This window comes from Xylophilus rhododendri (genome assembly GCF_009906855.1).
GTDB classification, from domain to species: domain Bacteria; phylum Pseudomonadota; class Gammaproteobacteria; order Burkholderiales; family Burkholderiaceae_C; genus Xylophilus; species Xylophilus rhododendri.
Window position 1 is genome coordinate 4943947 of sequence record NZ_CP047650.1, and the last position, 223210, is coordinate 5167156.

A 223210-nucleotide genomic window follows, 5' to 3' on the forward strand; every position below is an offset into this window, starting at 1 on the left:
CCGCTGCTGGGCGTGGTGGAGAACATGGCGGTGCATGTGTGCAGCCAGTGCGGCCATGCCGAACACATCTTCGGCGAGGGCGGCGGCCAGCGCATCGCCGCCGACTACGGCATGCCTTATCTCGGCGCGCTGCCGCTGGCGCTGGCCATCCGCCAGCAGGCCGACGGCGGCACGCCCACCGTGGCGGCCGAGCCGGACGGCGCCCATGCGGCGCTCTACAAGGACATCGCACGCAAGGTGGCGGTGGGCATCGCCGGCAAGGGCAAGGATTACTCGGCACGTTTCCCGAGCATCACCGTCAGCCAGAACACCTGAGGCCACGCGCCGGGCGGGGTTCGGCAAACAGGGCAGGGCTGCGCCAGCGGCATGGACGGCGGCCGCAGCGGGCCGGGAGACTCGCGGGTTCGTCCCACCTGTTTCCGACCGGAAGGCCCCGCCATGGACTTCTATCCACCATCCCTCGTCCGCCTCCCCGACGACTTTTTCTGGCCCGCCAAGCTGTCGATCGAGGAGACGCATCAGTTCTCCCCGCCTCATGCGCCCAAGGCCGGTGTGCCGCAATCGCATCCCCTGGCGCATGCGCTGGGCGACATCGTCTGCACCCCGGACCATGGCTTCGCGCCGCCCGTGCCGCTGCATGTCTTCGCAGACCTGCTCGAAGACATCGCCTGGGCGCCGCGCGAGGACTTCCCCCGCATCGCGCGGCTGCTGGCCCGCGCCCTGGGCCTGGTGCTGCCGCCGCCCAAGGCCTTGCGCGGATCGGGCTTCGGCCGGCGCCTGCGGGCGCAGCCGCCGCAGGCCTGCGGCCTGAGCGAGCTGCTGACGGCGCTCGGTGCCAGCAGCCGCTCGCGCCGGCCCGACCGGCCCGAGGACCGCAGGCGCTGGTCGCTGGCCTTCGAGCGCGCGCTGGCCGAAGGCCACGATGACGATGCCGCGCAGCGCAGGGCCGATCTGCTTGCCTGTGTGCTGCTGCTGCGCTACGCCTTCGGCGGGCCGGCCTGCGAACTCTCGCCCCGTTATGACTGGCTGCGCCACCAGATGTGCACGCCGGTGCAGGACCCCGCGGCGGTGGAGGACCTGATCCACGACGCGATGTTCCGCAACCTCTACACCCGCATGGCGGCCCTGTCGATGCCGGTCGCGCCACGCCGCGCCGCGCTGCAGGGGATGCGCGAGAAACGGGACGCCGGCCTGTGGGACGCCGAGCAGTACCGTGGCGGCATGCTGCATGCCTTCGACACGATGGCCGGCGCGATCCGATGGGCCGCCGGCATGCCGCCAGAGGACACCGAAGCCGTGGCGCCGGTGGCGGCTTCGGATCCGGTTCCGGCATGGCCTTGCGCGGGCCCGCCGCTGTTCCATGACAACACCGCGTTCGAGAAGCTGGGCATCGCCCAGGAACTGCACGGCCATGCCGCCGCGCTGCGCCAGGCCTGGTGCAGCGAGCTGCTGGCCAGCAAGGGCCAGCGCGACTGGCAGGAGGAGTCGAAGCAGGGCATCGAGGCGCTCTGGCCCGATGCCCTGCCCATCATGCTGGTGGAAACCGCGGCGCGCGCAACGCCGATGCAGCGCCTGCATCGCATGCAGACGCTGGGGCGGCAGCTGCTGGTGTTCTTCGAACTCTGTGCCGTCGCCTGCGGCACCGCGGCGGCCGATACGCAGCGCCTGCTTGCCTGGATGCGGGTCCGAATCGACGAGGCGGTGGCGCATTTCGACTGGGCGATCGGCCAGGTGCAGACCGTCTCGCCGCTTCGGGAGACCGGCCAGGCCTGCGGCGAGCCGGCGGGTGTGGCGCCTGCCGGCCTGTGAAGCTCGCGCCTTCTTTTTTTCCGTCGAGGAAAGCCGCGCCATGGACCTGCCCCCTCTCTCCTCTCGTCCCGTCACTCCGCCCGTGACCGACCCGTCCGCTGCCCAGGCGGCACAGCCCGGGCAGGAGCCGCAGCCGGATGCACAGGCGCAGTCCTGGCCCTTGGCGGATGCGCTGGCCCGTGGCGACGCCTGCTGGACCGCATCTGCGGACCTCGACGCCGAGGCCAGGGCGCTGCTGGTGCAATCGGTGCGGGAGCAGTTGCGGCTGCTGCGTTTCGCCTTCGGCGGCCGGGTGGGCGACCCCACACAGGACGATCTGCGCCGGCGCGAGGCCCTGTATCCGGTCGTGCGCAACGTGCAGACGGACCAGGAGGTGATCCACGACGGCCTCATCGCCCTGTTGTTCGCCGATATGGAGAAGCTCGCGATCGACGTGCGCGAGTTGCGGGCGAGGGCGCAGGAGGCACGCCAGGACCGGCTCTCCGGCCGCCTGGGCATGCTGCACTACCGCGGTTTGATGGAATTCCTCTTCCACGAGCTGGACCGCTGGCTGCAGCCTTCGGAGGCCGCCCGGGGGCCCTTCGACTATTACCGTGAACTGGGCCTGCCGCGCTACCTTCACACCCACGCCGCCGCACTGGAGGCCGACTGGTGCCGGGAGCTGGACGATATGCGGACAGACCCGCCGCGCTGGCATGAGCGTGCCTCGACCCGTGCCAATGTGTTCTGGTCCACCGCGCTGCTGCGCATGCACCTGGAGCGGTCGTCGCGCAACCATCCCGCCGGCATGGTGTTCACCATCAGCGTGCTGCGCGAGCAGTTGCGCAGGCTGTTCGAGCATGGCCTGGACAGCTGCGGCATCGCGGCAGCCGACCGGCCGGCGCTGCGCGATCTGGCCATGCGCCAGGTCGCGTCGGTGGCTCGGCAAATGTTCATCACCCTGGGGCCGGGCACCGGCTCGCAGGCCAGCGTGGAAGTCGCGGCGCCGACCGGCAATCCCCGCGCCGGCTCGACGCCGCGGCGGCACGAGCCGTCCTGAGGACAGGCATGCCGGCCGGGCGCGGGCGGTTTCGGGTCGGCCCGGGAGCACTGCGCATCGACGCGGCCGCTGCCCGGAGCGCTCGGGGAAGCTCCTGCTCCCGCCACTTCCTTTGAAGAAAGCCCCGCCATGGCCTTGCCTCCGCTGCTGCGCGCCGACAGGCGTCATTCGCTGTTCATCGACGAGACGCCGGACACCGGTCGGCCACCTTCGCCCCCGGAGCCCCGGCCCGATGCCGCGCCGGCCTCGCCGCTGGCGAGCGAGCTGCAGGACATCGTCTGCACGACCGGCCATGGCTTCGAGCCGGCGCTGTCGGTCGTCGATTTCGAAAGCCTCGTCGGCTGCATGCCCTATGTGCCTGCGCGCAGCCTCGAAGAGCTGGCGCGGCTGCTGGGCCGGGCGCTGGGCATCGTGATCCCGGTGCTGGGCGATGCCCGGCGCAAGGAAATCGGCTGCCGGCTGCGGGCCTGGCCGCTCGCGCGCCCCTGCATTGCGGAACTGCTGGCGCTGCTGCTGCCAGAGAGCGAGGGGCAGGAAGCGGCCTCGCTGCCGAATCGAAGGGCCTGGCAGGCCGCGTTCCGCCGGGCCCTGGTGCGCGGGGACGGGGCCTTGCCCGCTCCACTGAGTCTGCGCGAACGCCTGAAGCTGTGGGCCGATCTGCGCGAGCAGATCATGTTGATGCGTTATGCCTTCGGCGGCAGCGTCTGCCGGCTCACGCCCTTTTATCTGCAGTTCTGCGAGGAAATGCGCTCGTCGCGCATGACGGCGGCGCAGAGCGTGGAACTGGCCAACGACTGTCTGATCGCGCTGCTGTTCCAGCGCATGGCTTCTCTGTCCATCGACTGCGCGAACCTCCAGATGTTTGCCCTGCAGCTGCGCGCGCAACATTTCGCGGGGACCATGAGCACCGAGCACTACCGGGCGCGCATGGCGGTGCTTTTCGGGGCGATGGCCGAGGTGGTCGCTCCCGGAACCTCGGGGAAATCCGAAGGCGCAGGCGCCGCCACCGGGCCGGCAGACGGCGATGCACCTTCGGCTTCAGCGCAGGTAGGCCCCGCCGTTGACATCCAGGGTGGTGCCGGTCACGAAGGAAGACAGCTCTGAGGCCAGGAACAGGCAGGCCCCGGCCACCTCCGATGGATGGCCCGCCCGCCGCAGCGGCCAGGCCTGCGCCTTCTCGTGCTTGCTCTCGTCGGTCGAGCCGCTGCGCGAGAAGTCGGTGAGGATCAGCCCCGGGCATACCGCGTTGGCGCGGATGTTGTCCGGCCCCAGCTCCAGCGCCATGGAGCGGGTGAGCCCCAGCACCCCGGCCTTGGCGGCGCAGTAGTGGGCGCCGCCGAACACACCGCCGCCCTGCTGCGCCGACATCGAGGACACATTGACGATGGAGCCGGCGCGCGCCGCCCGCATCGCCGGCAGCACTGCCTGCGACATCTGCAGCGTGCCGCGCAGGATCACGTCGGTGATGCGTTGGTAGTCGGCCGTGTCGATCTCGCAGAAGGCGCGTTTCTGTGTCACGCCGGCGTTGTTGATCAATACGTCGATCCTGCCGCCGCCCCAGGCCAGGGCCTGGGCGGCGGCGGCCTGGCAGTCCTCGGCGCGGGTCACGTCGCAGCGCAGGCCGATCGCCTGGGGCCGAGGGACTCGGCGGCCAGGCGGACTTCCTCGCCGTCCATGTCCAGCATCGCCACCCGCGCGCCGTGGGCGATGCAGAGTTCGGCCGTCGCCTTGCCGATGCCGCGTGCGCGGCCCGCGCCGGTGATCATCACCAGCTTGCCTTCGAGCAATGTCATCGCGGGGCTTTCAGTCGGCGGTGATGTTGGCTTCGGCGGCGATCTTCTTCCACATGGGGATGTCGCGTGCGTTCTCTTCGGCCTGTGCCTTTCCGTCGAGGAAGTCCACCGTGATGCCCAGGGCGAGCAGCTTGGAGACCACGTCGGGCTCGGCCAGCGCTTCCTTGAGCGCGCCGGCCACCTTGTCCACCATGGGGGCGGGCACGCCGGCCGGCATGTACATCACCCAGCTCAGCAGCTGGTCGAAATCGATGCCCTGTTCCTTGTAGCTGGCCACCTGCGGCAGGCTGGGCGAGCGCTGGGTGCAGACCGCCAGGGGCTTGAGCTTGCCTTCCTTCACGAAGGGCGTGCCGGTGGCCATGTCGACGAAACCGACGGTGATGTGGCCGCCCAGCATGTCCGTCATGATCTGGCTGGCGCCTTTGTAGGGCACATGCACCAGCTTCACGCCGGCCTTCTGCGCCAGCACCTCGGCGCAGAAATGGCCGGTGGAGCCCAGGCCCCAGGTGGCGTATTGCACCGTGCCGGGCCTGGCCTTGGCCAGCGCCAGGAACTCCTTGAGGTTGTTGGCCGGATAGTCGTTGGTGGCCACCATCAGGATGGAGGAGGTGCCGATGCGGCCCACGGTGGTGAAGCTCTTGAGCGGGTCGTAGGGCAGCTTGGGATAGATGGCCGGCGCCAGCAGGTGGGTGGACATGCCGCCGATCGAGAGGTTGTAGCCGTCCGCCGGCGCCATCGCGGCGGTGTGCGCGCCCAGCGTGCCGGCCGCGCCGGGCTTGTTCTCGACGATCACCGCCTGGTTGAGGATCTTGCCCATGCGCTCGGCCAGCAGCCGGCCCAGCACATCGCCGCCGCCGCCGGCCGCGAAGGGCAGCAGCATGCGGATGGGTTTGTTGGGGTAGTCGCCGGTCTGCGCGGATGCCAGGCATGCGGCGGCCGCCAGCGCGGCGGCCAGCAGGAATTTCTTCATCGTGTGTCTCCTTGGTTTTTGGAAAAGCCTCAGGGCCGGGCGGTCATGGCCTGGTGGCGGCCTTCTTCGCCTTTTTGGTCTCGGCCGGCGCTGGCGCGGCCGTCGTGTCCGCCGCGTGCGAACGCGCCAGCGGTGCGCAGGATTCGCGCAGCACCAGCTGGGTGGTGATGACGATGCGCTCGGGTTCCGGGGCCACCTGCGGGTTCAGGCGTTTGAGCAGCAGCTCCGCCGCGGCGGAGCCCACCGCGTCGAAATCCCAGGTCAGCGAGGTGATGGCAGGCGTCACCAGCTGCGAGATGTCGGTGTCGCCCACGCTGATCACGCTGATGTCCTGCGCCGCCGACATGCCCGAATGCCGCATGCCCTGCAGCACGCCCGACAGGATGCGGGTGCCCAGGCAGACGAAGGCGGTCGGCGCCTCCCTGGAGGAGAGCAGGGCCAGCGACTCGCTGAAGGCGAACTCCATGGCCGAGGGCTCGCAGCGGATCAGCCGCTCCACCGGCTGCAGGCCGCGTTCGGCGAAGGCATCGCGAAAGCCCGCGATGCGTTCGCGGCCCGGGCGCAGCAGCTGTCCCGGCGTGAGCAGGGCGATGCGGCGGTGGCCCAGGTCCAGCAGGTAGCGGGTGGCCTGCAGCGCGCCGTGGAAATGGTCCACATGCACGCCGCTGCCGTGCTCGCCGAAATCGCGGTCCAGGGCCACCACCGGCAGGCCCTGCTCGCGCAGTTCGTCGAGCAGCTCGGGCCGCTCCATCTCGCAGGCGCCCAGGATCAGCCCGTCGACCCGGCGGCGGCGGAAGAAATCGATCATGGCCTTCTCGCGCTGGCCCTCGTTGTTGGTGTTGGCCAGCAGCAGGGCGCAGCCGTCGCGCTGCAGCCGCGCCTCGATCGCCTTGATGATGCGGGCGTAGAGCGGGTTGGAGAAGTCCGACACCAGCAGCCCGATCACGCCGGTGGACTGGGTGCGCATGCTCTGGGCGATGGCGTCCGGCGTGTAGCCCAGGCGCCGCGCGGCCTCCTGCACCGCGGCGATCGCCTGCTCGCTCACCCGGCCGGCCCGGTTGAAAGCGCGCGAGGCGGTGCCCACCGAGACCCCGGCGGCGGCGGCGACATCGCGGATCGTGGCGCGGCCCTTGCGTTCTGGCTTCATCTGCTGTCCTGATAGAAACGTTTCTACGGTGAATCGAATGGTGTCGCAATCGTAGCGCTACATCATGGTGATAAACCCTGAGTGGCCTCCAAAGACCGTTCCAGCAAAATGAGCGAGAACGTTTCTACAAAGAGGTATCGCATGAGTCGTTTTCTGGGTGGCGCGCGGCAGGTGGGTTTCGTGGTCCACGACATCGAGGCGGCCATGGCCCACTGGCACCGGGTGCTGGGCGTGGGGCCCTGGTTCTACAAGGAGGACGTGGGCACGACCGAGTTCAGCTACTACGGCAAGCTTTCGGCGATACCGCGGCTGTCGATCGCCCTGGCCAACTCCGGCGACCTGCAGATCGAGCTGATCCAGCAGCGCAACGATGCGCCCTCGCTCTACCTCGACAGCCTGCGCCGCTCGGGGGAGGGCGCCCAGCACATCGCCTGGTGGACCGAGGATCGTTTCGACATCCTGGCCCGCCAGCTGCTGGACGCCGGCTATGTGGAAGGCCACGCCGGCCGCATGGGCCAGCGCGGTCGCTTCGCCTACTACCTGCATCCGGACCTGCCCAGCGGCATGGTCGAGCTGTCGGAGACCTCGGGCGGCAAGGGCGAGTATTTCCAGAAGATCGCGGCCGCTTCGCGCGATTGGGATGGCCGCGAGCCGGTGCGGGTGATGTCCGCTGCCCCGGCAGCTGGCGCGTCCTAGAGGCTCGACCCGCCGTCCACCACCAGCTGGATGCCGGTGATGTAGGCCGCGTCGTCCGAGGCCAGGAAGAGGGCGGCCTTGGCGATGTCCCAGGGGCTGCCTTGGCGGCCCATGGGGCAGCGGGTGTCGCGGAAACGGTGGCCTGCTTCGGCGGCTTCGGCGCTGTCGTAGAGGGCGTCCGCATGGGGTGTCCGGATCATGCCGGGCACGATGCAGTTGCAGCGCACCTGCTGCGCGGCGTACTGGCGGGCGATGACCCGGGTCATGTGGTTGAGCCCGGCCTTGGAGGTGCTGTAGGACAGGAATTGCATCGGGCTCCACTTCAGGCTGGCGGTGGAGGACAGGTTGATGATGGCCCCGGAGCCCTGCGCCAGCATGGTCGGCATGACGGCCCGCGCCGCTGCCATCGCGCCGCGCAGGTTGATCGCCATCACCCGGTCCCAGCCGGCGTCGTCCACCTCCAGCAGATCGCCCTGGATCTCGATGCCCACGTTGTTGTGCAGCACATCGATGCGGCCGTGCGCGGCGGCGACGCGCGCCACCACCGCGTCGACCTCGGCCGAATCGCTCACGTCCATCTGCAGGGCCACGGCCTGGTGGCCTTCCGCGCGGATGAGTTCCGCGGCCTCCTGCGCCGCGGCCAGCGACCGGTCGGTGCAGACCACCAGCGCGCCTTCGCGGGCGAAGGTGATGGCGCAGGCCGTGCCGTTGCCGATCTGGTCGGCGCCGCTGAACTGCTTCTTGAGGGTGCCGGCGCCGGTGACCAGGGCGACTCTGTCTTTTAGCTTCATGGGGAGGATGTCTGGCGATGGAGAAACGTTTCTACATCCTAGTCCGCCACCGCCGTCCACAGGCATCAGGGCTTGCCCCAGTGTCCGCAGAAGGCCTGCCCGGCAAAATGGCGTAAACGTTTCCGCAACCCACGAAGCCCTCCGACATGAACCAAGCGCTCACCCAGGCCCGCCTGAAAACCGTCCGCGACCACATGGCACTCGAATGCGTGCAGGACTGGGATGCCGTCATCGCCACCTTCGAGCATCCGCGCTACGAGATGCTGGGCAACGGCCAGGTCTATGACGGCGAGGCCGAGGTGCGCGCCTATTTCGACGCCTCGCGCAAGGCCTTTCCCGACCAGGTCAACGAAATCATCGCGCTGGCCGCGGACGACGGCACGAACACGGTGCTGGTCGAGTTCTTCCTGATCGGCACCCACCTGGGCGACTTCACCGTGCGCGGCAAGGTCTACCCGGCCACCGGCAAGGGCTTCAAGGTGCGCATGGCCGCCACCTTCGAATTCGCGCCCGGCTCGGACAAGGTGATCTGCGAGCGACCCTACACCTCGCCGGACCTGAAGCTGCAGCAGCTCGGCCTGCTGTGATCCCACGGCCCTCTTTCCAGGAGACCACGATGAACCTCCCGAATACGCTTCCCACCTCGCTCACCCACCAGGACAGCCTGCTGACGGTGAACATCCACGACCTGACCTATGTGCCGGGTGCCGCGCCGGGCTCGGAGATCGTGCCGCTGTTCCTGGACCGCGAGAACGGCATCTGGGTGCTGTACGGGCGCTTCCAGCCGGGTACCCGGCTGCCCAAGCATTTCCATACCGGCACGGTGCATTTCTTCACCACCAAGGGCGAGTGGAACTACCTGGAGTACCCGCAGAACCCGCAGACCGAAGGCAGCTACCTCTACGAGCCGGCCGGTTCCATTCACAGCTTCGCGGTGCCGGACGATGCCGCGGGGCCGGCCGAAGGCTTCATGGTGGTGTATGGCGCCAACATCAATTTCGACGGCGAGCAGTTCCAGAACATCCGCGATGCCGGCGCGATCGAGGACGGCATCCTGGCCTGGTTCCGCGAGCGCGGTCTGCCGGTGCCGCCCTATATCTCGCCGAAGTCGGCGGACCACAAGAACCGCGGCTGAAGGCGGCGCGGTTTTCAATGACCTCCACCCGATAGGTGATAGCCGGACTCAATTTGACACAGATTGCACCAAAAACGACACTCCGGGCCCGCTAGCAGAGCGGCTCGCACACCGCGAGCACTCACGCACATCCCCTGGAGAGACGACACATGCCCGGATTCCTGGACAAGGAACGCACCATCGCCGGCCCCGGCTTCAACCGCTGGCTGGTGCCGCCAGCAGCCCTCGCCATCCACCTCTGCATCGGCATGGCCTATGGCTTCGCGGTGTTCTGGCTGCCGCTGTCGAAGGCCCTGGCCACGGCCGGCACCGGCGCGGTGACCTGCGGGCCGGAGGTGAGTTTCCTCGCCGAGCTGTTCGCCACCGATTGCGACTGGCGTGTGGCCACCCTGGGCTGGATGTACACCCTGTTCTTCGTCTTCCTCGGCTGCTCGGCGGCCCTGTGGGGCGGCTGGCTGGAACGGGCCGGTCCGCGCAAGGCCGGCGTGGTGGCGGCGGTCTGCTGGTGCGGCGGCATGCTGCTGTCGGCGCTGGGCATCCACCTGCACCAGTTCTGGCTGATGATCCTGGGCTCCGGGGTGATAGGCGGCATCGGGCTGGGCCTGGGCTATATCTCGCCGGTGTCCACGCTGATCAAGTGGTTCCCCGACCGGCGCGGCATGGCCACCGGCATGGCCATCATGGGCTTCGGCGGCGGCGCGATGATCGGCTCGCCGCTGGCGGTCGACCTGATGAAGAACTTCTCCACGGCCACCGATGTGGGGGTGATGCAGACCTTCGTGGTCATGGCCATCGTCTACTTCGTCTTCATGATGGCCGGCGCGCTCGGCTACCGCGTGCCGCCCAGCGGCTGGAAGCCGGCCGGCTGGACGGCACCGGCCGCGCAGGCGTCCAACACCATGATCACCCAGCGCCATGTGCATGTGAAGAAGGTCTGGGGCATCCCCCAGTTCTGGCTGGTGTGGGTGGTGCTGTGCATGAACGTGAGCGCGGGCATCGGCGTGATCGGCATGTCTTCGCCGATGCTGCAGGAAGTCTTCGGCGGCAGCCTGATCGGCGTGGCCAAGAAGTTCGGCGAACTCGACAAGAGCGAGCTGGCGGCGATCGCCGTGGTGGCGGGCGGTTTCACCGCGCTGCTGTCGCTGTTCAACATCGGCGGGCGCTTCTTCTGGGCCACCATCTCCGACAAGCTCGGCCGACGGCTCACCTACGTGACCTTCTTCGTGCTGGGCGGCCTGCTCTACGCCAGCATTCCGGGCTCGGCATCGGCCGGCAACAAGCTGCTGTTCGTCGGTGCCTTCTGCATCATCCTGTCGATGTACGGCGGCGGTTTCGCCACGGTGCCGGCCTACCTGGCCGACCTGTTCGGCACCCAGTTCGTGGGCGCCATCCACGGCCGGCTGCTCACCGCCTGGGCGACCGCCGGCATCCTGGGCCCGGTGGTGGTGAACTACATGCGGCAGTACCAGCTGGGCCTGGGCATTCCGCGCGAACAGGTCTACAACCAGACCATGTACATCCTGGTGGGCATGCTCGGCGTCGGCCTGGTCGCCAACCTGCTGGTGCGCCCGGTGGCCGACAAATACTTCATGAGCGAGGCCGAACTGGCCGTCGAGAAGCAGTTGGCCCACGAGAAGGCCGCCGCCGCCGAGGTCGGCGCGGGCAGCGGCGCTGGCGGCCCGACCAGCCCGGCCCTGGTGGGATTCGCCTGGCTGGCGGTGGGGATACCGCTGGCCTGGGGCGTCTGGCGCACACTGCAGAGCGCTGCCAAGTTCTTCAACTGAATTTCCCATGGACGAACAGAAGATCGAGTTCTACAAGGGCCCCGCCGGTGGCTGGGGCGCCCTGAAGTCGGTCGGCCGTGCGCTGCAGCGGCAGGACATCGCGATCAAGGGCGCCAAGACCCTGCTGTCGGCCAACCAGCCCGACGGCTTCGACTGCCCCGGCTGTGCCTGGCCCGACCGCAACCACGCCTCCACCTTCGAGTTCTGCGAGAACGGCGCCAAGGCCGTGGCCGCCGAGGCCACCGCGCGCCGCGCCGGGCCGGAGCTGTTCGCCCGGTACAGCGTGGCCGAACTCGCCGAGCAGAGCGATTTCTGGCTGGAAGACCAGGGGCGGCTGACGCATCCCATGGTGTACGACGCGGCCACCGACCATTACCTGCCCATCGAGTGGGATGCCGCCTTCGCCCTGATCGCGCGCCATCTCAACGCGCTGCCCGATCCCAACCAGGCGGTCTTCTACACCTCGGGCCGGGCCAGCAACGAGGCAGCCTTCCTCTACCAGCTGTTCGTGCGCGAATACGGCACCAACAACTTCCCCGACTGCTCCAACATGTGCCACGAGCCCAGCGGCAGCGGCATGCGGCCGCAGATCGGCGTGGGCAAGGGCACGGTGTCGCTGGAGGATTTCGAGCACGCCGACGCCATCTTCATCTTCGGCCAGAACCCCGGCACCAACCATCCGCGCATGCTCGGCGAGCTGCGCGAGGCGCACAAGCGCGGCGCGAAGATCGTCAGCTTCAACCCCTTGCGCGAACGCGGCCTGGAGCGCTTCCAGGATCCGCAGAGCAAGATGGAGATGGCCACGATGGGCTCCACGCCCATCAGCACGCACTACTTCCAGCTGCAGGTGGGCGGCGACTTCGCGGCCCTCAAGGGGATGATGAAACACCTGGTCGAGCGCGAGGACGCGGGCGAGCAGGTGCTCGACCATGCCTTCATCGCCGAGCACACCAGCGGCATCGAGGCCCTGCTGGCCGACCTGCGCGCCGAGAGCTGGGAGGCCCTGGTGGCCGAGTCCGGCCTGAGCGAGCAGCAGATCCGCCAGGCCGCCGAGGTCTACCGCCAGGCCGAACGCGCCATTGTCTGCTGGGGCATGGGCATCACCCAGCACCAGCATTCGGTGGCGACCATCCAGCTGATCGTCGACCTGCTGCTGCTGCGCGGCAATATCGGCCGCCCGGGCGCCGGGCCTTGCCCGGTGCGCGGCCACAGCAATGTGCAGGGCGACCGCACCATGGGCATCTGGGAGAAGCCGCCGGCCGCGCTGCTCGACCAGCTGGAGAAGATCTTCGGCTTCAAGCCGCCGCGCGAGCACGGCTGGGACGTGGTGCAGACCATCGCCGCCATGCGTGACGGCAAGGGCAAGGTCTTCTTCGCGCTGGGCGGCAATTTCGCCTCGGCCACGCCGGACACCTTCGAGACCTGGAAGGCGCTGCGCAGGTGCGAGCTGACAGTGCATGTCACCACCAAACTCAACCGCAGCCATTTGATCCACGGCCGCGAGGCGCTGATCCTGCCCTGCCTGGGCCGCACCGAGATCGACATGCAGGCCGAGGGCCCGCAGGGCGTGACGGTGGAGGACTCCATGGGCATGGTGCACATCTCCAAGGGCATCAACCCGCCGGCATCGGAGCACCTGCTGTCCGAGCCCGCCATCGTCGCCCGCCTGGCCCATGCCACGCTGGGCGTGCGCAGCCGCATCGACTGGCTGGGGGCGATCGAGAACTACGACCGGGTGCGCGAGCTGATCGAGAAGGTCTTCGTCGACTTCCACGATTTCAACCGCCGCGTGGCGGTGCCCGGCGGCTTTCGCCTGCGCAACACGGCCAGCGAACGCGTCTGGACCACCGACACCGGCCGCGCCAACTTCTACGCTCACCGGCTGCCCACCGACACGCCGGTGCACCGGGCGCGCGCCAAGGGCCTGGACACCATCGTGTTCAAGCTCGGCACCACCCGTTCGCACGACCAGTACAACACCACCATCTACGGCATGGACGACCGCTACCGCGGCGTGTTCGGCCAGCGCCGGGTGGTCTTCATCCACCCCGATGACATCCGTTCGCTGGGCATGCGGGACGGCGACTGGGTGGACCTTCAGACCGTCTGGGACGACGGCCAGGAGCGCCGCGCCGAGCGCTTCAAGCTGGTGCCCTACGACATCCCGCGCGGCTGCCTGGCGGCCTATTACCCGGAGACCAATCCGCTGGTGCCGCTGGAGGCTGTGGCGCTGACGGCGGGCACGCCGACCTCCAAGTCGATCCCCGTGATCCTGGTGCCGCATCTGGCGGCGGCGCCCGCGCCGTCCATGCCCTTGTTCGAAGGCGCCACCGCTTGAGCCGGCCCGCGCCGGCCTTCGGCACGCTGGCGGCGGCGCTGCTGATCACGCTGGCGCAAGAGGGCGCGGACGCCGGGCGGCCGGTCTCGCTGCCGCGCCTGGTCAAACGGCTGGAGCAGGGCGCCAGCGTGCTGCTGCGCGAGCTGGCGCTGATGGGCAGTGCCCGCATCGGCGCAGTGGCCGGCCCGGGCTGGGTGCAGGTCGAGCAGGACGGCGAGCGCTGGCGGGTACGGCTGACCGCCGAGGGCGCGGCAGCCGCCTCGCGCATCGAGTGGCCGGCGGACGACATCCGCTCCTGACGCTGGCGCCATCCACAGACGATAGGGCCGTGCCCCCTGGGCGTTCGGTTGCGGGCGTTCGGCTTCGTCATGTTTTCCTTCGGTGATGCCGAACTCTCCAAAACTGTGCCGCAAGTCTTGGATTCAGCCCCACACAAGGAAACCACATGGACCCGATCCGCCCCCTGCCCCTGCCTCCCCTGGCCGCCGTCGACGATGAGGAAGACGCGCTGGACTGGTTGCTCGACGAGGAAGAGGAAGAGGAGGCCGGAGGGGACACCGACGCCGATGCGGACGAACTGCTGGCCGGCGAACTCGGCAGCTTCCTGCGCGACCACGGCTGCGGCGGCGCGGCCCTGGGCGAGGACTGAAGCCCGGGCTTTTGTCGCACGCGGCGCCCCGGGGCGCGGGAGAATCGGGCCATGCCTTCCGATATGAACCCGCCCGCCATCGCCGACGACACCCCGAGCCTTTCCTCGCTGCTGCAGGTGCCGGTATGGCGCGAGAGCCGCACGGCCGAGGCGCGTGAAGACCGCGACTGGCTGGCCGCCGAGGTGCCTGTCGCGCTGGTCTTCAACGGCATCTCGCACGCGGTGATGATGGCCACGCCGCAGGACCTGGAAGACTTCGCCCTGGGTTTCTCGCTCAGCGAGGGCATCCTCGATGCGCCCGCGGACTGCCGGGGCATCGAGATGCGCCAGGTGGCCTTGCCCGCGGGCTCGGCGGACGATCCCGAAGCCCCGGCCATCGAGCTGCATCTGGACATCGCCAACCGCGCCTTCATGCGACTGAAGGAGCGCCGCCGCTCGCTCACCGGCCGCACCGGCTGCGGCGTCTGCGGCATCGACAGCCTGGGCGCGCTCGACCTGCTGCCGGCGCCGTCATCCACGGCCTTGCCCGCGGGCATCGATGTGAAGACCGTGCTGGCGGCTTTCGACGGGCTGAACGCCCTGCAGCAGCTCAACGCCCTGGCAGGCTCCCTGCATGCGGCCGGCTGGGCGCGGCCGGATGGCAGCCTGGCCGAGGTGCTGGAAGACGTGGGCCGGCACAACGCACTCGACAAGTTGCTGGGCCGGCTGGCGCGCACCGGGCGGCTGGCGGAGCCCGGCTTCGTCGTCATGTCCAGCCGCGGCAGCTACGAGCTGGTGCGCAAATGCACCCGCCTGGGGGTGCCGGCCCTGGCCACCATCTCGGCGCCGACCACGCTGGCGGTGCGCATCGCACGCGAGGGCGGGCTGGCGCTGTGGGGACTTTGCCGGCGGGACAAGGCCGTGCGTTACGCCTGAACCGCCTGTCCCTCAGCGGCCCTGGAGCGCCGGGGAACGCGAGAAAACCTCTGCCGCCCAGTCCACGAAGGCCCGCACCTTGGCACTCAGATGCCGGTTCGGCGGATACACCACATGGAAAGGGAAGGGCGCCGTGGTCCAGTCCGGCAGCACCTGCACCAGGTCGCCGCAGGCCAGGTGCGGCGCCGCCGCGAAGGTCGCCATCTGCGACATGCCCAGGCCCGCCAGCACGGCCGACTCGTGCGCATTGGCCTCGTTCACGGCCAGCTGGTAGCGCATGGTCAGCTCCACACGCTCGTCGCCATTGACGAAGTCCATGGGGAAGGGCCGGCCGGTGCGGTTCATCAGGTAGTGGATCACCCGGTGCTGCTCGCCTTCCAGCTCGCTCGGATGCTGCGGCACGCCGTGGCGGCGCAGGTAATCCGGCGAGGCCACGTTGATGAAGCTGATGCTGCCGATGCGCCGCGCCACCAGGAACTGCTCGGTGAGTTCGCCGCCGCGGATCACGCAGTCGACGTTCTCGCCGATCAGGTCGACCGCGCGGTCGCCCACGCCGAGGTCGAGCTGGATGTCGGGATAGCGGTCCTGGAACTCGCGCAGCGCCGGGATGATGATCAGCCGCGCCACCGAGGAGCCGATGTCCACCCGCAGCCGGCCGCGCGGCGTGGCCTGGGCGTTGGTCATGCTGGCCTCGATGTCGTCGAGGTCGCTGAGCAGCCGGCTGGCGCGTTCGTAGTAGGCCGCGCCGTCGGCGGTGACGGTCACCCGGCGGGTGGTGCGGTTGAGCAGGCGCACCTGCAGGCGCGACTCCAGGGCCTGGACCTGCTTGGTGATCGAAGCCTTGGGCAGCGACAGCGAATCGGCGGCCTTGGTGAAGTTGCCGGTCTCCACCACCCGGGTAAAGGCGCGCATCGCCTGGATCTGGTCCATGGTTCCCCTCTGACGCTGTATAGCTCGAATGCTTGGTATGGTCCCGCTGTGCGGCCTCGCCTTCGGCGAGACCCCGGCGGGTAGGAGAATTCTCACACCCGCGAGGCCGTCCATTGTTGGTGTGCGGGAAACAGAGCATCGTCGCCGTGCCGGTTTATCGCACACCGCCAAGTCTTTACAGTTCACTTCACCTTGCGCTCCAGCGCTTTCAGGAAAGCCCCATGTCCTCCATCCCTTCCACCGCCAAGACAGACGCCGCCGAATGCGTGGGTGGCGGCCTGGACGACACCCTGGCACTGCCCGGCCGCGATCCGGTCGGCGTGCGCTGGTACGGCAAGGGCCAGCGCCAGGCCGGCGGCGGCACGCCGCTGGTGCTGCATTTCCACGGCGGCGCCTTCGTGTCCGGCGGCCTGGAGAACGGCAGCATCGTGGCCCGCATCCTGGCCGATGCCGGCGCGGTGGTCTGCTCGCTGGAGTATCCGCTGGCGCCCAGCCATCCTTTCCCGGCCGGCATCGAGACCGGTTATGCGGCGCTGGACTGGCTGCACCGCCACCGCGTGAAGCTGGCAGGCCGCGGCGCCCGCATGTTCCTGGCGGGCGAGGAGGCCGGCGGCAATATCGCCGCGGCCGTCGCCGCCATGGCGCGCGACCGGGCCCATCCGTCGCTGGCCGGCCAGATCCTGCTGTCGCCCATGCTCGACCCCTGCACCGGCACCGCCTCGCTGCGCGACGCCACCTGCGTGAAGACGGGGGCCTGCAAATGGTCCGAAGGCTGGCTGGCCTATCTGCGCGGCCCGCGCGATGCCGAACACCCTTATGCGGTGCCCAGCGCCTCCTGCCGCATGGCCGGCATCGCGCCGACGCTGGTGATGGCCGGCGTGAACGACCCGATGCACGACGAGGCCCAGGTCTACGCCGAGAAGCTGCGCGGCGCCGGTGTGCCGGTGACCTGGCAGCCCATCGCCCAGGCCGAGGGCTGGCCCGATGCGCTGGCCCTGGAGGGTGTGGACCGATGTCCCTGTGCCGGCACGGTGCGTGACCATGCCGCCGCCTTCTTCGCCGCGACCGCCAAGGCGCCCGAACCCCCGCACTAGTCCCGCCCCGGACCGCGGCTTGAGCCCCGCGATCCCCCACCACCGCTGAACCCGTTCTTCCGGCATTCGCCCTGCCGGCCGGACGGCTGCTGCCCCGGGAAGGGCAGCCCTCTTTTGTGTTTTTCGCTTTCGACCGCGTTGCGGCCGCCGCTCGCGCTCGCGCTTTTTTTACCTCTTTCTTTTTTCGAGGGACCCGCCATGACCGACGCATCCAACAAGAACTTCTCCACGCAACGCCGCCGCTACGGCGTTGCCCTGTCCGTGGCCACGGTGGCGGTGGCCGCCGGCGCCGCCGCCTTGATCGGGCTGCCGGGCTCGGCTTCCAGCGCCGATGCCGGCTCGGCCGCGCCGCCGCCGGCACCGCCGGTCTCGGTGTCCACCGTGGCCGAGCGCCAGATCAACGCCTGGGACGAATACTCCGGCCGGCTCGAAGCCGTGCAACGGGTGGATGTGCGCTCGCGGGTGGCCGGCGCGGTGCAATCGGTGCATTTCCGCGAAGGCGCACTGGTCAAGGCCGGCGACCTGCTGGTCACCATCGACCCGGCGCCCTATGCCGCCGAGGTGGACCGCGCCGCTGCCGAAGTCGCCGCCGCCAAGGCCCGCCTGGATTTCAGCCGCAGCGAGCAGGCCCGCGCCCAGCGCCTGTGGGACGACAAGGCCATCGCCGAGCGTGAGCTCGACGAGCGCCGCAATGCCGGCGCCGAAGCCGATGCCCGCCTGCGCGGCGCCCAGGCCGCGCTGCAATCCGCCCGCCTGAACCTGGGCTACACCCAGGTGCGCGCCCCGGTCGCCGGCCGCATCGGCCGCATCGAGGTGACGGTGGGCAACCTGGTGGCCGCCGGCCCCAGCGCGCCGGTGCTGACCACGCTGGTGTCGGTGAGCCCCATCTACGCCAGCTTCGACGCCGACGAACAGGCACTCGGCCGCACCGGCGCCCGCGCCGCATCGGGCAGCATCCCCGTGCGCATGGGCACCGCCGGCCAGGAAGACATGCCCTACACCGGCCGCCTGCAGCTGATCGACAACCAGGTCGATGCCCGCAGCGGCACGGTGCGCGTGCGCGCCGTCTTCGACAACGCCGACGGCAGCCTCACGCCCGGCCAGTTCGCCCGCATCCAGATGGGCCATGCGCGCAGCAGCCAGGCCATCCTGGTGAGCGAACGCGCGGTCGGCACCGACCAGAGCCGCCGCTACGTGATGGTGGTGGGCGCCGACAACAAGGCCGAGTACCGCGAGATCAAGCTCGGCGCGCCGGTCGACGGCCTGCGCGTCGTCACCTCGGGCCTGAAGTCCGGCGAACGCATCGTCGTCAACGGCCTGCAGCGGGTGCGCCCCGGCGCCACCGTGGCGCCGCAGGAAGTGCCGATGCAGCAGGCCCGCACCGAGCAGGCCGCGCGCCCGTCCTGAGACGGCGCTGAAGGAACCCAGCCATGAACATCTCCAAATTCTTCATCGACAGGCCGATCTTCGCCGGCGTGCTGTCGCTCCTGATCTTCCTCGGCGGCCTGATCGCCGTGCGCGGTCTGCCGATCTCCGAGTACCCGGACGTGATCCCGCCCTCGGTGGTGATCCGCGCCAACTATCCCGGCGCCAACCCCAAGGTGATCGCCGAGACGGTGGCCACGCCGCTGGAGGAGGCCATCAACGGCGTCGAGAACATGCTCTACATGAGCAGCCAGGCGACCACCGACGGCCTGATGACGCTGACCGTGACCTTCCGCCTGGGCACCGACCCGGACAAGGCGCAGCAGCTGGTGCAGAACCGCGTCTCGCGTGCCGAGCCGCGCCTGCCGGAGGAAGTCCGGCGGCTCGGCATCACCACGATCAAGAGTTCGCCCGACCTGACCCTGGTGGTGCACCTGTCCTCGCCGACCGGCCGCTACGACATGACCTATCTGCGCAACTACGCGGTGCTCAACGTCAAGGACCGGCTGGCGCGGGTCGATGGCGTGGGCGACGTGCAGCTCTTCGGCTCGGGCGACTACTCGATGCGGGTCTGGCTCGATCCGCAGAAGGTGGCGCAGCGCGGCCTGTCGGCCGGTGAGGTGGTGACCGCGATCCGCGGCCAGAACGTGCAGGCCGCGGCCGGCGTGGTGGGCGCATCGCCCGGCGTGACCGGCATCGACGTGCAACTGCCCGTCAATGCGCAAGGCCGCCTGCAGAACGAGGAATCCTTCGGCGACATCATCGTCAAGACCGGCTCGGACGGCGCCGTGACCCGCCTGCGCGACATCTCGCGCATCGAGCTGGGCGCTTCCGACTACGCCCTGCGTTCGCTGCTGGACAACAAGGATGCGGTGGCGATCCCCGTCTCCGCCGCCCCGGGCTCCAACGCCATCGCCATCAGCGACGGCGTGCGCGCCACCATGGCCGACATCAAGAAGAACATGCCCGAGGGCGTGGACTACGAGATCGTCTACGACACCACGCAGTTCGTGCGTGCCTCCATCGAATCGGTGGTGCACACCCTGCTCGAAGCCATCGCCCTGGTGGTGCTGGTGGTGATCGTGTTCCTGCAGACCTGGCGCGCTTCCATCATCCCGCTGCTGGCCGTGCCGGTGTCGGTGATCGGCACCTTCGCGGTGATGCGCATCTCGGGCTTCTCGATCAACGCGCTGAGCCTGTTCGGCCTGGTGCTGGCGATCGGCATCGTGGTGGACGACGCCATCGTGGTGGTGGAGAACGTGGAGCGCAACATCGAGGCCGGCCTGGCCCCGCGCGAGGCGGCCTACCGCGCGATGCGGGAAGTCTCCGGCCCCATCATCGCCATCGCCCTGGTGCTGGTGGCGGTGTTCGTGCCGCTGGCCTTCATCAGCGGCCTGACCGGGCAGTTCTACCGCCAGTTCGCGCTGACCATCGCCATGTCGACGGTGATCTCGGCGATCAACTCGCTGACCCTGTCGCCGGCGCTTGCCGCGCTGCTGCTGCGCCCGCACGACGCACCCAAGGACGCGCTGACCCGCGGCATGGACAAGGTGCTGGGCGGCTTCTTCCGCGGCTTCAACCGCCTGTTCCAGCGCAGCTCCGAGGCCTATGGTGGCGGCGTCAAGCGTGCCATCGGCCGCAAGACGCTGATGATGGCGGTGTACCTGGTGATCGCGGTGAGCACCATCTTCGTGTTCCGCGCGGTGCCCGGCGGCTTCGTGCCGGCGCAGGACAAGCAGTACCTGATCGGCTTCGCCCAGCTGCCCGACGGCGCCACGCTGGACCGCACCGAGGCGGTGATCCGCCGCATGGGCGAGATCACGGCCAAGCAGCCCGGCGTGCTGCATGCGATCCAGTTCCCCGGCCTGTCGATCAACGGTTTCACCAACAGCTCCAACTCGGGCATCGTGTTCGTGTCGCTGGACGACTTCGACAAACGCAAGGGCAAGGGCATGAGCGCGGGCGAGATCGCCGGCCAACTCAACGCGCAGTTCTCGCAGATCCAGGACGCCTTCATCCTGATGTTCCCGCCCCCGCCGGTGCAGGGCCTGGGCACGACCGGCGGCTTCAAGCTGATGCTGGAAGACCGCGGCTCGGTGGGTTACGAAGGCATGGATGCGGCGCTCAAGGCCTTCATGGCCAAGGCATCGCAGGCGCCCGAACTGACGGGTCTGTTCTCCAGCTTCCAGGTAAACGTGCCGCAGCTCTTCGCCGACATCGACCGCACCAAGGCGCGGCAGCTCGGCGTGCCGCTGACCGAGGTCTTCGAGACCATGCAGATCTACCTGGGCAGCCTGTATGCCAACGACTTCAACCGCTTCGGCCGGACCTATTCGGTGCGGGTGCAGGCAGACGCGCCCTACCGCGCCCGGGCCGAGGACATCGGCCTGCTGAAGGTCAAGTCCAACACCGGCGAGATGGTGCCGCTGGCCGCGCTGATGAACGTGGCGCCGGCCTTCGGACCGGAACGCGCCATGCGCTACAACGGCTTCCTGGCGGCCGACGTCAACGGCGGCGCGGCCCCGGGCTACTCCACCGGCCAGGCGCAGGACGCGGTCAAGCGCATCGCCGCCGAGACCCTGCCGCCCGGCGTGGACTACGAATGGACCGACCTGACCTACCAGGAGATCCTGGCGGGCAACTCCGGCGTGCTGGTGTTCCCCATCGCCATCCTGCTGGTGTTCCTGGTGCTGGCCGCCCAGTACGAGAGCCTGACGCTGCCGCTGGCCATCATCCTGATCGTGCCCATGGGCCTGTTCGCCGCGATGACCGGGGTGTGGCTGAACAACGGCGACAACAACGTGTTCACCCAGATCGGCCTGATCGTGCTGGTGGGGCTGAGTGCGAAGAACGCCATCCTGATCGTGGAATTCGCCCGTGAGCTGGAGTTCGCCGGACGCAGTCCGCTGCAGGCGGCGATCGAGGCGGCCCAGCTGCGCCTGCGCCCCATCCTGATGACCTCGCTGGCCTTCGTGATGGGTGTGCTGCCCCTGGTGCTGGCGACAGGCGCCGGCGCCGAGATGCGCCGCGCCATGGGCGTGGCGGTGTTCTCGGGAATGATCGGCGTGACGGCCTTCGGCCTGTTCCTCACGCCCGTTTTCTACGTGATGCTGAGAAAGCTCACCGGCAACCGCGCGCTGCGCCAGCACGGCGAGCACGAGTCGCCCCTGCCGGTCGATCCCACGCATGGCCACGGCCATGGCGGCGGCGGCGACGCACGCCTGCTGCCGGCCGCGCCGCGCGGCACGCACGAATGAGACCTGACGGAGTTTTGCCATGACGAACAAGAAGCACCCGCTCTCCCTGCAGTTCCTGCTGCCGCTGGTCGCGGCCCTGGTGCTGGCCGGCTGCGCCAGCCCGCCGCCGGTGGACACCCAGGCCCTGGCCGACGCACCGGCCGCTTTCAAGGAAGCCGCCACCCCGGCCGGCTGGACCCGCGCCGCGCCGGCCGAAGCCCAGCCCCGCGGCCAGTGGTGGCTGGCCTTCAACGACCCGGCGATGAACGCGCTGGTCGAACGTGCCGGCGACCGCAACACCACCATCCAGGAAGCCGCCGCCCGGCTGGCCCAGGCCCGTGCGCTGCTGCGCGGCGCCCAGGCCGACCGGCTGCCGCAGGTGGGGCTGAACGGCGGCGCCCAGCGCCAGGCCGGCGCCAACACCATCAACGGGATGAACCCCGCCACCATCGTCACCGCCGGTGTCGGCGCCTCCTGGGAGGTTGACCTGTCCGGCCGCCTGGCCAAGGCGCGCGACGCCGCGTCGCTGGACGCCGATGCCCGCGAGGCCCTGCTGCAGAGCACCCGCCTGGCGGTGCAGGCCGACACGGCGCAGACCTATCTCTCGCTGCGTTCGCTCGACGCCGAACGCGCCCTGGTGCGCGAGACGGTCGAGGCCTACCGCGGCACGCTGGACCTGACCCAGCGCCGTTACCGCAACGGCGATGTGGCCGAGCTGGACGTGGTGCGCATCCGCACCGAGATGGCCGCCACCACCTCCGATGCGCTGGCCCTGGACCGCCGCCGCGCCGAGCTGGAACACGCGCTGGCCGTGCTGGTCGGCGATGCCGCGGCCGACTTCACCCTGCCCACCGGCGCCTGGGACACCGCCCTGCCCACGGTGCCGGCCGGTGTCCCGTCCACCGTGCTGGCCCGCCGGCCGGACGTGGCGGCCGCCCAGGCCTCGTTGCTGGCTGCGCAGGCGCGCATCGGCGCCGCGCAGGCGGCCTGGTTCCCCAACCTGTCGCTGACCGGCTCGGCCGGCTACGCCTCGCCGGAACTGGGTGACCTGCTGCAGTGGTCGGCCCGTGCCTGGAGCGTGGGCGCGCTGCTGTCGCTGCCGCTGTTCGACGGCGGCCGGCGCGATGCCGGCATCGCCCAGGCGCGTGCGCAGTTCGATGCCGCCACCGCCGGCTACCGCGGCCAGGTGCTGGGCGCCTTCCGCGAGGTGGAAGACCAGCTCTCCGGCCTGCGCCTGCTGGCCGAGCAGTCCGAGGTGCAGGACGACGCGGTGGTCTCGGCCACCCGCGCCACCAGCCTGTCGGACACCCGCTGGCGCAACGGCCTGGTCAGCCAGCTGGACCTGCTGGATGCCCGCCGCGTGGAACTGCGCAACCGTCGCCTGGCGCTGCAGCTGCGCGCGGCGCGCTACCAGGCGACGGTCGGGCTGATCCGGGCGCTGGGCGGCAGCTGGACGGCCTAGCGCGGTTCGGCCGGGGCAGCGGGCGTGCGTGGCATCGAGCCGGTGGCGCCCGGCTTTCCCGGCACCCCGTACAGCGGCAGGCGCCGCACCTTGCCCGGCAGCGCCAGCGCCACGCGCAGCGGCCCGCGCCCATAGAAGATGTAGCCCATCTCGGCCAGCCGATGGCACAGCCGGGGCTGCAGGTCGTAGCGGCACAGCACCACGCCCGCGCCGTAGAAGAGCAGCCGCACCATGCCGCGTGGCGCGCGGCCCGGCCGGCGGGGCAGGCCGGCGCCCAGGACGAGGACGACGGCGGCCGTCATGTCGGCCCAGCCGAGCCAGTGTGCGAGGATGTCCAGGTGATCCATGGAAGTGCTTTCGTCGATGGGAACCCGCGGGCGCCTGCGGCAGGTTTGAACGGCAAATTCTGTGGATCGGTCAACACCGCTGGTCGGCTTTCCGACGGAACCCGTAAAACATCCGATGAACTCCATGAATTCCGGTGCGAACCGTCATCCCCAGCCCTTCTGGCGGCTTGGCTGGCGGGCCTTGCTGCGCGACCTGCGCGGCGGTGACCTGCGCCTGCTGGTGCTGGCCGTGACGCTGGCGGTGGCGGCGCTGACTTCGGTCGGCTTCTTCTCCGACCGGCTGCAGGCCGGGCTGGCGCGCGATGCCGGCCAGCTGCTCGGCGGCGACGTGGTGATCGCCAGCGACCAGCCCGCGCCCGCGGCCTATGCCGAGCAGGCGCGCGAACAGGGCCTGCGCAGCAGCACCTCTGTGACATTCCCCACCATGGCGCGCGCCGGCGACGCGCAGGGCGGCGCCAGCAAGCTGGTGGCGCTGAAGGCGGTCGATGCCGGCTATCCCCTGCGCGGCAAGCTGCTGATCGCCCAGGCGCCGGGCGGCGCGGAGAGCGCCGCGCAGGCCATTCCCGGGCGCGGCGAGGCCTGGGTCGATCCGGCCCTGCCCGAGGCGCTGGGCCTGCGCATGGGCGACCAGTTGCTGCTGGGCGAACAGTCCTTCCGCATCACCCGGGTGATCGCCATCGAGCCCGACCGGGGTACGGGTTTTCTCAGCTTCTCGCCGCGCGTCATGCTCAACAGGGCCGACCTGGAGGCGACCAGGCTGGTGCAGCCGGCCAGCCGCCTGAACTGGCGTTTTGCCGTCGCCGGTGCCGATGCGCCGGTCAAGCGCTACGCGGCCTGGGCGACCGAGGCGGCGGCCCGGCCGGGGGTGCACGGCCTGCGGGTCGAGTCCCTGGAAACCGGCCGCCCCGAGATGCGCCAGACCCTGGACCGCGCCGGCAAGTTCCTCAACCTGGTCTCGCTGCTGGCGGCGCTGCTGTCGGCGGTGGCGGTGGCCCTGGCCGCACGCGGCTTCGCGGCGCGCCACCTGGACGACTGCGCGCTGCTGCGGGTGCTGGGCCTGAGCCAGGGCACCATCGCGCGCAGTTACACCTTCGAATTCGCGCTCGCGGGCCTGGCCGCCAGCGTGGCGGGCGTGGTGATCGGCTTCGCGGTGCACTACGTGTTCGTCGCCTTCCTGGCCGGTTTGGTGGAGAGCAGCCTGCCGCCGCCCGGCGCCTGGCCGGCGGTGCTCGGCATGGGCATGGGCATGACCCTGCTGCTGGCCTTCGGCCTGCCGCCGGTGCTGCAGCTGGCGCAGGTGCCGGCGCTGCGGGTGATCCGGCGCGACGTGGGCGGCCTCAAGCCTGCTTCGGCCGGCGTGCTGGCGCTGGGGGTGGCGGGTTTCGCGGGGCTGCTGGTGGTGGCCAGCCGCGATCTCACGCTGGGCCTGATCGCGGTGGGCGGTTTCGCGGGCGCGGTGCTGCTCTTCGCCGGCCTGGCCTGGCTGGCGGTGAAGCTGCTGCGGCGCAGCGTCAACGAAAGCACCGCGCCGCGCTGGCTGGTGCTGGCCACGCGGCAGATCTCGGCGCGGCCGGTGTATGCCGTGGTGCAGATCAGCTCGCTCTCGGTCGGCCTGCTGGCCCTGGTGCTGCTGGTGCTGCTGCGCACCGACCTGATCTCCAGCTGGCGCGCGGCCACGCCGCCGGATGCCCCCAACCGCTTCGTCATCAACGTGCTGCCCGACCAGGCCGAGGCCTTCCAGGAAGCGCTGCGCCACGCCGGTGTGCAGCAATACGACTGGTACCCGATGGTGCGCGGCCGGCTGGTAGCGGTGAACGGCAAGCCGGTGGGCTCGGCCGACTACAGCGAAGACCGGGCCAAACGCCTGGTGGACCGCGAATTCAACCTCTCCTACGCGGTCGACGAGCCGCCGCACAACCAGACCGTGGCCGGCCAGTGGACACCCGACGAAGCCGATGCGATCAGCGTGGAGGACGGCCTGGCCAAGACCCTGGGCCTGAAGCTGGGCGACCGCCTGCGTTTCGATGTGGGCGGTGCGCAGAACGAGGCACGCATCACCTCGCTGCGCAAGGTGGAGTGGGGCTCGATGCGGGCCAACTTCTTCGCGATGTACCCGGTGGGCAAGCTGCCCGAAGACATCGCCGTGACCTACCTCGCCGCCTACCGCGCGCCCACGCTGGCGGGTTTCGACAACCAGCTGGTGCGCCAGTTTCCCAACATCACCAGCGTGGACCTGGGCCAGACCCTGGCGCAGATCCAGCGTGTGCTCGACCAGGTGATCCGGGCAGTGGAATTCCTGTTCGGCTTCACCCTGGCGGCCGGCGTGATCGTCCTCTTCGCCGCGGTGACCGCCACCCGCGACGAGCGCGCCAAGGAGTTCGCGGTGATGCGTGCCCTGGGCGCCAGCGCCTCGCTGCTGCGCCAGGTGCAGCGCGCCGAACTGGCCGGCGTCGGCCTGCTGGCCGGCTTCCTGGCCAGCGCCGCGGCGGTGGCGGTGGGCTGGGCGCTGGCGCGTTATGCCTTCGACTTCAGCTGGACTGCCTCCATCTGGGTGCCGCTGCAGGGCGCGGTCGCCGGTGCCCTGCTGGCGCTGGCCGCCGGCTGGTGGGGCCTGCGCGATGTGCTGCGGCGGCCGGTGGTGGAAACGCTGCGCAGGGCGGCGGAGTAGGCTGGCTTTTGGTGGACGAAAATGTCCATTTCGGCAAAAGTGAACGTTTTGTGGAAAATGGCTGTTTTGGAGGGCAGCTCATGCAAGTCGTCACGGCTACCGAAGTGAAGAGCCAGTTGGGAGACCTGTTCGACGCGGTCGAGCGCAACGAGGGAGCCAGTGTGCTCATCGAGCGGAACAGGCGCCCCGCCGCCATGCTGCTCAACGCCCAGGTGGCCGAAAAAGCCATCCTGGGCGCCTATGCGCATGGCGTGCTGACGCGCGCCGTGGCGATGCAGCAGCTGGGGCTGGACTGGTATGGCGAACTGCTGGACCGCCTGAATGCACACGGCATCGAGACTTCGCCAGTCGCGGCCGCCGATGCCCGCGTCATGCGGGAAGCCGCCGACCACGCGCTGGCTTCGGTGCGGATCGACCAGGAGCCGCGCTGATGGCGGAAAAAGTCAGGATCGTGCTTCCCGACACCGGCCCGCTGATCACGCTGGCGCATGCCGATGCCCTGGATGTCCTGCTGGCATTCGATCCGCAGCAGGTTCAACTGGTCATCACGGACATGGTGGAGTTCGAGGCCACGCGCCAGCGCGATGCCCGAGAGGATGCGCAGCGCATCGCCAGCTTCATCGCCAGGCATGCCGGCAGGATCCTCATTGAGACGACCTCCTTCGGACGCATGGCCATTTCCGCCGCCCGGACCTACGAGCGTTATGCGCAAAGCCAGCAGGTGCGGGATTTCTACGCGGCCAGCGACATGCCCCCGCCCGCGCCCTTGGCCCGCAACAGCGGCGAGCTTTCGATCAACAGCTATGTCAGCGAGCTGATCGGACAAGCGCCCGGGCCGCCCTGCCTGGTCATCGCCGAAGACGATTTCTTCCTGCGCTCGACGCCCGGCGCCATGCCCGGCAATGCGCACATCATTTCCACGGGGGCGCTGCTGGCGAAGATCGAGGCCTTGAACCCGCGGATCAGCGCCCGGGGCATCCTGGACGCTGCCAAGCGCTACAAAGGGCGCGATCCCAAGCGGGACCTGGTCGATTCGCCCGCGGCGAAGGTCAAGGCGGGCAGCAGCTGGGCCGAGGTGCTCGACGATGCGTCTGTGGCATCGCTGTCGCCCGGCAAACCCGGCCTCAGGAAGAGGCAGCCCAAAGACCTGCCGGCGCGCTGAGGGCGACGCCTAAAAAGAAACGGGGCCGCGCGGGCCCCTTCCTGTTGCAAGCGGACGCTCAGGCGGCCTGGCCGGCCAGCACCTTCTGCAGTTCGCCCGACTGGTACATCTCCATCATGATGTCCGAGCCGCCGATGAACTCGCCGCGCACATAGAGCTGCGGGATGGTGGGCCACTGGCTGAAGGTCTTGATGCCGTCGCGGATCTCGCCGTCTTCCAGCACGTTGACAGTCTTCAGGGCCCGGGTGTCCACGCCGCAGGCCTTGAGCACCTGGATGGCCCGGCCGGAGAAGCCGCACTGCGGAAAGCTCGCGTTGCCCTTCATGAAGAGCACCACTTCGTTGGTCTGGACGAGATCGGCAATGCGTTGTTGGGCGTCGCTCATGGGAGGCTCCTTGGGGACTGGGATGTGGGGGGTGGACGAAGAATGGCGGAATTATCCGCGCTGCGGAAGGCGGCCGCCCGAGCAGCGCTGGTTTCCGCCGAGATCGGTACGGCTTTGGACTTCTTCAAGCCCTGCCTGCGAAAGAAGCGTGCGCACGGCGTCGGCCTGGTCCCAGCCGTGTTCCAGCAGCAGCCAGCCGCCGGGCAGCAGGCGCGCGGGCGCGGCCGGGACGATGCGGCGCAGGTCGTCCAGGCCGTCGGCGCCGGAGGCAAGGGCCCGCAGCGGCTCGTGGCGCAGGGCGGGCAGGTGCTCGTCGCCCCGGGCGATGTAGGGCGGGTTGGACAGGACCAGGTCGTAGGCGGCGCGCGGCGCGCCGCCGAACCAGTCGCCGGCGTGGAAGGCCACCGGCAGCGACAGGCGCTGCGCGTTGGCGCGTGCCACGGCGAGCGCATCCTCGCTGGCATCCACCGCGTCCACCACGGCCATGGGGCGGCTGTGCTGGACCGCCAGGGCGATCGCGCCGCTGCCGGTGCCCAGGTCGAGCACGCTGGCTTCGCGGCCGTCCGGCAGCAGCTCCAGCGCCCAATTCACCAGGGTTTCGGTATCGGGCCGGGGCACCAGCACCCGGGCATCGACCTGCAGCGGCAGGCCGAAGAACTCCTTCTCGCCGATCAGGTAGGCCACGGGCTCACCCGCGGCGCGCCGCTGCAGCAGGGCCTGGCAGTCGGCCCATGCGGCATCGCCCAGCGGATCGTGGTCGTGGGCCAGCAGCCAGGCACGGTCCGAAGGGTCGCGGCCCAGGCAGCGCAGCAGCAGCATTTGCGCATCGAGCCGGTCCACGCCGAGCACGGCGGCGCCGCGCAGGGCTTCGGCCAGGGTGGGCATCAGGCGTTCGCTCCCACTTCCAGCTCGGCCAGCTGCTCGGCCTCGCGGGCATGCTGCAGGGCGTCGAGCACCTCGCCGAGGTCGCCTTCCATGATCAGGCCCAGCTTGTAGAGCGTGAGGTTGATGCGGTGGTCGGTGAGCCGGCCCTGCGGGAAGTTGTAGGTGCGGATGCGGTCGCTGCGGTCGCCGCTGCCGATCAGGCCCTTGCGCATGGCCGCGTCCTTGGCGGCGCGTTCGCTGCGGTCCTTCTCCTGGATGCGGGCCGACAGCACCTGCAGGGCCTTGGCCTTGTTGCGGTGCTGGCTGCGGTCGTCCTGGCATTCGGCGACGATGCCGGTGGGGATGTGCGTGATGCGCACGGCGGAGTCGGTCTTGTTGATGTGCTGGCCGCCGGCGCCGGAAGCCCGGTAGGTGTCGATGCGCAGGTCGGCCGGGTTGATCTGCACCGCCACCGTCTCGTCCGGCTCGGCCAGCACGGCGACGGTGCAGGCGCTGGTGTGGATGCGGCCCTGGGTCTCGGTGGCGGGCACCCGCTGCACCCGGTGGCCGCCGGATTCGAAGCGCAGCCGGCCGAAGGCGTTGTCGCCTTCGATGCGGAAGACGATTTCCTTGTAGCCGCCGATCTCGCTGTCGCTCACGCTCACCACCTCGCAGCGCCAGCCGGTGCGCTCGAAATAGCGGGTGTACATGCGGGCCAGGTCGCCGGCGAACAGGGCGGATTCGTCGCCGCCGGTGCCGGCGCGGATTTCCAGGAAGGCGTTGCGGCGGTCGTCCGGGTCCTTGGGCAGCAGGAGGCGCTGGAGCTCGGCTTCGAGCTGCTCCATCTCCGCCTGGGCGCCGGCGATTTCCTCGGCGGCCATCTCGGTCATGTCGGGGTCGGACAGCATCTCGCGGCCGGCTTCCAGGTCGCTGGCGCGCTGCCGGTGGCGGGCGTAGCGGCCGGCGATCTGGGTGACCTCGGCATGCTCGCGCGAGAGCAGGCGGTACTGGGCCATGTCGCCCATGATGTCTTCGCGCGAGAGCAGGAAGTCGAGCTCCTGCAGGCGCACGGCATAACGGTCGAGCTGGCGGCGGAGGAAGTCTTTCACGGGCTTGATTTTCGGCCGGCGTGTACGCCGGCAAGGAGGAAGAGGGGAGGGCCGGACGGGCGGCCAGGAGGCGGCGGGCGCATGCGGCCCGCGGCGGCGGCGAGCGCCGCTAGAGCTTGTCGCGCGAGGCGGCTTCGCTGCGCAGGAAGATGCGCGAGACGGTGTCGGCCGTGGCTTCGCGCTGCTGCGCATCGCCCTTGTTCAGTTCGGCCATGGCGCCGTGCAGCATCTTTTGCGTGAGGCCGCGGCTCAGCGCCTCCAACACGGCTTCCACGTCGTCGCCGCGCGCCAGCAGCTTGCGGGCGCGGGCGATCTCGGCCGCGCGCCAGGTGTCGGCCTGGGCGTTGAGCTGGCGGATCAGCGGCACGGTGCCGCGCACCGGGTCGCGCTGGTCCATCCAGTGCAGGAAGTTCTGCACGCCGGTGTCGACGATGGATTCGGCCTGGGCCACGGCGGCCTGGCGATGGGCCTGGGCGGTCTGCACCACGGTGGCCAGGTCGTCGACGGTGTACAGGTACACGTCGTCGAGCGCCTTGACCTCGGGTTCGATGTCGCGCGGCACGGCCAGGTCGACCATGAACATTGGGCGGTGCTTGCGTTTCTTCAGCGCCCGCTCCACCGCGCCCAGGCCGATGATGGGCAGGGAGCTGGCGGTGCAGCTGATGACGGCGTCGAATTCGTGCAGGCGCTCGGGCAGGTCGGCCAGGCGCATCACCTCGCCCTGGAAACGCGAGGCCAGGCGTTCGCCGCGTTCCAGCGTGCGGTTGGCGATGGAGATGGATTTCGGGTTGCGCGCCGCGAAATGGGTGGCGGCCAGCTCGATCATCTCGCCGGCGCCCACGAACAGGATGCGGATCTTGCCCAGGTCCTCGAAGAGTTGGCCGGCCAGGCGCACCGCGGCGGCGGCCATGCTGATGGAATGCGCACCGATCTCGGTCGAGCTGCGCACCTCCTTGGCCACCGCGAAGGAGCGCTGGAACAGCTGGTTGAGCGTGGTGCCCAGGGCTCCGGCGTCTTCGGCGGCGCGCACCGCGTCCTTCATCTGGCCGAGGATCTGCGGCTCGCCCAGCACCATGGAGTCCAGCCCCGAGGCCACGCGGAAGGCATGGCGCGCGGCCGGGCCGTCCTGCAGCGAATAGGCATGCGAGCGCAGCAGGGCGGGCGTGACGCCGCCGGTGTGGGCCAGCCAGTCGAGTGTGTGTTCCAGGGCCGGGCTTTCACCCGCGCAATAGATCTCGGTGCGGTTGCAGGTGGAGAGGATGGCGGCTTCGATCTGCGGATGGCGGGTGGTCACCAGCGCCTGGCGCAAACCTTGCAAGGTGGGTGCGATCTGATCGAGGGCGAACGCGAAACGGCCCCGCAAATCGAGCGGTGCCGTGTTGTGATTGAGGCCGAGGGCCCAGACTGCCATCCCGGGATTATAAAATTTGTCGCAAATTGTCGAAGCCTTCCGGTGTAAGACCGAGGCTATTGCTGCGATAAGCCTTATTTCCTGCCCTCATGGATTTCCTCACCCTGCTCGGGCACATCACCAATTTCTGCCTGCCCGCCGCCTGGATCGCGGCGGCTGCCGTCCTCTGCGGCGGCCTGGTCGTGCCCGCCCGCGGCGCCAGCTGGCCGGTGCGGCTGGGCTGCGATTTCGCGGTCGGGCTGGGGGTCTTGCTGGCCGGCCTGCTGTTGTCCGGCAGCGACGGCCGCATGCTGACCTGGGCGGCCCTGCTGGCCGCCGTGGCTTTTTGCGAATGCTGGCTGCGCGCCGGCTGGCGGCGCTGAAACCTGGCTACTGCGCCAGGAACTGCCAGCCCTTCAATTGGGCGAACCAGGCTTCGTAGCCAGCCTGGTTGAGGTGCAGGCCGTCCACGGTGAAGCCGGGCAGCAGCTGGCCGGTGGGGGCCAGGATGGCGTTCATGTCCACGAAGGTGCAGCGGCGTGTCTGCTCGCAGAGCTGGCGCAACTGGGTGTTGAGGCGCTGGACCTTCTCGTTGACCGCCACCGGCGTGGGCGCGGTCACGTAGAGCGTGGATTCGACGTAGATCTTGCGTTCCGGCGCGTACAGCTCGGCCAGGATCTGTTTGTAGGTGCCGAACACATCGTCGGCCGCGCGCCCGCGCAGCAGGTCGTTGATGCCGGCCATCACGAAGACCTTGGGCGGCTTGGCCGCCAGCAGCGGGCCCAGGCGGTTGAGCATGCCCTGGGTGGTGTCGCCGCCTATGCCCAGGTTGAGCACCCGCTGGCTGGGGAAGTAGTTGGCCCAGAGGCCGCCTTCGGTGATGCTGTCGCCCAGCAGGGCCACGGTGGGATTGGTGACCGGGGCCGCGGGCGCCTGCTGCGCCTGGGCGCCGTGCAGGGCGGCGAACATCAGTCCACCGAGGACGCAGGCGAGGAGGAGGGGCTTTTTCATGCGTGTCGGGCAGCGGGTGCGAACAGCTCAATGCGGTCCGTGATGATGCCATCGACGCCAAAACCCATCAGGCGCTGGGCGTCTTCCCGCTCGTTGACGGTGTAGGTGAGCGCTTTCAGACCGGCGGACCGCGTCTGCGCCACGGCCTCGGCCGTCCAGGCGGTATGGCGGTTCACCACGGCCACGCATTCCAGCGCCCGTGCCTGGTCCAGCCAACCTTCGTTCAATGCTTCCAGCAACAGGCCGCGCGGCAGCTGCGGCGCGGCGGCGCGTGCGCCTTCCAGCGAATCGGGCTTGAAGGAGGTCAGCAGCGGCGCGACTGGTGCCTCGGACCACAAACGGGCGGCCAGCTCAGCCACGGCCTCGCCGGTGGCGCGCTCCAGGCCGGGCGTGGGTTTGATCTCGATATTGAGCAGGTAGCCGTTGCGCAGGCAGTAGCGCGCCAGGTTCTCCAGCGTGGCCAGCGGTTCGCCGGCATAGGCACGCGAATGCCAGCTGCCGGCATCGAGCTGCGAAAGCGCCGACCACGGCCGTTCGCCCGCCGTGCCCTGGCCGTCGGTGGTGCGCTCCAGCGTGCTGTCGTGCAGCAGGAAGACCACGCCGTCCGCGCTCAGCTTGGCATCGCATTCGAACATGCGCCAGCCGTGGGCGGCGCCCAGTCGGAAGGCGGCCAGGGTGTTCTCGGGCGCCAGCTTGCCGGCGCCGCGATGGGCCACCCAGAAGGGATAGGGCCAGCCGCCGGAATGCAGGCCGGGGTCGGTCATGGTGCCGCTTCCAGGCGCTTGCCGGTGGCGGCGTCGAAGGCATGCAGCCGATCGGCGCGCGGCAGCACGGCGCAGGCCTCGCCGATGGCCGGCACGGGCGCGTTCTCCTCGATGCGCACGATCACCGCGTCCTCGCCCACATGGCCGTAGACCAGCCGTTCGGCGCCCAGCAGCTCGACCGTGTCGACCGTCATCGTCCAGGCGCCGGGCGTGCCATTGGCCACCCGGTCCAGGTGCTCGGGCCGGATGCCGGTGATCCGGCCCGCGGGCGCACCGGGCGCGGCCTTCAGCAGGTTCATCGGCGGCGAGCCGATGAAGCTCGCCACGAAGGTGGAGGCCGGCCGGTGGTAGACCTCCTCGGGCGTGCCGAACTGCTCGGCGCGGCCGGCGTTCATCACCAGCATGCGCTGGGCGAGTGTCATCGCCTCGACCTGGTCGTGGGTGACGAAAAGCGAGGTGATGCCCAGCTCGCGGTGCAGCTTCTGGATCTCGATGCGGGTCTGGGCGCGCAGCTTGGCATCGAGGTTGGACAGCGGCTCGTCGAACAGGAAGACCTGCGGCTGGCGCACGATGGCCCGGCCCATGGCCACACGCTGGCGCTGGCCGCCGGAGAGTTCGCGCGGCCGGCGCTCCAGCAGATGGCCCAGCTCCAGGATCTTGGCGGCCCGGTCCACCCTTTGTCTGATCTCTTCCTTGGGCTGGCCGGCGATCTTCAGCCCGTAGGCCATGTTCTCGAACACGCTCATGTGCGGATAGAGCGCGTAGTTCTGGAACACCATGGCGATGTCGCGCTGGGCCGGCTCCAGCTGGTTGACCACCCGCGCCCCGATGGCGATCTCGCCGTCGGAAATCTCCTCCAGCCCCGCGACCATGCGCAGCAGCGTGGACTTGCCGCAGCCCGAGGGCCCGACGATGACGATGAATTCGCCATCGGCCACCTCGGCGTCTATGCCGTGGATGACCTGCAGCGCCTTCGGGCCACGGCCATAGCGCTTGATGACATTGCGAAAGGAAAGTGATGCCATGGCTCGTTTATTTTTCGGTATCGACCAGTCCGCGCACGAACCACTTCTGCATGGAGATGACCACGATCGCAGGCGGCAGCATGGCCAGCAGGGCGGTGGCCATGACCACGTTCCATTCGTTCTGCGAGTCGCCGCCGGCGATCATGCGTTTGATGCCGATGACGACGGTGTACATGTCCTCGTTGGTGGTCGCCAGCAGCGGCCACAGGTACTGGTTCCAGCCGTAGATGAACTGGATCACGAAGAGCGCGGCCATGGCGGTGCGCGACAGCGGCAGCAGCACGTCGAAGAAGAAACGCATCGGCCCGGCGCCGTCCATGCGGGCGGCCTCCACCAGCTCGTCGGGCACCGTCATGAAGAACTGGCGGAACAGGAAGGTGGCGGTGGCCGAGGCGATCAGCGGCACGCTCAGGCCGGCGTAGCTGTTGAGCATGTTCAGGTCCGACAGCACCTGGTAGGTCGGCAGGATGCGCACCTCCACCGGCAGCATCAGGGTGATGAAGATCATCCAGAACACCAGCTTCTTGAAGGGAAAGCGGAAGTAGACGATGGCGAAGGCCGAGAGCAGCGAGATCGCGATCTTGCCCAGCGAGATGATCAGCGCCGAGACCAGGCTGATCCACATCATGCGTAGCACCGGCGCATGCGAGCCGGCGCCGGTGGCGTTGCCGAAGAGCGCGGCATGCCAGGTCTGCCAGAAGTAGTTGCCCGGAGTCAGCGGCATGGGCAGCTGCACGATCTCCTCCGGCCTGTGGGTGGAGGCGATGAAGGCCAGGTAGAGCGGGAAGGCCACGATGATGACCCCGAGGATCATCACCAGGTGCGACAGCAGCGTGAGGGCAGGGCGGCGGTCAAGCATTTAGTAGTTCACCTTTTTCTCGACATAGCGGAACTGCACCACGGTCAGCACGATGACGATCAGCATCAGCACCGCCGACTGCGCGGCCGAGCCGCCCAGGTCCATGGCCTTGAAGCCGTCGTAATACACCCGGTAGACCAGGATGGAGGTGTCCTTGCCCGGCCCGCCGTTGGTGGCCGCATCGACGATGCCGAAGGTCTCGAAGAAGGCATAGACCACGTTCATCACCAGCAGGAAGAAGGTGGTGGGCGAGATCAGCGGCAGCTGGATGCCCCAGAAGCGCCGCCAGGGCCCGGCGCCGTCGATGGCCGCGGCCTCGATCAGCGACTTCGGAATCGATTGCAGCGCGGCCACGAAGAAAAGGAAGTTGTAGGAGATCTGCTTCCACACCGCCGCCAGCACGATCAGCGCCATGGCCTGGCCGCCGTTGAGCAGATGGTTCCAGTCATAGCCGAACTTGCCGAGCGCATAGGCGACCACGCCCAGCGCCGGCGAGAACATGAAGACCCACAGCACACCCGCCACCGCCGGCGCCACCGCGTAGGGCAGGATCAGCAGGGTGCGGTAGAAGGTCACGCCGCGCACCACCCGGTCGGCGAAAACCGCGAGCAGCAGCGACAGCACGATGCCCAGGCCCGCCACCAGCACCGAGAACAGCGCGGTGGTCTTGAAGGACTCGAGATAGGTGGCGTCGGAGAACAGCCGCTGGAAATTGTCCAGCCCCACCCACTCGGTGGAGGAGCCGAAGGCATCCTGCTCCTGCAGCGACTGCAGGATGGCCTGCGCCGCCGGCCAGAAGAAGAAGACGCAGATCACCGCCATCTGCGGTGCGATCAGCACCCATGGCAGCCAGGAGGAGCGGAACTGGACGCGTTTTTCCATCGGATGCCGGACTTCAGCCCTTGTTGGCCTTCTGGAAACGTTCCAGCTGCTCGTTGCCGCGCTTGACGATGCTGTCCAGCGCTTCCTTGGGCGTCTTTTTGCCGCCCCAGACCTGTTCCAGTTCCTCGTCCTCGATGGTGCGGATCTGCACGTAGTTGCCCAGGCGGATGCCGCGGCTCTTGTCGGTGACCTTGCGGATCATCTGCGTCACGGCCACGTCGGTGCCCGGGTTCTTGGCGTAGAAGCCCGAATCCTCGGTCAGCTTGTAGGCGGCCATGGTGACCGGCAGGTAGCCGGTGCGCTGGTGGCTGGCGGCCTGCACTTCGGGCTTGGAGATGAAGTCGAAGAAGGAGGCGATGCCCTTGTACTGCTCGGGCTTCTTGCCCGACATCACCCACAGGCTGGCGCCGCCGATCACGGTGTTCTGCGGCGCGCCCTGCACGTCCGGGTAGTAGGGCAGGGGAGCCAGGCCATAGGCGAACTTGGCGTTCTTGGCCACGTTGCCGTAGAAGCCGGAAGAGGTGTTGATCATGGCGCACTCGCCGGAGACGAAGCTGGCCTCGGGCACGTTGCCGCGGCCCTTGTAGACGAACAGGCCCTGCTTGGCCATGTTGGCCAGGTTCTCGATGTGGCGCAGGTGCAGGGGCGAATCCACCTTCAGGCGCGCATCCATGCCCTGCAGGCCGTTGCCGCGGGTGGCGAACTCCACGTTGTGCCAGGAGGAGAAGCTCTCCAGCTGGGTCCAGCCCTGCCAGGCGGTGGTGAAGGGGCACTTGTGGCCGCTGGCCTTGAGTTTGGCGGCGGCCGCCACGACTTCGGGCCAGGTGGAAGGCGCCTTGTCCGTCGGCAGGCCGGCGGCCTTGAAGGCGTCCTTGTTGAAATAGAAGATGGTCGTCGAGCTGTTGAAGGGAAAGCTCAGCATCTCGCCGCTGGGCGCCGTGTAGTAGCCGGCCACGGCCGAGATATAGGCCTTGCTGTCGAACTTGTAGCCGGCATCGGTCATGACCTTGCTGACGGGAACGACGGCCTTCTTGCTGGCCATCATGGTGGCCGTGCCCACTTCGAAGACCTGCAGGATGTCGGGTGCGTTGCCGGCGCGGAAGGCGGCGACGGCGGCGGTCATGGACTCGTCGTAGCTGCCCTTGAAGGTCGGGACGATCTTGTAGCTCTTCTGGCTCTCGTTGAACTGCTTCGCGAGGTCGTTGACCCATTCGCCGTTGACGGCGGTCATCGAATGCCACCACTGGATTTCGGTCTGCGCCTGCGCGTTGGCGGCCAGGAGGACGCCGGCCGCGGCGGCCAGGGCGAGGGTCTTGAACTTCATGAGGTCTCCAGCAGAAGGATGGACAAACCGGGCATCGTGGCTTTGCCGCGTGACGGTTGCGTGTCTTTTTCGTGACCGTCATTTTGCCTGCTTGCCAGAGCCGTTCCGAAGCGGGGAAACCCGTCGCGACAAGACCCTGCCGGCCCCGTTGACGGCCCGGGCGCGCGGGCTTTGCTGCAGGGCAGCATGCTAGGATTTCTGCCCTCTTTCGCGCTCGCTCGCACACATCCCCGGGACACCATGACGACGAAGACATCGCTGGACAAGGCCAAGATCAAGATCCTCCTGCTGGAGGGCGTCCACCCCTCCGCCATCGAGATGCTCAAGAGCTCCGGCTACACGCAGATCGAGACGGCGCCCAAGGCCCTGCAGGGCGAGGAACTCAAGGCCCGCCTGGCCGATGTGCACTTCCTGGGCATCCGCTCGCAATCGCAGCTGACGGCCGACGTGCTGGCCCATGCGCCCAAGCTGGTGGCCGTGGGCTGCTTCTGCATCGGCACCAACCAGGTCGACCTGCAGGCGGCGCGCGAGCGCGGCATTGTGGTCTTCAACGCGCCGTACTCCAACACCCGCTCGGTGGCCGAGCTGGTGCTGGCCGAAGCCATCCTGCTGCTGCGCGGCGTGCCCGAGAAGAACGCGCTGTCGCACCGCGGCGGCTGGCTGAAGTCGGCCACCAACTCCTACGAGATCCGCGGCAAGACCCTGGGCATCGTCGGCTACGGCTCCATCGGCACCCAGCTGTCGGTGCTGGCCGAGGGCCTGGGCATGCACGTGGCCTTCTACGACGTGGTGAGCAAGCTGCCGCTGGGCAATGCACGCCAGGTGCCCACGCTGCGCGAGCTGCTGGCGCAGAGCGACATCCTGACCCTGCACGTGCCCGAGACACCGGCCACGCAGTGGATGATCGGCGAGGCCGAGATCGCGGCCATGAAGCACCACGCGATCCTGATCAATGCCTCGCGCGGCACGGTGGTGGATATCGACGCCCTGGCCCAGGCCATCCGCGACAAGAAGCTGCTGGGCGCCGCGCTCGACGTGTTCCCCAAGGAGCCGGGCAGCAACAACGAGTCCTTCGAGTCGCCGCTGCGTGGCCTCGACAACGTCATCCTCACGCCCCACATCGGCGGCTCCACCATGGAGGCGCAGGCCAATATCGGCGTGGAAGTGGCAGAGAAGCTGGTGCGCTACAGCGATACCGGCACGACGACGTCCTCGGTCAACTTCCCCGCCGTGGCGCTGCCGGCGCACCCGGGCAAACACCGGCTGCTGCACATCCACGAAAACAAGCCGGGCGTGCTGTCGGAGATCAACCGCATCCTCTCGGACAACCAGATCAACATCGCCGCGCAGTTCCTGCAGACCGACGAGAAGATCGGCTACGTGGTGATCGACATGGATGCCGCCTCCTCCGAAGTCGCCCAGCAGAAGCTGGCGGCGGTGCCGGGAACCATCCGCAGCCGCGTGCTGTTCTGAGACTTCAAAAAAAGCCGACGAACGGCGTCCAGATGAGAATCTTTATCATCTAAGATAACGCCCCTCAGCCAGCCAACTGCAGTGCCGGACCCCGCTCGGGGCCGGCCCGTCGAGATGCCAGCGAACGTCTTTTTCGCAGGATCCCGACCATGTCAGTTTCTCCCGCAGGCCCCGGCGCAGCGCGCCGCAGGCTGTCCCGCAACGCCGTCTGCATCGCCGCGCAACTGTGCCTGGCCGGCACGGCCCTCCCGGCCTTCGCGCAGACCGCCGCCACCACCAACACCACGGCAGACAACGACGGCCACCTCGCGCCGCTGACCGTGCAGGCGCACCGCGAGCCGGCCGCCGGCAGCACCACCGTCATCGGCACCGAGGAGCTGGAGCGCAACGGCACCATCGACATGGGCGGCGTGGTGCGCAACCAGCCCCTGGTCAGCGCGCCGGGCGCCACCAGCGGCGGCGGCAATGTCTGGGACGGCGCCGGCACCACCGGCTACAACGTGCGCGGCGTGGAGGGCAACCGGGTCAGCCTGGACGTGGATGGCATCCAGCTGCCGCCGGCCGCGCCCCGGCCGGACGGCAACGCGGCCAACTCCTTCGGCGTGGGCCGTGACTACATCGACCCCGAGATGTTCCGCGAGGTGCGCATCGATTCCGGCACCACGCCCGCCGCGCGCTCCGGCGCCCAGGGCCTGGGCGGCGGAGTAGGGTTCATCACCAAGTCGCCGGTGGACTACCTGCAGGGCGACGTCACCCGCTACGGCGCCTACAAGCTCGGCTATTCGTCGGCCAGCCGCACCCTGTCCAACGCGGTGACCGCGGCGGCGCGGCTCGACAAGGTGCAGGTGCTAGGCATCTATTCGCGCCGCGACGGCCATGAGGCGAAGAACAACAGCGCCGTCGCCCCCAATCCGGACGACTGGCATTCCGATGCCCTGCTCACCAAGTTCCGCTGGGCCGACGACCCGGTGCACCAGTTCGGCCTGACGCTGGACCTGTTCCGCCGCCACAACGACCGCGTCTACGACAACAAGACCTCCACCACCTATCCCAACGGCGCCACCCAGCAGGCCGTGGCCCAGCGCGCGCGCATCAGCCTGGACCACGACTATTCGCCCGGCATCGGCACCCATGCCCTGTTCGACACCCTCAAGACCCGGCTCTACCTGCAGACCGCCAGCGAGGACGACGACACCCAGGCGCCCTACGTCACCGGCGGCCAGACCTACCAGCGTTTCCTCTCCACCAGCTACGACAACGACAACCTCGGCGCCACCGTCGATGCCCGCAAGCTGCTGGGCACGCACCTGCTGAGCTACGGCGCCGGCCTGGACCAGGGCAATTCCAAGCGCCCGTGGTCGGAGCTGCGCACCAACGCGGCCGGCGCCGTGGTCAGCACCAGCACCGGCAGCAAGAACCGCATGGCCGATACCGACACCACCCGCCTGTCGGCCTATATGCGCGACGAATACAGCTTCGAGGCCATCGGCCGCCGCGCCACCCTCACCCCCGGCCTGCGCGCCGAGTACTGGCGCATGAAACCCGACGCCAGCGGCTACGCCACGGCGGTGACGGGCGCCGCCAGTCAGTTGAAGACCGACAGCGACACCAACCTCCTGCCCGGCCTGAGCCTGGCCCTGGAGATGCAGCCCGGCCTGGACGCCTACGCCCAGTACCAGCGCGGCGTGCGTATCCCCACCGCGGCCGAGAAGACCGGCACCTACGACTCCTTCAGCTACACCGGCGGCAGCTCCGGCTACGCGGTGCTGGGCAATCCCGACCTGAAGCAGGAAACCAGCGATGCCTTCGAGCTGGGCATCAAGGGCGCGGCCGCACCGGGCGTCACCGTGCGCGCCGCCGCCTTCTACACCCGCTACCACGACTTCATCGAATACGCCGCCCAGGCGGCCGACCCGGTCAACCTGCCCACCGTCACCTTCGGCCTGTACCGGCCCGAGAACATCGGCCGCGCCAACATCTGGGGCGGCGAGTTCTCCACCCGGCTCGAAGGCGCCGCCTGGTCCGGTGGCCTGCGCGGCTACAGCCTGGAGCTGGCCGGCGGCGTGACGCAGAGCAACGCCACCAACACCAGCACCGGCGCCAAGGGCCGGCTGGCTTCGGTGGCGCCGGCCAAGGTGGTCGCCACGCTGGGCTACACCGATCCGGGCAAACGCTTCGGCGTGTTCGGCACCGTCACCGGGGTGAAGGCGCGGCAGGCGCAGGGCGATGTCATCGCCAGCTCCACCACCAGCACCTTCGCGGTGCCGGGCTTCGGAGTGCTGGACTTCAGCGCCTTCTGGAACCTCAGTCCGAAGGTGCGGCTGAACGCCGGCCTCTACAACCTCACCGACAAGAAGTACTGGAACTACGCCACCGTGCGGGCCTTGCCCAACGGCACCGCCGCCCAGCGCACCGAGATCGACCGGGTTTCCATGCCCGGACGCAACCTCGGCGTCAGCCTCAACGTGATCTTCTGAGAAGGACTCTCGCCATGCCAACCACCACCACCCGCAGAAACTTCCAGCGCCTGGCCCTCGGCGGCGCCGCATCCCTGGGCCTCTTGGGCACTGCCGTCCGCGCGGCCGAGCCCTCCCTGTCTGAACGCTGGGACCAGCTGCGTGCTTCGCAGCCCCGCCTGCCGGCGCGCGATGCGGCCCGGCAGCTCGGCGTGTCCGAAGCCGAGTTGCTCAACACCCGGGCCGGCGGCACCGTCACCCGCCTGCGCGACGGCAGCGACACGGCCCGTGAAGCCATGCGCCGCGTGCTGGGCCTGGGCGAGATCATGGCCCTGACCCGTAACGAGAACGCCGTGATCGAGACCACCGGCGTGCCCCGGCCCTTGCCGGAGCGGCTGACCCGTCCGGCCGCCGATCCCGCGGCCGAGGCCCAACGCCAGCGCCAGCTGCAGAGCGTCGTCGGCTACCTCGGCGGGCCGATCGACCTGCGCACCGATTTTTCGGTCTGGCACTTCGCCTTCGCCGTGGTGCAGCCCGGCGCGCAGGGCAAGACCAGCCGCAGCCTGCAGTTCTTCGATGCGCAGGGGCAGGCTGTGCACAAGGTCTATCTGACCGAGGCGTCGGACGTGGCGGCCTACGAGCGGCTGGTGGCCGAGTTCTCCGCCCAGGCTTCGAGCGGGCCTCTTTCGGTGGCGCCTGTCTTGGCGCGGCCTGCCGATCGGCCGGATGCCTCCGTGGATCAGCCCGGCCTGCAGCAGGCCTGGGGCGAGATCACCGATGTGCACCAGTTCTCCCGCCTGCTGTCGCGCTTCGGCGTGGAGCGGCAGCAGGCCTTCCGCCTGGCGCCCGCCGGCAAGGCCGTCGCTTTGCAGGCCCGGGCCGTGCGGCCCCTGCTGCAGGAGGCGGCGGCACGAAAGGTGGCGCTCATGGCCTTCGTCGGCAATGCCGGCGTCACCGAGATCTACAGCGGCAACATCGACAAGGTCCAGGAGGTCGGCGGCTACTTCAATGTGCTGGACCCGAAGTTCAACCTGCACCTGCGCGACAGCGCCTTCCGTTCGGCCTGGCTGCTGGAGCGGGGCAGCATCCATTCCGTCGAGTTCTTCGACGACCAGGGGCAGCTGGCCGTGAGTTTCTTCGGTGTGCATGGCCGGGGCGAGCCGCAGCCGGCCGCCTGGGTGGAACTGGTGCGCGGCCTGCCGCGCCTGGCCGGCTGATGCTTCCATCCGTCTGATTTGCATCGGATTTCATCCATCCGGATTTTCCGGGGGGATTTTTGTAGAACCCGGGCTTTCAACCTGAAAAATGAAAGCCCGAGGTGATCGTGACAAAACTTCCCCATTTTCCTGGCCTGAAACTCACCATGGCCCTGGCGGCCTGCATGTCCTGGGCCGCGCAGGCTCATCCGCTCGATCCGCTGACAGCGGATGAAATCCAGAACGCGGTCGCCGTGCTCAAGGCCAGGCCGGATTTTCCCGCCGATGTCCTGTTTTCCACGGTGCAATTGAAGGAGCCGCCGAAGTCGGAAGTCTGGAATTATCGGGACGGCGCCGAACACCGGCGCGAGGCCTTCGCCGTCGTGATGGACCGAAAACTCAACCGCACTTACGAATCCGTCATCGACCTGAAGACCAAACGCGCCATTTCCTGGCAGGAAATCAAGGGCGTGCAGCCGCTGCTGGCGGACAGCGAATATGAAGCCATGCGCAAAATCGTCAAAGCCGATCCCCGCTGGCGCGCCGCCATGCAGAAGCGCGGATTCAAGGAGGCGGATTTCGGGAAAATCGAAATCGACGGCTGGGCGGTCGGTGTGGTCGATCCGAAATTCTCCGGCCGCCTGATCCGCGGCGTGCCGTATTTCAAGGGCGACGGCGAAAACCATTACGGCCGCCCGATCGAAGGTGTGGTGGCGCTGGTCGACCTGAATCGCCGCAAGGTGATCGATTTGATCGATTCGGGTGTGGTGCCGGTCGCCGCGAAGACCCAGGATTTCAGCGAGGCCGCGGTGGGCCCGCAGCGCAGGCCGCCGCCGCCCTTGCTGATCACGCAGCCCGAGGGAGCCGGCTACACCCTCAAGGGCCACGAGATCGCCTGGCAGAAATGGCATTTCCGTTATTCCATGCATCCGCGCGAGGGCATGGTGCTGCACACGGTTTCCTACGACGACCAGGGAAAATCCCGCCCGATTCTCTACCGTGCCGCGGTTTCGGAAATGGTGGTGCCATACGGCGATCCATCGGTGAACTGGCGCTGGCGCGCCGCTTTCGATGTCGGCGAATACAACATCGGCCGAAATTGCTATTCCCTGGAAAAAGACCGGGATGCACCGCCGAATGCACAACTGCTGGATGCCGCCTTCGCCGACGACACCGGCGCGGTGGTCGAGCGCAGAGGCATCGTGGCGATTTACGAGCGCGATGCCGGAATACTCTGGAAGCATTACGACGGCGTCGGCCAGAAAAACGAGACACGGCGCGCCCGCGAACTGGTGCTGTCTTCCGTCGCCACCATCGGCAATTACGATTACGCGATCAACTACATCTTCAAGCAGGACGGCTCCATGGAAGTCGACCTGGCGCTCACCGGCCTGATGCTGGCCAAAGGGGTGAAGGAGCAGAAAGCCGATGGGCACCACGATTCCGGCTCGGGCCATCTGGTGGCGCAGAACATCGTCGCGCCGCATCACCAGCATTTCTTCAATTTCCGGCTGGATTTCGATGTGGATGGGGTGAACAACTCGGTGGCCGAGATGAATTCGCGTGCCATGGCGCCCGGCGCCGAAAATCCTTACGGCAATGGATTTCTCATGCACGAATCCCTGCTGAAAACCGAACGCGAGGCTGCACGCCATGTCGATATGCAGGCCGCGCGTACTTGGCTGGTGAAGAATCCCTCGGTGCGGAATTCACTCGGCCAGAACACCGGTTTCATCATCGCGCCGGGCACCAATGCCATCCCTTACGCGGCACCCCAGGCGCCGGTGAGACAACGCGCCGGCTTCATCGGCCGCCATTTCTGGGCCACCCGCTACCGGCCAGAAGAAGCCTATGCCGCCGGCCCTTACCCCAACCAGAACCGGGCAGCGGGCGGGCTGCCGGTCTACATCGCCGACAACGAAGCGCTGGAGAACACCGACGTGGTCGTCTGGTACACGCTGGGCGTGACCCACATCCCCGGCCCGAGGAATGGCCGGTGATGCCGACGACCCACACGGGCTTCAGGCTGCTGCCCGCGGCCTTCTTCGACCGCAATCCGGCGCTCGACGTGCCGCGATCGTGATCAGCCGACCGCCGGGCGTCGGCGGGCGAAGCGCACCACCGTCACACCCGCGCGCGCCTGCCGCAGCGAGGGCATGACGAGCACGCAGTCGTCGTGCGGCGTGACGATGGGGGTTGCGGCGTCGTAGCCGATCACGGTGCCGGCGACCGGGATCAGCTCCAGTCCCTGGTAGGGCTCGACGAAACGCACGTCGCGCCCGCCGACCACGGCCGCGCCGGTCACTTCCAGCAGCCATTGCACAGGCGCGTCGGGCAGCCGCCAGCCCGGCAGCGCCGCCTCGGCTTGCGCGGCATCCAGCGCCTCTGACTGCACCAGGAACCGCAGGCACTGGTCCTGCGCCACGGCGCGGCTGGCCGGGTCGCCATGGAAACCGCACTCCACCAGCAGCGACCGCACGCCCGAAGCGATGGCAGCCGAATCGCCGAAGCGCCCGAAGTCCCGCATGCGCACGCCATCGCGATGGCCGGCATCCGCCACGATGTACTCCGGCGTGCCCATGGCCACGGCCAGCGCCTCGTTCAGCGGCGAGACGCCCGAGAGCGAAAGCGGCAGCCCGGGCTCGTGCATCGAATGCAGGTCCAGCAGCCAGTCGGCCTCGGCCACGAAGGGCGACAGGGCCAGGGCCCGGCGCCGCTCCAGCGTGGAGCCCGAGGCCATGCGCTCCACCGACCACTGGCGGTTCATGTCCTCCTCGACGAAACGCGAGTCGTCATGCCGCGCCGCATCGAAGCTGGCGAAGGCATCGAGGTTGCAGAAGGCCAGCGTCAGCCGGCCGCGTGCCGGCCGCACGCCGGCTTCCAGCAGGCCCTTCAGCGCCCAGGCGCCGCACAGCTCGTTGCCATGCACCAGGGCCGTGATCATCACGTGCCGCCCGGGCTGCCCGGAGTCGAAGCGCCAGACGCCGGCAGTGCCGGTGTTGCCCTCGGCCCAGGCGCCCAGCTCGGGCTTTTGCAGGGTGAACTCCATGCCGGCCATCCTCATTCGTCGGTGATGTGGGCGAATTCGACGATCTTCTTGTACTTGGCCGTCTCCGAGGCCAGGAAGGCGTTGAGGTCCGGCTGGGTCTGCGTCACCACCGAGCCGGAGGCTTCCATGCTCTTTCGGAAGTCCGAGGCCTTGAGGATGTCGGCCACGGCCGCCTTGAGTTTCTGCTGGATCGGCTCGGGCAGGCCGGCCGGGCCGAGCAGGGCGAACCACACACTCATGTCCACGCCCTTCAGGGACGGGTTCTCGGCCAGGGCCGGCACATCGGGCGTGACCGGCGAGCGCTTGGCCTCCGAGGTGCCGATGGCCACCAGCTTGCCGCTCTTGATCAGGGGCAGGGCGCTGGAGAGCACATACACGCCGTAGTCCAGGCTGCCGCCGATCAGGTCGGTGGTCAGCGGGCCGGTGCCGCGGTAGGGGATGTGGGTCATGAAGACCTTGCCTTCTTCCTTGACCATCTCGGCCGTCATGTGCAGCGCGGTGCCCACGCCCGAGCTGCCGTAGGAATAGAAGCCCGGCTTGGCGCGCACGGCCTTCAGGAAGTCGGCCGTGTTCTTCACCGGGTTGGCCGGCGAGGTGGTCAGCACCAGCGGCTGGGTGGCCAGCAGGGCTAGCGGGGTGAAGTTCTTGATCTGGTAGCGCACCGACTTGCGTACCAGCGCGTTGATCGCGATCTCGTTGTTGGCACCGACCAGCAGGGTGTAGCCGTCCGGCGCGGCCATGGCGACCTTCTGCGCGGCCAGCGAACCGCCGGCGCCGCCCAGGTTCTCCACCACCACCGGCTGGCCCAGGCGGTTCGAGAGGTCGGTGGCCAGGGTGCGGCCCACCAGGTCGGTGCTGCCGCCGGGCGGATAGCCCACCACCAGGGTGATCGGGCGCTGCGGCCAGGCATTGCCCTGGGCCATGGCGGCGGAGAAGGGCAGCAGCAGGCAGGCGGCGATGGCGGCGCGGCGCAGGGGAGACAGGCGGAGAGACTTCATGCGTGGGACCTCGGTTGCAGTGAGGCGATTTTTCGGCGCGACGCCCGGGCTGCTTGTGCCGAGTAGGCACAATCCCCTGCCAATACGGCACGGCGATCGGATCGACACATGCAGGTCAAATGGCTGGAAGACTTCATCGCGCTGATCGACACCGGCAACTTCAGCCGCGCCGCCGAGCAGCGCAACGTGACCCATCCGGCCTTCGGCCGGCGCATCCAGCAGCTGGAGCAATGGGCCGGCACGCCGCTGGTGGAGCGCGGCAGGAGCCCGGTTCGGCCCACGCCTGCGGGCGCGCTGCTGATGGACACGGCGCGGCAGATGGTCTCGGGCCTGGAAAGCTCGCGGCTGGAGCTGCTGGGCGAGGCCGGCCGGCAGGCGCGCACCGTCACCATCAGCACCGGCCGCACGCTGGCGCGCACCGTGCTGGCCGACTGGCTGGTGCGCCTGCATCCGGTGCTGCGCGATGCCGAGCTGCGCATCCGCACCTCGAGCCTCGCCGAATCGGTGCAGCTGCTGGAGCGCAACGAGACCGACTTCTCGCTGGTCTACCACCACCCGGGCTTGACGCTGCGGCTCGACGGCCGGCAGTTCTCCTTCATCGCCCTGGCTTCGGACAAGCTGGTGCCCGTGGCCCGTGCGGATGCCGCCGGCCAGCCCACCTACCGGCTCTCCGCAGAACAGCCGGTGCCGCTGCTGACCTACAGCCGCAGCCTGGCCATGGGCCGCCTGCTGGAGGACCACCTGGCGCACAACCGCCATGCACCGGCCCTGCAGCGCCGCATCGAATGCGATTCGGCCGATGCGCTGCACGAGTATGTGCAGAAGGGCCTGGGCGTGGCCTGGCTGCCCTGGTCCATGGTGCAGGCCGACTGCAAGGCCAAACGGCTGGCGCTGGCCGGCGAGCGCCGCATGGAGCTGCGTTTCGAGGTGCGGCTCTACCGGCCCAAGCGCCGCCTGCATGCGCTGGCCGAGGCCGTGTGGGCTTCGGCGGCGCCGCGCTGAATGCCGCTGCGCCGGGCGCATGGAGAATCTGCCTTTTTTCCGCCGATCCACCCACCCACGCCGCCATGCCCGTTTCCGGCCCGATCACCGCCAGCAGCCTCACCCCCCTGGGCCTGCAGGCCTGTTCGCAGATCCTGGACCAGGCCCTGGCCGGCCGCTTCGAAGCGGCGCAGGGCCAGCTGACCGAGCTGGCGCTTTGCAGCCGCCTGGGCGTGTCGCGCACGCCGGTCCGCATGGCGCTGCAGTACCTGCATGGCGTGGGGGTGCTGGCGCATGAGCCGCGGCGCGGCTGGCGGCTGGTCGCCGGCCGGGCGCAGCTGCAGAAGGCGCGGCGCGCGCTGCCGCAGGACGAGGCCCTGGCGCTCTACTACGGCCTGCTGCGCGACCGCACCTCCGGCCTGCTGGCCAGCAAGGTCACCGAGCACGAGATCCGGCAGCACTACCAGGCCCGCGCCTCGGTGGTGCGCGAGGTGCTGATGCGCCTGCTGCAGGACGGCATCCTGCGCGGCCGCAGCGGCCTGCGCTGGGAGTTCGCCGAGACCATGGACGCCGACAACGAGCGCGAGAGCTACCGCTTTCGCATCGTGATCGAATGCGCCGCCCTCGCCGAGCCCGGCTTCCAGGTCGACAAACGCCGCCTGGAGGCCAGCCGCCAGCGCCAGCAGGCGCTGATCGCGCATGCCACGCGCCGGTCCTGGCTGGAGTTCTTCGACGCCAATGCCGAGGTGCACGAACTGCTGGCCAGCGCTTCGGGCAACCGCTACTACCTGCGGGCGGTGCAGGAGCAGAACCGGCTGCGCCGCATCAGCGACCTGTCGGACTATCCGCTGGTGGATGTGGAGGCCCTGCAGCGCTCCTGCCGGGAGCACCTGGCGGTGCTCGACGCGGTGGCCGCCGGCGAGCTGGGCCGGGCCGCGGGCATCCTGCGCGCCCACCTCGAACGCGCCAGCGACCTGCTGGAGCAGCGGGTGGCGGGCACGCTGGAGCCGGCGCGGCCGCTCGCGCCCCGCGCGTCCTGAAGGCCCTGGCGGCTTGTATTTTTCGGCCCGTTTTTTCTGGTTCGGGCCGATTGAATAAAACAAGCGGGCTTCCTAGCATCGTCCGATCGCGGCCATACCGGGTCCGCGTCCGACGGAGTCCTTCTTCCATGCAAGCCCCCACGCCCGCTGCGCTCGATGCCTTCTGGATGCCCTTCACCGCCAACCGCAAGTTCAAGCGCGATCCGCGTTTCGTCACCGGCGCCCAGGGCATGCACTACACCATGTCCGACGGCAGCCAGGTGCTCGACGGCATCGCCGGCCTGTGGTGCGTCAACGCCGGGCACCGCCATCCGGCGATCAGCGCGGCGCTCAAGCAGCAGATCGACACGCTGGACTACGCCTCGAACTTCCAGCTCGGCCATCCGGCCGCCTTCACCCTGGCCGAGCGCCTGGCCGACTGGGCGCCGGCCGACCTGAACCGGGTGTTCTTCACCAACTCCGGCTCCGAGTCGGTGGACACCGCCCTCAAGATCGCCCTGGCCTGGCACCGCGCCCGCGGCGACGCCGGCCGCTACCGCCTGATCGGCCGGGCCCGGGCCTACCACGGGGTGGGCTTCGGCGGCATCTCGGTGGCCGGCATCGCCAAGCACCGCAATGCCTTCGGGCCGCTGCTCAATGGCGTGGACCACCTGCCGCACACCCACGATCCCAAGCGCAATGCCTTCTCGCGCGGCGAGCCGCTGCACGGCGTGGAGCATGCCGATGCGCTGGAAGCCATCTGCGCGGTGCACGATCCGGCCACCATCGCGGCCGTCATCGTCGAGCCGATCGCCGGCTCCACCGGCGTGCTGCCGCCGCCGGTGGGCTATCTGACAAGGCTGCGCGAAATCTGCGACCGGCACGGCATCCTGCTGATCTTCGACGAGGTCATCACCGGCTTCGGCCGCCTGGGCGCGCGTTTCGCCGCCGACCGCTTCGGCGTGGTGCCCGACCTGATGGCCACCGCCAAGGGCCTGACCAACGGCGCCATTCCCATGGGCGCGGTCTTCGTGCGCGAGGCCATCCACGCCGGCTTCATGCAGGGCAGCGAGGCGGGCGTGGAGTTCGCCCACGGCTATACCTACTCGGGCCATCCCCTGGCCTGCGCGGCGGCGCTGGCCACGCTGCAGGTGCACCAGGAGGAAGACCTGGCCGGCCAGTGCGCCGCCATAGCGCCGTATTTCGAGGATGTGCTGCATGCGCTGCGGGGCGAGCCCGCCGTGGCCGACGTGCGCAACCTCGGGCTGCTGGGCGCCGTCGAACTCAGCCCCTTCCCGGGCCGGCCGGGCGTGCGGGCCCAGGCGGTGGAGCGCCGCTGCCTGGAGCAGGGCCTGCTGGTGCGGGCGCTGGGCGAGACCATCGCCGTCTCGCCGCCCCTGGTGGTCTCGCGCGACCAGCTCGCCGGGCTGGCAGAAACCTTGCGTGCGGCCCTGCGCCATGTGGACGCCGCCGGCCCGGACGCCGCGTCGCCCTGATCCCTTCCCTTTCCATCGGAACGCCGCCATGAAGTTCAAGACAGCCGCCGCCTCTTCCTGCCTGCTGGCCCTCGCGGGCCTGGCCCAGGCCCAGGCACCGGCACGCCCGCTGCGGGTGCAGATCAACTCGGACATCCGCTCCACCGACCCCGGCACCAACCGCGACGACAACACCGATTCGGTGCTGATGCACATCGGCGAAGGCCTGGTGGCCATGCGCGAGGACACCAGCCCCGGCCCGCTGCTGGCCAGCAAGGTCGATGTCTCGGCCGACGGCCTGAGCTACACCTTCACCCTGCGTGACGGCGTGAAGTTCCAGAACGACGCACCGCTCACCGCGCAGGACGTGGTCTGGAGCTGGAAGCGCTACATGGACCCCGCCACCAACTGGCGCTGCCTGCCCGAGTTCGACGGCCGCGGCATGACCAAGCTGCTGTCGGTCGAGGCGAGCGACGCGAAGACGGTGGTCTTCAAGCTGCAGCGCCCGGCCGGCCTGCTGCTGCAGACCATGGCGCGTTCGGACTGCGGCGGCTCGGCCATCCTGCACAGCAGCTCGGTCGGCCCCGACGGCAAGTGGCTGCAGCCGGTGGGCACCGGCCCGTACAAACTCAAGGAGTGGAAACGCGGCCAGTACATCGACCTGGTGCGCTTCGACGGCTATGCCTCGCGCGGCGGCCCGCGCGACGGCTTCACCGGCGGCAAGAAGGCCGAGATCGAGACCATCCACTACATGGTGATTCCCGACGCGGCGGCGGCCAAGGCGGCGCTCTACAGCGGTGCCATCGACGTGCTGTCCACCGCCTCGGCGCCCGACGTCGCCGAGATGCGCGCCCGCTCCGATGTGAAGGTGGAGTTCGGCCCTTCGATGAACCTGCTGGGCCTGCTGTTCCAGACCCGCGACCCGCTGCTGCAGGACCTGCGCCTGCGCCGCGCGCTGGCCCTGTCGCTGGACTATGACGAGCTGGCCCGCTCGGTCACCGAAGGCCTGTCCAAGCCGAACAACTCGCCGGTGCCCACCTCCAGCCCCTACTACGGCGCGGCCGAGGCGGCGGGCTTCAGGCGCGACCTGCCGCAGGCGCGCAAGCTGCTGGCCGAGGCCGGCTACAACGGCCAGCCGATCAAGCTGCTGGCCAACAAGCGCTACGAGATCAGCTTCAACTCGGCGGTGCTGATCCAGGCCATGGCGGCCGATGCCGGCATCAAGATCGACATCGAGGTGCTCGACTGGGCCACCCAGCTCGACCGCTACACCCGCGGCCAGTACCAGGCCATGGCCTTTCCCTATTCCTCGCGGCTGGACCCGGCGCTGAGCTTCGAGATGCTGGCCGGCCCCAAGGCCACCCAGCCGCGCAAGGTCTGGGACAACCCGGCCATGGCCGGCAAGCTGGCCGAATCGATGCTGCTCACCGACAAGGCCGCACGCCAGACGCTGTTCGACGAACTGCACCGCAAGTTCATCGAGGAGGTGCCCAGCGTGGTGCTGTTCAACGGCACCGACGGCGCCGGCCTGCGCAAGAACGTGAGCGGCTACCAGAGCTGGCCGGCCGACAAGCCGCGCTTCTGGAACGTCAGCCTGAAGTAGGGCCGCCCAGCACCTGCGCCGGCCGGCGCAGCGTCGCATCGAAGGGATTGACCTGCGGCCCGATGGCCGCGGCCTCGCGCTTGAGCAGCTCCACCACCGTGGGCAGGCGCTCGGCGTTGAGCCGGTCGAGGATGGTGCCCACGGCCAGGGCGGCCACCGCGCGGCCCTCGCGGTCCAGGATGGGCACCGCCACGCCCGCCATGCCTTCCAGCAGCCCGCTGGTGCGGCCGGCGAAGCCCAGGGCGCGCACCTTGTCGATCTCGGTGCGCAGCTGCACCTCGTCGTAGATGCCGAACTCGCGCAGCCGCGGCAGGTTGAAGCGGATGACCTCCTCGCGCTCGCTCTCCGGCAGGAAGGCCAGGATGGCCAGCGCCCCCTGGCCGGCGCCCAGCGCCACCCGGCCGCCCACATCGCCGGTGAAGGAGCGGATGGGAAAGGGCCCCTCGCTGCGGTCCAGGCAGACCGCGTCGAAGCCGCTGCGCGCCAGCAAGAAGATCGCATCGCCCAGGCTGGCGCCCAGGCGCAGCAGCACCGGGCGGCACAGGCTGCGCAGGTCGCCCGGGTTGCCGGCCTGCGCGGCCAGGGCGAAGAAGTCGATGGCCAGGCGGTAGCGCTTGCTCTGCAGGTCCTGCTCGACCACGCTTTCCGCCATCAGGGACTGCAGCAGCCGGTGCGTGGTGGCCTGGGTCAGGCCGACTTCGCGTGCGAGTTCGGTCACCCGCGCGCCACCGGATGGGGCACGGGCGAGGGCGCGCAGCACCGAGAAGATGCGGGGCACGCCGGCGGTGGAGGCGGTGGGCTCGGTCACGGGTTCCGTTTTGTGAAATCAATAAAGCCGATGAAGTCTAAAGTATTTCATTGGTCGGAATAAATCGAAAAAAGATTCCGGTATACGGAAGAACCCTGTCTTTCTGGTCCGCTACTTGCAACAGACTCCGCGTCCATCCGACCCCCCAGAAAAGCAGGCCCCATGTCATTCCTCCAGCTCAGCGGCGTCAGCAAGTTCTACGGCGATACCTGCGCCGTGGCCGACATGAACCTGTCGGTCGAGAAGGGCGAGTTCGTCTCGCTGCTCGGCCCCTCGGGCTGCGGCAAGACCACCACCCTGCAGATGATTGCCGGCTTCGAGCCGGTGACCCGCGGCCGCATCGAACTCGACGCCCGCGACATCACCCAGGCCAAGGCCAACACCCGCGGCCTGGGCATCGTGTTCCAGAGCTACGCCCTGTTCCCGCACATGACGGTGGAGGCCAACGTGAGCTTCGGCCTGGAGATGCGCAAGATGGCGAAGGCCGAGCGCCTGGACCGCGTCCGCCATGCCCTCTCCCTGGTCCACCTCGACCAGCACGCCAGACGCTACCCGCGTGAACTCTCCGGCGGCCAGCGCCAGCGCGTGGCCCTGGCGCGTGCCCTGGTGATCGAGCCGCCGGTGCTGCTGCTGGACGAACCTCTGTCCAACCTCGACGCCAAGCTGCGCGAGGAGATGCAGTTCGAGCTGCGCCAGATCCAGCGCAAGGTCGGCACCACCACCGTGATGGTCACCCACGACCAGAGCGAAGCCATGTCGGTCAGCGACCGGGTGGTGGTGATGGAGGCCGGCCGGGCCACGCAGATCGACCATCCCTTCCAGGTCTACGAGCATCCGCGCACCCGCTTCATCTCGACCTTCGTCGGCAAGGCCAATCTGCTCGAAGGCCGCATCGAGGGCGAGGACGACATGCAGGCGGTGCGGGTCGGATCGCTCTCGGTGCCCATGTTCGAACCGGGTTTCCGCCCGGGCAGCGCGGTGCTGCTGGCGGTGCGGCCGGAGAAGCTGCAGCTGGTGCCGGCGGGCGCCGGCCGGCTCGACGGCCAGGTCATCGAACGATTCTTCCTCGGCAGCCAGTGGCTCTACCGCCTGTCCACACCGGTCGGCGAGCTGACGGTGCTCTGCGCCAACGACGGCCGCATCGTGCTGGAGGAGGGCGCGCAGTCGGCCATCGACTGGCCGGACAGCTGCACCCGCGTGCTGCCGGTCGACCAAGGGGCGCTCGCATGAGCGGCGCCGCGACCGCGGGCCCGTCGCGCGCCACGCCCTGGTGGCTGAGCGGCCCGGCGCTGGTGCTCTTCCTGCTGCTGCTGGTGGTGCCGCTGCTGCTGACGGCGGTGCTGTCCTTCAATGTCTACGACCCGGTCACCGGGCCGAAGTCGGGCGAGTTCACGCTGGAGCATTACCGGCTGGTGTTCACCGACGAGTACTACTACGGCATCTTCTGGCGCACCTTCTGGGTGTCGGCGGTGGTGGCGCTGATCTGCGTGGTGATCGGCACCATCGAGGCCTATGTGCTGAGCCGCATGTCCAATCCCTGGCGCTCCATCCTGCTGCTGGTGGTGCTGGCGCCGCTGCTGGTTTCGGTGGTGGTGCGGGCCTTCGGCTGGAGCATGCTGCTGGGGCCGGAGGGGCTGGTGAACGGCCTGCTCAAGCTGCTGGGCGCGAGGCCGGTGAAGATCCTCTACACCGAGACGGCCATCGTCATCGCCCTGGTGCATGTGATGCTGCCCTTCATGGTGATCCCCGTGTGGACCTCGCTGCAGAAGCTCGATGCCGGCGTGGAGAACGCGGCGCTGTCGCTGTCGGCCACCCCGTTCACCACCCTGCGCCGCATCGTGCTGCCGCAGGTGATGCCCGGCATCCTGTCGGGCAGCCTGATCGTGTTCGGCCTGTCGGCGAGTTCGTTTGCGATTCCCGGACTGCTCGGCGGGCGGCGGCTGAAGATGGTCGCCACCGTGGTCTACGACGAATACCTGCACGAGCTGAACTGGCCCCTGGGCGCGGCCGTGGCGCTGACCTTGCTGATGGCCAATCTGCTGGTGATGCTCAGCTACAACCGGCTGGTCGAAGGCCGCTACAAAAAGTCATTGGGTTGATGCCATGAGCCAACAACAAAAGAACGGCCCCGTCGCCCTGGCGTTCAACGCCCTGGTCATCGCCTTCATGCTGGCGCCGCTGCTGGTGGTCTGCGTGGTGGCCTTCACGCCCGAGAACACGCTGACCCTGCCGACCACCGAGTTCTCGCTGCGCTGGTTCCGCGCGGTCTTCGTGCATCCGGACTTCATGCAGTCCTTCTGGAACAGCCTGTGGCTGGCCCTGGCCTCGGCCAGCATCGCCACGCTGCTGGCGGTGCCGGCGGGGTTGGCGATCACGCGCTACAACTTCCCCGGCCGCGGGCTGCTCAACGGTCTCTTCCTGTCGCCGCTGCTGATTCCGCACCTGGTGCTGGGCGTGGCGCTGCTGCGGCTGTTCGCGCTGGTCGGCGGCGCGGGCAGCTTCGGGTTCCTGATCCTGGCGCATGCGCTCATCGTCACGCCCTACACGTTGCGGCTGGTGGTGGCGGCGCTGGTGGGCTTCGACCGCAGCGCGGAGCATGCGGCGCTGTCGCTGGGTGCATCGACCGCCACGGTGTTCCGCCGCATCACCCTGCCGATGATCCTGCCGGGCGTGACCGGCGGCTGGATGCTGGCCTTCATCAACAGCTTCGACGAGGTGACCATGTCGATCTTCGTCACCTCGCCCAGCACGGTGACGCTGCCGGTGCGCATGTACATGTATGCCACCGAGTCGATCGACCCGCTGATGGCCGCCGTCTCCGCGCTGATGGTGGCGCTGACCGCCTGCGCCATGGTGGTGCTGGACCGCATCTACGGCCTGGACCGCATCCTGGTGGGCGGCAAATGAGCGTGGGCCAGCTACAGCGCGTGGCCGAGACGGGCCGCGCTACCGTGCATTTCCTGCTCGACGGCCAGCCGGCCACCGCGCTCCAGGGCGATACGGTGCTGACCGCCGTGCTCACACAGCAGGCCGTGCTGCGCCATAACGAATTCAGCGGCCAGCCGCGCGCCGGCTTCTGCCTGATGGGCGCCTGCCAGGACTGCTGGATGCGCACCGCCGAAGGCGCCGCGCTGCGCGCCTGCTCCACCTTCATCGCCGAGGGCATGGCCCTGCTGACACAAGAGGGCGGCGCATGACCCGCACCGTGATCGTCGGCGCCGGCCCGGCGGGCATCCGCGCCGCGCAGACCCTGGTCGAACATGGCCTGCGGCCGGTGCTGCTGGACGAGGCGGCGCGTGCAGGAGGCCAGATCTATCGGCGCCCGCCCGCGAATTTCGAACGGCCGGCCGAGGCGCTCTACGGCACCGAGGCAGGCCGAGCGAAGGCGGTGCATGCGGCCATCGATGGCATCGCCGACCGCATCGACTACCGGCCCGGCAGCCTGGTCTGGAACGCACAGGCGGGCAGCCTCGACGTGCTGGACACGGCCACCTCCACCAGCCGCGCCGTGCCCTACGACCGCCTGATCGTGGCCACCGGCGCCACCGATCGCGTCCTGCCGGTGCCGGGTTGGACCCTGCCCGGCACCTACAGCCTGGGCGGCTCGCAGGTGGCGCTGAAGTTCCAGGGCTGCACCATCGGCCGGCAGGTGGTCTTCATGGGCAGCGGGCCGCTGCTCTACCTGGTGGCCTACCAATATGCCAAGGCGGGCGCGCAGGTGGTGGCGGTGCTGGACACGGCCACGCTGGCCGACCAGGCGGCCGCCTCGCCGCGCCTGCTGACCAAGCCGGCGACCCTGGCCAAGGGCCTGTACTACCTGGGCTGGCTGCGCACGCATGGCGTGGCGCTGCATCGCGGCGTGCGACCGGTGCGGGTGCTCGGCTCGGACCGGGTCACCGGTGTCGTCTTTCACGACGGCCAGTCCGAACGCACCCTGTCCTGCGACGCGGTCGGCTTCGGCCATGCCCTGCGTTCGGAAACCCAGCTGGCCGACCTGCTCGGCTGCCGCTTCGCCTTCTCGCCGGTGCAGCGCGCCCACCTGCCGGAGCGCGATGCGGCCGGCCGCAGCAGCGTCGAAGGGGTCTACCTGGCCGGCGACGGCGCCGGCATCCAGGGCGCCGATGCGGCCGAATGGGCGGGCGAGCGGGCCGCGCTGGCGCTGCTGCAGGACGAAGGCATGACGGTAGACCCCGGCCGCGTCAGCCTGCTGGAGAACCGTCTGTCACGCATCGGCGTCTTCCGCCGCGGCCTGGAGCGCGCCTTTCCTTTCCCCGAGGACTGGGCCGCCCAGGCGCCGGACGAACTGGTCGTCTGCCGCTGCGAGAACATCACCGCCGGCGAGCTGCGCGCCACCGTGCGCGACACCGGCGCCGACGAGATGAACCGGCTCAAGGCCCTGTCGCGCATCGGCATGGGCCGCTGCCAGGGCCGCATGTGCGGCGTGGCCGCCGCCGAGCTGCTGGCCCATGCGGCCGGCGTGCCCATCGCCCAGGTGGGGCGGCTGCGCGGCCAGGCGCCGATCAAGCCGATTCCGCTGGGCCTGTCGGCCGGGCCGGAGGCCGCCGCATGAAGCGCCGTATCGAAACCGACGTGGCCATCGTCGGCGGCGGCATCGTCGGCGCCTCGGCCGCGCTGGCGTTGCGACGCAAGGGCGTGCGTGTGGTGCTGCTGGAGCGCGACCTCTGCGGCTCGCGCTCCAGCGGCGTGAACTATGGCGGCGTGCGGCGCCAGGGCAGGGCGCTGGTGCAGCTGCCGCTGTCGCTGCGGGCCCATGGCATCTGGGCGCGGCTGCCGGAGTTGATCGGCATCGACGGCGAATACATCCGCTCGGGCCATTTCAAGATCGCCCGCAGCGAGGCGGACATGGCCTCGCTGGAGCGTTATCGCGATGCGAGCCGGGATTTCGATCTGGGCATCGAGCTGCTGTCCGGCGAGCGCCTGAAAGCGCTCTGCCCCTGGCTGGGCGGCAAGGCGGTCGGCGGCTCGCTCTGCCCCGAGGACGGTCAGGCCAACCCCCGCCTGGTCTCGCCCGCCTTCGCGCGTGCGGCGCAGCGCGCCGGTGCGGAGATCTTCGAGCGTTCACCGGTCGATTCGGTGAGCCACGACGGCAGTGGCTTCACCCTTCAGTCCGGCGACCGGCTGGAGGTGCATTCCGCGCAGCTCATCAACTGCGCCGGTGCCTGGGCCGGTGCCCTGGCCACCCAGTTCGGCGAGCCGGTGCCCATGACCTCGGGCCATCCCGCCATGGCGGTGACCAGCCCCATGCCGCACTTCATGGACTGGAGCCTGGGCGTGGAGGGCGGCGGTGTCTATGGCCGCCAGGTGGCGCGCGGCAACCTGGTGCTGGGCGGCGGCCGCGGCCTGGCGCTGGACGCCGACCGTGCCCGCTCCAGCCGGGATGCCATCGCGGCGCTGACCACGCAGGCGATCGCCCTGCTGCCGGGGCTGCGGCATGCGCAGATCATCCGCACCTGGTCCGGCACCGAGGGTTACCTGCCCGACCGCCAGCCGGTGCTGGGCGCCAGCCGCACCACCCCCGGCCTGCTGCACGGCTTCGGTTTCGCCGGTGCCGGTTTCCAGGTGGGCCCTGCGGCCGGCGAAGTGCTGGCCGAGCTGGCCCATGAAGGCGCCAGCAGCACACCCATCGAAGCGTTTTCCATCGGCCGTTTCTCGGCTGCTTCTCCTGTTTCTTCTTCCTCAAAGGACTGACGATGACCTCCGCCAAGACTTCCCTCCCTGGCCGCCGCATCCTGCTGGCGGTGGCCGCCGCCGCATCCCTGGCCTTGAGCGCTGGAGCGCAGGCGCAGACCAAGACGATCTACATCGGCATGAACGGCGGCACCATGGAGAAGGCGTACACCCAGTACGTCTTCCCCGCCTTCGAGAAGCAGAACAACGTGAAGGTGGTGGTGGTGCCCGGCACCTCGGCCGACATCCTGGCCAAGGCGCAGGCCAACAAGGACAAGCCGCAGATGCATGTCATGTTCCTGGACGACGGCGTGATGGTGCGCGCCATCGGCATGGGCCTGTGCGAGAAGCAGCGGCCCAGCGCCACGCTCAAGGAAATCTATCCGGTCGCCCGCTTCAAGGACGACATGGCGACCTCCATCTCGCTGGGCATGACCGGGCTGGCCTACAACAAGAAGATGTTCACCGAGAAGGGCTGGGCGGCGCCTACCTCGTGGATGGACATGGCGGACCCCAAGTTCAAGGGCAAGCTGGTGTTTCCTTCGATCACCTCGTCTTCCTTCGGGCTGCACGGCTTTTTGATGTTCAACCGTATCCAGGGTGGCAATGACCAGAACGTGGAGCCGGGGTTCGCTGCCTGGCCCAAGACGGTCGGGCCGAATGTGCTGGAGTACATCCCCAGCTCGGCCAAGATCTCCGAGATGGTGCAGACGGGGGAGGCTGCGCTGTTTCCTCTCACGCCCAGTGGCGTTGCCGCTTTGAAGGCCCGCGGCATTCCGGTCGAGTACGCCCAGCCCAAGGAAGGCGCTGTGCTGCTGATGGTGGGGCAATGCGTGATTGCCAATAACTCCGAGCCTGAACTGGCGCAGAAGCTCGCCGAGTTCCTGCTCACGCCTCAGGCGCAGGCCAATATGCTGGAGCACGGGAATATCGTGCCTACCAATCCCAAGGCGCCTGTTGTCGGGGCTGGCATTCAGCAGGTTGCTGAGATCAAGGAGTGGTTGAAGAACGCTATTACCGTTGACTGGGCTTCGGTCAACGCTAACCGTAGTGCTTGGAATTCGCGGTGGAATCGGACTATTGAGCGTTGAGTTTTTTCTGGGGTTTGTCTCCTTGGCGGAGGGCGGAGCTGGGGCTGCGCGCCCCAGACCGCGCTCACTTTCTTTGCTTCGCCAAAGAAAGTAAGCAAAGAAAGGCGACCCAGCTGCGGGAGTCCCCCCTCTTCGAGGGGGGCACGCTGCGGTGCTCGCAAAGGCGGGGTCCACGACAACTCGCTTCGCTCAAACAGGTCGTGGCCCTGATCCGCCTTTGCTCCGCTCCTCGCTCACCCGCAGATGGGACCCGGGGAGCGGGGACAGCCACTGCTTCGCAGGGCGACGGGCCTTCGCTGCGCTCGGCCTCCACTGAAATGCGGCCGATGACAAAGGGCGGTTTATTCAATCAGAGGCCGAGCGAAGCGACGGCCCGTTGCGCTGCGAAGCAGCCGCTGTCCCCGCTCCCGGGTCCCGTGAGCCCGAGAGCGAGGAACGGAGCAAAGGCGGATCAGGGCCACGACCTGTTTGAGCGAAGCGAGTTGTCGTGGACCCCGCCTTTGCGAGTACCGCAGCGGTGCCCGAAGGGCCTCGGGTGTCGGGTCGCCTTTCTTTGCTTACTTTCTTTGGCGAAGCAAAGAAAGTGAGCGCGGTCTGGGGCGCGCTGTCCTGGTCTAATTTCCAAAGACAAGTCGATAGGGGATTCAAACCCCTGAGGACAACTGGAACATGACGAACCGCCTTCCCCGCCGCAGCTTCGACGAGGCCTTCAAGCTTCAAGTCGTCAAGATGATCCGAGAGCAGAACCTGAGCGTGCCACAGGTCTGCAGAGACATGAGCCTGACCGACAGCGCGGTGCGCCGTTGGGTCGAGCAATACGATGCAGAGAGTGCAGGCCAGCCCGGCATTGGCAAGCCTTTGACCGAGGAGCAACGGCGTATTCGTCAGCTCGAAGCAGAGCTGCGGCAACTGCGCCAGGACAACGACATCTTAAAAAAAGCATCGGCCTTCTTCGCCCGGGAACTGAAGTAATCCACCGCGTGATTGCTCAGTGGCAGAAGAAGGCCGAGACAGTTGCAGTGAGCACGCTGTGTCGTGTCTTGAGTGTCAGCCGAGCAGGTTATTACGCAGCGCTTAAACGAGCAGCTCGGCCTGCCGTAATCGAGCCCATTGAGGTGCAATTGAAGGCCGCATTTACAGCGAGCGGGCGCAGTTACGGCAGCCGTCGGTTGCGTGCTGCGCTCGAGGTCCAGGGCATTGACGTTGGCCGCTGGCGCATACGCCGACTAATGCGCGAACACCGCCTGCAGCCAAGCTGGAAGCGCAAATTCGTTCACACCACCGACAGCCGCCACACGCTGCCGGTGGCTGCAAACGTGCTGCAGCGGCAATTCGCGCCAGCCTCGGCCAATCAAGCTTGGGTGGCAGACATCACCTATATCCGGACTCGCAGCGGCTGGCTTTATCTGGCTGCCGTCCTGGACCTGTATTCACGCAAGTTGATTGGCTGGGCTACTGCACCGAGCATGCCGGCAGAGCTGGTCTGTGCGGCTTTGGAGATGGCCATTGGCCAACGAAAACCCAGCCCCGGCTTGATCGTGCATACCGACCGGGGCAGTCAATATGCCAGCGAGCTTCATCGCGACGTACTGCAACGCCACGGCCTGCTGGCCAGCATGAGCGGCAAGGGCAACTGCTGGGACAACGCGGTGATGGAGCGCTTCTTCTTGAACTTGAAGATGGAGCGCGTCTGGCAGCGCGACTACGCCAATCACGCTGAGGCTGCTGCAGACATCGGCGACTACATCGTCGGCTTCTACAACAGCACTCGACTGCATTCGACATTGGGTTATCTGCCGCCCAACGCCTTCGAGCGAAAAATGGCAGCAACACGCCCTATCGAACTGTCCGAAAATTCTTGACCAGGACACGCAGCCCCAGCCCCGCCCTCCGCAGGAGTAACCACCCCGCCCAAAAAACTACCCGTGCAGCAGCCTGGCAGGCCAAGTCACAGTCTGAGGAAAGATCACCATCAAAAACATGACCGCGAACTCCGCGACCATGAAGGGCACCACCCCCCGGGTGACATCATCCATCTTCATCCTGCCCACGCCGGCCACCACGTTCAGCACAGTCCCCACCGGCGGGGTGACAAGCCCGATCGAGTTGTTGATGATAAAGAGCACACCGAAGTACACCGGATCGATGCCCGCCGCCTTGACCACCGGCATCAGCACCGGCGTCAGGATCAGGATGGTGGGCGTCATGTCCATGGCGGTCCCCACCACCATCACCAGCACCATGATGGCCACCATCAGCAGGATGGGACTGCCCATGAAGGGCTGCAGCAGCCCCACCACCTTGCCGGGCAGGTCGGCCACGGTGATCAGCCAGGCGCTGACCATGGCCGCGGCGATGAGGAACATCACGATGGCGCTGGTCTTGGCCGCCGCCACGAACACGTCGCGCAGCTGGCTCAGCTTCAGTTCCCGGTAGATGACGGTGGCCACGAAGAGCGCGTAGGCGGCGGCCACCACCGCGGCTTCGGTCGGGGTGAAGACACCCATGCGCAGCCCCACCAGGATGATCAAGGGCAACAGCAGGGCCCAGAAGGCCTCGCGGGCGGCCTGGCCGATCTCCCTGGCGCTCTTGCGCGGCGGCGGCACGATCTTCTCCCGCCGCACCAGCCAGGCCCAGGTGAACCACAGCGCACCGCCGATCAGCAGGCCCGGCACGATGGCGGCCAGGAAGAGCCTGGAGATCGACACGTTGGCGGCCACGCCGAAGATCACCAGGCCGATGCTGGGCGGGATCACCGGGCCGATCACGCCCACGGCGGCGATCAGGCCGCCGGCACGCGCCTTGTCGTGGCCAGCGCTCACCATCATCGGCAGCAGCAGGGCGGTGAGCGCGGCCGCATCGGCCACCGCCGAGCCCGACAGGGCCGACAGCAGGCAGCCGGCCATGATGGTGACGTAGCCGAGGCCGCCCTTGACATGGCCGACGAGGCTCAGCGCCAGGCCCACGATGCGGCGCGACAGGCCGCCCACGTTCATGATTTCGCCGGCCAGCATGAAGAAGGGCACGGCCAGCAACGGGAAGCTGTCGGCGCCGCCGATCAGGTTCTGCGCCAGGATCTGCGCGTCGAACAAATCGAGGTGCCACATCAGCGCCACGCCGCTGGCCAGCAGGGCGAAGGCGATCGGGATGCCGATGGCCATGGCGGCCAGCAGCGATCCCACGAAGATCAGAATGGTCATGGCTTGCCTTTCGCGGTGTCGCCCAGGATCTGCTGGAGCTGCACCGCTTCTTCCGATTCCTGCACCAGCACCAGTTCGTCGTCGCCCAGCCGGCCGGTGAGCACCCGGAACAGGTCGCGCAGCAGCAGGGCGGCGGCGCACACGGCGAAGACGATGGAGGAGAAATACACCAGCGCCATCGAGGCGCCCGTCACCGGGGCGGTCACGTCCCAGTTGATGCGCGCCTGCGCCACGCTGCCGGTGAAAAGCAGCCAGACGATGAACAGCATCAGCAGATGGCCTGCCACCAGGCAGATGCGTTTGCCCAGCGGCGGCAGTTTCTGCACCACCATGTCCACGCCCAGGTGGCCGTGTTCGCGCAGGGCCACGATGGCGCCCAGGAAGGTCATCCAGATGAAGAGCCAGCGCGAGACTTCCTCGGACATGGTGATGCCCGAGTTGAAGCCGTAGCGCAGCACCACGTTGCCGAAGACCAGCACCACCATCACCGCCAGGCACAGCGCGATGAGGTTCTCGATGCCGCGGCAGATGCGGTCCAGCCAGCGTTCCATGGCCTCAGGCCGCCTTGGCTTGTACGGCCTGCGCGGCCTGGGCCAGCGCCACCACGCCGCGCAGCGCGCAGAGGTAGGACTGCACGCCCAGGCCCATCACCGTGCCTTTCACGGCTGGCGAGATGATGGAGTGGTGGCGCCAGGTCTCGCGGTGCGCCAGGTTGGACATGTGCACCTCCAGCACCGGGAAGGGCATGGCCTTGATCGCGTCGTGCAGCGGCACGCCGTGCTGGGTGAGGCCGGCCGGGTTGACCAGCGCGCCCTGGGCGGTGTCGATGTTGGCATGCAGGAAATCCAGCAGCGCGCCTTCATGGTTGGACTGCAGGATGTCGAGTTCGACATGCAGCTCGCCGGCCAGCGACTGCAGCATCGCGTCGATCTCGGGCAAGGTGGTGGTGCCGTAGATATGCGGCTCGCGGCGGCCGAAGAGGTTGAGGTTGGGGCCGTGGAGGACGAGGATCTTCATGGTGCTTGTGTCCCTGTTGTCGTTGTCGTGTGCTGAAAGCTATTTGGTGACCCGCGCCAGTTCGCTGCTGTAGAGCCTGAAGATGGCGGGGTCGTAGGTGGCGGCGAACCGGTCCGTCACCGGCTTGGAGATGGCGCGCATGCGGGCCTGTTCGGCCGGCGCCACTTCGTTGTATTGCATGCCCTTGGCCTGCAGGTCGGCCACGGCTTTCTGGGCCGCCGCGCGGCTTACCTGGCGCTGGTAGCCGCGGGCTTCGTCGGCCGCCTCGTGCATGAGCTTCTGCTCGGTGGGGGTGAGCTTGTCCCAGAACTTCTTGCTGACCAGCACGATGTTGGCGGCGTACACATGGTTGGTCGCGCTGACGTACTTCTGCACCTCGAAGAACTTGTTCGACAGGATGACGGCGAAGGGGTTCTCCTGGCCGTCCACCGCCTTGGATTCGAGTGCGCCGTAAAGCTCGGCGAAGGGCATGGGCACCGGGTTGGCCTTGAAGGCCTTGAAGGTTTCCAGGAACACCGGGTTGGGGATCACACGCACCTTCAGGCCGTCGAAGTCTTCCGGCCTGGTGACCGGGCGCTTGCTGTTGGTGAGGTTGCGAAAACCCAGGTCCCAGTAGCCCAGCGCCACCAGGCCTTTTTCCGGCAGGCGGGCCAGCAGGGCCTGGCCGAAGGGGCCGTCGAGCAGCGCATCGGCCTGGGCGAAGCTGGTGACGGCGAAGGGGAAATCGATCAGCCCGAATTCCTTGACGATGCCCGCCAGCGAGGTGGTGGCCGGGGCCGACATCTCCTGCACGCCGCCCTGCAGGGCCGACTGCTGCTGCATCTCGTTGCCGAGTTGCGAGGCCGGGAACTCCTGCACCTTCAGCTTGCCGCCGCTCTTGGCCGCGAGCAGCTCGCCGAAGCGCTTCACGCCGAAGCTCACCGGGTGGTCGGCGTTGTTGAGGTGGCCGAAGCGGATGGTGCGTTCGTGGATGTCCTGCGCCGTGGCGGCGCCGGCGCCGAACAGGGCCAGGCAGGCGGCCGCGACGAATGGGCGCACGGCGGCGGTGAGGGCTTTTTTCATGTTGTCTCCAGATGCGGTGGGGCGATCGTAGTCAGAACTGGAAAGTAATTCCAGTTTCCAGATTCGTGGTTTACCCGCGTTAGACTCGATGCCACACCCCGTCAGACTTCGGCCCGATGACCACGTCCACACTCGAACGCTCGCTCAACATCCTCGAATACCTGTCTCGGTTTCCGGAAGGCCGCTCGCTGGCCGCGGTGGCCGCCGCGCTGCAGCTGCCGGCCAGCGCCTGCCACCGGCTGCTGACCGAGCTGGTGCGCTGCAACTACGTCAAGCAGGAGCGGGACTACGGCGACTACGCACTCACCACCAAGCTGGCCGCGGTGGGGCTGTCCTATCTGTCGAACGCGGGCATCGTGGACATCGCCCAGCCGCTGATCGACCGCGCCGCCCAGCTCTCCGGCGAGCTGGCGCGGCTGGCGGTGGTCGATGGCGAGCGGCTGACCTTCGTGGCCAAGGCGCAGGGCGCGCGCGGCGGCCTGCGTTACGACCCGGACATGGGCCTGGACGTGCGCCTGTCCTGCAGCGCGGCGGGGCATGCCTGGCTGGCCACGCTGCCGGATGCGCAGGCCCTGGCCATCGTGGAGCGGCAGGGCCTGGGCCGGCCGGAAGACTTCGGGCCGCGGGCGCCAACCTCCCTGCGGGCGGTGAAGAAATACCTCGCCGATGCGCGGGAGCGGGGTTTCAGCGTGATCGTGGATGTGTTTGCGCCCGGCATGGCGGCGATGGCCGCGGCGGTGCAGCGGGAGGGGGAAGCGGCCCAGGGCGTGATCACCCTGGCCGGCCCGCTGCTGCGGCTGACGGAGGCACGCATGCTGGAGCTGGGGCCGATGCTGGTGGAGGTGGCCCACGAGCTGGCCCTGTCCAGCAGCGCATCGCCGATGATGGGGAAGACCCGGCGCGCTTCCTGAGCTAGCGGGCGAATCGGGTGATCAGCTCGGCCAGCACCTCGGCCTGTTCGACGCTGCTGATGTGTGCGGCGTCGACGGTCTCCAGTCGGGCGCCGACTATCGCCGTTGCGATCTGCTCCGACATGGCGGGCGGCGTCGCCAGGTCCTGTGCTCCGGCGATGACCAGCGTGGGCAGTTGCAGGCCGCGATTGGTCTGGCGGAAGTCGATGGCGGCCACCGCTTCGCAGCTGTCGGCATAGGCCTCGGCGGTGTTGGCCAGCAGGGTCGCGCGCAGGCGCGCCGCGGCTTCCATCCCCATGGCGGTGCGCCTGAAATCCGGCGTCAGCCAGCGTTCCACGGCGCCGTCGGCCACGGCCGATATGCCTTTTTCCCGCACGGTGGCGACACGTGTGGACCAGGGGCTGCGGTCCGGGTAATGCGCCGACGAGTTCACGATGACCAGCCGCTCGACCCGCCCCGGATGCCGCGCCGCCAGTGCCTGGGCCGTCATGCCGCCCATCGACAGGCCGATGAAGGCGCGCGCCTGGCCCTCGGGCTGGCTGGCGATGAGTTCGGCGGCGTCATCCGCCAGGTCTTCCACCGACCAGGGGCCGGGCACCACGGCCGAGCGCCCGTGGCAACGGTGGTCGTAGCGCAGCACGGTGAAGCTGGCCTGCAGCCGCGCGGCCGCCGCGTCCCACATCGAGAGATCCAGGCCCAGGGCATGGCTGAGCACGATGAGCGGGCCGCTGCCGGCTCTTTCGAAATGAAGTGGGGGCATGCTGGATTCAGACATCGAAGAACACGGTTTCGGCCTCGCCCTGCATGTGGATGTCGAAGGTGTAGACCACTTGGCCGCCGCTTTCGCCGCGCCTTGCGATCAGGGTGTGGCGGCGTGCCGGCGGAGCGCTCGACAGTACCGCATCGCCGTCATTGGCGTGCGCCTCGTCGTCGAAGTAGACCCGGGTGAAGGCATGCACCAGCAGGCCGCGCATCGTCACGACCAGGTCGATGTGGGGGGCGCCGCCGTCCGCATTCACGCCGGGCTTGACGGTGTCGAACCAGTACCGGTTCTGCGGATCGGTGCCTGTGCCGCAGCGCCCGAAGCCGCGAAAGCCCATCGCCGCGGCCTGTGCCGGACTGTCCGGATAGGCGCCATCGCCGTCGGGCTGGCTGATCTCGACCATCGCGTCGAACACGGGCTTGCCGTCTCCGTCGAACACCCGGCCCTCCAGCCGGATCCGTTCGCCCCGTGCGGCATCCAGCGCCACGCGGGAATCGAACACCTGACCGAAGTCGTAGCCGTACTGCACCGCCGTCAGTCCGTAGGCGAAGTAGGGACCGACCGTCTGGGAAGGGGTCTGGCCGAAGTTGGTTTTTTGTCCCTGCATCATGTCAGCGGCCCTCGAACGGGGTTTCGTCCGCGCCCCGCAGCACCACGTCGAAGCGGTAGCCCAGGGCGTAGTTCTCCTCGGTCAGGTCCAGGTCGAAATCCGATACCAGGCGGCTGCGCGCATGCTCGGGCGTGCCGGTGTACATGGGGTCGTAGGGCAGCAGCGGGTCGCCGGGAAAGTACATCTGGGTGACCAGCCGGCTGCCGAAATGCGCGCCGAACAGCGACAGGTGGATGTGCTGCGGCCGCCAGGCATTGGGGTGGTTGCCCCAGGGGTAGGCGCCGGGCTTGATGGTGAGGAAGCGGTAGCGGCCCTCGTCGTCGGTGAGGCAGCGGCCGGCGCCGAGGAAGTTGGGGTCCAGCGGCGCGTCGTGTTGGTCGCCCTTGTGCACATAGCGGCCGGCGGCATTGGCCTGCCAGATCTCCACCAGGGTGTTGCGCACCGGGCGCCGCCGGTCGTCCAGCACCTGGCCGGCCAGCACCATGCGTTCGCCGATCGGCTGGCCGTTGCGCTGGGCGTTGCGGGTGAGGTCGTGGTCCAGCGGGCCGATGTCGCCATGGCCGTACACCGGCTGGCGCAGTTCGCCCAGCGCCGCCTTCAGGGGCAGCAGTGGCCGGGTGGGGCCGCGTTTGGCGGTGGAGGCGTAGCCCTGGTAGATGTGGGCCGGATGGCTGTCCCAATCGCGCCGGGAAAGCGTGGGGGTGCTTGTCTCTGTCATCGTGTTCATGCGGGGCACTCTAGGCCGCGGGGATCATGCTGTAAATTGACGGATTCGTTAATTTCAATACGGATCGGTCATTGATGGACAGGCCTCTCACCGATGCCTTCTCGCGCGGCCTGCAGCTGCGCCACATGCGCTGCCTGGTGGCGATCGCGCAGGAGCGCCACCTGGCCCGCGCCGCCGAGCGTCTGGCGGTGAGCCAGCCGGCGGTGTCGCGCATCCTGGCCGAGCTGGAGGCGCTGGCGGGCGTTCGCCTGGTGGAGCGTTCCGACAGCGGACGGCGCGGCATCCGCGGCCTGACGCCGGATGGGGAGCGGCTGCTGCCGCTGGCGCTGCGCATGCTGGAGGCGGTGCAGCAGGCGTCCGCGGCACTGCGGCCGGACATGGGCGATGCGACGGTCCGGCTGCGGCTGGGCGCGCTGCCCAGCGCGGCGCAGTCGCTGGTGCCGGCGGCGCTGGCGCGGCTGCGCGAGCAGGTGCCGGCCCTGCGGCTGGAGGTGCAGGTGGCCGCCAACGACGAGCTGCTGGACGACCTGCGCGCCGGCGCGCTCGACCTGGTGGTGGGCCGCATGAGCGACCCCCGCCTGATGGAGGGCCTGAGTTTCGAGCTGCTGCGCATCGAGCCGCTGATGCTGCTGGTGCGGGCCGACCATCCGCTGGCGCGGCGCAGGCCGGCGCTGCATGCGCTCATCGAATACCCCTGGGTGGTCTACCCCGAAGGCACGGTGCCGCGCCACCACACCGAAAGCCTGCTGGATGCCCGCGGCCTGGGCCTGCCCACCGGGCTGACGCAGACGCTGGACATGGCGGTGGCCCGGGGCCTGGTGATGCGCTCGGACGCGGTCTGGGCCACGCCGGCCGGCGCGGTGCAGGACGACATCGCCGAGGGCCGGCTCAAGGCGGTGCTGGTGGATGCGGCCGGCACCGAGGAACCGGTGGGCCTGCTGCGCCGCCGCGATGTGGCGCTGCCGCCGGTGGCCGAGACCCTGGCCGCCCTGCTCAGGCGCGGCGCGCTGCCGGCCAAGGGGGCGCGGCGCGGCCGTGCCCGGGCGCCGGCCTGATCAGGGCTGGTAAGGCTCCAGCAGGCCCTTGTCCCGCAGGATGCCGCTGGCGATGCCGAAGGCATGGTTGGCCACGGGAATGCCGCAGTAGATGGCGGCCATCTGGATGACTTCCTTGATGTCGTCCGGGGTGAGGCGCGAGTCCTCCGGCGCATCGAGCGCCGCGCGCACATGCAGCGCGAATTCCTCGTAGGCATGGATGCCCAGCATCATCGACAGCACCATGAAGCGGCGTGTCCTGTCGCCCAATGCCGGCCGGCCCCAGATGTCGTTCCAGGCATGGCGGGTGATCATGTCCTGGAACTCGGCATTGAAGGTGCTTCGCTTGGCCAGGGACTGGTCCACCCAGGCATCGCCGAGGATGCGGCGGCGGTTGACGAGTCCGGCTTCGAATTCCTGCTGGCTGTGTTCCTGGCTCATGTCGGTGTCCTGTTTTGGTTGATGGCTAAGGCTTGGTCGGTGTTCAGGCGCCGGACCTGGTCGCGCGCCAGCGATCCGGCCTGGAGGGCCAGGGCCGGCGAGAACCATTCCTCGGCGGCCTCGGCGGGGATCTGCTGGCGCAGGGTCTCGATGTTGGCACGCATGCGGGCGGCATCCACCACCAGGCCGGGCAGGGCGCCGGCCATGGCCTGCACGCTGCCATGCACCGCCAGCACCAGCTGCGGCCAGGTGGCCAGCTCGGCCTGCCAGGGGCCGAGGGCCCGCTCGTGGACCTGCGTCATCGCCCCGAGCAGGGTGGCGACGAGGCCGGGCACACGCGCCGCAGCGGCCAGGGCCACCATCGAGGCCACCGGGTTGCGTTTGTGCGGCATGGCGGACGACCCGCCCCGGCCTTCTTCCGTAGGCTCGCTGATCTCGCCGACTTCGAACTGGCTCATCAGCGCGATGTCGCCCGCGATCTTGCCCAGGCTGCCGGCGACCACACCCAGCTCGCAGCCCAGCAGCACCCACAGGTCACGCTGGGTGTGCCATGCGCCATGGGGTTCCGTCAGGCCCAGCGAGGCCGCCATGCGCTTGGCCACGGCCGGGCCCTGGCCCTGCATCTGCGCCAGCGTGCCCACCGCGCCGCCCAGTTGCAGTTGCAGCGCCCGGTCGGCTGCCGCGCCCAGGCTGGCCAGGCTGCGCACCAGCGGCGCCGCCCAGTTGGCGGCCTTCAGGCCCAGGCTTGTGACCGAGGCGGGCTGCATCAGGGTGCGTGCCAGCACGGGCGTGTCCGCATGGCGGACGGCGAGGGCGAGCAGGGCTTGCGCGGCACTGCGCAGGTCGGCGATCAGCAGGTCTATGGCGCGGCGGCTGAGCAGGGCCATGGCGGTGTCGATCACATCCTGGCTGGTGGCGCCCAGGTGCACATGCGGCAGGGCGGCCGGATCGGCCTCATGCACCCGCTGCTTGAGCGCCTTCACCAGCGGGATCGCCACGCTGCCGGCCCGGCCGCTGTCGCGGGCGATCTGGCCGGTGTCGAAGGCATCGAGGTCGGCGCAGACGCGCTGGATGAGCGCGCTGGCCGAGGCCGGCACCAGGCCTTCGGCGGCCTGTGCTTCCACGAGCGCGGACTCGAAGGCCAGCATCGCGGCGACGAAGTTGCGGCCTTCGAAAACATCCAGGCTGGCGGGAGCGGAGAGGAAGGCGTCGAAGAGGTTCATGTCGCGGTGTGGGCGTGCGGCGGGGATGGATGGGCCGAGGGCGCGCATTGTGCGCCCCGGCGCCGATGCCCGCTCAGCCCGCGTCCTGCGCGGTGTTGCTGTGCGCGAGCCGGTAGAGGCCGCGTATCGCCCGGCTTCCAGCGGCGCTGCCCGCCGCCTGCAGTGCCTCGTCGCCCAACTCGTCCGCCGCCAGGGCCTGCAGTGCGGCCAGCTCGTATCCGCAGGCCAGGAAGATCCAGTCGGCCGCCTGATCGGCACCGCCGCGGATCTGCTGTTCGGTGGTTGCGGCCATCGCCGGGGTGCGGGTCTGCAGCAGGTGGCCGGCGGTGCTGCCGGGGCGCAGGGCGATGTCCTGCGCCAGCGCCGAGAGCTTCTGCCGCAGCCGGTCTTCAGCGCCTTCGGCCGGCGTCAGCCGCACCGTCAGCACATGGCCGGCCAGGGCGCCGCCGTGGCTGGCCAGCACCCGGCACTGGCTGCGCACCATCTGCCGGTGATGCGGCATCAGCCGGGTGGACCAGGGCGTGGGTGCGTTCAGCCGCGCCAGGTAGCCGGGGGAGCTGAGGGTGTCGTAGTCCTGCAGTTCGTACAGCACGAAGAAGCCTTCGCCGCCCTCGGCCGAAGCCCAGCGGGAGCCGCGCTGGAAGCCCGGCACGCCCATGCGTTCAGGGAAGTGTTCGTGGCTGTGCCAGTGTTCGAATTCGGCGCGCATCTCGCCCGCCATGTCCCACCACATGGCGATGGCGGCCTCACCCAGCAATGCCATGGCGCGGCCTCACTTGCCGCCGCGCAGGCGCGCGAGTTCGGCGTTGACCTGCTGCATCAGGCCTTCGCCGATCTCGCGGGAGAACTTGTCGACCACCGGCTGCACCTTCTGCCGCAGGCGTTCGGTCTCGGCCGGCGTGACATCGTTGACCTGCATGGTCTTGCGCAGGTTGTCGATGGACTGCTTCTCGGTGGCCTGGGCCACCTTGCGCTCTTCCTGCTTCGCCTCTACAGCGGCCTCTTCGATCACCTTGCGCTCGGCGGCGTTCAGGCCGTCCCAGGTCTTCTTGCTCATCAGCACCGGCATGCCGGTGTAGACATGGCGGGTCAGCGAAAGGTATTTCTGCACCTCGGCGAACTTGGCGGATTCGATCACGCCGACCGGGTTGTCCTGCCCGTCGATCGCCTTCGATTCGAGTGCGCCGTAGACCTCGCCGAAGGTCATGGGCACCGGGTTGGCGCCGAGCGCGGAGAACATCTCCAGGTAGATCGGCGAGGCGATGGCGCGCATCTTCAGGCCCTGCAGGTCCTCCGGCCGGGCGATGGGCCGCTTGCTGTTGGTCATGTTGCGAAAGCCCAGGTCCCAGATGCCCAGGCCGACGATGCCGCGCTCGGCCAGGCCCGCCTGCAGCCGGGTGCCGATGGGGCCGTCGGAAATCGCCCAGGCCTCCTGCGGCGTGGTGAAGAGGAAGGGCAGGTCGAAGACGGTGAACTGCTTGTCGATGCCGGCCAGCAGGCCGGTGGCCATGGAGGCGAAATCCAGCGTGCCGCCCCGCACCGCCGACAGGTTCTGCTGGTCGCTGCCCAGCACCGCGTTGCCGAACAGGGCCACCTTCATCCTGCCGCCGCTCTTCTGCGCCACCAGGTCGGCGAACTTCTGCGCGCCCACGCCCAGGGGATGGTCCTTGGCGAGGCTGAAGGCGAACTTGAGGTTGCGCTCGCGGATGGTGTCCTGCGCCAGGGCCGGCAGGGCACAGACGGCCAACGCGGCTGCGGCCAGGGTGGCCAGAACCGTGCGGCGGACGCTCGATGGTGTGTGCATGTCTCTTCCTTGTGTTGGCCGTCTTGGAGTGCGGCGGGCGCATGATAAACACGTTTTCTGAACGACATTCAACTTTATGAGAGCGTTCAAATTTTGAAAGCCTGCGTATGATCCGGCCCTCCTTTTAGACACGACGAGACAAGCCATGAGCGGAGCACTGCAGAAGTCGCTGGCCATCCTGGAATACCTGGTGGCCCACCCGGACGGCGTGGCGCTGGCCCGCATCAGCACCGAACTCAACATGCTGCGCAGCGGCTGCCACCGCACGCTGGGCGAGCTGATCGGCTACGGCTATGTGCGGCAGATGCCGCAGAAGGGCGACTACGCGCTGACCACCAAGCTCGCCTCGATGGGCCTGAGCTTCCTCAGCCGCTCGGGCGTGGTCGATATCGCCCAGCCGGTGATAGACCGGCTGGCCGGCTCCACCGAGGAGCTGGTGCGCCTGGCCATCGTGGACGGCGAACGCCTGACCCTGGTGGCCAAGGCGCAGGGCGCCCGATCGGGCCTGCGCTACGACCCCGACATGGGCATAGACCTGCGCCTGTCCTGCAGTGCCGCCGGCCAGGCCTGGCTGATGACCCTGCCGGAAGACGAGGCCCTGGCCCGGGTGTCGCGCCAGGGCCTGGGCAGCCCGCGCGAGTTCGGCCCCAACGCGCCCACCAGCATGAAGGCCTTGCTGGCCCTGCTGCGCACGCATGCCAGGCGCGGCTACAGCGTCATCCAGGACGCCTATGCGCCGGGCATGAGTTCCATGGCCGCGCCGGTGCGGCGCCAGGGCGAGCCGGCGACCGGGGTGATCGTGGTGGCGGGGCCGTCTGCCCGGCTCACCGCGAAAAGCATGGCGCGTTTCGGTCCGGATCTGCTGGCGGCGGCCCACGAACTGGCTCTGTCCGGCGATGCTTCGTCGCTGCTGAAGGCGGCCAATGTGGGGACCTGGGGCAATGCGGGGGCGGGCAGTAGCCGCGCGGATGAGGACCCGGGGCCGCGCTATGCGGCGCAGGACCTGGAGAACGAGTCCATCTCACGCACGAAGGAAGCATCCAGCTCATCGAGCCGGTTGATCCCCAGCAGCGCCATGTTGCGGTGGATCTCCGTGCGCAGGATGCCGACCGCATGCGCGACGCCGGCCGCACCGGCCACGGTCGAGGCGTACTGGAACGAACGTCCGAGGAAGACGCAGCGCGCGCCCAGCGCCAGCGCCTTCATCACATCCGTGCCGCGCCGGATGCCGCTGTCCATCATCAGGGTCACGTCCGGCACCGCCCGGGCGATCTCGGGCAGCACCAGCAGGGGCGACACGGCGCCGTCCATCTGCCGGCCGCCATGGTTAGACACCACGATGCCGTCCACGCCGCAATCGCGCGCCGTCACCGCGTCCTGCCAGCGCAGGATGCCCTTCACCACCAGATCGCCCTTCCACAGGGAGCGGATCAGCCGCAGGTGCTCCCACGAGAGGTGGTCGCGCCCCAGCGATTCGCGCTGCGCGGTGGCCGACAGGATGGGCGTGCCGCGTTCGGCCCGCCAGTTCTCGAAGTGCGGCATGCCGTGCCGGGCCAGGGTGCGCAAAAAGGTGCCGCACAGCCAGGCCGGGTGGCTGACGCCGTCCCAGACCAGGCGCAGCGAGGGCCGCAGCGGCGAGGTGAAGCCGTTGCGCACATAGCGGTCCGGGTTCACCGCCACCGGCAGGTCGACCGTGAGCACCAGGGTCTTGAAGCCGGCGATGCGCACCCGCTCGATCAGGGCTTCCACCCGCGCCGCCTCGCCCGGCATATAGGCCTGGAACCAGGTGGCGGGCGCCGCCGCGGCGATGTCTTCCATGCGGATCAGCGATGCTCCGCTCATCACCGCCGGCACCCGCTGCTCCTGCGCGGTGCGCGCCAGCACCAGGTCGCCGCGGTAGCACCACATGGCCGCGATGCCCACCGGCGAGATGCCGAAGGGCGAGTCGTATTCCTGGCCGAAGAGGGAGATCTTCTGCGAGCGCTCCGCCACGCCTTCGAGCATGCGCGGCACGAAACCGTAGCGTTCGAAGGCCCGGCGGTTGTTGTGCAGCGTGCTTTCGTCGTCGGCGCCGTTGTGGATGTAGCTGAACAGCTGGCGGGGCAGCTTCTTGCGCGCGAGCGGCTCGAAGTCGTGCAGGGCGTGGATATCTTTCAGGTGGCGGGACATGCAGCGGCTACAGCGGTGGGGTCGCAGCACTATAGGGGGCGCCCCAGGCCCGGGCTAGGGGAAATCGGCATAACAGACATGGGTCGATTCCGGTGCGCGGCGCGATGGGCCGGCCTAAACTGCCGCCGCCGATCACATTCCAAGGAAAACAGCACATGTCCGCATCCACCGAATCCAGCGCATCCCAGGCCCGGCAGCGCACCGGCGGCAAGGCCCTGGTCGAATCGCTGCAGGCGCATGGCGTGGACCGCGTGTTCTGCGTGCCCGGCGAGAGTTATCTCGAAGTGCTGGATGCCCTGCACGACGCGCCCGACATCCATCTCGTCGTCGCCAAGCACGAGGGGGGCGCGGCCAACATGGCCGAGGCCGATGGCAAGCTCACCGGGCGTCCCGGCATCTGCATGGTGACCCGCGGCCCGGGCGCCACCCATGCCAGCATCGGCGTGCACATCGCCCAGCAGGACTCCACGCCGATGATCCTTTTCGTCGGCCAGATCAGCCGCGAGCATGTAGGCCGCGAGGCCTTCCAGGAGGTCGATTACCAGGCGATGTTCGGCGGGCTGGCCAAGTGGGTGGTGGAGATCACCGATGCCCAGCGGGTGCCCGAGATCCTGGCGCGCGCCTTCCATGTGGCCACTTCGGGCCGGCCGGGGCCGGTGGTGGTGTCGCTGCCGGAGGACATGCTGGTCGAGGCCTGCACCATCCCCGTCTGCGTGGCCGCGCCCACGCAGCAGGCCGGCATCGCGCCGGCGGTGCTGGAGCGCATCGGCCAGGCCCTGTCGGCCGCGCGCCAGCCGCTGCTGATCGTGGGCGGCGGCAGCTGGAGCCAGGCGCACAGCCGCGACCTGCAGGCCTTCGCCAGCCACTGGAAACTGCCGGTGGCCGTGTCCTTCCGCCGCCAGGATGCGCTGGACAACCGCCATCCGAACTACGTCGGCCACCTGTCCCTGGGCATGAACCCCAAGCTGCGCCAGCGTTTGCTCGATTCGGATCTGATCCTGGCCATCGGCACCCGCCTGGGCGATATCGCCACCGACGGCTACACCCTGCTCGAGGTGCCGGCGCCGAAGCAGCAGCTGATCCATGTGCATGTGGATGCCGCCGAGCTGGGCCGGGTCTACCAGCCCGTCATCGGCGTGCAGGCCGACATCGGCCAGGCGCTGGCCGGTCTGGCCACGCTGGCCGCGCCGCCGCAGATCGGCTGGGCCGAATCCACCCGCAGCGCACGCGCCGACCATGAGGCCTTCAGCCGCGCGCCCGCGCTGGCCGCCGACTTCGAAGGCGTGGACATGACGGCCGTCGTGCAGCACCTGACGGCGCAGATGCCCGACGACCTGGTGGTGACCAACGGCGCCGGCAACTACTCGGTGTGGGCGCACCGCTTCCACGAATACCGCCAGCCGCACACCCAGCTGGCGCCCACCTGCGGCGCCATGGGCTACGGCCTGCCGGCGGCGGTGGCCGCGGCGCTGCGCGATCCGGCGCGGCCGGTGGTGTGTTTCGCGGGCGATGGCTGCTTCCTGATGTACCCGCAGGAACTGGCCACGGCGGCGGAATACGGCGCGAACTTCCTGGTGCTGGTGGTCAACAACGGCATGTACGGCACCATCCGCATGCACCAGGAAAAACACCATCCCGGCCGCATCAGCGGCACCCGCCTGAAGGGGCCGGACTATGTGGCGCTGGCCAAGGCCTTCGGTGCCTTCGCCGAGCAGGTCGGCCGCACCGAGGACTTTCCCGCCGCGCTGGCACGGGCCCAGGCCCATGGCGGCCTGGCGCTGATCGAGCTGCTGACCGATCCGCGCCAGATCACGCCGGGCGCGCGGCTGGCGGCCTGAGCGTTCGCAAGGTCCTGCTCAGCCGGCCATGCCTTGAACGCCCGGCCACTTCTGCGCATCCACCACCTGGGTGACCACCTGCCGGATGAGGCGGCCGGCCTCGCGCAGCCCGGCCACCGGCGGCCGGTTGCGGGCGGTGGCGCTGGCCACGGCGCGCAGCACGTCGGTGCCTTCGATGGGCACCGCCTGCAGCAGGCCGCGTTCGACCTCTTCCTGCACGGCGGCCAGCGGCAGGATGGTGCAGCCATGGCCGGCATGCACCAGCTGCCGGGTCAGGGCGGTGGAGCCGTCGCATTCCAGCGCCACCCGCAGGGGCTGGGCGTAGCGTTGGGCCAGCGATTCGGCCAGGCCGCGCAGGCCGTGGGCGGTGCTGGGCAGCACCAGGGGCAGGTCCAGCAGCCGCGGCACGTCGATGCTGGCGCCGGGCAGGGGCATGCCGGGCGGCAGCACGCAGTAGAGGGGCTCCTGCAGCAGCAGGTCGTAGTCCATGCCCTGGCCCTGCTCGGGCAGGTAGAGCACGGCGGTGTCGATCTCGCCGTCCTGCAGCAGCTGCACCAGGCGGTGGCCCAGTCCCTCGACCAGGCGGATGCGGGCATGCGGAAACCGCTGGCGCAGCGCATGGCCCAGCGGGCCGAAACACATCTGCGCGATGGTCGGCTGCGCGCCGACGGTGATCTGCAGCGGCGCATCGGCCGCCAGCTCCACCGCCAGCTGGCGCGCCTGGCGCAGGGATTCGACCAGCTTCTCGGCCTGCAGCAGCAGGGCGCTGCCGGCGTCGGTCAGCACCATGCCGCGGCCGCTGCGGTGGAACAGGCGCACGCCGATGCCGTCCTCCAGCCGGCCGATGTGGCGGGTGAGGGTGGACTGCTCCATCTGCAGCTCCACCGCCGCGCGCGAGATGCTGCCGTGGCGCGCCACGCTGTGGAAGTATTCGATCGCCGCCGCGTCCATCGCCATCGCCCGCCTGTCCTTGTCCGCCACGCAAAGCCGCGATTGTCGCGCCGCGGTAGCGCTTAAGCTCCATCCCGCATGAAAACCGCCGAAGCCCCGTCCGCCGCCGCCACCCTCGATCCCGCGCGCGGGCGCCGCATCGCCCTGCTGGTGGCCAGCGCCTTCTTCATGGAGAACTTCGACGCCACGGTGATTACCGCCGCGGTGCCGGCGATGGCCGAGAGCTTCGGCGTGGCGCCGGTGGCGCTGTCGGCCGGCATCAGCGCCTACCTGCTGGCGCTGGCGGTGTTCATCCCGGTCAGCGGCTGGGTGGCCGACCGCTTCGGTGCGCGCCGGGTGTTCGCCAGCGCGGTGCTGCTGTTCACCCTGGCCTCGGTGGCCTGCGGCCTGGCGCAGAGCCTGCCGGCCTTCGTCATCGCCCGCATCCTGCAAGGCATGGGTGGTGCCCTGATGGTGCCGGTGGGCCGGGCCATCGTGCTGCGCAGCACACCCAAGAGCGGGGTGGTGAAGGCGATCGCCACCATCACCTGGCCGGGCCTGGCCGCGCCGCTGCTCGGCCCGCCGATGGGCGGCTGGATCGCCAGCCACTGGAGCTGGCACTGGATCTTCTTCGTCAACCTGCCGCTGGGCGCGGTCGCGCTGCTGCTGGCGCTGCGCTGGATCGACAACCAGCCCGGCGTGCGCCGGCCCTTCGACTGGACCGGTTTCCTGGCCAGCGGCGTCGGCCTGGCCGGCACGCTCTACGGGCTGGAGCTGACCACGCAGAACCCGGTGGACTGGCCGCTGGTGGCGGCCACCGTGGGCGTGGGCATCGCCTCGCTGGTGTTCGCGGTGTGGCATCTGCGGCGCGCGGAGCATCCGCTGGTCGATCTATCGGTGCTGCGGGTGCAGACGTTCCGGGCCTCGGCGGTGGGCGGCACGCTGTCGCGCATCTCGATCGGCAGCGTGCCCTTTCTGATGCCGCTGATGTTCCAGCTGGGCTTCGGTTTCGGCATGGTGCAGTCGGGGCTGCTGATGATCGCGCTGTTCGCCGGCAACCTGGGCATCAAGCCGGCCACCACCGGCCTGCTGCGGCGCTTCGGTTTCCGCAGCACGCTGGTGGGCAACGGCCTGCTGGCGACGCTGAGTTTCATCGGCTGCGCGCTGCTCACGGCCGACACGTCCTGGCTGGTGATGGCGGTGGTGCTGGTGTTCGGCGGCATGACCCGGTCGATGCAGTTCACCGCCGTGGGCACGCTGGCCTTCTGCGACACCACGCCGAAGCAGACGGCCGGGGCCAGCACCATGTTCAGCATGTTCCAGCAGCTGAGTTCGGGGCTGGGCATCGCGCTGGGCGCGGTGGCGCTGCGTTTGTCGGAAAACTTCAGCGGGCACGGCGGAACGCCGGGTGTGGCGGATTTCCGCTTCGCGCTGGGCTTGATGGCTTTGCTGACGCTGCTGTCGCTGATCGATGCCTGGCGGCTGCCGCGGGATGCGGGGCAGCAGGTGAGTGGGCATCGGGGCGCTTAACGCCCGCCGCCCAGCCTCGGATCCAGCCAGTCCCGCAGCCCGTCCCCCAGCAGGTTCACCCCCAGCACCGCCATGGCGATGGCCGCGCCGGGAAAGATCGCCAGCCAGGGCGCGGTGGACATCAGCGTCTGCGCCTCGCTGAGCATGCGCCCCCACGACGGCATCGGCGGCTGGGTGCCCAGGCCCAGGTAGGAGAGGGCGGCCTCGGCCAGGATGGCCACGCCGAAACGCACGGTGGCCTGCACCAGCAGCAGCGGCGCGATATTGGGCAGCACATGCACGAAGGTGATCGCCCAGGGCCCGCGGCCGGTGGCCTTGGCGGCGCGCACGAAATCGCGGGCCCAGACCGATCGGGCGCCGGCGCGGGCGATGCGGGCGAAGGTCGGCACGTTGTAGAGGCCGATGGCCAGCATCGCGTTGCCGATGCCGGGGCCGTACACGGCGGTCAGGGCCACGGCGGTGAGCAGGGCGGGGAAAGCCAGGCCCAGGTCGGTGAGGCGCATCAGCAAATCCTCGGTCCAGCCGCGGCGGGCGGCGGCGAGCAGGCCGATGGCGGTGCCGGCGACCAGGCCGATGGCGACGGCGGCCACACCCACGGCGATCGAGGCGCGTGCGCCCAGCAGCAGCTGCGAGGCGATGTCGCGGCCGTAGGCGTCGGTGCCCATCCAGTGCGGCCACGACGGCGGCTGCAGCCGGTCGGCCATGGCCATCTCGAAGGGCGGCCAGGGCGTCCACAGGTAGGAGAGGCCGGCCGCCATCAGCAGCAGGGCGACGAGCAGGGCGCCCGCGATCAGGCCAGGGCGCTTCATCGCGCGGCCCCGCGCAGGCGCGGATCGATGGCGGCGTACAGCACATCGACCGCGAAGTTCACCAGCACCACCAGGGTGGCCAGCAGCATCACGCAGCCGCGCACCAGCGGCAGGTCGCGGTTGCCGATGGCCTGGAAGACCAGGCGGCCGAGGCCGGGCAGGGTGAAGACGTTCTCTACCACGATGGCGCCGGCCAGCAGCTCGGCGAACTGCAGGCCCATCACGGTGACGACCGGCACGGCGGCGTTGCGCAGCACATGTTTCCAGAGGATGGCGCGTTCGCTGAGGCCCTTGGCGCGGGCGGTGCGCACATAGTCTTCCCGCAGGGTTTCCAGCACGGCCGAGCGGGTGAAGCGCGCCAGGATGGCGGCCTGCACCGCCGCCAGCGCCACGGCGGGCAGCCACAGGGCGCGCAGGCCTTCGGCGATGCCCTGGTCCCAGCCGTCGAAGCCACCGGCCGAGAACCACTGCAGCTTCACCGCGAACAGCAGCACCAGCAGGATGGCCAGCCAGAAGTTGGGCACGGCCACGCCGATCTGGGTGATCGCCATCAGCGTGGTATCGGTGCCGCTGCGGTGGCGGGCGGCGGCGGTCACGCCCACGGCCAGGGCCAGCACGCAGGTCAGCAGCATGGCCAGCAGGGCCAGGGGCACGGTCAGCGCCAGGCGTTCGGCGATCAGCGTGGAGACCGGATCGCCATAGCTGGCGCTGGTGCCCAGGTCGCCGTGCAGCAGGGCCAGCAGCCAGTGCAGGAAGCGGCTCCAGGCCGGCTGGTCCAGGCCCATCTGGGTGGCCAGGGCGCGCACCGCCTCGGGCGCGGCGTCGGGGCCCAGGGCCATCTGGGCGGCGTTGCCGGGCAGGATGTCCAGCGCCCAGAAGACCAGGGCGGCCATGGCCGCCAGCGTCACGAGCAGGCCGAGCAGGCGTCTGGCGATGAAGGCCGTCATCTAGGGGGCGGTGGGCGGTGGCATCAGCTGCGGATTATGGCGGTGCGCCCTGACAGCGCCAGGGTGTTTGCGCGGCCGGGGATAATCGCGCCCATGGCCCTCATGATTACCGACGAGTGCATCAACTGCGATGTCTGCGAGCCGGAATGTCCCAACGATGCGATTTCCGCTGGCGAGACGATCTATGTGATCGACCCGCAGCGCTGCACCGAGTGCGTGGGGCATTTCGATGAGCCGCAGTGCGTGCAGATCTGCCCGGTGGCCTGCATTCCGGGCAACCCGGAATTCGTGGAGGATCAGGGCAGCCTGTTCGCCAAGTACATCCGGCTGACGCAGGCGTCGCCCGCCGCCTGAGCCCCGCGCGGGTTCAGTCGCGGATGTGGGCGAAGTCCACCAGCTTGCGGTACTGGGCCACGTCTGCGCGGATCATCGCGGCGACATCCTCCCTGCCGCTGGCCGGCACCATGCTCGCCTCGTCCAGGCGCTTGCGGATCGCCGGATCCTGCAGCGTGGCCTGCAGGGCGGCGGCCAGCCGGGCATTGACCTCGGGCGGCAGGCCGCGCGGCCCGACCAGCGCGAACCAGCCGATCATCTCGTAGCCCTTCAAGCGGGGGTGCTCCGCCAGCGCCGGCACGCCCGGCATGGCGGGGCTGCGCTGCGGGCTGCTGATGCCCAGGGCGGTGATGCGGCCGCTGCGGATGAAGGGCGCGGCGGCGGCCGGCGAGATCATGGCGAACTCGATGTTGCCCCCGGCCAGGTCGCTGAGCAGCGGCGCCGTGCCCCGGTAGGGGATGTGGGTCATGAAGATGCCCGCGCGCTGCTTGATGAGTTCGCCGGCGAAATGCAGGATGGACCCCACGCCCGAGCTGCCGTAGCTGTATTGGCCCGGCTTGCGGCGCACCGCCTCGACGAATTCGTCCAGCGTCTTCACGCCCGCCTTGGGGCCGGCCACCAGCAGCACCGGCGCGGTGACGGCCAGGCCGACCGGGGTGAAGTCCTTCTCGGGGTCGTATTTCTGCGCCGGGTTCACCGTGCCGGTGGCGGCCAGTTCGTTGTTGGCGCCGACCAGCAGGGTGTAGCCGTCCGGCGCGCTGCCCGCCACCTTCTGCGCCGCGATGGCGCCGGCGGCGCCGCCGAGGTTGTCGACCACGATGGCGGCATGCAGGCGCGGGCCCAGGCCGTCGGCCAGGATGCGGGCGGCGATGTCCACCGATCCGCCCGCCGGGTAGCCGACCACGATGCGGATGGGCTTGGACGGATAGTCGTTCTGCGCATGGGCCGCGGGCAGCAGCGCCGCCGAGGCCAGCGCGGCCGCCAGGCAGGAACGGAGGAAGGAGAGCTTGAACATGGCGTGTCGCCCGGAGTAGAGGAAAAAAAGCGTGTCGGCCTTCAGCCGGCCAGGAATTCCTGTGCCAGCTTCACCCAGTAGCTGGAGGCGATGGGCAGGATGGCGTCGTTGAAGTCGTAGCCGGGGTTGTGCACCATGCAGCCGCCGCTGCCGTGGGTCTCGCCCACGCCGTTGCCGACGATGAAGTAGCTGCCGGGCACCTTCTCCAGCATGAAGGAGAAGTCCTCGCTGCCGGTGATCGGCTGCAGGTCCGGCAGCAGGCCGTCCTCGCCCAGCCAGTCGAGCGCCACCTGGCGGGCGAAGGCGGTGCTGGCCTCGTCGTTGACCAGGGCGGGATAGCGCCAGCGGTAGTCGACCTCGGCGCGCACGCCCAGCGTGGCGGCCTGGGCCTGGACGACTTCGGTGATGCGATCGCGCAGCATGGCGCGCACCTCGGGGCGGAAGGCGCGCACCGACAGGCGCATCTCGACCTTGTCCGGGATCACATTGGGTGCGTCGCCGGCATGGATGGCGCCCACCGAGATCACCGCCACGTCGCGCGGATCGACATTGCGCGAGACGATGGTCTGCAGCGCCAGCACGATGTGCGCCGCCGCCACGACGGGGTCGGCCGACAGGTGCGGCGCCGAGCCGTGGCCGCCCTTGCCCAGCACCGAGATCAGCACCGTGTCCGAGGAGGCCATGAAGGAGCCCGCCTTGAAGCCGAACTTGCCCGCCGGAAAGCCTGGCATGTTGTGCAGGCCGAAGACGGCGTCGCAGGGGAAACGCTCGAAGAGGCCGTCCTCGATCATCTTGCGGCCGCCGCCCAGGCCCTCTTCGGCCGGCTGGAAGATCAGGTGCACCGTCCCGTCGAAGCCGCCTTCGGCCGCCAGGTGCTTGGCGGCGGCCAGCAGGATGGCGGTATGGCCGTCGTGGCCGCAGGCGTGCATCTTGCCGGGCACGCTGCTGGCGTAGCCCAGGCCGGTGGCCTCGTGGATCGGCAGGGCGTCCATGTCCGCCCTCAGGCCGATGACACGCGAACCGCCGCCGCGCCTGAGGGTGCCGACCACGCCGGTGCCGCCCAGGCCCCGGTCCACCGCGTAGCCCCATTCGGCCAGGCGCTGCGCCACCAGGTCGCTGGTGGCGAACTCCTCGAAGGCCAGCTCGGGATGCTGGTGGATGTGGTGGCGCAGGGCGACCATCTCCTGCTCGATGGCGCGGATGCCGGGCAGCACGGGGTCGAGGTCCAGGGCGTGTGTCATGTCTTCGTCTTGCTTTTGTGGTGGTTGCGGCGAAGTCTAGGAAGCGGCCCCTGGCCTGCGCAGACAGGCTGTGCCTGGCGCCGCGCAGCGCTGCCTGTCTGGCCGCTGCCCATAATCCGGGGCATGAAGCTGCACCAGATCCGCTATCTCGTCGCCGTCGCGGCGCAGGGCAGCATCCGCGCGGCGGCGCGTTCGCTGGGCGTGACGCAGGCCGCGGTGACCCAGGGCCTGCGCGAGCTGGAGGCCGATTGCCGCCTGGCCCTGTTCACCCGCCACAGCGCCGGCCTGGTGCTGACGGATGCCGGGCGCGACCTGCTGCAGCATGCTCAGCGCATCCTGCTGCAGATGGAGCAGGCCGAGGCGGAACTGGCGCGCCACCGCGATGCGGGCACGCCGCAGCGGCTGTCGATCGGCATCACCCCCTGGGTGGCGCAAAGCCTGCTGGCGCGCGTGTTGCCTCCGTTCCGGGCGGACATGCCGCATGTGCAGCTGGAGATGCTGGACGGCTATTCCTCCGTCGCCTATCCGCGCCTGCGCGACGGCTCGCTGGACCTGATGATCGGCCGCATCGCCGAGGCCGACGAGATGGCCGGCCTGCAGGCCACGCCGCTGTTCACCTACGAGGCCACGGTGATGGCGCGGGCCGGCCATCCGCGCGCCGGGGTGCGCTCCATCCACGAGCTGCTGGAGGACGACTGGCTGCTCAACTTCGCCCCCGGCGGCGAGCAGGCGATGATGCGCCAGCTCTTCCTGCAGCATGGCGCCGCCGTGCCGCGCCACCGCATCGTGCTGGCGCAGTCCGCCTCGCTGATGCTGACCCTGGTGCAGCAGACCGACATGCTCACCTTCTGCCCCTGGCCGCTGGTGGAGACCGATGCGCTGCGCGGCCGGGTGGTGGCGATGCAGCTGCGCGAGCGTTTCGCGCCGCGCACGGTGGGCGTGATCCGGCGGGCGCAGGCGCGGCCCTCGCTGCCGGCCGAACGTTTCCTGGCGCACTTCATGGCGCAGGTGCAGGCCAGCGCGGCGTCGGACGATCCGGAGCTGCGGCGGGTGTTCTATTCGGTGGACCTGCACTGAGGGTGCGGTCCGGCGGGCGCTGGATCGTCAGATTTCCAGGTTGTCGATCAGCCGGGTCGCGCCCAGGCGCGCGGCGCCCAGCACCACCAGCGAATGCCAGTCGTCTGCATGGCCGGGCTGCGGAGGCAGCAGGTCGGCGCGCCGGCGCACGGTGAGGTAGTCGGGCTGCCAGCCGCGGGCGGCTAGGCTGCGCGCGGCTTCGGCTTCGAGGGCGTCCAGGTCGCGGCGGCCGCCCCGCACCGCATCGCCCAGGGCCCGCAGGGCCAGCGGCAGCTGCACCGCCTCGGCGCGCGCCGCGGCGTCGAGGTAGCCGTTGCGGGAGGACAGGGCCAGTCCGTCCTCGGCGCGTTCGGTCTGGCCGGTCACGATCTCCACCGGCAGCGCCAGCTGGCGCACCATGCGGCGCACCACCATCTGCTGCTGGTAGTCCTTCTGCCCGAAGAGCGCGAAACGCGGCTGCACGCAGTTGAAGAGCTTGAGCACCACGGTGCAGACGCCGGTGAAGAAGCCGGGGCGGAAATGGCCCTCCAGGATGTCGGCCAGCGCCGGGTCGGGCAGCACCTTGAAGGTTTGCGCTTCGGGATAGAGATCGGCCTCGCGCGGCGCGAAGAGGATGTCGCAGCCGCCTTCCTCCAGCCGCGCGCAGTCCTGCTCCCAGGTGCGCGGATAGCTGTCGAAATCCTCGTGCGGCAGGAACTGCAGCCGGTTGACGAAGATGCTGGCCACACTCACATCGCCCAGTCCGCGGGCGCTGCGCAGCAGGGCCAGGTGGCCGTCGTGCAGATTGCCCATGGTGGCCACGAAGGCCGGGCTGCGGTAGGGCGCGAGCAGGGCGCGCAGGTCGGAGATGGAATGGGCGATGAGCATCGGGCTGGTCTTGTCTCGTCTCGTTTGGGCACGGGCGGCCGCGCGGCGAGCGGAACTCTAACAGCGTCGGTTTTCGGTCGCGGCCCCGGTGCTTCGGCTTGCCAGGAAGCGCCGAGGCGCTGCCTGTGCACAGTGCGAAGCCTTCATCATGAAATTCGAGGCCAGGAATGAACGGTATGGCGGCAGCCGGCTGCGGCACGGCCAGGACGGGCCCAGCCATCCCGGCCACCCGGCTGCAGGACCTCAGCGAGCTGTCGCTGCTGCAGGTGTGCAGCTACCTGGCCGATCCGGATGTGTTGCCCTTTTGGGCGGCGGCGGTGTCCGGTCCGGCCGATCCGTCGCCGGATGCCTACTGGTCCGGCAACGGCATGGCCCATGTACTGGCGGCCGAGGCCCTGGGCGCGCGGGTCGCGCTGGCCATGCAGGCGGACGAAGCCGGCGACGCGGCCACCGCCGCCTTTGCCGGCTGGTGCCGGCAGCCTGTCCGCCCCGGTGGCCGCAGGCCCTTGCTGCAGGCGCTGCGCCGGCTGCGCGACTGGCGCAAGAAGATCCTGGTGGACCGCCAGAACGGCCTGGTGCCGGCCGGCGGCCGGCCCCCGCCGGGGTGGCTGGCCCCGGCCGCCGTGGACGGGCAGGCACAGGCGCTGCGCGGCCTCTACCGCGAATGCATGGACTTCGTGCGCCAGCTGCCGCGGGGCAGGCGCCAGCCCTTGTGGACGGAACTGGTGGCCATCGGCCAGGTCACCGGCAGCCTGCACCACTACCTGCACCAGCGCTTCGACGGCAGCGACTTCGCGGCCGAGAACACCGTGCTGGCGCTGATGCTGAACACCCCGGGCGTCAGCCTGGCCGATGGCGCCCTGGCAGGGCTGATGCGTAATGCGCTGCAGATGCTCGACGGCGCAGCCTTCATCGAACGGGCCGCCTTCATGCTGGAGACCGTCGGTGCGCTGCGGCGCGACCGGTGCTGCGACAAGCTGGGCACGGCCGCCACGGTGGCACAGCAGCTGCTGTGCCGGGCCGATGCGGGGCTGGTGCAGGCGGTGTGCGAGCTGGCGCAGCGCACGCTCGAGGTGCTGGACCCGGAGATTCCCCGGCTGCGCGGCACCAAGGCCGAACTGCTGAGTTCGCTGCTGCGCCTGAAGCCGCATGCGCAGCTTGCGCAACGGCCCTTGCTCGATCAGGTGATCGCCTCGATGCGGGCCTGAGGTCCACCGCGGTTTCGGCCGGAGTTCGGCTGGAGTGGGCAAATGCGCAAAGACGGCGGACAGCGGCGGCGGCGGAGCGGGAAATTCGAGGTTTTCAAGCTGTCGGAGTCACCATGGAATTTCCTCCGTATCGCCACGCCGATGCTTGCGCACCCATGCTCCGGACGGAGACCGAACAGGACACAAGCGGCGGCCAGCCGGCCCCTGCGCCGCCGTCGGCGGCGGGCGAGGGCTTTCTCGACAGGCTGCCGCAGCGGGCTCCGCAAGTGCTGCAATCCCGTTGCGAATCGCTGTTCGCCTTCATCGGCTACCCGTCACCGGACAAGCTGCTGATCGAATCGCGCTACCGCGGGCTGATGCGCCTGTGCGCCGGCCTGCCTCGCAGCAAGCCGGCCTGGCCCGAGCTGAACGGGCGGCTCGAACAGCTGCACCAGGACCTGGGCGGCATACAAGGCAGGAGCTTCGAGCCCACGCAGCGCTTCGAACTCCTCGACGAGGTGTGCCGGATGGAGGAAGAGGCCCGGCTGCTGCTGTTCAGCCTGTACAGGAAAGGGTTGCGCAAGGAGGAGGAGGACGCATTGCTGCGCAAGCATGCGCCGGGGGCCACGCAATGGATGAAGCCGTCCACGCTCAGCGCCCGGTCTTCGCTGGTGTCCGACTCGCTCGAGGATTCCGAACCCGAGCCCGGACTGGAGTTCGAGCCGGTGTTCCTGCCCGCGTTCGAATCCGGACTGAGGCAAAGGATGCTCCCCCCCAGCCACCCGGAGTTCATGGCCGCGGCTCCGCTGCCCGATCCGCTGCCCGATCCGATGCCCTTCTCCATGGATGTCCGGCGGATCGCCAACTTGAAGGCCGTCCTCCAGAGGGCCTGGGACCGGACGGACGGCAAGGGGCAAATCGAGGGCCGGCATGCGGCCGCGCTGTTCTTCCAGCTGCTGGAGGTCGCCGGTGCCGACATCCGATATTTCACCGACCAGTCCCCGGAAATGAGCGGGAAGTACCTCGACCTGCGTGAGGTCCTGCAGCAAGCCCTGGACCTCATGCCCGAGACGCGTATGAAGGCCATCGCCCACATCGCCTGGGAATATCTGGAAGAGCTGCAGCCGTGAGCGCCGGCGCCGGCCCGGCAGCGCGCCTTCGTCCGGGAGATCGGGATGCGCAATATGGGCTGGCGGTGTGGAGAACGCGGCGAGAAATTGGCTGTTTTCATCCCTGCCGGAGTCACCGTGGGTTTTCCTTCGTCCTATCGCGTCAAAACATCCTGGGTCCGCGTCGGCCCTGGTGCCGGGCAGCATGCATCGGCAGGCAAGCCGCCCCGTGCGCCGCCTTCTGCCCGGGAAAGCAGCCGGATGCTCGACGGCCTGCCGCAGCGGGCTCCGAGCGTCGATGCATCCTGCTGCGACTTCCTGCTCGGTGCCATCGGCTTCGATGTACGCGAACAGCGGGAGATCGACAAACGCCACCGCCGGCTGATGCGCCTGTGCCGCGCGCTGCCGCGCAGCGCGCCGGCCTGGCCCGGCCTGAGCCAAAGGCTGGACCGACTGCACCGCGAACTCCAGCTCATCCTGGGGCGGAACTTCCCGCCCTCGCATGGCAGCGAGCTGCTGGACACCTTGAGCCGCTTGGGCGATCAGGCCGAATTGATGCTGCACAGCGTGCACAGGAAGGAAGGCCGCCGGCAAGCTGAGTACGCGCCGGCCGCGATGCGGCTGACGGAGCCACCGCCGCTGCTGTCGACAGGAGTGCCGCCGAAGAGCATCGAGCCTTTGCCCGCTCCGGAACTGCACGAGCCCTGCGAGCCGCGGCCGGAGCGCCCGGTATTCATCGCCGCGGGGGCGCTGGCGGACCCGCATCCCTGCATCCTCGACCGGCAGCTCGAATCCCTGCAGGCGGCCATCCAGACGGCTTGTTCACGCCTCGACGGCGACGGGCGCATGCTGGGCCCGCACGCGGCCGAGCTGTATTGGCAACTGATGCAGGTCGCCGGCGTCGAAGGACGGCCCGACTGGACGGCGCCGGGACAGGGCCAGGGCTTCCACTACCTGCGGCCGGTCTTGCAGAGCGCCATCGCCTCCATGCCGGAGCCGGTCCGGGAGGCCGTTTCACCCTGGGCCTGGAAAATCCTCGAGGAGCTGCAGCAGTGAGCCGGCCGCCGCGCGGCGCGGGCGTTACCAGGCGTGCAGGGTGTCGTCCGGAAAACTGCCGTCCTTGACCGCGGCCACATAGGCGCGCATGGCTGCGGCCACGCCGCCCGCGCCGTCCATGAAGTTGCGCACGAACTTCGCGTTGCGGCCCAGGTTGACGCCCAGCATGTCGTGCATCACCAGCACCTGTCCGGCGGTGCCGCGGCCGGCGCCTATGCCGATGGTGGCGCAGCGCGGCAGCGCGCCGCTCAGTTCGGCGGCCAGGCGGGCGGGCACCATCTCCAGCACCAGCAGGGCGGCGCCGGCGTCCTGCAGCGCGATGGCGTCGGCGCGCAGGCGCTGGGCCTGGGCCTCGTCGCGGCCCTGCACCCGGTAGCCGCCGAGGGCGGACACCGTCTGCGGCGTCAACCCCAGGTGGCCGCAGACGGGGATGCCGCGCTCGACCAGGAATCGCACCGTCTCGGTGGTCCAGCCGCCGCCTTCGAGCTTGACCATGTGGGCACCGGCCTGCATCAGCACGGTGGCACTGGCCAGGGCCTGTTCACGCGACTGGTGGTAGCTGCCGAAGGGCAGGTCGGCCACGATCCAGGCGCTGCCCTGCACCCGCTGCAGGCCGCGGGCCACGCATTCGGTGTGGTAGCGCATGGCATCGAGCGTGACGGCCACGGTGCTGGCCTGGCCCTGGCAGACCATGCCCAGCGAATCCCCCACCAGCAGGCATTCGACGCCGGCCGCATCCGCCATGGCGGCGAAGGTGGCGTCGTAGGCGGTGAGCATGGCGATCTTCTCGCCGCGCCCGTGCATGGCCTGCAGCCGGGGCAGGCTGATCGGCTTGCGGTCGGCGGAGCCGGCGGCCTCGGGCGGCGTGCCGTAAGGCGTGGTGCTGGCGGCGGTGTCGGCAGGGGTGTGGACTGTCATGGCCGCAGGACTCTAGCACCGCGGTTTCGTGCAGCATGGGGGAATGCGCAAGGCCGGCTGGCGCTGTCGGGAGCGCGGTCGAAGATGGGCTTTTTTCCATCTTGCGGGAGTCATCGTGGACTTTCCTCCCTATCCGCTCGCCGGTGCGTCGGCGGGCCTGCTCCTGGAGCAGGCGGTGCCGGCTGCGCCCGGCGCCGGACCGCTGCATGCCGCGCCGTCGATGCGGCCCGGCGGCTGTCTTCTGGACGGCCTGCCGCGGCAGTCGCCCGTGGTCCTGCAATCCCGCTGCGAGACCCTGTTCGCCGGCATCGGCTACCCGCCGCCGGACAAGCTGCTGATCGAATCGAACCATCGCCGGCTGATGCGCACATGCCGCGACCTGCCTCGCGGCACGCCGGACTGGCCCCGTCTGCACCAGCGGCTGATGCAGCTGCAGTGCGACCTGGCCTACATACAGGGCAGGAGCTTCCTGCGTGTGCAGCGCTCCGAACTCCTGAAGCAGTTGTGCCGGATGGGCGAGGAGGCGCAGCAACTGGTGTTCAGCCTGCGCCGCAAGGCGCTACGGCGGCTGGACACCGAAGCCTTGATGCAGCTGGATGCGGCGTCGTTCACCGGATGGATAGCGCCGCCCGCGCGCCGGGCCGTTTCCTCGCTGGAATCGGATTCGCTGGAACGCTCCGGGTCGGAGCCAGGGCCGGAACCGGAACCCGCATCCGGATCGAGGCAAGGACAGCCCGTGGCCGGGCAGCGTGTGCTCGTGGCTGCGGGCACGCTTTGGGATCCGGTTCCCTTTCGCATCGACGCGCAGGGGCTCGCCGACATGAGGGGGGCCATCCTGGCCGCCTCGCAGTGCAGCGATCGCCGGGGGCTCATCGCCTGCCGGGATGCGGCCGGCTTGCATGCGCGCCTGCTGCGGGTCGCCGGCATCGAGGGGCCGCATGTGGCCTGCGATGTGCCGGGCCTGGAGCAGCATTTCCTGGACCTGGATACCGCCCTGCGCTATGCCCTGGACGACATGCCCGATTCAGCCAGGCGCATCATTTCGCCGCTGGCCTGGCAATACCTCAAGTCGCTGCAAGCGTGAGTCGAGGGACCGGGCCGGGGGCGGGGGGAGGCTTTGGCATCCGCGGTCTTCGGCCGGATGCGGGCTGCTTCGCAAGATCCTGTTGGCGCGGGATCTGGCGGCGCGGGAAAGTCGCCATTCCATTTCTCGCAGGAACTTCTGTGGCCTTCCCTTCGTATTTCAGCGCCAGGGCTTCCTGGACGCCTCCGAGTCCCGATGCCAGCTTCGATGCCGGCGATTTCGAACGTTCCGCGAGCTTGCATGCCGACCCGGGCGGCGGGCGGCTCCTGGACGGCATGCCGCGACGCGAACCGCTGGTGGAGCTATCCTGCTGCGAGCTTTTGCTGAGCAGCGTCTTCGGCTGCGATCCGCACGACACGGCGGATATCCATGCGCGCTACCGCCGCCTCATCGAGACATGCCGCCGGCTGCCTCGTACGGCGCACGAGTGGCAATCGCTGAGCCAGCGGCTCGAACGCCTCTACCGCGATATCAAGGTGCTCAAGTGCGGCACCTTCGCACCCGCGCGGCGCAGCGAACTGCGCGACGAGCTGGGCCGCCTGTGCGGCGAGGCCGACACCATTCTGCGCAAGCTGAGCCGCAAGCAATGGACGCAACAGTACAAGGAGATATCGAGGCAGCAGAACACGCTCAGCCCGGTGCCGCAGCGTGTGGCGCCCGCCTTGTACAGCTCCAACTCTTCGCTGAACTCCGATCCGCCCGACCGTCCTGAAAGTCCCGAGCCCGCCGCGCCGCCCAGGCAGGGCCGGGTGCGGCGCCGCGACCGGCCGGCGGCGTTCCAGCGCCCGGCGCCGCTGCCTGTGGTCGAACCGGCGAACCGGTCTTCCTTCGAAATGACCGGGCAGCGGATCGCCGCCATGCAGGATGCGATCCGGGAGGCGTGGGAAACGACGGACGGCAAATCCCGGCTGAAGGGCGAAGACGCGGTGGATTTCCACCTGCGGATGCGGCAGGTGGCCGACATCGGCCAACGCCATGTGATCTTCCACGCGCAGGAGCTGCGTGACAGGCTGGTGCCCCTGCACGCCGCCCTCAAGACCGTGCTGCGCAGCATGCCGGATGCGCCGCGGCGGGCGATCGAACCGCTGGCGCTGCAGTACCTGGCTTCGCTGGAGCAGTGAACCCTTCGCCGCACGGCGCCGGCCGCTTCAGCTGGAGTAGGCCAGCCGCACGTAGATCGGCGCGAAGGCCTCGGCCTGGGTGATCTCGATCAGCGTTTCCTTGGCCAGTTCCAGCAGGGCGATGAAGGTGACGACCAGCACCGTCTGGCCCTTCTCCGGCTGGAACAATTCCTCGAAGGGCACGAAGCGCCGGCCCTGCAGGCTGCGCAGCACATAACTCATGTACTCGCGCACGCTGAGTTCCTCGCGGGTGATGGTGTGGTGCTGCACCAGTCTTGCCCGCTGCAGGATGTCGCGCCAGGCCGATTGCAGGTCGGCCACATGCACATCCGGAAAACGCGGCTGCAGGCTCTGCTCTATCGTGACCTGGGCACGCAGGAAGTCGCGGCCGTACTGCGGCAGCGCATTGAGCTTGGCCGCGGCCAGCTTCATCTGCTCGTATTCCAGCAGCCTGCGCACCAGCTCCGCGCGCGGGTCTTCCGGCTCCGCGCCGGGTACGGCAGCCTTGGGCGGCAGCAGCATGCGCGACTTGATCTCGATCAGCATCGCCGCCATCAGCAAGTATTCGGCGGCCAGCTCCAGGTTGCGGCTGCGGATCTCGTCGACATAGGACAGGTACTGGCGCGTCAGCGCCGCCATCGGGATGTCGAGGATGTTGAAGTTCTGCTTGCGGATCAGGTAGAGCAGCAGGTCCAGCGGGCCTTCGAAGGCTTCGAGAAAGACTTCGAGCGCATCCGGCGGGATGTACAGATCCTGCGGCATCGCGAACAGCGGCTCGCCGTAGAGGCGGGCCAGCGCGACCTGGTCGATGACATCCGGCGAATCGCCATGGCCGTGGCCGTCGGCCTCGACCGATGCGATGTCGTTCATGGAAAACGGAGGCGGCCCGCGCCCTCAGTTGCCGCTGTTGTCGGTCTGGTAGACGTAGGGCTTCTGCTTGATCTCGCCGGCGTCGTAGCCTTCCCAGGCATCGCGGTCGATCTTCTTGTCCCAGAGCAGGGCGCGGCCGGCGACCTGCTCGGCATCCAGCGAGGGGTGTTGCTTCTTCAGGTCGTTGAGGAAGTCGGTGACTTCGGAGGTGTAGTGCTTGCGTTGGAAGATGGACATGGGGCGAACCTGGAGAGCCTTTTCCGGCCGGACGGCGGAAGAACGGGTGATTTTACAAAGGACGGCGCCTCGTGCTGCGTTTTCCGGCAGCTGAATTCGTGCGGCCCCCGAGTTTGCAGGCCTGGCGGCTGCAAAGTGGGGCGGATGAGTTTTCCATCCTATGGTTCCGTCATCGATCGGCCAAGCGTGAGTCACATGCCGCTTGCAGCGCAGCGCGAGGGCGAAACCAAGTCCGAAACGGATCCGCTGCTGCCACGCCCAGGTCGTGATTTGCATGGCGACCCATGGGCCGGCGCGGACTTCACCGGCCTGCGCCCGGACGACGCCATGCCTTCCCGCACCCTCGGCACCATGCTGCGCATCTACCGCCGCAAATACCGCATCGAGGTGGCCACCGTGGTCTTCTGGAGCATCCGCCCCACGGCCGAGCGCATGCGGCGCTGGTGCGACAGCCTGCCGCCCGGCGGCCATGCCGTGGCGCTGGCGGCGACCCATTCGGGCCTGCACACACTGGCGCTGGTGCTGCTGCGCTCGGGCGAGGGCGTGTCTTCCTGCCTGATGGTGGACAGCGCCGGGGCCTGCCTGGGCACCGTCATCCGCAGGCTGGCCGAACAATTCGACGACCGTGTCTATGTGACGCCCCGCATCCAGCGCGGCGACGAGCACGGCTGCATGTACTTCGCCCTGCGTTTCGTGCTGATGACCCGTTGTCCGGACCTGGGCGAGCGGGTCAGGCGCACCCTGCGGGCCAACGATGCGCGCCATGTCGGCGCCTGCCCGGGCGCCCGCCAGCTCGAACTCGAAGACATGGCGCCGCTGGCCGGCTGGGTGGCGGCGACCCGCTTGCGCTCCGAGCTGCAGGGCCTGGACGAAGTATGCGGCCAGCGCCTGGACAACGGCGGCAGCCACGCGGGCTGGACGGTGGACCAGTTCCTCGACCGGCGCCCGGACAGGATCGCGCTGAATGTGCGGACGATGTATGACGAGGTCGACCGGCTGGTGCACGAGCCGCGAGCCTGCCTGCTGTCGGACGCCAGCGTGGCCTATCTGCGCCACCGCTTCCTGCGCCACCTGGAACCCGGGAACGCCTAATCCGAGCCCGGCACCACCGCCGACACCGCACGGCCGGCCAGCTTGACCGTGCCGACCGTGGCATCGACCGCCAGGCCGGCCACGCTGGCGGCGGCGCCGACCGTCGTCGCGGCCACGCTGACGGTGGCATCGGCCACCGCCACCACGGCGCAGCCGCCGAGGCCGTGGGCCAGCAGCGCGGTGGCCAGGAGCTTGGCGATCTTCATGGCGGCGATCAGCCGATGCGCATGCCAGGCGTGGCGCCCGGCCACGGCTCCAGCAGATGGATGCCGGGATGCGCCTTGCCGTCGGCATGGCTGGCGGCCAGCACCATGCCTTCGCTGACGCCGAACTTCATCTTGCGCGGCGCCAGGTTGGCCACCATCACCGTCAGCTTGCCGACCAGCTGCTCGGGCCGGTAGACCGAGGCGATGCCGCTGAAGACATTGCGCTGGCGGCCTTCGCCCACGTCCAGTGTGAGGCGCAGCAGCTTGGTGGAGCCTTCGACGGCCTCGCAGGCGTCGATGCGGGCGATGCGCAGGTCGACCTTGGCAAAGTCCTCGATGCCGATCACGGGGGCGATGGCCTCGCCGCCGGGCAGGGCGGGCGCGGCGGCGTGCGGCTCGGGCGCCGGGGCTTCGAACAGGGCTTCGAGCAGCTTGGGATCGACCCGCTGCATCAGGTGCTGGTAGGCGCCGATGGTGTGGCCCGCGCCGAGCAGGCGCGCCGCATCGGCGAACTGCAGCGGCTCGATCTTCAGGAAGGCCTCGACCTGCACGGCCAGCGCCGGCAGCACGGGCTTCAGGTAGATGGCCAGCAGGCGGAAGGCCTCGATGCAGGTCGAACACACGTCCTGCAGCCGGGCTTCCATGCCCTCCTGCTTGGCCAGTTCCCAGGGCTTGTTGGCATCGACGAACTCGTTGACCTTGTCGGCCAGCGCCATGGTCTCGCGCAGGGCGCGGGCGGTGTCGCGGGCTTCGTAGAGCGCGGCGATGTCCTCGGCCCGGGCCTGCAGCTGGTCGAGCAGGCCGGCGTCCACGCCGGCGGGCGCGCTCAGGCGGCCTTCGTAGCGCTTGGTGAGGAAGCCGGCGGCGCGGCTGGCGATGTTGATGAACTTGCCGACCAGGTCGCTGTTGACGCGGGCGGCGAAGTCCTCGGGGTTGAAGTCGATGTCCTCGTTGCGGCCGCTGAGCTTGGCCGCCAGGTAGTAGCGCAGATGCTCGGGCGACAGGCCCAGCGAGAGGTACTTGAGCGGATCGATGCCGGTGCCGCGGCTCTTGCTCATCTTCTCGTTGTTGACGGTCAGGTGGCCGTGCACGTAGATGGCGTCGGGCGTCTTGCGGCCGCTGAAATGCAGCATCGCCGGCCAGAACAGGGTGTGGAAGGTGATGATGTCCTTGCCGATGAAATGCACCTGCTCCAGCTCCGGCTGGGCCATGTAGGCGGCGTAGTCCAGGCCCTGCTTGTCCAGGTGGTTCTTCAGCGAGGCGAGGTAGCCGACGGGGGCATCGAGCCAGACATAGAAGTATTTGCCCGGCGCGTCCGGGATCTCGATGCCGAAGTAGGGCGCGTCGCGGCTGATGTCCCAGTCGCCCAGGCCGCCCTTGCCGTCCTCGTCCTGGTAGAGCCATTCGCGGATCTTGTTCTGCACCTCGGGCTGCACATGGCCGGGGGCGACGGTCCATTCCTTGAGGAAGGCTTCGCAGCGCGGGTCGGAGAGCTTGAAGAAGAAGTGGTCCGAGCTTTTCAGCACCGGCTTGGCGCCGGACAGGGCGGAATAGGGCTCGATCAGTTCGGTGGGTGCGTAGACCGCGCCGCAGACCTCGCAGTTGTCGCCGTACTGGTCCTTGGCATGGCAGTTCGGGCATTCGCCCTTGATGAAGCGGTCGGCCAGGAACATGCCCTTTTCAGGGTCGTAGAACTGCTCGACGCTGCGGGTCTCGATCAGGCCGGCGGCGCGCAGGTCGCGGTAGATGTCCTGGGCCAGGACGTGGTTCTCGGGGCCGTCGGTGGAATGCCAGTTGTCGAAGGCGATGTGGAAGCCGTCAAGATAGGGCTTGCGGCCGGCGGCGATCTCGGCCACGAAGGCCTGCGGCGTGATGCCGGCCTTGTCGGCGGCGATGGTGATGGCCGCGCCATGTGCATCGTCGGCGCAGACGAAGGCGACCTGCGCCCCGCGCATGCGCTGGAACCGCACCCAGATGTCGGCCTGGATGTATTCCATGATGTGGCCGATGTGGAACTTGCCGTTGGCATACGGCAGTGCGGTGGTGACGAAGAGCTGGCGGGGAGAGGTCATCGGATGTGGGGGCTGGAAGTCCCAGGGAAAACGGAGCTTGCGAGACGGGGCCGCCAATTCTAGGGGGCCCGTAAAAAAGCCTGCGGCACCGGGGGGTGCCGCAGGCCTTGTAGGGACTGCCGGGAGGCTTGCGGGCCGGTCAGCGGCCGAAACGGCCACCGCCACCGCCGCGGCCGAAACCGCCACCGCCGCCTCCGCCATTGCCGCCACCGCCGCCGGAGCGACGGCCGTAGCCGCCACCGCCGCCACCACCACCGCCGCCACCCGGGCGACGGCCGCGGCCGGCCATGCTGTCGACGCTGGTGCGCAGCGGATCGGGCTGGCCGGCAGCGCCGCCCTGGCCCATCGATTCAGCGCGGCGATGTGCCAGCTGGTCGGCCTGCGAAGGGCTGATCGCATTGCCGTGATGGCGCGGCTGGCGCTCCTCGCGCGGCACCGGCGGGAAGTCGCCACGGTCGGCACCGCGGTCGGCGCGTTCCGGACGCGGGCCGCGGGGCTGGTTCTGGCCGCCGTTGCCGCCAAAGTTGCCACCGTTGCCGAAGTTGCCGCCACCGCCGTTGCCGCCGCCCTGGCCGAAACGCTGGCCCTGGCCACCGCCACCGCCATTGCCGCCGCCGTTGCGCCGGCCGGCCGGCTGGCCGCCGCGGGGCTGTCCGCCACCGCCGCCGCCATTGCCGCCGCCTGCGCCGCCACCCTGGCCGGCCTTGTTGTCGCGGATGCGCTGCATCATCTCGGTACGCGCGGCCTTGGCCGCTGCGGCCATGACTTCACGGCTCGGCGGCTTGCCGGCGCCGCCCCAGATGGTCTGGCGGCCCATGGCGATCGGCTCGGCGCGTTCGCCTTCGTCCGGACCGAAGCCCTCGACCACCTCGACGGCGATCTTCTGCTTGGTGAAGCGCTCGATGTCGTACATGAAGCCTTCTTCGTCCATGCAGACCAGGCTGACGGCGGCGCCGTCGGCACCGGCGCGGCCGGTACGGCCGATGCGGTGCACATAGTCTTCGGAGACGTTGGGGATCTCGTAGTTGACGACGTGCGGCAGCTCGTCGATGTCGATGCCGCGGGCGGCGATGTCGGTGGCGACCAGCGCGCGGATCTCGCCGCTCTTGAAGCCGGCCAGGGCCTGGGTGCGGGCCGACTGGCTCTTGTTGCCGTGCAGCGCCATGGCGCTGATGCCGTTCTTCTCCAGGAATTCGGCCACGTTGTTGGCGCCGAACTTGGTGCGGGTGAAGACCAGCACCTGGCTCCACTCGTGGCGGTTGATGATGTGGGCCAGCAGGGCCTTCTTCTTGGCGCGGCCGACCGGGTGGATCACCTGGGTGATGCGCTGCACGGTGGTGTTGGACGGCGTGACCTGCACGCTCTGCGGATTGCGCAGCAGGCCGTTGGCCAGCTCGCGGATCTCGTCGGAGAAGGTGGCCGAGAACAGCAGGCTCTGCTTTTCCTTGGGCACCAGGGCGAGGATCTTCTTCACGTCGTGGATGAAGCCCATGTCGAGCATGCGGTCGGCTTCATCGAGGATCAGGACCTGCACGGCCGACAGGTCGAGGTGGCCCTGCTGCTGCAGGTCCAGCAGGCGGCCGGGGGTGGCCACCAGGATGTCGACGCCGTGGCGCAGGCGGTCGATCTGGGGGTTCATGCCGACGCCGCCGAAGATGACGGCGGAGCTGAGCTTGAGGTTCTTGCCGTAGGTGCGGACCGATTCCTCGACCTGCGCCGCGAGTTCGCGGGTGGGGGTGAGCACCAGGGCGCGCACCTTCTTCTTGCCGCCGTTGCCTTCGTCCTGGCTCAGGCGCTGCAGCAGGGGCAGGGTGAAGGCGGCGGTCTTGCCGGTGCCGGTCTGGGCGCCGGCGAGCAGGTCGTGTCCCGCGAGAACCAGGGGGATGGCTTGCGCCTGGATGGGAGTCGGGGTCTCGTAGCCCTGTTCGCGCACAGCTTCTACGATGGCCGGGGCCAGGTTCAGTTCGTCAAATGTCATGGTGTGGTGCCCAACCAGGGCACGGGGACATCGGCCTGCCACGCAGCTGTTGAAAGCAGGGGCCAGTCTGAGGCTGATGTGTCTTCAAGGATGGGAGCCCGAACGCGGCATGCGGCCGTGTCTTCTGGTCCCCCGGCAGAGTGCCGGCGCCCCGGATGACTGTGCCCGGCGGCGAGCGGCCATTGTCGCACGAACCGCGCTGCGGTAACGGTCCGCCTGGACCATAAAAGCCGTGCGCTTCTCAGTGGCTCTCCCGCCTGAGCAGCAGATCGGCCAGCGGCATCGGCACGACATGGCGTTTTTCCCGGGCCGGGGCCATGTTGGCCGGCTGCATGCGGTCCAGCGTTTCCTTGAGCGATGCGGCCGCGTGGCCGCTGGCCGAGGCCACGATGTGGTCGGCGATGCCGCGCCAGCGCCGCTGCAGTGCCTCGGTGCAGGCCAGGGCATCCTCGGCCGGCGGGTCTTCGGCCAGCGACTGTGCCAGCGCGGCCAGTTCGGCTGCGATGGCCAGGGCCAGATCGATCTCCGGACCGTCGAGCCGCGGGCCGGCGGCGATGGCCGAGAGCGCGGCCATCAAACTCCTGAAGGGCGGTCCGTCGAGCGAGCGGTCGCGCGGGGCCGGGCGCTGCAGGAAGGCCACGGTGCGGCTGGTCCAGTGGGCCAGGTCGCGCAGGCGGGTGCTGTGGTCCAGCCGCAGCTTGAGTTCGCGGGCATGGCCGGCTTCACGGCCGCGCCACAGGCCGGAGTCCGCCAGCACGGCGCGGGTCCGGCCTGGGGTCCGGGACGGTTGGGACGCGGAGGAGGGGCGCAGGAGGAGCATGGCCGGACTGGAGGTTGGTGGGAGCTGTCCATGTTTGCGAAGCGCCTCGGACTCCGTGCGCGGCCACCCGATGCGAAGGCCGCCGGAGCGAAGCGCTGTGGGTCGCGGGTTTCGCATGGTCTGCGGTTCTGCGCCTGGCGCCGCATGGCGGGCAGTTCGTCCGGATTGCAATGCCATGCCCACCGACACCGGAGCCCGACCGAGCCATGGATATCCCGCCACCGCATGCCGCGCGTTTCATGCCGGCCGACCCGCAGCAGCCGCTGTCCCCGCTGATGGAACTGCCGCGTGAAGTGCTGCGGCACGTCACGTCCTTCATCGACTGGGAGACGCTGCGGTCGCTGCGGGCCTCGTGCTGGGAGTTCCGTTGCATCGCCGACGACATCACGCTGGACAACCGCATGGCGCGGGAGACGGCCGCCTTGGCCGCGCCGCTGGAGGCCCTGAACGTCCTGGAAGAAGCGCTGCAGGGCCTCTACGCCACCGAAAGCACGAATGAAAACGCGGAGGAACTCAGGGAGACCACCCTCGTCGTGCAACATCAACTGGTCCTGGCGCTGGAGCATGCCTGTGCGGCCGTGGCGCCCATGGCGCGCTGGCCCAGCCCGATGCGGGCGGCCTTGCTGCGCGCCATCTTCGCCAGCACGCGGCTGCTGTGCCGCACGCCTTTTCACGACTGGGCGAGCCTGCGCCTGGTGGTCTATGCCTTGGTCGAGATGAACCGGGAGATCGGGTTTCCCTTGAAGCTGCAGGTCGATGACGACTCGGGGGTGCAACTGATCGATGTGAGGTGCGAGGCACAGATCCTCTACCAGCGCCTCGTCGGCCTGCAGCGCGAGCAGCTTCGGCGTGCGGCGCACCGCAACCGTGTGTCCTGGGATGCCGTCCTCGAATTGATGATGGACCACCTGCCGTTCCTGCCGCCGCATCCGGACGCCCGGAGAAACCTGCTGCACGTGGCGACGCTCACCCGGTGGATGTGGGTCGAGGATGCGCGCGAGGCCTGCGACTGGCTCTACGACATGACAGCCACCTTGTCGCCGGAGCTCCATCGCGAAGTCTTCGAAACGCTGCAGTTCAACGTCGGCGTGATGGCGGCCGAGCGGCAGGGAGCACCCCTGCGGCTCGCATCCGACGAATGAAGCATTCCGGCAAGCGCGGATAATCCCGGTTTCGGCCGCCGCGCCGCCCTGTGCGGCCCCGCCGGCTCATCGCATTCTTCACTCGCTCACTCCATGGCCCAATACGTCTACACCATGAACCATGTCAGCAAGACCGTGCCGCCCAAGCGGCAGATCTTGAAGGACATATCGCTCTCGTTCTTCCCCGGCGCCAAGATCGGCGTGCTGGGTCTCAACGGCTCGGGCAAGTCTTCGCTGCTGAAGATCATGGCCGGCATCGACAAGGAAATCGACGGCGAGGCCACGCCCATGCCCGGCCTGTCGATCGGCTACCTGCCGCAGGAGCCCCAGCTCAACGCCGAACACACGGTGCGCGAATCGGTCGAGGAAGCCATGGGCGACGTGCGCAACGCACAGAAGCGCCTGGACGAGATCTACGCCGCCTATGCCGAGGAAGACGCCGACTTCGACGCCCTGGCCGCCGAGCAGGGCCAGCTCGAAGCCGTGATCGCCGCCGCCGGCACCGACAGCGAGCACCAGCTCGAGATCGCCGCCGACGCCCTGCGCCTGCCGCCCTGGGACGCCAAGATCGGCCTGCTCTCCGGCGGCGAGAAGCGCCGCGTGGCCCTGTGCAAGCTGCTGCTGTCCAAGCCCGACATGCTGCTGCTCGACGAACCCACCAACCACCTGGACGCCGAATCGGTCGACTGGCTGGAAGTGTTCCTGCAGCGCTTCGGCGGCACCGTGGTGGCCATCACCCACGATCGCTACTTCCTCGACAACGCGGCCGAGTGGATCCTGGAACTCGACCGCGGGCGCGGCATTCCCTACAAGGGCAACTACACCAACTGGCTGGAGCAGAAGAACGCCCGTCTGGAAGGCGAGCAGAAGAGCGAGGAAGCCCACGCCAAGGCCATGAAGAAGGAGCTGGAGTGGGTGCGCCAGAACGCCAAGGGCCGCCAGGCCAAGAGCAAGGCGCGTATCCAGCGTTTCGAGGAACTGTCCGACTACGAATACCAGAAGCGCAACGAAACCCAGGAGATCTTCATCCCCGTGGGAGAGCGCCTGGGCAGCCAGGTCTTCGAGTTCAAGAACGTCACCAAGAGCTTCGGCGACCGGGTGCTGATCGACAACCTGAGCTTCAACATCCCGGCCGGCGCCATCGTCGGCATCATCGGCCCGAACGGCGCGGGCAAGTCCACGCTGTTCAAGCTGATCGCCGGGCGCGAGAAGCCCGATGCGGGCGAGGTCGTCATCGGCCAGACGGTGAAGATGGCCTTCGTCGACCAGCACCGCGACGAGCTGGGCAACGAAAAGACCGTCTGGGAAGACATCTCCGGCGGCCTCGACATCATCAACGTCGGCAAGTTCCAGATGGCCAGCCGCGCCTATGCCGGCCGCTTCAACTTCAACGGCCAGGACCAGCAGAAGAAGGTGGGCACGCTCTCCGGCGGCGAACGCGGCCGGCTGCACCTGGCCAAGACGCTGATCCAGGGCGGCAACGTGCTGCTGCTGGACGAACCCTCGAACGACCTGGACGTGGAAACCCTGCGGGCCCTGGAAGACGCGCTGCTGGAGTTCGCCGGCACCGTGATGGTGATCAGCCATGACCGCTGGTTCCTCGACCGCATCGCCACCCACATCCTGGCCGCCGAGGGCGACAGCCAGTGGACTTTCTTCGACGGCAACTACCAGGAGTACGAGGCCGACAAGAAAAAGCGCCTGGGTGAGGAAGGCTCCAAGCCCAAGCGCGTAAGATTCAAGGCGCTTGCCTGAAGCGCCCCGGCCTGCCGACGAAGGCAGGCCGGCCCGCCCGGTTCCCGCCGGGCCGACTTCCACGAGCCCATGACCATCGCCAACGCCGAGTCAGCCAACCGTCATCCCCTGGATCTCTGCATCGACGACGCGGTCGCCCATGCGGGCGTGCTCATGGCCGAACTGGTGGCCAGGGCGCGCCGCAGCCTCTACGAGCAGGCGCACCGCTCCGGCGCTTCGGCCGACGGATCGGCGGCGGCCCAGCAGGCGCGCCAGCTGCTCGGCGACAAGGCCAGCTTCTTCGAAGACGAATTTCCCGCCGCGCTGATGACCGCCATGGTGCATCCGCAGCCCCATGTGGCCGCGCTGCACGAGGATGTGCTGGCCACGGTGCTGCCCCAGCTGGCGCAGCCGCTGGGCGAATTCGCGCTGCTGGCGTCGTCGGCCCTGGGGCTGGCGCAGGCGCAGTTCGATGCCAATCCGTTCTCGCCCGAAAGCGTGGTGCAGGCCATGCAGTCGGTGGCCGACCGGTCCGGCGCGGCCGAGCCGGTGATCGCGCTGTGGATGCGCCATCTCTGCCTGGCCCTGGCGCCCGAGCTGGGCGAGGAGTACCGGCGCCTCTCCGATTTGTTGCGCAAGGCCTTGCCGCCCGGCGCCTCGGTGCAGGCGGCGGCCGCGCCGGTGGATGGGGATGCCGCGGCCGAGGCGCTGGCATTGCTCGCGCCGGTTTCGCGGCCGCCGGATGCGCCACGGCCCGGCGAGGCGGTCGATGCCGCGCAGCGCATCGCCGCGGACATCGCCAGCTGGCCCGAGATCGAGAACGTGCCCGACACGGTGCGCGACTTCGTGCTCGGCCCCTGGAGCGAAGTCATCGCCCAGGCCGAGGCCCATGCCGGCAACCTCAACGGCACGCCGGTCGATCCCGACGGCTACCTGGCCCTGGTGCGGCCGCTGTTCTGGAGCGCCCAGCCTTCGCTGGGGCGCTCCGATGTCCAGCGGCTGCTGGTGACGGTGCCCTCGCTGCTCTCGCGCCTGCGATCGGGCCTGCAGAGCATCGGCTACCCGGCGGAACGGGCCGGGCCCTTCTTCTCCATGCTCGACGATCTGCACGGCGTGGCCGCACGCGCCGCCGGCAGTTCGTTCGCGATGCGCCGGCAGCCGCGCACGCCTTCCGTCACGGAGGGGCTGCCCGACCCCGGTCCGGCGGGCCCTTCGGCTGGCGACGAGCGCGGGGCTTCTGCCGCACAAGCCCGGGTGTCCGCGGCAGCGGCTTCGCAGGTGCTGCAGATCGGCGCGCAGGTGGCTGCCTGGGAGGGTGGGCGCTGGGCGCGCTGGGAGCTGAGCTGGGTCAGCCCCAAGGGCAAGCTGCTGCTGTTCACCACCGAGGATGGCGACGTCGACTCGATGAGCCGCGCCGGCTGCATCCGCCGCATCGTGGAGCAGCGCATGCACATCATCCCGGACATCGCCTTCTAGGCGAGCTGGGCGTGATGGTGGGCCAGGTGGTCCGCCATGAAACTCTGGATGAAGTAGTAGCCATGGTCGTAGCCCGGATGCCGGCGCAGCGTCAGCGGCTGGCCGACGGCGCGGCAGGCGGCCTCGAATGACTCGGGCAGCAGCTGTTCGGCCAGGAACTTGTCGTCCAGGCCCTGGTCGATCAGCAGGCCGGCGGGGTAGGGCGCGCTCTTCTGCAGCTGCATCAGGGCGCTGGCGTCGTGCATCAGCCAGATGGCGCGGTCCTGGCCCAAATAGCCGGCGAAGGCCTTCTCGCCCCAGGGGCAGCGGCTGGGCGCGCAGATCGGCGCGAAGGCCGAGACCGAGCGGAACAGGCCGTGGTGGCGCAGCGCCAGCGTCAACGCGCCATGGCCGCCCATCGAATGGCCGAAGATGCCCAGCCGGTCCGGCAGCAGCGGCAGCTCGCGCTGCACCAGGGGCAGCAGCTCGGCGATCAGGTAGCTCTCCATGCGCCAGTGCGGGGCCCAGGGGGCTTCGGTGGCGTCGAGGTAGAAGCCGGCGCCGGTGCCGAAATCCCAGCTGGCTTCCTGGCCTGGAACATCGGTGCCGCGCGGACTGGTGTCGGGGGCGATCAGGGCCAGGCCCAGCTCGGCCGCCTTGCGCTGGGCGCCGGCCTTGACCATGAAGGTCTCTTCCGTGCAGGTCAGCCCTGCCAGGTAGAGCAGCGCCGGCACCGGGCCCTTCCTGGCCTGCGGCGGCAGGAAGACCGAGAACTTCATCGGCAGGCCGATCTCGCGCGAGTCGTGCCGGTAGAAACGTTGCTCGCCGCCGAAGCAGCCGTGCGATGAAATCAGTTCCATGGCCGCGGGCTCAGAAGATCACGACACCGCGGATCGACTCGCCGGATTTCATCAGATCGAAGCCCTTGTTGATGTCTTCCAGCGGCATGGTGTGGGTGATCAGGCTGTCGATGTCGATCTTGCCCTCCATGTACCAGTCCACGATCTTCGGCACATCGGTGCGGCCGCGCGCGCCGCCGAAGGCCGAGCCTTCCCACTTGCGGCCGGTGACCAGCTGGAAGGGGCGGGTGGAGATCTCGGCGCCGGCCTCGGCCACGCCGATGACGATGCTGCGGCCCCAGCCCTTGTGGGTGCACTCCAGCGCCTGGCGCATCACCTTGGTGTTGCCTATGCATTCGAAGCTGTAGTCGGCGCCGCCGTCGGTCAGCTGGACGATGGCGTCCACCACGTTCTCCACCTCGTTTGGGTTGATGAAGTGGGTCATGCCGAACTGGCGTGCCATCTCCTGGCGGGCGGGGTTGATGTCCACGCCGATGATCTTGTCGGCGCCCACCATCTTGGCGCCCTGGATCACGTTCAGGCCGATGCCGCCCAGGCCGAAGACGACCACGTTGGCGCCGGCTTCCACCTTGGCGGTGAAGAGCACCGCGCCGATGCCGGTGGTGACGCCGCAGCCGATGTAGCAGACCTTGTCGAAGGGTGCGTCCTCGCGGATCTTGGCCAGCGAGATCTCCGGCGCCACGGTGTAGTTGCTGAAGGTGCTGGTGCCCATGTAGTGAGCGATCGGCTTGCCGTCCAGGCTGAAGCGGCTGGTGCCGTCCGGCATCAGGCCTTTGCCCTGGGTGCCGCGGATCAGCTGGCAGAGGTTGGTCTTGCGGCTCAGGCAGAACTTGCACTGGCGGCATTCGGGCGTGTAGAGGGGGATGACGTGGTCGCCCTTCTTGAGCGTGGTCACGCCTGGGCCCACGTCCACCACGATGCCCGCGCCTTCATGGCCGAGGATGGCCGGGAAGATGCCTTCCGGGTCGGCGCCGGAGAGGGTGTAGTAGTCGGTGTGGCAGATGCCGGTGGCCTTGATCTCGACCAGCACCTCGCCGAAGCGCGGGCCGTCGAGGTCGACGGTTTCGATGGTCAGGGGCTGGCCGGATTGCCAGGCGACGGCGGCGCGAGTCTTCATGCGGATCTTTGATTGTTGGGGGTAGGGGAGAATCGGTGCGCTCGGCACCGTCGTGACGCCGCACTTTAAAGGCCCCGGGCCCGCTTTTCATGTCCTTGCCATGCCGGCAGTCCGGCTTTGGCCGCGGCGCACTGCAATTTGGCCGCTGATTTCCCTTCTCCGCATGCCGCTTCCCCTCTCCGTCGACATCGTCGTGTATCCCGGCTTCAAGGCGCTCGAAGCCATCGGGCCGATGTCGGTCTTCGATTACGCCAATGTGCACCTGGCACGGCGAGGCGATCCGCCCGGCTATCGGGTGAACGTGGCGGCCCAGCGGGTCGGCCCGGTGCCTTCCGACACCTCCATGCAGCTGCATGCCAGCCGCGCGCTGGGGCAAGACGATCTGCCCGACCTGGCCCTGGTGGTGGGCTCGCGCGAGATCGAGGCGGCGCTGGCTTCGGCGCCGGGCATCGTCGATTGGTTGCGCGCGGCGGCGCCCCGCCTGCCGCGGCTGGTCTCGCTGTGCTCGGGCAGTTTCTTCCTGGCCGCGGCCGGACTGCTCGAAGGCCGGCGCGCCGCCACCCACTGGAGCGTGGCGGCTTTGCTGCAGCAACGCCATCCGCAGGTGCAGGTGGATGCGGACGCGATCTATGTGCGGGAAGGCCGGCTCTGGACCTCGGCCGGCGTGACGGCTGGCATCGACCTCGCCCTGGCCCTGGTCGAGGAGGATTTCGGCCGCACCCTGGCCCTGGAGGTGGCGCGCGACCTGGTGATGTACTTGAAGCGCCCCGGCGGCCAGTCCCAGTTCAGCGTGCATCTGGCCAGCCAGGCCACCGGCCATGCCGGCATCCGCGAGGTGCAGGACTGGACTCTGGCCCATCTCGACGAAGCCCTGTCGCCCGCACAGCTGGCCGACCGTGCGGCGATGAGCGAGCGCAACTTCCGCCGGGTGTTCCTGCAGGAGACGGGGCAGTCGCCCTCCGAGTTCATCGAGACCGCCCGGCTGGAGCGTGCCCGCCGGCTGCTGGAAGAAAGCGACCTCCCCCTGAAGACGGTGGCCGCGCGTGTGGGCCTGCGTTCGGAGCAGCCGCTGCGGCACCTCTTCGTGCGGCGGCTGGGCATCACGCCGCAGGCTTATCGGGACCGGTTCGGGGGCTGAAAAAGCAAAACGGCAGGCGCCGGGCCTGCCGTCGAGGACAGAAAAGCCCGCCGGATGGGCGGGCTTCGTGGTGCCGGGGAGCAGGCTCCCCCGCAGGCCGATCAGCGTTGCGCGATCGGCTTGACGTCGCGGCGCTCGGAGCCGACGAAGAGCTGGCGCGGACGGCCGATCTTATACTCGGGGTCGGCGATCATTTCGTTCAGCTGCGCGATCCAGCCGACGGTGCGCGCCAGGGCGAACACGGCGGTGAACAGCGGCACCGGGATGCCGATGGCGCGCTGCACGATGCCGGAGTAGAAGTCCACGTTGGGGTAGAGCTTGCGGGAGACGAAGTACTCGTCTTCCAGCGCGATCTTTTCCAGTGCGACGGCGATCTTCAGCAGCGGATCGTTTTCCAGGCCCAGCTCGGCCAGCACTTCCTTGCAGGTTTCCTGCATCAGCTTGGCGCGCGGGTCGTAGTTCTTGTAGACGCGGTGGCCGAAACCCATCAGCTTCACGCCGGAGGACTTGTCCTTCACCTTGGCGATGAAGTCGCCGATCTTGTCCACACCGCCCATGTCCTGGATTTCCTGGAGCATGTTCAGGCAGGCCTCGTTGGCGCCGCCGTGGGCAGGGCCCCACAGGCAGGCGACACCGGCGGCGATGGCCGCGAAGGGGTTGGTGCCCGAGGAGCCGCACAGGCGCACGGTGGAGGTCGATGCGTTCTGCTCGTGGTCGGCGTGCAGGATGAAGATGCGGTCCAGGGCCTTTTCCAGGGTCGGGCTGACCTTGAAGGGCTCGCAGGGCGTGGCGAACATCATGTGCAGGAAGTTGCCGGCATAGCTCAGCTCGTTCTTCGGGTACATGAAGGGCTGGCCGATGCTGTACTTGTAGGCCATGGCGACCAGCGTGGGCATCTTCGCGATCAGGCGGATCGCGGCGATCTCGCGATGCTCGGGATTGTTGATGTCCGTGCTGTCGTGATAGAAGGCCGACAGGCCGCCGACCAGGCCGGTCATGACCGCCATCGGATGCGCGTCGCGGCGGAAACCGCGCAGGAAGAACTGCATCTGCTCGTTGACCATGGTGTGGTGCGTCACCAGGTCGTTGAACTCGGCCTTCTTCTTGGCGTCCGGCAGTTCGCCGTACAGCAGCAGGTGGCAGGTCTCGAGGTAGTCGCAGTTGGTGGCCAGTTGCTCGATGGGGTAGCCGCGGTACAGCAGCTCGCCCTTGTCGCCGTCGATGTAGGTGATGCCGGATTGGCAGGCGGCGGTGGACAGGAAACCCGGGTCATAGGTGAACATGCCCGTCTGCGCATACAGCTTGCGGATGTCGATCACGTCCGGACCGATGTTGCCGGCATAGACCGGCAGCTCGACGCTGGGGCTGCCATTGCTGAACGACAGCGTGGCTTTGTTGTCTGCTTGCTTCATGTGCTTCCTTGGTTAATGCCTCGTTGCCGTTACCGGTCTGGGGCTAGTCTTTCATGAACACCTTGGTGGGTCGGGGCAGGGCCAGGCCTGCTTCAGACCCTCAACATCTTCAGGACATCGTGCGCTTCCGGTGTGTCGGTCTCACCCTCCGGCTGCTTGCGGCCCATGAGCAGGTCCATCAGGTCGTGATCCGACAGGTCCATCAGCTGGGTCATGCCGCGCGCCTGGCGCACCGTCAGTGTGTCGGCATGGCGGGCGAAGAAGCGCTCGATGAAAAGGTCGTTCTCCAGCAGGCCGCGCCGGCAGCGCCAGCGCAGCTTGCTCAGGGAGCGTTCGTCGACGAGGGCGTCTTCTTCCACGTGCTGCATGCGCTTGTGATCAGACCGCGCGGCGGACCATCAGTTCCTTGATCTTGCCGATCGCCTTGGTCGGGTTCAGGCCCTTGGGGCAGACATCGACGCAGTTCATGATGGTGTGGCAGCGGAACAGGCGGTACGGGTCTTCCAGGTTGTCCAGGCGCTCGCCGGTGGTCTGGTCGCGGCTGTCGGCGATGAAGCGGTAGGCCTGCAAGAGACCTGCCGGGCCGACGAACTTGTCCGGGTTCCACCAGAAGCTGGGGCAGCTGGTCGAGCAGCTGGCGCACAGGATGCACTCGTACAGGCCGTCGAGCTCCTCGCGCTCCTCGGGCGACTGCAGGCGCTCTTTTTCGGGCGGCGGCGTGTCGTTGACCAGGTAGGGCTTGATCGAGTGGTACTGGTTGAAGAAGTGCGTCATGTCCACGATGACGTCACGGATCACCGGCAGGCCGGGCAGCGGCTTGATGACGATCGGGTCCTTCAGCGTTCGCAGGTTGGTCAGGCAGGCCAGGCCGTTCTTGCCGTTGATGTTCATCGCGTCCGAGCCGCACACGCCTTCGCGGCAGGAGCGGCGGAAGGCGATGGTGGGGTCGATCGCCTTGAGCTTGATCAGGGCGTCCAGCAGCATGCGTTCATTGCCTTCGAGTTCGATCTCGATGGTCTGCATGTAGGGCTTGGCGTCCTTGTCCGGGTCGTAGCGGTAGATCTTGAAAGTGCGCTTTTGCATGGTGATTCTTTCGCGTGGGTGTCCGGGCTCTTAGAACGTGCGGACCTTGGGCGGCACGGTGTCGACGGTCAGCGGCTTCATGCGGACCGGCTTGTAGGCCAGGCTGTTGGTGGCGCTGTACCACAGGGTGTGCTTCATCCACTCCTTGTCGTTGCGGCCCAGCGGGAACTCGGCGTCGTCGGCCGGGCGCTCGTAGTCGTCCACGGTGTGGGCGCCACGGCATTCCTTGCGGGCGGCGGCCGAGACCATGGTGGCCTGCGCCACTTCGATCAGGTTGTCGACTTCCAGGGCTTCGATGCGCGCGGTGTTGAAGACGCGCGACTTGTCCTTGAGCGTGATGCCGGCCACGCGCTTGCGGATGTCGGCGATCTTGACCACGCCTTCGTCCATCACCGATTGCTGGCGGAACACGGCGGCATGGGCCTGCATGGTGGCGCGGATGTCGGCCGCCACGTCCTGGGCGTATTCGCCGGAGGCGGAGTCTTCCAGCTCGTTCAGGCGCTTCAGGGTACGGTCGGCGGCGTTGGCCGGCAGTTCCTTGTGCTCCTTGAGCTTGTCGTTGTACTGCACGATGTGGTTGCCGGCGGCGCGGCCGAACACCAGCAGGTCGAGCAGCGAGTTGGTGCCCAGGCGGTTGGCGCCGTGCACCGACACGCAGGAGCATTCGCCGACCGCGTACAGGCCCTTGACCACCACCGACTCGTTGGCCTCGTTCTGGGTGACGACCTGGCCGTTGATGTTGGTGGGGATGCCGCCCATCTGGTAGTGGATGGTGGGCACCACCGGGATCGGCTCGCGGGTGATGTCGACGTTGGCGAAGTTGTGGCCGATCTCTTCCACCGAGGGCAGGCGCTTGCGGATGGTGTCCGCGCCCAGGTGGTCGAGCTTGAGCAGGATGTGGTCCTTGTTGGGACCGCAGCCGCGGCCTTCCTTGATTTCCTGGTCCATGCAGCGCGAGACGAAGTCGCGCGGCGCCAGGTCCTTCAAGGTGGGCGCATAGCGCTCCATGAAGCGTTCGCCATTGCTGTTGAGCAGGATCGCGCCTTCGCCGCGGCAGCCTTCGGTCAGCAGCACGCCGGCGCCGAACACGCCGGTGGGGTGGAACTGCCAGAACTCCATGTCCTGCAGCGGGATGCCGGCGCGTGCCGCCATGCCCAGGCCGTCGCCGGTGTTGATGAAGGCGTTGGTGGAGGCCTGGAAGATGCGGCCCGCGCCGCCGGTGGCCAGCAGCACGGTCTTGGCCTGCAGGATGTGCAGGTCGCCGGTTTCCATCTCCAGCGCGGTCACGCCGACGACATCGCCTTCGTCGTCGCGGATCAGGTCGAGCGCCATCCATTCCACGAAGAACTGGGTGCGCGATTCCACGTTCTTCTGGTAGAGCGTGTGCAGCATCGCGTGGCCGGTACGGTCAGCCGCGGCGCAGGCGCGCTGCACCGGCTTTTCACCGTAGTTGGCGGTGTGGCCGCCGAAGGGCGCTGGTAGATGGTGCCGTCCGGATTGCGGTCGAAGGGCATGCCGAAGTGTTCGAGTTCGTACACGACCTTCGGGGCCTCGCGGCACATGAACTCGATGGCGTCCTGGTCGCCCAGCCAGTCCGAGCCCTTGATGGTGTCGTAGAAGTGGTAGTGCCAGTTGTCCTCGCTCATGTTGCCGAGGGAGGCGCCGACGCCGCCCTGGGCCGCCACGGTGTGCGAGCGGGTCGGGAAGACCTTGGAGAGGACCGCGACGTTCAGGCCGGCGCGGGCGAGTTGCAGCGAGGCGCGCATGCCGGAGCCGCCGGCGCCGATGATGACGACGTCGAACTTGCGCTTGGTGATATCGGACGTGGAATAAGTCATTTTTTTAGAGCCTCCACAGCACCTGGACCATGTAGCCGACACAGCCGACCAGCCAGAAGATGGAGACGATTTGGAGAAGCAGGCGGAGAACGACGGGCTTGACGTAGTCCATCCAGATGTCGCGCATGCCGACCCAGGCGTGGTAGCCCAGGGCGACGATGGTGACCAGGGTGAGGACCTTCATCCATTGCGCGGAGAAGATGGCCGACCAGGTGTCGTAGCCCAGCGGGCCGTGCGAGAAGATCACCTGTGCCAGCAGCACGATGGTGAAGGCGGCCATGAGCACGGCGGTGCCGCGCTGGGCGATCCAGTCGCGCAGGCCGTAGTGGGCGCCGACGACGACGCGCTTGGAACCGTAATTGACGGACATGGTGGAAGTAGCTCCGGTCTTTTTATCGTGGGGAAATCGGATCAGTACAGGCCGAACAGCTTGGCGCCCAGCACCACCGTCAGCAGCACGCTCAGCACCAGCACGCCCTTGGCGGTGGCCTGGCCGGTCTTCTTCTCGACGGCGTGGTGGTTCACGTCCATCCACAGGTGGCGCAGGCCGGCGATGAAGTGGTGCAGATAGGCCCACAGCAGGGCCAGGCAGAAGAGCTTGAGGATCACGCCGCCGATGCCGACGTGGAAGATGCTGGAGAAGCGGGCGAAGGAGATTTCGGAGCTGACGGTGAGGTCGAACATCCAGATCACCAGCGGCAGCAGGATGAACATGATCAGCCCGCTGATCCGGTGCAGGATGGACACGATGCCGGCCGCCGGCAGGCGGTAGGTCGTGAGGTCCGTCAGCGCATTGATGTTGCGGAATTCAGGCCGCTTTTTGGAGAGTTCTGCCATGGGGTTTTTGCTTTCTGCTGGGGCTGTCTGCTTGTAACTGCCAGGTAATCGGGTTTGCGAACCGCCCAAAATTCTATTGCAGGTATGAGGTGTTACCCGGAATAGACCAAGGCGGCCCCTCAGTTCAGCTGGTTGTGGTAGTGATGGGAATCCGTTCGGTAGAAGCCGCGGCGCAGCTCCATGGGGGCGTCGTTGTAGGTGAAGGACAGGCGCTCGACGCTCAACAGCGGGCTGCCTTCCTTCACGTCCAGCAGCTGCGCCTGGTCGGCGGCGGCGGCCACGGCGCGCAGCTTCTCGTCGGCGCGCACCATACGCACGCCGAAGTCGATCTCGAACATGGCGTAGGTGGGGCCCTGGTAGGCCAGCATCTGCTGCGCGGTGAGGCCCTTGAAGGCCTGGCCGGGCAGCCAGATGTCTTCCAGCACCCGCGGCACGCCGGCGAACATCAGCACGCGGCGGGCCTGCATCACGGCCTCGCCGCTGCGCAGCTGCAGGGCGCGCGCCACCTCGGCGGAAGCGCGCACCCGCTTGCATTCGAGCACGCGGCGTTCGGAGGGCTCGTATTCGCCGGTGTCGTTGCGCAGTTTAAGGAAGCGGTACTGCACCTGGCGCTCGGAGTGGGTGGCCACGAAGGTGCCCTTGCCCTGGCGGCGGATCAGCAGGTTGTCGCCGGCCAGCTCGTCGATGGCCTTGCGCACCGTGCCCTGGCTGACGCGGAAACGCGCGGCCAGGTCGTTCTCGGAGGGGATGGCTTCGCCGGGCTTCCAGTCGCCGGCTTCCAGACGCTGCAGGATCCGGGTCTTGATCTGCTGGTAGAGCGGGCTGAATGCTGGCGCCGCACCCTCGTCGCCGACGACGTCGGGAGCGGATGGTTCCGCGGCGGATGGGGCTGGGGGCATCGTGGTGGCGAGGGGGCTTCGGCAGGCGGCGGGCATGATGGCACGGCCTGCCGGCAACGCCCGCGATCATATCTTATATAAGACATAAGACAAGTTGACCGCCCGGAAATAACGGCAGTACACTCCCGCGCTGTCCGCCCGGCGGCGATTTTTCGCTAGCGGCCACGGCAGGAAATGCCGGCAAACACTTTGCGAACGGCATGCGGCGGGCGACTTTTTCCATTTCCCATCCCCTGGAGTCCTTCCCATGAGCAAGAAGCCCGTCCGCGTCGCCGTCACCGGCGCCGCCGGCCAAATCGGTTACGCCCTGCTGTTCCGCATCGCCTCGGGCGAAATGCTGGGCAAGGACCAGCCCGTGATCCTGCAGCTGCTCGAAGTGCCCGTCGAAGGCCCGCAGAAGGCCCTGAAGGGCGTGATGATGGAGCTCGACGACTGCGCCTTCCCGCTGCTGGTCGGCATGGAAGCCCACAGCGATCCGATGACCGCCTTCAAGGACGTCGACTACGCCCTGCTGGTCGGCTCGCGTCCCCGCGGCCCCGGCATGGAACGTGCCGAGCTGCTGGCCGTCAACGGCGCCATCTTCACCGCCCAGGGCGCCGCCCTGAACGCCGTCGCCAGCCGCGACGTCAAGGTGCTGGTGGTCGGCAACCCCGCCAACACCAACGCCTACATCGCCATGAAGAGCGCGCCGGACCTGCCGCGCGAGAACTTCACCGCCATGCTGCGCCTGGACCACAACCGCGCCGCCAGCCAGATCGCCGCCAAGACCGGCAAGGCCGTGGCCGCCATCGAGAAGCTGACCGTCTGGGGCAACCACTCGCCCACGATGTACGCCGACTACCGCTTCGCCACCATCGGCGGCGAGAGCGTGGCCAAGATGATCAACGACCAGGAATGGAACGCCAACACCTTCCTGCCCACCGTCGGCAAGCGCGGCGCGGCCATCATCGAGGCGCGCGGTTCCTCTTCCGCCGCATCGGCCGCCAACGCCGCCATCGACCACATGCGCGACTGGGCGCTGGGCACGCAGGGCAAGTGGGTCACCATGGGCGTTCCGTCCAATGGCGAATACGGCATCCCCAAGGACGTGATGTTCGGCTTCCCGGTCACCACCGAAGGCGGAAAATACAAGATCGTCGAAGGCCTGGAGATCGACGCCTTCAGCCAGGAACGCATCGACAAGACGCTGAAGGAACTGCAGGACGAGCAAGCCGGCGTTGCCCACCTCGTCAAGTAAGCAGTCCGGCAAGCAAACGCCCGAGTTACCGCGAAGGAACATCATGGCCGAGTGGAACCCCAGCCTCTACAGCAGATTCGAGGACGAGCGCACCCGCCCGGCCCGCGAGCTGCTGGCGCGGGTTCCGCTGGCCGAGGTGCGCCACGCGGTGGACCTGGGCTGCGGCCCGGCCAACTCCACCGAGTTGATCGTGCAGCGCTTCCCCGGTGCCGAGACCATCGGCACCGACAACTCAAAGCCCATGCTCGACAGCGCCCGAAAGCGCCTGCCGGGCGTGCGCTTCGACTTGTCGGATATCTCCACCTGGCAGCCCGAAACGGCGCCGGACCTGATCTATGCCAACGCCTCCCTGCAGTGGGTGCCCGGCCACGAGACGCTGATCCCGCGCCTCTTCGACAGCCTGGCCCCCGGCGGCGTGCTGGCCATCCAGATGCCGGACAACCGCGACGAGCCCACCCATCGGGCCATGCGCGATGTCGGTGCCATGCAGCCCTGGGCCGAGCACATCGGCGACATCGAGAAGCTGCGCACCGCCATCCTGCCGCTGTCCGCCTACTACGACATGCTGGCGCCGCAGGCGGAGAACGTGGATGTGTGGCACACCATCTACCAGCACCGCATGGATTCGCCGCAGGCCATCGTCGACTGGGTCAGCGGCACCGGGCTCAAGCCCTTCGTCGCGCCGCTCGACGACGCATTGAAGGCCAGCTACCTGGCCGAATACCTGCGCCGCATCGAGGCCGGCTACCCCCCGCGCGCCGACGGCAAGCTGCTGCTGGCCTTCCCGCGCATGTTCATCGTGGCGCAGAAGAAAAAAGCATGATCGACACGACAGCCCTGCATCCCCGCCAGGCCCTGCTGGGCGCCCAGGCCGGCGCCGTCGTGCTGCCGGTGTGCGACCACTACAGCGGCGTCGAAGCCCGCATGAAGAAGAGCCTGCAGCTGCAGGCCGAGATGACCGAGGAGTTCGGCACCTGCGTCTTCGACGTGACCCTGGACTGCGAGGACGGCGCCGCCGCCGGCGCAGAGGCCGAGCATGCCGACCTGGTCACCGGCCTGGCCCTGGCCGCGGCGCCCGGCGCGCGGGTGGCGGTACGGGTGCATCCGGTGGACCATCCCGCCTTCGAGGCCGACGTTGCGCACATCGTCGGCCGCGCCGGCCAGCGGCTCTGCCACGTGATGATTCCGAAGGTCGAGACGCTCGCCGACGTGGAACGCGCCGTGGCCGCCGTGGACGCAGCCGGCGCCACCGGCCTGCCGCTGCAGGTGCTGATCGAATCGCCCGGCGCGGTGCGCCGCGCCTTCGAGATCGCCGCCCATCCCCGGGTGCAGTCGCTGTCCTTCGGCCTGATGGATTTCGTCTCGGCGCATGCCGGCGCGATCCCCGCCGCCGGCATGGGCGTGGCCGGCCAGTTCAGCCATCCGCTGGTGGTGCGGGCCAAGCTGGAGATCGCCTCCGCCGCGCATGCCTCGGGCAAGGTCCCGTCGCACTGCGTGGTCACCGAATTCTCCGACCTCGCGGCGGTCACCCAGGCCGCGCGCCGGGCCGCCCGCGAGTTCGGCTATACACGGATGTGGAGCATCCACCCGGCGCAGATCCGCCCGGTGCTGGAGGCTTTCGCACCCGACCCGTCCGAAGTCGAGACGGCCGCCCTGATCGTCGCCGCCGCCCAGGCAGCCGACTGGGCGCCGATCGCCTTCGGCGGACACCTGCACGACCGCGCCAGCTACCGCCATTTCTGGCAGGTGCTGGAACGCGCCCACCGTACCGGCCGACCCTTGCCGCCGCAGGCCCGCGACTGGTTCCAGCCCGTCGCCGCCTGATTCCGAACCGTTTTTCCCGTGTTGCCCGCTCACCTGCGCATCCGACCAGATTTCCCCATGAAAAAGCTCCTCATCGCCAGCCTGATCGCCTGTGTCCTGCCCCTGGCCGCCCAGGCCCAGGATGCCGCCAAACCCGCGGCCAAGACCGCCGCCAAGCCGGCCGCCACTGCCAAGCCCGCCGCTGCCAAGCCTGCCGCTGCCGCCAAGCCCGCCACCACCACGGCCAAGTCCAGCCACCACGGCAAGGCCAAGCCCAAGCTGGCCCGCTCGGCCGCCAAGGCGGTCGAGGAAGTCACGCCCGTCGACACCGATACCGACGTGACCCTGTCGCCCGAGGACATCGAGATCGCCGGCCGGGTCTATACCGGCAACATCCGCTGCGAACTCGGCGCCAACGTGCAGGTCACCGCCGACGAGAAGCACCCCGGCTTCTTCACCGTGCAGATCCAGCGCAACCGCTACCGCATGCACCCGGTGGTCAGCCGCACCGGCGCGATCCGCCTGGAAGACCCGCGCGCCGGCGCGCTGTGGCTGCAGCTGGGCAACAAGTCCATGCTGATGAACCAGAAGATCGGCGAACGCATGGCCGACGAATGCCAGAGCCCGCAGCAGACCGCCATGGCCGAAGAGCTGCGCAAGAACCCGCCCAAGAGCCTGTTCGAAGGCGCGGACGCTCCGAAGAACTGATTTCCCCTCCCTTTCCCCCACGATCCAAGACGGAGAACGACGATGTTGCAAGCCTACGTTGAACATGTCGCCGAGCGCGCCGCGCTCGGCATCCCGCCGCTGCCGCTGACGGCCAAGCAGACCGCCGAACTGATCGAGCTGCTGAAGACCCCGCCCGCCGGCTCGGCCGACTTCCTGCTCAACCTGATCACGCACCGCGTTCCCGCCGGCGTCGACGACGCCGCCAAGGTCAAGGCCAGCTACCTCGCGGCCGTCGCCCTGGGCACCGAGAAGAGCCCGCTGATCAGCCGCGCCAAGGCCACCGAACTGCTGGGCACCATGCTCGGCGGCTACAACATCAGCCCGCTGATCCAGCTGCTGGACGACGCGGAAGTCGGCGGCGCTGCCGCCGATGCGCTCAAGAAGACGCTGCTGATGTTCGACCAGTTCCACGACGTCAAGGAAAAGGCCGACGCGGGCAACGCCAACGCCAAGTCCGTGATCCAGAGCTGGGCCGATGCCGAATGGTTCACCAGCCGTCCGGAAGTGCCCGAGAGCATCACCCTGTCGGTCTTCAAGGTCACCGGCGAGACCAACACCGACGACCTGTCGCCCGCGCCCGACGCCTGGAGCCGCCCGGACATCCCGCTGCACGCCCTGGCGATGCTCAAGAACAAGCGCGACGGCATCGAGCCCGAGGAAGACGGCAAGCGCGGCCCGATCAAGTTCATCGAGGACCTGCGCGCCCGCGGCAACCTGGTGGCCTACGTCGGCGACGTGGTCGGCACCGGCTCTTCCCGCAAGTCCGCCACCAACTCGGTGCTGTGGTTCACCGGCGAGGACATCCCCTTCGTGCCGAACAAGCGTTTCGGCGGCGTGTGCCTGGGCAACAAGATCGCCCCGATCTTCTACAACACCATGGAAGACGCCGGCGCGCTGCCGATCGAACTGGACGTGAGCCAGATGAACATGGGCGACACCGTCGAGCTGCGCCCCTACGAAGGCAAGGCTCTGAAGGACGGCCAGGTCATCGCCGAGTTCACCGTCAAGAGCGACGTGCTGTTCGACGAAGTGCGCGCCGGCGGCCGCATTCCGCTGATCGTCGGCCGCGGCCTGACCGCCAAGGCGCGCGAGGCCCTGGGCCTGCCCGCCTCCACGCTGTTCCGCCTGCCGCAGGACCCGGTCGATACCGGCAAGGGCTACACCCTGGCGCAGAAGATGGTCGGCCGCGCCTGCGGCCTGCCCGAAGGCAAGGGCGTGCGCCCGGGCACCTACTGCGAACCGCGCATGACCTCGGTCGGCTCGCAGGACACCACCGGCCCCATGACCCGCGACGAGCTGAAGGACCTGGCCTGCCTGGGCTTCTCGGCCGACCTGGTTATGCAGTCCTTCTGCCACACCGCGGCCTATCCGAAGCCGGTGGACGTCAAGACCCACCACGAGCTGCCCGAGTTCATCAGCACCCGCGGCGGCATCTCGCTCAAGCCCGGCGACGGCGTGATCCACAGCTGGCTCAACCGCTTCCTGCTGCCCGACACCGTCGGCACCGGCGGCGACAGCCACACGCGTTTCCCGATCGGCATCTCCTTCCCGGCCGGCTCCGGCCTGGTGGCCTTCGCCGCCGCCACCGGCGTGATGCCGCTGGACATGCCCGAATCGGTGCTGGTGCGCTTCAAGGGCGAGAAGATGATGCCCGGCGTCACCCTGCGTGACCTGGTCAACGCGATTCCGCTCTACGCCATCAAGGCCGGCCTGCTGACGGTGGACAAGAAGGGCAAGAAGAACATCTTCTCCGGCCGCATCCTGGAGATCGAAGGCCTGCCGAACCTGAAGGTGGAACAGGCCTTCGAGCTGTCGGACGCTTCCGCCGAACGCTCGGCCGCCGGCTGCACGGTCAAGCTCAACAAGGAGCCGATGATCGAGTACATCAACAGCAACATCACCCTGATGCGCTGGATGATCTCCGAAGGCTATGCCGACGCCCGCACCCTGGGCCGCCGCATCGCCGCCCAGGAAGCCTGGCTGAAGAACCCGCAGCTGCTCGAAGGGGATGCGGATGCGGACTACGCCGCCGTGATCGAGATCGACCTGGCCGACATCCACGAACCCATCGTGGCCTGCCCGAACGATCCGGACGACGTGAAGACCCTGTCGGAAGTGGCCGGCGCCACCATCGACGAAGTCTTCATCGGCTCCTGCATGACCAATATTGGCCACTTCCGCGCGGCCTCGAAGCTGCTCGAAGGCAAGCGCGACATGCCGGTCAAGCTGTGGATCGCACCGCCGACCAAGATGGATGCCGCCCAGCTGACCGAGGAGGGCCATTACGGTGTCTTCGGCTCGGCCGGCGCGCGCACCGAAATGCCGGGCTGCTCGCTGTGCATGGGCAACCAGGCACAGGTGCGCGAGGGCGCGACGGTGATGTCGACCAGCACCCGCAACTTCCCCAACCGCCTGGGCAAGAACACCTTCGTCTACCTGGGTTCGGCCGAGCTGGCCGCGATCTGCTCGCGCCTGGGCCGCATCCCGACCAAGGCCGAGTACATGGAAGGCGTGGGCGTGCTGGATGCGTCCAGCAGCAAGATCTACCAGTACCTGAACTTCGACAAGATCGAGTCGTTCACCGAGGCGGCCGCCAAGGTTCCGGCCTGAGTTCGCGGCCCCTTGCGGGGCCTTGAAGACAAAGCCCTGCAGGCCGGTGCCTGCGGGGCTTTTTTCATGGCCGGCGGCGCCGTTTCACAGGCGTGAAAGATCGACCCCGTCCAGCACCAGGACCGGCCCGCGCGGGCCGGGGCCAGCAGGCTCCGCGGCAGTGGTCGGCCCTGCACTCTGCAAGGCGCTTGTGGTCTCTTCCAGCGCCGAACATAGAGCCCGGTGGCAGGCAGGAAACCATTCGGCGAGCTCGAAGTCCACGTCCAGGCTCTCCAGGACATGCAGCCGCGGTCCGGGCCGCAGCAGTTCGCGGCTCAATGCCAGGACCGTATCGATGTGCTCGGCGCAGTGGTGCGAACCGGTGCCCCTGTCCTGTCCGCGCCATTGGCGTGTGCGGCCGGCCCAGGTGCCGAGAAGCGCGGCCAGATGGCCGTCGTCGGGCGCCACCCGGCGCAGCAGCGGGGCGACGGACCTGAGATAGAACTCCGCACCCCTGGGTTGCTCCAGCAAGGGGCTCATGTGCAAAAGACAGCGCTGGATGTCTCGGTCGGGGAGCGTGCGCGCTTCCATGCGACGGCAGAGCCCTTCGACCAGGCGCCATTGCACGGGCGCACGGTCTCGGAGCGACGGGACGGCGATCTGCGCGAGAACGCAGCCGCCGTCCGTTGACACGCAGGCCGCGGCCTCCCTGCCGATGGCCGCCAGCATCCGCTGTGCCTGCGAGGTGTGGCCGAGCAGGAGGCACTGGGCCGCGGTGACCAGGTGCTGGCGGCTATTGCCGTAGTCGGCTGAGCCGGGTGGCGCGGCGCGCATGATTTCAAGGCAGGCCGTGGCTGCCGCATCGGCATCGCAGGAAGCGTGGCTGAGCCTGCTGGTCCACTTCACGACCGACGCGGCAGCCAGCGGCGGCAGGCATCGCGTGGCCTTGCGGATGAGCTGCGTCGTGGCGGTGGATGGCATGATCATCTGCGAGAGGTGGTGCAGGCTGCGCCCCAGGCATCTTCCGGGGGTCTGCTCGATGGCCGCGACCAGGCGGCCCACCTGGTCGGGATGCGCGTCGAGCAAGAGCATGAGGTAGCCGAGGTTTTCCACCATCAGTCCGCGATAGGCGGGCGCTGCCTGGACCACACGATCCACCCATGCGGCATGCTCGTGCTGGTGCGGCCGCCGCAGCGTCCGGCTCTCCCGCTGGTGGGTCAGGACCTGCATCAGCCAGCAGTGGAAGCGCACCGCGGGTCGGTGCTGCGGGGCGACGTTCTCCAGCAGCTGCAGCACGAAGGGCGGCAGGCGCAGGGCCGAGGTGTCCTGGTAGTTGGTGCGCGCCGCGGACAGCAGGCCCAGCAGCCGGGCGGTTTCGTGCTGCAAGGCCGGTGTCTGCAAAGCCGCCTGACCGGCGGCCGAGACCAGCGCCTGCAGGGTCGGGTCTTCCAGCGGCGTCTGCTGCGACAGGCACTGGCAGGCGAACCGCAAGGCGCCTTCCAGCTGGCGCACGGCGTGCCAGGGCCAGCTCGTGCCGGGCCAGCCTTCGGCCGGCCGATGTGCACTTGCCCGCAGCGCCGCATCGATGAGCGCGCAGGCCTGGCGGGTGTTCAGCGCCCGCGCTTGCAGCAGCTCTTGTGCGGCGCTCCAGAAGACCTGCCAGCAGCCGGGCTGGTAGCGCCAGCCGCCGAGGTTGCCGCCGTTGGGCAAGGTGCCGATCTGCAGCACCAGGGTCGCCAGCGCATCGGCGTCGGCGCCCGCCATCGCGTGCTTGAGGCGTTCCGCCGCCGCGGCCGGACCGTAGGCTTCCAGGCTGGGGTGCCCGGGGCAGTACAGGCCCGCGACCGTGTCGGTGGCGGAGGGTTTGCCTTGAAGCGCCAGGAGGTCCGCCACCATGAGCTGGACCTCCGTAGGCACATCCTCCAGGCGCGTGGGGCCGGCTGGACTGGATCTGCCCGCCCTGGAGCTTGTCAGCAGGCGAAGCAGCGGGGAGCGCGAACGCGCCCTTGCGGTGGTGGGTTCGTAGGACGGGTACATGGTGGATAAGAGCTGAATTTTTCAATGGACGCTGGCGTCCTGCCGGACCTGCCGGGAAACCTCGATCCATGCGGCCGCCAGTTTCCCGACGTCCTCGTCCGTCAGGCCGTAACGCTGCTGGTAGAGGGGGCCCAGGCGCAAGCCCCAGATATCGAGCAGGGTCTGCGGCTGGCCCTGCGTCGGCGCCAGCCTTTTCAGGCGTGGCGGAACCTGTTCCAGGAACGCGTCGACAAGGCCGTGTTCCAGCAGGGCCAGCATCCGCTGCAGGCAGGAGTAGGCGTCTTGCAGGGGCAGCCCGTCGCGGTCCATGAGTTCGAGCACGGGGTGCATCGCCGCCAGGTCGATCTCGCCACGGTCGTCGCGCGATGGCATGGCCGCCCGCGTCAGGACCATGGCGCCACCCCGGGGCAGGCAGCTGCATGCTTCCTCCTTGATCGAAGCGATCAGCCCCGGCGGGAAATCGGCGGGCCGGCGCAGGACTGCATCGATCAGCAGCACCCGGACCTGCATATAGTCGCCGGAGCCCGCCGGCGACATCCGCAGCAGCCTCGCCACCACCGGGTGCAGGGGGCGCCGGTTGGCCGCCTGCTCGCCCAGCTTGTGGATCACCCGCGCCACGTTGAGCGCCGAGCGGCTGCGCAGGGCAAGCTCGCACAGGGTGTCGATCGATTCAGGATGCAGCCGCCGGGTCGCGAGATATGCCAGGCCTTTGCCGATCTGGTGCGTGGGAGCCTGGCGCAGGCTGTCGACCAGGACGGCCAGGCTGTCCGGCGCCAGATCTTCGAGCAGGCACAGGCGTTGTGCCAGTTCGAGCAGCAGACCGCGGAAACCGACGGGCGTCTCCATGATGACGCGCAACCAGATCCGCTGCTGCGGCAGCGATGGCAACTGGTAATGCACATCGTGCCGCTGGATGCGCTGGCTGTCGCGCTGCAGTTGGAGGTACAGGCGGGCGCCCTGGCGCAGTGCCGTGGGGAAGCAGGCCTCGAAAGCGTGCAGCCTGCGCCTGTCGATGGACCTTGCCTCTTCCTGGTCGGCCGGCGGATGCCTTTGTGTTCCCAGGAGTGCGGTGGCATGGCAGACCAGCTCGGGCGAGGGCGATGCTTGCCCCGTCAGCGCGGCCAGCAGGAGGGCGCAGACGGTCGGCGTCGGCAGCGCCTGGGCGGTGATGGAACAGGCCAGGTCCAGTGCGGCGACCAGCTGGCGTTCCCGGTGTGCCAGCCAGGGGGCGAGCGGCCAGCCTTCGGGTGCGGAGGACCCGGATGCGGACGGCCCGGGTGGTGTCATCTCCTCCACCACGGCGAGCAGCAGCGCCGAAGCCTGCGGGGCCGACAGGCTGCCGCGGCCGTGCAACTGCCCGGCGACCAGCCAGAGCGCCCGCCAGCAGTTGCCCTGGAATTCCCAGGCCGGCAGGTTGCTGTGCATGACGATCGAGCCGATGTCCGCCACCAACTCGGGAAGATCGTCGGCCGTGGCTTCGCCCAGCTGTTGCTTCAGTCGGGATGCCTTGATCGCCGGTTCGAGGGCTGCCAATCCGGAGCAGGCGAAGGCCTGGATGCCGGGTTCGCCGGCGATGGAGGCTTTTTCGATGCGTACGGCGATGTCCCACAGGATTTCGGAGGGCAGGGTCGCCAGATTGGGGGCGTCGGGCAGGGTGCTGACGACGAGGCGGCGGCCGGCAGGAGGCGGTCCGGTACGTGGGGCGCCCGCGGGGATGCAGGACGCGGTCAGTGTGGTGCTTTTGTCCATGCCGACGATTGGCTGTCCGATCGCCGCGAGCCTGCGCGCCGGACACGCACCCCTGTCGCGCCAGCCGAATCCGTCCGGTGCTGCTGCACGGCTGCCCCGGCTGCGGCCGCTCAGAAAGGCTGGGTCGCCTTGCGGGCCGCGTCCAGGCCGCTCAGCACGGCGCCTTCCAGCGTGGCCGGGTAGGGGCCGTCGATGTAGTCTCCGCAGGCCAGCAGCTTCGGCGCCAGGTCGAGCGGCGGACGCACCAGGCCCGGCGTGCAGGCGAAGGTGGCGCGTTTTTCGACGATGGTCGATAGCGGCTGCAGCGCCAGTCCGAGCTGTTCGCGGGCCTGGCGGACGACGCCGGACTCCAGCTGTTCGCGCTCGCCATGCCATGCGCTGGCCACGAAGGCGAGCAGGCCGCTCGGGCCGCCGAGCCGGCCGCGGTCGAAGACGAACTGGGCCGGCGTTTCATCGCCGCCGCTGCGCAGGGCGAGCATGGGGCGGGGCAGACCTTGTGCCGCCTGGGCATACACGGTCGCGATCGGCTCGAAACGGAGCTGCCTGGCTTGCCGGCTCCATGCGGGCGCCGCTGCGTCGGCCAGGCGTGCCGCTTCGCCCGGCGGACAGGCGATGACCACACGCTCGAACGCCTCGCCGTCCACCATCCAGCCGTCCGGTGTCGATTGCAGCGTCTGCACCCTGCAGCCCAGCCGCAGTTCGCAGCGGTGGGCACGCAGCCAGCGCAGGGCGGGTTCGGGCAGCAATGCACCGAGGTCGGCGCGGGGCAGCAGCAGGTCGCTGCCGCCCGGCACCGAGAACAGGGCGTCGCGCAAGACGCGCAGGAAAACCTCCGCGCCGGCCTGCTCGGACGGCGTGTTGAGCGCCGATACACACAGCGGATCGATCAGTTCTTCCCGCACCCGCGGCGGCAGACCCCGGCAGAGCGCCGCGACCGTCAAATGCCCGTCGCAGCGAAAACCGCGCAAGCGCCAGCCGGCCGCCGTGCGCAGCAGCGCGGCCTTGTCGCGCCAGGTCCAGCCGCGGGCTCGCAGCATGCCCGCCAGCAGTGCGGCCATGGCCGGGCCGCGCGGCAGGGCGATGCCGCCGCCATCGGCGAATCGCAGCGACAGGGGCTGGCGCAGCAGCAGTGCGTCGGGGTCGGCGCCCACGCCGCGCATCAGCTCGAGGGTGGCGGTGTAGGCGCCGATGAGGATGTGCTGGCCGTTGTCCAGCACCATGCCCGGCCCGTCCACGGCGCGCGCGCGGCCGCCGGCCTGGCGGCCGGCTTCGAACAGGGTGACCCGCGCGCCACGCCGCACGGCTTCCACCGCGCAGGCGATGCCGGCCCAGCCGGCGCCGATCACGGCGACGCGTTTCACGCGGGGGCTCAGACCCGGCCTAGCGCCTGCACCTTCCAGGCCAGCCAGAACTTGCGCAGCGGGGTCAGGCTGATGCGCTGGTGCAGCACCTGGAAATCGTCGCGCTCGATCTCGTCGAGCAGGGTGCGGTAGATGCTGGCCATCATCAGGCCGGGCTTCTGGGTGCGCTGGTCCTGGGCCGGCAGCAGGGCGAAGGCCTCGGCGTAGAGGCTGCGCGCCCGCGCGGCCTGGAACTTCATCAGGGCGACGAAGCGGTCGGAGTGGGTGCGGCTCAGGATCTCGTGCGCCTTCACATCGAACTGCTGCAGCTCGTTGACCGGCAGGTAGATGCGGCCGCGCAGGGCGTCCTCGCCCACGTCGCGGATGATGTTGGTCAGCTGGAAGGCCAGGCCCAGGCGGTGGGCGTATTCGGTGGTGGCCTCGCTGGTCTGGCCGAAGATGCGCGCCGCCACCTCGCCCACCACGCCCGCCACCAGGTGGCAGTAGCGCTGCAGGTTGGGATAGTCGAGGTAGCGCGTCTGCTCCAGGTCCATCTGGCAGCCCTGCACCACGGCATGCAGGTGCCGGGCCTCGATGCCGTAGACCGGCACATGCGGCATCAGCGCCTTCATCACCGGATGGTTGGGCTGGCCGGCGAAGGCGCTGGCGATCTCGCCCAGCCACCAGGCGAGCTTGGTGGCGGCCACGCCGGGGTCGACCATCTCGTCGACCACGTCGTCCACCTCGCGGCAGAAGGCATAGAAGGCGGTGATGGCGGCCCGCCGGTCGCGCGGCAGGAAGAGAAAAGCGTAATAGAAGCTGCTGCCCGAGGCGGCGGCTTTCTGCTGGACGTAGTCTTCTGGGTTCATGTGTCGGCGCGGATTGTCCCATTGGCGGCCGGCTTCATCCGCAAGGCCCTCCAGAGCATGACGGGCAGGTCGCTCGCGCCCAGCTTCGGACGGCGGCTCAGCGTGCCGTGGTCGAGCGCGGCGATGCGGTCGAGGATGCGTTGGCCGCCCTGCACCACCAGCCGCAGTTCCCAGCCGGCGCGGCCGGGGATGCGCAGCGCGAGCGGTGCGCCTTCGTTCAGGCAGGCGCGGGCCCAGGCGACGTTGTCGGCGACGAGGGCGCGGGTGGCGGCGGTGTCGCGGCCTGTGGCCAGTTCGGCGCGGGCGATGCCGAAGCGCTGCAGGTCGGCGTCGGTGAAGTAGTGGCGGCCGCGCGGGATGTCCACCGACGGGTCCTGCCAGAAGTTGGCCAGCTGCAGGCCGGTGCAGATGGCGTCGCTGCGCGCCAGCGAGGCTGCGTCGTCGATGCCGTAGAGATGCAGCAGCAGCCGGCCGACCGGGTTGGCCGAGCGGCGGCAGTAGTCGAGCAGGGCGGTGCGGTCGGGGTAGCGGGCCTGGTCGCGGGTCATGCGGATGTCCTGCTCGAAGGCATCGAGCAGGTCTTCGAGCAGCTGCAACGGCAGGCGCCAGGCGTGCAACTGCACCGCGAGCGGGCCGAAGATTCCGGGCCAGCGCGGCGACGGCGGCGCGCCGGCGGCCACCGCGCGCAGTTCGGCGCGGAACGCGGCCAACTGGGCCAGGCGCTCGTCGGCTGTTGCATCGCCCTCGTCGGCGATGTCGTCCGCGGTACGCGCGAAACCGTAGATCGCGGCGATCGCGGGCCGCAGCCGCGGCGGGCAAAGCCAGGAGGCGACGGGGAAGTTTTCGTAGTGCGCATGCACGTCCGGAGGCGCCGTCATGCGGGTGGGGGAGGGTGTCACGCGGGGCATTGTCCACGCGCATTGCATGCGTTGCGAGAAACCGTCCCTGCGCGCAGGCTAAAATCGCTGGTTGTCCAATTTGCCGCAGCGCCTGTCAGCATCGAAAGATCGAGCGGGCTGCTGTGAGATTTACGGGCGCGCGGGTGGCGAAATTGGTAGACGCACCAGGTTTAGGTCCTGACGCCAGCAATGGTGTGGGGGTTCGAGTCCCCCCCGCGCACCACTCCAGACTGTTAGCCAAGTCGCTAAGACCTCAAGCACGAAAAGAGAGCTCCCATGGCCGTGAACGTTGAAACCCTCGAAAAGCTCGAACGCAAGATCACGCTGACCCTGCCCGTCTCGGTCATCCAGTCCGAAGTCGATGTGCGCCTGAAGCGCCTGGCCCGGACCGTGAAGATGGACGGCTTCCGTCCCGGCAAGGTGCCGATGAGCGTGGTGCAGCAGCGCTACGGCTACTCGGTGCAGTACGACGTGATGAACGACAAGGTCGGCCAGGCCTTCTCGGCCGCCGCCAACGAAGCCAACCTGCGCATCGCCGGCCAGCCGACCATCACCGAGAAGGACGGCGCGCCCGAGGGCGAACTGGCTTTCGACGCCGTCTTCGAGGTCTACCCCGAAGTCAAGCTCGGTGAACTGACCGGCCTGGCCGTCGAGAAGCTGAACGCCGAAGTCGACGAGCCCGCCATCGACCGCACGCTCGACATCCTGCGCAAGCAGCGCCAGACCTTCTCCCAGCGCCCCGCCGACCAGGCCGCCATCGACGGCGACCGCGTCACCGTCGACTTCGAAGGCAAGATCGACGGCGAGACCTTCCAGGGCGGCAAGGCCGAAGACTTCCAGTACACCGTCGGCGAAGGCCAGATGCTGAAGGAATTCGAAGACGCGGTCCGCGGCATGAAGGTCGGCGAAAGCAAGACCTTCCCGCTGGCCTTCCCCGAGGACTACCACGGCAAGGACGTGGCCGGCAAGCAGGCCGACTTCCTGGTCACCGTCAAGAAGATCGAGCAAGCCAACCTGCCCGAAGTCAACGAACTGTTCGCCAAGTCCCTGGGCATCACCGATGCGACCGTGGAAGGCCTGCGCGCCGACATCCGCAAGAACCTTGAGCGGGAAGTGAAGTTCCGCGTGCAGTCCCGCAACAAGCAGGCTGCGCTCGACGCCGTGATCGAAAAGGCCGAACTCGACCTGCCGCGCGCCGCCATCCAGGCCGAACTCGGCCGCATGGTGGAGAACGCCCGCGCCGAGCTGAAGAACCGCGGCGTGAAGGATGCCGACAAGGCGCCCATCCCCGAAGAGATGTTCCGCCCGCAGGCCGAGAAGCGCGTGCGCGCCGGCCTGGTGGTCGCCGAGCTGGTGCGTGCCAACGGCCTGGAAGCCAAGCCCGAACAGATCAAGGCCCATATCGACGAGCTGGCCTCCAGCTACGAGAAGCCGGCCGATGTGGTCCGTTGGTACCAGAGCGACCGCCAGCGCCTGGGCGAAGTCGAAGCCATGGTGATCGAGAACAACGTGACCGACTTCGTGCTGTCCAAGGCGCAGGTCACGGAGAAGGCGGTTTCCTTCGACGAACTGATGGCGCAGCAAGGCCAGCAAGGCTGAGACCGGCCCGGGATGGCGTGGGCTTTCTAGTACGCCCGTCCCATGTGGGGCTTGTGCTTTGCGGCGCAGGCCCCATTTCTTTTTTCGCTACAGTCCGTCGTACTTTCCTGGAGAAAAACATGAGTGCACTCGAAACCCAAGGCCTCGGCATGGTGCCCATCGTGGTCGAGCAATCAGGCCGCGGCGAGCGTTCCTACGACATCTACTCGCGCCTGCTCAAGGAGCGCGTGATCTTCCTGGTCGGCCCCGTCAACGACCAGACCGCCAACCTGGTGGTCGCCCAACTGCTCTTCCTGGAGAGCGAGAACCCCGACAAGGACATCTCGTTCTACATCAACTCGCCCGGCGGCTCGGTGAGCGCCGGCATGGCGATCTTCGACACGATGAACTTCATCAAGCCGGACGTCTCCACCCTGTGCACCGGCATGGCCGCCAGCATGGGCGCCTTCCTGCTGGCCGCCGGCGCCAAGGGCAAGCGTTTCGCGCTGCCCAACTCCAAGGTCATGATCCACCAGCCGCTCGGCGGCATGCAGGGCCAGGCGACGGACATCGAGATCCACGCCCGCGACATCCTGAAGACCCGTGCGCAACTGAACCGCATCCTGGCCGAGCGCACCGGCCAGCCGCTCGAGAAGATCGAACGCGACACCGAGCGCGACTATTTCCTCGAAGCCGACGAAGCGAAGAATTACGGCCTGGTCGACCAGGTGATCAGCAAGCGGGCCTGACCCGCTCCTGCCGGGCGAAAGCGGCGTTTTCCCTCCGGGAAACGCCGTTTTTTATTTCGCTATCATGTCAGTTCCACCTCCTGAGGCACCCACTCCCATGGCCGAGAAAAAAGGCTCTTCCAGCGAAAAGACCCTGTACTGCTCCTTCTGCGGAAAGAGCCAGCATGAGGTCAAGAAGTTGATTGCCGGACCGTCGGTTTTCATCTGCGACGAGTGCATTGACCTGTGCAACGAGATCATCCGGGACGAGCTCCCGGAAGGCACGGCCACCAAAGAGCCGCGCAGCGACCTGCCCACGCCCGCCGAGATCAAGAACAATCTCGACAACTATGTGATCGGCCAGGACATCGCCAAGCGCACGCTCGCCGTGGCGGTCTACAACCATTACAAGCGCCTGCGCCACAAGGAAAAGTCCAAGAAGGACGATGTCGAGCTGGCCAAGAGCAACATCCTGCTGATCGGCCCCACCGGCTCCGGCAAGACCCTGCTGGCCCAGACCCTGGCCCGCATGCTCGACGTGCCCTTCGTCATGGCCGATGCCACCACGCTGACCGAAGCCGGCTATGTCGGCGAGGACGTGGAGAACATCGTCCAGAAGCTGCTGCAGAGCTGCAACTACGAAGTCGAACGCGCCCAGCGCGGCATCGTCTACATCGACGAAATCGACAAGATCTCGCGCAAGTCCGACAACCCGTCGATCACCCGCGACGTGTCGGGCGAGGGCGTGCAGCAGGCGCTGCTCAAGCTCATCGAAGGCACGATGGCCAGCATTCCGCCGCAGGGCGGACGCAAGCATCCGAACCAGGACTTCCTGCAGGTCGACACGACCAACATCCTGTTCATCTGCGGCGGCGCCTTCGCGGGCCTGGAGAAGGTGATCGAATCGCGTACCGACGCTTCGGGCATCGGCTTCGGCGCCACCGTGCGCGGTAAGCAGCAGCGCACGCTGACCGAAGTCTTCGATGCGATCGAGCCGGAAGACCTGATCAAGTTCGGCATCATCCCCGAGCTGGTCGGCCGCATGCCGGTGGTGACCACGCTGACCGAGCTGTCGGAAGACGCGCTGGTGCAGATCCTGACCGAGCCCAAGAACGCGCTGGTCAAGCAATATGCACGGCTGCTGCACATGGAAGGCGTGGACCTGGAGATCCGTCCCGCCGCCCTCAAGGCCATCGCCAAGAAGGCGCTGGCCCGCAAGACGGGTGCGCGCGGCCTGCGCTCCATCCTCGAGCACGCATTGATCGACACCATGTTCGACCTGCCCAACGCCACCAATGTCGACAAGGTGGTGATCGACGAGAGCACGATCGATGAGAACAAGCCTCCCTTGCTGCTCTATCGCGAAGCCGCCAAGAAGGCCTGACCCGCAGGGCGCGCATGTCGCGCCCTGTTGCAGCCTCCGGGCGCATCTCGACTATTCTTTGCCGTAGCCAGACGGTCTTTCGGTCCCGCCGGTCGACCGGTTGTTTTTCCCATCTTGAAAAAGAGGGGTGCACCAACCACCTGCTGCAGGTTCACTTTAGGGTTCCCATGTCCGGCCACACACCTCTCCCCGCCGATCCGATCGACCTGCCGCTGCTGCCGCTGCGCGACGTGGTCGTCTTCCCCCACATGGTCATCCCGCTGTTCGTCGGGCGCGCCAAGAGCATCAAGGCGCTCGAACTCGCCATGGAGGCGGAGCGCCGCATCATGCTGGTGGCGCAGAAGACCGCCGCCAAGGACGAGCCCGCGGTCGACGACATGTTCGACGTCGGCTGCATCTCCACCATCCTGCAGATGCTCAAGCTGCCCGACGGCACGGTGAAGGTGCTGGTCGAAGGCCAGCAGCGCGCCGCCGTCGAGAAGATCGTCGATACCGAGACCCACTTCGTGGCCACGGTCTCGCCGGTCAGCGAAAACGAAGCCGAGCGCCAGACCAGCGAGGTCGAGGCCCTGCGCCGCGCGGTGATGCAGCAGTTCGACCAGTACGTCAAGCTCAACAAGAAGATCCCGCCGGAGATCCTGACCTCGATCTCCAGCATCGACGACCCGGGCCGCCTGGCCGACACCATCGCCGCGCACCTGCCATTGAAGGTCGACAGCAAGCAGACGGTGCTGGATCTGCACGATATCCGCGCCCGCCTCGAAAATCTCTTCGAGCAGCTCGAACGCGAGGTCGACATCCTCAACGTCGACAAGAAGATCCGCGGCCGCGTCAAGCGGCAGATGGAGAAGAACCAGCGCGACTTCTATCTCAACGAGCAGGTCAAGGCCATCCAGAAGGAGCTCGGCGAAGGCGAAGAGGGCGCGGACATCGAGGAGATCGAGAAGAAGATCAAGCTCGCCAAGATGCCCAAGGACGCGCTGAAGAAGGCCGAGGGCGAGCTCAAGAAGCTCAAGCTCATGTCGCCCATGTCGGCCGAGGCCACCGTGGTGCGCAACTACATCGACGTGCTCACCAGCCTGCCCTGGAGCAAGAAGACCAAGATCAAGCACGACTTGGCCAATGCCGAGAGCGTGCTCAACGAAGACCACTACGGTCTCGACAAGGTCAAGGACCGCATCCTCGAATACCTCGCGGTGCAGCAGCGCGTGGAAAAGGTCAAGGCGCCCATCCTGTGCCTGGTCGGCCCTCCGGGTGTCGGCAAGACCTCGCTCGGCCAGTCGATCGCCAAGGCCACCGGCCGCAAGTACGTGCGTATGGCGCTCGGCGGCATGCGCGACGAGGCCGAGATCCGCGGCCACCGCCGCACCTACATCGGCGCGCTGCCGGGCAAGGTGCTGCAGAGCCTGGGCAAGGTGGCCACCCGCAATCCGCTGTTCCTGCTCGACGAGATCGACAAGCTGGGCACGGACTTCCGCGGCGATCCCTCCAGCGCCCTGCTGGAAGTGCTGGACCCGGAACAGAACCACACCTTCGGCGACCACTACGTCGAGGTCGATTTCGACCTGTCGGACGTGATGTTCGTCGCCACCTCGAACTCGATGAACATCCCTCCGGCCCTGCTGGACCGGATGGAAGTGATCCGCCTGTCGGGCTACACCGAGGACGAGAAGACCAACATCGCCATGAAGTACCTGCTGCCCAAGCAGATGGGCAACAACGGCGTGAAGGACGAGGAACTGCAGGTCACCGAGGACGCGGTGCGCGACGTGGTGCGCTACTACACCCGCGAAGCCGGCGTGCGTTCGCTGGAGCGCGAGCTCTCCAAGATCTGCCGCAAGGTGGTCAAGGCGCTGCTGCTCAAGACGATGACTCCGCAGGTGGTCGTGTCGGCGGACAACCTCCACGACTTCCTGGGCGTGCGCAAGTACAACTACGGTCGTGCCGAGCAGCAGAACCAGGTCGGCCAGGTGGTCGGACTGGCCTGGACCGAGGTGGGCGGCGATCTGCTCACCATCGAGGCCGCGCTGACGCCCGGCAAGGGTGTCGTCACCCGCACCGGCTCGCTGGGCGACGTGATGAAGGAATCGGTCGAGGCTGCCCGCACGGTGGTGCGCAGCCGCGCCCGCCGCCTGGGCATCCGCGACGAGACCTTCGAGAAGAAGGACATCCACATCCACGTGCCGGACGGCGCCACCCCCAAGGACGGCCCCAGCGCCGGCGCTGCGATGACGACCGCCATGGTGTCGGCCCTGACCGGCATCCCGGTGCGCGCCGACGTGGCCATGACCGGCGAGATCACCCTGCGCGGCGAAGTCACCGGCATCGGCGGCCTGAAGGAAAAGCTGCTGGCGGCCCTGCGCGGCGGCATCAAGACGGTGCTGATCCCGGAAGAGAACGTGAAGGACCTGCAGGAGATTCCGGCCAACGTGAAGGACGGCCTGAACATCGTGCCGGTCAAGTGGATCGACGCCGTGCTGGAAGTGGCGCTGGAGCGTGTTCCCACCGCGCTGACCGATGAGGAAGTGGCCGTTCCGCCGGTCACCCCGGCGGTGCCGGCGGCGGGCGGCACGCCGGCCTCGGTTCAGCACTGAGGATTCGCAAAAGTTTTTTGGGGCAGTTTGGAAAAGCCCCAAAAACCGGGCTAGAATGCGAGACGCTGCAGCGATACGGGCAAACACCAAATCACTGCAACATGCGGGAGTAGCTCAGTTGGTAGAGCGCAACCTTGCCAAGGTTGAGGTCGAGAGTTCGAGACTCTTCTCCCGCTCCAATTCCAAAAGGGAAGCCAAGGCTTCCCTTTTTCGTCAAAGACGACAGAAATTTCTGGCGCGATAGCAAAGCGGTTATGCCCCGGATTGCAAATCCGGTTAGTCCAGTTCGACTCTGGATCGCGCCTCCATTCCAAAGCCCTCGACCTATGTTGTGGGGCTTTCTGGTTTCTGGCCGCGGGCATGCTGCTGCGGGTTTGCCTCGATGGTGGAATAGGTAGACACAGCGGACTTAAAATCCGCCGCATCCTTAATCGGAGCGTACCGGTTCGATTCCGGTTCGAGGCACCATCCCAAACTTCAAATACAGACCGAAGGTTCTTCCTTGTGGCGAATGAGCTGGAGGTCGCGCCTCCGTCCGCTGCCTGGAACGCGCTGCAGCGCCTGAAATTCGCCGTCGCCGGACGGCGGATCGGGCGTGCGCAGCGTCCTCAGTCATCCGAGCGCAGGCTGGTCTTTTTCCTGGTCCCATTCCTGATCGCATTCCAGATCGGCGGCTTCGCGCTGGTCTGGCTGGTCAACCGGCGCATCGCGGGCGACAACATCGAGGATCAGCTCAGTTCGAGCACCCAGGTCTTTGCCTATGCGGCGGGGCAGCGGCGGGAATATCTCAAGCAGGCCACCGAACTGGTCAGCAAGGACCAGGGTTTTCGTGCCGCGGTCACGAATAATTCCCGGCGCACGGTCGAGTCGGCGCTGATCAACCAGAACGCCCGCGTCGGCGCCAACCTGACCGTCCTGACCGATTTGCAGGGCGACATGGCGGGCTACGCGAAAGCCATCACACGCGGCTATCCGACGGATTTTTCGGGCCTCACCGACGAGACGCTGGCTTCGCAGGTGCGTGACATCCTGCCCGGCGGCGACGGCCTGTCGGTGCTGCAGCTCGATGCGGGCTCGCAGATCCTCTATCAGTGGGTCAAGGCGGTGGTCAACACGCCGGAGCCGGTGGGCTATCTCACTTTCGGATTCCAGATCGACGACCAGATCGCCACGCAGTTCCGCCAGATCACCAATTCCGAGTTCGTCTTCTTCTCCAGGGACGGCGCCACCGAGCCCTGGCAGGAGCGCGCATCCTCCGTCGGCAGCGAGGTGCAGCACGCGCTCAATGCCGGCCTGGACCGGGTGACGCCCGAAAAGCCCTTCGCCAACGTACGGATCGGCGCGGCCGACTACCGCATGATGGTCGTCAAGCTCTCCAGCAACTACGGCCAGGAGGTGGCGGTGGTGGTGGCGCGGCCGCTGGACCGGGTGCTGGGCAGCTTCGAGCGGCTGGAGCGGGTGTTCGCCGGGCTCATATGCTTCAACGTGCTGCTGTCGGCGATCGCGGTGTACCGCGGCACCCGCAAGATCGTCGCGCCGCTCGACCAGGTGGCGTTCCAGGACAGCCTGACGGGGCTGGCCAACCGGCGGCTCTTCGAACTCAACCTGAAGCTGGCGGCCGAGAACCTGCGCTCCCTGGGCCGGGGCTACGCGCTGATGGTGATGGACCTGAACAAGTTCAAGGCGGTCAACGACACCCTGGGCCATGCCGCTGGCGACCAGGTGCTGAAGGAGGCGGCGCATCGGCTGCACGCGGTGCTGCGGGCCTCGGACACCGTGGCCCGCCTGGGGGGCGACGAATTCGCGGTGCTGCTGGTGACGGCCGACAGCGCCAAGGCGGTCGAGATCGCCGCGCTGATGGTGGAGCGGGTGCGGCAACCCATGACGCTGGCGGACGGCAAGGTCGTCGAGGTCGGGGTCAGCATCGGGATCGCCCGCGCGCCTGACAACGGCACGGACACCACCCGGCTGATGCAGCTCGCCGACGATGCGATGTATGCGGCCAAGGTGGGGCGCAGCGGCTACAGCGTCACGCCGCTGTCCGCGCGCTGAACCGGAAAACGCAAAAAGTTTTGCAGGTATTGCGCAAGACGCAATTCTTGCTATAGAATGCGAGGCTCTGCTGCAGACGACAGGCAATGTCGAATAAGGCAGAAAACGCAATAAAATGCGGAAAATATGCGGGAGTAGCTCAGTTGGTAGAGCGCAACCTTGCCAAGGTTGAGGTCGAGAGTTCGAGACTCTTCTCCCGCTCCATATTCTCGAAAAAGGAAGCCGTCGGGCTTCCTTTTTTTTTGCTCGCCGTGGCGCGTGGCTGTGCTGGCCCGCGCGGATGCGACCGTGCCAAAATAGCCCATTGCGGCGATCTAGCTGACAGTCACCTTCCCATTTTTCGGCCACCTGCCGCGCATGTCGCTTTCCTAGGCGGCGGGCAGATGGCCCAAGTCCAGAAATCTCCATGTCCAGCTACAACGCTCCCTTCGAAATCCATGTCCATGGCGACGTGGTGCTGCGTGCCGATGTCACCTTCGAACAGCTGCAGGATGCGCTCAAGCCCCTGTGGAAATACGCCGGCGCCCGCTCGCTCGCCGATGGCGCGGCCAGCGCCTACGAGGACGAGCCCGGCATCGAGTTCGACACCAAGGAACATGTGCTGCACGTCTGCTGGACGGTCAACGGCGACGAGGACTTCCGCCAGAACCTCGACGAGATGTGCATGAGCCTCAACGAGCTGGCCGAGCAGGGCGCGGCCATCGAGGTGAGTTTTTACGACGCCGATTTCGACGACGAGGAAGAGCCCGACAACGCCGAGGCCCGTGACGACTTCGTGATGCTCTTCGTCGGCCCGACGCCGGCCGCCATCATGCAGGTGCAGCGCGACCTGCTGGTGGAGGACGTGGTCAACATGATGGAGCGCCATTTCGATGGCGCCGAGCTCGGCGGCGTGGTCGCCGAGATCGACAAGCTGTTCAGCGACCGCTTCGAGGCCCTGGTCAATTCGCTGGAGATCGGCAAGCCGCCGCGCGGCAGCGGCGGGGGCGGCCCGGCCGGTGGCCATGGCGGCGGACGCCGGCCGCGTCACCTGCACTGAGCCTTGTCCGCTCCTGCCAGAAGCGCCTCCCCGGAGGCGCTTTTTTCATGGGCGCCTCAGGCCGTGGCCACGCAGCGGGCGGGCAGGCCCAGCCAGCGTTCGGCGCCGGCATCGAGCAGACGCGGATCGCCGGTGCTCTCCATCTCGATGCCGCCCGCGCCGGCCGTGGCCAGCAGGCCGCGCTGCGCCAGCAGGTGGCGGGTGTGGCGGGCGACCGGCTCGCCGTTCTCGAGCAGCTGCACGGCAGCGCCGCCAAGCACTCGAAGCAGCGGCGCCTGTGCGAAGACGTAATGGGTGCAGCCCAGGACCAGGGTGTCGATCTGGCCGCTGCCCGGGCCAAAGCCGCCCATGGCGGCGAGGTATTCGCGGCAGAGCGCTTCGGTGGCGGCTTGCGAATGCGAGCCCGGCTCCAGCAGTTCGTCCTCGATCGCCTTGGCCAGGCCGTCGCAGGCCTGCACCACGACCTCGCCCTGTCCGGCCAGCGAGGCCACCAGGGCCGCGAACTTGGCACTGCCCACGGTGCCGCGGGTCCCGATCACACCGACACGGCCGGTGCGGGTTTGTGCCAGCGCAGGCTTGACGGCGGGCTCTACGCCGATCAGCGGCAGCTCGGGATGTTCGGCGCGCAGCAGGTGGATGGCGGCAGTGGTGGCCGTGTTGCAGGCGACCACCAGCGCCTTGATCGCCCGGCGGCTGCGCAGGCTTTCGATGACGGCGTGCGCCCGGGCGATGGCGTGGGCCTCGCCGCGTTCGCCGTAGGGGGCGAAGCCGCTGTCGGCGAGATAGACGAAGCGCTCGCCGGGCAGCTCCGCGCGCAGGGCGCGCAGCACGCTCAGGCCGCCGATGCCGCTGTCGAACACGCCGATGGGCGCCTCAGCGGACGGTGGCGGCCTGCGGTCCATCTCAGGCAGAGGCCAGCTCGATGCCCTTGAACTCGCCGGTGGCGATGCGCTTCTGCCACTCGGCCGGGCCGGTGATGTGGGCGCTGGTGCCGCCGGCATCGACGGCCACCGTCACCGGCATGTCGACCACGTCGAATTCGTAGATGGCTTCCATGCCCAGGTCGGCGAAGCCGACGACCTTGGCCTGCTTGATCGCCTTGCTGACCAGGTAGGCGGCGCCGCCCACGGCCATCAGGTAGGCGCTCTTGTGCTTCTTGATCGCCTCGATGGCGGCCGGGCCGCGCTCGGCCTTGCCTACCATGGCGATCAGGCCGGTGTCGGCCAGCATCATCTCGGTGAACTTGTCCATGCGGGTGGAGGTGGTGGGGCCGGCGGGGCCCACGGCCTCGTCGCGCACCGGGTCGACCGGGCCGACGTAGTAGATGACGCGGTTGGTGAAGTCCACCGGCAGCTTTTCGCCCTTGGCCAGCATGTCCTGGATGCGTTTGTGCGCGGCGTCGCGGCCGGTGAGCATCTTGCCGTTGAGCAGCAGGGTGTCGCCCGGCTTCCAGCTGGCGACTTCTTCCTTGGTGAGCGCGTTCAGGTCGACGCGGCGGCTCTTGTTGTAGTCGGGCGCCCAGTCGATCTTGGGCCACAGGTCCAGGGAGGGCGCTTCCAGGTAGGCCGGGCCGGAGCCGTCCATCACGAAGTGCGCATGGCGGGTGGCGGCGCAGTTGGGGATCATGGCGACCGGTTTGCTGGCCGCATGGGTGGGGTACATCTTGATCTTGATGTCCAGCACCGTGGTCAGGCCGCCCAGGCCCTGCGCGCCTATGCCCAGCGCGTTGACCTTCTCGTAGAGCTCCAGGCGCAGTTCCTCGACCTGGCTGAGCTTCTCGCCCTTCACAGCCTTCTCCTGCAGCTCGTACATGTCGATGTCGTCCATCAGGCTTTCCTTGGCCGACAGCACCGCCTTCTCGGCCGTGCCGCCGATGCCGATGCCCAGCATGCCCGGCGGGCACCAGCCGGCGCCCATGGTGGGCACGGTCTTGAGCACCCAGTCGACCAGCGAGTCGCTGGGGTTGAGCATGACCATCTTGCTCTTGTTCTCGCTGCCGCCGCCCTTGGCCGCGACGGTGATGTCGAGTTTGTCGCCCGGCACGATCTGGGTGAAGATCACCGCGGGGGTGTTGTCGCCGGTGTTCTTGCGGGCGAAATGCGGATCGGCCACGACCGAGGCGCGCAGCATGTTGTCGGCGTTGTTGTAGCCGCGGCGCACGCCTTCGTTGATGGCGTCCTCGAAGCCGGCGGAGAAGCCCTCCAGGCGCACGTCCATGCCGATCTTAACGAAGACGTTGACGATGCCGGTGTCCTGGCAGATCGGGCGCTGGCCGGTGGCGCTCATCTTGCTGTTGGTCAGGATCTGCGCGATCGCATCCTTGGCCGCCGGGCTCTGCTCGCGCTGGTAGGCGCGGGCGAGGTGGGCGATGAAGTCGGCCGGGTGGTAGTAGCTGATGTACTGCAGGGCGGCGGCAACGGACTCGATCAGGTCTTCCTGGCGGATGATGGTGGTCATGGCGGTGTGTCGTGGGGCGGGGGAGGGCGGATGGCTCTTCGGCCAAACCCGCGAATTATCCCCCGTCGCCGCCGCGCCTGCCGGTCAGGGGGCGGGTTTGGCCGTCCGGTAGCGCTTGTCGGTCAGGGTGCCGAGGAAGGCCACGACGGCATCGATGTCCTCCTCGCTCATGGCCGGCGCGGCGCCGGCCTTGCGGTTCATCGGGCTGGACTGGATGTTGACGTTGCCGCGCATGCCGGCCGGCAGGTCGTTGAACATCGGGCCCTTGCCGTAGAACTCCTGCGGTTTCGTCGAGCGGATCGCATAGAAACGCACCGCCTGCCGCAGCGAGTCGAAGACGCCGTTGTGCATGTAGCGGGTGCGCACGGCCACGTTGCGCAGGCTGGGGGTGCGGAAGTAGCCGCACCAGGAATCGGGCTCGGGCCAGTGGTGCGCCCTGGCGGTGGTGCAGAGGCCGAGGTCGTAATGGCGCGGGTCCGTGTTGGCCGGCAGCCGGGTGTTGCGCGGCACGCCGAGCGCTTCGTAGCCGAAGTCGGTGAACAGCGAGCGGGCCGGGTTGCTGGAGGTCTGGCTGACCAGGTGGCAGGAGGCGCAGTTGCCCTGGTCCGGGTTGCGGAAGATGGCCAGGCCCTTCATCTCCTGCGCTGTCAGCGCCTTGGTGTCGCCGCGCAGGAAGTCGTCGAAGCGGGAGTCGAAGGGCGCCAGTTCGTCGCTCTGCAGATAGGCCTCCACGCTGGCGCCGAAGGCCTGCACGGCGCGGCGCGGGTCGTCGAGCACGCCGGGGCCGTAGAGGGTCTCGAAGGCTTGCCGGTAGCCCACCGCGCGTAGGCGCGTCGCGGCGGCGGCTTCGGTGCCCAGGTTCATCTCGTGGCGCGCCAGCAGGGGCTCGCGGGACTGGGCGGCCAGGGTGTCGGCGCGGCCATCGAGCATCAGGCCGCCGAAGGGGGCGGGCTGGGTGGCGTCGTCGTCCTGGTAGAAGTAGAGCGGCGGGACGAACTTGGCGTAGGTCAGCGCGGGCGGGTTGCGAAAGCCCAGGCGGCTGCGGATGCTGCCGCTGGCCACACCGTCGCGTCCGCCATGGAAACCGGTGAAGCCGGTGTTGGCGTCATGGCAGCTCGCGCAGCTGGTGCCGCGCGGTTGCGAGAGGCGGTTGTCGGAGAACAGCTGCCGGCCCAGTGCGACCCGGGCCGGGTCGGGCGGCGCCAGGGGCCGGGCGGCGGCCACGACGGCGTTGTAGCGCGGCGTGTCGCCGATGTGTTCGACCAGGGTCTGCGCCCGCGCGGCGCCGGCGCCCAGGGCCAGCAGGAGCCAGGCGGCGACGGCGAAGCTGCGGACGCGGATCGATCTCACGAGGGTGCCAGGAAGCCCGTCTTGTCGCAGGCGATCTTGGAGCCGTTCGGCACGCAGGTGGTGAGCAGCACGCCGGTCTTGGTGTAGGCCTTGTAGAGCCACTGGCTGCCGCTGCGCTCCATCATCATGAAGCCGAAGGTGTTGGTGTGGGTGATCTTGTCCAGCACGGCGCCCGGGGCCGGGGTGGTGCCGGCGGGCAGCGGGTCGGGCAGGTTCACGTCCACGTTGTCGCCGCCGTTGCCGGTGACGAAGGTGGCGGGATGGTTGGTGCTGAAGCTGATCGCCTGGAAGTCGTGCACATGGCCGTGCAGCGCGATCTTCACGCCGTCCGGGTAGTAGGTGACCGGGTTCAGGGTCTTCATGACCGCCTGCAGGCCGGTGTTGCCCGGTGCGGGCGCGGCGCCGGCCAGCGGTGCGAAGGCCAGGATCGGGTGGTGGTTGGCGAACAGGGTGGTCTTGGTGGTGTCGGCGGCGATGGCGGCGACCTTGCGGAACTGGTCCTGGTAGATCGGGAACTTGTAGTCGGTGGTCGGCAGGCCGGCGGTGCCGACCTTGGCCGAGTCGAACAGCACGATCTGGGTGTCGCTGCCCAGCGCCACGGCGTAGGGGTCGCTGACGTTGCCGCCGTTGTCGTTGGCCGGGTCGTCGCAGCTCATGGCGGCGCTGAAGGGGCGCACGTCGAGGAAACGTGACCAGCCCTGGCCGGCGCGTGCGCACTCTTCGTGGTTGCCGCGGGTGACCACCCAGGGCGCGGCCGCCAGCAGCGGTGCGCCGGGGGTGAAGAAGTCGGCGGCCCAGGTGTCCCAGCCGTAGCCCCACGGGCTGTCCTTGCAGCCGGCGATGTCGGTGGGGCAGGCGTTTTCGCGGTAGTGGTAGTCGCCGATGTGCATCACCAGGTCAGGCTTCATCGAGGCGATGGTGGCGGCGATGGTGGCGAAGGGCCAGGCATTGGTGTCCAGGCAGGGCTGGTAGGCGTTGTCGGCCTTCTTCAGGCGGCAGCCGGTGTCGGCCAGTACGGCGATGCGCTGGGGCGCGGCCTTGGGCAGGGGCATGGCGCGTCCGCCGACGAAGACGTCGGTGGCGCTGGAGGCCAGCAGGGTTTCGCAGGCGGTGACGGCGAAGACAGAGGGTTTGGAATCGGCCGCGGCGCTGGCCGTGGGGCGCTGCGCCACGGTGGTGGCCGGGGCGCGCAGGGCCATGGTGCTGAAGGCGCCGTTGATGGCGATGCGGGGGCAGGTGCCGGCGGTGGTGATGGCCCGCACGATGACCTGGTTGTTGGCGCCGATCTCGGTCCACGCGGCCTGCACCTGTGCGTCGGTGGTGGTGGCGGGGGTGATCGGGTCGTTGCTGCCGCCGCAGGCGGCGATGGCCACGGCGGTCACGGCGAGGGCGAGGCCGGCCGCGATCTGGGCGCGGCGGCGGAGGCGGTGGGACATTGTCATGGGTGTGATTGTGGTTTTTGTCGAGATCGTGAAGCATCGTCACCAACAGTGACGGTTTCATGATCCCGGCCGCCAAACCGGCACCTGTGGCGAAAAGTCCCCGGCGGTCAGGGCCGCGCCGCCTCCTCGGCCGACAGCAGCGCCCATTCCTCGTCGGTGTAGAGCCGCGAGCGCGTCAGGAAACGCTCGCCGGTCGGCCCCTCCAGCGAGAACATGCCGCCGCGCCCCGGCACCACGTCGATGATCAGCTGCGTGTGCTGCCAGTACTCGAACTGCGGCCCGCTGATGTAGAAGGGCGCGCCGCCGATCTCGCCCAGCAGCCGGTCGTAGTCGCCGACGATGAACTCGCCCTGCGGATAGCACATGGGCGCGCTGCCATCGCAGCAGCCGCCGGACTGGTGGAACATCAGCGCGCCATGTTCGCGGCGCAGGCGCTCGATCAGCGCCAGCGCCGCGTCGGTGGGCGTCACGCGGGCAACCGTCGTCATGGCGGGGTTCAGAAGAAGCCCAGCTTGTTCTCGCTGTAGCTCACCAGCAGGTTCTTGGTCTGCTGGTAGTGGTCCAGCATCATCTTGTGGTTCTCGCGGCCGATGCCCGAGCTCTTGTAGCCGCCAAAGGCTGCGTGCGCAGGGTACTGGTGGTAGCAGTTGGTCCAGACACGGCCGGCCTGTATGCCCTTGCCCATGCGGAATGCCGTGTTCATGTCGCGGCTCCACACGCCTGCGCCCAGGCCGTAGAGGGTGTCGTTGGCGATCTCCAGCGCCTCGGCCTCGTCCTTGAAGGTGGTCACCGAGACAACGGGGCCGAAGATTTCCTCCTGGAAGATGCGCATCTTGTTGTGGCCCTTGAAGACGGTGGGCTTGACGTAGTAGCCGCCTTCGAGATCGCCGCCCAAGCGGTTGCGCTCGCCGCCGGCCAGCACCTGGGCGCCTTCCTGTTTGCCGATGTCGAGGTAGGACAGGATTTTTTCCAGCTGCTCGCTGGAAGCCTGCGCGCCGATCATGGTCGCCATGTCCAGCGGATTGCCCTGCGAGATCGCGTTCACGCGCTGCAGCGCACGCTCGATGAAGCGGTCGTAGATGCTTTCCTGAATCAGCACCCGCGACGGGCAGGTGCAGACCTCGCCCTGGTTCAGCGCGAACATGGCGAAGCCTTCCAGCGCCTTGTCGAAGAAGGCGTCGTCGGCCGACATCACGTCGGCGAAGAAGACGTTGGGCGACTTGCCGCCCAGCTCCAGCGTCACCGGGATCAGGTTCTGGCTGGCGTACTGCGAGATCAGCCGGCCGGTGGTGGTCTCGCCGGTGAAGGCGATCTTGCCGATGCGCTTGCTCGATGCCAGCGGCTTGCCCGCTTCCAGCCCGAAGCCGTTGACAACGTTGACCACGCCCGGCGGCAGCAGGTCGCCGATCAGCTCCATCAGCACCAGGATGGAGACCGGCGTCTGCTCGGCCGGCTTGATCACCACGCAGTTGCCGGCAGCCAGCGCCGGCGCGAGCTTCCACACCGCCATCAGGATCGGGAAGTTCCAGGGAATGATCTGGCCGACCACGCCGAGCGGCTCGTGGAAGTGGTAGGCGTAGGTGTCCTTGTCGATCTGGCTGATGCCGCCTTCCTGCGCCCGGATGCAGGCGGCGAAATAGCGGAAGTGGTCGACGGCCAGCGGCATGTCGGCATGGGTGGTCTCGCGGATCGGCTTGCCGTTGTCCCAGGTCTCGGCGGCGGCGAGCATGGGCAGGTTCTGCTCCATGCGCTCGGCGATGCGGTTGAGGATGTTGGCGCGTTCGGTGGGCGAGGTGCTGCCCCAGGCGGCCTTGGCCTGGTGGGCGGCGTCGAGCGCGAGTTCCACATCGGCGGCGCTGGAGCGTGCGATCTCGCAGAAGGGCTTGCCGGTGATCGGCGTGATGTTCTCGAAATAACGGCCGTCCACCGGCGCGACCCAGGCGCCGCCGATGAAGTTGTCGTAACGCTTCTTGAAATTCACCGACGTACCGAATTTGCCGGGCTCGAGCATGTCCATGTCTTGTTCTCCTTGAGGGCTGGATGTGGACGCCGCGGGCTTGCGGCGCATCCTCTGAACGGCAAGGCCCGGGCCAGCACGGATCGGGGCTTTCCCCAGTGCCTCCATCCGGGGCGGCGCGGCGGCGCCTTCGAGGCATGCGGGCTATCACCACATCTTCTTTCAGCTTTTGGTGAGATGCTGCTGTCGCGTTTTGCGATGAATGGCGAAAATCCGTCGCAGACCCGCGTCGCGTCCTGCGACATCCAGGGGCACAGGAGACAGGCATGAGCTTTCAGGCATCGACATCGCCGGTGGTCGAACGGGCGCGGCAGATGTTCTTCGGCGACGGGATGGATCCCGGCACGGAGCTGGCGCCGTACATCCTGCGCTCATGGCAGCGCTGCCGGGCTTTGCCCAGCCCCTGGGACAGCCGCGATCCGCTGCAGGGCGCCGAACTGCTGGACCGGCGCGAGGCCGCGGCCTGGCTGCGGCAGTGCGCGCAGCCGGAACTCGACGCGCTGTCCGAACATGTGCTGGGCCAGGGCTGCGTGGTCATCCTCTCGGATGCCAGCGGGCTGATCCTGGACGAGATCGGCAGCCCGGATTTCCTGCCCAAGGCCCAGCGGGTGGCGCTGGCACCGGGCGTGGACTGGTCCGAAGCGGCACGCGGCACCAATGCCATCGGCACCGTGCTGCGCGAACGCGATGCGCTGACGGTGCTGGGCGGCGAGCACTACCTGACGCAAAACGGCATCCTGGGCTGCGCCGCCGCGCCGGTCTTCGACGAGCAGGGCGAGTTGCAGGGGGTGCTCGACATCTCCGGCGAATCGGTCCAGGTGGACCGCCATGCGCTGGGGCTGGTGCGCCTGGCCGCGGCGCAGCTGGAGCACCGCATGATGAGCCGCCGCAGCACCGGCCAGCTGCTGCGCTTCCACCGGCGTCCCGGGCTGCTGGACACGCCGCGCGAAGGGCTGCTGTCGGTGCAGGACGGCGTGATCGTGGGCGCCAACCGTGTCGCGCTCGGACTGCTCGGCATGGACTGGCGCCAGGCCCTGGGCCAGGAGGCCAGCCGCATCTTCGGTGACCGCTGGCGGCGGCTGCAGGCCCGGCCGGGGCTGGTGGCATCGGCCGACGGGCAGCAATGGGCGGTCAGCGTGGAGCCGGCGGCAGGCAGCGGCGCCGGGCGCACTGTCGCGACGGTGCAGCTGGCCGCTGGCGAGGCGGCGGAACCGGCCGATGCCACCGAAGCCCTGCTGGGCCGCGCCGTGCGGGTGATGGCCAGCGGCATTGCGATCCTGGTGTCCGGCGAGACGGGCAGCGGCAAGGATGTCTTCGTGCGCCGCCTGCACCAGCACGGCCGGCGTGCAGCAGGGCCGCTGGTGGCCGTCAACTGCGCCGCCCTGCCGGAGAACCTGATCGAGGCCGAACTCTTCGGCTACGAGGACGGCGCCTTCACCGGTGCCCGCCGCCGCGGCATGCCGGGCCGCTTGCGCGAGGCCCACGGCGGGCTGCTGTTTCTCGACGAGATCGGCGACATGCCGCTGTCCCTGCAGAGCCGGCTGCTGCGAGTGCTGGAAGACCGCCTGGTGCGGCCGCTGGGCGGCTCGCGGGATTTCCTGGTCGATTTCGACCTGGTCTGTGCCACCCACCACGATCTGCAGGCGCTGGTGCAGGCGGGGCGCTTCCGCCAGGACCTGCTCTACCGGCTGCAGGGCTATGCCGTGACCGTGCCGCCTCTGCGCGAGCGCGGCGACCGGCGGCGGCTGCTGCAGGCGCTGTTCGAGCAAGCGGGCGCCCGTGCCCGGGGCCTGCGCCTGACGCCCGCGGCCCTGGACGCGCTGGAGCACCGCGCCTGGCCCGGCAACATCCGCGAAGCGCTGGGTGTGCTGCGCAGCCTGGTCGCGTTGGCCGACGACGGCGCGCTGCTCGATGCCGCCGATGTGGCCATGCCCGGTGCGCCGCATCCGTCCGTCGCGCCGGCCATGACGCCGGCCATGGCGCCCGAGCCGGCGGGCGGTCTGGCCGCCATCACCGACCATGCGGTCGAACAGGCGCTGCAGGCCTGCGGCGGCCAGGCATCGGCGGCCGCGCAGCGCCTCGGTGTGCACCGCAGCACCGTCTATCGCTACCTGTCGCGCAAACGCGGCAGGCAGGCCTAGGGCAGGGTGCTCAGCGCTTGCTGCTGCGGCGGCGCACCACGCATCCCATCAGGCCCAGGCCGGCCAGCAGCATGGCGTAGCTCTCGGGCTCCGGCACGGCGGCCACCGAGATCAGCGTGGTGTAGGCCGAGCTGCCCGCGCTGGTGCCGGTGACCACCAGTGTGTAGTCGCTCAGCGAAGACAGGCTCACGGTCGCGCCGCTGACGGTATTGGAGTAGATGCCGTTGCCCAGGTTGACCAGGCTGGTGCTGGAGCTGCTGAAGATCGCCGTCAGGCCGGACAGCGCTGAGGCGGAGGTGAAGGTGCCCGCGTACAGCGAGATCGAGCTCAGGGTGACGCCGTAGGAGCCGAAGGTCACCGCCGACGAGACGAAGGCCGTGCCGTCGTTGGCGCCGACGCTGAAGTTGTAGAGATCGGAAAAGCTGCCGCTGCTGGTGCTGCTGCCGGTGGTGGTCGTGCCCGACACGGTTCCCAGATCGACCGTCGCGGCCTCGGCCAGGGAAGAGCCCAGAGAAAGCACCAGGGCGCCGGCAAGGCAGAGCTTTTTGAAAATGGGTCGCATGATTTTCTTTCCGGAAAATTGGAGATATTGAGAAACAGTCTGAAGTGAATATCACATGTCGATGCCGGGCTCTCAATAGGCCGGAGGAACCAAATATTGATAATCAGTATCTTCTTGGTTTTATTTGAATTTCTTGCTGGTGTATTTTTGTCGCCAGAAAATATCCAATGTATCGATCCTGATAGTTGACGGCGATGTCTTGGCGGTGTTCAAGCAGCCGCGTCGCGGCCGCCGCCGAACCCGGAGCCCGCGTTGCCGAGGTTTACGCATGTGGCATCCTGTGCCACCATGTATCCGGGAGCCATGAACGCCTTCGACCAACTTCTTTCACAGCTCGCCGTATCGATGCGTTCGGACAGCCCCACGACGGCTGCCATGGAGGTCGCCTTCGAAGCCAAGTCCACGCTGGACAAGGAGTTCGGCGCCGGCAACCGCCGCTCGCTGTCCATGACCCGGCTGATGCTGCGCCTCAACCAGCCGCTGGAGCGCCGCAAGCGGGTGGACACCATCTACCGCATCGCCGAGCTGCTCCAGGCCACCTCCAACGACATCCGCCGTAGCGAGGGCAAACCTGCGAGCGCGCGCGGCGTCGAGTTTTTCGACAGCCTGCCCAACACGGATTCGACCGAGGGCGCCTGACTGGCGCAGGGGCGCTTTCGGCCCTGATGGCGATGCGCCTTCCTGCAGCGGATTAAGCTCGCAGGCTGCCGCGGACAAGCCGCCGCCAGTTCACGGCCATTTCATCGACCATCCCAAACGACAAGGGCAGAGAACCGTGGAATTCCGTACTGAACGAGACACCTTCGGACCGATCGAGGTCCCCGCCGCCAAGCTGTGGGGCGCGCAGACCCAGCGCTCGCTGCAGAACTTCGACATCTCCGGCGAACGCCAGCCCGCCGAGATCATCAAGGCGCTGGCCCAGGTCAAGCGCGCATCGGCGGTGGTCAACCAGAAGCTGGGACTGCAGGACGAACAGAAGACCCAGGCGATCGTCGCCGCGGCCGACGAGGTCATCGCGGGCCAGCATCCTGACGAGTTCCCGCTGGTGGTCTGGCAGACCGGCTCGGGCACCCAGACGAACATGAACGTCAACGAGGTGCTGGCCAACCGCGCCAGCGAGCTGCTGGGCGGCGAGCGCGGCGAGTCGCGCAAGGTGCATCCCAACGACGACGTCAACCGCAGCCAGTCGAGCAACGACGTGTTCCCCACCGCCATGCATGTGGCCGCCGTCGAATCGCTCACCCACCGCCTGCTGCCGGCCATCGCCAAGCTGCGCGCCACGCTGGAGCAGAAGGCCAAGGACTTCGACGGCATCGTCAAGATCGGCCGCACCCACCTGCAGGACGCCACGCCGCTGACCCTGGGCCAGGAAATCTCCGGCTGGGCCGCGCAGCTGGCCCACGGCGAGAAGCATGTGCGCGACACCCTGGGCCACCTCTGCGAACTGGCGCTCGGCGGCACGGCGGTCGGCACCGGCCTGAACGCACCCAAGGGTTACGCGGAAGGCGTGGCGGCCGAGATCGCCAGGCTGACCGGCCTGCCTTTCGTCACCGCGCCGAGCAAGTTCGAGGCGCTGGCCTCGGTCGATGGCCTGGTCTTCGCCCACGGCGCGCTCAAGACCCTGGCCGCCAGCATGATGAAGATCGCCAACGACGTGCGCTGGCTCTCCAGCGGCCCGCGCAGCGGCATCGGCGAGCTGAGCATTCCGGAGAACGAACCGGGCTCCTCGATCATGCCCGGCAAGGTCAACCCGACCCAGAGCGAGGCGGTGACCATGCTGGCCGCCCAGGTCTTCGGCAACGACGTGGCGATCAACTTCGGCGGCGCCTCGGGCAACTTCGAGCTGAACGTGTTCCGCCCGATGGTGGCGCACAACTTCCTGCAGAGCGTGCGCCTGCTGGCCGACGGCATGGTGAGCTTCAACGACCACTGCGCGGTCGGCATCGAGCCCAACCGCGACCGCATCGCCGAATTGGTGTCGCGCTCGCTGATGCTGGTGACGGCGCTCAACACCCACATCGGCTACGACAAGGCGGCCTACATCGCCAAGAAGGCGCACAAGGAAGGCAGCAGCCTGCGCGAGGCGGCGGTGGCGTCCGGCCACCTGACGGGCGAGCAGTTCGACCAGTGGGTCGTCGCCGCCGACATGGTCGGGAAATAGGGCTCGCCCCCAGGCTTCGCGCACTGCTTGCGCTTCGCCAACCCCCTACCGGGGGCGATACCGGCGGTCCGGCAAAGCCGGCCCCGCGGTATCCCGCGAAAAGGCCTGGCGGCCTCAGTGGCCGCCGGCGCCGCCACCCTGGTTGGGATGGCTCATCAGCCGGTCGGTGAAGGCGATGGCCATGGCCGACAGCAGGAAGGCGATGTGGATCACCGTCTGCGCGATCAGCACCCGGTCGGTGTAGTTGTCGGCGTTGATGAAGGTCTTGAGCAGGTGGATGGAACTGATGCCGATGATCGACAGGCCCAGCTTCACCTTCAGCACCGAAGCGTTCACATGGCTCAGCCACTCGGGCTGGTCGCGCTGGCCTTCGAGGCCCAGGCGGCTGACGAAGGTCTCGTAGCCGCCGACGATCACCATGATCAGCAGGTTGGAGATCATCACCACGTCGATCAGCGCCAGCACCACCAGCATGATCACCGTCTCGTTGAGCGAGGTGGGCGCCACATCGACCTTGTAGCCGATGCTGGTGACCAGCTTCTCCAGCGCCTCGTGGCTGCCGAAGGCGGCTTCCACCAGGTGGGTGAGCTCCACCAGGAAATGCACCACGTAGACCATCTGCGCCACGATCAGGCCCAGATAGAGCGGCAGCTGCAGCCAGCGGCTGGCGAAGATCAGGGCGGGCAGGGGGCGCAGGGGCGAGGCAGGGCGTTTCACCGGATCGGTCATGGAGGCCGGCCGAGAGGCCGTGATGTAGGGCGGATGTTGCAATTCTAGGGGCGGCATATGACCGCCTCTGCAAGAATCGACCGGCATTGCGGGCCCATGCGGTCAGAGACACGTAAGTGCAGCTGGTCACAGTGCGGCCGCATAACGAAACTGTTCAGGAGACTTGAAAGTGAACGCCGTGCCTTCCTCCATCGAATCCGTCCTGGTCGAGAACCGGGTCTTCCCGCCGCCGCCGCAAGCCGTTCAGGGCGCGCGCATCGGCAGCATGGCGGCCTACCAGCAACTGGTGGACGAAGCCAGGGCCGATCCCGACGCCTTCTGGGCCCGGCTGGCCCGCGAGAACCTGGCCTGGACCAAACCCTTCAGCAAGACGCTCGACGAATCGAAGGCACCCTTCTTCGAATGGTTCGCCGACGGTGAGCTCAACGCCTCGGCCAACTGCCTGGATCGCCACATGGGCACGCCGGTGGAACACAAGACGGCCATCGTCTTCGAATCCGACGACGGCAAGGTCACCCGCCTGACCTATCGCGAGCTGCTGACACGTGTGGCCCGTTTCGCCAACGCCCTCAAGGCGCAGGGCATCCAGAAGGGTGACCGCGTGGTGCTCTACATGCCGATGGGCATCGAGGGTGTCGTCGCGATGCAGGCCTGCGCGCGGCTGGGCGCCACGCACAGCGTGGTCTTCGGCGGCTTCTCGGCCAAGGCGCTGCAGGAACGCATCGTGGACGTGGGCGCGGTGGCGGTCATCACCGCCAACTTCCAGATGCGCGGCGGCAAGGAGCTGCCGCTCAAGGCCATCGTCGATGAAGCCCTGGCCATGGGCGGCTGCGAGGCGGTGAAGACGGTGCTGGTCTATGAACGCACCGCCAGCGCCTGGCCGCGTGTCGAAGGCCGCGACAAGACCTTCGCGGAGGCGCTGCAGGGCGTTTCCGACGACTGCCCGCCGGTGCCGGTGGGCGCGGAACACCCGCTCTTCATCCTCTACACCTCCGGCTCCACCGGCAAGCCCAAGGGCGTGCAGCATGCCACCGGCGGCTACCTGCTGTGGGCGAAGCTGACGATGGACTGGACCTTCGACCTGCGCCCCGAAGACGTCTTCTGGTGCACCGCCGACATCGGCTGGATCACCGGCCACAGCTACGTGGCCTACGGCCCGCTGGCCGCCGGTGCCACGCAGCTGGTGTTCGAGGGCGTGCCCACCTTCCCGGACGCCGGCCGCTTCTGGAAAATGATCCAGGACCACAAGGTCAGCATCTTCTACACCGCGCCCACGGCGATCCGCTCGCTGATCAAGGCAGCCGAGGCCGACGGGAAGGTGCATCCCGACCGCTACGACCTGACTTCGCTGCGCCTGCTGGGCTCGGTCGGCGAGCCGATCAATCCCGAGGCCTGGATGTGGTTCCACCGCCATATCGGCGGCGAGCGCTGCCCCATCGTGGACACCTTCTGGCAGACCGAGACCGGCGGCCACGTCATCACGCCGCTGCCGGGCGCCACGCCGCTGGTGCCGGGCTCCTGCACGCTGCCGCTGCCGGGCATCGACGCGGCCATCGTCGACGAGACCGGCAACGAGATGCCCAACGGCGCGGGCGGCATGCTGGTGATCCGCCGGCCCTGGCCTTCGATGATCCGCACGATCTGGAACGATCCGGAGCGCTTCAAGAAGAGCTATTTCCCGCCGGAGCTGGGCGGCAGCGTGTACCTGGCCGGCGACGGCGCGGTGCGCAGCGCCGACCGGGGCTATTTCCGCATCACCGGCCGCATCGACGATGTGCTGAACGTGTCGGGCCACCGCATGGGCACGATGGAGATCGAGTCGGCACTGGTCTCCAAGACCGATCTGGTGGCCGAGGCGGCTGTCGTCGGCCGGCCGGACGACATGACCGGCGAGGCGATCTGCGCCTTCGTGGTCCTGAAGCGCGCCCGCCCCACCGGCGACGAGGCCAAGGCGATTGCCAAGGAGCTGCGCGACTGGGTGGCCCGCGAGATCGGCCCGATCGCCAAGCCGCGCGACATCCGCTTCGGCGAGAACCTGCCCAAGACCCGCAGCGGCAAGATCATGCGGCGCCTGCTGCGCAGCATCGCCAAGGGTGAGGCGATCACGCAGGACACCTCCACGCTCGAAAATCCGCAGATCCTTGCCCAGCTCGGCGAAGCCTATTGACGGGAGCGGCCTACAGGCAGCCGGCTGGCTTCGGGCCAGAATCGCGTTTTGTGTTTTTCGCAGGACAAGAATTCCATGGCTCGAACCATTTCCTTGCTCGTCATCGCCCTGGTGATCGCGCTGCTGGCGGCGCTCAACTGGACGACACTCGCCACGCCCACGCTGGTCTCGCTGGGCGTGACCTCCGTCACTGCGCCGCTCGGCCTGCTCATGCTGGGCCTGACGGTGGTGCTGGCGATCTTCTTCGTGGCCTATGTGCTGGCCCTGCAGGGCTCGGTGCTGATGGAGAACCGCCGCCACAACCGCGAGATGCAGACCCAGCGCGACCTGGCCGACAAGGCCGAGGCTTCGCGCCTGGCGGAGATGCGGGCCTTCCTCGATGCCCAGCTGCAGCAGCAGGCGCTCGATGCACGGGTGGCCCGCGACGGCCTGCTGGCGCGCATCGACCGGCTGGAAAAGGCGGTGGAGTTGCGCCTGGAGCAGTCCGACAACAGCACGGCCGCCTATCTGGGGCAGATCGAGGACCGCCTCGGCCGCACCGGCCCGCTCTGAGCCGCTTCAGTGCGGCAGGCCCAGGATCCAGCCGGCCAGCTGCTTCGCATCGGCTTCGCTGACCTGGGGGTTGGCCGGCATAGGCACCGGCCCCCAGACGCCGCCGCCGCCCTGGCGGATCTTCCTGGCCAGCACATCGGCCATCCCCTTCTGCCCCGCGTACTTGGCGGCGACCGCCTTGAAGGCCGGCCCCACCACCTTGCGTTCCACCGTGTGGCAGGCCATGCAATTGCGCTGGCGGGCCAGCGTTTCGTCGGCCCGCGCGGCGGGCGCGGCGATGGCCAGCAGCAAGGCGATGGCGGAGCAGGGCAGGAGAGGGCTTTTCATCGCGGTAAAGTGCAGAAATCTAGTTGGGAGACCCCATGATTTTTCTCGGGATCGGCATCGTGCTGCTGGCGCTCAAATGGCTGGAGATCGGCCCGGTGGCGCAATGGAGCTGGCTGGTGGTGCTGGCTCCATTCGCCCTGGCAGCCGCCTGGTGGGTCTATTCTGACTGGTCGGGCCTGACCGCGCGCCGCCAGGCCGAGCGCGATGAAGCGCGCAAGAAGGCCCGGGTCGACAAGCAGCGCGACATGCTGCGCAACGGCCGGCGCCGCTGAGAAAGGCGCCCGCACCGGGCCGGCGGGGCGCCTGTCGATCGCTGGATCAGAAGTCGTCCAGCACCGCGCCCTTGCTGGCGCTCGATGCGTTGTGGAAGAACTTGGCCTGCACGCCGCGGTTGTAGCGCGGCGCCGGCGCCTTCCAGTTGGCACGGCGCTTGGCGAGTTCCGCCTCCGGTACGTTCACTTCCAGCAGCTGGGCATGCGCGTCGATGGTGATGGCATCGCCTTCCTCCACCAGCGCGATATTGCCGCCGGCCGCGGCCTCGGGCGCCACATGGCCGACCACCATGCCCCAGGTGCCGCCGGAGAAGCGGCCGTCGGTGATCAGGCCCACGCTTTCGCCCAGGCCCGCACCGATCAGCGCGCCGGTGGGCGCCAGCATTTCCGGCATGCCCGGGCCGCCCTTGGGGCCCAGGTAGCGCAGCACCATCACGTCGCCCGCCACGATCTTGCCGGCCAGGATGGCCTGCAGGGCGGATTGCTCGTCGTCGAACACCCGGGCCGGGCCGGTCATCACCGGGTTCTTCAGGCCGGTGATCTTGGCGACCGCGCCCTCGGGGCTGAGGTTGCCCTTGAGGATGGCCAGGTGGCCCTGCTCGTACATGGGGTTGTCGATGCCGCGGATCACGTCCTGGTCGGCGCGCGGCACGTCCGGCACGTCGGCCAGCACCTCGGCGATGGTCTGGCCGCTGATGGTGATGCAGTCGCCGTGCAGCAGGCCGGCCTTCAGCAGCACCTTCATGACCTGCGGGATGCCGCCGGCGCGGTGCAGGTCCACCGCCAGGTACCTGCCCGAGGGCTTCAGGTCGCAGAGCACCGGCACCTTCTTGCGCATGCGCTCGAAGTCGTCGATGGTCCACTCCACGCCGGCCGCATGGGCGATGGCCAGGAAGTGCAGCACCGCGTTGGTCGAGCCGCCGGTGGCCATGATGACGGCCACGGCGTTCTCGATCGCCTTCTTGGTGACGATGTCGCGCGGCTTGATGTCCTTCTTGATCGCCTCGATCAGCACCTTGGCCGACTCCTTGGCCGAGTTGGCCTTCTCGTCGTGCGGATTGGCCATGGTGGAGGAGTAGGGCAGGGAGATGCCCAGCGCCTCGAAGGCCGAACTCATGGTGTTGGCGGTGTACATGCCGCCGCAGGAGCCGGTGCCGGGGATGGCATGCATCTCGATGTTGCGCAGCTCCTCGTCGCTCATGTTGCCGGCGGCGTTCTGGCCCACCGCCTCGAAGACGCTGACGATGTTCAGGTCCTGGCCCTTCCAGCGGCCCGGCAGGATGGTGCCGCCGTACACATAGATGGCCGGCACGTTGGCGCGCAGCATGCCCATCAGGCCGCCGGGCATGTTCTTGTCGCAGCCGCCGACGACGAGCACGCCGTCCATCCACTGGCCGCCTACGCAGGTCTCGATGCAGTCGCTGATGACTTCGCGGCTGACCAGGCTGTACTTCATGCCCTCGGTGCCCATGGCCATGCCGTCGGAGATCGTCGGCGTGCCGAAGACCTGCGCGTTGCCGCCGGCTTCCTCGATGCCGGCGATGGCCGCGTCGGCCAGCTTCTGCAGGCCGGAGTTGCAGGGCGTGATGGTGCTGTGGCCGTTGGCCACCCCGACCATCGGTTTCTTGAAGTCGCTCTCTTGATAGCCCATGGCGTAGAACATGGAGCGGTTGGGAGCGCGCGACTTGCCTTCGGTGATGTTGGCGCTGCGCAGGGTCTTCTCGGTCATCGTGGAGCCTCTTTGCTTTTTGGACTGCGGCAGTATGCGCCTGCGGATCGATAGGTTCCAATCCGAATTGGATGGCGTATTGATATGCTGGGTGTATGAATCCAAAGCCCGCTCCCAGCATTGACCTGCGTGCCTGGCGGCAATTCGTCGCCGTGGCCGAGGAGCTGCATTTCGGCCGTGCCGCGGCGCGGCTGCACATGACCCAGCCGCCGCTGACCCAGGCCATCGCCCAGCTCGAACGGCTGCTGCAGGTGCCGCTGTTCCACCGCACCAGCCGCAAGGTGGCGCTGGCGCCGGCCGGCGAGGCGCTGCTGCCGGAAGTACGTGAGCTGCTGGCGCGTGCCCAGGCGCTGCCGGAGCGGGCCCGCGCCGCCGCCGACGGCCACACAGGACGCCTGCGGCTGGGCTTTGTCTCCACCGTCGGCTTCGAGCTGCTGCCGCGCTGGGTGCGCAGCTTCCGGGAGCTCAGGCCGCAGGTGGCGATGGAACTGGTGGAGGCGACCAGCGATGTCCAGCTGCAAAGCCTGGCCCAGGACGAGCTCGACGCCGGCCTGATGCTGCACGCGCCGGGCCAGGCGCCGGGCCAGCTGCAGTCATTGCGCATCGCCACCGAGCCGCTGGTGCTGGCGCTGCCCGCCGACCATGCCCTGGCGGCCGGGCCGCAGCCGGATTGGGAGGCGGTGCTGCAGCAGGCGCTGGTGAGTTTTCCGCGCCGCATCCTGCCTTCGGTGCACGACGCGGTGATGCGGCTCTACCAGGAGGCCGGCCGGCTGCCGCCGGTGGTGCAGGAGGCGATCCAGATGCAGACCATCGTCAACCTGGTCTCCGCCGGCATCGGCGTGGCCTGGGTGCCGGAGAGCGTCACGCGTTTCCGGCGCGACGGCGTGGTCTATCGCCGCATGGCGCACGCCGGGCTGCCCGAGTGCGAGACCAGCCTGGTCTGGCCGCCCGGCCAGGTCCATCCGGCGCTGGCGGCTTTCATCGATTTCGTCGGCCACAATACCGCCCCATGCTGATGTATCCCACGATCGACCCGGTTGCGCTCAGCGTCGGGCCCCTGTCCATCCACTGGTACGGCCTGACCTACCTGGCTGCCTTCGCCCTGTTCCTGTTCCTGGGCGTGCGCCGCCTGCGGCACGAACCCTATGCCTCGATGAGCGGCCCGCGCGCCTGGAGCCGCAAGGATGTCGAGGACGTGCTCTTCCTCGGCGTGCTCGGCGTGGTGCTGGGCGGGCGTATCGGCTACTGCCTTTTCTACAAGCCCGGCTTCTACCTGAGCCATCCGCTGGACATCTTCTACGTCTGGCAGGGCGGCATGAGTTTTCACGGCGGGTTGATCGGCGTGATCCTTTCCATGGTGTGGTTCGCCCGCTCGCGCAAGCGCTCCTGGGTGGAGGTGGCCGACTTCGTCGCGCCCTGCGTGCCCACCGGTTTGGCGGCCGGGCGGGTCGGCAACTTCATCAATGGCGAACTGTGGGGGCGCTTCTGCGATCCGTCGCTGCCCTGGGGCATGGTCTTCCCGCAAAGCGGCTCGATGGCGCCGCGCCATCCCTCGCAGGTCTACCAGTTCCTGCTGGAAGGGCTGCTGCTCTTCGTGCTGCTCTGGCTGTATGCGCGGCGGCCGCGCCGGCTGGGCGAGGTGTCGGGCGCCTTCCTGCTGGGTTACGGCGTGCTGCGCTTCACCGCCGAATTCTTCCGCGAGCCGGACAGCTTCCTCGGCCTGCTGCCGCTGGGCATGAGCATGGGCCAGTGGCTGTGCCTGCCGATGATCCTGGGCGGCATCGCTTTCCTGGTCTGGGCACGCCGCCGGCAGCCGGGCTCGCCAGTGCCGCAACAGGCCGTGGCCGGACGCTGACGCGGCCTGAAAAACGCGTGAATGCGGCGCATTCCCAGCGGGGGAAAATTGGAAAAAACCCTTGCCTGACCAGACCTAAGCGCGTTTTTCTTCAAGCAATTTCGAATACTTGCGCCACGAAGCCCCAAAGTCCGTTGCTTATCTGCATGTCACTGGGTGTTTCTTGAATTCTTTTGTGTAACATGGTCCCAACGGCACATGCCAAAAGCAGTTCATGGAAGAGGGTCAGTCCAAAGTCATCGACGTTCGTATGCTGCGAAAGGGCATGTTCATCCAACTCGACCTGGGCTGGATGGACCACCCCTTTCCGCTCAGCAGCTTCAAGGTGACGACCGACGAACAGGTCCAGACCATCCTGGCGCTGGGCCTGCAGACGATCCGCTACTACCCCGAGCGCAGCGATGTCGAGGTCGAGGCGGACGTGAACACCGAGCGCGGCGGCACGCAGCGCCAGGGTGAACTCGAGGGCGGCTCCCCCGCATCCCCCTTTCTCGACGCCACCCAGCGCCGCGCCCGCGACAACGCCCAGCACGCCCGCACCCTGCTGCACTGCGAACGCCGCTTCACCGATGCCTCGCGGCGCTTTCGCACCGTCGTCGACAGCGTGCAGCACAGCCCCAAGCTGGCCCATGAAGAGGCGGCCGCGCTGGTCACCTCCTGCGTGGACGATCTGCTGGCCCAGGGCGACTCGGTCATCAGCCTGCTGTCCGAGAGCGTGGGCGAGCGCAGCGCCCAGCATCCGGTCAATGTGATGGTGCTCTGCCTGCTGCTGGGCCGGGCGCTGGAGCTGCCGCGCGAAACCCTGGCCTCGCTGGGCCTGGCGGCGCTGCTGCACGACATCGGCAAGCAGGAGCTGCCGCTGCGCTACCGCATGGTCGACGAGAGTTTCTCCAGCTCCGAATACCGCATCTACCAGGACCACGTCGCCCGCGGCGTGGCCATCGCCCGCCGCATGGGCCTGGCGCCCGAAGCCGTGGCCGCCATCGCCCAGCACCACGAGATGCTGGACGGCAGCGGCTTTCCGGCCAAGCTGCAGGGCCCGCAGATCCACACCTCCGGCAAGATCCTGGCGCTGGTCAACCGCTACGACAACTTCTGCAACCCGCCGCGCAGCGCGCTGGCGCTGACGCCGCACGAGGCTCTGTCGGTGATCTTCGCGCAGATGAAGCCGCGCTTCGATCCCACGGTGCTCGGCGCCTTCATCCGCATGATGGGTGTGTACCCGCCGGGCTCGGTGGTGCAGCTGGGCAACGACCGTTATGCGATCGTGGTGTCGGTCAATTCGAGCCGGCCGCTGCGGCCGCGGGTGCTGGTGCACGATCCGGCGGTGGCCCGGGTCGATGCCGGCGTGCTCGACCTGGAAACCGCGCCCGAGCTGGGCATACGCCGCAGCTTGAAGCCGGCCCAGCTGCCCAAGGCCTCGCTCGACTACCTGTCGCCGCGCAGCCGCATCTGTTATTTCTTCGAGCGCGCGGTGGACCCGTCGATCACGGGAGCGGCGGCGTGAATCGGGCTGCTTCGGCAGCTTGGATGGACGGGCTCCTCGAAGCCGTCTGGATCGTTCAAGGCACCGGCTGCCATGTACGCGCGGCCAATGCCGCGGCGGCACGGCTGCTGGACCGCACGGTGCAGTCCATGCTGGGCTGCGCGATCACCGATTTCTTCGGCGAGCCGGAGGACGCGTTCTACTGGCAGGGCGCCGTCGCCGACCCCGAAGCCCGCCTGCAGTCGCGCACCCGGCTGCTGCGGCCGGACGGTACGGTGCTGCATGTGGAGCGTCGCATCAGCCGCATCGACGGCGACCCGGCCGATGGCGGCCCGGCCTGGCTGGTCGGCGTGGTCGACCTGACCCAGCAGCAGCAGAGCGAGGACGAACTCGAACGGCTGCTGGCCGAGTCCCGCGCCACCCTGGAATCCACCGCCGACGGCATGCTGGTCTGCGGGCTCGACGGCCGCATCCGCGCCTTCAACCGCCGTTTCGCCCAGATCTGGAACGTGCCCAAGGACATGCTGGTGCGGCGCGACGACGCGGCGGTGCACCAGCTGCTGGCCGACCAGCTCACCGATCCCGACAGCTATCGCGGCCGGCTCACCGAAATCCTCGCCGAACTCGACCAGAGCGCCAGCGACCTGATGCTGCTGCGCGGCGGCCGTGTGGTGCAGCGCCTGTCGCTGCCGCAGTTCAGCCGCGGCCGGGTGATCGGCCGGGTGTTCTCCTACCAGGACATCACCGAACGCATCTCGGCCGAGCAGGGCCTGCGGCTGGCCGCCCGGGTCTTCGAATGCAGCCCCGAGGCCGTCTTCGTGGCCGATGCCGAGCACCGCATCGTCACCGCCAACCCGGCCTGCTGCCGCCTCACCCGCCATCCGCTGGAACGGCTGACCGGCAGCAGCGCCTCCGACCTGTTCGAGGACCACGACGCCGGCCGGCTCTTCACCGATGTGCTGGCCGCCTGGGAAGGCGCGGGCGTGTGGGAAGGCGAGGTCTGGCACCGGCGCGGCGACGGCAGCATCTGCCCGGTGCGCCTGTCCTGGGTGGTGCTGCGCGATGGCGACGGCGCGATCTCGCAGACCATCGGCTTCTTCCGCGACCTCTCCGGCCAGCGCGAGGCGCAGCGCCGTATCGAGGAACTGGCCTTCAGCGACGCCCTGACCGGCCTGCCCAACCGCCTGCTGCTGGCGCGCCGGGTGGACCGCCAGCTCGCGCCCAGCCGGCGCGACAAGCAGCCCTTCGCCATGCTGTTCCTGGACCTGGACCGGTTCAAGAACATCAACGACTCCATGGGCCACCAGTTCGGCGACCGGGTGCTGGTGAAGGTGGCCGAGCGCGTCAAGGCCTGCCTGCGGCCTTCGGACACCTTGTGCCGCATGGGCGGCGACGAATTCGTGGTGCATCTGCACGATGCCGATGCGCTGTCAGCCGAGGGCGTGGCGCAGCGCATCCTGCAGTCCCTGGCCCTGCCCTTCCTGCTGGAGGACATGCGTTTCTCGGTCAGCGTGAGCATCGGCATCTCGCTCTATCCGCAGGACGGCAGCACGCTCGACGACCTGGTGCGCCATGCCGACACGGCCATGTTCCGCGTCAAGGAGCATGGCCGGGGCAACTACCGCTTCTACCAGCCGGAGATGAATGTGGACCTGCGTGCCCGCATCTCGCTGGAGCACGCCATGCGCGAAGCCCTGGCGCGGCGCCGCTTCGTGCTGCACTACCAGCCGCAGGTGCATCTGCAGACCGGCGCGCTGGTCGGCGTGGAGGCCTTGATCCGCTGGTTCGATGACGAGCGCGGCAACGTGCCGCCATCGGCCTTCATCCCTTTGGCTGAGGAGTCGGGCTTCATCGTGCAGATCGGTGCCTGGGTGCTGGAGGAAGCGGTGCGCCAGGCGGCGGCCTGGGAGCGTGCCGGCTCGGCGGTGATGGTGTCGGTGAACGTCTCGCCGCTGCAGTTCCGGCAGGCCGATTTCGTGGACCGGGTGGCCGCGGCGATCCGGGTGGCGGGGGTGTCGCCCGAGCTGATCGAGCTGGAGCTGACCGAGTCGATCCTGGTGCAGGACGCCAACGAGGCGCTGCAGCGGCTGCACGAACTGGTGCGGGTGGGGGTGCGGCTGGCCATCGACGACTTTGGCACCGGCTATTCCAGCCTGGCCTATCTGAAGAAGTTTCCGATCCATCGGGTGAAGATCGACCAGTCCTTCGTGCGCGGGCTGCCGGACGATGCCAACGACCATGCGATCGTGACTGCGATGCTGGCGATGGCGCGGGCCTTGCGGTTCGATACCGTCGCCGAGGGGGTTGAGACTGCTGCTCAGCGGGATTGCCTGCTGGCGCTGGGGTGTGCCAATTTTCAGGGCTTTCTTTGTGCGCCTGGGTTGCCTTCCAGCCAGATCGGGGATCGGATGTTGGTGGGGGAGGCCTTCATGCCGGAGCTTAGCGCTTAGGTTTTTGTCTCCTTGGCGGAGGGGGGTCTCCCTGCGGAGGGCGGGGCTGGGGCTGCGCGCCCCAGACCGCGCTCACTTTCTTTGCTTCGCCAAAGAAAGTAAGCAAAGAAAGGCGACCCGGCTGCGGGAGTCCCCCTCCTGCGGAGGGGGCACGCTGCGGTGCTCGCAAAAGCGGGGTCCACGACAACTCGCTTCGCTCAAACAGGTCGTGGCCCTGATCCGCTTTTGCTGCGCTCCTCACTCACCCGCAGACGGGACCCGGGAGCGGGGGCAGCGGCTGCTTCGCAGCGCAACGGGCCGTCGCTTCGCTCGGCCTCTGATTGAACACCAGCCCTAATTTGGCGCCGCATTTCAGCGTGGGCCGAGCGCAGCGAAGGCCCGTTGCGCTGCGAAGCAGCCGCTGTCCCCGTATCCGGGTCCCGTGAGCCCGAGAGCGAGGAACGGAGCAAAGGCGGATCAGGGCCACGACCTGTTTGAGCGAAGCGAGTTGTCGTGGACCCCGCCTTTGCGAGTACCGCAGCGGTGCCCGAAGGGCCTCGGGTGTCGGGTCGCCTTTCTTTGCTTACTTTCTTTGGCGAAGCAAAGAAAGTAAGCGCGGTCTGGGGCGCGCAGCCCCAGCTCCGCCCTCCGCAGGGAGAACCACCCCTCCGCCAAGGAGACAAACCAACCCAAGCGCAGGGCAAAAAACTCAGTTGGCGTAATCCCGATCCACCCACCGGATCTTGTCGATCTCAGCCAACACCTCACCAGACAGCTTGACCTGAAAAGCATCGATATCCTCATCGAGCTGAGCAAGAGAAGTCACCCCGATGATGGTGCTGGCCACCTGCCATTTGGTATAGCAGAACGCCAGCGCCAGCTGAGTAGGCGTAAGACCATGGTCCCGCGCCAGCGCGTTGTAGCGCAGGGCCGAGGCATAGGCTTCGGCACGCCCCCAGCGCTGCTTGCGCACCGACTCGAAGCGCGCGATGCGCCCATCGGCCGGCGCATCCGGCCCGCTGGTCCCCGACTGGTCGTACTTGCCCGTCAGAAGCCCGAAGCCCAGCGGCGAATAGGCCAGCAGCGACACCCCCAGCCGGTGCAGCGTCTCGTCCAGCGCGTTCTCCAGCCCGCGCGCGATCAGGCAATACACGTTCTGCACCGTGGCGACCCGCGGCAGGCCGTGCTGCTCGGCCAGCCGCACGAACTCGTGCACGCCGTAGGGCGTCTCGTTGGACAGCCCGATGGCCCGCACCTTGCCCGCCTTCACCAGACGCTCCAGCGCCTGCAGCTGATCGTGGATGGGCGTCTGCGAAGTCTCCTTGGACGGGTCGTAATACAGCCCGCCGAACATCGGCACATGGCGCTCCGGCCAGTGGATCTGGTAGAGGTCGATGACATCCGTCTGCAGCCGGCGCAGGCTGGCGTTGCAGGAGGCCTCGATGTCGGCCGGCGTCATGCCCAGGCCCTCGCGCACCCAGTGCATGCCGCGCGAGGGACCGGCCACCTTGGTGGCCAGCACCACCTGCTGGCGGCGCTGCGGCTGGGCGGCGAACCAGTGGCCGATGATGGTTTCGGTGGAGCCGTAGGTTTCGGCGCGGGTCGGCACCGAATACATCTCGGCGGTGTCGATGAAATTGATGCCGCGCTCGACCGCCCGGTCGAGGATCTGGTGGGCCTCGGCCTGCGCGACCTGTTCGCCGAAGGTCATGGTGCCGAGGCAGATGGGGGTGACGCGCAGGTCGCTTTGTCCGAGGGTGACGTGGTTCATGTGCAGAATCGGCGAGAAAAGGGAGGCGGGTGGATGGAAAATCCAGCGCCGATTACAGCAGCTTCGGCCGCTGCGCGCTTCCTGGCCATATCTGAACCAGAATGCGATGTCGGCCTACGCTTATGGCTGACCCCGTCTGCCACACTGCCGGGCCTTTCCGGCTCGCCCTTGCCCACGCGAGAGACATGAATACCCCTGCCTCCATCGACCAGCGCACCTTCAAACGCATCCTGTCCCGCAACCTGGCGCTGCCGCTGGCCGCCGGCCTGCTCGGTGCCTTGTTCTTCGTGGGTCTCATCGCCTATCTGCTCAACGCCATGTCCTGGGTGGAGCACACCGACCGGGTGATCGGGCGCGGGCATGAGCTGTCGGCCCTGTCGGCGGACATGGAGACGGGGCTGCGCGGCTACGTGCTCAACGGCGACGAGCGTTTTCTCGATCCCTACGAGATCGCGCGTTCGCGCTTCCCGCGCGAGATCGAGAACCTGCAGCAATCGGTCAGCGACAACCCGGTGCAGGTCGACCGCCTGCGCCGTATCGCCGCGCTGCAGAACAGCTGGCTGGAGTACGCCGCGCAGGTGGTGACATTGCGCCGCGCCAATGGCGAAGATTGGCGGCGCCAGGTCACCAGCGGCGCCGGCAAACGCTTCACCGACGAAATCCGCCGCGAGATGGCCGATTTCCTGGAGATGGAGCAGCGCCTGCTCAAGGAGCGCACCGACAGTTCGCACGACATCTCGGTGGCCACCATCGCGCTGTACCTGATCTTCAGCCTGGTGCTGTCGGGCGGCCTGGCCATCTTCGGCCGGCGCGAGCTGATGCGGCTGTCGGACACCTACAACCGTGTGCTGTCGCAGCAGGGCGAGCATGCCGCCTTCCTGCAGCGCCAGGCCTGGCTGCGTGAGGGCCAGACCGAACTCAGCAACCGCCTGATGGGCCAGCAGGCCCTGCCGGTGCTCGGCGCCAATGTGCTGGAGTACCTGGCCCAGCGCCTGGGCAGCGTGGTCGGCGCGCTGTATGTGCGTGACGACCAGGGCCTGCTGCGGCGGGTGGCCGGCTATGGTTTCAACCGCGAGCTGGATGCCAGCCATGCGTTGCTGCAGAGGGGGGAGAGCCTCGTCGGCCAGGCCGCCGCCGAACACCGCCTGATCCGCCTGGACGCGGTGCCGCCGGATTACCTGCGTGTGAGTTCCGGCCTGGGCGAGGGCCTGCCGATGTCCGGCGTGGTGGTGCCGATCGAGCGCGAGGGCGAGGTCAACGGCGTGATCGAGTTGGGCTTCTTGCGCCCGCTCGAAGAGCGCGACCTCGACCTGCTGGCCGGCATCGCCGGCAGCGTGGGCGCTTCGGTCGAGGCGGCGCGCTTTCGCCAGCGGCTGCAGGACATGCTGGCCGAGACCCAGCAGCTCAACGAGGAGCTGCAGGTGCAGCAGGAAGAGCTGCGCACCGCCAACGAGGAACTGGAAGAACAGTCGCGGGTGCTGCGCGAATCGCAGGCCAGCCTGGAGGCCCAGCAGGTCGAGCTCGAACGCAGCAACCTGCGCCTGGCCGAGCAGGCATCGGCCCTGGACCAGCGCAATACCGCGCTCAACGAGGCACGCGGCGAACTCGAAGAGCATGCCGAGGAGCTGCAGCGCGCCAGCCGCTACAAGAGCGAGTTCCTGGCCAACATGAGCCACGAGCTGCGCACGCCGCTCAACAGCTCGCTGATCCTGGCCAAGCTGCTGGCCGACAACGGCCACGGCAACCTGACGGACGAGCAGGTGAAGTTCGCCGAGTCGATCTACGGCGCGGGCAACGACCTGCTCAACCTGATCAACGACATCCTCGACATCTCCAAGGTCGAGGCCGGCAAGCTCGATGTGCGGCCACAGGACATGGGCCTGGCGCGCCTGGTCGAGAGCCTGCGCGGCACCTTCGATCCGGTGGCCTCGCAGAAGGGGCTGGAGTTCGCGGTGGAACTGCGCCAGGGCACGCCCGCCACGCTCTACACCGACCGCCAGCGGGTCGAGCAGATCCTGAAGAACCTGCTGTCCAACGCCTTCAAGTTCACCGAGCGCGGCAAGGTGACGTTGGTGATCGCGCCGCGGGCCGAAGGCGGCCTGGCGATCGAGGTCACCGACACCGGCATCGGCATCGAGGCCAGCCAGCAGGAAAGCATCTTCGAAGCCTTCCGCCAGGCCGATGGCACGACCAGCCGGCGCTATGGCGGCACCGGCCTGGGGCTGACCATCTCGCGCGACCTGTCGCATCTGCTCGGCGGCGAGCTGACGGTCAGGAGCGCCGCGGGCGAAGGCAGCACCTTCACCCTGGTGCTGCCGGCCAGCTACCAGCCGCCGCTGCTGGCGCCGGCGCCGAGCTCGACGGCTTCCACCGCTGCGACGTCTTCTTCGTCCTCATCGGCAGCCTCCGCCAGCGTGGCCGCGCCGGCACCATCGAGCGGCCTGGCCGCTTCCGCCCTGGCACGCAGCCCCTCTCCGGCGCCCATGCCGCACCGCTCGCCGGTGCCCGCGCCGGCCTTCGCGGACGACCGCAACATCTCCGCCGCGGGAGCCGTGCGCGACGCACGGGTGGTGCTGGTGGTGGAGGACGAAACCAAGTTCGCCCACATCCTCTTCGACCTGGCCCACGAGCTGGGCTACAACTGCCTGGTGGCGCACGGCCTGGAAGACGGCTTCAGGCTGGCCACCGAGCATGCGCCCGACGCCATCCTGCTCGACATGACCTTGCCCGACGGCCCGGGCCTGTCGCTGCTGCAGCGCCTGAAGGAGAACCCGGCCACCCGCCACATCCCGGTGCATGTGATCTCCGCCCAGGACCGTACCGAGACCGCGCTGCACATGGGCGCCATCGGCTACGCCATGAAGCCCACCAGCCGCGACCAGCTCAAGACCATCTTCCACAAGCTCGAAGAGAAGCTCACCCAGAAGGTCAAGCGGGTGCTGGTGGTGGAAGACGACAAGCTGCAGCGCGAAAGCATCGTGCACCTGATCGGCGACGAGGACGTGGAGATCACCGCCGTCGACGAAGGCAACAAGGCCCTGGAGCTGCTGCGCGACCAGGTCTTCGACTGCATGGTGATCGACCTGAAGCTGCCCGACATGACCGGCAACGAGCTGCTGCGCCGCATGTCCGGCGACGACATCCGGGCCTTCCCGCCGGTCATCGTCTATACCGGCCGCAACCTCACCCGGGAGGAAGAGGCCGACCTGATGCGCTACTCGCATTCCATCATCATCAAGGGCGCGCGCTCGCCCGAGCGGCTGCTCGACGAGGTGACGCTCTTCCTGCACAAGGTCGAGGCTGAACTCTCCAACGAACGCCAGACCATGCTGCGCACCGCGCGCAACCGCGACAAGGTCTTCGAAGGCCGCAAGGTGCTGCTGGTGGACGACGACGTGCGCAACATCTTCGCCCTGACCAGCGCGCTGGAGCACAAGGGCGCCTTCGTGGAAGTGGGCCGCAACGGCCGCGAGGCGCTGGAGCGCCTGGCCGAGGTGCCCGACATCGACCTGATCCTGATGGACGTGATGATGCCGGAGATGGACGGCCTGGAGGCCACCCGCCGCATCCGCCTGAACCCGGCCTGGCAGAAGCTGCCGATCATCACCATCACCGCCAAGGCGATGAAGGACGACCAAGACCAGTGCCTGAAGGCCGGCGCCAACGACTACCTGGCCAAGCCGGTGGACCTGGACCGCCTGTTCTCGCTGCTGCGCGTCTGGATGCCGAAGATGGAACGCTCGGCGGTGTGAGGGAGGCGATGGTGCTCGAGTCCGATTCCGAGGTGCGCGGCTCCGTGTTCGGCCACGGGCCGGGCCCGGCCGCGCCGGTGTCCGCGGTGGACATCGAACTGAAGCTGCTCGTCGAAGCGATCTACCTCCGCTACAACCACGACTTCCGCGACTACTCCGGCGCCTCGCTGCGCCGCCGCGTGCTGTATGCGCTGACCCAGTTCGACTGCGCCACCATCTCCGCGCTGCAGGAGAAGGTGCTGCACGACCCGACCGCCTTCCACCGCCTGCTGCAATACCTGACGGTGCCGGTCAGCGAGATGTTCCGCGACCCCAGCTACTTCCTGGCCCTGCGCCAGCAGGTGGTGCCGGTGCTGCGCACCTATCCCTCGATCAAGGTGTGGATCGCCGGCTGCAGCACCGGCGAGGAGGTCTACTCCATGGCCATCCTGCTGCGCGAGGAGGGGCTGCTGGAGCGCACCATCCTCTACGCCACCGACATCAATCCGCATTCGCTGGACAGCGCGCGCCAGGGCATCTTCGCCCTGCAGCGCATCAAGGCCTATACCGCCAACTACCACCAGGCCGGCGGCCTGCGCGGCCTGTCGGACTACTACACGGCGGCCTACGACGGCGCGCTGTTCGACCGCTCGCTGCGCGACCACATCACCTTCGCCGACCACAGCCTGGCCACCGACAGCGTGTTCTCGGAGACGCATTTCATCTCCTGCCGCAATGTGCTGATCTACTTCAACAAGCGGCTGCAGGACCGGGCCATCGGCCTGTTCAACGAGTCGCTGTGCCGCCGCGGCTTCCTGGGCCTGGGCAGCAAGGAGACGCTGGACTTCTCCGAGCATGCCGCCAGCTTCGAGCCCCTGGTGCGCTCCGAACGCATCTACCGCAAGCGCTGAGCATCCATGGTTCCCGCCCGCGGCATGCCCGCCCGTCCACCGATCGAGGCCATCGCCATCGGCGCCAGCGCCGGCGGCGTGACCGCGCTGCTCCAGCTCTTCGCGGTGCTGGGGCCGGACTTCCGGCTGCCGATCTTCGTGGTGCTGCACATGCCCGAGGACCACGACAGCGGCCTGGCCGAGCTGTTCGACGCGCGCCTGCCGATCCCGGTGCACGAGGCCATCGACAAGATGGCGATCGAGCCCGGAAGCCTGTATTTTTCGCCGCCCGGCTATCACCTGCAGGTCGAGGCCGATGGCAGCTTTTCGCTGAGCTGCGAGCCGCCGGTGCTGTTCTCGCGTCCGTCCATCGACGTGCTGTTCGAGACCGCCGCCTTCGCCTACGGCAGCCGCCTGGCCGCCATCCTGCTGACCGGTGCCAGCGAGGACGGCGCCGCCGGCCTGGCCGCCGTGCACGCGCTGGGCGGATTCACCGCGGTGCAGGACCCCGCCGACGCCCAGATCGCCACCATGCCCCAGGCGGCCATAGACCGCCATCCACCCGACCGTGTGCTGCCGCTATCCGGGCTGCAGCACTTGCTTTTGGAACTTCACAATGCCGCCCGTCCAATCGCTGCCGAGGCCAGCCGAAAGGCATGATCCGCCCGTGACAGCCGTCTCCGTCCGTCCCATGCCGCCCGTCGCCCGCATCCTCATCGTCGATGACCTGCCCGAGAACCTGCTCGCGCTCGAAGCCCTGATCCGCCAGGACGGCATCGTGGTGCACCAGGCCAGTTCAGCCGACGGTGCGCTGACCCTGCTGCTGCAGCAGGAGTTCGCCCTGGCCATCCTGGATGTGCAGATGCCCGGCATGAACGGCTTCGAACTCGCCGAGATGATGCGCGGCACCGAGCGCACCCGGCATATCCCGATCGTCTTCGTCAGCGCCGCCGGCAGCGAACTCGACTACGCGTTTCGCGGCTACGAATCGGGCGCGGTCGACTTCCTGCACAAGCCGATCGATCCGCATGCGGTGCGCAGCAAGGTCACCGTCTTCGTGGACCTGTGGCGCCAGCGCCGGGCGGTGCGCACCCAGCTCGAAGAGCTGGAAGAGGCGCGGCGCCAGCAGCAGGTGCTGCTGGAGGAACTGCAGACCACCCAGCACGAGCTGCAGCGCGCGGTGCGCATGCGCGACGAGTTCATGTCCATGGTCTCGCACGAGATGCGCACGCCGCTCAACACGCTCTTCCTGGAAGCCCAGGTGCGCAAGATGCACCTGGCGCGCAACAACCTCAAGGCCTTCGAGCCGGTGCCGCTGAAGGCCATGGTGGACCGCGACGAACGCCAGATCCAGGCCATGATCCGGCTGATCGACGACATGCTGGACGTCACCCGGCTGCGCCGCGGCACGCTGTCGATCACGCCGAAGCGCTTCGACATCGCGGTGCTGATGCGCGGCATCGTGGAAGGCTTCTGCCAGCAGGCGGCGGCGGTCGAATGCCCGTTGGCGCTGCACGCGCCCCAGACGCTGGCGGTGGAACTCGACGAATTCCGCATCGAACAGGTGGTGGCCAACCTGCTGACCAATGCCTTCCGCTACGGCCCGGGCAAGACGGTGAACCTGAGCCTGCGCGAGCACGACGCCGGCGTCGAGATCGCGGTGCAGGACCAGGGCCGCGGCATCGCGCCGCAGGACACCCAGCGCATCTTCGAGCAGTTCGAGCGTGCGGTGGACAACAAGGTCTCCGCCGGCCTGGGGCTGGGCCTGTTCATCGTGCGGCAGATCGTGCAGGCGCACGGCGGCCGCATCGCGGTGGAGAGTGTGCTGGGGGAGGGCTCGACCTTCACCGTCTGGCTGCCGCGCATCGCGCAACCGGCCGGCCAGGGCTAGAGGGCCGGCCCGCCCGGGCCCGGCCCGGGCTGCTTCAGGCCATGATCCATTCGGCCGTGCCTTGCTGCCAGGCGCCCAGGGCGTCCTGCTGCAGCACGGCGGCCGTGCCTTCGTCGGGCTCCAGCTGGCTGGCGAAGGCCGAGATCGCATGGCGTTTGGCGTCCGCCAGATCCGCCGGCACCTCCACCCGCTGCAGCATGCGGTGCAGCAGGCGGCCATGGGCGGCGTGCGATGGCACCAGCGACCACACGGGAAATTCAAAGCAGCGCGCGCCGACGGTGCGGCAGGCGCTCAAGGCCGCGCGTGCACAGGCTTCGTGGTCGGGGTGGCCGTCGTGGCGCCAGGGGACGAATACCGTGTCGTTCGAACCCAGGGGCAGCAGTTCGGCGAGTTTGCGTTCATGCGCCGGCAGACCGCCATCGGGCAGGCCCAGGCGCAGCACCTGGGGCGAGATGGCCAGGCGGCGCAGGGCCAGCTCGCTTTCGTGCGGTCGTACCGTGCGCAGGGTTTCGGGTGTCCAGCGGGTGGAGTGCGGATGGCTGGCTTCGCCGTCGGTCGCCGCGATGATCAGCACCTCGCGGCCGGCCCGCGCCAGGGCGGCGACCGTGGCGCCCAGGGCCAGCACCTCGTCGTCCGGATGCGGCGCCAGCACCACCACACGCTGGCCGGCCGGCACCAACTGCTCCGGCGTGGTGCTCTGCGATCTGGGTGTGGCGATCGGGCGTGCGTTGGAAACCCATGGCGCATGCGGTCGGTGGGCGACGCGCATCTTCGGCTTGTACTGGGCGATCACGGCATCCATGGCGTTCCTTGTGCTTGCGCGGCACGCCGGCGTTGGGCGGCTCGCGCGTCTCCAGCCACCACGATAGGGCTGGCCCGCGGCCTGCCATGTCAGTCGATGACCGACGCTCGCGTGGGAAGAAGGATGCGGCCGCTCAGCCCTTGAAGACCTTGCGCGCCCGCACGCCGATCTGCAGCAGCCGCAGGTAGCCATGGGGCAGGGCGGCCTGCTCGTGGCTGAGGGACTGGCGGATGTGCCCGGCTTGCGCCGTCAGCCGCGGCTGCTTGAGCACGGTGCCCGCGCCGTCGCGCAAGACGGCCACGGCGGGTGTCTGGGCCTGCCGGCCGTTCTGCACCACCACGGCGGTCTCGCCCGATTCGAGCAGCACGAAGCTGCCCGGTGGAAAGCGGCCGATGGCCCGCAGCAAGGCCTGGCCGATGACGGCGACATAGGGATTGCTCCGGCCATCCACCAGTGCGCCGTAGGAGTCGCTGGCGGTGCGGCCGCTGCGGCTGGCGCGCGGGCTGATCATGGCCGCGTAGCGGTCGATGGTGGCCAGGATGTGCGGCAGCTGCATCGGCTGCGCCAGGGTGTTCCAGGCCGGCAGGCGGGCGCTGCCGCCTTCGATGTGGTGGTGGCCCACCAGCTCCAGCCAGAGGCCGTCGTCCACGCCCAGGCGGCGCAGCAGCAGGGCGCTGTCGTCGGGATGGCGATCGACGATCTGGCGCTGCCCGGGCGAGAGCCTTTCGGTCTGCAGGGCGAGTTCGTCCTGCAGCTGGGTCATGGCGATGTTCATCGTCATGGCGGCGCGCACCAGCGCGTCGCGGCCGGCCGGATGCAGGCGCATCTCCTGGGCCAGCACATGGCAGAGCGTGGCGCAGACCAGGGCATGCGAGGCGCTGTAGCCCACCGAGGAGGTGGAGGCCAGCTGGAACAGCAGGTAGAGCGCGGTGTCGGCATCGGCGCGCACCAGGGCCTGCATCCACAGGTCGTACTGCAGGATCTTGCGGGGGAACTCGTGCACCGCCTGGGGATGGGCGAGCACCATCGACAGGCCGCTTTCCAGGTCGGACCACAAGCCCAGCAAATCCTCGCCGCCCTGTTCGTGCGACAGCGGTACCGCGGTCGGGTGCGGCGAATGGGGCATCGGGATGGCGGGGGCGCTTTCCTGCTGGCGTGCCGGTGTCAGTCGCGGAAGTTGTTGAAGGACAGCGGCACGTCGGTCACGTCCTTCTTCAGCAGCGCGATCGCGCCCTGCAGGTCGTCGCGCTTGGCGCCGGTGATGCGCACCGCGTCGCCCTGGATGGAGGCCTGCACCTTCATCTTGCTGTCCTTGATCAGGCGCTGGATCTTCTTGGCCAGGTCGGACTCGATGCCGTTGCGCACCTTGATGACCTGCTTGACCTTGTCGCCGCCGATCTTCTCGACCTTGCCGATGTCCAGGAAACGCACGTCCACATTGCGTTTGGTGAGCTTGGCGCGCAGCACGTCCTCCACCTGGGTGAGCTGGAAGTCGGCATCGCCGAAGAGGGTGATTTCCTTGTCCTTCAGCTCGATGGCGGCCGAGGTGCCCTTGAAATCGAAGCGGGTGCCGATTTCCTTGGCGGTGTTGTCGACAGCATTGCGGACTTCGGACAGGTCGGCTTCGCAGACGGCATCGAAAGAGGGCATGAAAACTCCAGGAACAAAACGCGGGATCGGGCTCTACAGCAAAGCCGGCAGCGGCCGATGTTATGCCAGAAATAACTGTCCCGGCGCCTCGGCGAAGCGCTCCCGCGGGCCGGGCCGGATGAGAAAATGCTCCATGCGCATCGAGCACCACGTCCCCCTGCAGAGCTACAACACCTTCGGCATCGTCGCCCGGGCCCACCGCCTGGTGCGTATCGCGTCCGAGGCCGATGTCCATGCCGTGCTGGCCGACGCCGAACTGGGCGGCGAAGCCCGCTTCGTGCTGGGCGGCGGCAGCAATATCGTGCTGACCGGCGATGTGCGGCCGCTGGTCCTGAAGGTCGAGGTGCGCGGCATCCGCCTGGCCGAGGAGACCGAACGCTGCTGGGTGGTGGAGGCCGGTGCCGGCGAGAACTGGCACGAGACCGTGGCCTGGACCATCGCCCACGGCTATCCGGGCCTGGAGAACCTGGCGCTGATCCCGGGCACGGTCGGCGCCTCGCCGGTGCAGAACATCGGCGCCTATGGCGTGGAGCTGCAGGACCGTTTCCATTCGCTGGACGCGATCGACCTGCAGACCGGCCAGCCCTTCACCCTGTATGCGGCCCAGTGCGCCTTCGGCTACCGCGATTCGGTCTTCAAGCATGCGGCCGCGCCGGGCGGTTTCGGCCTGGCCAACCGGGCGCTGATCCTGCGTGTGCGTTTCCTGCTGCCCAAGCCCTGGAAGCCGGAACTCGGCTACCTGGACCTGGCGCGCCGCCAGGCGGAGGAGGGGGGGGCCCAGCCCACGCCGCAGCAGGTGTTCGACTGGGTGTGCGAGATCCGCCGCGCCAAGCTGCCCGACTGGCGGGTGGTGGGCAATGCCGGCAGCTTCTTCAAGAACCCGACCGTCTCGCCGGAGCAGTGCGCGGACATCATCGCGCGCGAGCCGCGCATCGTGCACTACCCGATGGCCGACGGCAGCATCAAGCTGGCGGCGGGCTGGCTGATCGATGCCTGCGGCTGGAAGGGCAAGTCGGTGGGCAATGCCGGCGTGTACGAGAAGCAGGCGTTGGTGCTGGTCAACCGCGGCGGCAGCGACCCGGCCCATGCGGTCACCGGCGGCGAGGTCATGACATTGGCCAAGGCGATCCAGACCAGCGTCTACGAGCGCTTCGGCATCCGGCTGGAGCCGGAGCCGGTGGTGGTCTAGGTGCCTGGGCGCCGGTCGAACTGCCGGGCCGCCTGCAGGATGGCGGGCACCTGCTCGTGCAGGCGGGTGCAGAGTCCGGCGGGCAGGAAACCGCTGGCCGCCATGTCGCTGCACAGGTCCTGCAGCAGTCTTCCCAGCATCGCGATGGCGCCGTCGTTGAGGACTCCCTGCGTCCCGGAGATGGCGAGCATGGCGGGCCATTGGCCAGGGTCGGTCAGGGCGCGCTCCAGCGCTGGAGGATCGATCGCCAGGCGCAGCGTGGGCATGATCATGTAGTGGCGGCGCCATGTCGTGCCCGACCGGCCGGAGCCGCCGCCATAGCCGGGCCCGCGCAGGCCGGCGTATTGCGCGACGCGCACGGCTGCTTCGCGCGCGGCCGCGGCATGGCGGCCGTCGATCATGCCCAGCCTCAGCAATGTCTCGACGAAGCGTGGCATGAGCGCGAGCTCCATCTCGCGGGACATGGCCAGGAAAAGCACCAGCGTGTCGTGGCTCGAAGCCAGCGAGCGGGCCAGTTCGCCGGGGGATGGGTTCCTGTCCGGCGGGCAGTCCAGCGCCTCGCATTTGCTCAGGCCTTCCTGCAGCCATTTCGCGGCCAGGGCCCGGTCGATCAGCCGGTCGAGTTCTTCGATCTCAGCCGTGGACGGAGCCGTAGGTCCGGGCTGGGTGAACAGGCTTCGGCTGAGCTGGCTGGCATGGGAGTCGGCAGGCCCGGCGGTGTCCTGGCGAGGGAGGGGCGCGAGCGCAGAGCTGGTGCCGCCCGGATCGGCGCTGCGGTCGGTGGTGGTGGTCGGGGTGGTCGTGGTGGCCGCCGAAGCCGTGGACTGCGTGTCTTGTGCCTGCGTCTGGCCGCTGGCTGCCGACGACTGGTGCGAGCTGGGAAACATATGCGTTCGCCTTGCAAGGTGCAAAGCCGCCAGCCTGCGTTTTTGTGCATGTGTGCCCGGACCGCGCACCGAAGCACCGTGCGCGGTGGCGAAGCGGCCTGCCCGGCGCGCGCTTTCGGCTGTCGAGGCGGGGCGCTAGAAGCCCCGCTTTTTCAGGCAGATGAGGAAGGCCCTGGCCTTGCCGGCGTCTTCCTGCAGACATTGCGTCATCGGACCGAACCTGGCCGCGAAGTCGAATTCGGGATGCGTCATGCGGCCGTGTCGATAGAAGTCCTTCACAGCGCTTTTGAGTTCACGCAGCCTGGCATCGTCGAATGTGGGAAGACTCCGAAGAGCCGACACCAGCGCGTCGGCGTCGAAGGCGGACGTGTTCTGGTCATGGGCATTCCAGTCATCCGGTATCCGGTGCTTCGCCCGGTCCTGGCGGTGGCGGGCGCGGACGATGTCGGGAATCAGGCCACGCAACAGTTCGCAGTGCTGGACCTCCAGGAAGGCGCTGGCCTGCATGTCGTCCACCAGGCCGAAGAGGTCTTTGATCAGGGCTCGGTAGGCACTCAGATGCATGGGGCCCTGAAGCTGCGGCAGCCCGATGAGCGAAGCCCAGCGGTCCGGATCGGCGAGGGTGGTGGCCAGGCTGGCCGGATCCATGGCCGCTCTGAGCAGACGGGCGGTGAAGAGACGGGTGCGTCTGGCGCCGGTCAGGGCAAGCTCGGGTTCCGGCGTCATGCCCAGCCGGCCTTGGTACAGCGCTTCGTAGTGGGCCACGCGTCGTGCCGCCGTCCTGGCCAGCGGGGCATGCCGCGCATCGATGAGGCCCCATGCCAGCATGGTCTCGATCAGATGCGGCATGTGGGCGGACAGCACCTCCGCCGGGTGGTTGCCCCAGAGGGTCAGCTCATCGTGCTGGATCGCCAGGGCCAGGGCGACCGGGTCCCGCCTCGCATCGGCTTCGAGTTCGTTGAACAGCCTGGCGATGGCGGCGATGCAGGCCTGGTGGTGTTCGACCCGGAACGCGCGATCCACCAGGGCCTGCAATTCCGCCTCGTGGCCTGCCGGAACTTTGCCGGCATCGACGCGATGAGCGGCATTCACGGGGGGCTGGCATTCCATCATGGCGCGCAGGGCAGCGACGAGTGCGGGCGCTTCCTTCTTCTCGCAGCTGCGGATTTTCTGGATCAGCTCGGCTGCTGTGCAGCCACTGGTCCCGGTGTCCGGCAGCCGCGGCGGCAGGCCGGGAAAGCGGCTGTCCATCGAGGCCTGCCCGGACTCGTTACCGACCGCGTGCGCGTCGTCGGCTGGATCGGACCCACGGTGCTTGTTCGCGTCGGGAGCGTTCCGACGAGGCGGCACGTTTACCGGACGCGGAGGAGTAAAAAGAAATCGGGCCGAAGTTGAAGTCGAACATGACGGAGCGAAAAAAGATCAAGCCTTCCAGGCTGAGCCTTTCCTGCAGCGCCGTTTCTCTCCAGACCGAAGCGCCGCATCGCCCCGCGCAAGGGCCATGCGGCATGGGCGGCCGCTCAGCCCTCGCGGCGCAGGGCCGGGAACAGGATCACGTCGCGGATGCTGGCCGCGTCGGTCAGCAGCATCATCAGGCGGTCGATGCCGATGCCGCAGCCGCCGGCCGGCGGCATGCCGTATTCGAGGGCACGCACGAAGTCGTGGTCGTAGTACATGGCTTCGTCGTCGCCGCTGTCCTTGGCGTCCACCTGCGACTGGAAGCGTGCGGCCTGGTCCTCGGCGTCGTTCAGCTCCGAGAAGCCGTTGCCGAATTCGCGGCCGGTGATGTAGAGCTCGAAGCGCTCGGTCACTTCCGGGTGCTGGTCGTTGGCGCGGGCCAGCGGGCTGATCTCGGTGGGGTGCTCCATGATGAAGGTGGGCTGCCAGAGCTTTTCTTCCACCGTCTCCTCGAAGTAGAGCACCTGCAGGCTGGCCAGGGTGCGGCCGGCCAGGCGGTTCTTCTCTTCGGTCAGGCCCAGCTTGCGCAGGGCGGCGGTCAGCCAGGCGGCGTCGTCCACGTTCTCGGCCGTGGCTTCGGTGTGGGCGAGGATGGCTTCGCGGATGGTCAGGCGGGCGAAGGGCAGCGACAGGTCCACCGGCTTGCCGCCGTAGCTGATCTGCAGCGAGCCGCGGGCCTTCTGCGCGGCGTCGCGCACCAGGGCCTCGGTGAAGTCCATCAGGTCGCGGTAGTTCCAGTAGGCCGCGTAGAACTCCATCATGGTGAACTCGGGGTTGTGCCGGACGGAGATGCCTTCGTTGCGGAAGTTGCGGTTGATCTCGAAGACGCGCTCGAAGCCGCCGACCAGCAGGCGCTTGAGATAGAGCTCCGGCGCGATGCGCAGGAACATCTGCTGGTCGAGTGCGTTGTGGTGCGTCTCGAAGGGCTTGGCGTTGGCGCCGCCGGGGATGGGGTGCAGCATCGGCGTTTCGACTTCCAGGAAGTCGTGCGCCACCATGAACTCGCGCAGGGCGCTGACGGCCTTGCTGCGGGCCTTGAAGCGGGTGCGCGCTTCTTCGTCCATGATCAGGTCGACATAGCGCTGGCGGTACTTGGTCTCCTGGTCGGCCATGCCGTGGAACTTGTCGGGCAACGGGCGCAGGCTCTTGGTGAGCAGGCGCAGCGAAGTCACCTTGACCGAGAGTTCGCCGGTCTTGGTCTTGAACAACGTGCCTTCGGCGCCCAGGATGTCGCCCAGGTCCCAGCGCTTGAATTCGGCATAGGCCTCCTCGCCCAGCGCGTCGCGGGTGACGTAGAGCTGGATGCGGCCGGTGGCGTCCTGCAGGGTGGCGAAGCTGGCCTTGCCCATCACACGCTTGAGCATCATGCGGCCGCCGACGCTGGCCTTGACCGGCGCGGCTTCGAGCGCCTCGGCATCGGTACCGCCGTGGGCGGCCTGCAGCGGGGCGGCGCGGTCTGCCGGCTGGAAGTCGTTGGGGAAGGGCACGCCGCCATCGGCCGCGCGGGCGCTGCGCAGGCTGCGCAGCTTCTCGCGGCGTTCGGCGATCAGCTGGTTTTCATCCTGTGCGGGGGCTGCGGGCGTGGGGGTGGTGTCGGACATGGCGGGCGAGGAAGGGGCTGGAAAAAAACAAAGGCCTGCGAGAGGCCAGCCCGCGATTCTAAATTGTCCAACCGGCCACCGCCGGGCCGCCCCAAGGCGGCCGGGCCTCCTCCTTGGGAGGTGGCGAATTACACGTAGCGAAGTGGAGTGAAAAGCCGGGAGGCTTCCATTACCCTATGCCGTTGCGGGCGAGGATGTCGCCCACGAGTTCAAGACGGACCAGGGGGTTTTCCAGCGCCATGAGTTGCTGCTTCAGTTCCGTGGACAGTGGCAGCAGCTCGCTCCAGCGGTTGGAGACCCAGCCGCAGTCGCCCAGCTTCCAGGGCGGCGACAAGGGCAGCGGCGGGGCGTCGGGCACGTCGCGGCGCTGCTGCAGGGTCTCGATGAGCTGGGCCAGGGCATCGGCATCGGCCTGCAGGTCTTCGGGCACGTCGACCGGCAGGTCGGGCTCGATCGCCTCGGCGTCGGCCACCCACAATCCGTGCTGCAGCTGCTCGCGCCGCGCAATGCGGAAACGCTTGCCGCCGGTGCAGTTGAGCACGATGAGGCCGGACTGCGGGCTTTCCATGCTGTCGATGCGGGCCAGCGTGCCCACGTCGTGGAAGACCTCGCGCGCGCCGCCGGCCTGGCGCACCTCGTTGCCGGCGATCAGCGCGACCACGCCGAAGGGCGAGCCGCTCTCGTGGCAGCGGCGCACCATGTCGAGGTAGCGGACTTCGAAGACCCGCAGGGGCAGCAGGCCGCCCGGGAACAGCACGGTCGACAGGGGGAAAAGCGGCAGGGATTGGAGACTGATGTCGGTCGGCATGGAGAGCGCGGGATGGCACGGCGGCCGACTATCATCCCACGGCCGCCTTCGCCCGGCGATTGGCCGAACCCGTCTTCCGGATATCTTCATGTTGCTTTATCAGATCGTCTCTTTCCTGCTGGATGCCCTCGTCTCCGTCGTGGGCGGCGCCTGCCTCGTGCGTTTCGTGATGCAGCGCCAGCGCGTGCCCTTCAGCAACCCGGTGGGCCGGCTGGTAATGGCGCTGTCGGACTGGATCGTGCTGAAGCTGCGCAAGGTGGTGCCCTCGGTCGGCGGCTGGGACACGTCCAGCCTGCTGGCCGCCTACCTGCTGGTGCTGGCCAAGCTGCTGCTGCTGTGGGGGCTGCTGGGGGCGCGCGCGGGCCTGGGGCTGCTGCCGGTGGTGGCGGTATTCGGCACGGTGCAGCTGGCGATCTCGATGTTCACGGCGCTGTTGGTGATCTTCGCCATCCTGAGCTGGGTGCAGCCGCAGTCGCCGGTGATGCCGGTGATCGACCGCATCTGCGCGCCACTGCTCAATCCGCTGCGCCGGGCGCTGCCGCAGGTGGGTGGTTTCGACTTCTCGCCGCTGGTGCTGCTGCTGATCCTGCAGGTGCTGGGCATGCTGCTGAATGCGCTGCAGGGCGAGGTGCTGGGCAGGCTCTGAGCCTCTGCCGGCTTGCCAAACAAAAAGGCGGCGCCTCGATGGAGGCGCCGCCTTTTTTTGTTTTCAGGCCGCAGCCTCAGTCCACTGCGTCTGCCGGCTGTCGTTGCAGCATCGCCAGGGAGCTGGCAATCGTCTTGCGCAGTTGGCGGCGGTCGCAAATCATGTCGACGGCGCCCTTGGTCTGCAGGAACTCCGCGCGCTGGAAGCCTTCGGGCAGGGTCACCCGCACGGTGGATTCGATCACCCGCGGGCCGGCGAAGCCGATCAGGGCACGCGGCTCGGCGATCACCAGGTCGCCGACGAAGGCGAAGCCGGCGGACACACCGCCCATGGTCGGGTCGGTCAGCACGCTGATGTAGGGCAGGCCCTTCTTGGCCAGGCGGGTGAGCGCCGCATTGGTCTTGGCCATCTGCATCAGGGACAACAGGCCTTCCTGCATACGCGCGCCGCCGGTGGCGGTGAAGCAGACGAAGGGCACCTTCTGCTCGATGGCGGTTTCCACGCCGCGCACGAAACGCTCGCCGACCACGCTGCCCATGGAGCCGGCCATGAAGTCGAATTCGAAGCAGGCCACGACCAGGTTGACGCTGTGCACCGCGCCGCCCATGACGATCAGGGCATCGGTCTCGCCGGTGTTCTCCAGGGCTTCCTTCAGGCGCTCGGGGTAGCGGCGGCTGTCCTTGAATTTCAGGGCGTCGACCGGCAGCACCTCCTGGCCGATCTCGTAGCGGCCTTCGGCGTCGAGGAAGGCATCGAGCCGGGCGCGCGCGCCGATGCGGTGGTGGTGGCCGCAGGTGGGGCAGACGTTCTGGTTGTGTTCCAGGTCGGTCTTGTAGAGCACCGTTTCGCAGCTCGGGCATTTGATCCACAGACCTTCGGGCACCTGGCGGCGCTCGGCGGGGTCGGTCTTGGCGATCTTCGCCGGCAGCAGTTTTTCGAGCCAACTCATGGCGGTCTCCGGTAGGGCCGAATGGCTTCGGCCAGGAAAGAGGGGACGGCGGCGCCCGGGGCGGGGCGCCGCGCAATCGGCCGATTTTACGTGTCGAGCGCCTGGCGGATGCCGGACAGGAATTCCCGCGCCGTGGAGACGACCTTTTCGCGCGGCTCTTCGGCGATCAACTGGATCAGCCGGCTGCCGATGACGACGGCGTCCGCCACCTGTCCGACGGCCTTGGCGGTGGCCGCGTCGCGGATGCCGAAACCCACGCCGACCGGGATGGCGACATGCTGGCGGATGCGCGGCAGCATGGCCTCGACGGCGCCGGTGTCGAGGTGGCCGGCACCGGTCACGCCCTTGAGCGAGACGTAGTAGACATAACCCGTGGCGAGCCTGGCGACCTGGGCCATGCGTTCGTCGGTGCTGGTGGGGGCGAGCAGGAAGATCAGGTCCATGTCCTGCGCGCGCAGCTGCTCGGCGAAGGCGGCGGCTTCCTCGGGCGGGTAGTCGACGATCAGCACGCCGTCGACACCGGCGGCGCCGGCATCGCGCACGAAGGCGCCGGCGCCGTGGCGGCCGTCGTAGCGCTCGACCGGGTTGGCATAGCCCATCAGCACGATGGGGGTCGCGTCGTCCTGCCGGCGGAAGGCGCGGACCATGTCCAGCACCTGCGGCATGCCGATGCCCAGCGACAGCGCGTGTTCACCCGCGGCCTGGATCACCGGGCCGTCGGCCATGGGGTCGGAGAAGGGCACGCCCAGCTCGATCACGTCGCAGCCGGCGGCCACCATGCCGTGCAGCAGCTCGGGCGTGATGTCGGCGAAGGGGAAGCCGGCGGTGACGTAGGGGATCAGCGCCTTGCGGTTTTCCGCCTTCAGGCGGGCGAAGGTGGCGGCGATACGGCTCATGACTGCACTCCCACGCCCTTGGCGCCCTGGGTTTCGGCGGCCAGCGCGCCCTTGACGACGTGGCCGCGCATGGACGGCCGGTCGTAGAAGTCCTCGCCCGACAGGTCGGCGACGGTGCCGATGTCCTTGTCGCCGCGGCCGGAGAGGTTGACCAGGATGGACTGGTCGGGCCGCATGGTGGCGGCCATCTTCAGTGCATGGGCCACGGCGTGGCTGGATTCCAGCGCGGGGATGATGCCCTCGGTGCGGCACAGGTGGTGGAAGGCCGAGAGCGCTTCCCGGTCGGTGATGCCGACGTACTCGGCGCGGCCGATGTCGGCCAGGAAGGAGTGCTCGGGGCCGACGCCGGGGTAGTCCAGGCCGGCGCTGATGCTGTGCGTCTCGATGACCTGGCCGTTGTCGTCCTGCAGCAGGTAGGTGCGGTTGCCGTGCAGCACGCCGGGGCTGCCGCGCAGGATGGAGGCGGAATGCTTGCCGCTGTCAAGGCCCTCGCCGGCGGCTTCCACGCCGATCAGGCGGGTCTTCTCGTGCGGGATGTAAGGGTAGAAGATGCCCATGGCGTTGCTGCCGCCGCCCACGCAGGCGACCACCGCGTCGGGCTGGCCGCCGTGCAGGAACTCGGGCATCTGCGTGAGGCATTCCTCGCCGATCACGCTCTGGAAGTCGCGCACCATCATCGGGTAGGGGTGCGGGCCGGCCACGGTGCCGATGATGTAGAAGGTGTTCTCGACGTTGGTGACCCAGTCGCGCATGGCTTCATTGAGCGCGTCCTTGAGCGTCTTGCTGCCGGAATCGACCGGCACCACGGTGGCGCCGAGCAGCTTCATGCGGTAGACGTTGGGGCTCTGGCGCTTGACGTCCTGGCTGCCCATGTAGATCACGCATTCCAGGCCGTAGCGGGCGCAGATGGTGGCGGTGGCCACGCCGTGCTGGCCGGCGCCGGTCTCGGCGATGATGCGCGGCTTGCCCATGCGCTTGGCGAGCATGGCCTGGCCGATCACGTTGTTGATCTTGTGGGCGCCGGTGTGGTTCAGGTCCTCGCGCTTCAGGTAGATCTGCGCGCCGCCGATCTCGCGGCTGGTGCGCGCGGCGTGGTAGACCGGCGAGGGGCGGCCGACGAAGTGGGCCAGCTCGTAGCGGAATTCCTCCAGGAACTCGGGGTCGTGCTGGTACTTGGCGTAGGCCTCGCGCAGTTCGAGGATGGCGTGGGTCAGCGTCTCGCTGGCGAAACTGCCGCCGTAGATGCCGAAATGCCCGGAGGCATCGGGTTGCTGGTAGGACTGCTGGGACATGGGAATACCTCGGTCTGCACCGAACGGCAGGCGGGTGCCCGGCGGTCGGTCAGGAAGACAGGGAAGAGATGGCGAAGCGGCGATCGGCTTCGCGTACGGCGGAAATGAACCGGGCGATCTTCTCGGCGTCCTTGATGCCCTTGGACAACTCGACGCCGGAGCTCACGTCGACCGCCAGGGACTTACCCCGCGATCGAAGCGCAGTGATGCCTTCGCCCACGTTTGCAGGCGTGAGTCCACCACTCAAGACGAGGTGAGCGTCGACGCTTGGAGGAAGAAGTGACCAATCGAATGTCTTTCCGCCGCCGCCATAACCCTCGACATGGGCATCGAGGAGCAGGCCACGGGCCTGGGCGAAATCGGCCGCGTATTTTAGGAGGTCGGGCATCACCGCGCCAACTCCGAAGGGAATTCGGGCCGCGCGCAGGTACGGAGTGCGGCCCTGGCGCGATGCGGCCAGGCAGTCGGCGGGCGTCTCGTCGCCATGGAACTGCAGGATGCCGCCGGGCACCTGGCGCAGCGCGGCATCGACCTCGTCAGGCTGGGCGTTGACGAAGAGCAGCACCGGCGTGACGAAGGGCGGCAGGCGGCTGGCCAGGGTGGCGGCGCGTTCGGCCGGGATGTAGCGCGGGCTCGGCGGATAGAGCACGAAGCCGACCGCGTCGGCGCCGGCGGCGACGGCGGTGTCCACGTCCTGTTCACGGGTCAGGCCGCAGATCTTGATGCGGGTGCGCTGCTGGGCGGGGGCGGTCGCGGTCATGGGATCCAGTCGAAGGCGGGTGTACGGGTGGGCAGGCCCCAGTGCGCATCGTAGACCGGGCCGAGGAAATACAGGCCGTCCGGCGAGAAGGTGGGCGCGGCGGCGTCGCGCGAGCGGGCGGCGATGACCTCGCGGATCCACCCGGGCTTGTGCGTGCCCTGGCCGACCGCCAGCAGGCAGCCCATGATGTTGCGGATCATGTGATGCAGGAAGGCGTTGCCTTCGAAGTCGAAGCGCCAGTAAGCGCTTTCGGCGCCGGCCTCGCGGCGGGTGACCTCGGCGCGCAGCAGGGTCTTCACCGGCGATTTGGCCTGGCAGGAGGATGCGCGAAAGGAACTGAAGTCGTGCTCGCCCAGCAGGTGTTGCGCAGCCTGGCGCATCGCCTCGCCGTTCAGCGGACGGAAGGCCCAGCCGACACGGCCGGCCTCGAGGGCGGGGCGCACCGGCGATTCGAGCAGCACATAGGCGTAACGGCGGCTGGTGGCGAGGAAACGCGCATGGAAGTCGTCGGAGACGGGCTGCGCCCACTGCACGGCGATGTCCGCCGGCAGGTAGCGGTTGGTGCCGCGCACCCAGGAAAACGGCGTGCGCTCGACGGCCGTGTCGAAGTGCACCACCTGCATCAGGCCATGCACGCCGGCATCGGTGCGGCCGGCGCAGACGGTCTGCACCGGCGCTGCGGCGAAAGTGGAGAGGGCGGCTTCGAGCTTGTCCTGCACCGCCAGGCCCGAAGCCTGGCTCTGCCAGCCCTGGTAGGCGCGGCCGTCATAGGCCACGCCGAGGGCTAGGCGCAAGGGCGGGCTCCCGCGCTCATGACAGGGCGGCGAGCATGCGCTCGGCCCGTGCGCGCACCGAGCCGCTGGCTTCGGAGATGACTTCCTCGATCAGGTGGCGGGCGCCGTCCACATCGCCGATGGCGTTGAACTCGTCGGCCAGGGCGAGTTTGGTGGCCAGGGCGTCGTCGGGGGCTACCTCGGGAAGGTCGTCGGCATCGGGCTCGGGTTCGGGCTGCGGTGCGGGGGGCGCCAGCGGAGCGGGAGCGGGAACCGGTTCGGGCTCAGGCGCAGCGGCCGGTTCGTCGTCCAGGTCGAGCGAGAAGTTGCTCAGGTCCAGCGCGGGCATCGGCTCCATGTCGGGCGGCGGCGCCGAGGCTTCGGTGCTGCTTTCGGTGTCGAAGTCGTCGAGGTTGAAGTCCAGGCTGAAGTCGGGTTCTTCTTCGGCGGGGAGGGAGCTCGGCGCCGGGGGCGGGCTGGCGGCGTCGGGCGTGAAGGCGCCGAAGTCGAGATCCAGCGAGGGGATGTCGGGCTCGGGTTCCGGTTGCGCGGCCGGTGGCGGCGGGGCGGGGTCGAAATCCAGGGTGATTTCTTCGGGTTCCACCTCGGGCTCAGGTTCGATTTCGATCTCGGGTTCCGGCTCGGGCTGCACTGCCGCCGCCGCCGAGAAGGCCGTGGCGCCTGCCAGAGCGGCCGCGCCAGCGGCCTTGAACAGCGGGTGCGTCGGGTCGAGTTCCTCGCCCAGCGCCTGGATGCGGTCCCAGTCGGCGCCGGTGCCGCCGGTCAGGCGGTGCGCCTCGCCGGCAATGCCCTGGAAGGCGGGCACGTCCTTGCGTTTGGCGTAGATCTCGGCGAGCTTGGCGTGCAGGGCGGTGCGCTCGGGATGGTTGCGCAGGGCTTCCTTGAGGATTTCCTCGGCCTGCTGGTCGCGGCCGTAGGCCAGGTAGACATCGGCTTCGGCGATCGGATCGACTTCTCCCCCGGCATCGAGCTGGCTGGGCGAGTACGAGGTGGCCAGGGTCGAGGGCCCGCTTTCGGCGGTATTGACCTGCTGGCCGCCGCCGGCGCCGAAGAAAGAATCCGGGTTCTTGTCGGCGAAGCCGCTGTCGTTGACGATGCCGCGGCGCTTGCGGATGACGCGGTAGGAGACCAGCGACACCACCAGGGCGACCAGCAGGCCGATCAGGCCCAGGACCTTGGGATCGCCCAGGGGGGTGTCGTCGAGGAAGGAAGCCGGGCTTTCGGCGGGCGCGGCCGGCTTGGCTGCAGCCGGTGCGGCGACCGGCGGTGCGGCTACGGCCGGGGCGGGAGCGGGCGTCGCAGCAGGTTCGGCCGCGGGCGGTGGCGTGACCGGCGCGGGTGCCGGCGGCGCCACGGGCGCGGCAGCCGGGGCCGTCGCGGCGGGCGGCGCGGCGGTCGCGGTGCTGCCGGCACCGGTGCCCAGGCGATTGAGCTCGTTGACGTTGCGCGACAGCTCGGCCAGTCGCTGTGCGCTGTCGCGCTCCTGGTTGGTGCGGGCGATGCGTTCGGCTTCGGCCGCGGCGGGGGTGTTGGGTGCCGTGCCTTTGGACAGGGTCAGCCGGTCGGGTGCGGTGGCCGCCGGGCGGCGCTCCTCGACCTGCGTCTGCACGCTGCCGCTGGCCTGGCGCTGCGGCGCGGCGTTGGCGACGGTTGGCGCGCCGGCGGCCAGGCGGCGGCGGAATTCGTTGAAGTCGCGGCTCTGCGCGATCACCATCTGCTGCGCCTGGGCGGCCGGCAGGCTGGCGGCATCGCTGGCGCTGGGCATGCTGAGCACCGAGCCGGCGCGCAGGCGGTTGACGTTGCCGTCGATGAAGGCGTCGGGGTTGGCCTGCACCATGGCGATCAGCATCTGGTCCAGCGAAACGCTGGGCGCCTTGTTGCTGGCGGCGATGCGGCCGGCGGTGTCGCCGGGGCGCACGGTGAGCTGGCCGGCCGGTGCGTTGTTCGCTGCTGCGGCTGGGACTGGAGCGGGGCGCGGCGCCGGGCGCGGAAGCGGTGCGGGCGCCGGGGCCGTCACGACCGGCGGTACGGGTGAACGCGCGAAATCGGCCGGCGCCGGGACGCTTTGCGGCGCGGCGGGCACCTGCGGCGGCAGCGGCGCGGGCGGGGCGGCGCGCTGGCCGACCGGCGGCGGGTCCAGCAGCACCGTGTAGTTGCGCGAGAGACGGCCGCCGATCCAGGAGGCGTCCAGCAGCACGTCGAGAAAGGGTTCATTGACCGGCCGGTTGCCGGTGATGCGCAGCACCGCCTGGCCGTTGGCCTGGCGTTCGATGCTGATCTGCGCGCCGACCAGGGCGGCGTTGTATTCCACACCCGCAGCGCGGAAGGCGGCCGGGGTTGCGGGCTGCACGGTCAGCGAGCCGGCTTCGGCTGGCGTCAGGTCGAACACCTGGACCTGGGCGCGCAGCGCTTCGCCGAGATTGGATTGCACCGTCATGCCGCCCAGCGTGAGGGCATGGGCTTCGAAAGAAACCAGGCCCGCGGCGAAGGCCAGGCAGGCCAGTGCCAGGGCAGTGCGCGCGGGCGCGCCCGGGAAGTCGGGCAAAGCTCCGTGCTGCGTCCGGGCCGGCAGCATGCCTTGGCGGGCAGTCCCAAGGGCGCGGTCGGCCGTGAAATTCTTGATTGTCATGGAGCTGGCGTTTCAGTCTGGCCCCCGGGCGGAGGGCGCAGGAACCATAGCATCAATTTCCAGCCAGTGACAAGGCGAGCGGCCCTCGCGATGGTGGCCGCTCGCTGCGGGGCGATGCTGCATCGCCCTTGCGTTGTCCGGTGACAACGTCAAGGGCCTGTCATGCAGCTCGCTCAGGCGGCCAGCAGGATGCGCAGCATGCGGCGCAGCGGCTCGGCTGCGCCCCACAGCAGCTGGTCGCCGATGACGAAGGCCGAGACGTATTCCGGGCCCATGTTGAGCTTGCGCACCCGGCCCACGCCCACCTCCAGCCCGCCGGTGATGGCGGCCGGCGTGAGTTCCTTGACGGTGATGGCGCGCTCGTTCGGCACCCACTTCACCCAGGGGTTGCCCGCCTTGATGATGGATTCGATCTCGGCCAGCGGCAGGTCCTTCTTGAGCTTGAGCGTCAGCGCCAGGCTGTGGCAGCGCATGGCGCCGATGCGCACGCACAGGCCGTCGACCGGGATCACGCTGGCGGTGTCGAGGATCTTGTTGACCTCGGCCTGGCCCTTCCATTCTTCCTTCGATTGGCCGTTGTCGAGCTGCGCGTCGATCCAGGGGATCAGGCCGCCGGCCAGCGGCGCGCCGAAGAATTCGGTGGGCACGTCCTCGCGGATGGTGGCGGCCACCTTGCGGTCGATGTCGAGGATGGCGGAGGAGGGCGTGCGCAGCTCCTCGGCCACGGCGTCGTGCACCACGCCCATGCCCTTGAGCAGTTCGCGCATGTGGTTGGCGCCGCCGCCCGAAGCCGCCTGGTAGGTCATCGAGCTGACCCATTCGACCAGGCCCTGCTTGAACAGCCCGCCCAGGCCCATCAGCAGGATGGAGTTGGTGCAGTTGCCGCCGATGTAGTTCTTCACGCCCTTGGCCAGGGCGCGCTGGATCACGTCGTCGTTGACCGGGTCGAGCACGATGACCGCGTCGTCCTTCATGCGCAGGGTGGAGGCGGCGTCGATCCAGTAGCCGTCCCAGCCGGCGGCGCGCAGCTTGGGGAAGACCTCGGTGGTGTAGTCGCCGCCCTGGGCGGTGATGACGATGTCGCACTTCTTCAGTGCCTCGATGTCGTGCGCGTCCTGCAGGGTGGTGTGCACCTTGGCCTGCGCCGGCGCCTTGCCGCCGGCGTTGGAGGTGGAGAAGAACACCGGCTCGATGACGTCGAAGTCACCCTCTGCCTGCATGCGATCGATCAGCACCGAGCCAACCATGCCGCGCCAGCCGACCAGACCTACCAACTTGCTCATTTTCGAAAGCCCTCAGTGAAGAAACAGTGCCGACCGGACTGGTTCCGCCTGGCTCGTCAGGGCCAGGGAGGGCGCACGACGAACCAGGCTGGATCAGCCCTTAATGGTCGTGGTTTTGGTGGAGATTGCGCGCGCGGCCACGCTTGCCGGGGCGGCAGAAGCGGTGTTCAGGGGGAACGGGCGGGCGGCAAACATGGTTTCGGATTGTAGCGGATACGGCGGCTTGTTTGGGTATTGCAGCGGCCGGCGCAGTCCGCGCGTATAGTCCTCGGCGCTTTTGCTCCTCATCCGCTCCAGGCTTTCCATGCCCGATTCCGCCGGCCGCCTTCCCGCCCTCCAGGACGACCTGGCCCATCTCCGCGATCTGCTCGACCACAACAGCGACTGGGTCTGGGAGGTCGACGCGCAGGGGCGCTACACCTACTGCTCGGCCATGGTCATGGCCCTGCTGGGCCGGCCGCCGCAGGAGGTGCTGGGCAAGACCCCCTTCGACTTCATGCCCCCGGCCGAGGCCGCGCGGGTGGGCCAGGCCTTCGGTGCCATCGTGGCGGCGGCCCGGCCCTTCTCCGGCCTGGTCAACCGCAACCAGCGGCCCGACGGCAGCATCGTGGTGCTGGAGACCAGCGGCATTCCGCTGTTCGATGCGCAGGGCCAGCTGCGCGGCTACCGCGGCATCGACCGCGACATCTCGGCCCTGGGCGAGCGGGTGCTGCAACTCGAAGCGGTGTACGACACGGCACCCGTCGCCCTGTGCACGGTCGACCGCCTGGGCGTGGTCGCCATGGCCAACCAGGCGATGGCGCAGCTGCTGGGCCGGCCGGCCGCCGAACTGCCCGGCCTGCGCCTGTCGGATGTGATGCCCGAGGCGGTGCACCAGCTCGGCGAGGATTTCGCCCTGGCCGACCTCGACGCCCTGCCGCAGCTGCCCAGCCACGAGTTCGAATGGAAGGGCCGCTGGTTCTATGCCACGCCGCATGTGCTGCGCGATGCGCTGGGGGCGGTGGCCGGCATGTCCATGGCCTGGATGGACATCACCGCCCGCAAGCAGGCCGAGCAGCAGCTGACCGAGGCCAACCTCCGGCTGGAGCAGTACGCGCGCCAGGACTACCTGACCGGTCTCTACAACCGCCGCTATCTCGACGAGCGCCTGGAACGCGAGATCGCCCGCGCGCGGCGCGAGGCCGGGATGCTCTCGGTCTGCATGGTGGATGTGGACCACTTCAAGGCCTACAACGACAGCCGCGGCCACCTGGCCGGCGACGCCTGCCTGCGCGCCGTGGCCCACACGCTGGCCCAGCATGTGACGCGGCCGGGCGACCTGGTCAGCCGCTACGGCGGCGAGGAATTCGTGGTGGTGCTCGCAGACACCGACGAGCAGGGCGCGCAGCGGGTGGCCGAACGGGTGCGCTCGGCGGTCGAGGCGCTGGCGCTGCCGCATCCGGATGCGCCTTCGGGCAGGGTCACGGTCAGCGTGGGCGTGGTGAGCTGCTGGCCCGGCAACGATGCGCCGGATGTGGATTCGCTGCTGCGCGCCGCCGACCAGGCGCTCTACGAGGCCAAGCGCGGCGGCCGCAACCGCGTGGCCGCCGGCCGCTGCGGTACAGCCTGAAGGGCGATCAGCCCAGCGCCGCCACCACGGCGTCGCCCATCTGCACCGTGCCGACCTTGGTCGTGCCTTCGGACCAGATGTCCGGCGTGCGCAGGCCCTGCGCCAGCACCTTCTGCACCGCCGCCTCGATGCGGTCGGCCGCATCGGCCTTCTGCAGCGAGAAGCGCAGCATCATCGCGGCGCTCAGGATGGTGGCCAGCGGGTTGGCCACGCCCTTGCCGGCGATGTCCGGAGCGCTGCCGTGGCTGGGCTCGTACAGGCCCTGACCGCGGTCGTTGAGCGAGGCCGAGGGCAGCATGCCGATGGAGCCGGTCAGCATGGCGGCGGCGTCCGACAGGATGTCGCCGAACATATTGCCGGTGACCACCACGTCGAACTTCTTGGGTTCCTTCACCAGCTGCATCGCGGCGTTGTCCACGTACATGTGGTCGAGCTTGACGTCCGGGTACTGCTGGCCGACCTCGGTGACCACGTCCTTCCACAGCTGGAAGGTCTCCAGCACATTGGCCTTGTCCACGCTGGTGACACGGCCGCCGCGCTTCTGCGCCGCCTTGAAGGCGACATGGGCGATGCGTTCGATCTCCGGGCGGCTGTAGCGCATGGTGTCGAAGGCTTCCTCGGCGCCGGGGAAGTGGCCGTCGGGCGAGACACGGCGGCCGCGCGGCTGGCCGAAGTAGATGTCGCCGGTCAGCTCGCGGATGATGAGGATGTCCAGGCCCGACACCAGCTCGGGCTTGAGGCTGGAGGCGCCGACCAGCTGCTCGTAGCAGATGGCCGGGCGGAAGTTGGCGAACAGGCCCAGGTGCTTGCGCAGGCCGAGGATGGCCTGCTCGGGGCGCAGCGGGCGGTCCAGCGTGTCGTACTTCCAGTCGCCGACGGCGCCGAAGAGGATGGCGTCAGAGGCCTTGGCCAGGTTCAGCGTGGCTTCGGGCAGCGGATGGCCGCTGGCCTCGTAGGCGGCGCCGCCGACCGGGGCGGTGTCCATGGCGATGTCGAGCTTCAGGGCTTCGAGCACCTTGACGGCCTCGGCGATGATTTCGGGGCCGATGCCGTCGCCGGGCAGGATTGCGATCTTCTGGGTCATGTTCTTTGGGGACAGGATTGGAGGGGTGTCCGGCTCAAGCGCCGACCATGGTGTGGGCCAGCCAGGGCTTGGTGGCCAGGCGTTGGGCTTCGAAGGCCTGGATCTTGTCCTTGTGGCGCAAGGTCAGGCCGATGTCGTCGAAGCCGTTGAGCAGGCAGTAGCGGCGGAAGGGCGCCACGTCGAAGGGGATCTCCTCGCCCTGCGGCTTGACGATGACCTGGCGGTCCAGGTCCACCGTCAGCTGGTAGCCGGGGAAGGCGTTGACCTCGTCGAACAGGCCTGCGATGGTCGCCTCCGGCAGCACGATCGGCAGCAGGCCGTTCTTGAAGCTGTTGTTGAAGAAGATGTCGGCGAAGCTCGGCGCCAGGATGGCGCGGAAGCCGAACTGGTCCAGCGCCCAGGGCGCATGCTCGCGGCTGGAGCCGCAGCCGAAGTTCTTGCGCGCCAGCAGCACCGAGGCGCCGGCGTAGCGCGGCTGGTTCAGCACGAAGTCGGGATTGGGCTTGCGCGAGGCCGGGTCCTGGCCGGGCTCGCCGTGGTCCAGGTAGCGCCATTCGTCGAACAGGTTGACGCCGAAGCCGGTCTTGCGGATCGACTTCAGGAACTGCTTGGGGATGATCGCGTCGGTGTCGACGTTCTCGCGGTCCATCGGGGCCACCAGGCCCTTGTGCACGGTGAATTTCTGCATGGTCGTTGCTCCCGGGCCGTATCAGGCGAACTGGCGGATGTCGATGAAGTGGCCGTGCACCGCGGCGGCGGCGGCCATGGCGGGGCTGACCAGGTGGGTGCGGCCACCCGCGCCCTGCCGGCCTTCGAAGTTGCGGTTGCTGGTGGAGGCGCAGCGCTCGCCCGGCTCCAGCCGGTCGGCGTTCATCGCCAGGCACATGGAGCAGCCGGGCTCGCGCCATTCGAAGCCGGCGGCGCGGAAGATCACGTCCAGCCCCTCGCGCTCGGCCTGTTCCTTCACCAGGCCGGAGCCCGGCACCACCATCGCCAGCTTGACGTTGCGCGCCACCTTCTGGCCGAGCTTCTTGACCACGGCGGCGGCCTCGCGCATGTCCTCGATACGGCTGTTGGTGCAGGAACCGATGAAGACCTTGTCGATCAGGATGTCGTTGATCGGCTTGCCCGGCTCCAGGCCCATGTACTTCAGCGCGCGTTCGATGGCGTCGCGCTTGTTGGCGTCCTTTTCCTTGTCGGGGTCGGGCACGCGGGCGTCGATGCCCAGCACCATCTCGGGCGAGGTGCCCCAGGTGACCTGCGGCACGATCTGGCTGGCGTCGATCTCGACCACGCGGTCGAACTGGGCGTCGGCATCGGAATGCAGGGTGTTCCAGTAGGCGACGGCCTGATCCCATTCCACGCCGGTGGGCGAGAGCGGCCGGCCCTTGACGTAGTCGATGGTCTTCTGGTCGACCGCCACCAGGCCGGCGCGGGCGCCGCCCTCGATGGCCATGTTGCAGACCGTCATGCGGCCTTCGATGCTGAGTGAGCGGATGGCCGAGCCGGCGAACTCGATGGTGTAGCCGGTGCCGCCAGCAGTCCCGATGCGGCCGATGATGGCCAGCACGATGTCCTTGGCGGTGCAGCCGCGCGGCAGGTTGCCTTCGACCTTGATCAGCAGGTTCTTGGCCTTCTTGGCCAGCAGGGTCTGGGTGGCCATCACGTGCTCGACCTCGCTGGTGCCGATGCCGTGCGCCAGCGCGCCGAAGGCGCCGTGGGTGGAGGTGTGGCTGTCGCCGCAGACCACGGTCATGCCGGGCAGGGTGGCCCCGCTTTCCGGGCCGATCACGTGCACGATGCCCTGGCGCTTGTGCATGAAGGGGAAGAAGGCGGCGGCGCCCAGGTCCTGCATGTTGTCGTTCAGCGTGGTGATCTGTTCCTTGCTGATCGGGTCGGTGATGCCGTCGTAGCCCATCTCCCAGCCGGTGGTAGGCGTGTTGTGGTCGGCGGTGGCGACGATGGAGCTGACGCGCCAGACCTTGCGGCCGGTCTGGCGCAGGCCCTCGAAGGCCTGCGGGCTGGTGACTTCGTGCACCAAGTGGCGGTCGATGTAGAGCACGGCGGTGCCGTCTTCTTCGGTGTGGACGACGTGTTCGTCCCAGATCTTGTCGTAGAGGGTGCGTCCCATGGCGATCTTTCTGTCTTCGTGGTGGTGTGTCATGCGGCCGCGGCGAGGGCTGCGGCCGGCGTGGTGAGGTGTTCGACCAGCATGCGGGTGGCCGGCGGCAGGGCGGAGAAGTCGCGGGCGACCAGGCGCAGCTCGCGCCGCGCCCATTCGTCCTGCAGGGCCACGGCCTTGACGGCGCCCACGCCGCCCATCAGGGCGAAGGCGCGGTCGGGCAGCACGCCGATGCCCAGGCCGTTGTCGATCATGCGGACCATGGCGTCCAGCCCGGTCACCTGGATGCGCTGGCGCAGGCTGCGGCCGGCGCGGGCGGCGGCGCGCTGCATCGCCAGACTGACGCTGCTGCCGGCATGCAGGCCGACGATGTCGTAGTCGAGCGCCGCGTCGAAATGGCATTGGGCGAGGCTGGCCAGGCGGTGGCGCTGCGGCACGACCAGCACCAGGCGGTCTTCGCGGTAGGGCAGGCTCTGCAGCGGGCCGTCGCCGGTGTCGGCCACCGTGAAGTGGCACACACCCACGTCGGCCGCGCCCTCGCGCACCGCGCGGATCACGGCGGTGCTCAGGTGTTCTTCGAGGTCGATCTTGACCTGGCCCTGCTGCGCGACGAAGGCGCCCAGGTCTTCCGGCAGGAACTGCACGATGGCCGAAATGTTGGCGTGGATGCGGATGTGGCCGCGCACGCCGTCGGCGTATTCGCTGAGTTCGCCCTGCATCTTCTCCAGGCCAAAGAGCACCGAGCGCGCGTGGTGCAGCAGGTTCTCGCCGGCCGGCGTGAGGGTCACGCCGCGGCTGTGGCGATAGAGCAGGGGGGTGTTCACCGCGGCTTCGAGTTCGGCCAGCCGCTTGCTGACGGCCGAGGCGGCGATGAACTCCCGCTCCGCCGCCCGTCCGATGCTGCCGAGTTCGCACACGGCCACGAAGAGCTGGAGGGAGGTGAGGTCGATTCGGCGGGTGAAGCTGCGCTCGGGATTTTTCATCGTGACATCGCCTTATGCGATGAAGAACGAATTTTCCCTGATATTTCGGCGCGAGGCATCTCCATTGGCGATGACTGCGCTCGTGGCGGGGCGATGGCGGGCGCAAAAAAAGGGGCGGTAGAAACCGCCCCTTGTTGTCAGCTGAAGAAGTTCTTCAGCTTGTCCGTCCAGCTCTCGCCCGAGGGCGAATGCTTGGCGCCGCCCTTGCGCAGCGAGTCGTCCAACTCGCGCAGCAGCTTGCGCTGGTGCTCGGTCAGCTTCACCGGCGTCTCCACCACGATGTGGCAGTAGAGGTCGCCCGGATAGCTGGCGCGCACGCCCTTCACACCCTTGCCGCGCAGCCGGAACTGCTTGCCGGCCTGGGTGCCTTCGGGAATGTCGATCGCGGCCTTGCCGGCCAGGGTGGGCACCTCGATCTCGCCGCCGAGCGCGGCGGTGATGAAGCTCACCGGCACCTGGCAGTGCAGGTCATCGCCGTCGCGTTCGAAGATGTCGTGCTTCTTGACCCGGATCTCGATATAGAGATCGCCGGCCGGCCCGCCGTTGGTGCCCGGCTCGCCGTTGCCGACGCTGCGGATGCGCATGCCGTCGTCGATGCCGGCGGGGATCTTCACTTCCAGCGTCTTCTGCTTCTTGACCTGGCCCTTGCCATGACAGTTGGTGCAGGGCTCGGGCACGACCCGGCCGCTGCCGTGGCAGGTGGGGCAGGTCTGCTGCACGCTGAAGAAGCCCTGGCGCATCTGCACGCTGCCCTGGCCGTTGCAGGTGTGGCAGGTCTTGGCGCTGGTGCCCGGGCGGGCGCCCGAGCCGTGGCAGACCTCGCAGGCCTCCCAGCTGGGGATGCGAATCTGAGCTTCCTTGCCGCGCGCGGCCTCTTCCAGCGTGATTTCCATCGCGTAGCTGAGGTCGCCGCCGCGGTAGACCTGCCGGCCGCCACGGCCGGCGGCGGCGCCGCCGCGGCCCTGGCCGAACATGTCGCCGAAGATGTCGCCGAAGGCTTCCGCGAAGCCGCCGAAGCCTTCCGCGCCCGCGCCGCCGGGGCCGCGCATGTTCGGGTCCACACCGGCATGGCCGTACTGGTCGTAGGCAGCACGCTTCTGGGCGTCCGAGAGCATCTCGTACGCCTCCTTGCATTCCTTGAACTTGTCTTCGGCGCCCTTGCCCGCATCGCCCTGGTTGCGGTCGGGGTGGTACTTCATCGCCAGCTTGCGATAAGCCTTCTTGATGTCCTCTTCCGAGGCGTTCTTGGCAACACCCAGGACTTCGTAGTAATCGCGTTTGGTCGCCATCAGCGTTCCATCGTTTCGTTTCTGGGCCCGAGAACGTCATAAAGCCGACCGGCCCGAAGAATCCTCGGACCGGTCGGCTCAAGCCGTTCGGAAGCGATCAGCCCTTCTTGACTTCCTTGACTTCGGCATCGACGACATCGTCGTCGGCCGGAGCGCTGTTCGAAGAGGCGGAGGCCTGCGGCTGTTCCGGAGCGCCCTGGGCGCCGGCGGCGGCCTGCTCGGAGGCGTAGATCTTCTCGCCGAGCTTCTGGCTGGCGGCCATCAGTGCGTTGCTCTTCTCGTCGATGGCGGCCTTGTCCTCGCCCTTCAGGACTTCTTCCAGGTCCTTCAGCGCGGCTTCGATCTTTTCCTTGTCGCCGGCATCCAGCTTGTCGCCGTGCTCGCCCAGCGACTTGCGCACGCTGTGCACCGCGCCTTCGGCCTGGTTGCGGGCCTGCACCAGTTCGACCTTCTTCTTGTCGTCCTCGGCGTTGAGCTCGGCGTCCTTCACCATCTTCTGGATCTCTTCCTCGGACAGGCCGGAGTTCGCCTTGATGGTGATCTTGTTTTCCTTGCCGGTGCCCTTGTCCTTGGCGCCCACGTGCAGGATGCCGTTGGCGTCGATGTCGAAGGAGACTTCGATCTGCGGCAGGCCGCGCGGTGCGGGGGCGATGCCTTCGAGGTTGAACTCGCCCAGCGACTTGTTGGCCGAGGCCAGCTCGCGTTCGCCCTGGTAGACCTTGATGGTCACGGCCGGCTGGTTGTCGTCGGCGGTGGAGAAAGTCTGCGCGAACTTGGTCGGGATGGTCGTGTTCTTGGTGATCATCTTGGTCATGACACCACCCAGGGTCTCGATGCCCAGGGACAGCGGGGTCACGTCCAGCAGCAGCACGTCCTTGCGGTCGCCCGACAGCACCTGGCCCTGGATGGCGGCGCCGACGGCCACGGCTTCATCGGGGTTCACGTCCTTGCGGGGTTCCTTGCCGAAGAACTCCTTGACCTTCTCCTGCACCTTGGGCATGCGGGTCATGCCGCCGACCAGGATCACGTCGTGGATGTCGCCGACGGCGACGCCCGCGTCCTTGATGGCCATGCGGCAAGGCGCGATGGTGCGTTCGATCAGCTCGTCGACCAGGCTTTCCAGCTTGGCGCGGGTCAGCTTCACGCTCAGGTGCTTGGGGCCGGAGGCGTCCGCCGTGATGTAGGGCAGGTTGATGTCGGTGGCGGCCGAGGACGACAGCTCGATCTTGGCCTTCTCGGCGGCTTCCTTCAGGCGCTGCAGGGCCAGCACGTCCTTGCCCAGGTCCACGCCCTGGTCCTTCTTGAACTCGCCGATGATGAAATCGATGATGCGCTGGTCGAAGTCTTCGCCGCCCAGGAAGGTGTCGCCGTTGGTGGACAGCACTTCGAACTGCTTCTCGCCGTCGACGTCGGCGATCTCGATGATGGAGACGTCGAAGGTGCCGCCGCCCAGGTCATACACGGCGATCTTGCGGTCGCCCTTTTCGTTCTTGTCGAGGCCGAAGGCCAGCGCGGCGGCGGTCGGCTCGTTGATGATGCGCTTCACATCGAGGCCGGCGATGCGGCCGGCATCCTTGGTGGCCTGGCGCTGGGCGTCGTTGAAGTAGGCGGGCACGGTGATGACGGCCTCGGTCACGGCCTCGCCGAGATAGTCCTCGGCGGTCTTCTTCATCTTGCGCAGGATCTCGGCGCTGACCTGCTGCGGCGCGAGCTTGTTGTCGCGCACCTGCACCCAGGCGTCGCCGTTGTCGGCGGCAGCGATCTTGTAGGGCATCAGGTCGATGTCCTTCTGCACTTCCTTCTCGGTGAACTTGCGTCCGATCAGCCGCTTGATCGCGTAGAGCGTGTTGCGCGGGTTGGTCACGGCCTGGCGCTTGGCCGAGGCACCGACGAGGATCTCGCCGTCTTCCTGGTAGGCGATGATGGAAGGCGTGGTGCGAGCGCCTTCGGCGTTCTCGATCACCTTGGTGGTGTTGCCTTCCATGATGGCGACGCACGAATTGGTCGTGCCCAGGTCGATACCGATGATCTTGCCCATGTGAATTTCTCCTGAATCTAAAAAATCTGCTTGTCGTCGAGTTGTGGATAACTTTGCGCGATTCAAGAGGCGGAACTCTCAGAAAAGCGGCCGTCCCTCGACGGCATCCGTGCCTGTGGCCTGGCGGGGCTTATTTGGGTGCGGCGACCGTGACCAGCGCCGGGCGCAGCACGCGGTCGGCAATGGAGTAGCCCTTTTGCAGCACGGTGACCACGGTGTTGGCTTCCTGATCGGCGGGCACCATGCTGATGGCCTGGTGCTGGTGCGGATCGAACTTGGTGCCGGCGGCCGGCGCGATGGTCAGCACCTTGTTGCGCTCCAGCGCGGCGGTCAGCTGGCGCAGCGTGGCTTCGACGCCTTCGCGGAGCTGTTCCGGCGTGGCTTCCTTGACCGCCAGGGCGGCGTCGAGGCTGTCGACCACCGGCAGCATGCTGTCGGCGAAGCTCTCGATGCCGAACTTGCGGGCCTTGGAGATCTCGTCCTCGGCGCGGCGGCGGGCGTTCTCGGCCTCGGCCTTGGCGCGCAGGTACTGGTCGGCGAGTTCCGCGCTCTTGGCCTGCAGGGCGGCCAGTTCGTTCTGCGCGGTGGCCAGTGCATCGGCCGCGTGGGCGTGCAGGCCGGCTTCTAGCTCTTCGGGGCTCTGGGCCTCGGACGGGGCGGGGTTGGGGTTTTGTTCGCTCATCTTTTTCTGGAAAGGGCGGAATTGGAATGTCACGCGCGCTCACTTTGGGATGGTGGGCAGGCTTTCAAGAGGAAATCTGAAAAAGTTCCCTCGAAAGACCGCGGGCATGGAAGATGTATGTGACGCTGCGATTTCGTGGCTATAATCGTGGGCTTTGCCTTGTCGTACTGCTTTTTAGACGCGGCAGACGACTGTCACCCGGGCTGCTTTCAGGCTGCAGCCCTATCCACAAGGAGAGTCTATGCGTCATTACGAAATCGTCCTCTTGATCCACCCGGACCAGAGCGAACAAGTCCCGGCCATGCTGGAACGCTACAAGGGCATGATCACCGCTGGCGGTGGCAAGGTCCATCGCGTGGAAGACTGGGGCCGCCGTCAACTGGCCTACCTGATCAACAAGCTGGCCAAGGCGCACTACCTGTGCATCAACATCGAAGCCGACCAGGCCGTGATGGCTGAACTGGAACACGCTTTCAAGTTCAACGATGCCGTGCTGCGCCACCTGACCGTGCTGCGCAAGAAGGCCGACACCGCGCCTTCCTCGATGATGAAGACCGTCGAGCGCGAAGAAGCCCGCAAGGCCCAGCAAGCCGAATTCGCCGCCTCCGGCGAACGCGGCGAGCGTGGTGACCGCGGCGATCGTCCGGAGCGCGCAGAGCGCCCGGAACGCACCGAGCGTTAAGCCACTTTCGCGAGACTCGACGACATCGCAGCTTTTGAGGAGTCAGTGGACAACCACCTTGTGATTTCAGCCTGCATTTCCGAAGCCAAGCCATTGCGCTACACGCCCGCCGGGCTGCCCGCACTGGACATGCGCCTCGAACACACATCACGTACGACCGAATCCGGTCAGCAGCGCGAAGTGAGGTTGGATATCAAGGCCGTTGCCATCGGTGCCATCGCGGAGCGACTGGCCGGTCAGGAGATCGGCAGCCCCTGGCGGTTCACCGGTTTCCTGGCTTCTCCCCGCAGCGCGCGAACCGTCGTGTTCCACGTTCAGGATTTTCAACAGATTTAATTTCAGGAGTCCAACATGCCCGGACCGAAACGTTTCAACAAGGACAAGCGTCCTAAGCGCAACACCCAGTCGCTGCTGTTCCGCCGCAAGCGCTTCTGCCGCTTCACCGTCGCTGGCGTCGAAGAAATCGACTACAAGGACGTCGACACCCTGCGCGACTTCATCGGCGAGAACGGCAAGATCGTGCCCGCACGCCTGACCGGCACCCGCGCCATCTACCAGCGTCAGCTCAACACCGCCATCAAGCGTGCCCGCTTCCTGGCCCTGGTCCCGTACAGCGACCAGCACAAGATCTAAGGAGTCCCTGTCATGCAAATCATCCTGCTCGACAAGGTCGTGAACCTCGGCGGCCTCGGCGACATCGTCAAGGTCAAGGACGGCTTCGCCCGCAACTTCCTGATCCCGACCGGCAAGGCACGCCGTGCCACGGCTTCGGCCAAGGCCGAATTCGAAGCCAAGCGCGTCGAACTCGAAAAGGCTGCCGCCGCCAAGCTGGCGGAATCGCAAGCCCAGGGCGAGAAGCTCGCCGGCCGCACCGTCAAGCTGACCCAGAAGGCCGGCGTCGACGGCCGCCTGTTCGGCTCCGTCACCAACCAGGACATCGCCGATGCCCTGGAAAAAGAAGGCTTCAAGGTCGCCAAGTCGCAGATCCGTCTGCCCAACGGCCCGGTCAAGACCGTGGGTGACAACACCGTCGCCGTGCAGCTGCACACCGACGTGGTCGTCGAGATCACCGTCACCGTCTACGGCGAATCCGCTTAATCGCGTTTCACCGTCAGATGAGAAGGCCGCCTCCGGGCGGCCTTTTTTCATGGCGCGCGACCGAGGTGGCGTGGTTCATACATGACCATCCACCGTCCGCACACAGGTCGTCCACACCTTATCCAGTGACGTGCTCCGGCCTGCGCCGTAGCATGCATGGTTGCCAACCGAAGATCCATGTCCGCGATTCCAGCCCTGTCCACTTTCGATTCTTCCGCTACCGGCGATGCCGAAGTCGCCCGCCTGCGGGTGCCGCCGCACTCCATCGAGTCCGAGTCCAGCGTGCTGGGCGGGCTGCTGCTGGACAACGGCGCCTGGGACCGGGTGGGCGACCTGCTGCGGGACGTGGACTTCTACCGGCACGAGCACCGGCTGATCTTCACCGCCATCGCCAGCCTGGTGAACGCCTCCAAGCCCGCCGACGTGATCACCGTCTTCGAGCAGCTCCAGACCATCGGCAAGGGCGAGGAGGTGGGTGGCCTGACCTACCTGAACGCGCTGGCGCAATACGTGCCGAGCGCGGCCAACATCCGCCGCTACGCGGAGATCGTGCGCGAGCGCGGCATCCTGCGAAAGCTGATCAGCGCCAGCGACGAAATCGCCACCCAGGCCTTCAACACGCAGGGCGTGCCGGTCGCCAAGATCCTGGACCAGGCCGAGCAGAAGATCTTCAAGATCGGCGAGGAAGGCTCGCGCATGAAGCAGGGTTTCCAGAGCATGGACACCCTGGTGGTCGATCTGCTGGACCGCGTCCAGGAGATGGCCGACAACGCCGCCGACGTGACCGGCGTGCCCACCGGCTTCATCGACCTGGACCGTATGACCTCCGGCCTGCAGGCCGGCGACATGGTGGTGCTGGCGGCGCGCCCCTCCATGGGCAAGACGGCCTTCGCGGTGAACATCGCCGAGCATGTGGCGCTCAACGAAGGCCTGCCGGTCGCGATCTTCTCGATGGAAATGGGCGCCGCCCAGCTGGCCGTGCGTATCGTGGGCTCCATCGGTCGCATCGACCAGGGCCACCTGCGCACCGGCAAGCTCTCGGACGAGGAATGGCCGCGCCTGACCGAGGCCATCGAACGCCTGCGTACCATCTCCCTGCACATCGACGAAACCCCCGGCCTCACGCCCAGCGAACTGCGCGCCAACGCCCGGCGCCTGGCGCGCCAGTGCGGCAAGCTGGGCCTGATCGTGGTCGACTATTTGCAGCTGATGAGCGGCTCGAACGCATCCGGCTCCGACAACCGCGCCACCGAGCTGGGCGAGATCTCCCGGGGCCTGAAGATGCTGGCCAAGGAGCTGCAGTGTCCGGTGATCGCGCTGTCGCAGCTCAACCGCAGCGTGGAGCAGCGCACCGACAAGCGGCCGATGATGTCCGACCTGCGCGAGTCCGGCGCCATCGAGCAGGACGCGGACATCATCATGTTCATCTACCGCGACGACTACTACAACAAGGACAGCAAGGACCCCGGCATCGCCGAGGTCATCATCGGCAAGCAGCGGAACGGCCCGACCGGCACGGTCAAGCTGGCCTTCCTGAAGCCTCTTACGCGTTTCGAAAGCCTCGCCAGCGGCGGCATAGGCGAAGACCAGTACTGATGCGCCTTCCCGGCCTCAGTGCCGGGACACCCAAGTCAGCAGCCCGACCACCGCCAGCATCAGCACGCCGCAGACAGCCGTCAGCAGCTTGGCCCGCGCCCGCAGCGCGCCCAGCGTCTGCACCACCATCTCCTGCTGCTCGGCCAGCGATTCGAGCAGGGCGGCGGTCTCCCGCTGCTCCTTCTCCAGCACTTGAACCCGCTCGTGCAGGCCGCGAACCAGGGCGGCCATGGCCTTGGGGTCGCGTCCGTCCAGCGCCTCGGCCGCCACCTCCTGGCTGGCCGACGCTGGCTGCTGGCCCTTGCTGGAGCGGAACAGCTGCCGCGCCTGGCGCACCAGGCCGGGGGTGGACTTCAGCACGTCGTCCCAGGGCACCAGCTTCAGGGCGGTCAGCCAGACGGACATGCTCAGAGCACCTCGCTGGCGAAGTCCGCCAGGCGTGAACGTTCGCCGCGGGCCAGGGTGATGTGGCCGCCGTGCGGCCAGCCCTTGAACTTGTCCACGGCAAACGTGAGGCCGGAAGAGCCTTCGGTGAGGTAGGGCGTATCGATCTGCGCGATATTGCCCATGCAGACGATCTTGGTGCCGGGGCCGGCACGGGTGATCAGGGTCTTCATCTGCTTGGGCGTCAGGTTCTGCGCCTCGTCGATGATCACGTACTTGTTCAGGAAGGTGCGGCCGCGCATGAAGTTCAGGCTCTTGACCTTGATGCGGCTGCGGATGAGCTCATTGGTGGCCGCGCGGCCCCATTCGCCGGCGCCGCCGCCGTCGCCCTTGGCCAGGAACTCGAGGTTGTCGTCGAGCGCGCCCATCCAGGGGCCCATCTTCTCTTCTTCCGTGCCGGGCAGGAAACCGATGTCCTCGCCCACGCTGACGGTGGCGCGGGTCATGATGATCTCGGTGTAGCGGCGGTCGTCCAGCACCTGCGTGAGGCCGGCGGCCAGGGCCATCAGCGTCTTGCCGGTGCCGGCGGTGCCGGTGAGGGTGACGAAGTCGACCTCCGGATCCATCAGCAGGTTCATCGCGAAGTTCTGCTCGCGGTTGCGGGTGTTGACGCCCCAGATGTTGTTCTTGGCCGAGCCGTAATCCTTCAGGGTCTGCAGCACCGCGGTGCGGTCGCGGATCTCGGTGACGCGGGCGTACAGGCTGGTCTCGCCCGGCGCCTCGAAATACACGAACTGGTTGACCAGCAGGCTGGGCACCACCGGGCCGCTGACGCGGTAGTAGGTGTGGCCGCCGCTCTGCCAGCTCTCCACGCTCTTGCCGTGGCGGGTCCAGAAGTCGGCGGGCAGGGCGAGGGCGCCGGAGTAGAGCAGGTCGCCGTCCTCGATGACCTTGTCGTTCTGGTAGTCCTCGGCGTCCAGGCCCAGCGCACGCGCCTTGACGCGCATGTTGATGTCCTTGGACACCAGCACCACCGGGCGCGGCGCGAGCTTGGCGCGCAGCGCGGCGACCACGCCCAGGATCTGGTTGTCGGCCTTGCCCTGGGGCAGGGCGGCGGGCAGGGGGTGGTCGAGCGCCTCGGTCTGGAAGAACAGGCTGCCGCGCGCCTCGCGGTGGCCGGTGGTGTCGAGCTTCAAGCCGCGGGCGATGTCGGCGCCTTGGGCGGCGGCCAGGGCATCGAGCGTGCGGCTGGTCTGGCGGCCGTTGCGGGCGACTTCGGTCATGCCCTTCTTGTGGCCGTCGAGCTCTTCCAGCACGATCATCGGCAGGTAGATGTCGTGTTCCTCGAAGCGGAACAGGCACATCGGGTCATGCAGCAGCACGTTGGTGTCGAGCACGAAGAGCTTGCTGACGGTGTTGGCGTCGCGGGTCGGCTTGGCGTTGCGGGTCGCCGGCTTGGGCGCGGCGGCGGTGGCCGGGGCGGCAACAGCGCCGCGTCCGCGGCGTGCGGCCGGTGCCGGCGCGCGGTTTTCCACCGGCTGGGCGATGGGGCGGGAGCGGCGGGCTGCTTATCCGGCTTGAACAGCGAGGCGACCAGGGCCGCGGGCGAGGGGGTGGCGGCTGCAGGTGCCGCATCGACGGTCCTGCGGCGGCTGCTCGCGGCGGCGGTCGCCGGTACGGCGCGCAGTGGCGCAGGAGCGGAGCGTTCCTCGGGCTCGGCGTCCACGGGCGCGTTCGACTTGGCGCCGCGTCGCTCGGCTGGATTGGAGTAGGCCTCGGCAGGCAGGATGGCGGCGCGCTTGGAGGGGCGGTAGGCAGAGGCATGGACGTTCGGCTCGCTAGGAAAAATCGACCAAAACAAAAAAGCCGTCGGGGAACCCGGACGGCTTTGGTGGATGAGCGCGGTGGAAATAACCTGCAGCATGAATTCATTATGCACGACCGCCGGACGGCTGCCGCGGCGATCGTGAAACCCGCATCCGGGCGTGGAAACCGGCCCCGCAGGGCTCGGAATCAGGCTGCCTGGCGGTTCAGTTCCTTGACTGCCGTGAGCACTTCATCGACATGGCCCAGCACCTTCAGGCCGCGCCATTCGGCACGCAGCACGCCGTCCGGACCAATCAGGAAGGTACTGCGCTCGATGCCCTTGACCTTCTTGCCGTACATGATCTTGTTCTTGACCACGCCGAACATGTGGCACATTTTTTCTTCGGTGTCGGCGATCAGTTCGAAGGGGAGTTCGACCTTGGCCTTGAAGTCGTCGTGCGACTTCATGTTGTCGCGAGAGACGCCGAAGACGGTGGCGCCGGCCTTCACGAAATCCTTGTAGCGATCGCGAAACTGCATCGCTTCCGTGGTGCATCCCGGCGTGTTGTCCTTGGGATAGAAATAAAGCACTACGGTCTGGCCGGCATGCGAGGTGTTGGTAACCTTGACTCCGTTCGTTGCGATGGCTTCAAATTCGGGAATGGGCTTGTTGACAACGATCGCCATGTGAGTTCTATTTCCTATAACGGGACCTGCCGGGGATACCGACGACCGGCCGCTTCCTTACCGGGCGTACAAACCGCGATCGCAGGCCGCGATCACCGCTGCAAGTCCAGTAAAGCCGCTTCCTGCGCGGCAGCAATCCCGGATTTTATCATCGGCGCGGCAAGGGTTCCTCGCGCGGATGCCAAAAGTCCCTAAACAGAGGCCAAATCAGCCGGCTTCCAGCAGCAGGGCGGCCACCACGCGCCGGCCTTCGCCGGCCAGGATGTTGTAGGTGCGGCAGGCAGCCGCCGTGTCCATGGTTTCCAGTCCGATGCGCTTGGCGATCAGCGGGCGCAGCCAGGCCGCCGGCGGGAAGCGGTTGCGTTTGCCGCTGCCGAAGATCACCACTTCCGCATCCATCTCCGCCAGCCTGGCGAAATGCTCCGCGCCCAGCGCCTCGAAGCGATCGCATCCCCAGTCGAAGCGTTCCCCGGCGGCGCTGATGACCAGGCTGCTCTCGATCCTCTCGCCCTGGATCGTCAACCAGCCCGGGCCATATCCGCTGATGGATTGGACGTCGAAGCTATCGGGTTGCAGTTTCATGATGGGATGTGAGGGAGAAAGAAGGCCAAAAGGTTCGCGGAGCGGTCGGCACGTGGCGGCGACTGTGGTCAAATTCTAGGTTTCCCCGCGTTTCGCCCACTGCCGGAGGGACTTTGAAGGCAATCCAGAAATCCGCCAAGCTCGCCAACGTCCTCTACGACATCCGTGGTCCCATCATGGACCGCGCCAAGGAGATGGAAGAGGAAGGCCAGAAGATCATCAAGCTGAACATCGGCAACCTCGCGCCGTTCGGCTTCGATGCGCCCGAGGAAGTCCAGCAGGACATGATCCGCAACCTGCCCAATTCGGCCGGCTACTCGGACAGCAAGGGCATCTTCGCGGCGCGCAAGGCCGTCATGCACTACACCCAGCAGCAGGGCGTGAAGGGCGTGACGCTGGACGACATCTACCTGGGCAACGGCGCCTCCGAGCTGATCGCGCTGGCCACCAACGCGCTGCTGGACAACGGCGACGAACTGCTGGTGCCCATGCCCGACTACCCGCTGTGGACCGCCTGCACCAGCCTGTCGGGCGGCAAGCCGGTGCACTACCTGTGCGACGAGGCCAACGGCTGGATGCCCGACCTCGACGACATCCGCGCCAAGATCACGCCGCGCACCAAGGGCATCGTCGTCATCAACCCGAACAACCCCACGGGCGCGTTGTATTCCGACGAGCTGCTGCGCTCCCTGGTGCAGATCGCCCGCGAGCACGGCCTGCTGATCTTCGCCGACGAGGTCTACGACAAGGTGCTCTACGACGGCGTGCGCCACACCGCGATCGCCTCGCTCAGCGACGACGTGCTGACCATCACCTTCAACTCGCTGTCCAAGAGCTACCGCTCCTGCGGCTACCGCGCGGGCTGGATGACGATCTCGGGCGACAAGCGCGGCGCCACCGACTACATCGAGGGCCTGAACATGCTCTCGAACATGCGCCTGTGCGCCAACGTGCCGGGCCAGTGGGCGATCCAGACGGCGCTCGGCGGCTACCAGAGCATCAACGAGCTGGTCGGCCCCGGCGGCCGGCTGCGCCGCCAGCGCGACCTGGCCTACGAGCTGATCACCGCGATTCCGGGCGTGACCTGCAACCGCCCCGAGGCCGCGCTGTACATGTTCCCCAAGCTCGATCCGCAGATGTATCCCATCGAGGACGACCGGCAGTTCTTCCTGGAACTGCTCAATGAAACCCGCGTGATGCTGGTGCAGGGCTCGGGCTTCAACTACCCCGGCAACCACCATTTCCGCATCGTGTTCCTGCCCCACGAGGACGACCTGCGCGAGGCCATCTCGCGCATCGCGCGTTTCCTCGAAAGCTATCGTCGGCGCCACGCCTGATCCCGGTCCCGCACCTTTTTTCCTTCACCAGATTTCCATGAAACCGATTCAAGTAGGCCTGCTGGGCATCGGCACCGTCGGCAGCGGCACCTTCAACGTCCTGCAGCGCAACCAGGAAGAGATCCGCCGCCGCGCCGGCCGCGGCATCGCCATCACCATGGTGGCCGACCTCGACGTGGAACGCGCGCGCGCCGCCGTGGGCCCGGACGTGACCGTGGTGAACGACGCCCGCCAGGTCGTCGCCAACCCCGAGATCGACATCGTGGTCGAACTCATCGGCGGCTACGGCATCGCCAAACAGCTGGTGCTCGAAGCCATCGAGGCCGGCAAGCATGTGGTCACCGCCAACAAGGCGCTGCTGGCGGTGCACGGCACCGAGATCTTCGCGGCCGCGCAGCGCAAGGGCGTGATGGTGGCCTTCGAGGCGGCCGTGGCGGGCGGCATCCCCATCATCAAGTCGCTGCGCGAGGGCCTGACCGCCAACCGCATCGAATGGATCGCCGGCATCATCAACGGCACCACCAACTTCATCCTGTCGGAGATGCGGGACAAGGGCCTGGACTTCGACGTGGTCCTGAAGGAAGCCCAGCGCCTGGGCTATGCCGAGGCCGACCCCACCTTCGACATCGAAGGCGTGGACGCCGCCCACAAGATCACGCTGATGTCGGCCATCGCCTATGGCGTGCCGGTGCAGTTCGACCGGGCTTATGTCGAGGGCATCACCAAGCTGGGTGCGGCCGACATCCGCTACGCCGAACAACTCGGCTACCGCATCAAGCTGCTGGGCATCACCAAACGCGTGGCCGCGGGCATCGAGCTGCGGGTGCATCCCAGCCTGGTGCCGGCCAAGCGCCTGATCGCCAACGTCGAAGGCGCGATGAACGCGGTGATGGTGCAGGGCGACGCGGTCGGCACCACGCTGTACTACGGCAAGGGCGCAGGCAGCGAGCCGACCGCCAGCGCGGTCGTGGCCGACCTGGTCGACATCGCCCGCCTGCACACCGCAGACCCCGAACACCGCGTGCCGCATCTGGCCTTCCAGCCCGACGAGATGAGCGATGTCTCGGTGCTGCCGATGAGCGAGGTCGTCACCAGCTACTACCTGCGCCTGCGTGTGGCCGACCAGAACGGCGTGCTGGCCAAGGTCACCGGCCTGCTGGCCGCGGCCGGCATCGGCATCGACGCGGTGCTGCAGCGCGAGTCCGAGGACGTGGGCGGCGAGGGTGCTCCGCAGACCGACCTGATCATCCTGACGCACGACACCCGCGAAGGCACCATGGACGCCGCCATCGCGCAGATGCAGGTGCTGCCGACGGTGCTGGCGCCCATCGTTCGCATCCGCAAGGAAGAACTGGCCTGAAAGCGGTGAAGTAATACAATCAGGTATTACTTTTTTGGAGGACGCCATGGGTTACGCACTCACAGTCAAGAGCCAGGTGACCGTTCCGAAAGCCATGCGCCAGCATCTGAAGGTGGCAGCTGGCCAGGAGGTCGAGTACGAGGCGATGCCCGATGGCAGCGTGCGTATGACCGCGGCTGCTTCCAAACCGGCGGATGTCGAGGACATCCGTGTGGCGCTGCGCAAATGGCGCGGGACCGGGGTGCTCAAGCAGTCCACCGAGGAAATCATGCGTTTCACCCGCGGCGAAGACGCGATGCGATGACTTTGGTGGACGCCAACGTGCTGATCGATCTGGTCGAAGGCACTTCAGATTGGTACGCGTGGAGCGAGTCCGCCTTGCTGCGGGCGGCGGGGCAGGGGCCCTTGCTGATCAATGCGATCGTCTATGCCGAAATCGCTCGCGACTTCGCCAGCCAGGCCGACATCCAGGACTTCCTGCGAGACCTGCGCATCGGCGTGGACCCGCTCGACGAGGACATCGCCTTCCAGGCCGCTCGCGCCCATGCCCACTACCGCCAGGCCGGCGGCCAGCGGCACGCGACCCTGCCCGACTTCTTCATCGGCGCACATGCCAGCGTTCGCCGGCTGGCGCTGTTGACCCGCGACAGCAAACGTATCCAGACCTACTTTCCCGACGTGGAACTCATTTGTCCCAGCGCATGAAATACCTCTCCACCCGCGGCCACGCCGACCGCAAGCGCTTCTGCGAAATCCTGCTCGAAGGCCTGGCGCCGGACGGCGGGCTGTACCTGCCCGAGCACTATCCGCAGGTCGATACCGCCACCCTCGAAGTTTGGCGCGCCCTCTACGACCAGCACGGCTACGCGGCCCTGGCCTTCGAGATCCTGTCGCTCTACATCGACGACATCCCGGCCGAGGAACTGCGCGACATCTGCCAGCGCACCTACACCAAGGCCGTCTTCGGCACCGACGAGATCGTGCCGCTGCGCGAGCTGGAGAACAGCTTCTTCCTCGAAGCCCTGTCCAACGGCCCCACGCTGGCCTTCAAGGACATGGCGATGCAGCTGCTGGGCAACCTGTTCGAATACGAACTGGCGCGCCGCGGCGAGCAACTCAACATCCTGGGCGCCACCTCCGGCGACACCGGCAGCGCGGCCGAATACGCCATGCGCGGCAAGCAGGGCGTGCGGGTCTTCATGACCAGCCCGAAGGGCCGCATGAGTCCCTTCCAGCAGGCACAGATGTTCAGCCTGCAGGACGCCAACATCCACAACCTGGCGATCGAAGGTGTGTTCGACGACTGCCAGGACATCGTCAAGGCCGTCTCCAACGACCTGGACTTCAAGCGCAAGTACCGCATCGGCACGGTCAACTCGATCAACTGGGCGCGGCTGCTGGCCCAGGTGGTGTACTACTTCGCCGGCTACTTCCAGGCGTCTCGCGCCACGCCCGAGGGCGGCACGCCGGACACGGTCAGCTTCTCGGTGCCCAGCGGCAATTTCGGCAACGTCTGCGCCGGCCATGTGGCCCGCATGATGGGTCTGCCGATCCAGAAGCTCGTGGTGGCCACCAACGAGAACGACGTGCTCGACGAGTTCTTCCGCACCGGCATCTACCGGGTGCGCGGCAGCGCCGACACGCACGAGACCTCCAGCCCGTCGATGGACATCTCCAAGGCCAGCAACTTCGAGCGCTTCGTGTTCGATCTGCTCGGCCGCGACGGCTCGGAAGTCAAACGTCTGTTCTCCGACGAGCTCGGCAGCAAGGGCTTCTTCGAGCTGCACGAGCACGCTTCCTTCGCCGATGCCTCGGGCAAGTACGGCTTCGCCAGCGGCCGCAGTAGCCATGCCGACCGGGTGGACACCATCCGCGACACCTGGAAGCGCCACGCCACCATGATCGATCCGCACACGGCGGACGGCGTGAAGGTGGCCCGGCCCTTCGTGGAAAAAGGCGTGCCGATGATCGTGCTGGAGACGGCGCTGCCGATCAAGTTCGCCGCCACCATCGTCGAGGCACTCGACCAGGAGCCCGAGCGCCCGCCGGCCTTCGACGGCATCGAGGCCCTGCCCAAGCGGGTGACCGACCTGCCCGCCGGCGTGTCGGCGGTGAAGGACTACATCGTCCGGCACTGCGCGTGAAGGTCGTCGGTTTTGCCGGCTATTCCGGCTCGGGCAAGACCACGCTGATCGAGGCGGTGATCGCACTGCTGGCGGCATCCGGCCAGCGTGTCGGTGTCATCAAGCATGCGCACCATCGCTTCGACATCGACCATGAAGGCAAGGACAGCTGGCGCCATCGCAAGGCCGGCGCTGCCGAGGTGCTGGTGGCTTCGGATGTGCGCCTGGCGCTGATGCGTGAATACGCGGTGCCGCAGGAGCCGTCGGTGCACGCCCTGATCGCCGAACTCGACCCGACCCTGGACTGGGTTCTGGTCGAAGGCTTTCGCGGCGGCGAGCTGGCCAAGATCGAGGTCTGGCGCGCCCCTTCGCCGGATTTCGCGGGCCAGCCACCGCGTTTTCCGGACGACGGCCGCATCCTCGCCATCTGCACCGATCGGCCCGGGGCCTTGCCCGATACCGGCGCGCGACCGGTGCTCGACTGGGCCCGGCCCGAGGCCGTCGCCGGATGGCTGAACGAGCACGGCGACCGATTCCGTTACACGCCGCCCACCCAAGCCTGATCCGACTCGCCAGAATCGTCCCCCATGTCTTCCAAGCCCACGACCTCTCCCGCCCAGCCCGTCTCCGGCGGCGCGCCCCGCAAGCAGCTCACGGCCCTCGACGACGCACTGGCCGAACTGCTGTCCCACGCCACGCCGCTGGCGGGCGAGGGCGCCTTCGAAACGCTGTCCACCTTCGAGGCCGACCGCCGGGTGCTGGCCGAAGACCTGCTGTCCGAGCTGCAGGTGCCGCCCAACGACAACAGCGCCATGGATGGCTACGCCCTGCGCCTGTCCGACCTGTCCGGGCCGGGCACGGTGCTGCCGGTGTCGCAGCGCATCGCGGCCGGCCAGTCGCCCGGGCCGCTGGCGCCCGGATCGGCCGCACGCATCTTCACCGGCGCGCCGATTCCGGCCGGCGCCGATGCGGTGCAGATGCAGGAGTTCTGCAGCGCGCAGGACGGCGACCGGGTGCGCATCGACCGCATTCCCGCCCCAGGCGAGGCGATCCGCCGCGCTGGCGAGGATGTGCGCCGCGGCGCGGTCGTGCTGACCCGCGGCACCCGGCTGAGCCCGGCCGCGCTCGGCCTGGCCGCCAGCATCGGCCGCGCCACGCTGCAGGTGGCGCGCCGGCCGCGCGTGGCCCTGTTCTCCACCGGCGACGAACTCGTCATGCCCGGCGAGAAGGCGCCGGCCGACATGCCGGCTGGCGCCATCTACAACTCCAACCGCTTCCTGCTCAGCAGCCTGCTCAGGCGCTGCGGCTGCGAGGTGACCGACCTGGGCGTGGTGCCGGACGACTTCGACGCCACCGTGGCCGCCCTGCGCCGCGCCGCCGACGGGCACGACCTGGTGCTGACCAGCGGCGGCGTCTCCGTCGGCGAGGAGGACCATGTCAAGCCCGCCGTGCAGGCGCTCGGCGAACTCACGCTCTGGCAGATGGCCATGAAGCCGGGCAAGCCCTTCGCCTACGGCCAAGTCTGCGGCGCCCACTTCATCGGACTGCCGGGCAATCCGGTGTCGAGCTTCGTGACCTTCCTGATGATGGTGCGGCCCTTCCTGCTCAAGCTGCAGGGCGCGTCGCGCCTGTCGCCCGAACCGGTGCCGACGGTGGCGCATTTCAGCTGGCCCAAGGCCGATCCGCGCCGCGAATTCCTGCGTGTGGCGCGCGGCGCCACCGGCGGCCTGGAGCTGTTCGCGCACCAGGGCTCGGGTGTGCTGACCTCCATGGTCTGGGGCGACGGCCTGGTCGACAACCCGCCCGGCACGCCTATCGCCCCCGGGGACCTGGTGCGTTTCCTGCCGTTCTCGGAGCTGCTGTCGTGAGCCAGCCCGTCGAACTGCAGCTGCGCTATTTCGCTTCGGTGCGCGAGGCGGTGGGCACCGGCGCGGAAAGCTGGACCAGCCAGGCCGCCACCGTGGCCGGCCTGCGCGACGAACTCATCGCCCGCGGCGGCGCCTGGGCCCAGAGCCTGGCGCGTTGCCGGGCGGTGCGGGTGGCGGTGGACCAGGTGCTGCAGCAGGACGAGAGCGCCGCCTTGCGCCCCGGCGCCGAGATCGCGTTTTTTCCGCCGGTCACCGGGGGCTGACATGGGAACGCAATCCGTTCGCTCGCATGTGAGCATCCAGGCCGGGGATTTCGATCTCTCCGCCGAAGTCACGGCGCTGCGTGCCGGCGACGGCGGTGTCGGCGCGGTCTGCAGTTTCGTCGGCACGGTGCGCGACCACGGCGGCCAGGGCAGCGTGTCGGCGATGGAGCTGGAGCACTACCCCGGCATGACCGAAAAGGCGATCGAGGCCATGATCGCCGCCGCCTTCGAGCGCTTCGACATCCGCGGCGCCCGGGTCATCCACCGCATCGGCCTGCTGCAGCCGCAGGAGCAGATCGTGCTGGTGGCGGTCAGCTCGGCGCATCGGGGCGAATCGTTCAAGGCCTGTGAATTCCTGATGGACTACCTGAAGACCCAGGCGCCGTTCTGGAAGAAGGAAAGCACGCCCGGCGGCGCCCACTGGGTGGATGCGCGGGTGTCGGACGACGAAGCCCTGGCGCGCTGGGACGCCATGCCGCCCCGGTCCTGATGTTGGTCTAAACCGCGCCCAGCATCGTGCCGCGGCACTTGCGGGCGCCGCAGCGGCAGGCGTAATCTGCGGGCGATGCGCTCTCGTCGGCCGTCAGCGCGTAGTCGATGAACAGCTCCTCGCCGGGGCGCACCCGCTTGAGCGTGGCGATGCGCACCCGCAGCTTGCCGTCCTCGCCGGTCTCTTCCTGTGCCTCGCAGTTGGGCGCGCAGGCGTGGTTGAGATGGCGGGTGGCGTTGCCGCCGTTGCCGCCGTCGATCGTGGTGCCGTCCGACAGGCCGAAGAGGTAGGTGAGTTTCTCGTCCCAGGTGATGCGGGCGATCTGCCGGGCCGTGTAGCGGCGGCCGTCATAGAAGCCCAGGGTGCTGCCCTTGGGCAGGGTTTTGGCGGCGAACACGCCCAGGCCATGGATCTCGCTGTTGCGGACTTCCACGGCGGGCAAGGAAACACACGGGGTGAAGCGGGGCTGAGGCATGATGGGATTCTCGCTGGTGGACACGCTTCCATTCGAGTGCCTTCGCTTTCTACAATGAGCCCCTGTCCGGAGCAAACGCGTGCAGCACCTCGACTTCCAGGCTTTCTTCGATCTCTCGCCCAATCCCTATCTGGCGATGGACCGGGACTTCGTCATCGTCGGCGCCAACCGCGCCTATCTCGATGTGACGCAACGCCGGCTCGACCAGTTGCTGGGCCTGACGATCTTCCAGGCCTTCCCCGCCATGGCGGACGGCAGCGGGGACGACAGCGCCCTGCAGCTGCGCCACTCGCTGGAGCGCGCGCTGCACGGCCGCTGCCGCGACACCCTGCCGCTGATCCGCTACGACGTGGCGCGCGACACGCTGCAGGGCCCGGTCTTCGAGGAACGTTTCTGGAGCGCCACCCACACACCGCTGCTGGATGCCCAAGGCGAGGTGCACCTTCTGCTGCAACATACCGAGGACGTGACCGAGCTGAACCGGCTGCGCTCGCTGCAAACGCAGCCGTCCCCGGCGCAGGTCCAGGATGCGAGCTCGGTGCTGGCGGCGCACCACCTCATGGAGCGCGCGGAAGCGGTGGACGCGCGCAACCGCGCCCTGAGCGAGGAGGCGGCTGCGCTGCGCCAGTTGTTCGATCTGGCGCCGGGTTTTGTCTGCATTCTCAGCGAGCCGGGCCGTGCCTACGAAATGGCCAACGAGGCCTATTTCCGGCTGGTCGGCCGGCGCGACATCCTGGGCCGGCCCATGCAGGATGTGCTGCCCGCGCAGGAGGCCCAGGCCTTCGCGCAGGTGCTGCAAGGGGTCGGCACCACCGGCGACCGTTTCATCGCGCAGGCGCAGCCGGTGATGCTGCCCAGGCGGCCGGGCCTGGAGCCCGAACAGCGTTTCATCGATGTGCTGTGCCAGCCCATGTTCGCGCTGGACGGCAGCGTGCGCGGCTTCTTCATCCAGGGCCATGACGTGACCGAGCACTGCCACGCCCAGCGCGAGCTGCGGCGCCACCATGAGCAGCTCGAAGCGCTGGTCGCCGAGCGCACCGAGGCCCTGCAGCGCAGCGAGCAGGCGCTGATGCAGTCGCAGAAGATGGAAGCACTGGGCCAGCTCACCGGCGGCGTGGCGCACGATTTCAACAATGTGCTGCAGGTCATCGCCAGCAATCTGCAGCTGCTCAAGCCCCTGGCGCGGGACGATGCGCGCGGCACGCGGCGCATCCAGTCCGCCCTGCTCAGTGTGGACCGCGGCGCGCGCCTGGCCTCGCACCTGCTGGCCTTCGCCCGCAAGCAGCCGCTGGCGCCGGTGGCGCTGAACGCCGGGCGGCTGGTGCGCGGCATGGACGACATGCTGCGCCGTGCGCTCGGTGCCTCGGTCGAACTGCGCACCGTGGTCGGCGGCGGCCTGTGGAATGTGCTGGCCGATCCCGGCTTCCTGGAGAACGCGCTTCTCAATCTGGCGATCAATGCCCGCGATGCCATGGACGGGCAGGGCGCCCTGACGATAGAGGCCGGTAACGCCAGCCTCGACGAGCTCTACGCAGGCCTGCACGACGAGGTGGCGCCCGGGCAGTACGTGATGATCGCCGTCTCCGACACTGGCTGCGGCATGACACCCGAGGTGCTGGGCCGCGCTTTCGACCCCTTCTTCACCACCAAGCCCGACGGCAGCGGCACCGGGCTGGGCTTGTCGATGGTCTATGGCTTCGTCAAGCAGAGCCAGGGCCACATCAAGATCTACAGCGAGCCCGGCCATGGCACGACGGTGCGCATGTACCTGCCGCGCAGCCTGCAGGCCGAGCACCAGCCGGCGCCGCAAATCATGCGCCGGCTGGCGGCGGCAGCGAAACCATCCTGGTGGTGGAGGACGATGCCCAGGTGTGCGAGGCGGTGGTCGACATCCTCACCGGCCTGGGCTACCGCGTGCTCAAGGCCGGCGACGCCCAGAGCGCGCTGACCCTGCTGGAAACCGGCGTGGAAGTCGACCTGCTGTTCACCGACGTGGTCATGCCCGGCCCGCTGCGCAGCCCCGAGCTGGCGCGCCGCGCCCGGCTGCTGCTGCCCGACATCGAGGTGCTGTTCACCTCCGGCTATACCGAGAACGCCATCGTGCACGGCGGCCGGCTCGATGCCGGCGTGGCGCTGATCAGCAAGCCCTACCGGCAGGAGGAGCTCGCCGGCAAGATCCGCCACATGATCAACAACCGCGACCAGGTGCTGCAGCTGCGCGCCGAACTGCAGAAGACCGCGCAGCTCTCGCGGGGACTGCCGGCGGGCGGAGAATGACCCCTCTTCGATCGGTGGCACAATGCCGCCCGTACCAAGGCCCCTTCCAGCCACAGTCGCATCCGCCAATCGGTTCAGCCGTGTCGCGGAAGGTTTCAAACCAGCTCAGGTTTTCTCCAGGAAAACGAAAGTAGCGCCCCATGAGTGAGACATCTGTCTTCGCCGCCTACCAAGGCAATACCTATCTCTTCGGCGGCAACGCGCCGTATGTCGAGGAGATGTATGAAAACTACCTGGCCAATCCCGGCAGCGTGCCCGACAACTGGCGCACCTACTTCGACGCACTGCAGAACGTGCCGTCGGCCGACGGTTCCGACTCGCGCGACGTGCCCCACCTGCCGGTGGTCAACGCCTTCGCCGAGCGCGCCAAGCAGGGCGGCACCCGCGTCGTCGTGGCCAGCGGGGCGGACTCCGAACTCGGCCGCAAGCGCACGGCCGTCCAGCAGCTGATCGCGGCCTACCGCAACGTCGGCGTGCGCTGGGCCGACCTCGATCCGCTCAAGCGCACCGAGCGTCCCGCCATCCCCGAGCTGGAACCCTCCTTCTATGGCTTCACCGACGCCGACCAGGAAACGGTCTTCAACACCAGCAACACCTTCTTCGGCAAGGACACCATGTCCCTGCGGGACCTGCTGAACGCACTGCGCGAGACGTATTGCGGCACGCTGGGCTCGGAGTACATGCACACCACCGACCAGAACCAGAAGCGCTGGTGGCAGACCAAGCTGGAGACGGCCCGCGCCAAGCCCAGCTACAACGGCGAGCAGAAGAAGCACATCCTCGGCCGCCTGACCGCCGCCGAAGGCCTGGAGCGTTTCCTGCACACCAAGTACGTCGGCCAGAAGCGTTTCTCGCTCGAAGGCGGCGAAAGCTTCATCGCCTCGATGGACGCGCTGATCCAGGATGCCGGCGCCAAGGGCGTGCAGGAAATCGTCATCGGCATGGCCCACCGCGGCCGCCTGAACGTGCTGGTGAACTCGCTGGGCAAGCTGCCCGCCGACCTGTTCGCCGAGTTCGACCACACCGCCCCCGAAGACCTGCCTTCCGGCGACGTGAAGTACCACCAGGGCTTCAGCTCCGACGTGACCACGGCCGGCGGCCCGGTCCACCTCTCGCTGGCCTTCAACCCCTCGCACCTGGAAATCGTCAACCCGGTGGTCGAAGGTTCGGTGCGCGCACGCATGGACCGCCGCGGCGATCCGGACGGCAAGCAGGTCCTGCCGGTGCTGGTGCACGGCGACGCCGCCTTCGCAGGCCAGGGCGTCATCATGGAAACCCTGGCGCTGGCCGAGACCCGTGGCTACCACACCGGCGGCACGGTCCACATCGTCATCAACAACCAGATCGGCTTCACCACCAGCGATCCGCGCGACAGCCGCTCCACGCTGTACTGCACCGACATCGTCAAGATGATCGAGGCGCCGGTGCTGCACGTGAACGGCGACGATCCGGAAGCCGTGGTCATGGCCACCCAGCTGGCCCTGGAATTCCGCATGGAGTTCAAGAAGGACGTGGTCGTCGACATCATCTGCTTCCGCAAACTGGGCCACAACGAGCAGGACACCCCCTCGCTCACCCAGCCGCTGATGTACAAGAAGATCGCCGCCCACCCCGGCACCCGCCGCCTCTACGCCGACAAGCTGTCCGCGCAGGGCCTGGGCGAGACGCTGGGCGACGACATGGTCAAGGCCTACCGCGCCGCCATGGACGAAGGCAAGCACACGGTCGATCCGGTGCTGACCAACTTCAAGGGCAAGTACGCCGTCGACTGGAGCCCCTACCTGGGCAAGAAGTGGACCGATGCCGGTGATACCTCCATCCCGCACAGCGAGTGGAAGCGCCTGGCCGAGAAGGTCACCACCATCCCCGAAGGCGTGTCGCCACACCAGCTGGTCAAGAAGGTGTACGACGACCGCGCCGCCATGGGCCGCGGTGAAGTCAACGTGGACTGGGGCATGGGCGAAACCATGGCCTACGCCTCGCTCGTGGCCAGCGGCTACCCGGTGCGCCTGTCGGGCGAGGACTGCGGCCGCGGCACCTTCACCCACCGCCATGCCGTCGTGCACGACCAGAAGCGCGAGCGCTTCGACGAAGGCATCTACGTGCCGCTGAACCACGTGGCCGACAACCAGGCTCCGTTCACCGTCATCGACTCCATCCTGTCGGAAGAAGCCGTGCTCGGCTTCGAATACGGCTATGCCTCCAACGATCCCAACACCCTGGTGATCTGGGAAGCGCAGTTCGGCGACTTCGCCAACGGCGCGCAGGTGGTGATCGACCAGTTCATCGCCTCCGGCGAAGTGAAGTGGGGCCGCGTCAACGGCCTGACGCTGATGCTGCCGCACGGCTACGAAGGCCAGGGCCCGGAGCACAGCTCCGCTCGCCTGGAGCGCTTCATGCAGCTGTCGGCCGACACCAACATGCAGGTGGTACAACCCACCACGGCCAGCCAGATCTTCCACCTGCTGCGCCGCCAGCAGGTGCGCAATCTGCGCAAGCCCCTGATCATCATGACGCCCAAGTCGCTGCTGCGGAACAAGGACGCCACCTCCCCGGTGTCCGAGTTCACCGGTGGCGGTTTCCGCACCGTCATCGCCGAAAGCAAGGAACTCAAGGCCGACAAGGTCAAGCGCGTCGTGGTCTGCTCCGGCAAGGTCTACTACGACCTGGCCAAGCACCGCGAACAGAAGGGCGCCGACGACACCGCCATCCTGCGTGTCGAGCAGCTCTATCCCTTCCCGCACAAAGCCTTCGCGGCCGAGCTGAAGAAGTATCCGAACGCCACCGACATCGTGTGGTGCCAGGACGAGCCGCAGAACCAGGGCGCCTGGTTCTTCGTGCAGCACTACATCCACGAGAACATGCAGGACGGCCAGAAGCTGGGTTACTCCGGCCGCGCCGCCTCGGCTTCTCCGGCCGTGGGCTACTCGCATCTGCACCAGGAGCAGCAGAAGGCCCTGGTCGAAGGCGCCTTCAGCAAGCTCAAGGGCTTCGTGCTGACCAAGTGATGAGATCCCGCGGGACGTGCGCACAGGCGCCGTCCCGCTTTCGCAAGACAAATCGAAAGAAGAATTCCCATGGCAATCGTTGAAGTCAAAGTCCCGCAGCTGTCCGAATCCGTGGCCGAGGCCACCATGCTGAACTGGAAGAAGAAGGTCGGTGAAGCCGTCACCGCCGACGAAATCCTGATCGAGATCGAAACCGACAAGGTCGTGCTGGAAGTGCCCGCGCCTTCGTCGGGCGTGCTGACCGACCTGGTGGTGGGCGACGGCGGTACCGTCGTGTCCGACCAGGTCATCGCCAAGATCGACACCTCGGCCACCGCCAGCGCAGCGCCTGCCGCCGCGGCTCCTGCGCCGGCCGCCGCCGCGCCTGCGCCCGCTGCCGCCGCACCGGCCGCCACCGGTGGCGCCAAGTCCGACGTCGCCATGCCCGCCGCCGCCAAGCTGCTGGCCGACAACAACCTGTCCACCTCCGACGTCTCCGGCTCCGGCAAGGACGGCCGCGTGACCAAGGGCGACGTGCTGTCGGCCGTGGCCTCCGGCACCAAGCCCGCTGCCGCTCCGGCTCCCGCCGCCGCACCGAAGCCGGCCCTGGCGCAAGTCGCCGCACCGGTCTCCGCCGACCTGGGCGAGCGCCCGGAACAGCGCGTGCCGATGAGCCGCCTGCGCGCCCGCATCGCGGAGCGCCTGCTGCAATCGCAGTCCACCAACGCCATCCTGACCACGTTCAACGAAGTCAACATGGCCCCGGTGATGGACCTGCGCAAGCGCTTCCAGGACAACTTCACCAAGGAACACGGCGTGAAGCTGGGCTTCATGTCCTTCTTCGTGAAAGCCGCAGTGCACGCCCTGAAGAAGTTCCCGGTGCTCAACGCCTCGGTGGACGGCAACGACATCATCTACCACGGCTACTTCGACATCGGCATCGCCGTCGGCTCGCCGCGCGGCCTGGTGGTCCCGATCCTGCGCAATGCCGACCAGCTGAGCTTCGCCGACATCGAGAAGAAGATCGCCGAATTCGGCAAGAAGGCACAGGAAGGCAAGCTGGGCATCGACGACATGACCGGCGGCACCTTCTCCATCTCCAACGGCGGCACCTTCGGCTCGATGATGTCCACCCCCATCATCAACCCGCCGCAGTCCGCCATCCTGGGCGTGCACGCCACCAAGGACCGCGCCGTGGTCGAGAACGGCCAGGTCGTGGTCCGTCCGATGAACTACCTGGCCATGTCCTATGACCACCGCATCATCGACGGCCGCGAAGCCGTGCTGGGCCTGGTGGCGATGAAGGACGCGCTGGAAGATCCGTCGCGCCTCCTCTTCGACATCTGATCCGTCCGCTGCGTGCCGCGTGAAGTGCTCGCAGTACTTTCTTTCGACACGCCAGCGCCCTGACCGCCAGGCCATTGCGCTGGAGTGGATCGAAGAAGTCGTGGATCATCCGGAGCATCGACTGCACCAGTCCGATGGCCGCCTGCGGCTGTGGGCCCGTGTACCGCAGGCCGAAGGCCGCTGGTTGCGGGTGGTGCTGCTGGAGGATGGTGAAACCGTCCACAACGCCTTTTTCGATCGGAGCTTCCGCCCATGAAAGTGAAGTATTTCGAGGATACCGACACGCTCTACATCGAGTTCCGGTCGGGCGGCATCGTCGAATCGCGCGATCTCGACGAAAACACGCTGCTGGAACTCGACGATCAGGGGCGCGTCTGCGCCATGACCATGGAGCACGCCCGCGAGCGTGCCGACATACCCACTTTTTCTTTTGAACAGGTCGCGGCGGCCCGTCCGTCCGCGGCCCTCTGAGGCAGCAAACCATGTCCCAACAATTCGACGTCATCGTCATCGGCGGCGGCCCCGGCGGCTATATCGCGGCCATCCGCGCGGCACAACTCGGCTTCAAGGTCGCGGCCATCGACGAATGGAAGAACGCGGCCGGCGGCCCGGCACCCGGCGGCACCTGCACCAACGTGGGCTGCATCCCCTCGAAGGCGCTGCTGCAGTCCTCCGAGCACTTCGAGTTCTCGCACAAGCACCTGGCCGAGCACGGCGTGAAGGTGTCGGGCGTCGAGCTCGACCTGCCCACGCTCATCGGCCGCAAGGACACCGTCGTCAAGCAGAACAACGACGGCATCCTGTACCTGTTCAAAAAGAACAAGATCAGCTTCTTCCACGGCCGCGGCTCCTTCGTGTCGGCCACCGACGCGGGCTACGAGATCAAGGTCTCCGGCGCCAAGGAAGAGACCCTGTTCGCCAAGCAGGTCGTGCTGGCCACCGGCTCCAACGCCCGTGCGCTGCCGGGCACGCCCTTCGACGAAATCAACGTGCTGTCCAACGACGGCGCGCTGCGCCTGGGCGCCGTGCCCAAGAAGCTGGCGCTGATCGGCTCCGGCGTGATCGGCCTGGAAATGGGCTCGGTCTGGCGCCGCCTGGGTGCGGAAGTCACCATCCTCGAAGGCCTGCCGACCTTCCTGGGCGCGGTCGACCAGCAGGTCGCCAAGGAAGCCAAGAAGGCTTTCGACAAGCAGGGCCTGAAGATCAACCTGGGCGTGAAGGTCGGCGAGATCAAGGCATCGGACGCCGGCGTCTCCATCGCCTACACCGACGCCAAGGGCGAGGCGCAGACGCTGGAAGCCGACAAGCTCATCGTCTCCATCGGCCGCGTGCCCAACACCATCGGCCTGAACGCCGAAGGCGTGGGCCTGAAGCTCGACGAGCGCGGTGCCATCGTGGTCGACGAAGAGTGCAAGACCAACCTGCCCGGCGTCTGGGCGATCGGCGACGTGGTGCGCGGCCCGATGCTGGCGCACAAGGCCGAGGAAGAGGGCGTTGCCGTCGCCGAGCGCATGGCCGGCCAGCATGGCCACGTCAACTTCAACACCATCCCCTGGGTCATCTACACCAGCCCGGAAATCGCCTGGGTCGGCAAGACCGAAGAGCAGCTGAAGGCCGACGGCGTCGCCTACAAGGCCGGCTCTTTCCCCTTCCTGGCCAACGGCCGCGCCCGTGCGCTGGGCGACACCACCGGCTTCGTCAAGTTCATCGCCGATGCGACGACCGACGAGATCCTGGGCGTGCACATCGTCGGCCCCTCGGCCAGCGAACTGATCTCCGAAGCCGTCGTGGCGATGGAGTTCAAGGCCAGCGCCGAAGACATCGCGCGCATCTGCCATGCCCACCCGTCCCTGTCGGAAGCGACCAAGGAAGCGGCGCTGGCGGTGGACAAGCGCACGCTGAACTTCTGAGCGTGAAAGTCCGCGAGGCCTACGAGGCCGAACTCCGGCAGCGGGGCTTCGTGGCCGATCCCGCGCAGCTGCGCGCGGTCGACGCGCTGCAGCGCTGCGCCGACGAATGGACGGCATTCGAGCAGAAGCGTGGCGGCGGCGCGCTACGGCGCCTCTTCGGCGGCAAGCCGGAGATTCCGCGCGGCGTCTACATGTACGGCGGGGTGGGGCGCGGCAAGAGCTTCCTGATGGACTGCTTCTTCAACGCCGTGACTATCGAACGCAAGGTGCGGCTGCACTTCCACGAGTTCATGCGGGAAGTGCACCGCGAGCTGGCCGGGCTGCAGGGCACGGTCAATCCGCTGGACGAACTCGGCCGCCGCATGGCCGAGCGCTACCAGCTGATCTGCTTCGACGAATTCCATGTGGCCGACATCACCGACGCGATGATCCTGCACCGGCTGCTGGTGGCCCTGTTCGACAACAACGTGGGTTTCGTCACCACCTCCAACTTCAAGCCCGACGGCCTCTATCCGGACGGCCTGCACCGCGACCGCATCCTGCCGGCCATCGCGTTGCTCAACGAGCGCATGGAAGTGGTCAACGTGGACAACGGCACCGACTACCGGCGCCGCACGCTGGAGAAGCTTAAGCTCTATCACACGCCGCTGGGCGCCGAGGCCGACGCGGCGATGACCGAGGCTTTCGACCACCTGGCCGAGACACGCGACGAAGACCCGGTGATGACCATCGAGGCGCGCAGGATCGAGGCCAGGCGCAAGGCCGGCGGCGTGGTGTGGTTCGACTTCCGCACCCTGTGCGGCGGGCCGCGCTCGCAGAACGACTACCTGGAAATCGCCACGCAGTTCCACACGGTGCTGCTGTCCGATGTGCCGCACATGCCGGTCAACATGGCGTCCGAGGCGCGGCGCTTCACCTGGCTGATCGACGTGCTGTACGACCGGCGCGTCAAGCTCATCATGTCGGCCGCCGTGCCGCCGGAAGCGCTCTACACCGAAGGGCCGCTGGCCCATGAGTTTCCCCGGACCGTCTCGCGCCTGAACGAAATGCAGTCGGCCGAGTTCCTGGCGTTGGAGCGCCGGGTGGTCGATACTGCCATCACATGAGACTTGCGCGTTTTTCCCCCGGCCTGGCCGCTGTGGCCCTGGCCGCGATGCTGGCCGCCTGCAGCCACACGCCGCTGCCCGAGATTCCCGAGGGCCTGCGGCCGCGCGCCGAGCCGATCGAGCCCGATGTGGCGGCCCGTCTCTTCGCCGAGGTGCAGGCCGAACGTGACAGGCTGACGGCCGCACAGGCGACCGAGGAGGCGCAGTGCTACCAGCGCTTCGTCGTCAACGCCTGCTTGCTGGAGGTGCGCGACAGGTACCGGCCGCAGCTCAACGCCTTGAACCACCGCGATACCGCGGTGCGCGCCGGCGAGCGCCAGCGCCACGAGCTCGAACGCCTGGCCCGGGTGGAAGAGCAGCGCCAGCAGAACGAACGCGACGAAGAGCGTGCCCGGCAGCGCGCCGCGACCGCCGTGCCGACCGAGCAGCGCCAAGCGGACCTAGATCGCCGCAACGCCGACCGCGCCGCCGCCGCGCCCGGCAATGCGGCGCGCGCGCAGGCCAATCGCAGCAGCGCCCAGCAGTCGCACGAAAAAGCGGTGGCCGACCAGGCGCAGCGCGCCGCGGCGGCGCCGGATGAACGCCGCCAATACGACGAACGGGTGAAGGCCGCGCAGGAGCGCCGTGAGGCGCAGGCCCGGCGCGAGCAGGAAAACAAGGACAAGGTTCCGGCCCAGCCGCTGCCGGAAACGCCGGCGCCGCCATCGCCGCCGGTACAGGTCCGCTGAGCGGCCGGCCGCCCGGGCCGCTTCAGTTCGGCCGGCGCGGTGCCAGTGGCGGCACCAGCGGCGGCACGGTGGCCCGCACGGGCGCCGCCTCTTCCTGCGGCGCCTCCATGCGCACCAGGGCGATCGACAGGTTGTCGCCGCCGCCACGTGCGCGCCGCCTGGCGCCGGACACCAGCGCCTGCGCCGCATCGCGCGGCGGCAGGTCGTTGATGGCCGAGCCGATCTCGTGCGGGGCGAAGTAGTGCCACAGGCCGTCGCTGCAGGCCAGGATGGTGTCGCCGGGCTGCAGCCTGGCGATGCTGTGCAGGGTGATCGGCGGCGGCTCGGGTGTGCCCAGGCAGCCCATCAGGATATTGGACTTGGGGTGCACATTGGCCTCGGCCTCGGTGATCTCGCCGCGGTCCACCAGGCCCTGCACATAGGAGTGGTCGCTGGTGCGGGTGAGCAGCTCCCGGCCGCGGTAGTGGTAGATGCGCGAATCGCCCACATGCACCCAGTGGCAGTCGCCGCGCGGGTTGATCAAAAAGGCCGCCAGGGTGCTGTGCGGCTCCTGCTCGGCGGACATGGCGATCAGGCCGATGACCAAATGAGCGTCCTCCGCGATGCGGCGCAGCAGGGCCGGCGCCTCTTCCTGGTAGGGCACGAACTGCTCGAAGAGCTGCTGGGCCGTCAGGATCACCTGGTCGGATGCCTTGCGCCCACCGCTGCGCCCGCCCATGCCGTCGGCCACGATGCCCAGCAGGCAGCCGTTGAAGCGGGGATGGGAGAGCAGGGCGACCCGATCCTGCTGGTAGGCGCGGTCACCTTGGTGGATACCGGTGGCGCCGGCGAGACGGAATTGGGATGACATGAAGGAGTCGCGGGCGGACGGGGGACGGGCGGCGCAGACTTTATCATCGGGCGTGCCGGATCACGGCAGGTCAGGGCCGCTCATGCGTTTTTATTCTTCTTGCCTTCCTCGCCGCCCGGTGGCCCGCCTATGCCGGCGTTGAGCGGAGATCGTCCCGCGGCCGAGCCGTCCGGCCTAATCGCCGCCGTCGAGCAGGCCTTCGAGCCGGACGGCTGGCTGGCGCAGGCCGCCGAGCAGTTCCGCCCGCGCGAGGGCCAGCGCCGCATGGCGATCGCGGTGGCCGAAACCATCGCGGAAGGCGGCGTGCTGGTGGCCGAGGCCGGCACCGGCGTCGGCAAGACCTATTCCTATCTGGTGCCTGCGCTGCTCAGCGGCGAACGGGTGCTGTTCTCCACCGCCACCAAGACCCTGCAGGACCAGCTCTTCTCGCGCGACCTGCCGCGCTTGGTGCAGGCGCTCGGCCTGCCGCTGCGCACCGCGCTGCTCAAGGGGCGGGGCAGCTACCTCTGCCTGCAGCGGCTGGAAGTGGCGCGGCAGACCGATGCCGGCGGAGACCGCAGCATCCAGCGGGTGCTGGCCAAGGTCGAGACCTGGGCCCAGGCCACCCGCACCGGCGACCTGGCCGAGCTGCCCGGCCTGGACGAACGCAGCCCCGCGCTGCCGCTGATCACCTCCACTCGCGAGAACTGCCTGGGCGCCAAATGCCCGCAGTTCCGCGCCTGCCACATCAACACCGCCCGGCGCGACGCGCTGGCGGCCGATGTGGTGGTGATCAACCACCATCTCTTCTTCGCCGACCTGGCGGTGCGCGAATCCGGCATGGCCGAGCTGCTGCCCACCGTGCGGGTGGCCATCTTCGACGAGGCCCATCAGCTCAACGAGACCGGCGTGCAGTTCCTCGGCCTGCAACTGGGCAGCGGCCAGCTGCTGGACTTCGCCCGCGACGTGCTGGCCACCGGCCTGCAGCAGGCGCGTGGCCTGGCCGACTGGCCACGCCATGCGGCCGATGTCGAACGCGCGGCACGCGAACTGCGCATGAGCGCCGGCGATGCCTATGCCGGCAGCAAGCTGCGCTGGACCGGCCTGCAGCCCGAAGGCGTCGATCCCGAGGGCTGGAGCGGCGCGCTGGCGGCGATCGACAGCGGCCTGGAGGCCATGCAGGCCGCGCTCGACACGGTCAGCGAGCTGGCGCCCGATTTCGTGCGGCTTTTCGAGCGGGCGGCCGAGCTGCGGCGGCGCGCCGCCCTGTTCGCGCAGGCCAGCGCGCCGGGCGCGGTGCGCTGGGCCGATGTCACGGCCAGCCAGCTGCGACTGGTGGAGTCGCCGCTGGACATCGCCCAGGCAGTGCGCGAGCGGCTGCTGGGCATGAAGACCCAGCCGGTGGCCGATGCCGAAGAAACGCCGCCCTACAGCGACGACGATGAAGACGACATGGCCTCCCTGCAGGCCGGCTGGCCGTCCGGCGACACGGCGCGTGCGGCGGCCGCGCAGGAAGGCGAACGCCCGCGGGCCTGGATCTTCACCTCGGCCACCCTGGGCACCGACGAGCGCCTGAGCTGGTTCACAGAGCCCTGCGGCCTGCAGGACGCCCGCATCCTGCGGGTGGACAGCCCCTTCGACTACGCCCGGCAGGCGGCCGTCTTCGTGCCGCCGCAGCTGCCGCGGCCGGCAGATGCCGGCCATGCGCTGCAGCTGGCCCGCCTGGTGGCGCCGGCGGTGGCCACCCTGGGCGGCCGCACGCTGGTGCTGACCACCACGCTGCGTGCCCTGCGCACCATCGGCGAAGCGCTGCAGCAGCATTTCGGCGAAAGAGGCGCGGTGGAGGTGCTGGTGCAGGGCCAGGGCACCAAACGCATGCTGCTGGACCGCTTTCGCGAAGGCGATTCGCAAGGCCGCGCCGGCTGCGTGCTGGTCGCCTCGGCCTCGTTCTGGGAAGGGGTGGATGTGCCGGGCGAGGCGCTGCAACTGGTAGTGATCGACAAGCTGCCTTTCCCGCCGCCCAACGACCCACTGGTCGAAGCGCGTGCGCAGCGCCTGGAACAGTCCGGCCGCAGTGCGTTCAACAGCTATTTCGTGCCCGAGGCCGCGGTGGCCCTGAAGCAGGGCGCCGGCCGGCTGATCCGCCGCGAGGACGACCGCGGCATCCTGCTGGTGGGCGATACCCGCCTCACCGGCATGCCCTACGGCAAGCGCCTGCTGGCGGGACTGCCGCCGATGCGGCGCCTGCACGACCAGGCGGAATTCGAAGAGGCCCTGGCCGAACTCGCCGCGCTCAGGCCGCCCGAGTCCGCCGGGCCGGATGCGGAAACGGCCGCGGACTTCTTCGACTGGTGATCAGCCGGTCACCAGACCTTCCACCAGGGATCGGCTTCCTTCTTCACGGTGCCGTTCACATAGGCGCTGTTGGGATAGTTGGTGGCGATCACCCGGCGCGTGTCCTCGCTCATGTCCTTCATGCCCAGGGCGTTATAGGACTGCATCAGGATGAAGAGCGCCTCTTCGGTCGCCGGCACGCCGGTGTAGCCGGAAATCGCGTTCTGCGCCCGGTTGATCGCCGCCACGTAGGCGCCGCGGCTGTAGTAGTAGCGGGCCACGTGCACCTCGTACTGGGCCAGCGAATTGACGATGTAGGTCATGCGCTGGCGGGCATCGGGCGCGTACTTCGATTCCGGAAAACGCGTGACCAGCTGGTTGAAGCTTTCGAAGGAATCCTTGGCCGCCTTCTGGTCGCGCTCGGACAGGTCCTGGCGCGAGATGAAGGAGAACAGGCCCAGGTCGTCGTTGAAGTTGGCCAGGCCCTTCAGGTAGAAGGCGTAGTCCAGCGCGGGGCTGGCCGGATGCAGGCGGATGAAGCGGTCCAGCGTGGCGATGGCCTGCACCGACTGCGTGGCCTTGTACTGGGCATAGGCCTTCTCCAGCTCGGCCTGCTGCGCCAGCGGCGTGCCGGCGGCGCGGCCTTCGAGCTTTTCGTACAGCGGAACGGCCTTGTCGTAGTTGGCCGACGAAGCCTCGTCCTTGGCTTCGGAATAGATCTTGTTGGGGCTCCAGCCGGCGGTCTGGTCATCGACCGACGTGGTTCCGCAGCCGGAAAGCAGGGCTGCAGCCACCAGCATGAACCCTGCGGTGGGCACCAACGATAATTTCACCTGACGCATCACGGGCCACCTCTTGAGAAAAACCTCCGGGATTATATCGGCGCACCCCACGCCAGCCACCGCAGAGGCCACGCCGGCCGATGGCATTGCCCTGCCCGACGACGGGCCGCTGGCCGAGTTGGACAGCGAAACCGACGCCGATCCGGCCGATTCCAGCGAACAGCGCGACTTCTCGGTTCCCGCCGCGCTGCACGGCGACCGATTGGACCGCGCCCTGACCGCCGCGGCGCCCGAGTTCTCGCGCAGCTACCTGCAGCAGCGCATCGCCGCGGGCGACGTGCGCCTGAACGGCGCGGTGGCCAGCAAGGCCTCCGGCAAGGTGCGGGCCACCGACCGCATCGAGATCGACCTGCGGCCCACGCTGCAGACCCAGGCCTTCCTGCCGGAAGACATTCCGCTGGACGTGGTC

Annotated in this window: 200 protein-coding genes, 5 tRNA genes and 6 pseudogenes (2 of these 211 running past the window's edge); 112 read left to right on the forward strand and 99 right to left on the reverse strand. The window is 68.3% G+C overall.

Annotated features, from left to right (window positions below; genetic code table 11):
• The 4 genes from apbC to GT347_RS22890 all read left to right on the forward strand — a co-directional run.
• On the forward strand, positions 1 to 315 hold the 3' portion of the coding sequence (gene apbC, locus GT347_RS22875) for an iron-sulfur cluster carrier protein ApbC (protein ID WP_160554382.1). It extends 789 nt beyond the left edge of the window; the window shows 315 of its 1104 coding nt (coding positions 790-1104); the start codon falls outside the window, past its left edge; it ends in the stop codon at positions 313 to 315.
• 123 nt (positions 316 to 438) lie between these two features.
• Positions 439 to 1809, forward strand: a complete 1371-nt coding sequence (locus GT347_RS22880; protein WP_160554383.1) for a hypothetical protein — start codon at positions 439 to 441, stop codon at positions 1807 to 1809.
• Positions 1810 to 1849: 40 nt separating this feature from the next.
• Positions 1850 to 2848, forward strand: a complete 999-nt coding sequence (locus tag GT347_RS22885; protein WP_160554384.1) for a hypothetical protein — start codon at positions 1850 to 1852, stop codon at positions 2846 to 2848.
• Between the two features lie 129 nt (positions 2849 to 2977).
• Positions 2978 to 3952 (forward strand): hypothetical protein, encoded by a 975-nt coding sequence (locus GT347_RS22890; protein ID WP_160554385.1) that lies wholly within the window; start codon positions 2978 to 2980, stop codon positions 3950 to 3952.
• Here the strand turns inward: GT347_RS22890 and GT347_RS22895 are convergent.
• The 3 genes and pseudogenes from GT347_RS22895 to GT347_RS22905 form a co-directional block, all read right to left on the reverse strand.
• Positions 3887 to 4641, reverse strand: a pseudogene (locus GT347_RS22895) (SDR family NAD(P)-dependent oxidoreductase). The gene GT347_RS22890 and the pseudogene GT347_RS22895 sit on opposite strands and share 66 nt — an antisense overlap.
• A gap of 10 nt (positions 4642 to 4651) precedes the next feature.
• Complete coding sequence (locus GT347_RS22900) at positions 4652 to 5611, reverse strand: Bug family tripartite tricarboxylate transporter substrate binding protein (RefSeq protein WP_160554386.1); 960 nt, start codon at positions 5609 to 5611, stop codon at positions 4652 to 4654.
• Between the two features lie 43 nt (positions 5612 to 5654).
• A complete protein-coding gene (locus GT347_RS22905) occupies positions 5655 to 6758 on the reverse strand; it encodes a LacI family DNA-binding transcriptional regulator (RefSeq protein ID WP_160554387.1) in 1104 nt (367 codons plus the stop codon).
• A 141-nt stretch (positions 6759 to 6899) separates the two neighbouring features.
• Between GT347_RS22905 and GT347_RS22910 the strand changes: the two genes are divergently transcribed.
• Positions 6900 to 7454: a VOC family protein gene (locus tag GT347_RS22910; protein WP_160554388.1), complete on the forward strand. Its 555-nt coding sequence runs from the start codon at positions 6900 to 6902 to the stop codon at positions 7452 to 7454.
• Here GT347_RS22910 and GT347_RS22915 read toward each other — a convergent pair.
• Complete coding sequence (locus tag GT347_RS22915) at positions 7451 to 8245, reverse strand: SDR family NAD(P)-dependent oxidoreductase (protein WP_160554389.1); 795 nt, start codon at positions 8243 to 8245, stop codon at positions 7451 to 7453. The two genes, GT347_RS22910 and GT347_RS22915, sit on opposite strands and share 4 nt — an antisense overlap.
• Before the next feature lie 146 nt (positions 8246 to 8391).
• Here GT347_RS22915 and GT347_RS22920 point away from each other — a divergent pair, with 146 nt between their 5' ends.
• From GT347_RS22920 to fdhD, 7 genes are all read left to right on the forward strand, one after another.
• On the forward strand, positions 8392 to 8832 hold the full coding sequence (locus tag GT347_RS22920; protein WP_160554390.1) for a nuclear transport factor 2 family protein: 441 nt from the start codon (positions 8392 to 8394) through the stop codon (positions 8830 to 8832).
• A 29-nt stretch (positions 8833 to 8861) separates the two neighbouring features.
• Positions 8862 to 9380 (forward strand): 2,4'-dihydroxyacetophenone dioxygenase family protein, encoded by a 519-nt coding sequence (locus GT347_RS22925; RefSeq protein WP_160554391.1) that lies wholly within the window; start codon positions 8862 to 8864, stop codon positions 9378 to 9380.
• A gap of 149 nt (positions 9381 to 9529) precedes the next feature.
• Positions 9530 to 11164, forward strand: coding sequence for an OFA family MFS transporter (locus tag GT347_RS22930; protein WP_160554392.1), 1635 nt, complete (start codon positions 9530 to 9532; stop codon positions 11162 to 11164).
• Positions 11165 to 11171: 7 nt separating this feature from the next.
• Positions 11172 to 13502 (forward strand): FdhF/YdeP family oxidoreductase, encoded by a 2331-nt coding sequence (locus tag GT347_RS22935; RefSeq protein WP_160554393.1) that lies wholly within the window; start codon positions 11172 to 11174, stop codon positions 13500 to 13502.
• Positions 13499 to 13801 carry a hypothetical protein gene (locus GT347_RS22940; RefSeq protein WP_229722438.1) on the forward strand — a complete coding sequence of 101 codons (303 nt, stop codon included), beginning with the start codon at positions 13499 to 13501 and terminating at the stop codon, positions 13799 to 13801. The genes GT347_RS22935 and GT347_RS22940 overlap by 4 nt, the downstream gene beginning before the upstream one ends.
• Before the next feature lie 146 nt (positions 13802 to 13947).
• On the forward strand, positions 13948 to 14151 hold the full coding sequence (locus GT347_RS22945) for a hypothetical protein (protein ID WP_160554394.1): 204 nt from the start codon (positions 13948 to 13950) through the stop codon (positions 14149 to 14151).
• A 51-nt stretch (positions 14152 to 14202) separates the two neighbouring features.
• On the forward strand, positions 14203 to 15066 hold the full coding sequence (gene fdhD, locus GT347_RS22950) for a formate dehydrogenase accessory sulfurtransferase FdhD (RefSeq protein WP_160554395.1): 864 nt from the start codon (positions 14203 to 14205) through the stop codon (positions 15064 to 15066).
• A gap of 12 nt (positions 15067 to 15078) precedes the next feature.
• Here the strand turns inward: fdhD and GT347_RS22955 are convergent, their stop codons facing one another.
• A complete protein-coding gene (locus GT347_RS22955; RefSeq protein ID WP_160554396.1) occupies positions 15079 to 15996 on the reverse strand; it encodes a LysR family transcriptional regulator in 918 nt (305 codons plus the stop codon).
• Positions 15997 to 16217: 221 nt separating this feature from the next.
• Between GT347_RS22955 and GT347_RS22960 the strand changes: the two genes are divergently transcribed.
• The 4 genes from GT347_RS22960 to GT347_RS22975 all read left to right on the forward strand — a co-directional run bounded on the left by GT347_RS22960 (position 16218) and on the right by GT347_RS22975 (position 23213).
• On the forward strand, positions 16218 to 17090 hold the full coding sequence (locus GT347_RS22960) for an alpha/beta hydrolase (RefSeq protein WP_160554397.1): 873 nt from the start codon (positions 16218 to 16220) through the stop codon (positions 17088 to 17090).
• Positions 17091 to 17288: 198 nt separating this feature from the next.
• Complete coding sequence (locus tag GT347_RS22965) at positions 17289 to 18497, forward strand: efflux RND transporter periplasmic adaptor subunit (RefSeq protein WP_160554398.1); 1209 nt, start codon at positions 17289 to 17291, stop codon at positions 18495 to 18497.
• Positions 18498 to 18520: 23 nt separating this feature from the next.
• Entirely contained in the window at positions 18521 to 21772 is a 3252-nt protein-coding gene (locus GT347_RS22970; protein WP_160554399.1) for an efflux RND transporter permease subunit, read from the forward strand.
• Positions 21773 to 21791: 19 nt separating this feature from the next.
• Positions 21792 to 23213, forward strand: a complete 1422-nt coding sequence (locus GT347_RS22975) for an efflux transporter outer membrane subunit (protein WP_160554400.1) — start codon at positions 21792 to 21794, stop codon at positions 23211 to 23213.
• Here GT347_RS22975 and GT347_RS22980 read toward each other — a convergent pair.
• Complete coding sequence (locus tag GT347_RS22980) at positions 23210 to 23560, reverse strand: hypothetical protein (protein ID WP_160554401.1); 351 nt, start codon at positions 23558 to 23560, stop codon at positions 23210 to 23212. The two genes, GT347_RS22975 and GT347_RS22980, sit on opposite strands and share 4 nt — an antisense overlap.
• Positions 23561 to 23684: 124 nt before the next feature.
• Here GT347_RS22980 and GT347_RS22985 point away from each other — a divergent pair, with 124 nt between their 5' ends.
• From GT347_RS22985 to GT347_RS22995, 3 genes are all read left to right on the forward strand, one after another.
• Positions 23685 to 26228, forward strand: a complete 2544-nt coding sequence (locus tag GT347_RS22985) for an ABC transporter permease (protein ID WP_160554402.1) — start codon at positions 23685 to 23687, stop codon at positions 26226 to 26228.
• Between the two features lie 80 nt (positions 26229 to 26308).
• Positions 26309 to 26659, forward strand: coding sequence for a type II toxin-antitoxin system Phd/YefM family antitoxin (locus GT347_RS22990; RefSeq protein WP_160554403.1), 351 nt, complete (start codon positions 26309 to 26311; stop codon positions 26657 to 26659).
• Positions 26659 to 27390, forward strand: a complete 732-nt coding sequence (locus GT347_RS22995) for a hypothetical protein (protein WP_160554404.1) — start codon at positions 26659 to 26661, stop codon at positions 27388 to 27390. The genes GT347_RS22990 and GT347_RS22995 overlap by 1 nt, the downstream gene beginning before the upstream one ends.
• Before the next feature lie 58 nt (positions 27391 to 27448).
• Here GT347_RS22995 and grxD read toward each other — a convergent pair whose 3' ends face one another.
• The 4 genes from grxD to hemA form a co-directional block, all read right to left on the reverse strand.
• Positions 27449 to 27775, reverse strand: coding sequence for a Grx4 family monothiol glutaredoxin (grxD, locus tag GT347_RS23000; RefSeq protein ID WP_160554405.1), 327 nt, complete (start codon positions 27773 to 27775; stop codon positions 27449 to 27451).
• Positions 27776 to 27826: 51 nt separating this feature from the next.
• Positions 27827 to 28660, reverse strand: coding sequence for a peptide chain release factor N(5)-glutamine methyltransferase (gene prmC / locus GT347_RS23005; protein WP_160554406.1), 834 nt, complete (start codon positions 28658 to 28660; stop codon positions 27827 to 27829).
• Positions 28660 to 29748, reverse strand: coding sequence for a peptide chain release factor 1 (gene prfA, locus GT347_RS23010; protein WP_160554407.1), 1089 nt, complete (start codon positions 29746 to 29748; stop codon positions 28660 to 28662). The genes prmC and prfA overlap by 1 nt, the downstream gene beginning before the upstream one ends.
• Positions 29749 to 29857: 109 nt before the next feature.
• Positions 29858 to 31159, reverse strand: coding sequence for a glutamyl-tRNA reductase (gene hemA / locus GT347_RS23015; protein ID WP_160554408.1), 1302 nt, complete (start codon positions 31157 to 31159; stop codon positions 29858 to 29860).
• Positions 31160 to 31248: 89 nt separating this feature from the next.
• On the opposite strand from hemA, the gene GT347_RS23020 reads away from it, so the two are divergent.
• Positions 31249 to 31521: a hypothetical protein gene (locus GT347_RS23020; protein WP_160554409.1), complete on the forward strand. Its 273-nt coding sequence runs from the start codon at positions 31249 to 31251 to the stop codon at positions 31519 to 31521.
• A 7-nt stretch (positions 31522 to 31528) separates the two neighbouring features.
• Here GT347_RS23020 and GT347_RS23025 read toward each other — a convergent pair whose 3' ends face one another.
• The 6 genes from GT347_RS23025 to ugpB are packed head-to-tail and all read right to left on the reverse strand — an operon-like array spanning position 31529 to position 37003.
• A complete protein-coding gene (locus GT347_RS23025; RefSeq protein WP_160554410.1) occupies positions 31529 to 32149 on the reverse strand; it encodes a GDSL-type esterase/lipase family protein in 621 nt (206 codons plus the stop codon).
• The gene (ugpQ, locus tag GT347_RS23030; protein WP_160554411.1) at positions 32146 to 32913 is read right to left on the reverse strand and encodes a glycerophosphodiester phosphodiesterase; all 768 of its coding nucleotides are present in this window, start codon (positions 32911 to 32913) and stop codon (positions 32146 to 32148) included. The genes GT347_RS23025 and ugpQ overlap by 4 nt, the downstream gene beginning before the upstream one ends.
• On the reverse strand, positions 32910 to 33938 hold the full coding sequence (gene ugpC, locus GT347_RS23035) for a sn-glycerol-3-phosphate ABC transporter ATP-binding protein UgpC (protein ID WP_160554412.1): 1029 nt from the start codon (positions 33936 to 33938) through the stop codon (positions 32910 to 32912). The genes ugpQ and ugpC overlap by 4 nt, the downstream gene beginning before the upstream one ends.
• 7 nt (positions 33939 to 33945) lie before the next feature.
• The gene (gene ugpE / locus GT347_RS23040; RefSeq protein ID WP_160554413.1) at positions 33946 to 34797 is read right to left on the reverse strand and encodes a sn-glycerol-3-phosphate ABC transporter permease UgpE; all 852 of its coding nucleotides are present in this window, start codon (positions 34795 to 34797) and stop codon (positions 33946 to 33948) included.
• On the reverse strand, positions 34798 to 35679 hold the full coding sequence (gene ugpA, locus GT347_RS23045) for a sn-glycerol-3-phosphate ABC transporter permease UgpA (RefSeq protein WP_160554414.1): 882 nt from the start codon (positions 35677 to 35679) through the stop codon (positions 34798 to 34800). It abuts the gene before it with no gap.
• A 13-nt stretch (positions 35680 to 35692) separates the two neighbouring features.
• Positions 35693 to 37003 (reverse strand): sn-glycerol-3-phosphate ABC transporter substrate-binding protein UgpB, encoded by a 1311-nt coding sequence (gene ugpB, locus GT347_RS23050; RefSeq protein ID WP_160554415.1) that lies wholly within the window; start codon positions 37001 to 37003, stop codon positions 35693 to 35695.
• A gap of 240 nt (positions 37004 to 37243) precedes the next feature.
• On the opposite strand from ugpB, the gene serA reads away from it, so the two are divergent.
• The 4 genes from serA (at position 37244) to GT347_RS23070 (ending at position 44128) form a co-directional block, all read left to right on the forward strand.
• Positions 37244 to 38476 (forward strand): phosphoglycerate dehydrogenase, encoded by a 1233-nt coding sequence (serA, locus tag GT347_RS23055; protein WP_160554416.1) that lies wholly within the window; start codon positions 37244 to 37246, stop codon positions 38474 to 38476.
• 149 nt (positions 38477 to 38625) lie between these two features.
• On the forward strand, positions 38626 to 40953 hold the full coding sequence (locus tag GT347_RS23060) for a TonB-dependent hemoglobin/transferrin/lactoferrin family receptor (protein WP_160554417.1): 2328 nt from the start codon (positions 38626 to 38628) through the stop codon (positions 40951 to 40953).
• 14 nt (positions 40954 to 40967) lie between these two features.
• Positions 40968 to 42149 (forward strand): hemin-degrading factor, encoded by a 1182-nt coding sequence (locus tag GT347_RS23065; protein WP_160554418.1) that lies wholly within the window; start codon positions 40968 to 40970, stop codon positions 42147 to 42149.
• A 164-nt stretch (positions 42150 to 42313) separates the two neighbouring features.
• Positions 42314 to 44128, forward strand: a complete 1815-nt coding sequence (locus GT347_RS23070) for a primary-amine oxidase (RefSeq protein WP_229722942.1) — start codon at positions 42314 to 42316, stop codon at positions 44126 to 44128.
• Positions 44129 to 44211: 83 nt separating this feature from the next.
• On the opposite strand, the gene GT347_RS23080 is transcribed toward GT347_RS23070, so the two are convergent.
• Positions 44212 to 45192, reverse strand: coding sequence for a M14 family metallopeptidase (locus tag GT347_RS23080; protein WP_160554420.1), 981 nt, complete (start codon positions 45190 to 45192; stop codon positions 44212 to 44214).
• Entirely contained in the window at positions 45189 to 46175 is a 987-nt protein-coding gene (locus GT347_RS23085) for a Bug family tripartite tricarboxylate transporter substrate binding protein (protein ID WP_160554421.1), read from the reverse strand. The genes GT347_RS23080 and GT347_RS23085 overlap by 4 nt, the downstream gene beginning before the upstream one ends.
• Positions 46176 to 46283: 108 nt before the next feature.
• On the opposite strand from GT347_RS23085, the gene GT347_RS23090 reads away from it, so the two are divergent.
• From GT347_RS23090 to GT347_RS23105, 4 genes are all read left to right on the forward strand, one after another.
• A complete protein-coding gene (locus tag GT347_RS23090; RefSeq protein ID WP_160554422.1) occupies positions 46284 to 47177 on the forward strand; it encodes a LysR family transcriptional regulator in 894 nt (297 codons plus the stop codon).
• A 65-nt stretch (positions 47178 to 47242) separates the two neighbouring features.
• Positions 47243 to 48196 carry a GntR family transcriptional regulator gene (locus GT347_RS23095; protein ID WP_160554423.1) on the forward strand — a complete coding sequence of 318 codons (954 nt, stop codon included), beginning with the start codon at positions 47243 to 47245 and terminating at the stop codon, positions 48194 to 48196.
• Positions 48197 to 48324: 128 nt separating this feature from the next.
• A complete protein-coding gene (locus GT347_RS23100; protein ID WP_160554424.1) occupies positions 48325 to 49671 on the forward strand; it encodes an aspartate aminotransferase family protein in 1347 nt (448 codons plus the stop codon).
• Positions 49672 to 49699: 28 nt separating this feature from the next.
• Positions 49700 to 51253 (forward strand): ABC transporter substrate-binding protein, encoded by a 1554-nt coding sequence (locus tag GT347_RS23105; protein WP_160554425.1) that lies wholly within the window; start codon positions 49700 to 49702, stop codon positions 51251 to 51253.
• Here GT347_RS23105 and GT347_RS23110 read toward each other — a convergent pair.
• Complete coding sequence (locus tag GT347_RS23110; RefSeq protein ID WP_160554426.1) at positions 51240 to 52061, reverse strand: IclR family transcriptional regulator; 822 nt, start codon at positions 52059 to 52061, stop codon at positions 51240 to 51242. The genes GT347_RS23105 and GT347_RS23110 overlap by 14 nt on opposite strands.
• A 162-nt stretch (positions 52062 to 52223) precedes the next feature.
• On the opposite strand from GT347_RS23110, the gene GT347_RS23115 reads away from it, so the two are divergent.
• From GT347_RS23115 to GT347_RS23150, 8 genes are all read left to right on the forward strand, one after another.
• Positions 52224 to 53291: an ABC transporter ATP-binding protein gene (locus tag GT347_RS23115; protein ID WP_160554427.1), complete on the forward strand. Its 1068-nt coding sequence runs from the start codon at positions 52224 to 52226 to the stop codon at positions 53289 to 53291.
• On the forward strand, positions 53288 to 54160 hold the full coding sequence (locus GT347_RS23120; RefSeq protein WP_160554428.1) for an ABC transporter permease: 873 nt from the start codon (positions 53288 to 53290) through the stop codon (positions 54158 to 54160). Before GT347_RS23115 ends, GT347_RS23120 begins: the two co-directional genes overlap by 4 nt.
• Before the next feature lie 4 nt (positions 54161 to 54164).
• Positions 54165 to 54968, forward strand: a complete 804-nt coding sequence (locus tag GT347_RS23125) for an ABC transporter permease (protein WP_160554429.1) — start codon at positions 54165 to 54167, stop codon at positions 54966 to 54968.
• A complete protein-coding gene (locus GT347_RS23130; protein WP_160554430.1) occupies positions 54965 to 55258 on the forward strand; it encodes a (2Fe-2S)-binding protein in 294 nt (97 codons plus the stop codon). Before GT347_RS23125 ends, GT347_RS23130 begins: the two co-directional genes overlap by 4 nt.
• Positions 55255 to 56631, forward strand: a complete 1377-nt coding sequence (locus GT347_RS23135; RefSeq protein ID WP_160554431.1) for an FAD/NAD(P)-dependent oxidoreductase — start codon at positions 55255 to 55257, stop codon at positions 56629 to 56631. Before GT347_RS23130 ends, GT347_RS23135 begins: the two co-directional genes overlap by 4 nt.
• The gene (locus GT347_RS23140; RefSeq protein ID WP_160554432.1) at positions 56628 to 57770 is read left to right on the forward strand and encodes an NAD(P)/FAD-dependent oxidoreductase; all 1143 of its coding nucleotides are present in this window, start codon (positions 56628 to 56630) and stop codon (positions 57768 to 57770) included. Before GT347_RS23135 ends, GT347_RS23140 begins: the two co-directional genes overlap by 4 nt.
• A 2-nt stretch (positions 57771 to 57772) precedes the next feature.
• Positions 57773 to 58840, forward strand: a complete 1068-nt coding sequence (locus GT347_RS23145) for an ABC transporter substrate-binding protein (protein WP_160554433.1) — start codon at positions 57773 to 57775, stop codon at positions 58838 to 58840.
• 669 nt (positions 58841 to 59509) lie between these two features.
• Positions 59510 to 60702 (forward strand): IS3 family transposase gene (locus GT347_RS23150; protein WP_160550549.1). Its coding sequence is split into 2 segments (ribosomal slippage): positions 59510 to 59783 and positions 59783 to 60702, totalling 1194 coding nucleotides; the frame shifts between segments, so codons are not numbered across the junction.
• A gap of 57 nt (positions 60703 to 60759) precedes the next feature.
• On the opposite strand, the gene GT347_RS23155 is transcribed toward GT347_RS23150, so the two are convergent.
• From GT347_RS23155 to GT347_RS23170, 4 genes are read right to left on the reverse strand one after another with little or no spacing between them, the layout of a single operon-like run.
• Positions 60760 to 62040, reverse strand: a complete 1281-nt coding sequence (locus GT347_RS23155; protein ID WP_160554434.1) for a TRAP transporter large permease subunit — start codon at positions 62038 to 62040, stop codon at positions 60760 to 60762.
• Positions 62037 to 62591, reverse strand: coding sequence for a TRAP transporter small permease (locus GT347_RS23160; RefSeq protein ID WP_160554435.1), 555 nt, complete (start codon positions 62589 to 62591; stop codon positions 62037 to 62039). The genes GT347_RS23155 and GT347_RS23160 overlap by 4 nt, the downstream gene beginning before the upstream one ends.
• Before the next feature lie 4 nt (positions 62592 to 62595).
• The gene (locus GT347_RS23165; RefSeq protein WP_160554436.1) at positions 62596 to 63057 is read right to left on the reverse strand and encodes a type II 3-dehydroquinate dehydratase; all 462 of its coding nucleotides are present in this window, start codon (positions 63055 to 63057) and stop codon (positions 62596 to 62598) included.
• A 39-nt stretch (positions 63058 to 63096) separates the two neighbouring features.
• Positions 63097 to 64119: a TRAP transporter substrate-binding protein gene (locus tag GT347_RS23170; RefSeq protein WP_160554437.1), complete on the reverse strand. Its 1023-nt coding sequence runs from the start codon at positions 64117 to 64119 to the stop codon at positions 63097 to 63099.
• 116 nt (positions 64120 to 64235) lie between these two features.
• Between GT347_RS23170 and GT347_RS23175 the strand changes: the two genes are divergently transcribed.
• On the forward strand, positions 64236 to 65030 hold the full coding sequence (locus tag GT347_RS23175; protein WP_160554438.1) for an IclR family transcriptional regulator: 795 nt from the start codon (positions 64236 to 64238) through the stop codon (positions 65028 to 65030).
• A 1-nt stretch (position 65031) separates the two neighbouring features.
• Here GT347_RS23175 and GT347_RS23180 read toward each other — a convergent pair whose 3' ends face one another.
• From GT347_RS23180 to pcaH, 3 genes are read right to left on the reverse strand one after another with little or no spacing between them, the layout of a single operon-like run.
• A complete protein-coding gene (locus tag GT347_RS23180; protein ID WP_160554439.1) occupies positions 65032 to 65790 on the reverse strand; it encodes an alpha/beta fold hydrolase in 759 nt (252 codons plus the stop codon).
• Positions 65791 to 65797: 7 nt separating this feature from the next.
• Positions 65798 to 66403 carry a protocatechuate 3,4-dioxygenase subunit alpha gene (pcaG, locus tag GT347_RS23185; protein ID WP_160554440.1) on the reverse strand — a complete coding sequence of 202 codons (606 nt, stop codon included), beginning with the start codon at positions 66401 to 66403 and terminating at the stop codon, positions 65798 to 65800.
• Between the two features lies 1 nt (position 66404).
• Positions 66405 to 67121: a protocatechuate 3,4-dioxygenase subunit beta gene (gene pcaH / locus GT347_RS23190; RefSeq protein WP_407704171.1), complete on the reverse strand. Its 717-nt coding sequence runs from the start codon at positions 67119 to 67121 to the stop codon at positions 66405 to 66407.
• An 83-nt stretch (positions 67122 to 67204) separates the two neighbouring features.
• On the opposite strand from pcaH, the gene GT347_RS23195 reads away from it, so the two are divergent.
• Positions 67205 to 68185, forward strand: coding sequence for a LysR substrate-binding domain-containing protein (locus GT347_RS23195; RefSeq protein ID WP_160554442.1), 981 nt, complete (start codon positions 67205 to 67207; stop codon positions 68183 to 68185).
• Here the strand turns inward: GT347_RS23195 and GT347_RS23200 are convergent, their stop codons facing one another.
• The 4 genes from GT347_RS23200 to GT347_RS23215 all read right to left on the reverse strand — a co-directional run bounded on the left by GT347_RS23200 (position 68186) and on the right by GT347_RS23215 (position 71632).
• Positions 68186 to 68605, reverse strand: coding sequence for a carboxymuconolactone decarboxylase family protein (locus GT347_RS23200; protein WP_160554443.1), 420 nt, complete (start codon positions 68603 to 68605; stop codon positions 68186 to 68188).
• The gene (locus tag GT347_RS23205) at positions 68602 to 69828 is read right to left on the reverse strand and encodes a lyase family protein (protein WP_160554444.1); all 1227 of its coding nucleotides are present in this window, start codon (positions 69826 to 69828) and stop codon (positions 68602 to 68604) included. The genes GT347_RS23200 and GT347_RS23205 overlap by 4 nt, the downstream gene beginning before the upstream one ends.
• Positions 69829 to 69901: 73 nt before the next feature.
• A complete protein-coding gene (locus GT347_RS23210; RefSeq protein WP_160554445.1) occupies positions 69902 to 70591 on the reverse strand; it encodes a hypothetical protein in 690 nt (229 codons plus the stop codon).
• A 9-nt stretch (positions 70592 to 70600) separates the two neighbouring features.
• The gene (locus GT347_RS23215; protein WP_160554446.1) at positions 70601 to 71632 is read right to left on the reverse strand and encodes a TRAP transporter substrate-binding protein; all 1032 of its coding nucleotides are present in this window, start codon (positions 71630 to 71632) and stop codon (positions 70601 to 70603) included.
• A gap of 145 nt (positions 71633 to 71777) precedes the next feature.
• Here GT347_RS23215 and GT347_RS27980 point away from each other — a divergent pair.
• A pseudogene (locus GT347_RS27980) lies at positions 71778 to 71876 on the forward strand (IclR family transcriptional regulator); the annotation flags it as partial.
• A gap of 77 nt (positions 71877 to 71953) precedes the next feature.
• On the opposite strand, the gene GT347_RS27985 reads toward GT347_RS27980, so the two are convergent.
• The gene (locus tag GT347_RS27985) at positions 71954 to 72082 is read right to left on the reverse strand and encodes a hypothetical protein (protein ID WP_326830367.1); all 129 of its coding nucleotides are present in this window, start codon (positions 72080 to 72082) and stop codon (positions 71954 to 71956) included.
• Here GT347_RS27985 and GT347_RS28100 point away from each other — a divergent pair.
• Positions 72033 to 72455: pseudogene (locus GT347_RS28100) on the forward strand (IclR family transcriptional regulator domain-containing protein); the annotation flags it as partial. The gene GT347_RS27985 and the pseudogene GT347_RS28100 sit on opposite strands and share 50 nt — an antisense overlap.
• Before the next feature lie 164 nt (positions 72456 to 72619).
• Here GT347_RS28100 and GT347_RS23225 read toward each other — a convergent pair.
• Positions 72620 to 73801: an alpha-hydroxy acid oxidase gene (locus GT347_RS23225; protein ID WP_160554447.1), complete on the reverse strand. Its 1182-nt coding sequence runs from the start codon at positions 73799 to 73801 to the stop codon at positions 72620 to 72622.
• A 155-nt stretch (positions 73802 to 73956) separates the two neighbouring features.
• Here GT347_RS23225 and GT347_RS23230 point away from each other — a divergent pair, with 155 nt between their 5' ends.
• Positions 73957 to 75639 (forward strand): thiamine pyrophosphate-binding protein, encoded by a 1683-nt coding sequence (locus GT347_RS23230; protein WP_160554448.1) that lies wholly within the window; start codon positions 73957 to 73959, stop codon positions 75637 to 75639.
• Between the two features lie 18 nt (positions 75640 to 75657).
• On the opposite strand, the gene GT347_RS23235 is transcribed toward GT347_RS23230, so the two are convergent.
• A complete protein-coding gene (locus tag GT347_RS23235; protein ID WP_160554449.1) occupies positions 75658 to 76596 on the reverse strand; it encodes a LysR family transcriptional regulator in 939 nt (312 codons plus the stop codon).
• A gap of 72 nt (positions 76597 to 76668) precedes the next feature.
• Between GT347_RS23235 and GT347_RS23240 the strand changes: the two genes are divergently transcribed.
• Complete coding sequence (locus GT347_RS23240) at positions 76669 to 78099, forward strand: MFS transporter (RefSeq protein WP_160554450.1); 1431 nt, start codon at positions 76669 to 76671, stop codon at positions 78097 to 78099.
• Here GT347_RS23240 and GT347_RS23245 read toward each other — a convergent pair.
• Both GT347_RS23245 and GT347_RS23250 read right to left on the reverse strand, forming a co-directional pair.
• Positions 78096 to 78908, reverse strand: coding sequence for an ABC transporter permease (locus GT347_RS23245; RefSeq protein ID WP_160554451.1), 813 nt, complete (start codon positions 78906 to 78908; stop codon positions 78096 to 78098). The two genes, GT347_RS23240 and GT347_RS23245, sit on opposite strands and share 4 nt — an antisense overlap.
• On the reverse strand, positions 78905 to 79855 hold the full coding sequence (locus tag GT347_RS23250; RefSeq protein ID WP_160554452.1) for an ABC transporter permease: 951 nt from the start codon (positions 79853 to 79855) through the stop codon (positions 78905 to 78907). Before GT347_RS23250 ends, GT347_RS23245 begins: the two co-directional genes overlap by 4 nt.
• Positions 79856 to 79948: 93 nt before the next feature.
• On the opposite strand from GT347_RS23250, the gene GT347_RS23255 reads away from it, so the two are divergent.
• On the forward strand, positions 79949 to 80209 hold the full coding sequence (locus GT347_RS23255; protein WP_160554453.1) for a YfhL family 4Fe-4S dicluster ferredoxin: 261 nt from the start codon (positions 79949 to 79951) through the stop codon (positions 80207 to 80209).
• A 13-nt stretch (positions 80210 to 80222) separates the two neighbouring features.
• Here the strand turns inward: GT347_RS23255 and GT347_RS23260 are convergent, their stop codons facing one another.
• Positions 80223 to 81203, reverse strand: a complete 981-nt coding sequence (locus GT347_RS23260; protein ID WP_160554454.1) for a Bug family tripartite tricarboxylate transporter substrate binding protein — start codon at positions 81201 to 81203, stop codon at positions 80223 to 80225.
• 41 nt (positions 81204 to 81244) lie between these two features.
• Entirely contained in the window at positions 81245 to 82444 is a 1200-nt protein-coding gene (locus tag GT347_RS23265; RefSeq protein WP_160554455.1) for a M20 aminoacylase family protein, read from the reverse strand.
• Between the two features lie 123 nt (positions 82445 to 82567).
• On the opposite strand from GT347_RS23265, the gene GT347_RS23270 reads away from it, so the two are divergent.
• Complete coding sequence (locus GT347_RS23270) at positions 82568 to 83521, forward strand: LysR family transcriptional regulator (RefSeq protein ID WP_229722442.1); 954 nt, start codon at positions 82568 to 82570, stop codon at positions 83519 to 83521.
• A 27-nt stretch (positions 83522 to 83548) separates the two neighbouring features.
• On the opposite strand, the gene panC is transcribed toward GT347_RS23270, so the two are convergent.
• On the reverse strand, positions 83549 to 84388 hold the full coding sequence (panC, locus tag GT347_RS23275; protein WP_160554456.1) for a pantoate--beta-alanine ligase: 840 nt from the start codon (positions 84386 to 84388) through the stop codon (positions 83549 to 83551).
• A gap of 176 nt (positions 84389 to 84564) precedes the next feature.
• On the opposite strand from panC, the gene GT347_RS23280 reads away from it, so the two are divergent.
• The 3 genes from GT347_RS23280 (at position 84565) to GT347_RS23290 (ending at position 87740) form a co-directional block, all read left to right on the forward strand.
• On the forward strand, positions 84565 to 85596 hold the full coding sequence (locus tag GT347_RS23280) for a hypothetical protein (protein ID WP_160554457.1): 1032 nt from the start codon (positions 84565 to 84567) through the stop codon (positions 85594 to 85596).
• 113 nt (positions 85597 to 85709) lie between these two features.
• On the forward strand, positions 85710 to 86705 hold the full coding sequence (locus tag GT347_RS23285) for a hypothetical protein (RefSeq protein ID WP_160554458.1): 996 nt from the start codon (positions 85710 to 85712) through the stop codon (positions 86703 to 86705).
• Positions 86706 to 86945: 240 nt separating this feature from the next.
• Complete coding sequence (locus tag GT347_RS23290; protein ID WP_160554459.1) at positions 86946 to 87740, forward strand: hypothetical protein; 795 nt, start codon at positions 86946 to 86948, stop codon at positions 87738 to 87740.
• Between the two features lie 24 nt (positions 87741 to 87764).
• Here GT347_RS23290 and panB read toward each other — a convergent pair whose 3' ends face one another.
• Positions 87765 to 88658: a 3-methyl-2-oxobutanoate hydroxymethyltransferase gene (panB, locus tag GT347_RS23295; RefSeq protein ID WP_160554460.1), complete on the reverse strand. Its 894-nt coding sequence runs from the start codon at positions 88656 to 88658 to the stop codon at positions 87765 to 87767.
• A gap of 115 nt (positions 88659 to 88773) precedes the next feature.
• On the opposite strand from panB, the gene GT347_RS23300 reads away from it, so the two are divergent.
• Together GT347_RS23300 and GT347_RS23305 are read left to right on the forward strand one after the other, a co-directional pair.
• Positions 88774 to 89742, forward strand: coding sequence for a hypothetical protein (locus GT347_RS23300; protein WP_160554461.1), 969 nt, complete (start codon positions 88774 to 88776; stop codon positions 89740 to 89742).
• Between the two features lie 140 nt (positions 89743 to 89882).
• On the forward strand, positions 89883 to 90863 hold the full coding sequence (locus tag GT347_RS23305; RefSeq protein WP_160554462.1) for a hypothetical protein: 981 nt from the start codon (positions 89883 to 89885) through the stop codon (positions 90861 to 90863).
• 27 nt (positions 90864 to 90890) lie between these two features.
• Here the strand turns inward: GT347_RS23305 and GT347_RS23310 are convergent, their stop codons facing one another.
• Positions 90891 to 91733, reverse strand: a complete 843-nt coding sequence (locus GT347_RS23310; protein ID WP_160554463.1) for a segregation and condensation protein A — start codon at positions 91731 to 91733, stop codon at positions 90891 to 90893.
• 24 nt (positions 91734 to 91757) lie between these two features.
• A complete protein-coding gene (locus GT347_RS23315; protein WP_160554464.1) occupies positions 91758 to 91970 on the reverse strand; it encodes a DUF3460 family protein in 213 nt (70 codons plus the stop codon).
• 327 nt (positions 91971 to 92297) lie between these two features.
• Here GT347_RS23315 and GT347_RS23320 point away from each other — a divergent pair, with 327 nt between their 5' ends.
• On the forward strand, positions 92298 to 93062 hold the full coding sequence (locus GT347_RS23320) for a hypothetical protein (RefSeq protein ID WP_160554465.1): 765 nt from the start codon (positions 92298 to 92300) through the stop codon (positions 93060 to 93062).
• On the opposite strand, the gene GT347_RS23325 is transcribed toward GT347_RS23320, so the two are convergent.
• The 4 genes from GT347_RS23325 to GT347_RS23340 form a co-directional block, all read right to left on the reverse strand.
• Complete coding sequence (locus GT347_RS23325) at positions 93059 to 93268, reverse strand: hypothetical protein (RefSeq protein WP_160554466.1); 210 nt, start codon at positions 93266 to 93268, stop codon at positions 93059 to 93061. The genes GT347_RS23320 and GT347_RS23325 overlap by 4 nt on opposite strands.
• A gap of 8 nt (positions 93269 to 93276) precedes the next feature.
• Positions 93277 to 95340 (reverse strand): methionine--tRNA ligase, encoded by a 2064-nt coding sequence (metG, locus tag GT347_RS23330; RefSeq protein ID WP_160554467.1) that lies wholly within the window; start codon positions 95338 to 95340, stop codon positions 93277 to 93279.
• 139 nt (positions 95341 to 95479) lie between these two features.
• Positions 95480 to 97318, reverse strand: coding sequence for a DEAD/DEAH box helicase (locus GT347_RS23335; RefSeq protein ID WP_160554468.1), 1839 nt, complete (start codon positions 97316 to 97318; stop codon positions 95480 to 95482).
• 241 nt (positions 97319 to 97559) lie between these two features.
• Complete coding sequence (locus tag GT347_RS23340) at positions 97560 to 98075, reverse strand: hypothetical protein (RefSeq protein WP_160554469.1); 516 nt, start codon at positions 98073 to 98075, stop codon at positions 97560 to 97562.
• Between the two features lie 269 nt (positions 98076 to 98344).
• Between GT347_RS23340 and GT347_RS23345 the strand changes: the two genes are divergently transcribed.
• The 3 genes from GT347_RS23345 (at position 98345) to GT347_RS23355 (ending at position 102490) form a co-directional block, all read left to right on the forward strand.
• Complete coding sequence (locus GT347_RS23345; protein ID WP_160554470.1) at positions 98345 to 99280, forward strand: hypothetical protein; 936 nt, start codon at positions 98345 to 98347, stop codon at positions 99278 to 99280.
• A gap of 93 nt (positions 99281 to 99373) precedes the next feature.
• Complete coding sequence (ettA, locus tag GT347_RS23350; RefSeq protein WP_160554471.1) at positions 99374 to 101035, forward strand: energy-dependent translational throttle protein EttA; 1662 nt, start codon at positions 99374 to 99376, stop codon at positions 101033 to 101035.
• A gap of 69 nt (positions 101036 to 101104) precedes the next feature.
• Positions 101105 to 102490 carry a DUF1631 family protein gene (locus tag GT347_RS23355; protein ID WP_160554472.1) on the forward strand — a complete coding sequence of 462 codons (1386 nt, stop codon included), beginning with the start codon at positions 101105 to 101107 and terminating at the stop codon, positions 102488 to 102490.
• Here GT347_RS23355 and fghA read toward each other — a convergent pair.
• Positions 102487 to 103329, reverse strand: a complete 843-nt coding sequence (fghA, locus tag GT347_RS23360; RefSeq protein WP_160554473.1) for an S-formylglutathione hydrolase — start codon at positions 103327 to 103329, stop codon at positions 102487 to 102489. The genes GT347_RS23355 and fghA overlap by 4 nt on opposite strands.
• Before the next feature lie 10 nt (positions 103330 to 103339).
• Positions 103340 to 104446 (reverse strand): S-(hydroxymethyl)glutathione dehydrogenase/class III alcohol dehydrogenase, encoded by a 1107-nt coding sequence (locus GT347_RS23365; protein ID WP_160554474.1) that lies wholly within the window; start codon positions 104444 to 104446, stop codon positions 103340 to 103342.
• 163 nt (positions 104447 to 104609) lie between these two features.
• On the opposite strand from GT347_RS23365, the gene GT347_RS23370 reads away from it, so the two are divergent.
• Positions 104610 to 105584 carry a GlxA family transcriptional regulator gene (locus GT347_RS23370; RefSeq protein WP_160554475.1) on the forward strand — a complete coding sequence of 325 codons (975 nt, stop codon included), beginning with the start codon at positions 104610 to 104612 and terminating at the stop codon, positions 105582 to 105584.
• Between the two features lie 101 nt (positions 105585 to 105685).
• Here GT347_RS23370 and GT347_RS23375 read toward each other — a convergent pair whose 3' ends face one another.
• From GT347_RS23375 to GT347_RS23405, 7 genes and pseudogenes are all read right to left on the reverse strand, one after another.
• The gene (locus GT347_RS23375; RefSeq protein WP_160554476.1) at positions 105686 to 106996 is read right to left on the reverse strand and encodes a citrate synthase; all 1311 of its coding nucleotides are present in this window, start codon (positions 106994 to 106996) and stop codon (positions 105686 to 105688) included.
• Between the two features lie 92 nt (positions 106997 to 107088).
• A complete protein-coding gene (locus GT347_RS23380) occupies positions 107089 to 107364 on the reverse strand; it encodes an FAD assembly factor SdhE (RefSeq protein ID WP_195812367.1) in 276 nt (91 codons plus the stop codon).
• Between the two features lie 10 nt (positions 107365 to 107374).
• Positions 107375 to 108079, reverse strand: a complete 705-nt coding sequence (locus GT347_RS23385; RefSeq protein WP_160554477.1) for a succinate dehydrogenase iron-sulfur subunit — start codon at positions 108077 to 108079, stop codon at positions 107375 to 107377.
• Positions 108080 to 108109: 30 nt separating this feature from the next.
• Positions 108110 to 109917, reverse strand: a pseudogene (gene sdhA, locus GT347_RS23390) (succinate dehydrogenase flavoprotein subunit).
• Between the two features lie 4 nt (positions 109918 to 109921).
• A complete protein-coding gene (sdhD, locus tag GT347_RS23395; protein ID WP_160554478.1) occupies positions 109922 to 110287 on the reverse strand; it encodes a succinate dehydrogenase, hydrophobic membrane anchor protein in 366 nt (121 codons plus the stop codon).
• 41 nt (positions 110288 to 110328) lie between these two features.
• Complete coding sequence (gene sdhC / locus GT347_RS23400) at positions 110329 to 110754, reverse strand: succinate dehydrogenase, cytochrome b556 subunit (RefSeq protein ID WP_160554479.1); 426 nt, start codon at positions 110752 to 110754, stop codon at positions 110329 to 110331.
• Between the two features lie 119 nt (positions 110755 to 110873).
• Positions 110874 to 111653 (reverse strand): GntR family transcriptional regulator, encoded by a 780-nt coding sequence (locus tag GT347_RS23405; RefSeq protein ID WP_160554480.1) that lies wholly within the window; start codon positions 111651 to 111653, stop codon positions 110874 to 110876.
• 247 nt (positions 111654 to 111900) lie between these two features.
• On the opposite strand from GT347_RS23405, the gene GT347_RS23410 reads away from it, so the two are divergent.
• Genes GT347_RS23410 through acnB form a run of 5 tightly spaced genes read left to right on the forward strand, consistent with a single transcriptional unit; the run spans position 111901 to position 118032 of the window.
• Positions 111901 to 112890 (forward strand): malate dehydrogenase, encoded by a 990-nt coding sequence (locus GT347_RS23410; RefSeq protein ID WP_160554481.1) that lies wholly within the window; start codon positions 111901 to 111903, stop codon positions 112888 to 112890.
• Positions 112891 to 112933: 43 nt separating this feature from the next.
• Positions 112934 to 113713: a trans-aconitate 2-methyltransferase gene (tam, locus tag GT347_RS23415; protein ID WP_160554482.1), complete on the forward strand. Its 780-nt coding sequence runs from the start codon at positions 112934 to 112936 to the stop codon at positions 113711 to 113713.
• Positions 113710 to 114714: an HpcH/HpaI aldolase/citrate lyase family protein gene (locus GT347_RS23420; RefSeq protein ID WP_160554483.1), complete on the forward strand. Its 1005-nt coding sequence runs from the start codon at positions 113710 to 113712 to the stop codon at positions 114712 to 114714. Before tam ends, GT347_RS23420 begins: the two co-directional genes overlap by 4 nt.
• Before the next feature lie 57 nt (positions 114715 to 114771).
• A complete protein-coding gene (locus GT347_RS23425; protein WP_160554484.1) occupies positions 114772 to 115401 on the forward strand; it encodes a hypothetical protein in 630 nt (209 codons plus the stop codon).
• A 42-nt stretch (positions 115402 to 115443) separates the two neighbouring features.
• A complete protein-coding gene (gene acnB / locus GT347_RS23430) occupies positions 115444 to 118032 on the forward strand; it encodes a bifunctional aconitate hydratase 2/2-methylisocitrate dehydratase (RefSeq protein WP_160554485.1) in 2589 nt (862 codons plus the stop codon).
• 84 nt (positions 118033 to 118116) lie between these two features.
• Here acnB and GT347_RS23435 read toward each other — a convergent pair whose 3' ends face one another.
• The 5 genes from GT347_RS23435 to hpnC form a co-directional block, all read right to left on the reverse strand.
• Positions 118117 to 119907: a hypothetical protein gene (locus GT347_RS23435; protein WP_160554486.1), complete on the reverse strand. Its 1791-nt coding sequence runs from the start codon at positions 119905 to 119907 to the stop codon at positions 118117 to 118119.
• Between the two features lie 162 nt (positions 119908 to 120069).
• Positions 120070 to 121797 carry a hypothetical protein gene (locus GT347_RS23440; protein ID WP_160554487.1) on the reverse strand — a complete coding sequence of 576 codons (1728 nt, stop codon included), beginning with the start codon at positions 121795 to 121797 and terminating at the stop codon, positions 120070 to 120072.
• 110 nt (positions 121798 to 121907) lie between these two features.
• Positions 121908 to 123158 (reverse strand): hydroxysqualene dehydroxylase HpnE, encoded by a 1251-nt coding sequence (gene hpnE, locus GT347_RS23445; protein WP_229722446.1) that lies wholly within the window; start codon positions 123156 to 123158, stop codon positions 121908 to 121910.
• Between the two features lie 8 nt (positions 123159 to 123166).
• A complete protein-coding gene (gene hpnD, locus GT347_RS23450) occupies positions 123167 to 124006 on the reverse strand; it encodes a presqualene diphosphate synthase HpnD (protein WP_160554488.1) in 840 nt (279 codons plus the stop codon).
• Positions 124003 to 124884 carry a squalene synthase HpnC gene (hpnC, locus tag GT347_RS23455; RefSeq protein WP_229722448.1) on the reverse strand — a complete coding sequence of 294 codons (882 nt, stop codon included), beginning with the start codon at positions 124882 to 124884 and terminating at the stop codon, positions 124003 to 124005. The genes hpnD and hpnC overlap by 4 nt, the downstream gene beginning before the upstream one ends.
• Positions 124885 to 125042: 158 nt before the next feature.
• Between hpnC and GT347_RS23460 the strand changes: the two genes are divergently transcribed.
• The 11 genes from GT347_RS23460 (at position 125043) to GT347_RS23510 (ending at position 134280) form a co-directional block, all read left to right on the forward strand.
• Positions 125043 to 125128: transfer RNA gene (locus GT347_RS23460), tRNA-Leu, on the forward strand.
• Positions 125129 to 125181: 53 nt separating this feature from the next.
• Positions 125182 to 126504 carry a trigger factor gene (tig, locus tag GT347_RS23465; RefSeq protein ID WP_160554490.1) on the forward strand — a complete coding sequence of 441 codons (1323 nt, stop codon included), beginning with the start codon at positions 125182 to 125184 and terminating at the stop codon, positions 126502 to 126504.
• Positions 126505 to 126623: 119 nt separating this feature from the next.
• Positions 126624 to 127232 carry an ATP-dependent Clp endopeptidase proteolytic subunit ClpP gene (gene clpP, locus GT347_RS23470; protein WP_160554491.1) on the forward strand — a complete coding sequence of 203 codons (609 nt, stop codon included), beginning with the start codon at positions 126624 to 126626 and terminating at the stop codon, positions 127230 to 127232.
• Between the two features lie 97 nt (positions 127233 to 127329).
• Positions 127330 to 128595, forward strand: coding sequence for an ATP-dependent Clp protease ATP-binding subunit ClpX (gene clpX / locus GT347_RS23475; protein WP_160554492.1), 1266 nt, complete (start codon positions 127330 to 127332; stop codon positions 128593 to 128595).
• Between the two features lie 167 nt (positions 128596 to 128762).
• Positions 128763 to 131189: an endopeptidase La gene (gene lon / locus GT347_RS23480; protein WP_160554493.1), complete on the forward strand. Its 2427-nt coding sequence runs from the start codon at positions 128763 to 128765 to the stop codon at positions 131187 to 131189.
• A 103-nt stretch (positions 131190 to 131292) separates the two neighbouring features.
• A tRNA-Gly gene (locus tag GT347_RS23485) sits at positions 131293 to 131368 on the forward strand.
• A gap of 55 nt (positions 131369 to 131423) precedes the next feature.
• Positions 131424 to 131497: transfer RNA gene (locus GT347_RS23490), tRNA-Cys, on the forward strand.
• A gap of 68 nt (positions 131498 to 131565) precedes the next feature.
• A tRNA-Leu gene (locus tag GT347_RS23495) sits at positions 131566 to 131657 on the forward strand.
• A 36-nt stretch (positions 131658 to 131693) separates the two neighbouring features.
• On the forward strand, positions 131694 to 133241 hold the full coding sequence (locus GT347_RS23500; protein ID WP_160554494.1) for a diguanylate cyclase domain-containing protein: 1548 nt from the start codon (positions 131694 to 131696) through the stop codon (positions 133239 to 133241).
• Between the two features lie 128 nt (positions 133242 to 133369).
• A tRNA-Gly gene (locus GT347_RS23505) sits at positions 133370 to 133445 on the forward strand.
• Positions 133446 to 133647: 202 nt separating this feature from the next.
• Entirely contained in the window at positions 133648 to 134280 is a 633-nt protein-coding gene (locus GT347_RS23510; protein WP_160554495.1) for a DUF6806 family protein, read from the forward strand.
• 56 nt (positions 134281 to 134336) lie between these two features.
• Here the strand turns inward: GT347_RS23510 and murI are convergent, their stop codons facing one another.
• The 6 genes from murI to adh form a co-directional block, all read right to left on the reverse strand.
• Positions 134337 to 135182: a glutamate racemase gene (gene murI / locus GT347_RS23515; protein WP_160554496.1), complete on the reverse strand. Its 846-nt coding sequence runs from the start codon at positions 135180 to 135182 to the stop codon at positions 134337 to 134339.
• A gap of 1 nt (position 135183) precedes the next feature.
• Entirely contained in the window at positions 135184 to 136737 is a 1554-nt protein-coding gene (locus tag GT347_RS23520; protein ID WP_160554497.1) for a fumarate hydratase, read from the reverse strand.
• A gap of 84 nt (positions 136738 to 136821) precedes the next feature.
• On the reverse strand, positions 136822 to 138042 hold the full coding sequence (locus tag GT347_RS23525) for a cytochrome-c peroxidase (protein WP_407704172.1): 1221 nt from the start codon (positions 138040 to 138042) through the stop codon (positions 136822 to 136824).
• 41 nt (positions 138043 to 138083) lie between these two features.
• Positions 138084 to 139523 (reverse strand): metallophosphoesterase family protein, encoded by a 1440-nt coding sequence (locus tag GT347_RS23530; RefSeq protein ID WP_160554498.1) that lies wholly within the window; start codon positions 139521 to 139523, stop codon positions 138084 to 138086.
• Positions 139524 to 139636: 113 nt separating this feature from the next.
• Positions 139637 to 140017 carry a DUF779 domain-containing protein gene (locus GT347_RS23535; RefSeq protein WP_160554499.1) on the reverse strand — a complete coding sequence of 127 codons (381 nt, stop codon included), beginning with the start codon at positions 140015 to 140017 and terminating at the stop codon, positions 139637 to 139639.
• 8 nt (positions 140018 to 140025) lie between these two features.
• Positions 140026 to 141546, reverse strand: coding sequence for an aldehyde dehydrogenase (gene adh, locus GT347_RS23540; protein WP_160554500.1), 1521 nt, complete (start codon positions 141544 to 141546; stop codon positions 140026 to 140028).
• 266 nt (positions 141547 to 141812) lie between these two features.
• Between adh and GT347_RS23545 the strand changes: the two genes are divergently transcribed.
• Positions 141813 to 143687, forward strand: coding sequence for a sigma-54-dependent Fis family transcriptional regulator (locus GT347_RS23545; RefSeq protein WP_160554501.1), 1875 nt, complete (start codon positions 141813 to 141815; stop codon positions 143685 to 143687).
• A gap of 10 nt (positions 143688 to 143697) precedes the next feature.
• Here GT347_RS23545 and GT347_RS23550 read toward each other — a convergent pair whose 3' ends face one another.
• Positions 143698 to 144249: an FxDxF family PEP-CTERM protein gene (locus tag GT347_RS23550; RefSeq protein WP_160554502.1), complete on the reverse strand. Its 552-nt coding sequence runs from the start codon at positions 144247 to 144249 to the stop codon at positions 143698 to 143700.
• Positions 144250 to 144552: 303 nt separating this feature from the next.
• Between GT347_RS23550 and GT347_RS23555 the strand changes: the two genes are divergently transcribed.
• Both GT347_RS23555 and fumC read left to right on the forward strand, forming a co-directional pair.
• The gene (locus GT347_RS23555) at positions 144553 to 144888 is read left to right on the forward strand and encodes a hypothetical protein (protein ID WP_160554503.1); all 336 of its coding nucleotides are present in this window, start codon (positions 144553 to 144555) and stop codon (positions 144886 to 144888) included.
• 136 nt (positions 144889 to 145024) lie between these two features.
• On the forward strand, positions 145025 to 146410 hold the full coding sequence (gene fumC / locus GT347_RS23560) for a class II fumarate hydratase (RefSeq protein WP_160554504.1): 1386 nt from the start codon (positions 145025 to 145027) through the stop codon (positions 146408 to 146410).
• 114 nt (positions 146411 to 146524) lie between these two features.
• Here the strand turns inward: fumC and GT347_RS23565 are convergent, their stop codons facing one another.
• On the reverse strand, positions 146525 to 147139 hold the full coding sequence (locus GT347_RS23565; RefSeq protein ID WP_160554505.1) for a YqhA family protein: 615 nt from the start codon (positions 147137 to 147139) through the stop codon (positions 146525 to 146527).
• A gap of 169 nt (positions 147140 to 147308) precedes the next feature.
• On the opposite strand from GT347_RS23565, the gene acs reads away from it, so the two are divergent.
• Both acs and GT347_RS23575 read left to right on the forward strand, forming a co-directional pair.
• A complete protein-coding gene (gene acs, locus GT347_RS23570) occupies positions 147309 to 149306 on the forward strand; it encodes an acetate--CoA ligase (protein ID WP_160554506.1) in 1998 nt (665 codons plus the stop codon).
• Between the two features lie 75 nt (positions 149307 to 149381).
• Positions 149382 to 149858 carry a LapA family protein gene (locus GT347_RS23575; RefSeq protein WP_160554507.1) on the forward strand — a complete coding sequence of 159 codons (477 nt, stop codon included), beginning with the start codon at positions 149382 to 149384 and terminating at the stop codon, positions 149856 to 149858.
• Between the two features lie 6 nt (positions 149859 to 149864).
• Here GT347_RS23575 and GT347_RS23580 read toward each other — a convergent pair whose 3' ends face one another.
• On the reverse strand, positions 149865 to 150185 hold the full coding sequence (locus tag GT347_RS23580; protein WP_160554508.1) for a c-type cytochrome: 321 nt from the start codon (positions 150183 to 150185) through the stop codon (positions 149865 to 149867).
• Positions 150186 to 150220: 35 nt separating this feature from the next.
• On the opposite strand from GT347_RS23580, the gene GT347_RS23585 reads away from it, so the two are divergent.
• Complete coding sequence (locus GT347_RS23585; protein ID WP_160554509.1) at positions 150221 to 150457, forward strand: TIGR04438 family Trp-rich protein; 237 nt, start codon at positions 150221 to 150223, stop codon at positions 150455 to 150457.
• A gap of 46 nt (positions 150458 to 150503) precedes the next feature.
• Here the strand turns inward: GT347_RS23585 and ilvD are convergent, their stop codons facing one another.
• A complete protein-coding gene (gene ilvD / locus GT347_RS23590) occupies positions 150504 to 152186 on the reverse strand; it encodes a dihydroxy-acid dehydratase (protein WP_160554510.1) in 1683 nt (560 codons plus the stop codon).
• 95 nt (positions 152187 to 152281) lie between these two features.
• Between ilvD and GT347_RS23595 the strand changes: the two genes are divergently transcribed.
• The 4 genes from GT347_RS23595 to GT347_RS23610 all read left to right on the forward strand — a co-directional run bounded on the left by GT347_RS23595 (position 152282) and on the right by GT347_RS23610 (position 157977).
• Positions 152282 to 153202, forward strand: coding sequence for a LysR family transcriptional regulator (locus GT347_RS23595; protein WP_160554511.1), 921 nt, complete (start codon positions 152282 to 152284; stop codon positions 153200 to 153202).
• A complete protein-coding gene (gene lgt, locus GT347_RS23600; RefSeq protein WP_160554512.1) occupies positions 153196 to 154041 on the forward strand; it encodes a prolipoprotein diacylglyceryl transferase in 846 nt (281 codons plus the stop codon). Before GT347_RS23595 ends, lgt begins: the two co-directional genes overlap by 7 nt.
• Before the next feature lie 265 nt (positions 154042 to 154306).
• On the forward strand, positions 154307 to 155548 hold the full coding sequence (locus GT347_RS23605; RefSeq protein WP_229722451.1) for an HD-GYP domain-containing protein: 1242 nt from the start codon (positions 154307 to 154309) through the stop codon (positions 155546 to 155548).
• Positions 155549 to 155571: 23 nt separating this feature from the next.
• Positions 155572 to 157977, forward strand: coding sequence for a sensor domain-containing protein (locus GT347_RS23610; RefSeq protein ID WP_160554514.1), 2406 nt, complete (start codon positions 155572 to 155574; stop codon positions 157975 to 157977).
• Positions 157978 to 158665: 688 nt separating this feature from the next.
• Here the strand turns inward: GT347_RS23610 and GT347_RS23615 are convergent.
• A complete protein-coding gene (locus GT347_RS23615) occupies positions 158666 to 159727 on the reverse strand; it encodes an aldo/keto reductase (protein ID WP_160554515.1) in 1062 nt (353 codons plus the stop codon).
• A 185-nt stretch (positions 159728 to 159912) separates the two neighbouring features.
• Here GT347_RS23615 and GT347_RS23620 point away from each other — a divergent pair, with 185 nt between their 5' ends.
• The 4 genes from GT347_RS23620 to GT347_RS23635 are packed head-to-tail and all read left to right on the forward strand — an operon-like array spanning position 159913 to position 166239.
• A complete protein-coding gene (locus GT347_RS23620; protein WP_160554516.1) occupies positions 159913 to 163479 on the forward strand; it encodes a response regulator in 3567 nt (1188 codons plus the stop codon).
• 8 nt (positions 163480 to 163487) lie between these two features.
• Positions 163488 to 164369, forward strand: a complete 882-nt coding sequence (locus GT347_RS23625; RefSeq protein WP_160554517.1) for a CheR family methyltransferase — start codon at positions 163488 to 163490, stop codon at positions 164367 to 164369.
• A gap of 24 nt (positions 164370 to 164393) precedes the next feature.
• Positions 164394 to 165008 carry a chemotaxis protein CheB gene (locus GT347_RS23630; protein ID WP_229722452.1) on the forward strand — a complete coding sequence of 205 codons (615 nt, stop codon included), beginning with the start codon at positions 164394 to 164396 and terminating at the stop codon, positions 165006 to 165008.
• 31 nt (positions 165009 to 165039) lie between these two features.
• Positions 165040 to 166239: a hybrid sensor histidine kinase/response regulator gene (locus tag GT347_RS23635; protein ID WP_160554519.1), complete on the forward strand. Its 1200-nt coding sequence runs from the start codon at positions 165040 to 165042 to the stop codon at positions 166237 to 166239.
• A 34-nt stretch (positions 166240 to 166273) separates the two neighbouring features.
• On the opposite strand, the gene GT347_RS23640 is transcribed toward GT347_RS23635, so the two are convergent.
• The 3 genes from GT347_RS23640 to GT347_RS23650 all read right to left on the reverse strand — a co-directional run bounded on the left by GT347_RS23640 (position 166274) and on the right by GT347_RS23650 (position 168691).
• On the reverse strand, positions 166274 to 167041 hold the full coding sequence (locus GT347_RS23640) for a PIG-L deacetylase family protein (protein WP_160554520.1): 768 nt from the start codon (positions 167039 to 167041) through the stop codon (positions 166274 to 166276).
• A gap of 133 nt (positions 167042 to 167174) precedes the next feature.
• On the reverse strand, positions 167175 to 168167 hold the full coding sequence (locus GT347_RS23645) for an HD-GYP domain-containing protein (protein WP_160554521.1): 993 nt from the start codon (positions 168165 to 168167) through the stop codon (positions 167175 to 167177).
• Positions 168168 to 168205: 38 nt separating this feature from the next.
• Positions 168206 to 168691 carry a YajQ family cyclic di-GMP-binding protein gene (locus tag GT347_RS23650; RefSeq protein WP_160554522.1) on the reverse strand — a complete coding sequence of 162 codons (486 nt, stop codon included), beginning with the start codon at positions 168689 to 168691 and terminating at the stop codon, positions 168206 to 168208.
• Between the two features lie 133 nt (positions 168692 to 168824).
• Here GT347_RS23650 and murB point away from each other — a divergent pair, with 133 nt between their 5' ends.
• Positions 168825 to 169880 (forward strand): UDP-N-acetylmuramate dehydrogenase, encoded by a 1056-nt coding sequence (murB, locus tag GT347_RS23655; RefSeq protein ID WP_160554523.1) that lies wholly within the window; start codon positions 168825 to 168827, stop codon positions 169878 to 169880.
• Here murB and GT347_RS23660 read toward each other — a convergent pair.
• The 4 genes from GT347_RS23660 to GT347_RS23675 form a co-directional block, all read right to left on the reverse strand.
• A complete protein-coding gene (locus GT347_RS23660; RefSeq protein ID WP_160554524.1) occupies positions 169877 to 170767 on the reverse strand; it encodes a hypothetical protein in 891 nt (296 codons plus the stop codon). The genes murB and GT347_RS23660 overlap by 4 nt on opposite strands.
• A gap of 135 nt (positions 170768 to 170902) precedes the next feature.
• On the reverse strand, positions 170903 to 172018 hold the full coding sequence (locus GT347_RS23665; protein WP_160554525.1) for a hypothetical protein: 1116 nt from the start codon (positions 172016 to 172018) through the stop codon (positions 170903 to 170905).
• Positions 172019 to 172287: 269 nt separating this feature from the next.
• Complete coding sequence (lysS, locus tag GT347_RS23670; RefSeq protein ID WP_160554526.1) at positions 172288 to 173826, reverse strand: lysine--tRNA ligase; 1539 nt, start codon at positions 173824 to 173826, stop codon at positions 172288 to 172290.
• 169 nt (positions 173827 to 173995) lie between these two features.
• Positions 173996 to 174634, reverse strand: coding sequence for an LON peptidase substrate-binding domain-containing protein (locus tag GT347_RS23675; protein ID WP_160554527.1), 639 nt, complete (start codon positions 174632 to 174634; stop codon positions 173996 to 173998).
• A gap of 91 nt (positions 174635 to 174725) precedes the next feature.
• Between GT347_RS23675 and GT347_RS23680 the strand changes: the two genes are divergently transcribed.
• Positions 174726 to 175280 carry a YggT family protein gene (locus GT347_RS23680; RefSeq protein WP_160555496.1) on the forward strand — a complete coding sequence of 185 codons (555 nt, stop codon included), beginning with the start codon at positions 174726 to 174728 and terminating at the stop codon, positions 175278 to 175280.
• A 76-nt stretch (positions 175281 to 175356) separates the two neighbouring features.
• Here GT347_RS23680 and accD read toward each other — a convergent pair whose 3' ends face one another.
• The 8 genes from accD to GT347_RS23720 all read right to left on the reverse strand — a co-directional run bounded on the left by accD (position 175357) and on the right by GT347_RS23720 (position 184189).
• Complete coding sequence (accD, locus tag GT347_RS23685; RefSeq protein WP_160554528.1) at positions 175357 to 176229, reverse strand: acetyl-CoA carboxylase, carboxyltransferase subunit beta; 873 nt, start codon at positions 176227 to 176229, stop codon at positions 175357 to 175359.
• Positions 176230 to 176315: 86 nt separating this feature from the next.
• Positions 176316 to 177125, reverse strand: coding sequence for a tryptophan synthase subunit alpha (gene trpA, locus GT347_RS23690; protein WP_160554529.1), 810 nt, complete (start codon positions 177123 to 177125; stop codon positions 176316 to 176318).
• Positions 177122 to 178417, reverse strand: a complete 1296-nt coding sequence (trpB, locus tag GT347_RS23695) for a tryptophan synthase subunit beta (RefSeq protein ID WP_160554530.1) — start codon at positions 178415 to 178417, stop codon at positions 177122 to 177124. The genes trpA and trpB overlap by 4 nt, the downstream gene beginning before the upstream one ends.
• A gap of 49 nt (positions 178418 to 178466) precedes the next feature.
• The gene (locus GT347_RS23700) at positions 178467 to 179177 is read right to left on the reverse strand and encodes a phosphoribosylanthranilate isomerase (RefSeq protein ID WP_160554531.1); all 711 of its coding nucleotides are present in this window, start codon (positions 179175 to 179177) and stop codon (positions 178467 to 178469) included.
• Entirely contained in the window at positions 179174 to 179971 is a 798-nt protein-coding gene (truA, locus tag GT347_RS23705; protein ID WP_160554532.1) for a tRNA pseudouridine(38-40) synthase TruA, read from the reverse strand. The genes GT347_RS23700 and truA overlap by 4 nt, the downstream gene beginning before the upstream one ends.
• 16 nt (positions 179972 to 179987) lie before the next feature.
• Entirely contained in the window at positions 179988 to 182600 is a 2613-nt protein-coding gene (locus tag GT347_RS23710; protein WP_229722454.1) for a FimV/HubP family polar landmark protein, read from the reverse strand.
• A gap of 173 nt (positions 182601 to 182773) precedes the next feature.
• Positions 182774 to 183883, reverse strand: a complete 1110-nt coding sequence (gene asd, locus GT347_RS23715; RefSeq protein ID WP_160554533.1) for an aspartate-semialdehyde dehydrogenase — start codon at positions 183881 to 183883, stop codon at positions 182774 to 182776.
• Between the two features lie 93 nt (positions 183884 to 183976).
• Positions 183977 to 184189, reverse strand: a complete 213-nt coding sequence (locus tag GT347_RS23720) for a hypothetical protein (RefSeq protein ID WP_160554534.1) — start codon at positions 184187 to 184189, stop codon at positions 183977 to 183979.
• Between GT347_RS23720 and GT347_RS23725 the strand changes: the two genes are divergently transcribed.
• Entirely contained in the window at positions 184188 to 185492 is a 1305-nt protein-coding gene (locus GT347_RS23725; protein ID WP_160554535.1) for a sensor domain-containing diguanylate cyclase, read from the forward strand. The two genes, GT347_RS23720 and GT347_RS23725, sit on opposite strands and share 2 nt — an antisense overlap.
• 7 nt (positions 185493 to 185499) lie before the next feature.
• Here GT347_RS23725 and leuB read toward each other — a convergent pair whose 3' ends face one another.
• The 7 genes from leuB to grpE form a co-directional block, all read right to left on the reverse strand.
• Complete coding sequence (gene leuB, locus GT347_RS23730; RefSeq protein ID WP_160554536.1) at positions 185500 to 186576, reverse strand: 3-isopropylmalate dehydrogenase; 1077 nt, start codon at positions 186574 to 186576, stop codon at positions 185500 to 185502.
• Positions 186577 to 186610: 34 nt separating this feature from the next.
• A complete protein-coding gene (gene leuD, locus GT347_RS23735) occupies positions 186611 to 187264 on the reverse strand; it encodes a 3-isopropylmalate dehydratase small subunit (RefSeq protein WP_160554537.1) in 654 nt (217 codons plus the stop codon).
• A gap of 21 nt (positions 187265 to 187285) precedes the next feature.
• The gene (leuC, locus tag GT347_RS23740) at positions 187286 to 188707 is read right to left on the reverse strand and encodes a 3-isopropylmalate dehydratase large subunit (protein ID WP_160554538.1); all 1422 of its coding nucleotides are present in this window, start codon (positions 188705 to 188707) and stop codon (positions 187286 to 187288) included.
• 29 nt (positions 188708 to 188736) lie between these two features.
• On the reverse strand, positions 188737 to 189681 hold the full coding sequence (locus GT347_RS23745) for a LysR family transcriptional regulator (protein WP_160554539.1): 945 nt from the start codon (positions 189679 to 189681) through the stop codon (positions 188737 to 188739).
• A gap of 137 nt (positions 189682 to 189818) precedes the next feature.
• A complete protein-coding gene (dnaJ, locus tag GT347_RS23750; protein WP_160554540.1) occupies positions 189819 to 190970 on the reverse strand; it encodes a molecular chaperone DnaJ in 1152 nt (383 codons plus the stop codon).
• A 97-nt stretch (positions 190971 to 191067) separates the two neighbouring features.
• Positions 191068 to 193008, reverse strand: a complete 1941-nt coding sequence (gene dnaK, locus GT347_RS23755; protein ID WP_160554541.1) for a molecular chaperone DnaK — start codon at positions 193006 to 193008, stop codon at positions 191068 to 191070.
• A gap of 130 nt (positions 193009 to 193138) precedes the next feature.
• Positions 193139 to 193690, reverse strand: a complete 552-nt coding sequence (gene grpE / locus GT347_RS23760) for a nucleotide exchange factor GrpE (protein ID WP_160554542.1) — start codon at positions 193688 to 193690, stop codon at positions 193139 to 193141.
• Positions 193691 to 193931: 241 nt separating this feature from the next.
• Between grpE and rpsF the strand changes: the two genes are divergently transcribed.
• The 5 genes from rpsF to dnaB all read left to right on the forward strand — a co-directional run bounded on the left by rpsF (position 193932) and on the right by dnaB (position 197066).
• On the forward strand, positions 193932 to 194372 hold the full coding sequence (rpsF, locus tag GT347_RS23765) for a 30S ribosomal protein S6 (protein ID WP_160554543.1): 441 nt from the start codon (positions 193932 to 193934) through the stop codon (positions 194370 to 194372).
• A gap of 45 nt (positions 194373 to 194417) precedes the next feature.
• On the forward strand, positions 194418 to 194708 hold the full coding sequence (gene priB, locus GT347_RS23770; RefSeq protein ID WP_160554544.1) for a primosomal replication protein N: 291 nt from the start codon (positions 194418 to 194420) through the stop codon (positions 194706 to 194708).
• 15 nt (positions 194709 to 194723) lie between these two features.
• Positions 194724 to 195005 (forward strand): 30S ribosomal protein S18, encoded by a 282-nt coding sequence (gene rpsR, locus GT347_RS23775; protein ID WP_160554545.1) that lies wholly within the window; start codon positions 194724 to 194726, stop codon positions 195003 to 195005.
• A gap of 12 nt (positions 195006 to 195017) precedes the next feature.
• Positions 195018 to 195470, forward strand: a complete 453-nt coding sequence (rplI, locus tag GT347_RS23780; RefSeq protein WP_160554546.1) for a 50S ribosomal protein L9 — start codon at positions 195018 to 195020, stop codon at positions 195468 to 195470.
• Positions 195471 to 195647: 177 nt separating this feature from the next.
• On the forward strand, positions 195648 to 197066 hold the full coding sequence (gene dnaB, locus GT347_RS23785; RefSeq protein WP_160554547.1) for a replicative DNA helicase: 1419 nt from the start codon (positions 195648 to 195650) through the stop codon (positions 197064 to 197066).
• 15 nt (positions 197067 to 197081) lie between these two features.
• Here dnaB and GT347_RS23790 read toward each other — a convergent pair whose 3' ends face one another.
• The 4 genes from GT347_RS23790 to GT347_RS23805 form a co-directional block, all read right to left on the reverse strand.
• On the reverse strand, positions 197082 to 197471 hold the full coding sequence (locus GT347_RS23790; RefSeq protein WP_160554548.1) for a hypothetical protein: 390 nt from the start codon (positions 197469 to 197471) through the stop codon (positions 197082 to 197084).
• Positions 197472 to 197473: 2 nt separating this feature from the next.
• Entirely contained in the window at positions 197474 to 198985 is a 1512-nt protein-coding gene (locus GT347_RS23795; RefSeq protein ID WP_229722456.1) for a PhoH family protein, read from the reverse strand.
• Positions 198986 to 199463: 478 nt separating this feature from the next.
• A complete protein-coding gene (locus GT347_RS23800) occupies positions 199464 to 199943 on the reverse strand; it encodes a peroxiredoxin (RefSeq protein ID WP_160554549.1) in 480 nt (159 codons plus the stop codon).
• 207 nt (positions 199944 to 200150) lie between these two features.
• Positions 200151 to 200525: an Mth938-like domain-containing protein gene (locus tag GT347_RS23805; RefSeq protein WP_160554550.1), complete on the reverse strand. Its 375-nt coding sequence runs from the start codon at positions 200523 to 200525 to the stop codon at positions 200151 to 200153.
• Between the two features lie 113 nt (positions 200526 to 200638).
• On the opposite strand from GT347_RS23805, the gene GT347_RS23810 reads away from it, so the two are divergent.
• The 9 genes from GT347_RS23810 to GT347_RS23850 are packed head-to-tail and all read left to right on the forward strand — an operon-like array spanning position 200639 to position 207966.
• The gene (locus tag GT347_RS23810) at positions 200639 to 201862 is read left to right on the forward strand and encodes a pyridoxal phosphate-dependent aminotransferase (protein ID WP_160554551.1); all 1224 of its coding nucleotides are present in this window, start codon (positions 200639 to 200641) and stop codon (positions 201860 to 201862) included.
• Between the two features lie 37 nt (positions 201863 to 201899).
• Positions 201900 to 203222, forward strand: coding sequence for a homoserine dehydrogenase (locus GT347_RS23815; RefSeq protein ID WP_160554552.1), 1323 nt, complete (start codon positions 201900 to 201902; stop codon positions 203220 to 203222).
• Positions 203223 to 203268: 46 nt separating this feature from the next.
• A complete protein-coding gene (locus tag GT347_RS23820; RefSeq protein WP_160554553.1) occupies positions 203269 to 203526 on the forward strand; it encodes an AbrB/MazE/SpoVT family DNA-binding domain-containing protein in 258 nt (85 codons plus the stop codon).
• The gene (locus tag GT347_RS23825) at positions 203523 to 203927 is read left to right on the forward strand and encodes a type II toxin-antitoxin system VapC family toxin (protein ID WP_160554554.1); all 405 of its coding nucleotides are present in this window, start codon (positions 203523 to 203525) and stop codon (positions 203925 to 203927) included. Before GT347_RS23820 ends, GT347_RS23825 begins: the two co-directional genes overlap by 4 nt.
• Positions 203924 to 205366, forward strand: a complete 1443-nt coding sequence (thrC, locus tag GT347_RS23830; RefSeq protein WP_160554555.1) for a threonine synthase — start codon at positions 203924 to 203926, stop codon at positions 205364 to 205366. The genes GT347_RS23825 and thrC overlap by 4 nt, the downstream gene beginning before the upstream one ends.
• Positions 205363 to 205908 (forward strand): molybdopterin-guanine dinucleotide biosynthesis protein B, encoded by a 546-nt coding sequence (gene mobB / locus GT347_RS23835; RefSeq protein ID WP_160554556.1) that lies wholly within the window; start codon positions 205363 to 205365, stop codon positions 205906 to 205908. Before thrC ends, mobB begins: the two co-directional genes overlap by 4 nt.
• 24 nt (positions 205909 to 205932) lie before the next feature.
• Entirely contained in the window at positions 205933 to 207213 is a 1281-nt protein-coding gene (locus GT347_RS23840) for a molybdopterin molybdotransferase MoeA (protein WP_160554557.1), read from the forward strand.
• Positions 207210 to 207476, forward strand: a complete 267-nt coding sequence (locus GT347_RS23845; RefSeq protein ID WP_160554558.1) for a MoaD/ThiS family protein — start codon at positions 207210 to 207212, stop codon at positions 207474 to 207476. Before GT347_RS23840 ends, GT347_RS23845 begins: the two co-directional genes overlap by 4 nt.
• Before the next feature lies 1 nt (position 207477).
• Positions 207478 to 207966, forward strand: coding sequence for a molybdenum cofactor biosynthesis protein MoaE (locus tag GT347_RS23850; RefSeq protein WP_160554559.1), 489 nt, complete (start codon positions 207478 to 207480; stop codon positions 207964 to 207966).
• A 7-nt stretch (positions 207967 to 207973) separates the two neighbouring features.
• Here GT347_RS23850 and GT347_RS23855 read toward each other — a convergent pair whose 3' ends face one another.
• Complete coding sequence (locus GT347_RS23855) at positions 207974 to 208441, reverse strand: SET domain-containing protein (protein WP_160554560.1); 468 nt, start codon at positions 208439 to 208441, stop codon at positions 207974 to 207976.
• Positions 208442 to 208577: 136 nt separating this feature from the next.
• On the opposite strand from GT347_RS23855, the pseudogene GT347_RS28105 reads away from it, so the two are divergent.
• From GT347_RS28105 to GT347_RS23900, 9 genes and pseudogenes are all read left to right on the forward strand, one after another.
• Positions 208578 to 208859 (forward strand): annotated as a pseudogene (locus GT347_RS28105) (PAS domain-containing protein); the annotation flags it as partial.
• Positions 208860 to 209000: 141 nt separating this feature from the next.
• Positions 209001 to 210718: pseudogene (locus tag GT347_RS27720) on the forward strand (ATP-binding protein).
• Positions 210719 to 210858: 140 nt separating this feature from the next.
• Positions 210859 to 213726: a 2-oxoglutarate dehydrogenase E1 component gene (locus GT347_RS23870; protein ID WP_160554563.1), complete on the forward strand. Its 2868-nt coding sequence runs from the start codon at positions 210859 to 210861 to the stop codon at positions 213724 to 213726.
• A gap of 69 nt (positions 213727 to 213795) precedes the next feature.
• Positions 213796 to 215052: a 2-oxoglutarate dehydrogenase complex dihydrolipoyllysine-residue succinyltransferase gene (gene odhB / locus GT347_RS23875; protein WP_160554564.1), complete on the forward strand. Its 1257-nt coding sequence runs from the start codon at positions 213796 to 213798 to the stop codon at positions 215050 to 215052.
• A 19-nt stretch (positions 215053 to 215071) separates the two neighbouring features.
• Positions 215072 to 215308, forward strand: a complete 237-nt coding sequence (locus GT347_RS23880; protein ID WP_160554565.1) for a hypothetical protein — start codon at positions 215072 to 215074, stop codon at positions 215306 to 215308.
• Positions 215305 to 215523: a DUF2283 domain-containing protein gene (locus GT347_RS23885; protein ID WP_160554566.1), complete on the forward strand. Its 219-nt coding sequence runs from the start codon at positions 215305 to 215307 to the stop codon at positions 215521 to 215523. Before GT347_RS23880 ends, GT347_RS23885 begins: the two co-directional genes overlap by 4 nt.
• 11 nt (positions 215524 to 215534) lie before the next feature.
• The gene (gene lpdA / locus GT347_RS23890; protein WP_160554567.1) at positions 215535 to 216962 is read left to right on the forward strand and encodes a dihydrolipoyl dehydrogenase; all 1428 of its coding nucleotides are present in this window, start codon (positions 215535 to 215537) and stop codon (positions 216960 to 216962) included.
• A gap of 2 nt (positions 216963 to 216964) precedes the next feature.
• The gene (zapE, locus tag GT347_RS23895) at positions 216965 to 218068 is read left to right on the forward strand and encodes a cell division protein ZapE (protein ID WP_160554568.1); all 1104 of its coding nucleotides are present in this window, start codon (positions 216965 to 216967) and stop codon (positions 218066 to 218068) included.
• Positions 218065 to 218796: a hypothetical protein gene (locus tag GT347_RS23900; RefSeq protein WP_160554569.1), complete on the forward strand. Its 732-nt coding sequence runs from the start codon at positions 218065 to 218067 to the stop codon at positions 218794 to 218796. The genes zapE and GT347_RS23900 overlap by 4 nt, the downstream gene beginning before the upstream one ends.
• Positions 218797 to 218818: 22 nt before the next feature.
• On the opposite strand, the gene GT347_RS23905 is transcribed toward GT347_RS23900, so the two are convergent.
• Positions 218819 to 219646, reverse strand: coding sequence for a PP2C family protein-serine/threonine phosphatase (locus GT347_RS23905; RefSeq protein ID WP_160554570.1), 828 nt, complete (start codon positions 219644 to 219646; stop codon positions 218819 to 218821).
• A gap of 129 nt (positions 219647 to 219775) precedes the next feature.
• Between GT347_RS23905 and GT347_RS23910 the strand changes: the two genes are divergently transcribed.
• Positions 219776 to 221980, forward strand: coding sequence for an ATP-dependent DNA helicase (locus tag GT347_RS23910; protein ID WP_160554571.1), 2205 nt, complete (start codon positions 219776 to 219778; stop codon positions 221978 to 221980).
• 8 nt (positions 221981 to 221988) lie between these two features.
• Here GT347_RS23910 and GT347_RS23915 read toward each other — a convergent pair whose 3' ends face one another.
• Positions 221989 to 222801: an outer membrane protein assembly factor BamD gene (locus GT347_RS23915; RefSeq protein WP_160554572.1), complete on the reverse strand. Its 813-nt coding sequence runs from the start codon at positions 222799 to 222801 to the stop codon at positions 221989 to 221991.
• Positions 222802 to 222814: 13 nt separating this feature from the next.
• Between GT347_RS23915 and GT347_RS23920 the strand changes: the two genes are divergently transcribed.
• On the forward strand, positions 222815 to 223210 hold the 5' end (the start) of the coding sequence (locus GT347_RS23920; protein WP_160554573.1) for an RluA family pseudouridine synthase. It continues 687 nt past the right edge of the window; the window shows 396 of its 1083 coding nt (coding positions 1-396); its start codon is at positions 222815 to 222817; its stop codon lies off the right edge, out of view.

Excerpts from the sequence above, each read along its gene's own strand:
- GT347_RS22880 (WP_160554383.1), top strand. The coding sequence starts at position 439 with ATGGACTTCTATCCACCATCCCTCGTCCGCCTCCCCGACGACTTTTTC.
- GT347_RS22885 (WP_160554384.1), top strand. The coding sequence starts at position 1,850 with ATGGACCTGCCCCCTCTCTCCTCTCGTCCCGTCACTCCGCCCGTGACC.
- GT347_RS22890 (WP_160554385.1), top strand. The coding sequence starts at position 2,978 with ATGGCCTTGCCTCCGCTGCTGCGCGCCGACAGGCGTCATTCGCTGTTC.
- GT347_RS22900 (WP_160554386.1), bottom strand. The coding sequence starts at position 5,611 with ATGAAGAAATTCCTGCTGGCCGCCGCGCTGGCGGCCGCCGCATGCCTG.
- GT347_RS22905 (WP_160554387.1), bottom strand. The coding sequence starts at position 6,758 with ATGAAGCCAGAACGCAAGGGCCGCGCCACGATCCGCGATGTCGCCGCC.
- GT347_RS22910 (WP_160554388.1), top strand. The coding sequence starts at position 6,900 with ATGAGTCGTTTTCTGGGTGGCGCGCGGCAGGTGGGTTTCGTGGTCCAC.
- GT347_RS22915 (WP_160554389.1), bottom strand. The coding sequence starts at position 8,245 with ATGAAGCTAAAAGACAGAGTCGCCCTGGTCACCGGCGCCGGCACCCTC.
- GT347_RS22920 (WP_160554390.1), top strand. The coding sequence starts at position 8,392 with ATGAACCAAGCGCTCACCCAGGCCCGCCTGAAAACCGTCCGCGACCAC.
- GT347_RS22925 (WP_160554391.1), top strand. The coding sequence starts at position 8,862 with ATGAACCTCCCGAATACGCTTCCCACCTCGCTCACCCACCAGGACAGC.
- GT347_RS22930 (WP_160554392.1), top strand. The coding sequence starts at position 9,530 with ATGCCCGGATTCCTGGACAAGGAACGCACCATCGCCGGCCCCGGCTTC.
- GT347_RS22935 (WP_160554393.1), top strand. The coding sequence starts at position 11,172 with ATGGACGAACAGAAGATCGAGTTCTACAAGGGCCCCGCCGGTGGCTGG.
- GT347_RS22945 (WP_160554394.1), top strand. The coding sequence starts at position 13,948 with ATGGACCCGATCCGCCCCCTGCCCCTGCCTCCCCTGGCCGCCGTCGAC.
- fdhD (WP_160554395.1), top strand. The coding sequence starts at position 14,203 with ATGCCTTCCGATATGAACCCGCCCGCCATCGCCGACGACACCCCGAGC.
- GT347_RS22955 (WP_160554396.1), bottom strand. The coding sequence starts at position 15,996 with ATGGACCAGATCCAGGCGATGCGCGCCTTTACCCGGGTGGTGGAGACC.
- GT347_RS22960 (WP_160554397.1), top strand. The coding sequence starts at position 16,218 with ATGTCCTCCATCCCTTCCACCGCCAAGACAGACGCCGCCGAATGCGTG.
- GT347_RS22965 (WP_160554398.1), top strand. The coding sequence starts at position 17,289 with ATGACCGACGCATCCAACAAGAACTTCTCCACGCAACGCCGCCGCTAC.
- GT347_RS22970 (WP_160554399.1), top strand. The coding sequence starts at position 18,521 with ATGAACATCTCCAAATTCTTCATCGACAGGCCGATCTTCGCCGGCGTG.
- GT347_RS22975 (WP_160554400.1), top strand. The coding sequence starts at position 21,792 with ATGACGAACAAGAAGCACCCGCTCTCCCTGCAGTTCCTGCTGCCGCTG.
- GT347_RS22980 (WP_160554401.1), bottom strand. The coding sequence starts at position 23,560 with ATGGATCACCTGGACATCCTCGCACACTGGCTCGGCTGGGCCGACATG.
- GT347_RS22985 (WP_160554402.1), top strand. The coding sequence starts at position 23,685 with ATGAATTCCGGTGCGAACCGTCATCCCCAGCCCTTCTGGCGGCTTGGC.
- GT347_RS22990 (WP_160554403.1), top strand. The coding sequence starts at position 26,309 with ATGCAAGTCGTCACGGCTACCGAAGTGAAGAGCCAGTTGGGAGACCTG.
- GT347_RS22995 (WP_160554404.1), top strand. The coding sequence starts at position 26,659 with ATGGCGGAAAAAGTCAGGATCGTGCTTCCCGACACCGGCCCGCTGATC.
- grxD (WP_160554405.1), bottom strand. The coding sequence starts at position 27,775 with ATGAGCGACGCCCAACAACGCATTGCCGATCTCGTCCAGACCAACGAA.
- prmC (WP_160554406.1), bottom strand. The coding sequence starts at position 28,660 with ATGCCCACCCTGGCCGAAGCCCTGCGCGGCGCCGCCGTGCTCGGCGTG.
- hemA (WP_160554408.1), bottom strand. The coding sequence starts at position 31,159 with ATGGCAGTCTGGGCCCTCGGCCTCAATCACAACACGGCACCGCTCGAT.
- GT347_RS23020 (WP_160554409.1), top strand. The coding sequence starts at position 31,249 with ATGGATTTCCTCACCCTGCTCGGGCACATCACCAATTTCTGCCTGCCC.
- GT347_RS23025 (WP_160554410.1), bottom strand. The coding sequence starts at position 32,149 with ATGAAAAAGCCCCTCCTCCTCGCCTGCGTCCTCGGTGGACTGATGTTC.
- ugpQ (WP_160554411.1), bottom strand. The coding sequence starts at position 32,913 with ATGACCGACCCCGGCCTGCATTCCGGCGGCTGGCCCTATCCCTTCTGG.
- ugpC (WP_160554412.1), bottom strand. The coding sequence starts at position 33,938 with ATGGCATCACTTTCCTTTCGCAATGTCATCAAGCGCTATGGCCGTGGC.
- ugpE (WP_160554413.1), bottom strand. The coding sequence starts at position 34,797 with ATGCTTGACCGCCGCCCTGCCCTCACGCTGCTGTCGCACCTGGTGATG.
- ugpA (WP_160554414.1), bottom strand. The coding sequence starts at position 35,679 with ATGGAAAAACGCGTCCAGTTCCGCTCCTCCTGGCTGCCATGGGTGCTG.
- ugpB (WP_160554415.1), bottom strand. The coding sequence starts at position 37,003 with ATGAAGTTCAAGACCCTCGCCCTGGCCGCCGCGGCCGGCGTCCTCCTG.
- serA (WP_160554416.1), top strand. The coding sequence starts at position 37,244 with ATGACGACGAAGACATCGCTGGACAAGGCCAAGATCAAGATCCTCCTG.
- GT347_RS23060 (WP_160554417.1), top strand. The coding sequence starts at position 38,626 with ATGTCAGTTTCTCCCGCAGGCCCCGGCGCAGCGCGCCGCAGGCTGTCC.
- GT347_RS23065 (WP_160554418.1), top strand. The coding sequence starts at position 40,968 with ATGCCAACCACCACCACCCGCAGAAACTTCCAGCGCCTGGCCCTCGGC.
- GT347_RS23070 (WP_229722942.1), top strand. The coding sequence starts at position 42,314 with ATGTCCTGGGCCGCGCAGGCTCATCCGCTCGATCCGCTGACAGCGGAT.
- GT347_RS23080 (WP_160554420.1), bottom strand. The coding sequence starts at position 45,192 with ATGAGGATGGCCGGCATGGAGTTCACCCTGCAAAAGCCCGAGCTGGGC.
- GT347_RS23085 (WP_160554421.1), bottom strand. The coding sequence starts at position 46,175 with ATGAAGTCTCTCCGCCTGTCTCCCCTGCGCCGCGCCGCCATCGCCGCC.
- GT347_RS23090 (WP_160554422.1), top strand. The coding sequence starts at position 46,284 with ATGCAGGTCAAATGGCTGGAAGACTTCATCGCGCTGATCGACACCGGC.
- GT347_RS23095 (WP_160554423.1), top strand. The coding sequence starts at position 47,243 with ATGCCCGTTTCCGGCCCGATCACCGCCAGCAGCCTCACCCCCCTGGGC.
- GT347_RS23100 (WP_160554424.1), top strand. The coding sequence starts at position 48,325 with ATGCAAGCCCCCACGCCCGCTGCGCTCGATGCCTTCTGGATGCCCTTC.
- GT347_RS23105 (WP_160554425.1), top strand. The coding sequence starts at position 49,700 with ATGAAGTTCAAGACAGCCGCCGCCTCTTCCTGCCTGCTGGCCCTCGCG.
- GT347_RS23115 (WP_160554427.1), top strand. The coding sequence starts at position 52,224 with ATGTCATTCCTCCAGCTCAGCGGCGTCAGCAAGTTCTACGGCGATACC.
- GT347_RS23120 (WP_160554428.1), top strand. The coding sequence starts at position 53,288 with ATGAGCGGCGCCGCGACCGCGGGCCCGTCGCGCGCCACGCCCTGGTGG.
- GT347_RS23125 (WP_160554429.1), top strand. The coding sequence starts at position 54,165 with ATGAGCCAACAACAAAAGAACGGCCCCGTCGCCCTGGCGTTCAACGCC.
- GT347_RS23130 (WP_160554430.1), top strand. The coding sequence starts at position 54,965 with ATGAGCGTGGGCCAGCTACAGCGCGTGGCCGAGACGGGCCGCGCTACC.
- GT347_RS23135 (WP_160554431.1), top strand. The coding sequence starts at position 55,255 with ATGACCCGCACCGTGATCGTCGGCGCCGGCCCGGCGGGCATCCGCGCC.
- GT347_RS23140 (WP_160554432.1), top strand. The coding sequence starts at position 56,628 with ATGAAGCGCCGTATCGAAACCGACGTGGCCATCGTCGGCGGCGGCATC.
- GT347_RS23145 (WP_160554433.1), top strand. The coding sequence starts at position 57,773 with ATGACCTCCGCCAAGACTTCCCTCCCTGGCCGCCGCATCCTGCTGGCG.
- GT347_RS23155 (WP_160554434.1), bottom strand. The coding sequence starts at position 62,040 with ATGACCATTCTGATCTTCGTGGGATCGCTGCTGGCCGCCATGGCCATC.
- GT347_RS23160 (WP_160554435.1), bottom strand. The coding sequence starts at position 62,591 with ATGGAACGCTGGCTGGACCGCATCTGCCGCGGCATCGAGAACCTCATC.
- GT347_RS23165 (WP_160554436.1), bottom strand. The coding sequence starts at position 63,057 with ATGAAGATCCTCGTCCTCCACGGCCCCAACCTCAACCTCTTCGGCCGC.
- GT347_RS23170 (WP_160554437.1), bottom strand. The coding sequence starts at position 64,119 with ATGAAAAAAGCCCTCACCGCCGCCGTGCGCCCATTCGTCGCGGCCGCC.
- GT347_RS23175 (WP_160554438.1), top strand. The coding sequence starts at position 64,236 with ATGACCACGTCCACACTCGAACGCTCGCTCAACATCCTCGAATACCTG.
- GT347_RS23180 (WP_160554439.1), bottom strand. The coding sequence starts at position 65,790 with ATGCCCCCACTTCATTTCGAAAGAGCCGGCAGCGGCCCGCTCATCGTG.
- pcaG (WP_160554440.1), bottom strand. The coding sequence starts at position 66,403 with ATGATGCAGGGACAAAAAACCAACTTCGGCCAGACCCCTTCCCAGACG.
- pcaH (WP_407704171.1), bottom strand. The coding sequence starts at position 67,121 with ATGACAGAGACAAGCACCCCCACGCTTTCCCGGCGCGATTGGGACAGC.
- GT347_RS23195 (WP_160554442.1), top strand. The coding sequence starts at position 67,205 with ATGGACAGGCCTCTCACCGATGCCTTCTCGCGCGGCCTGCAGCTGCGC.
- GT347_RS23200 (WP_160554443.1), bottom strand. The coding sequence starts at position 68,605 with ATGAGCCAGGAACACAGCCAGCAGGAATTCGAAGCCGGACTCGTCAAC.
- GT347_RS23205 (WP_160554444.1), bottom strand. The coding sequence starts at position 69,828 with ATGAACCTCTTCGACGCCTTCCTCTCCGCTCCCGCCAGCCTGGATGTT.
- GT347_RS23210 (WP_160554445.1), bottom strand. The coding sequence starts at position 70,591 with ATGGCATTGCTGGGTGAGGCCGCCATCGCCATGTGGTGGGACATGGCG.
- GT347_RS23215 (WP_160554446.1), bottom strand. The coding sequence starts at position 71,632 with ATGCACACACCATCGAGCGTCCGCCGCACGGTTCTGGCCACCCTGGCC.
- GT347_RS27985 (WP_326830367.1), bottom strand. The coding sequence starts at position 72,082 with ATGGCCAGGCGCACCAGCTCCTCGGTGGAGCCGGCCAGCCGGTCTATC.
- GT347_RS23225 (WP_160554447.1), bottom strand. The coding sequence starts at position 73,801 with ATGTCCCGCCACCTGAAAGATATCCACGCCCTGCACGACTTCGAGCCG.
- GT347_RS23230 (WP_160554448.1), top strand. The coding sequence starts at position 73,957 with ATGTCCGCATCCACCGAATCCAGCGCATCCCAGGCCCGGCAGCGCACC.
- GT347_RS23235 (WP_160554449.1), bottom strand. The coding sequence starts at position 76,596 with ATGGCGATGGACGCGGCGGCGATCGAATACTTCCACAGCGTGGCGCGC.
- GT347_RS23240 (WP_160554450.1), top strand. The coding sequence starts at position 76,669 with ATGAAAACCGCCGAAGCCCCGTCCGCCGCCGCCACCCTCGATCCCGCG.
- GT347_RS23245 (WP_160554451.1), bottom strand. The coding sequence starts at position 78,908 with ATGAAGCGCCCTGGCCTGATCGCGGGCGCCCTGCTCGTCGCCCTGCTG.
- GT347_RS23250 (WP_160554452.1), bottom strand. The coding sequence starts at position 79,855 with ATGACGGCCTTCATCGCCAGACGCCTGCTCGGCCTGCTCGTGACGCTG.
- GT347_RS23255 (WP_160554453.1), top strand. The coding sequence starts at position 79,949 with ATGGCCCTCATGATTACCGACGAGTGCATCAACTGCGATGTCTGCGAG.
- GT347_RS23260 (WP_160554454.1), bottom strand. The coding sequence starts at position 81,203 with ATGTTCAAGCTCTCCTTCCTCCGTTCCTGCCTGGCGGCCGCGCTGGCC.
- GT347_RS23265 (WP_160554455.1), bottom strand. The coding sequence starts at position 82,444 with ATGACACACGCCCTGGACCTCGACCCCGTGCTGCCCGGCATCCGCGCC.
- GT347_RS23270 (WP_229722442.1), top strand. The coding sequence starts at position 82,568 with ATGAAGCTGCACCAGATCCGCTATCTCGTCGCCGTCGCGGCGCAGGGC.
- panC (WP_160554456.1), bottom strand. The coding sequence starts at position 84,388 with ATGCTCATCGCCCATTCCATCTCCGACCTGCGCGCCCTGCTCGCGCCC.
- GT347_RS23280 (WP_160554457.1), top strand. The coding sequence starts at position 84,565 with ATGGCGGCAGCCGGCTGCGGCACGGCCAGGACGGGCCCAGCCATCCCG.
- GT347_RS23285 (WP_160554458.1), top strand. The coding sequence starts at position 85,710 with ATGGAATTTCCTCCGTATCGCCACGCCGATGCTTGCGCACCCATGCTC.
- GT347_RS23290 (WP_160554459.1), top strand. The coding sequence starts at position 86,946 with ATGCTCGACGGCCTGCCGCAGCGGGCTCCGAGCGTCGATGCATCCTGC.
- panB (WP_160554460.1), bottom strand. The coding sequence starts at position 88,658 with ATGACAGTCCACACCCCTGCCGACACCGCCGCCAGCACCACGCCTTAC.
- GT347_RS23310 (WP_160554463.1), bottom strand. The coding sequence starts at position 91,733 with ATGAACGACATCGCATCGGTCGAGGCCGACGGCCACGGCCATGGCGAT.
- GT347_RS23315 (WP_160554464.1), bottom strand. The coding sequence starts at position 91,970 with ATGTCCATCTTCCAACGCAAGCACTACACCTCCGAAGTCACCGACTTC.
- GT347_RS23320 (WP_160554465.1), top strand. The coding sequence starts at position 92,298 with ATGCCTTCCCGCACCCTCGGCACCATGCTGCGCATCTACCGCCGCAAA.
- GT347_RS23325 (WP_160554466.1), bottom strand. The coding sequence starts at position 93,268 with ATGAAGATCGCCAAGCTCCTGGCCACCGCGCTGCTGGCCCACGGCCTC.
- metG (WP_160554467.1), bottom strand. The coding sequence starts at position 95,340 with ATGACCTCTCCCCGCCAGCTCTTCGTCACCACCGCACTGCCGTATGCC.
- GT347_RS23335 (WP_160554468.1), bottom strand. The coding sequence starts at position 97,318 with ATGACATTTGACGAACTGAACCTGGCCCCGGCCATCGTAGAAGCTGTG.
- GT347_RS23345 (WP_160554470.1), top strand. The coding sequence starts at position 98,345 with ATGGATATCCCGCCACCGCATGCCGCGCGTTTCATGCCGGCCGACCCG.
- ettA (WP_160554471.1), top strand. The coding sequence starts at position 99,374 with ATGGCCCAATACGTCTACACCATGAACCATGTCAGCAAGACCGTGCCG.
- GT347_RS23355 (WP_160554472.1), top strand. The coding sequence starts at position 101,105 with ATGACCATCGCCAACGCCGAGTCAGCCAACCGTCATCCCCTGGATCTC.
- fghA (WP_160554473.1), bottom strand. The coding sequence starts at position 103,329 with ATGGAACTGATTTCATCGCACGGCTGCTTCGGCGGCGAGCAACGTTTC.
- GT347_RS23365 (WP_160554474.1), bottom strand. The coding sequence starts at position 104,446 with ATGAAGACTCGCGCCGCCGTCGCCTGGCAATCCGGCCAGCCCCTGACC.
- GT347_RS23370 (WP_160554475.1), top strand. The coding sequence starts at position 104,610 with ATGCCGCTTCCCCTCTCCGTCGACATCGTCGTGTATCCCGGCTTCAAG.
- GT347_RS23375 (WP_160554476.1), bottom strand. The coding sequence starts at position 106,996 with ATGAAGCAAGCAGACAACAAAGCCACGCTGTCGTTCAGCAATGGCAGC.
- GT347_RS23380 (WP_195812367.1), bottom strand. The coding sequence starts at position 107,364 with ATGCAGCACGTGGAAGAAGACGCCCTCGTCGACGAACGCTCCCTGAGC.
- GT347_RS23385 (WP_160554477.1), bottom strand. The coding sequence starts at position 108,079 with ATGCAAAAGCGCACTTTCAAGATCTACCGCTACGACCCGGACAAGGAC.
- sdhD (WP_160554478.1), bottom strand. The coding sequence starts at position 110,287 with ATGTCCGTCAATTACGGTTCCAAGCGCGTCGTCGTCGGCGCCCACTAC.
- sdhC (WP_160554479.1), bottom strand. The coding sequence starts at position 110,754 with ATGGCAGAACTCTCCAAAAAGCGGCCTGAATTCCGCAACATCAATGCG.
- GT347_RS23405 (WP_160554480.1), bottom strand. The coding sequence starts at position 111,653 with ATGCCCCCAGCCCCATCCGCCGCGGAACCATCCGCTCCCGACGTCGTC.
- GT347_RS23410 (WP_160554481.1), top strand. The coding sequence starts at position 111,901 with ATGAGCAAGAAGCCCGTCCGCGTCGCCGTCACCGGCGCCGCCGGCCAA.
- tam (WP_160554482.1), top strand. The coding sequence starts at position 112,934 with ATGGCCGAGTGGAACCCCAGCCTCTACAGCAGATTCGAGGACGAGCGC.
- GT347_RS23420 (WP_160554483.1), top strand. The coding sequence starts at position 113,710 with ATGATCGACACGACAGCCCTGCATCCCCGCCAGGCCCTGCTGGGCGCC.
- GT347_RS23425 (WP_160554484.1), top strand. The coding sequence starts at position 114,772 with ATGAAAAAGCTCCTCATCGCCAGCCTGATCGCCTGTGTCCTGCCCCTG.
- acnB (WP_160554485.1), top strand. The coding sequence starts at position 115,444 with ATGTTGCAAGCCTACGTTGAACATGTCGCCGAGCGCGCCGCGCTCGGC.
- GT347_RS23435 (WP_160554486.1), bottom strand. The coding sequence starts at position 119,907 with ATGGTGGCGGACCTCCTGGCGCTTCAAGGCAAACCCTCCGCCACCGAC.
- GT347_RS23440 (WP_160554487.1), bottom strand. The coding sequence starts at position 121,797 with ATGGACAAAAGCACCACACTGACCGCGTCCTGCATCCCCGCGGGCGCC.
- hpnD (WP_160554488.1), bottom strand. The coding sequence starts at position 124,006 with ATGAACCCAGAAGACTACGTCCAGCAGAAAGCCGCCGCCTCGGGCAGC.
- hpnC (WP_229722448.1), bottom strand. The coding sequence starts at position 124,884 with ATGACGGCGCCTCCGGACGTGCATGCGCACTACGAAAACTTCCCCGTC.
- tig (WP_160554490.1), top strand. The coding sequence starts at position 125,182 with ATGGCCGTGAACGTTGAAACCCTCGAAAAGCTCGAACGCAAGATCACG.
- clpP (WP_160554491.1), top strand. The coding sequence starts at position 126,624 with ATGAGTGCACTCGAAACCCAAGGCCTCGGCATGGTGCCCATCGTGGTC.
- clpX (WP_160554492.1), top strand. The coding sequence starts at position 127,330 with ATGGCCGAGAAAAAAGGCTCTTCCAGCGAAAAGACCCTGTACTGCTCC.
- lon (WP_160554493.1), top strand. The coding sequence starts at position 128,763 with ATGTCCGGCCACACACCTCTCCCCGCCGATCCGATCGACCTGCCGCTG.
- GT347_RS23510 (WP_160554495.1), top strand. The coding sequence starts at position 133,648 with ATGTCCAGCTACAACGCTCCCTTCGAAATCCATGTCCATGGCGACGTG.
- murI (WP_160554496.1), bottom strand. The coding sequence starts at position 135,182 with ATGGACCGCAGGCCGCCACCGTCCGCTGAGGCGCCCATCGGCGTGTTC.
- GT347_RS23520 (WP_160554497.1), bottom strand. The coding sequence starts at position 136,737 with ATGACCACCATCATCCGCCAGGAAGACCTGATCGAGTCCGTTGCCGCC.
- GT347_RS23530 (WP_160554498.1), bottom strand. The coding sequence starts at position 139,523 with ATGTCCCACCGCCTCCGCCGCCGCGCCCAGATCGCGGCCGGCCTCGCC.
- GT347_RS23535 (WP_160554499.1), bottom strand. The coding sequence starts at position 140,017 with ATGACGACGGTTGCCCGCGTGACGCCCACCGACGCGGCGCTGGCGCTG.
- adh (WP_160554500.1), bottom strand. The coding sequence starts at position 141,546 with ATGGACATGCTCGAGCCCGGCAAATTCGGTACGTCGGTGAATTTCAAG.
- GT347_RS23545 (WP_160554501.1), top strand. The coding sequence starts at position 141,813 with ATGAGCTTTCAGGCATCGACATCGCCGGTGGTCGAACGGGCGCGGCAG.
- GT347_RS23550 (WP_160554502.1), bottom strand. The coding sequence starts at position 144,249 with ATGCGACCCATTTTCAAAAAGCTCTGCCTTGCCGGCGCCCTGGTGCTT.
- GT347_RS23555 (WP_160554503.1), top strand. The coding sequence starts at position 144,553 with ATGAACGCCTTCGACCAACTTCTTTCACAGCTCGCCGTATCGATGCGT.
- GT347_RS23565 (WP_160554505.1), bottom strand. The coding sequence starts at position 147,139 with ATGACCGATCCGGTGAAACGCCCTGCCTCGCCCCTGCGCCCCCTGCCC.
- GT347_RS23575 (WP_160554507.1), top strand. The coding sequence starts at position 149,382 with ATGGCTCGAACCATTTCCTTGCTCGTCATCGCCCTGGTGATCGCGCTG.
- GT347_RS23580 (WP_160554508.1), bottom strand. The coding sequence starts at position 150,185 with ATGAAAAGCCCTCTCCTGCCCTGCTCCGCCATCGCCTTGCTGCTGGCC.
- GT347_RS23585 (WP_160554509.1), top strand. The coding sequence starts at position 150,221 with ATGATTTTTCTCGGGATCGGCATCGTGCTGCTGGCGCTCAAATGGCTG.
- ilvD (WP_160554510.1), bottom strand. The coding sequence starts at position 152,186 with ATGACCGAGAAGACCCTGCGCAGCGCCAACATCACCGAAGGCAAGTCG.
- GT347_RS23595 (WP_160554511.1), top strand. The coding sequence starts at position 152,282 with ATGAATCCAAAGCCCGCTCCCAGCATTGACCTGCGTGCCTGGCGGCAA.
- lgt (WP_160554512.1), top strand. The coding sequence starts at position 153,196 with ATGCTGATGTATCCCACGATCGACCCGGTTGCGCTCAGCGTCGGGCCC.
- GT347_RS23605 (WP_229722451.1), top strand. The coding sequence starts at position 154,307 with ATGTTCATCCAACTCGACCTGGGCTGGATGGACCACCCCTTTCCGCTC.
- GT347_RS23610 (WP_160554514.1), top strand. The coding sequence starts at position 155,572 with ATGGACGGGCTCCTCGAAGCCGTCTGGATCGTTCAAGGCACCGGCTGC.
- GT347_RS23615 (WP_160554515.1), bottom strand. The coding sequence starts at position 159,727 with ATGAACCACGTCACCCTCGGACAAAGCGACCTGCGCGTCACCCCCATC.
- GT347_RS23620 (WP_160554516.1), top strand. The coding sequence starts at position 159,913 with ATGAATACCCCTGCCTCCATCGACCAGCGCACCTTCAAACGCATCCTG.
- GT347_RS23625 (WP_160554517.1), top strand. The coding sequence starts at position 163,488 with ATGGTGCTCGAGTCCGATTCCGAGGTGCGCGGCTCCGTGTTCGGCCAC.
- GT347_RS23630 (WP_229722452.1), top strand. The coding sequence starts at position 164,394 with ATGCCCGCCCGTCCACCGATCGAGGCCATCGCCATCGGCGCCAGCGCC.
- GT347_RS23635 (WP_160554519.1), top strand. The coding sequence starts at position 165,040 with ATGCCGCCCGTCGCCCGCATCCTCATCGTCGATGACCTGCCCGAGAAC.
- GT347_RS23640 (WP_160554520.1), bottom strand. The coding sequence starts at position 167,041 with ATGGATGCCGTGATCGCCCAGTACAAGCCGAAGATGCGCGTCGCCCAC.
- GT347_RS23645 (WP_160554521.1), bottom strand. The coding sequence starts at position 168,167 with ATGCCCCATTCGCCGCACCCGACCGCGGTACCGCTGTCGCACGAACAG.
- GT347_RS23650 (WP_160554522.1), bottom strand. The coding sequence starts at position 168,691 with ATGCCCTCTTTCGATGCCGTCTGCGAAGCCGACCTGTCCGAAGTCCGC.
- murB (WP_160554523.1), top strand. The coding sequence starts at position 168,825 with ATGCGCATCGAGCACCACGTCCCCCTGCAGAGCTACAACACCTTCGGC.
- GT347_RS23660 (WP_160554524.1), bottom strand. The coding sequence starts at position 170,767 with ATGTTTCCCAGCTCGCACCAGTCGTCGGCAGCCAGCGGCCAGACGCAG.
- GT347_RS23665 (WP_160554525.1), bottom strand. The coding sequence starts at position 172,018 with ATGGACAGCCGCTTTCCCGGCCTGCCGCCGCGGCTGCCGGACACCGGG.
- lysS (WP_160554526.1), bottom strand. The coding sequence starts at position 173,826 with ATGTCCGACACCACCCCCACGCCCGCAGCCCCCGCACAGGATGAAAAC.
- GT347_RS23675 (WP_160554527.1), bottom strand. The coding sequence starts at position 174,634 with ATGCCGACCGACATCAGTCTCCAATCCCTGCCGCTTTTCCCCCTGTCG.
- accD (WP_160554528.1), bottom strand. The coding sequence starts at position 176,229 with ATGAGTTGGCTCGAAAAACTGCTGCCGGCGAAGATCGCCAAGACCGAC.
- trpA (WP_160554529.1), bottom strand. The coding sequence starts at position 177,125 with ATGAGCCGTATCGCCGCCACCTTCGCCCGCCTGAAGGCGGAAAACCGC.
- trpB (WP_160554530.1), bottom strand. The coding sequence starts at position 178,417 with ATGTCCCAGCAGTCCTACCAGCAACCCGATGCCTCCGGGCATTTCGGC.
- GT347_RS23700 (WP_160554531.1), bottom strand. The coding sequence starts at position 179,177 with ATGACCGCGACCGCCCCCGCCCAGCAGCGCACCCGCATCAAGATCTGC.
- GT347_RS23710 (WP_229722454.1), bottom strand. The coding sequence starts at position 182,600 with ATGACAATCAAGAATTTCACGGCCGACCGCGCCCTTGGGACTGCCCGC.
- asd (WP_160554533.1), bottom strand. The coding sequence starts at position 183,883 with ATGAGCAAGTTGGTAGGTCTGGTCGGCTGGCGCGGCATGGTTGGCTCG.
- GT347_RS23725 (WP_160554535.1), top strand. The coding sequence starts at position 184,188 with ATGCCCGATTCCGCCGGCCGCCTTCCCGCCCTCCAGGACGACCTGGCC.
- GT347_RS23720 (WP_160554534.1), bottom strand. The coding sequence starts at position 184,189 with ATGGAAAGCCTGGAGCGGATGAGGAGCAAAAGCGCCGAGGACTATACG.
- leuB (WP_160554536.1), bottom strand. The coding sequence starts at position 186,576 with ATGACCCAGAAGATCGCAATCCTGCCCGGCGACGGCATCGGCCCCGAA.
- leuD (WP_160554537.1), bottom strand. The coding sequence starts at position 187,264 with ATGCAGAAATTCACCGTGCACAAGGGCCTGGTGGCCCCGATGGACCGC.
- leuC (WP_160554538.1), bottom strand. The coding sequence starts at position 188,707 with ATGGGACGCACCCTCTACGACAAGATCTGGGACGAACACGTCGTCCAC.
- GT347_RS23745 (WP_160554539.1), bottom strand. The coding sequence starts at position 189,681 with ATGAAAAATCCCGAGCGCAGCTTCACCCGCCGAATCGACCTCACCTCC.
- dnaJ (WP_160554540.1), bottom strand. The coding sequence starts at position 190,970 with ATGGCGACCAAACGCGATTACTACGAAGTCCTGGGTGTTGCCAAGAAC.
- dnaK (WP_160554541.1), bottom strand. The coding sequence starts at position 193,008 with ATGGGCAAGATCATCGGTATCGACCTGGGCACGACCAATTCGTGCGTC.
- grpE (WP_160554542.1), bottom strand. The coding sequence starts at position 193,690 with ATGAGCGAACAAAACCCCAACCCCGCCCCGTCCGAGGCCCAGAGCCCC.
- rpsF (WP_160554543.1), top strand. The coding sequence starts at position 193,932 with ATGCGTCATTACGAAATCGTCCTCTTGATCCACCCGGACCAGAGCGAA.
- rpsR (WP_160554545.1), top strand. The coding sequence starts at position 194,724 with ATGCCCGGACCGAAACGTTTCAACAAGGACAAGCGTCCTAAGCGCAAC.
- rplI (WP_160554546.1), top strand. The coding sequence starts at position 195,018 with ATGCAAATCATCCTGCTCGACAAGGTCGTGAACCTCGGCGGCCTCGGC.
- dnaB (WP_160554547.1), top strand. The coding sequence starts at position 195,648 with ATGTCCGCGATTCCAGCCCTGTCCACTTTCGATTCTTCCGCTACCGGC.
- GT347_RS23790 (WP_160554548.1), bottom strand. The coding sequence starts at position 197,471 with ATGTCCGTCTGGCTGACCGCCCTGAAGCTGGTGCCCTGGGACGACGTG.
- GT347_RS23800 (WP_160554549.1), bottom strand. The coding sequence starts at position 199,943 with ATGGCGATCGTTGTCAACAAGCCCATTCCCGAATTTGAAGCCATCGCA.
- GT347_RS23805 (WP_160554550.1), bottom strand. The coding sequence starts at position 200,525 with ATGAAACTGCAACCCGATAGCTTCGACGTCCAATCCATCAGCGGATAT.
- GT347_RS23815 (WP_160554552.1), top strand. The coding sequence starts at position 201,900 with ATGAAACCGATTCAAGTAGGCCTGCTGGGCATCGGCACCGTCGGCAGC.
- GT347_RS23820 (WP_160554553.1), top strand. The coding sequence starts at position 203,269 with ATGGGTTACGCACTCACAGTCAAGAGCCAGGTGACCGTTCCGAAAGCC.
- GT347_RS23825 (WP_160554554.1), top strand. The coding sequence starts at position 203,523 with ATGACTTTGGTGGACGCCAACGTGCTGATCGATCTGGTCGAAGGCACT.
- thrC (WP_160554555.1), top strand. The coding sequence starts at position 203,924 with ATGAAATACCTCTCCACCCGCGGCCACGCCGACCGCAAGCGCTTCTGC.
- GT347_RS23840 (WP_160554557.1), top strand. The coding sequence starts at position 205,933 with ATGTCTTCCAAGCCCACGACCTCTCCCGCCCAGCCCGTCTCCGGCGGC.
- GT347_RS23850 (WP_160554559.1), top strand. The coding sequence starts at position 207,478 with ATGGGAACGCAATCCGTTCGCTCGCATGTGAGCATCCAGGCCGGGGAT.
- GT347_RS23855 (WP_160554560.1), bottom strand. The coding sequence starts at position 208,441 with ATGCCTCAGCCCCGCTTCACCCCGTGTGTTTCCTTGCCCGCCGTGGAA.
- GT347_RS23870 (WP_160554563.1), top strand. The coding sequence starts at position 210,859 with ATGAGTGAGACATCTGTCTTCGCCGCCTACCAAGGCAATACCTATCTC.
- odhB (WP_160554564.1), top strand. The coding sequence starts at position 213,796 with ATGGCAATCGTTGAAGTCAAAGTCCCGCAGCTGTCCGAATCCGTGGCC.
- GT347_RS23885 (WP_160554566.1), top strand. The coding sequence starts at position 215,305 with ATGAAAGTGAAGTATTTCGAGGATACCGACACGCTCTACATCGAGTTC.
- lpdA (WP_160554567.1), top strand. The coding sequence starts at position 215,535 with ATGTCCCAACAATTCGACGTCATCGTCATCGGCGGCGGCCCCGGCGGC.
- GT347_RS23900 (WP_160554569.1), top strand. The coding sequence starts at position 218,065 with ATGAGACTTGCGCGTTTTTCCCCCGGCCTGGCCGCTGTGGCCCTGGCC.
- GT347_RS23905 (WP_160554570.1), bottom strand. The coding sequence starts at position 219,646 with ATGTCATCCCAATTCCGTCTCGCCGGCGCCACCGGTATCCACCAAGGT.
- GT347_RS23910 (WP_160554571.1), top strand. The coding sequence starts at position 219,776 with ATGCCGGCGTTGAGCGGAGATCGTCCCGCGGCCGAGCCGTCCGGCCTA.
- GT347_RS23915 (WP_160554572.1), bottom strand. The coding sequence starts at position 222,801 with ATGCGTCAGGTGAAATTATCGTTGGTGCCCACCGCAGGGTTCATGCTG.